Raw genomic sequence first — 202,723 nt, 5'->3', positions numbered from 1 at the left:
CACGGCAATGGTACTGCACCCGGAAGAGTGTGGGAGAGTAGCACACCGCCGCCATTACATTTGAATATGGGAGGCATCCTCAGGAGAACATTCCTGAGGATGCCTCCTTTTTTATATTCACTTCAGACCGATGCTTTGCTGTTCCTGTATTCCTGCACAAAGCCGTGAGGGAAACAATCAAACACAGTTGAGGTGAATACCAAAGGCCGCCTTTCACTTGCGCAGTCTGCGATTTGAACCTAGAGAGCACTGATGTCAAAACCGTCGCCCACTTTGCCGCCTGTTGTTTCTGGTCCAGGACATCTAGAATGAAAAGCAGCCGAATCAGGCACATGAATACAGATACGAAGAAAGCGGATGAGTATGGGCAAAAGAATCATTCTTGTAGGGGCCACGGGCAGAGTAGGTGCATTGACCTGCGAGGACCTGGTCAAAGCCGGCCACGAAGTGGTCGCCTGCGCAAGAGGGGCCTCGAAGATTCCCGCCAGCCGGCGGGTGGAGCCCGTGACCTTGGATCTGCATGACCCGCTCTCCCAGGTAACCGACGCATTCCGCAAGTCGCATGCGGATGCTGTCGTCTTCACCGCAGGATCGCGTGGCAAGGACATCAACCAGATTGACGCCCTGGGAGCCATGAAGACCATAGAGGCCGCTAAAGCGGTCGGCATCACGAGGTATGTCATGCTGGGAGCCATGTATGCAGCCGATTGGCTGCGCTGGGAGCAGCCCCAGGTCAAACCTGCTATCGATGCCCTCGCTGACTATTACGTGACCAAGAACATGGCCGACCAATACCTGATCAGCTCCGGGCTGGACTACACCATTATCGAGCCAGGCAGCCTGACAGAGCAGGAAGGCACAGGAACTATCCAGGTCGAGCCAGACGGGCCCGGTCCCATACCGATCGCCGATGTGGCACAATGCTTGGCCGACTGCGTCGACCTGGAGCAGACCATAGGCAGGATCTACAACATCATCGGCGGCAGCACGCCCATCAGCAAGGCCCTGACCGCAAACCAGTAACAGAACCCGCCAATTCCTCAAGAGCAACGCCCGCCTACAGACTATGGCGTGTCTGCAGAGCAACAGGAATGGTACCTTGGCTGCATTGCTTGTTGCCTTTATGCTGTTGATCGCGCGCTGGCGCATTGCGTCCCAGTGACTTTATGAAGGTGGGGTTGGCGTGGGGACTGGGCGCAACGAAGGAGGTCGTCAATGAACATCACCAATTTTCGCGATCTGGGAGGCATTCGGACCATCCACGGCCGCCGGGTTCGTCCCTATAAGTTCATCCGATCAGGACAGCTGGTGGGTCTGGACGAAGATACGAAGAGGGAACTGGTCGACCGCTACCGGGTGACGCAGGTCGTGGACTTACGCCGGCCATTTGAGAGACAGGAAAGTCCGGACGACAGGATCGGTGGCGTGACCTTCACCAACATCGATCTGTTGGAGCAAAGCGGCACCGGCGGCGCCAGCTTGGACGATTTCGCCTCGCTGGGTTTGGCTGATCAGGTCAACGGCCACATGTTGAATGTCTACCATGACCTGGTCATGAATCCTGCGGCCCAGCAGGGGTATGGGAAGTTCCTGCGCATCGTCGTGGGCAACACACAGGGGGCTACGCTCTTCCATTGCTTTGCCGGCAAGGACAGGACCGGGTTCGCTGCGGCCCTGGTGCTCTGGCTGCTGGAGGTGGACGACGACCAGATATTCGCGGACTATCTGAAGACCAACCAAGAGAGGGTCGCGGCCAACAATCAGCTGCTGGACCAATTCCGCGCCAAGGGCTTCGACCAGGATTCGTTGGACGCGCTAGAGATTGCGCTCTGCGTCAAGAAAGAATACCTGGCTCATGCCCAACAGACCATGATCGAGGCCTATGGGGACGTCTTTACCTATGCGCGGCAGGCCCTAGGGTTCGGGCCAGACCAGGTAGAGGCCCTGCGTCGCAACCTGCTTGAGTAACCGCATAAGGCTGGAAGGCGGCTGGAACGGGTAGACTCGAACCAAGACGTTAATTGCGAGGAGGACATTGTGCGATACATGAACTTAGGACAGTCCGGATTCCGGGCCTCCCGTGTGGCCCTGGGGGTCATGCGGATCGATCAGAAGAGCCGCGAGGAAGCGCGGACCATTGTGGAGACGGCCATGAATGCGGGCGTTGACTTCTTCGACACTGCAGACTGCTACCATGCCGGGGCCAGCAGCCGGGCTCTGGGGCAGGCTCTGAAGGATCTGAGCGTAGACCGGGACAGCGTGGGCATCCAGACCAAGTTCGGCATCTTCCGCAACCCGGACAGCGACCAGATCACCCGCTACGACTTCTCCAAGGATCACCTGCTGAAGGCCCTGGATGAGGAGCTGGTCAACCTGCAGACCGACCATGTCGACTTCGTGCTGCTGCATCGTCCCGACACCCTGGTCGACTTGGACGATCTGGCCGAGGCCTTCAATGAATTGCAGACCAGTGGAAAGGTTCGGCACTTCGGCGTCAGCAACGTCAACCCCATGCAGGTGGAGCTGCTGCAGAGCGCGGTAAGCCAGCGGCTGGAGGTCAACCAGCTGCAGTTCGGCCTGGGGCACACCGGCATGGTCGACCAGGAGATCCACGTCAATATGGGCGACGATCCCAGCCTGGATCATGATGGCGGTCTTCTGGCCTATTCGCGGCTGAAGTCCATGACCATTCAGGCCTGGAGCCCCTTCCAGACCGGATACTTCGACGGGGTCTTCCTGGACAATCCCCGCTATCCCGAACTCAATGCAGAGTTGGACAAACTGGCCAAGCAGCATGGGGTAGCCAAAAGCGCTATTGCTGTGGCCTGGATTCTGCGGCATCCCGCCGGCATACAGGTGCTTTTGGGATCTATGAACCCCGGGCGCATCACGCAGATGGCCGCTGGCGCGGATGTGGATCTGACCGCCCAGGAATGGTACGACCTCTACCTGAGCGCCGGTCACGACCTGCCCTGATCTGTGCTCTAGGGTCGCTCACGTCCACCCGGCTTTAATTGCTTCGGGTTATGAACGATTGCGCCCTGCCAGTTTGATCTTGCATCATCGGCTTGCGTCATCTGACAGGGCTTGTCTGGCCGGGCGTTGGGCGCTATGAGTGATAAGTGCGCAGAAGGAAAGTCAGATCGGTTTCGAGGTAGTCGTACGCTGTCATGCATTATTTCACCCCACGACGTTGCGCTGCTACGTCCAAGATCATGTATCACGATCGGGCCAAGGCCCAGCAGGCCGCCGACCGCAGCATGGTCGAACGCAACGTTCTTCTGTGGGTCTACCGTTGCGATTACTGCGGGAGCTGGCATCTGACCAGCCATGAGCCGGGCTCCTACCAGCGCACGAGGATGGGCTCGCGAACTTTGAAACCGCATAGCCGCAAACGTGGGTACAAGCCTCGTCGCAGGTGAGGCAGTCATTGCCGAGTTGATGCTGATTGACTCTGCCGGCCCCTAACAGCAAGATCGGATTCCGCTGATCTCGCTGTTAGGGGCCGATTGGGCTTTGTCTGTTCACCTAAGGCCGGTGAACTAGGCTGGTGAACATATCAGGTGAGCCCTGCAGTTGTCTGGCCAGCAGGGATTTCGTTGCCTAGCAGGCTGGGTCGAAGCCCTGTCGGTGAATCGAATCCAGCATGGGTTCATGGCCGGAGGCGGGATTGCGAACCTTGTCAGCTATCATGGCGCTGAACGAGCGGTGGGGGTCGTCCAGGTGCCGGATGTCGCGATAATAGCGGGTGACCGTCTGATCGAAGTCAGCCAAGGCATCCTTCATGTCTGCATCATCGTCGGCCCGCTGATAGGTGTTGGTAAAGATTTGCGCCTGACGAGGCATCCTGGGCTTGGGATCCGGATCCTGGGCCGGATGGCCGATGGCAAGACCCAGCACCGGGTAGACCAGCTTGGGCAACTTCAGCAGATCGATCAGTCTGTTCGTATCATTGATGACGCTGCCCAGAATGACTCCGCCCAGGCCCAGGGCGTTGGCTGCGGTCTCCATGGCGTGCAGGGCCAGGACCGCATCGTTCTGCGACTGCAGGAAGACATAACCGGTGTTGAGCAGGGTGGTGTCCGGATCCAGATCATCGGCGAATCGCCGGACCAGATCGGCATTGCGGCGCTGGTCGGCCAGGAAGATGTAGAGCAACGGGGCTTCGGCAACATAGCGCTGATGGGCCATATCTGCGATGGCAAGCGCCTCATCATGGTCAGTGACCCTGATGGCCGACCATTCATGGAAGTACCGGCTGGTCGCTGCATGCTGAGCCGCCTGCTCAAGCAGGGCGATGGTCTGGTCGTCGATCGGTTCGTCGGTGAATCCACGGATGGAGCGTCGTTCAAGCAAGGTCCGTATGGTGGGGTTGTCGGCCGGATTCGCGGCCGGAGTTTTCTGTGAATTTGATAAGGTCATTTTGACATTCTGGCCGTCAACGCCTGCCAATGCAAGACCTTGTCGTCAAAATCACGCAATCAGCGTTATCAGGACCAGCCTGGTTATCAGTCAGCGTCCCTTGCTTTCAGCGCTGGTGACGACGGTCGATCAGAGCCTGGGAACCACGCTCGGACAGACCAGAGACCAGAGCGGTGACGGCGGCCGACAGAACGCCAAAGAGGAGGCCGGCGGTAGCGCTCTCCTGATCCTCTTCAGGGCTGTCCACGCCTCCGTTGCGTTTGCGGACCAGTCCGCCCCAGAAGGCTTGGAAGAGCTTGCCAGCCAGCAGTGCGGCGATGCTGGGAAGCGCAAACTTGACCAGCTTGTCTGTCAGCGATTCCGGGTCCGATTCAATCGAGTTGCGCATGTCATTCACCTTGCCATCCACCTGATGAAGCATGCCGACCACTTGGTCGGCCATCCCGCCAGGTTCCCGTCCTGAGTCCGTCATGTGTCCATTATCCCACACGCCTGGGGGTCTGGGGCGTGACCGGACCGTGGGTTAAACTGCTATCCATGGACATTGCGAAGAATACGTCGGGCAATGATGCCTCGGCCGAGAGCGAAGGCTACGCTGTGCTGCTGCGGCATGGTCAGACAGTTTGGAGCGAAACCGGACAATATACGGGGCGCACTGATATCCCCCTGACTGACCAAGGGCGCGAACAGGCCAAAGAGGCGGGTCAAAGGCTGGCTAAGGCCTTCCCCAATGGGTTTGACCCTGACTGCATTTTTTCCAGCCCCCTGCAACGAGCCAGGCAGACAGCCGAGCTGGCCGGTTTCCCTGATCCGGCGCCGATGGATGAGATCTTGGAGTGGGATTACGGTCCGGCCGAGGGGCACCGTCCTCAGGATGTGGTGGCCAGCCTTGGCCGTGAGTGGAAACTGTGGATCGACGGTCCGCATGCTTTGGGCATCGATGAGCTGAGTGGCGACCGGGTGGTCGATCTGCCTTCGGGCAGTCCCGTTTCCGTACATGTGACTCAGGGCGAAAGTCTGGATCAGGTAGCTGCCCGTGCGCGTGGGATCGCCGAATGGCTCGAGCCCCTGGTGTGTTCGGGGCGGCATGTGCTCCTGGTGGCGCACGCCCACATCCTGCGCATCCTGACGACGCAGTGGCTTGACTTGGACCCCCATAAGGCCCAGCTGTTCAGGATGAATACGGCGCATTACGGTGTTCTTGGCATCTACCAGGGCAAGCGTGTGCTCAGACAGTGGAATGTGTGATTGGGATGAATATTAGTTTGTCTTAGTCGCGACTTGCTGCCTGCGCCCCAACGTGGCTCTTTTCCCCGGTACGAACGTAAGAAATACTGCCATGCCATACTCCTGACTCCTGGCAGGCTATAGCCGTGGGAAAGGACTCAATGCTGAGTATTTGGTCTACCTGGCTTTGGCTTTGTGCCATCTTGACGACGGTGCGCTCCGCCTGGCTGGCTCGGCAGGCGGAGGCATCAAAAGCATTGACCAGTTTTTGCGCGCTGAGAATGGCGTACAGAAGCGTGTATCTCAGTAACAGTAATTGCGAGGGCAATGTTTCCAAGCCTCAAAGAGATGATATTACGTTATCGATTTGAGGAAAGAGTGGCCTTGTCATAGCTCGTGGGCATGTTTCGCGGATCCTGACTGTATCGGATCTGCATAATGACGTGCCGTTTGTGCAGTCGATGATGACTGGGCGAGTCCCCCGTCAAGATAACGTACCGATCTAGAGAGTTCTTCTAGATATTATGCAAACGTTTGTATAAGAGAACACATTTTTTCTTGCAAAATAATGGAAATGAATCATTAAGGGCAATTAATGAGCCTAATTGAGAGACGATATAAAATGCTAGCGTTTGCAATTCGATCGGAAAAGTGGGAAATTATGAGTACAGGCGGTTGATGAAGCTTTGCTTGATCTGTGCCGCCGCGTAAGTGATTGCGGGACACCTCGCGATCTAGAGGAAAGGTTCAAAGATGAATAATACGGTCAAGGCGACCATAACTGCGGCGGTTGCTGCAGTTGTGACTCTTGGAGCCGTTGCCGGGTGCGGGGCTTCCGGAACTGCCGCCAAAAGCGATCAGGGAAAGGTGTATTTCCTCAATTCCAAGCCAGAGGTTTCGGACAGCTGGAAGAAGATTGCCGATGAGTATACCAAGCAGACAGGTGTCCCGGTCACGGTGGAAACCGCTGCTTCAGGAACTTACCAGCAGTCACTGAAATCCGAATTTGCCAAGTCTGAACCCCCTACGCTCTTTCAGCTCTCTGGGCCGGTGGACATGGAGACTTGGAAGGATTACACGGCTGATCTGACTGACACGGCAATCTATAAGCAGATGAAGGATCAGACCCTCGCCTTGAAATCTGCGGAAACCGGCAAGCCCGTAGGTGTGCCTTTCGTTATAGAAAGCTATGGCTTGATTTATAACAAGGACATCCTGGACAAGTACACCAAGACCAGCGGCGCAGCGGTCAAATCCGTCAAAGATATCAACTCGTTCGACAAGCTCAAGGCTGTTGCTGATGGGATGCAGAAGCACAAGGACGAACTGGGTATCAAAGGAGCATTTACTTCAGCCGGTTTTGACTCGAGCTCCATCTGGCGGTATGACACTCACCTGGCCAACATGGCGCTTGATAGAGAATTCAAAGATGATGGAATCACGCAGGAGCCGGCCAGCATCAAAGGCACCTACCTGCCTCAGTTCAAGGACATTTTTGACCTGTATCTAACGGATTCGACCACTCCGCGTACGCAGCTCAGCAGCAAGACGAATGATGATGCGAACTCTGAATTTGCCTTGGGGGACGCTGCATTCTATCAAAACGGCACTTGGGCCTGGACTGATCTGCAGAACGCTGGGATGGATGCCGACAAGGTCGGTATGATACCCATCTACATGGGTTTGCCCAACGAGCATGAGCAGGGATTGGCGACCGGTTCTGCGCAGTACTGGTGCTTGAATAAGAAAGCCGATGCCAAGAACATCAAGGCTACCGAGAAGTTTCTTGACTGGATGATTACTTCAGAACAGGGCAAGAATGCCATAGCCAAGGATATGGGTTTCACCACCCCATTTAAGACTTTCAACAAGGTGAAGACCGATAACCCTCTGGTCGCCGCTATGCAGAAAGACTCTGATTCCAAGCATGAGCGTGTGGGCTGGAGCTTCACGGTTGCGCCTTCGGAGCGTTGGAAGGATGATCTCGGAAGCGCCATGCTTGAATATGCCCAGGGCACCGCCGGCTGGGATGGTGTCCAGAAGGCCTTCGTAGACAATTGGGCGAGGGAGTATCAGGCCAACAAGCACTGATTCGTCGTTAAGGAATGGTCTCAGCGCTGGAGCGGAGCGGTGGACGACCGGAGAATCAATGTGGGAGGGATCAGCTCATGCGGATTCTCCGGCTTCTTTCCCTCGATAAGCTGCAGGGTCTTCTTGGCAAGCGAAACAGCCATTTCATAAGGCTTCTGTCGAATGGTGGTCAGGCCGATGTCCTCTGCGAATTTGCTGTCGTCATATCCTATGACGGACATGTCTGAGGGAACGGCGATGCCGAACCGTTGCAGCTGGAAGATGAGTGGTATGGCCAACGAATCTTCCTGACCCGCTATTGCGGTGGGTCTGGTTTTCAGGCTTTCCAGCTGTGTCAGCACAGCACTGGTGGGGTTTTCGGTTGCCGGGGCTGCCAGGACCGTTGGTTTGATGTTGGCAGCTCTGCAGGCGCTCAGGAACCCTTCCAATCTGGCTTGAACGCTGAAACGAAGCGAAGCAACAGGAGTTGATCGTACATATGCAATATGAGTGTGACCTAGAGCTATCAGATGATTGGCCGACAGCATGCCACCATTGAAATCGTCAATGCGGACCGAGGCCATGAAACCCTTCTCCTCCGTAACGTTGAGACTGAGGATCGGCACGTTGATGCTGGCAAGACGAGAAACCTCTGAGGCTTCAATGTCGAAGGAAGTGACGATGACGGCATCGACGTTGCGCTTCACTGGTAATGCTTCAAAGAATTCTCTTCGTGCATGGCCACTGGTGATCTGGCAGATGGAGATGTCATACCCATTGCGAGAAAAGACGGCGTTGAACCCTTCCATGATGGTCGAGTTGAACCAGGTGCTCAAGTGGTCGTTGATGAGCACAGCCACCCGTAGGGACTGGCCTGATTTGAGCGCGGTCGCGGAACGGGAAATCGAAAAGTTCAATTTTCGTGCAGTTGACAGTACCCTGGAACGCGTGCGCTCGGAGACCAGTTCCGGCCGAGTGAATGATCGAGAGACGGTGGAAACGGAGACATTTGCTTGTTTGGCCACGTCCTGGATTGTGGATTCCATGGGTAACTCCTCGTCAATGCTGAGCCAAGACCAGCTCCTGCAATTGGATGCCGTTGCAGTGCTCAGATATCTGATGATAGCGCGCTTGATTGAAATACTGTCAGTCCCGTATATGTCGTCTTTGGCTGTTGCAGGGAGCCATCAATTTGCAAAGGAGCAAGCGTATGTGTGAATCAATGGATGTGTCGTACCGAATGAGAAAGCAGGAACGATGATTTCGATGGTTGGTCGGTCGATTCGTAGGTGGTGGGGGTTGTTTGTGTTGCCTACGTTGTTGGCGTTTGTGGTTGGTTTTGTGGCGCCGTTTGTGATGGGCGTGTATTTGAGTTTTTGCCGGTTCACGACGGTGGTGGATGCCCGGTTTGTGGGGTTGGGCAATTATGCTGCGGCGTTGTCGGATGGGGAGTTCTGGCATGCGATGTGGTATACGGTGGCGTTCACGGTGGTGACGACGCTGGTTATCAATGTGTGTGGTTTCGCGGTGGCGTATATGCTGACCAAGGCGATCCGTGGGGCGAATGTGTTCCGTTCGGTGTTTTTCATGCCGAATCTGATCGGCGGGATCATCCTGGGGTATATCTGGCTGCTGCTGCTCAACGGGGTGCTGGCCCATTGGGGTCGTTCGATCACGTATTCGGGGGTGTATGGCTTCTGGGGGATGGTGCTGTTGTATTGCTGGCAGCAGATCGGCTATATGATGATCATTTACATTGCCGGCCTGCAGGCGTTGCCTGGGGATGTGGTGGAGGCTGCTTCGGTTGACGGGGCCAGCGGCCGTCAGATCCTGTTCCGGATCACGTTGCCGTTGATGATGCCTTCGATCACGGTGTGCACGTTTTTGACGATGACCAACGGGTTCAAGATGTTCGATCAGAATCTGGCGTTGACCAACGGGGCGCCGTCGAACATGTCCGAGCTGCTGGCGCTGAACATTTACCGGACGTTCTACGGGCGCACGGGCTTCGAGGGCGTGGGCCAGGCGAAGGCGGTGGTGTTCTTCGTGATCGTGGCGGTGATCGCGGTGGTGCAGAACAGGCTGACGACCAGCAGGGAGGTGTCGGCATGAGCGGCAAGGTGAGGCATTCGGGCCTGTGGACCCTGTTCTTTGCTCTGGTGTCCTTGTTGTGGGTGTTCCCGATCGTGCTGGTGGTCGTGAACTCGTTCAAGAACAAGGCGTATATCTCGCGCAACGCGTTCTCGCTTCCCACGGGCAGGACGTTCGTGGGCCTGGAGAACTACCGCAGGGGTGTGGAGCGGACCAATCTGCTGGCCAGCTTCGGCTGGACGGTGTTGGTGACCGTGGGCTCGGTCCTGCTGATCCTGGTGTGCACGTCCATGTGCGCCTGGTGGATCGTCAGGGTCAACACGCGGGTGGCCAAGTTCCTGTACCTGCTGTTCCTGTTCAACATGATCGTGCCGTTCCAGATGGTCATGTTCACGCTTTCCAAGCTTGCGGACATGCTGGGCCTGAACACGCCGTGGGGGCTGTGCGTGGTGTATCTGGGGTTCGGTGCCGGCCTGGCGGTGTTCATCTTCACGGGCGTGGTCAAGGGCATCCCCCAGGAGCTGGAGGAGTCGGCCATGATCGACGGGGCCAGCATCCCGCGCACCTTCTTCGGGATCGTGGTGCCGATCATGCGTCCCTCGATCGTGTCGGTGGCGATCCTGGAGGCCATGTGGATCTGGAACGACTTCCTGCTGCCCTACCTGACCCTGGACATGCGCCGGTTCAAGACGATGAGCATCGCCATCCAGTACCTGAAGGGCGGGTACGGCTCGGTGGACATGGGCGCGATGATGGGCTGCCTGGTCCTGGCCATCATCCCCATCATCGTCTTCTACCTGATCTGCCAGAAATACATCATCAAAGGCGTCCTCGCCGGCGCCGTCAAAGGATAAACTAATCTACGCCAGTTAGCAGTGGGTTATCATGGGAACCGGTATCACGATATGGAACGAGTGTCGTTGCCGGTTTCCTGCCCTTTCTTGGCTTGGGGGTCCCGTTGAGTTTTCTTTCTCCTGATTCAGGCTTCATGAGAGGTCTCGCCGATCTTATTGATGCCATATGGATCAACATCCTCATGCTGGTCACGTCAATCCCCCTGATATCCATCGGAGCCGCTCTAACCGCCGGCCATGACGCCGCCAGAAGAAGCCTTGAAGGGCGAGGGCATGTGACATCGAACTATTTCCGTGCCTTCCGTTCAAACTTCATCAAGGCAACCATGATCTGGCTCCTTTTCGGGCCATTGCTGCTGCTGTTGATCTACGCTTGGGTAGTTCTCCAAATCACGCCCTTGTTGATCGTCAAGTTTGCCTTCAGTATTTTGTGGGTGCTGGGGTTCGAATGGGTATGGGCCTTGCAGTCCCGTTTTGAAAACACTGTTGGTCGAACCTTGCTTAATGCATGGGTATTTGCCTTGGCCAATCTTGGGAGAACTTTGATCATGGTGCTTTTTGACGCCGCATATCTTGTTCTGCTGGTCCTATCGTGGTTCTACATGCCGCAAGGGCTCTTCTTGTTGCTCCTTCTCGGCTATGGGACTTTGATCATGGTGCACACGCCCCTGCTTAATGGTGCCTTTAAACATTTTGTTGCGAATGCCCCGATGTCACGGTCCGCTGCCGTTGAAGCAGGTCAGAAGAAGAGCGCTGACTGAGGTTGGCTCGCAATATTACAATGAGGATCCATGGTTACACTTCAGGATGTCGCTCGAGCCGCAGGTGTTTCGATTGCCACGGCGTCCTGGGCAATCAATAACAATAAGAACGTCAGGATTCCCGAGTCCACCATGAGGAAGGTCCGCAAAGTTGCTGCGGATCTGGGATACAGGCAGAATGCCATGGCCCGAAGCCTTGCCAGAGGACGATCCGATCTGATCGGGTTTATTAGCGATGGGGTGGCTACTTCTCCTTTTGCCGGACAGGTCATCCAGGGGGCTCAGGATGAAGCTTGGCGCAACGGGAAGATCCTGCTGATTGTCGATACGCATGGAGATCCCGATATTGAGCGCAGAGCCTGCGCTTTCATGCTGGAACGGCAAGTAGAAGGAATTGTGTATTCGTCTTGGGTTCACCACGAGGTTCGCCCTCCGGAGGACTTGGCTCGGGTGAATTCCATCCTTGTGAACTGTTTTGACCGTCTGGGTCGTTTCCCGGCAGTGGTGCCGGATGAAGTTCAGGGAGGCCGCACAGCTACGGAAATGCTGACGAATGCAGGTCATAAGCGTATAGCTTTCGTCAATGCCACCGAGCAGTCGCCAGCCTCGCAGGGCAGGTTGGAAGGGTACCAGGAGGCCCTGGCTGCAGCAGGATTGCAGTACGACCCAGACATGGTGATGACGTGCACGGTGGATCAGGAAGGCGGGTATGGCATTATGTCTCAGGTCATGCAGACTGGCGCCACGGCGGTATTCTGCCATAACGACCGCACTGCCATGGGCCTGTTCGATGCGCTTCGTGAACGAGGAATGCATGTGCCAGACGATATTTCGGTGGTGGGATTCGACAATCAGAAATTGATTTCCGCCCATCTCCATCCGGCGCTCTCCACAGTTGGTCTGCCGCAGTATGAACTCGGGGTGCTTGGAATTCGCACGCTGCTGCAGCGCGAGGATGTCGGCGAGAAGGGTGAGGGTGGCAGTGCTGATGCTGCTGGTGAGCACGGACCCTATTCACCCATCAGGGTGGCCTGCCCTTCAGTGCCCCGTGACTCCATACGTATCCTCGCGGCTTCTTAATTTATGGATCACTGGGATACGGGGTATCTGTGTTGCCCTATGAAGCTCTCCCTGTGAAATCGATATCCCCTGGTTTATGACCTTGTTTGACTTTTGACTTTAGGCTAATATAATAAGTGCTTAATCGCTTAAACAATGATGTAGCTGAGGATCCGACATATGCGATCCTCGACGGAAAGGTTGCGATGACCAAGCTGTATTATCAATTCCCGGGCACCTGGTTCGGAGACTGCATGCCCTTCGGCAAAGGGGATGAGTTCTTCCTCTTCCATCAGCGCGATAATCGGGACCCTGAACCATTCGGTAAGCCGTTTGGGTGGGACTTGGCGACGACAAAGGACTTCGTTCATTATCGGGATTGTGGCGTTGCCATTCCGCGAGGCGGAGACGCAGATCAGGATCAGTTTATATATGCTGGAAGTGTCTGTGAGGGTGAAGGCGCTTATCATGCCTTCTACACCGCCTATAACAGGGATTACTCTGCGCAGGGAAAGCCGGCGCAGGTCCTCATGCATGCAGTGAGTCATGACCTTTATCATTGGACGAAGACTCATGATGCCCTGACCTTCTCCCCCCAGGAAGGATACGATCCTGATGATTGGCGGGATCCCTGGGTTATCCGCGACGATGAGCATGATCGCTATCTATTGATCCTTGGCGCACGTAAGCAGGGTCCTAAAACCGTACAGTCGGGACGAACCGTGGCATTCTCGTCAAAGGACCTGAAGCACTGGAGTTTTGAAGGTGATTTCTGGGCGCCCAACCTTTACACCATGCATGAAATGCCTGATCTTTTCAAAATGGGCGATTGGTGGTATCACATCGTCACTGAATACAGTGACAAGCATGGAATGGTCTACAGAATGGCCCACTCGCTCGAGGGACCTTGGACTGCTCCTACCGACGATGCATTTGATGGCAGCGCCTACTATGCCGGCCGCACCTTTGAACTGAACGGCAAGCGGATAATGTTCGGTTGGGTCGGCACCAAGGAAAACGAAGATGACAGGTCCAATTATGAATGGGGCGGGACTTTCGTTCCTCATCAGATCTATCAGCGTGAGGATGGCTCACTTGGCGTGCGGCCGGTTGACACCCTCTGGAGTGCTTTCGATCACCGTCACAGGATCACAGACCTCAACTTAGATGCTTCGGCTGGACGAACAGAGAAGACCGTTGTCCAAGACAGCGGTGATCTGTATTCGTTCGAGGCGGACCTGACTTTCTCTCCAGGAACTCGTTCATTTGGGCTGCGGCTGAATGAAAACGAAGACACCGGTGAGTCCTACCAGTTCATATTCAAGGTTGGCGAGAACAGGTTCCTCTTTGAAAACAACCCGAACTATCCCTGGTTCGCCAATATGAACATAGGGTTGGAGCGGCCGCTTGAATTGGTTGCAGGGCAGAAGTATCACCTGCAGCTCGTAGTTGACGACACCATTGCCACCCTATATGTAAATGGCGTGGCTTTGAATTCCAGGATGTACAAAAGACCCGGTGACCACCTGGGAATCTTCGTGACAGAGGGGTCATTGCAGACCACCAACATGACATTTTCCAACACGTTGAAAGAGGGGTGACTTCCTTTAGCTGTTGAAATTTGATCGCCGGCGCCTGGCGACGTTGCCACAGGTGTCGGCGAGCCAAACAATAAACCATTGAGCTTAAGCGTTTATCCGTTGGTCGAGAGGCACGAATAAGCGCCCGATAAAGTAGTCGGTCAAAGAGTAATGGAGTAATAATGAGGAAAATCACTAAAGCAGTGGCTCTGGCAGGAGCGCTCGCTATGTCTATAGGTGGATTAAGCGCATGCGGAGGATCTCAGGCCAGTGCTGACAAGGGACACGTCTATTATTTAAGCGCCAAACCTGAGCAACAGGACGAGTTCAAGGATCTGGCCAAGCAGTTCACCAAGGATACCGGAGTACCTGTTGATGTGTCTGTTGCTTCTTCCGGTACGTATGAGCAGTCCTTGAAGAGCGAGCTGGCAAAATCCAACGCGCCCACCATGTTCGACGTTGATAACAATGATTTCCAGAACTGGGGAGATTACTATCGCGACATGTCCGGGACGAAGATCTACAAGGATCTGAAGAAACAGGACTACGCCCTTAAGCTTAAGGACAAGGTTGTAGCCGTTCCCTTCGTCATGGAACGCTATGGCATTATCTATAACAAAGCACTGATGAAGAAGTACTTCGATGCTAAATGGTCCAGCATAAAGTCCATAGACAAGGTCAACAACTTCAAGGCGTTGAAGACTGTTGCTGATGAAATCCAAGAGCACAAGGACGACCTCGGAGTGAAAGGCGCCTTCAGCTCAGCAGGGTTTGACAGCAGCTCCAACAAGAGGTTTGGAGATCAGCTCGCCCACATTCCGGTCTACTACGAGTATCGGGATCAGAATACCGAGGAAGAGCCTCCGACACTTACCGGAAAATACATGGATAACTTCAAGAACATCTTTGATTTGTATCTGAAGGATTCCACAACTCCGGCATCCCAGCTTTCTAGCGCCACGATGGACGACTCCAACAGCGAGTTTGCGACCAAGCAGTCTGTGTTTCTGCAGAATGGTTCCTGGGGCTATCCTCAGATCAAGGATCAGGATGTGGCTGACAAGGATATCGGAGTCCTGCCAATCTATATCGGCGTGCCGGGCGAAGAAAAGTCTGGGCTGACGGTCAGCTTCATGTACTTTGCCACCAACAAAAATGCTTCGGACAAGGATCGAAAGGCTACCGAGCAATTCCTGAATTACATTTTGGAGAACGACAAGGCCCGCAAGATCTTCACTGATGATATGGGCTTTGAGACGCCGTTCAAGTCCTATGAAAAGGCAGGATTCAAGTCGAAGAACCCCGTGCAAAGGGCCAATGACGCATATGCCAAAGCCGGTGACTACGACACTGTTATTCATCCTCTTCCCAGTGCACAGTGGGTGGCTTCGCTTAGTGATGCCATGCTCGAATACGCCCAGGGCACCGGAAGCTGGTCAAAAGTCACCTCCGCCTTTGTAGACGGCTGGGCAAAGGAGTACAAGACCACTCACTGAAACCAATGGGATAACCATCAGTTGACCATGTTGGACATCCCACCGGAATCTGGTGGGATGTCCTCTCCGGCCCAGGATGCTGAGATGGCGTTCTTGGCCCCAATCCAGCGGGGTCTTGATTTTCCGCAACCAATCTGGTTCGGAACTGTATGAAATGAGATGGGTCATGGGTGTAAAAACAAAATCTGCGTTTGCCATAGGTCTTGCATGCGCAATGGTCATGGCATCCGCCGCGTGCGGCGGTACCTCAGCCTCAGAAGCAAAGGGCCGAGTGTACATGATCAGCCAGAAAGTGGAAAACAACGATCAGTTCCTCCAACTCGGAAAGCAATTCACCAAAGATACAGGCATACCGTTTGATTTGATTTCCCCCTCTGCCGACAGCTATGAGCAGACTTTGAAGAGTGAGCTGGCCAAGAGCAAAGCTCCGACTATCATCGGCCTCGACAACAACGACTATCCCAACTGGTCGGATTATTGCGCGGATCTGTCCAAAACACGCATGTACAAAGATCTTACGGATCCGAATTACGTACTCAAGACCGGGAAAAAGGTGGGCGCCATTCCGTTCGTTCTGGACCGCTATGGCATCATCTATAACAAAGCTATTTTGAATAAATACTTTAAAGCGTCGTGGGCCAGCATCCGCTCAGTGGATGCCATCAGAGGATTCGACAGCTTGAAAACCGTGGCCGACGAAATTCAAAGTCACAAAGACGAGCTTGGAGTCAAAGGAGCCTTCACGTCCGCCGGATTCGAATCAAGCTCTATCCGACGGTATGGTGACCAGCTGGCTCATATACCGGTCTACTACGAGTATCGAGATAAGAACGTCACAGAGTTGCCGGCAACTGTATCTGATAAATATATGCCCAATCTCAAGAAGATCTTTGATTTGTATGTGAAAGACGAGACCGTTGCGCCGACCCAACTTTCCAGTGCGACATTCGACGATGCTGTTTCCGAGTTCGGTCTTGGCGACGCAGTTTTCATTCAAACGGGATCCTGGGCATATCCGCAATTAAAAAATCAGGAGGTTGCCGACAAGGATATGGGGGTTCTGCCCATATATATGGGTGTGCCGGGAGAGGACAAAGCAGGACTGACCATAAGCTCTAACTACTTTGCCATTAATTCGAAGATATCTCCGGAAGACCGGCGAGCCACGGAGAAGTTCATGTCATGGATGCTGGATAAGGACAGTGCCAGGAAAATCGTCACGGACACCATGGGATTCGAAACCCCATTCAAGTCCTACGCGAAGGCCGGGTACAAGACAAAGAACCCAATCCTCCGCGCCAATGATGCTTACGCCAAGCGTGGCTGCTATGACATAATCATCCGTCCTCTGCCCACCCAGCAATGGTCACTGAGTCTGGGCAATGCCATGTTGGAGTATGCCCAGGGCACCGGGCCCTGGTCCGGCGTTGAGTCGGCCTTTGTCAACGGTTGGGCTTCTGAGTACAAGACCACACATAAGTGATGAACTGATACGGTCGGCCCCGCGTTTCAAAGCTGGGCCGGTTTCAAAGTTCTAGTGCAGACTGCATGATTCCAGGTTTGGAGGTTTCAGTGATTTCGATGGTTGGTCGGTCGATTCGTAGGTGGTGGGGGTTGTTTGTGTTGCCTACGTTGTTGGCGTTTGTGGTTGGTTTTGTGGCGCCGTTTGTGATGGGCGTGTATTTGAGTTTTTGCCGGTTCACGACGGTGGTGGATGCCCGGTTTGTGGGGTTGGGCAATTATGCTGCGGCGTTGTCGGATGGGGAGTTCTGGCATGCGATGTGGTATACGGTGGCGTTCACGGTGGTGACGACGCTGGTTATCAATGTGTGTGGTTTCGCGGTGGCGTATATGCTGACCAAGGCGATCCGTGGGGCGAATGTGTTCCGTTCGGTGTTTTTCATGCCGAATCTGATCGGCGGGATCATCCTGGGGTATATCTGGCTGCTGCTGCTCAACGGGGTGCTGGCCCATTGGGGTCGTTCGATCACGTATTCGGGGGTGTATGGCTTCTGGGGGATGGTGCTGTTGTATTGCTGGCAGCAGATCGGCTATATGATGATCATTTACATTGCCGGCCTGCAGGCGTTGCCTGGGGATGTGGTGGAGGCTGCTTCGGTTGACGGGGCCAGCGGCCGTCAGATCCTGTTCCGGATCACGTTGCCGTTGATGATGCCTTCGATCACGGTGTGCACGTTTTTGACGATGACCAACGGGTTCAAGATGTTCGATCAGAATCTGGCGTTGACCAACGGGGCGCCGTCGAACATGTCCGAGCTGCTGGCGCTGAACATTTACCGGACGTTCTACGGGCGCACGGGCTTCGAGGGCGTGGGCCAGGCGAAGGCGGTGGTGTTCTTCGTGATCGTGGCGGTGATCGCGGTGGTGCAGAACAGGCTGACGACCAGCAGGGAGGTGTCGGCATGAGCGGCAAGGTGAGGCATTCGGGCCTGTGGACCCTGTTCTTTGCTCTGGTGTCCTTGTTGTGGGTGTTCCCGATCGTGCTGGTGGTCGTGAACTCGTTCAAGAACAAGGCGTATATCTCGCGCAACGCGTTCTCGCTTCCCACGGGCAGGACGTTCGTGGGCCTGGAGAACTACCGCAGGGGTGTGGAGCGGACCAATCTGCTGGCCAGCTTCGGCTGGACGGTGTTGGTGACCGTGGGCTCGGTCCTGCTGATCCTGGTGTGCACGTCCATGTGCGCCTGGTGGATCGTCAGGGTCAACACGCGGGTGGCCAAGTTCCTGTACCTGCTGTTCCTGTTCAACATGATCGTGCCGTTCCAGATGGTCATGTTCACGCTTTCCAAGCTTGCGGACATGCTGGGCCTGAACACGCCGTGGGGGCTGTGCGTGGTGTATCTGGGGTTCGGTGCCGGCCTGGCGGTGTTCATCTTCACGGGCGTGGTCAAGGGCATCCCCCAGGAGCTGGAGGAGTCGGCCATGATCGACGGGGCCAGCATCCCGCGCACCTTCTTCGGGATCGTGGTGCCGATCATGCGTCCCTCGATCGTGTCGGTGGCGATCCTGGAGGCCATGTGGATCTGGAACGACTTCCTGCTGCCCTACCTGACCCTGGACATGCGCCGGTTCAAGACGATGAGCATCGCCATCCAGTACCTGAAGGGCGGGTACGGCTCGGTGGACATGGGCGCGATGATGGGCTGCCTGGTCCTGGCCATCATCCCCATCATCGTCTTCTACCTGATCTGCCAGAAATACATCATCAAAGGCGTCCTCGCCGGCGCCGTCAAAGGATAAACAACGCTCTGGCATAAGCCAGACATTTAAAAAGGGCCTCGCAGCAAATGAGGATTGCTGCGAGGCCCTTTTATTGATTAGGCTCAGCTCCTTTGTTCGTTATTCCTGCACTATGCGGACCACCCAAGCGGTTGTGTCTTGGGGAAGCAGGCCGTCGTCTGTGAGGTTGCCCGATGTAAGCACAATTCGTCCTTGCGGAAGTGGAGTCGGCGCCTGTGAAAAATTGGTCAGACAGGTCAGTTCCGCAGGCTTGAAATCGACAAGCGCTTTGCGTGTATAGGAAATCCTGCCGTCAGTGGCAGATAGAGCCGTGACTTTCGCATTGCCTGTAGGGGTCAGCAGTGTGGATCGTAGATTCAGGGCTTTCCGATAGAGGGATAGCATTGAGGTCTCGTCGCTTTCCTCCTTATCCACGGCAAAGTCTTTGAACCAGAGCGGCTGCGGAAGATGTGGATCGCTGGCCGGCTTTCCGTCTTTGGCATGAGAGGGGGAGAACCCGAAGGAGGCCCCTTCTCCAAAGGCGGGATTCCAGTTTGCGGGGGCAGGTGTGTCTACGGCGACCCAAGGCAGGGGGACCCGGCACCCATCGCGACCTTTTTCAGTGTATTTGCCGCGGGTTCGGTGCGCAGTCGGATCCTCCAGACGGTCCCAAGGAATATCAGGAACCTCGAATAGGCCAAGTTCCTCACCCTGATAGATGTACACGGAGCCGGGCAAGGCGGCTTCCAGGGCGAACCCTGCGCGTGCCCTGCGCGTGCCCTTGGCACGGTCTTCGAAGTAGGTTTGTCCATCTCGAAGAAGCCAGTCCTTGTCAAGCTGATGATAAGTGGAGCTGTCCACCTGGGGCAGTGCGTATCTGGTGGCCTGTCTGACTACATCGTGGTTGCTCATCACCCATGTTGTGGTCGACCCTGAATCCTCGGCAGATTGCAGGCCTTCGGCGATTGCGGTGTACAAGGCTTTGCAGTCCCAATTGGCCTTGGCGAACTCGAAGTTGAAAACCTGCCCTAGTTCGTTCTCGGATGCGTACAGATGCTGGTGCTCAGGCACGACCCAGGCTTCTCCGACTGCAAAACGGTGAGGTTCAAATTCGTTGAAGACCTTGCGCCATTCCTTATAGATGTCATGCACTTCGGGTCTGTCCCATAGCGGATGCTCATAGTTGTGATAATTGGACTGTTCCTGAACGGGCCACCTATCCAACTCGGACAGGGGGCGGCTGTCTAGATCCTTGGCCAGACCGTGAGCCACGTCGATGCGGAAGCCGTCCGTGCCATGATTGGACCAGAAGCGGAATATATCCTTAAAGGCTTCGTGAACATCCTTGTTCTTCCAGTTCAAATCAGGCTGCTCTTTGGCAAATATGTGCAAATACCATTCGCCATCGTCGACCTGCTCCCAGGCAGGTCCGCCGAACAAGGACATCCAGCCGTTTGGCGGCAGTTCTCCATTCGCGCCCCTGCCCCGGCGGAAGATATACCTGTCCCGTTCGGGAGAGCCTGGAGCTGCCCGCAGGGCATTCTGGAACCATTCGTGCTTGTTCGACGTGTGGTTGGGCACAATATCAACGATGACCTTGAGCCCCATTTTGTGGGCTGTTTCGGCCATTTCGTCGAAATCGGCCATGCTGCCCAGACGTGGGTCGACATTCCGGTAATCCTTGACGTCATAACCGCCGTCGGCCAATTCCGATGGGTAGAAGGGTGACAGCCAGATGGCGTCTATGCCCAGGTTTCGAAGATATTCCATTTTTTCGGTCACGCCTCGGATGTCGCCAATGCCGTCGCCGTTGACATCTTTGAAACTGCGTGGATATATCTGATATACAACCGCCTGTTTCCACCAGTCGTCGTTCATGTTGTTGTCGGTCATACGTATCTCCTCCTTGAAACAGGCCGTCTTATGGATAAGTGTTTGTATGACAACGATAGCAATACCGTTGGTCAACAGTGCTCTTGTATAAATCAGCTTTTTGTGACGCAAATCTTTTAATGATATAGATTTAGCTCATACTGTGATAATACGTGATTGCACACGTTTTCAATTGAGTAATCATTGTTTCGATCGACAAATTCGAAGCGATGGGAATAATATTTGCCAGAAGAAGTTGAGTGATGTAGGCTCAAGTTTCGGAGTGGTCATGATGGCTGCTTGCCCGGGCCGACGGGAGCCGGCCATCGGGACCACGAACGAAGCGCGAGCGGAGAACGTGAACGATGAGGTGCAGGGCCAGACCCTGCGCCCCAATTTCATCAGGAGGTAATGAGTATGGCACGTGCAGTTGGCATTGATCTGGGAACCACCAATTCCTGCATTGCAACCCTGGAGGGCGGCGAGCCCACCGTAATCGTCAACGCTGAAGGCGCGCGGACCACGCCATCGGTGGTGGCGTTCAGCAAGTCCGGCGAGATTCTGGTCGGCGAAGTGGCCAAGCGCCAGGCGGTCACCAACGTGGACCGGACCATCAGCTCGGTCAAGCGTCACATGGGCACCGACTGGTCCGTCGAGATCGACGGCAAGAAGTGGACCCCGCAGGAGATTTCGGCCCAGATCCTCATGAAGCTCAAGAGGGACGCCGAGTCCTACCTGGGCGAGCCCGTCACCGACGCGGTCATCACCTGCCCTGCATACTTCAACGACGCTCAGCGCCAGGCCACCAAGGATGCCGGCAAGATCGCCGGTCTGAACGTCCTGCGCATCATCAACGAGCCCACCGCCGCGGCCCTGGCCTACGGCCTGGAGAAGGGCAAGGAGGATGAGCGCATCCTGGTCTTCGATCTGGGCGGCGGCACCTTCGACGTCTCCCTGCTGGAGATCGGCAAGGACGACGATGGCTTCTCCACCATTCAGGTTCAGGCCACCAACGGCGACAACAAGCTGGGCGGCGATGACTGGGATCAGAAGATCATCGACTGGCTGGTCAGCGAGGTCAAGAACAAGTACAACGTGGATCTGTCCAAGGACAAGATCGCCCTGCAGCGGCTCAAGGAAGCTGCTGAGCAGGCCAAGAAGGAGCTGAGCTCCTCCTCGTCCACCAGCATTTCCATGCAGTACCTGGCCATGACCCCCGACGGGACTCCAGTCCACCTGGACGAGACCCTGACCCGGGCGCACTTCGAAGAGATGACCTCTGACCTGCTGGGCCGCTGCCGCACGCCTTTCAACAACGTGCTGCACGATGCCGGCATTTCGGTTCAGGACATCGATCACGTGGTGCTGGTCGGCGGCTCCACCCGTATGCCCGCCGTCAAGGACCTGGTCAAGGAACTGACCGGCGGCAAGGAAGCCAACCAGACCGTCAACCCTGATGAGGTCGTGGCCGTTGGTGCCGCCGTGCAGTCCGGCGTCATCAAGGGCGACCGCAAGGACGTGCTGCTGATCGACGTGACCCCGCTCTCCCTGGGCATCGAGACCAAGGGCGGCATCATGACCAAGCTGATCGACCGCAACACCGCCATCCCGACCAAGCGCTCCGAGGTGTTCTCGACCGCTGAGGACAACCAGCCTTCCGTGCTGATTCAGGTCTACCAGGGCGAGCGCGAATTCGCACGTGACAACAAGCCTCTGGGCACCTTCGAGCTGACGGGCATCGCCCCGGCTCCGCGCGGCGTTCCTCAGATCGAGGTCACCTTCGACATCGACGCCAACGGCATCGTGCACGTCTCCGCCAAGGACAAGGGCACCGGCAAGGAGCAGTCCATGACCATCACCGGCGGTTCCGCCCTGCCCAAGGACGAGATCGACCGCATGGTCAAGGAGGCCGAGGCTCACGAGGCCGAGGACAAGCAGCGTCGTGAGGACGCCGACACCCGCAATGCCGCCGAGTCCGCCGCCTACCAGACCGAGAAGCTGGTCAACGACAACAAGGACAAGATCTCCGACGAGGTGGCCAAGGAGGTCACCGACAAGGTCAACGCTCTGAAAGAGGCTCTGAAGGGCGAGGACATGGACAAGATCAAGAACGCCCAGAGCGAGCTGATGACCTCTGCCCAGAAGATCGGCCAGGCCCTCTATGCCCAGCAGGGCTCCGCTGACGGTGCAGGCGCCCAGGGCGCTGCAGGTGCCGCCGGTGCTGCCTCGGGTGCAGGCTCCTCCTCGTCCGCCGATGACGACGTGGTGGATGCCGAGGTCGTGGACGACGACGACAAGAAGAAGGACGGCGAGTGACATGTCGGCCTTCGACAAGGATGATGCCGGGCCGCTGAAGGGCGACCCGGCCGCCGCCGGCGAACCGGATGGGAACGAGGCCAAGGCCTCTGACGCCGCTTCGACACCCGATCAGGAAGCGGCGCGCGGCCGTCATGCCGGCGAGAGCGCTGCAGACGAGAGCCAGGCGGCTAGCCAGTCCTCGTCGGATTCCTCCGTCAAGGACGCGTCGTCAGAGGATGCTCAGGCTGATGACAAGACTGATGCTGACTCGGCCAAGGAGGAGAGCGCCGACAAGGGATCAGATGGGCTGACTCCTCTGGGTCAGGCCAAGAAAGAGGCCGCCGATTACCTGGAGGCTCTCCAGCGCGAGCGGGCCGAGTTCGTCAACTTCCGCAACCGCGCCAAGAAGGAGCAGGACATCTTCCGCCAGCACGGCATCGTGGATGTGCTGACCGCCCTTCTTCCGGCCCTTGATGACATTGACCGGATCAAGGAGCACGGGCAGATGGACGACTCCTTCCAAGCCGTAGCCAAGAAGATCGACAAGACCTTCGAGAAATTCGGCGTCGAGAAGTTCGGTGAAAAAGGCGAGGACTTCGACCCCACCAAGCATGAGGCCATCCTGCACAAGCCGGACCCCGATGCCAAGAAAGAGACCGTTGACACGGTCGTTGAGGCAGGCTATCGGATCGGCGACCGGGTGATCCGGGCTGCCAGGGTAGTGGTGACTTCGCCCGGGCAGTAGCAGGGACGGTGATTGCGGACCTTCCGCAGGCTGAATCGACGCCTTCGCATGCGGCGGCTGGTGGGTTATGGCCCTGCCCGCCGCCGCACGCGAAAGGGCGGATTCCAATTCGATATATTCGTAGCTTATGAGGAAAGGAGACATGGATGGCTGAGAATGAATGGCTGAGCAAGGACTATTACAAGGTCCTTGGTGTCTCCAAGGACGCCAGCGAAGCGGAGATCACCAAGGCCTACCGCAAGCTTGCCCGCAAATACCATCCCGATCTCAATAAGACCAAGGAGGCCGAGGAGAAGTTCAAGGACATCTCCGAGGCCTACGACGTGCTCAGCAACAAGGAGCAACGTCAGAAGTACGACGCCATCCGCCAGTTCGGCATGGGGGGAGCCCGGTTCGCCGGGGGTTCCGGCCAGGGCGGCTTCAACACCGATGCCTTCTCGGACATCTTCGGCTCCATGTTCGGTGGGGCTGGAGCGCCTGGAGGCACCCGTATCCGTTTCGGCGATGGTTCGGGACAGCCGGACTTCGCTGACATCTTCTCCTCCTTCGGCGGGGGTGCCGGCGGTGGCGGTCGGACCGCCTACCAGGAGAGCAGGCCCAGGCCAGTCAAGGGCGAGGATCGCAATTCGCGCATCGGCCTGTCCTTCCGTCAGGCGGTCAAGGGGGCTACGGTCTCCCTAAGCGTGGGCGGCAAGCGCTTCAAGACGCATATCCCTGCTGGGGTTCGCAATGGCCAGCGGATCAGGTTGGCTGGCAAGGGTCGGCCCGGTAGGGACGGGGGCGCCAATGGCGACCTCTACCTGCAGATCAGCGTGCAGCCCAGCCAGCGGTTCACCATGAAGGACAGGGATCTGGTCATGACCCTGCCGGTGACGGTATCCGAGGCTGCCCTGGGGGCCAAGGTCCAGGCCCGGGACATCGACGACCAGGTCGTCACCTTCAAGATCCCGGCCGGCTCCTCCAGCGGCGACGAGATCCGCATCACCGGCAAGGGGGTTCAGGACCGGCGCGGCAAGGGCGACCTGGTGGGGCGGCTTGAGATCCGCATGCCAGGCCGGCTGGGCATGGCCCAGAAGAAGGCCATGCGTGACTTTGCCAAGTCCAGTGGCGACTTCGACGAGCGGATCGCCGGTGAGCGCATGAAGATATGACGATCCCGATGCAGGATCAGGTTGGAACGAACAGCGGAGAGGAGTGATGATCATGGTCAGGGTGGATCCCGAGACCAGGCGGATCTATCTGGCCTGCGCTCGCGGCCTGGTGGCCGGGCGCATCAGCCTGGATGCTGCTGACGATGCCGGCTTGGACATCGAGCTGCCGGTCTTCAGCGTCGGCCAGGTCGGGCAGTTGGCCAACATCCATCCGCAGACCCTGCGCCAATACGACCGGCTGGGTCTGATCGTGCCGGAACGGACCGAGGGGGGTGCACGCCGATACTCCCTGCGGGATCTGGACCGGCTGGGTCAGGCTCAGCATCTGAGCCAGGACGAGTCCATCAACCTGGCCGGAGTGACCAGGATCCTGGCCCTAGCCGAGGAGAATCGTCAGCTGAGGCGCCAGCTGCGCCGCTCCCACCAGTCACAGGGATCCAGCATGTTCGCCGCCGCTGCCGACGGCCGGGTCGTCGAAGTCAGGCGGTCCAGCAGGGCCCGGCTCTGGCGGCAGGACACGACGCATGACGAGGCCGATCCGACTGAGTCCAAATCGCTGATCGTCTGGAGCGTACGCTCCTGAAGCAGGTGAGGGGCCTGTGCTATGGTGTACAGGTTGGCCGCTAGCCCAAGAGCTGCGGCTGATCGTCGCCTGAATGCTTTGAGTACGGGGAAACCGCTTGCGCGAAATTCGTCATTCTCTGCTTTGCACGCGGCCTGCGAACTGTCGACCGACAGTACCGTTTTCTTCCCTGTTGTGAAAGGTCATTGTGACTGCTTCATCCATGCCCGATTCCAATTCGTCCAATTCCGACAATTCTGCTGTAGAACCTATGGCTTTTGACCAGCTGGGGGTGCCTGAACCCTTGGTCCGCGTCCTGCGCAAGGACGGCAAGACCAGCGCTTTCCCCATCCAACGGGATACCCTGCCTGATGCCCTGGCCGGCCGTGACATCCTGGGCCGGGGGCGGACTGGTTCCGGCAAGACCCTGGCTTTCAGCATCCCCCTGGTGGCTCGACTGGCTGCCGATGAGGAAGGACGGGTTCGCCACGGCCGGGGGGGTGCCGCCGGATCAGGCAGCCTGCCCCGCCCGCGCGGTCTTGTTCTGGCTCCCACCCGCGAGCTGGCCAATCAGATCGACGAGGTTCTCAACCCCCTGGCCCAGGCCTACGGCATGCGGACTTGCACCGTCTACGGCGGCGTTGGCCAGGGCCGTCAGGTCGATGCCCTTCGGCGCGGGGCCAAGATTGTGGTGGCCTGCCCTGGTCGCTTGGAGGATCTGCTCCGTCAGCACAAGCTCAGCCTGGAGGATGTGGAGATCGCCGTGCTGGACGAGGCCGACGAGATGGCTGACATGGGCTTCCTGCCTGCCGTGGAGCGGATCCTGGCCCAGGTTCGCCCGGGCGGTCAGCGCATGCTTTTCTCGGCCACCCTGGACCACGGTGTGGATGCCGTGGTCAAGCGTTTCCTCAAGGACCCCAAGATTCACGAGGTGGATTCGGCAACCCAGCATGTGGATCTGATGACCCACCACATCTTCCGCACCACCCAGGCCGCCAAGCATGATCTCGTGCGCAAGCTGGCTTCGGGCACCGGACGTCGTATTCTCTTCACCCGGACCAAGTTCCAGGCCAAGAAGCTGGCCAAGAACCTGATTGACAACGGCATACCGGCCGCACAGCTGCATGGCAACCTTTCTCAGAACCAGCGCGATCGCAACCTAGGGGCTTTTTCACGGGGCGAGGTGAAGGTCCTGGTGGCTACCGACGTGGCCGCTCGCGGCGTGGACATCAGTGACGTAGACCTTGTGGTTCAGGTGGATCCGCCGGCCGATTCCAAGTCCTTCCTGCATCGGTCAGGGCGTACGGCCCGGGCAGGCCGTTCCGGCGACGTGGTCACCTTGGTCCTGCCCGACCAGTGGCGCGACACCAGGCGGATGCTGCGCATGGCCCATATCGATGCCAAGCCGGTTCAGGTGACCGCCGATTCGCCTGAGGTTACCGAACTTGTAGGACCCGTGGCCAAGCCGGTGCAAGGCTGGTCCTTGCAAGCCGAGCAGCCGCAGGCCTCAGGCGGCCGGTCTGCCCGTGGAGGCCGTAGCGGCCGAAGCGGACATCGGGATCGTTCCCGGTCCGACAGGCATTTCGATCGCGGCGGCCAGGCTAGGGCTGCAGGCCGGGACTGGGATCGTCGGCCTTACCGTTCCCGGCGGTCTGGTGACCGACCGGCATTCGATCGTGAGAATGGCCCCTTGGACGGCAGGACCAGAGGCCATCGTCATTCCGGCAGCAGCGAGCGGACCCATGGTCACGACCATGGCCGTGGCAGCGGCCGCGCTGGCTCTCGTTTTGACGCGGACCGTCGTGGGTTCCGCCGCGGTCATCGCCGCCATCGTCGTGACGATAACCCCTTCCGCTCCGCCTCCAGGCGTTGATTCATCGATGGGCGCGTTTGCATAATGCGCCCATCGCGGTTGTTGATCCTGATCCGATATACGCTGTCTTTGCTGAAGCAATTCTGGGCGCTTGATGAGCAATTGCAACCTTGCTGATTCCATGGTTGCAGTGCGAACTGACCCTGGCCCCATGCCAGGGTCCTTACGCACTCACCCGCCTGATTGGTTCTGGCAGGAGAGCGGCTGTGCTGCGTTGATGCGTCTGGAATCTGCCGAAGCCTTTATCGGTCGTGATGACGACCTGGAGCATTGTGCAGTGTCTCGACACTGTGGAGCTGAGGGTAGTCGAAACCCCGACCTCTTCGATGCGAACGAAGCGCTCTACCAACTGAGCTACAGCCCCATTCGTTGCCCGACCGTAGCCGAACAACAGAAGCTTACTTTAGCGCGTGCCCTGGCCAAACGCAAAATATCCCAGATCAGGCATCAGTCCGCCTTGGCGCTGGTTTTTTCGGCGGAAGCCTTCTTGTGGCCGAATTTAGCCTTGAGCAGGCCGATGACCGTGGGCAGGACCGAAATGACCAGGATCAGGATGATGACCAGCTCGAAATGCTGTTGGACTGCGGGGATGCCCCCGAAGAAGTAGCCCAGGAGGGTGAAGAGGGTGGACCATATCAGACCGCCCAGGATGCTGAAGGGGGTGAAGCGCCGCCAGCGCATTCCGGAGATGCCCGATATGAACGGCATGAATGTCCTGATGAAGGGAAGGAAGCGTCCCAGGACTACGGCTAGTGGGCCCCACTTGTCAATCAGGCCTTCGGTCTTGGCGATTCGTTCGGGGGTCAGTGACTTCACGCGCCCCGAACGGACGATGGCCCGGCCGAAGAAGTGCCCGATGAAGTAGTTGCTCTGGTCGCCCAGGATGGGGGCCAGCCAGACGACGGGCAGGAGCACGTCCAAGGCCATGCCGCTGGATGGGTCATGGGCGAAGACGCCGGCGGCGAAGAGCAGGGAGTCGCCCGGCAGGAAGGGCATGAAGACCACGCCTGTCTCGATGAAGATGATCAGGAAGATGAACCCGTAGGTCGGCACCAGCCCCATGGCGATCCAGCTCGCGATGGCGCTGCGCGGATCCTTGAGCAGGTGTATCAGCCAGTTGACGAACCCCATGAATCGCGTTCCATTCCGTCGATGTGTGCTTTTCCAGAACCGAGACACACTTTAACAAGCCGGCCTTGGCACCCGGTACTCCCCGGTCTGATTCCTTGCGAGGACAACACAACCCATCGTTGCCGGACTTATGGGCTGTCGGCCACGGTCCTGTCGTCGGTCCTCCTGTGCGAAGATAGGCAGGAAGGGTCACACAATCGAGGAGTGGACATATGGTCAATGACGAACGACTCGCCTTCCCTGAGGACTTCACCTGGGGCACGGCAACGGCATCCTTCCAGGTAGAGGGTGCGGCGCATGAGGACGGCAGGGGAGACTCCATCTGGGATGTCTACTGCAGGCAGCCAGGAAGGATAGCGGATGGATCCAATGGCGATGTCGCCTGTGATCAGTACCACCGCTACCCAGAGGACATTGCTCTGATGAAGCAGATGGGGGTGGGGGCCTACCGGCTGTCTGTAGCCTGGCCTCGCATTGTGCCCCAGGCAGACGGCGCCATCAACCAGGCTGGCTTGGACCACTACCGGCGGGTGCTGGACATGCTGCTAGAAAACGGCATCAAGCCTGTAGTCACCCTCTACCACTGGGATCTGCCTCAGTACCTGCAGGAGGCTGGAGGCTGGGCCAACCGCGACACCGCCCAACGATATGCCGACTATGCAGCCGTCCTGGCCAAGGCTCTGGGCGATCGGGTGCAGACTTGGACAACCCTGAACGAACCTTGGTGCTCGGCCTATCTGGGCTATGGCAATGGCGGCCATGCTCCAGGCATCCGCGACTACGGGCAGGCTCTGGCAGCGGTCCATCATCTGAATCTTGCTCACGGTCTGGGAGCCCAGGCCATCCGTGCCGAGCTGGGCGACAGGGCGCGCATATCGGTGACTCTGAACCTGCAGGTCAACCGGGCCGATAGCGACGATCCGGCGGATCTGGCGGCCAAGACCCGGGCAGACCTGTTCGCCAACGAGGTATGGCTGGGCCCCATGCTGGCCGGAACCTATGACCAACGCATCCATGATGCCGCTGAGGGTATCACTGACTGGAGCTTCGTTCGTGACGGCGATCTGGAACAGATCCATCAGCCCTTGGACGTGCTGGGCATCAACTACTACTCGACCAACCACGTGCGGGGTCGAAGCGGCGCTGGTTCCGAGCGCAACCCCATGCCCGCCCAGGAGATGGTCGAGACTCTGCCTCCTCAGGGGCCGTTGACCGCCATGGGCTGGAACCAGGAGCCTCAGGGGCTGACCGATCTGCTCATGGAGGTCTCCGGCCGTTTCCCCAAGCTGGATCTTATGATCACCGAGAACGGATCTGCCTGGGAGGACCAGGTCAGCATGGATCCATCCTTCCCCGGCGGCAAAGGGGTGCATGATCCCCAGCGGGTGGCCTATCTGGAGGAGCACCTGCGTGCCGTGGCCCGGGCCATCCATGAAGGAGCCCGGGTGACCGGTTACTTCGCTTGGTCCCTGCTGGATAACTTTGAGTGGGCCTTGGGCTACACCAAGCGCTTTGGGCTGATCAGGGTCGACTATGACACCCAGGAGAGGATCTGGAAGGATTCCGGTCTGCGGTACGCGCAGATCATCCATGATCGTGCAGTCTGAGCACGACGGCACACAAACGTTGCTGCAAGGCGGTCGGGCATCCCTGTCCGGCCGCCTCCTTTGTCCTAGATCCAGCTGGACAGCCACATGTGCATGCGCCAGAAGTCATAGGGGATGGGCATGGCGGTCCACAGCGGATAGAAGAAGACCGAGGTCAGGCCTAGCAGGGTCAGGCCCATGATCATGGTCTGCCGGTAGAGGATGCTATCCGAATTCTGCCGTAGCCAGTTGACCACATAGCAGATTGCCAGGATCATCCAGGGCAGGATGACGATGGAATAGAAGGTGAAGGTGGTCCGGTTCATGTATTGGATCCAGGGCAGCCAGCCGGCCAGCATGCCTGCCAAGACCCCCCAGATCCGCCAATCTCCGTGCTTGACCACGACGGCGATGACGATGGCCAGAACCATGCAGATGCTGCCCAACCACCAGGTCAGGGGATTGCCCAAGGATGTGACGGCGGCCACGCAGGGGGAGTCCTTGGCCAGTCCGCACAAGCCGGGGAAGCCTGTGATCTTCTGCCAGTAGAAGCTGGTGGGTCTGATCTGCAAGGGCCACGTCAGGGGGTTGGCCATGTATGGGTGTCGGGTATGCAGGGTGGTGTGGAAGTGCCACATCTGCCGGTGGTATTCAGCCAGGGACCGCAACCCCTCCGGCAGCCAGGTCAGACCCTGGCCAGGGTGCTGGGCCGCCCAGCTGTGCATGAAGGAATCCCCGTGCAGGAACCATCCCGTCCAGGAGGCCAGATAGGTGCCCGCCCAGACGGGGATCATAAGCAGGGCCGCCGGCAGCCCGTCCCTGAGCACGGCGCTCTGCAGCCAGGATCCGTATCCTGCCTGATGGCGTTCCCAGCCATCCCAAAGCACTGAGATCAGGGCGAAGACGGCGAAGAAGTAGGCTCCTGACCACTTGGTGCAGGTGGCCAGGCCCAGGAGCAGGGCGGCTCCTGTCCGCCACCAGGACCAGGCGATGAAGGGGCCGGTAGTGGCCACGGGCAGTTCGACACGGCTTTGCCGTCCTTGCTGTCCCTGTGACTGAATGACCTTCACCCGGTAGTGCAGGCGGAAATCAGCCTGATCCTTGGCCCAGGATTGTCGCAGCCTGTTCCGAGCCCAGTCTCGGTGGCCCATCAGGCACAGCCAGGCTCCCAGGACGAAGATCATGACGAAGTTGTCCAGCAAGCCGGTTCGGCTCATAACGATGCCCAGACCATCGATAGCCATGAGGAAGCCAGCTGTCAGGGCGATGGGCAGGTTATGGAAGAGGCGCAGGGCTACTCGGCAGAGCAGCAGGATGGCGATGGTGCCCGCCAGGGCAGTGGCCGCTCGCCAGGCGAAGGGATTCCCGGCTCCGCCGAACAGTTTGAGACCCAAGGCGATGCACCACTTGCCCACCGGCGGATGAACCACGTATTCGGCCTGGGGCAGCCAGTCGCTGGTATGCCCCTGGGCAAAGATCTGGTCGATGGGAAGGTCAAGGGGGCCGGCTTTTTTGGGCCAGTTGCGCGGCTCGCCGGTCATCAGCATGGTCCAGGCGTCTTTGACGTAATAGGTCTCGTCGAAGACGATGGCTCGAGGGCTGCCCAGCCGCACAAACCGCAAAAGCCCGCCCAGAAGAGCCATGAGTATGCAGGCCAGCCAGCTGCTCTGCCGACGGGAGAGCCGGGGTATCGTGATCCCTCGTCTGGTGTGGTGACCCTTGGGAGTGCTGAAGATGGACAGCATGGCAGGGCGACCGGACCGGTGGGCGGCGTGCCTGCCGTGTCTGGAGGAGCGATGCTGCGAAGAAAGCCCTGCCAAAGATGTCATCACCCCTAGATTAGGCCATACTGAAGGCATGAGCAGCATGAACGGCCGGAGCGATGGACATATACAGGGTGGAGAAAGCCATGCAGGGTCGCATTCACCCAGTGTTTCACGTGGAACAGTGGTGCTGGCGGCCACGCCTATAGGCAATGTCGCCGATGCCTCGACACGCTTGGTGGAGCTCCTGCAGTCGGCGGACCTGGTGGCAGCAGAGGACACGCGGCGGCTCTATGATCTGGCCAATCGTTTGGGGGTGCGCGTAGGCGGCAGGGTGGTGGCCTATCACGATCATAACGAGCGGCGGATGGCCGATCCCATCCTGGATCAGGTTTGTGACGGAGCCTGCGCACTGGTGGTCTCAGATGCAGGCATGCCCACCATCAATGATCCGGGCATGGCCATTGTCAGGCGGGCCATTGAGCGAGGCATACCGGTCACCTGTGCCCCTGGCCCCAGCGCCGTGCTGGATGCCCTGGCCCTCTCTGGTCTGCCGACCGACCGCTTCTGCTATGAGGGGTTTCTCCCCCGTCGGCACCAGGAGCGGTTGCGGCATCTGCGCACCCTGCGCAGCGAGGAGCGGACCATGGTCTTCTACGAGACGCCCCACCGCATCGATCAGGCTATGCAGGACCTTCAGGAGGTCTTCGGCCCCGACCGGCTCATGGCCCTCTGCCGGGAGCTGACCAAGGAACATGAACAGATTCGGCGGGGCACAGTCGGTGAAATTGTGCGTTCCCTCCAGGAGGATCCTCCCCGGGGAGAGATGGTCCTGGTCGTGGCTGGTGCATCCGCCTTGGAGGCAAGGCGCAACGATCCTGAGGCCATGGATGATCGGCGGCTGGCGGTTCTGGCACGTGATCTGGCCCGAACCGAGGGCCTGCGGCTCAAGGAAGCCATCGCGCGGGTAGCTGCCGAGCACCCCCTGGCTGATGGCAGCCTGCCTAATCGCAAGCGGATTTATGCCCTGGCCGTTCAAGAGGATAAAGAGGACTGATTCCCCTTTCCCTCATCCAGCAGCACCTCCAGCGCTCTGCGCACACCGGGCCCGCCCAGCTGGGAGATGGTCTCCAGCAGGGCTGGCGAAGCAGCGGGATTGGCCACCAGCCACCGGCGCAGCTCAGGCTCTTCTCGGGCGATGGCCCAGAGGATGCTCGGGTCGGTCGCGGGGTCTGTGGCCATCAGCGCTGTGGGCACCAGGGGAGGCTCCGGTGGCGGGGCGCGCATCTCGGCCATCGGGTGGATGCCATCAGGTTCGTCTTGGCTCAAATCGTCATCTGCTGGGGAGCGCGACCGGCTGCTGATGGCAGTCATGAGCCGGGCCATGCGTTCAGTGGCGGACAACCCACGATGGCTCCGGGCCCTGCCTCGGTGCCGATGATGGCCGTGCGTACCTCGGGCATACCTCACTGTCAGACTCATAGGATCGCCTTGAGTCTTCTTATGGTCTCCAGCCCTTGAGCGTGGCCAGGCCAGCGGGGGTTGGAGGACAGAAGCGCCTCGCAGGATCCGCAGCTGACCTGATATCGCTCCATCAGCTCATGCAAGACCGCCATGGTCTCTTCTCCGTTGCACTGGCCTGAGGGGTCGCAGGCCAGGTCGCAGGCCGTCCAGAGCGGCGAAGTCACCCAAAGTTTCCCAAGCTTCATCAGATAGCGGGCATCCAGCTGTCGCTGGTGGGGGTGCAGGGGCCTGCCGTGAACGGGCGTGCGGAAGTGGGAGTTGGAGATAATGTCCAGCGTGTCGGGGAAACGGCCGTTGATCCATATCCAGAGCGCCAGTCCGCCACATGCTGCTGCGCCGTAAGGGACCATGGGCATGACGATGGAGGCGCGACCGTAGAGTCCCTCAGCCTGTTCGTTCAGATAGCAGCAGGATCGGTCCAGACAGGTCACGATCCCCTCATTCACCAACAGGCTGAGGCTGAGCGGGCCGGGCAGATCTCCGGTTTGGATCAGACTGGGCAGCGGCTTGGGATCGGGGGTCAGGGCCCCAAAATCGGTCGTAGGAGGACGGCCGCGGGTGCGCATCGGCGCTGCCCCGGCTGGTGGTCCGGGCCACTGTTGAGCGGTGTCGGCGTGCGGTGTTCGGCCTGGCGGCTTTGTTCTAGCTCTGAGGGTGCGACTGGCGCCATGGGCAGTGGTAGGCGTCCACGTCACTCCCCCGAGGACGTGTTCTCGATTCATGGTTCGACTGTAAATGGCTGGTTCCGAGTTTGCCTGAAGGAGGGCCAAATTTGTGTACTTGTGGATAATCTGCTTGCTCGACGGCAGTCCTGTGGACGAGCAGGGGGATTGTAGGCCTGAGCCGATAATCTTGCTGGTATGAGTCATATCCTTGTTTCCGTCGCCTGGCCCTACGCGAATGGGCCCCGTCATATCGGCCACGTCGCTGGGTTCGGCGTCCCCTCGGACGTCTATGCACGCTACGAACGCATGAAGGGCAATGATGTCCTTATGGTTTCGGGGACTGACGAGCACGGCACTCCCATCCTGGTGGAGGCTGACGCCGAGGGTGTGGGTCCCCAAGAGATCGCCGACCGCTACAACCGGGTCATCGTCAAGGATTTGTGCGATCTGGGGCTCAGCTATGACCTTTTCACCAGGACCACGACCGGCAATCACGAGAAGGTGGTGCAGGAGCTCTTCCGCCAGTGCAGGGCCAATGGCTACATCTATGAAGGCCAGCAGAAGGTGGCCATCTCGCCTTCCACTGGCCGGACCCTGCCGGACCGCTATATCGAGGGGACCTGCCCCATCTGCGGTGCTGACGGCGCTCGCGGCGACCAATGCGACAACTGCGGCAACGAGCTGGATCCGGACGAGCTGATCAACCCCGTATCCAAGATCAACGGGGAGACCCCCCGGTTCGAGGAGTCCAAGCACTTCTTCTTGGATCTGCCCGCCCTGGCCGAGGCCAACCTGGCCTGGTTGAAGACCCGCAAGGGCTGGCGCAGCAACGTGCTCAACTTCTCCCTGGGGCTGTTCAAGGAGGTCAAGCCGCGAGCCATCACCCGCGACATCGACTGGGGCATTCCCGTGCCTGTGGACGGCTGGGTCGACGACCCCAACAAGAAGCTCTATGTTTGGTTCGACGCCGTCATCGGATACCTGTCGGCGTCCATCGAGTGGGCCCGCCGTCAGGGCGACCCCGAGGCCTGGCGCAAGTGGTGGAATGACCCCAAGGCCCTGGGCTACTACTTCATGGGCAAGGACAACATCACCTTCCACTCGCAGATCTGGCCCTCGGAGATTCTGGCCTACAACGGCCAGGGGTCCAAGGGCGGACAGCCGGGATCCTACGGCGAGCTCAACCTGCCCGAGCAGGTGGTGGCCAGCGAGTTCATGACCATGGAGGGCAAGAAGTTCAGCTCCTCGCGGGGCATCGTCATCTACGTCAAGGACATCCTGGCGCGCTACCCGGTCGATGCAGTCCGCTACTACATTTCCATCGCTGGTCCGGAGACCTCGGACTCGGACTTCACCTGGGCGGAGTTCGTCCGGCACAACAACGAGGAGCTGGCCGCCTCCTGGGGCAACCTGGTCAACCGCGTGGCCAACCTGCTCAACAAGGACTTCGGCAGCATCCCCCGCATCGAGGAGGACTGGCTGACCGAGGAGGATACTGCCCTGCTGGACCGCAGCCTGCAGGCCTTCGATACCGTGGGCTCCCTGATCGAGCACCATCGCCAGAAGGCCGCCCTGGTCGAGGCCATGGCTCTGGTGGGCGATATCAACAAGTACATCTCCGCCCAGGAGCCCTGGAAGATCAAGGATGACCAGAACCGACTGGCTGCCGTCCTGCACACCGCAGCGCAGGCCGTGCTGGACGCCAACACCATGCTGGCCCCCTTCCTGCCGCATGCTTCTCAGCGGGTCTGGGAGACCATGGGCGGCAAGGGCACCTTCTCGCCCCTGCCCCGTGTCGAGGAGGTTGACGACCTGGATCGGTCCGGCTTCCACTATCCCATCATCACCGGCGACTACCGGCTGGGGGAGACGGTCCACCCTTGGGCGCGTGAGCCCCTCAGGGACGGCACGCCGATCGAACGGCCCACACCTATCTTTCCGCGCATTCCCAAGGAGGCCGTGCAGGAGGAGCTGGATCGTTTCCAGGAGCAACTGGACCGCCGCAAGGCCAAAGAGCGCGCCCGATTCGAGGCGGAGCAGGCCAAGCTGGGCGACCAGGGCAAGTGACGGTCGACGCGCCCGGGACGGCATTCGTGATTCACAGAGAACTTTGAGGTTTTCGGGCACTTCCTCCAAGGTAGCGCTGGTTATATTTGTTCTGTCGGTTGAAGTACTGGCCGATGGGGGTCGTGCGGCCCCGATAACTGAACCCCTTCTTCTCTCTCTCTTCTCGCCCGGCGGCTCTTCGAACCGCCGGGTTCTTTCGTCATGGAAGACCCATAGGATGAGTAACCATGAAGATTGCCCAATTCGCCTGTGTGCTCTTCGATCTGGACGGGGTGCTGGTGCCCACGACCATCCTGCACAAGGCCGCCTGGAAGGCGTTGTTCGATCAGGTCCTGCCCGGGAACGTCCCGGCCTACACGGAGCAGGACTACTACGCCTATGTGGATGGCCGGCCCCGCTATGACGGTGTCGACGCCCTGCTGCGCAGCAGGGGCATTGAACTGGACTGGGGCAGCCCCAATGACGATCCGCAGCTGGACACCGTCTGCGGATACGGCAATCGCAAGAACATGACCTTTGAGCGGATGCTGAAGCAGAAGGGCATCGATCCCTACCCGGACACCGTGGATCTGCTCAGGCATCTGCGCGCCGACAAGAAGCGTCTGGCTGTGGTGTCCAGTTCGCGCAACACGGCCCAGGTCCTCCAGGCCGCTGGGATCGCCGGATACTTCGACACTGTGGTGGACGGCAATCTCAAGGACGAGATGGGCCTTCAGGGCAAGCCGGCCCCGGACACCTACGCCTATGCGGCCAAGGTGCTGGGCCTGCGCAATGAGGATGCCGTTGTGGTCGAGGATGCCCTCTCTGGCGTGGCCGCCGGTCACGCGGGCAGGTTTGGCCTGGTCGTGGGCGTGAACAGGGGTGCCGGCCGCGAGCAGCTGCTCAAGGCGGGCGCGGACCTGGTGGTGGACCAGCTGATCGAGCTGATCGACGACGATGCCAGCGAGCGTGCACAGGCGGAGGACCCCAGTCTGGATGAGGATCGCTTCCCTGTAGAAGAGTGGGGGTTCAGCGAGAACGGTCGGCCCGATGCGGTCAGCGCCACAGTCTTCTCGGTCACCAACGGCTCCGTCGGCGTCAGGGGCGAAGGCGGCGGGGAACGCTGCCTGGGCAACGGTACCTTCCTGAGCGGATTCCATGACACCTTCCGGATAGCCCATCCCGAAAGCGCCTACGGATACGCCCAAGTGGGTCAGCTGATCCAAGGAGTGCCCGATGCTTCGGACTTCACCCTCAAGGTGGAAGGGCTGCCTCTGGGCAGGCCGGAGAAGACCACTCAGCGACTGGACTTCCGAACCGGAATCGCAACCACCACCAATCTGTACGATCTAGGCCACGGCATTCACCTGAAGACCGTGCTCACCCGCATGGTCTGCCTGTATGACCGCAGCCTGAGCGTCTGCACGCTGACCGTCGAGTCGCCCGACCGGGACATGGCTGTGGTCGTCGAGGGTCCGGTCAACGCCGACAACCCCCGCCATGTCAACTCCAGTGACCCCCGCAAGTCGACCTTTGTGGACGGCTGTGGAATCCATGAGGTGCTGGACAATGCGGTCTACGGTGAGCTGAGTGCGGATTGCAGGGTCTTCCGTTGCAATAATTCACGGCTCAGCCTGGCCCTGGGCGTCAGGCAGTTCAGGGACGGCCGGCCTGTCGAGGGCTCCGGTTGGCGCATGGACGTGCCCAAGGGCGGTTCCACCCGTCTGATCCGTTACGCCGTCTATCGCAGCCACCCCATTCTTCCGGCTGGCACCAGCGGCAATGGTCTGGTCGTGCAGACCCGGGGCGAGGGGACCAGGAATCTGGTCGAGGACTGCCGCGATCGGCTGGAGGAGGTCAGCACCCTCTCTCTTGATCAGCTGGAGCGGCGTCAGCGGGAATGGCTGGATCGGTTCTGGGAGCGTCAGGATATCCGCATTCAGGCCGACGATGGCGGTCGTACCCAGCAGATGGTGCGTTGGGAGCTCTTCCAGCTGGCCCAGTCCACAGCCCAGATCGAGAACGGCGTGGGTGCCAAGGGTCTGAGCGGGTCCGGCTACAGCGGCCACTACTTCTGGGACACCGAGATCTACATTCTCCCCTTCCTGATCTATTCAGCGCCTGCCCGGGCCAGAGCCGTCCTTCACTACCGCTACCTGATGCTGCCTGCCGCCAGGCGCAGGGCCTGCGCACTCAACCTGAACGGCGCCCTCTTCCCCTGGAGGACCATCGACGGTGAGGAGGCCTCCGCCTACTTCCCTACGGGCACGGCCCAGTACCACATCGATGCCGATATTGCCTACGCGGTGGCCCAGTATGTGCAGGTCACCGGCGATGAAGACTTCCTGCAGGCTGAGGGCATCGACATCCTGGTGGAGACGGCCCGTCTCTGGATGAGCCTGGGGCGCTACAAGGAGGACGGACGCTTCCACATTCACTGCGTGACCGGCCCCGACGAGTACACGGTCCTGGTTGACGACAACCTCTACACCAACCAGATGGCCCGGTTCAACCTCCTGGCCGCTTACAAGGCCTACCAGCACCTACGGGAGAAGCACCCAGATCTGATCGGTGGCATACGCGAAAGGCTGCACTTTGACGAGGAGGAGGCCGACAAATGGTCCAGCGCGGCTCAAGCCATGTTCGTCCCCTTCGACGATCAGGAGGGGGTTCATGCCCAGGACGCCCAGTTCATGCAGCGGCCACGCTGGCATTTTGATCGGTTCACGGCCAGACCCTTGCTGCTGCACTACCATCCGCTGGTCATTTACCGGCACAAGGTGCTCAAGCAGACCGACGTGGTCATGGCTCTCTACCTGCTCAGCTCCTGGTTCACTCCGGAGCAGAAGCGGGCCGACTTCGACTACTACGATCCGCTGACCACTGGGGATTCGACCCTGTCGGCAGCCTCCCAGTCCATCCTTGCCGCTGAGGTGGGGCATGACCAGCTGGCCATGCAGTACTTCCGCCGGTCCCTGTTTACGGACGTGGACGATCTGCATGCCAACACGACCGACGGCATCCACCTGGCTGCCTGCGGAGGCGTCTGGTCCAGCCTGGTCTGCGGCTTCGGCGGCCTTCGGGATACCGGCGGGACCGGGCTGAGCATTGACCCCCGCCTGCCTTCGTCCTGGCGCTCGATGACCTACGAGCTGGAGGTGCGGGGCACCAGGTTCCAGGTTGCTGTAACGACAGACGGTGTCGACCTGAAGCGCGTGTCAGGACCCGAGCTGGATCTTCTGGTCCAGGGGCATCCACGCCATATATGATCTCCGGATTCTGGGCCTAGACACACCCGGGATCCGGAGTTGCACCTGATGCAGACCCCAATGGATTAAGTGGATGCCGGACTGATCGAGGATAACTGGGACTTGACGCTAGGGACTTGAGTGGGTCTGTAGCTTCGGGAACAGTCTCATGAAAAACGAGAAGTGAACATGTCCTGATTTGGCTCTTCTAGCCCAGGTCTGAGTTTTACTGGCCGCGTTCCCTGTTGCGGTAGAAGTGGAGGCATTTATTGGAGCACTTACGCACGATTATGGGATTTTATTCGTGTGAGGCTTCGTCATGGTTGCCTGCGTGCTGCCGCCCGCTCAGCGGGTCAGGGTGCGCTTCAGAATTCGGTACTCGCTCTCGGTGATGGGCATGATGGAGCCGTGGCGCTTGGTCAGCCGGCCGAAGTTCATGTCGCTGACCAAGGCCCAGTCCTGCCGCTCTCTGGAAGACAGATCGGCACAGCGGAAGGGCAGATAGCCCCGGCCCTCGGCGAACTGGTCGCAGATCAAGCCGAAAGGCATGGTTCGGCCGTCGGGTCCTGCGGCGTCGGCATCGTTGTAGAGGAAGAGCTCGGGGCCCTCCAGATACCGCGAGGAGTAGCGCCCCTGGCCGAAGATGTCGGTCAGGTTGGACAGGTATGACCAGGCCTGGTCGTCGTCGGTACGCACCAGCTCGTGGGTGGCCGCATAGGGGTTGCGGGTGCGTTCCAGGGTGATCTGGTCATCCTTGGAGGCCCGGTACCACCAGCCGTCGGGCGCCTTGAGCATGGTCGTGTCGATGATCCCGTTGCTGCGGTCGATCCATTTGACCGGGCGGGAGAAGGAAACCAGATCAGTGCTGGTGGCGTAGTACATGTTGATGCCGTCACCCAGCTCGTTGGCCAGGTCGGCTGCGGCCGGGTCCTCGGCGCTGTCGGAGGCAGCTGTGGCCCAGAATACTATCCACTGCCCCCTGTCGGCATCCCAGCAGGCCTCCGGTGCCCAGGCCATGCCCGCCTTGGGAATGGCCGAGGCCACGTCCACCAGGCGGGGTCTGCCCCAGTGGGCCAGGTCCGGCGAATCCCAGATGACCAGGCCGGTGGATCCATCCACCGTGGACCGGCCCTCCTGCCAGCCGCCCCTGTGGTAGACGGACAGGTCGGTGGCGATGATGTGGAAGAGGCCGTCAGGGCCTCGAACAATATAGGGGTCGCGTACGCCGCCCTCGCCCTCGCTCCAGGTCAGAACAGGGTCTCCCTGGGCGCGCAGGTCATGCCAGTGCAGGCCGTCCCGGCTGAGGGCGAAGTAGAGCTGCTCATCCGTCTCAGCCTGTTCATGGCCGGTGAAGTGGACGAAGAGGTAGGCGCTGGTCGCCTCGAACGAGGGCTGCCAATCCATAGACATAATCCACCTTTTCTGCCTTCGGCAACGGTACCGCGGCGGCGGGGGACTGGCAGACGGACGACGGCTGCTTCTTCGTTCTTCCTATCCGGCTGGTCCTGGGCCGTCAGAGGTGATTCTAGCTGCAGTCCTTCCTTTTGGCGGAGTCGGCCACCTGGGCGGGTCGAAGATTGGGCCGCACAAGACCTTAGACTGTGGACCATGAGCAAGCATCATCGCAACCGCAGCTGGGCTCCCGATCCCGAGCCACTGCCCGAAGGCATCGGAGTCATCGACGATCACACCCACATGGCCTCCGTGGTCCCCTTCGCCCAGGAGATGGACCGGCAGGCCAGGGAGCGCGGGCAGGATCCGGTCCCCGTCCGCACAGTCGACCAGCAGCTGGAAAGGGCCCGTGCTGTGGGGGTGGTCGGGGCCATCGACGTGGGTTGCGAGCTGCCCAACCTGCAGACGGCTGTGGATCTGGCACTGGCCCATCCCGGGGTGGTTCACGCGGCCTTGGCCATCCATCCCAATGAGGCCGTCCTGCACGGCCATCGAGGGGTGCCGGGGCCGGATGGACTGCCGCTGCAATATCAGCCCTGGCATGAGGTTTCTTTCGAGCAGGCGCTTGAGGAGGTCGCCCGTCTGGCTCGCGCATATCCCGACCAGGTGGTGGCCATCGGAGAGACGGGCATGGACCTCTTCCGAACCGGCCAAGGGGCCGAAGAGATCCAGCGGCAGGCCTTCCGCGATCACATCGCCCTGGCCAAGGAGCTGGACCTGCCCATGCAGATCCACGACCGCGACGCCCATGGACAGGTTATTGAGACCCTGCTGGAGGACGGCGCCCCCGAGCGCACGATCTTCCATTCCTATTCGGGGGATGCGCAGATGGCCCAGGTGGCCGCCGAGCACGGCTGGTATCTGAGTTTTTCGGGGACGGTCTCCTACAAGGGCAACGAGGGAATCCGCCAGGCCCTGTCCGTGGTCGGCATGGACCACATCATGGTGGAGACCGATGCGCCCTACCTGAGTCCCATGCCCTACCGGGGACGCACCAACTCCCCCTACATGATTCCCTACACCCTGCGTGCTATGGCTGATGCCCTGGATCGCCCCCTGGCTCAAGTGGCCGAAGCGACGGCAGCCACCACGCGCCGGGTTTATGGCCTGTGAAGGATGTTCGACGCATAGTGCCAGGGCGGGATTAAGCTAATCGTGTGTCGCGGTCTGAATCACCTCTGCCAAGTGTGGGGGGAGAGTGCTACGGTTGTCGTCGCACGTGTGCGCACAGCAACATACGGCACCCGGAAGTAGATGAGTGAAGGCATTGGCCGATGGAGGGCTCTATGGCGGATGAGCGGCATGAGTTGGCGGCTCAGGATGATGGCAGGGGCGCTGACGAACCACCCCGGTTATCCGGTGAAAAAGCGGCGAAGCCGACGACGGCCCGTCGTAAGGGTCGGCCGACGAAAGAATCGATACTTCCTCAGGAGAGCTTCACCAAGGCTCCCAAGATTTCTGCCAAGTCCCGCACCCGGGAGGAGGAGAACGAGCTCAAGCGGGTCCGGCGCGAGGCCCAGCGGGCAGCCCAGCGTCGTCGCACCCCGCCAAAGGGTCCTCTGGGCCGCTGGTGGCGGCGGGTGCAGTCCTCGCCAGACAGGATCAGCCTGGGCATGTGCATTGTGGCCCTGGGCGTGGTCTACGGAGACATCGGCACCTCACCCCTGTACACCATGCAGGCCTTCGTGGCCGGGCAGGGAGGCATGGCCCGTGTGGACAGGGCGGCCGTGCTGGGCATGCTCTCCCTGGTTTTCTGGTCCATCACGCTGATCACCACGGTCAAGTACGTTCTGGTGGCCATGCGCATCGACAACAAGGGCGAGGGCGGCATCTTCGCCCTGTACACCCTGGTCCGGCACTACGGCAAATGGCTGGCCATCCCGGCCATGGTCGGCGGCGCAGCCTTCCTGGCTGATTCGGTGCTGACCCCGGCGGTCTCCATATCCTCGGCAGTCGAAGGACTCAAGACCATCCCTGTGCTGACTCCGATCTTCCGTGAAAACGGAAACCTGACCATGGTCATCACCTTCGTGATCATCCTGATCCTGTTTGCGGTCCAGTCGCGCGGAACCGAGCGGATCGGCAAGGTCTTCGGCAGCGTGGTCATGGTCTGGTTCGCCTTCCTGGCCCTGATCGGCATCTACTGCATCGGCAACGACTGGTCCATCTTCGAGGCGCTGAACCCGGTCTACGGGATCCGCTTCCTCTTCAGCCCGCAGAATCCGGTGGGACTGACCATCATGGGCACGGTCTTCCTGTCGACCACAGGAGCCGAGGCCCTCTACTCCGACATGGGCCACGTGGGCCGCGGCAATATCTACGCCACCTGGCCCTTCATCAACATCGCTCTGGTCTTCAACTACTTCGGCCAGGGGGCATGGATCCTGCGAAACCGCGACAATAAGGCCCTGCAGGGTGTGGACGGGCTCAACCCCTTCTTCCAGATGATGCCCACCACCGTGCGGTACGTGGCGGTCCTCCTGTCGGTGACGGCCGGCGTCATCGCCTCGCAAGCCCTGATCACGGGCGCCTTCACCATGGTCTCGGAGGCCACCGGCCTCAACTGGATGCCTCACCTTCAGGTGCGTTACCCGGCGCGTACCCGCGGCCAGCTCTACATCCCCACCATCAACTGGGTCCTGTGTGTGGCCACGCTGACGGTGCTGGCCATATTCAAGGATTCCGAGCATATTTCGGCCGCCTACGGACTGGCTCTGACGGTGACCATGATCACCACCACCGTTCTGCTGGCTGACTACATCTGGCACGACGGCAAGCGTATGCTCTCCCTGCTCTTCGCTGCGGTCTTCCTGGCCATCCAGATCCTCTTCTTCATGGCCTCCATGGCCAAGTTCATGCACGGCGGCTGGTTCACCATGCTGCTGACCGCGGCCATCCTCTACATCATGTACACCTGGGATGTGGGCACCAAGGTGGAGCGTTCGCAACGCCGGCATATGACCGCCAAGGAGTGTCTGCCCGCCTTGGAGATGCTCCATAACGACTTCCGCGTCCCCTACTATGCGGACAACCTGGTCTATCTGACCTCGGATGCGGAGATGCGGCGGCTGGACACCGACATCTTCTTCTCCATCTTCGCCAACCGGCCCAAGCGGGCCCGGGCCTGGTGGGCCGTCTCGGTCCAGACCACGGACGCCCCCTACACCCGCAAGTACTCGGTGGAGAACTTCGGCACCAACTACCTCTTCCGCGTGCGCATGAGGCTGGGCTTCAAGGTGGATCAGAATGTGGCCACCTACCTGCACCAGATCATGCACGAGCTGATCGACAGCGGCGAGCTGCCCAAGCAGCCCTCCATCTACCCCAAGGTGGACGAGGACCCGCAGATCGGCACGGTCACCTATGTGCTGGTCCACAAGGCCCTGATGCCCGAGTCCAAGATCGACTCCCGCGGCGCCTTCTCGCTGAAGGTCAAGTACGCCATCCGCAAGGTGGCGGGCTCGCCGATCAAATGGTTCGGTCTGGCTCCCTACAACCCCATCGTGGAGGTGCAGCCCCTGTTCGTCTCCACCCGGGCGGTTCCCAAGCTGACGCGTGTGGTCCTGCCCTCCCGCAAGATCAAGGGCGGCAAGCACCACAAGGGCTGAGTGAGTGGAATCTCACCCTGGGGAGCCTGGCCCAAATCGGGTCCGGGCCATAGAATTGACGGCATGGAACCTGGTGCCCGGCCTTTCCGGGCTACCGTCGAAAGGTGATGTGATGACACAAGCTCAAGCCAATATCGGAGTCGTGGGTCTGGCCGCCATGGGTGCCAGCCTGTCCAGGAACCTGGCACGGCACGGCAATACCGTAGCGGTCTACAACCGCCACTATTCGCGCACCGAGACCCTGATCCGCGATCATGGCCAGGAGGGCCGGTTCGTTCCGGCAAAGACCCTGCAGGAGTTCGTGGCCTCGCTGACCAAGCCCCGCACGGCCATCATCATGGTCAAGGCCGGGGATCCCACCGACCAGATGATCAACGACCTGGCCGACCTGATGGAGCCGGGGGACATCATCGTCGATGCTGGCAACGCCTACTTCAAGGACACTATCCGTCGGGAGAAGGCCATCAGGGCCCGTGGGCTGCACTTCGTGGGCTGCGGCGTCTCTGGTGGCGAGCAGGGCGCCCTCCTGGGGCCCTCCATGATGCCCGGCGGGACCGATGAGTCCTGGAAGACCCTGGGGCCCATCCTGGAGTCCATCGCCGCCAAGGTCGATGGCGAGCCCTGCGTCACCCATATCGGCACTGACGGCGCGGGCCACTTCGTCAAGATGGTCCACAACGGCATCGAGTACGCCGACATGCAGGTGATCGCCGAGTCCTATGACCTGATGCGCCGGGGCCTGGGCATGGAGCCTGAGGCCATCGCCCAGGTCTTCGAAGAGTGGAACCAGGGGGATCTGAACTCCTATCTGGTGCAGATCACCGCTGAGGTGCTCCATCACACCGATGCTGCCACAGGCAAGCCCTTCATCGACATCGTCACCGACCAGGCCGGCATGAAGGGCACCGGCACCTGGACCGTGCAGACCGCGTTGGATCTTGCCGTGCCCGTGACCGGCATCGGCGAGGCCGTCTTTGCCCGGGGGCTGTCCTCCTCGCCGGAGCTGCGCAGTCAGGCGGCCCAAGAGGGTCTGAAGGGGCCGCAGCCCAAGGCCGTCATGTCCGACCTGGCCGACGACCCCGAGGCTCGCAAGTCCTTCATCGAGGACATCCGTCAGGCGCTTTACGCCTCCAAGATCGTGGCCTATGCCCAAGGGTTCAACGAGATGCAGGAGGGTGCCCAGGTCTACGGCTGGAAGCTGGACATGGGTGCCATCGCCCGCATCTGGCGTGGCGGCTGCATCATTCGGGCCAAGTTCCTGAATCGGATCTCCGATGCATACGCCTCTGGCCGTGAGCCGGGCTCCCTGCTCTTCGACCCCTTCTTCAAGCAGGCGGTCGAGCAGGCCCAGGATTCCTGGCGGCGTGTCGTGGCCCGCGCCACCCAGGCCGGCATCCCCATCCCTGTCTTCGCCAGCTCCCTGTCCTACTACGACGGGCTGCGTTCCGATAGGCTCCCCGCCGCCCTGATTCAGGGCCAGCGTGACCTCTTCGGCGCCCACACCTATGGGCGCGTGGATCAGCCAGGCGCCTTCCACACCCTCTGGGCCGAGGACAAGTCCGAGATCAAGCAGGACTGAGCTTCTCGCCAGAATCGCAAGGGTCCGCACAGCCGTTAAATCGGCAGCGCGGACCCTTTTGTCAACCTGTCAACGGATCTTGGCTGTGGATTCCCGGATCACCAGCCGGCAGGCTGCAGTCGTCCGAGTGGGAGGACGATTATCGTCGTCGCCCTGCAGACGGGCCAGGAGGGCATCCACCGCCTTGCGGGCCAGATCCTCCTTGTCGGTGCTGATGGTAGTCAGCGAGGGTATGTAGGACTCTCCCTCCTGGATGCCGTCGAATCCCACGACGGCCAGGTCTCGGGGGACCTCCACGCCGCATTCGTGCAGTCCTCGAATCAGACCTAAGGCCAGAGAGTCGGTCATGCAGAAGATGCCGTCAAAGGGCAGGCCGGACGTGTCCGCCAGATGATGGCCCAGATCGCGGGCCATCTCCCCGTCCCAGCGGTCCAGGGGCAGGAAGTCTTTGGGGCGGGCTTTCATTCCGGCGTCTTTCAGAGCCTTCAGGCAGCCGGCTACCCTGCGGCCGCGGACCGAATGTCGTTGGACCGGATCAGCGCTGTCCGTCATGTCGGAACCCACTACGCCTATTCGTCGGCATCCGCAGTCCAGCAGGTGCCGCACAGCCATGGTGGCTCCCTCGAATCCGGCCGTCATGACCGAATCGAAGACCGGTTGGGCCGAGGGGTCGTCCAGCAGGACCAGAGGCTTGCCGTCGGCCAGCTCCTGCATCTCCTCGTTGGTGATGCTGCCTGGGCTGAAGATGGTGCCGTCGCAGAGCTGGCTGGTCACATGCCGGAGTATGGAGACCTCGTCTTGCTTGGAGTTGGAGGTCTGCTGGATGATGGCCTGCATGCCGTGGGCGTTGATCTGCCGGGAGATGGCCGCACTCATCTGCGCAGGATAGGGCTTGTCCAGCTCGAAGATGGCCACCCCGATGATGCCGCTCTTGCCTGAGCGCAGGCTTCTGGCTGACAGGTTGGCCGAGTAGCGGAGCTTGCGAGCTGCGAGCAGGACCCTGCGCCTGGTGTCATCCGCTATGCGTGTATCGCCTCGAAGGGCATAGGAGGCAGTGGCCCGAGAGACTTGCGCCTCCTTGGCCACATCGCTCATCGTCACCATCTCGCACCTTTCCCGGGGTTCAGCCATTATCTTAGGCATGCGGGTGGCCTTATCAGAATATAATTGACACGATTCAACCGACGTGCTATACCATATTGTGACAGCAGTTGAATCGTGTCAATTCCCGGGCCTCGACGTTGAACAGCCCGGACGGATGCTCAGAGGATTGATTGCAAGGAGGAGTCATGAAGCTGAAGCGAGCATGGAAGGGCATAGCTGCGGCGCTGGGGGTCGGCATGGTGGTGTCGGCCATGGGTGCTTGCGGGGCTGGTGGCGCTGACGGGTCCAAGACCACGCTGACCTTCCTGTCATGGAACAACGAACAGGTGATGAGGCCATACATCGACCAATTCGAGCAGGGGAACCCGGGGATCAAGGTGGACTTCAGCTACTCGCCGCCGACCCCCGAGTACATCCAGACCCTGCAGACCCGGCTGGTCGGCAATCAGGCCCCGGATGTGTTCATCATCACCTCCGAGAACAAGGCTGACCTGATTAAGAACGGCTACGTGCGCGACCTGACCAACGAGCCCTTCATGCGCAACATCTCCCAGGCCAACAAGGACTTCGTCAGTCACCAGGGCAAGGTCTACGGCATGTCCGTGTCTTCCTGGGCCTCGGGCATCGTCTACAACAAGGATCTGCTGGCCAAGGCGGGCGCCAAGGAGGTGCCGCAGACCTGGGATGGCTTCCTGCAGCTGTGCAAGAAGCTCAAGGCCGCTGGGGTCACGCCCTTCCTGGAGACCATCGCCGATGGCCCGAGCAGGATCCCCGATGCCTTCATGGGCTCGCAGTTCGACAGGGACAAGGTTGATGTGACCAGCCTGATCGACCGCCGTCCTCAAAAGCCGGGCAGTGATCAGCGTGAGGCGGCTGCGGCCTGGATGAAGCTCTACGACCAGGGCCTGGTCACACGGGACACGGTCGGCATCAGCGGCGACGACATGAAGACCCAGTTCATCAACGGCCAGGTGGCGATGATCTGCACCGGCCCCTGGGACCTGCCATCCATCGGCCAGTCCGGGCTCAAGTATGGCATGGCCCCCATGCCGCTCATGGAGAAGGGCATGGTCAACTACGCCCAGGGATCGCCATCGCCTGCCTACGCCATTTACTCGCATCTCAAGGGCGCCAAGCTCAAGGCAGCCCAGAAGTTCCTGACCTTCATGGACAGCCGTTGGGCCCTGCAGCGTTCGGCCGACAACGGGGATGCCATCACCGTCCAGGGGTTCAAGGCCAAGGTCAAGCCCGAGTATGAGCAGGTCTACCGGGCCAACGTGCAGCCGGGCCACTACTTCCTGCTCATGAACTTCTACGCCAAGCCGGATGTGCTGACCACCGTCCGCCAGTCCGAGACCCAGCAGCTGGTCCAAGGATCCATCAACCTGGATCAGTGGGCCAAGGCCATCGACGACAAGATGGCCTCGGTCAAGTAGGAAGGGCTGGATCATGGCTACCCAATCTGCGGCGGAGCGTACCAACGCCCATCGGCGGCGCATGCTCGGCCTGCGGCAGGATCTGACCTCCTTCTGGTTCCTCCTGCCTATCCTGGCTGTTTTCGTGGTCCTCTTCGCAGTGCCGCTGGTGCAGACCATCATCTACTCGGTGACCGACTTCAACGGCTACAGCCTGAACATGCACTATGTGGGCTGGAAGAACTACCACAGCGTGTTCACCGATTCGTCGACCATGCAGGGCCTGGTGTTCACCATCCTGTACGCCGTGGCTCAGACGGTCCTGGTGACCATCTTCGCCATTCCCCTGGCTGTCACCCTGAACCGGAAGTTCTGGGGCCGCAACTTCGCCCGTTCCCTGTTCTTCTTCTTCAGCGTGCCATCGCTGGCCATCATGGGCATGGTTTGGAAGTACATCTTCTCACCCATGAAGTCAGGCGTCTTCAACACCATTCTGGGCGTCTTCGGTCTGGGTCCGGTGCCCTGGCTGTCCAACTCGATCCTGGCCCGTTGCTGCGTCATCTTCATTGCGGTCTGGGCTCAGATCGGCTGGCATGCCACACTCTACCTGGCCTTTCTGCAGTCCATTCCCGGTGACCTCTATGAGCAGGCCACGGTGGATGGGGCCACCAGCCGCCAGCAGTTCGTCCACATCACCCTGCCCCAGCTGATCCCGGGCATCGTCACCTCCAGCTTCCTGCTCATGTCGGGAGGCCTCAAGGTCTACGACCTGCCCTACACCATGACCAAGGGCGGCCCCGGGTACTCCACCTATACGGTGACCCAGTCCATCATTCAGCAGGGCATCGGCCAGTCCCAGTATGGGCTGGGCTCGGCCCTGGCGGTCCTGTTCACCCTGGCCACGGCCCTCGTGGTCTTCGCTCAGATGGGCGCCGCCAGCCTGATTTCCAGGAGGTTCCAATGAGCAGCAGGAAGAGCTCGACCCTGACCCTGAGCCAGCGGGAACGGCGGCGTTCGGCGGTCAGAAGCGTGGTGGTGCTGATCATCGCCCTGATCTGCGCTGTGCCCCTCTGGTACATCCTGATCAACACCTTCAAGACCATCCCCGACATGGCCACCAATCCCCTGGGCCTGCCCAAGCAGTGGACGCTGCGCAACTACACGCGGGCCTTCGCTACGGTGCCCATCGTCCGCAGCCTGGTCAACACCCTGATCGTCACCTTCTTCGGCGTCCTCTTCCAGGTGTTGATCGGAGCCCTGGCTGCCTACGGGATGATCCTGCGCAAGTCGATCTTCACCTCGGTCATCGGGGTGATCCTCATGATCGCCTTCGTCATTCCCACCCAGTCCACCCTGATCCCCCTCTACCGGATGGAGTCCAGCGTGGGGCTGGTCAACACGCTCCTGGGCCTGATCATCATGTACCTGGGCGGGGCAGTCTTCTGCTACTTCCTGATCGTGGGCTACATGCAGTCCCTGCCCTTCGAGGTCATCGAGGCCGCCAGGATCGACGGGGCCGGTCCCTTAAGGATCTTCTGGAGCATCGTGCTGCCCCTGATCAGGCCCATCCTGACCACAGTGGTGGTCTTCCAGACCATGTCGACCTGGAACGACTTCATGACCGCCAACGTCTTCATCAGCAGCTCCAGCCTGCGCACCATCGTCCTGCAGGTCTACAACGCAGTCGGCCAGTTCACCACTGATTGGCCCAGCTTCATGACCATCACGGTCCTGGCCCTGATCCCGGTCTTCGTCTTCTTCATCTTCTGCCAGAAGTGGATCGTCTCCGGGCTGGTTGCCGGAGCAGTCAAGGGGTAAGGCGGCCGGTTGCAAGGTCGCAGCCAATGGCGGCGGTCGGAGGTTCCGGCCGCCGCACTCGTAAGGAATCGGAGTCACAGTCCATGGAGGAATTCGCAAGCGCGCATCAAGGGTCGAGGGGGATGGGATTGGCGAGCAGCCCCTTGCATCGCTACTGTGCGGACCCGGATCTGGTCATGATCGGGGACCGCTGGTACCTCTACTGCACCGAGGACGGTCTGCCTGATTGGTCCTCGCACGCCTTCTACGTCTATGAATCCGGTGACCTATGCCACTGGACCCGCAGAAAAATCCTGGACCTGGATCAGGTTCCTTGGTGGCATGGGGGACAGGGCGCCTGGGCTCCCTGCCTGTTGGTGCGCCAGGGACGCTGCATCCTGTATTTTGTGGCCGACGGGCAGATTGGCCAGGCTGTCGCTCCTGGTCCAGCTGGGCCCTTCCGGACGGCCCAGGAGCCATTCATCGCCAGGGGGGACTACGACTGCCTGCCCATCGATCCCTCGGTCTTCGTGGATGACGACGACGTGCCCTATCTGCTCTGGGGCAATGGCCGTGCCTACATGGGGCGGCTGAGTTCGGACGGCCTGCGTCTGGAAGAGGGTTCGGTGCGCTCCGCTGTGCCCGACAATTTCCGCGAAGCCATCACTGTTTGCCGACGGGGAGACACCTACTATGCCTCCTGGTCGGAGAACGACACCAGGGATCCGAGCTACCGGATCCGCTGGTCCAGCGCGCCATCGCTGGACGGGCCCTGGACCGCGCCCCAGGTCCTGATCAAGGCTGATCATGCCAAGGGGATCCTGGCTACTGGGCATCACTGCATCACCCGTGTGCCGGACCGGGACGACTGGATCGTGGCCTACCACAGGTTCGCCAGGGGCGGGCAGGGTGACGGCTGCCATCGCGAAATCGTCTTCGCTCCCTTGGATTTCGCCGATGACGGCGCCATGGTTCAGGTCCGTCCGCAGGTGGGATCCTACTGGTACCCGGCCCGAAATCCGGTCACTCCCTGACGATGGGGTGGCCGCCGAAGGCGCTGCGCAGGGCGGAGACCACCTTCATGGTCATGGGGTCCTCGATCTTGGAGGACTGGCGGGCATAGAGAGCCGAGGTGATGGCCGGCGTGGGCACCCCCAGTTCCAGGGCGTCCGCGATCATCCACTTGGTCTCGCCGGTCTCATCGGCCTTGCCGGCGATCCCGCTCAGGTGGGGGTCCTCCTTCAGGGCCTGGGCCAGCAGGTCCAGCAGCCAGGACTGGATGACCGAACCCTTGCGCCAGGACTCCACCACTTCGCCCGGCTCCTTGATCAGGTCGGAGGCCTCCAGGACCGCATATCCCTCGGCCAGGGCCTGCATCATCCCGTACTCGATGCCGTTGTGGACCATCTTGGCATAGTGGCCCGCGCCGGTTCCTCCCGCGTGGACCAGACCGTAGTCGCCCTCGGGCTTCAGGGTGTCCAGAATGGGCTGGATCCGGGCCACGTCCTGGTCCGATCCGCCGACCATCAGGGCGTAGCCCTTCTCCTTGCCCCAGATGCCGTTGGAGGTGCCCACATCCACCAGGCCTATGCCCTTGGCGGCCAGGGCTTGGGCGTGCTCCTGGTCCTGGGTGAATCGGGTGTTGCCCCCGTCCACTACCAGGTCGCCGCGCTCCATCAGCTCGCCCAGCTGATCGAGCGTGGACTCGATGGGCTTGCCGGCCGGGACCATGACCCAGATCACTCGGGGGGCCTCGAGGGCCTGGGCCAGGGCTTGCAGGCTGTCCACATCCCTGCCCGAGTCCGGGGCGATGTCGTAGCCGACCACCTGGTGGCCGCCGGTGCGCAGACGGTCCGCCATGTTCTTGCCCATGCGTCCCAGGCCGATCATGCCAATCTTCATAGTGTCAGTTCCTCTCCCTTGACTGCAACAGTGTGAAGTTGACCGCGATGGTTGGTGGTCGGCCGCGGTCGGGCCGAATCGTCGGTGCTACTGGCGGGCTGCCTGCCGGGCGCGCTCGGCCTGAACCTGAGCGGTGTGCGCCTTGACGTCGCACTGCAGTCCCAGGGTGTCGATGACCTCTTCGGCCTCGATCTCAGGGGACATGCGCAGACCCACGTCGATGGTCAGGTGGACCTCGTCCGGTCCCAGGGGCTCCAGATCATCAAACTGGGAGCGCAGCATCTGCGGCTTCATGAAGTGGCCCTTCCGCTTGGAGAGCCGCTCCATGATGGAGTCGTAGTCCCCGCTCAGGTGAATGAAGACCACCCCAGGCATTCGCAACCGGTCACGATAGATCCGCTTCAGGGCCGAGCAGGTGACGGTTCCGGGCACTCCACGGCGCATGTGATCCTCGATCCAATCATGGATGCTCTCCAGCCAGGGCCAACGGTCCTCGTCGTTCAGGGGGATGCCGCGGGCCATCTTGTCGATGTTGGCCTGGGGGTGGAAGTCGTCGGCCTCGGCCATGTCCCAGCCCAGCTTGTTGCCGAGGTGCTCGTTCATGGTGGTCTTGCCGCAGCCGGCGACTCCCATGATGACCAGAACGGGCGTGCGGCCTTGGAAATAGTCCGGGGGAACCGTGTTGTCCACTGCCGAGGGGACCTGGGGCTCCGGGTGATCCTCTGCGCTCAGCGCGTCGGAATTCTTTGATGATGTGTCGACCATGTGCAACCTTTCTGAAAAGTAATCTGACAATGATGTTCAGGCGGTGATGGGCACAAAGATGCTGGCGATCATGACCAGAACCAGAACCACTACCGACAGCAGGCATTCCAGAACCGACCAGGTCTTCAGAGTCTCGCCAACGCTCAGGCCGAAGTACTCCTTGATCAGCCAGAAGCCTGCGTCGTTGAGGTGGGAGAGGAAGATGGAGCCGGCGCCGATGGCGATGACCAGGAGCGTAGTGGCCGTGGAGCCGGCATGCATCATGGTCATGGCGTTGCTGAGGATGCCGGCCGTGGTCAGGATGGAGACGGTGGCCGAGCCTGTGGCGATGCGCACGAAGACGGCGATGACCCAGCCCAGCAGGAAGATGGAGATGTTGGAGTGCTCCACAAAGGTGCCGATGATCTTGCCGATGCCGGTGGAGACCAGTACGCCCTTGAAGCCGCCGCCTGCGCCCACGATCAGCAGGATGCCTGCCACAGCGGGCAGCGAGGCTCCCAGGGAGTCATTGACGGTCTTCCAGGAGATGCCCGAAGCGGCCTTGAGGACCAGCATGGAGACAATCAGTGCTATGGCCAGGGCCATGACCGGGTTGCCGATGAAGTTGATGGTCTGTGCCAGGCCGTCCGTGCGATCCTTGAAGCCGGGAATGGCGATCTCGAAGATGGAGGTCAGCAGCATGAGGACTGCCGGCAGCAGGATGCAGCAGACCGAGATGGCGAAGGAGGGCAGTCGGGTCTCCTCCTTGCCCGCCTGCTCGCTCTTGGCCACAAAGTCGGTCGGTGCCTGGATGGGCACCCAGCGGGAGGCCAGCCGGGAGAAGCCCGGGCCCACGACGACCAGGGTGATCAGGGCGAAGGGGATGCCGAACATCATGGTCAGGCCCACATTGCCGGTCTGCTTGAACTGGCTCAGGGCTGCCAGGGGGCCGGGGTGGGGAGGCACGCAGGCGTGCATGATGGACAGGCCTGCCAGGGTGGGGATGGCCACCCGCATCAGCGGGAGCTTGGTACGGCGGGCCACCAGAATGATGACCGGGACCAGGATGACCAGGCCAACCTCGAAGAACATGGGCAGGCCGATCAGGGCGCCGATCAGGGCCATGATCCAAGGGATGGTGGCGGGCTTGGACTTGGCGACCAGGGTGTTGACCACCTGGTCGGTGGCTCCGGTGTCCATGAGGACCTTGCCGATCATGGCTCCCAGGCCAATCAGAATGCCCACGGAGCCCATGGTGGAGCCGAACTCGCCGGTGAAGCTGGTCAGGGTGGCCACGGGACCATAGCCGGAACCGATGCCGACCACCAGGGCGGCACCCAGCAGGGAGACAAAGGGATGAAGCTTAACGACGGTGACCAGGAAAATGAGCACCGCCAGGCTGAGCACCAGACTGATGCCCAATTGGGTGGTGTTCAGGGAAACGGCCTGACTCGCCGCCAGGGTCAGGTACCCGCCGGCTGTCGGCTGCGACGCTAAAAGCATGGCTGCCTCTTCTCTGAGGATGCGAACCGTCCGGCCTGAGCAGCTTTCCGGCCCTTATTTTTGCATTACGTAATATCGACAGCGTGATATTACGTATGCCTTAACAGACCATATCTTACACGCACCTGGGACGGTTTGGAAGATGGCATGCTGAGGACAGGATTGAGCCTCCGCTTGTTTGCAGAATCGTTTGATCCCTTTGGGAACGAACCCGGTTGCTAGAGTGGAATTCGTGGAAAGCGCGAGCAAGCCTGAGGACGAAACCGCTACAGAAGGCACCCTGCATGACCGGCTCCTGGACCAGTGGGGGGCGGCCATCGTCGATGGCGCCATCGCCCCGGGCGACCGGCTGCCCGTTCCGGATCTGGATAGCCAGAGGCCTTCGCGCACGGTGACCAGGGAGGTCACCAGGGTTCTTGAAGCCATGGGTCTGGTCACCGTCAAACGCAAGGTCGGTGCTACGGTCAACCCCCGTCGGCTCTGGAATATCTATGATCCGCGGGTGATCGAGTGGAGGCTGCGCGGACCTGGCCGGGGGCGGACCCTGCATGAGCTGTCCGAGCTCAGGGCATGCGTGGAGCCCATGGCTGCCCAGCTGGCGGCCAGCCACGCTGATCAGGATCACTGGGCGAAGCTGACGCGGGCCGCCATTGACATGGTGGCCAACGCTGACCGGGCCGACGGGCCGGACTATCTTCGGGCTGACGAAACCTTCCATCGAACCCTGCTTGAGGCATCGGGCAACGCTATGTTCGCGGCCCTGGGCGATGTGATTGCTTCAGTGCTGTCTGGGCGGACCCGGCATGAGCTTATGCCCAGGAAGGCTGATGAGAAGGCGCTGCGGCTGCACGGGGACGTGGCTGCGCTGATACGGCGGGGCGATGCAGAGGGTGCCCGCCACGCCATGGATTGGATCGTCGACGAATCCGATCGGGCTATCGAACAAATGACTAGAAAAGACTCCGAAAGCTCCGTCCCTGCTGCGGATAAGGAATCTTCGGAGTCCTGAAATCTGTAGAGGCTCTTGTTGCTGAAGGATCAGCGCAGTTTCGAGGCGGCATCAGCGTCCAGGAGCCAGAGGGTCTCCAGGGTGCCCCTGGCATACGAGGAGGGGACATGGGGGTCGTCTGTGGTTCCCAGGGCTGCAGCCACGGCCGAAGCCTTTTCAGCGGTTGAGGTGAAGAGCCAGACCTTGGGGGTCCGGCGGATGAATGGCGTGGTCATGGTGACCCTGAGCGGCGGCAGCTTGGGGGAGTTGCTGACGCCCGTCACCAGCAAATCATCATCCTGCAATCTGACCTCGGAGCGGTCGGGGAAGAGGGAGGCATAGTGGCCGTCGGGGCCCACGCCGAAGACGGCTAGATCCATGTTTCCATCAGGGCCGAGCTGGTCGATAATCTCCTGCTGATAGGTGGCTGCCGCCTGGTTCAGGGCCCGTTCGTTCTCCTCCTGGTCAGCGGCTTCAACCTGAGCTGGGCTGCGGGTGTCCACGGGCATGGGATGCACGTTGGCCTGGGGCAGCAGCCCTTGGTCGATCAGCGAGCCATACCAGGCCCGCCGTGCCTGTTCGTCGTTGCGGTCCGGGTCTTCCAGGCCCACGAACCGCTCATCGCTCCACCAGAGGTGGACCCTGTTCCAGTCCACGCTCTGGCTCAGGGGATCAGCACCCATCAGGGCATAGACATCCGCCGCGTCCCGGCCACCGGTCAGCGCCAGGTCGGCCCGATCCTGACGGGCCAGGAGGTCGCCCAGCTCCAGCAGGATCCGGGCTGCGGTGGCTTGATTGAGCAGCTTGGTTGTGGCATAAGTCACGACACGACGATCGGTCATCTGATCCTCCTTGCATGCAGGTGAAGCTGGCCTCAGCCTACACCCAGACGTTTGCATATGAATTGAGTCACTGCAGAGGTCTACTGGTGGTCAACCATTCCCCAGCCGGTGTGGATGACATCCTGATAGACCTCGTCAGGATCCAACCGACCCAGTTCCTCGCTCATGCAGTCCACGGCAGAGCGCAGGGGCATGGAGATGGTCTGCGAGGCCTGACCGGGCTGGTTGATCCGGGCCTGGTCGTCATGGTGGCGCTCCATGCTCATGACCCCGTCCGGACGTTCGAAATAGACGCCGGTGACCGCCTGAGCCTGCGGGTCGCGTTCGACTGTGACCGGCACCTTTAGCTTCAGGGCCAGCCAGGAGGCCAGCAGCTCCAACGGCAGGTAGTGGGCTTGGCCGGTCACCCTGACCGAACGGATGGGCAGGTGGGGCGGCTGCTGCACCATGGAGGTCAGCAGCGCTCGCCAGATGGTGATCCTGGTCCAGGACAGGTCCACGTCCTCAGCGTGCGAATGGGCCAGCAGCCCGGCGAAGGTGGCCTGGCGATCGTCGGCCTCCATGGCATCGGTGATTCTGCTGGCGGCCATGGTCCCGATGGGATCCTGCGAGGGATCCAGGGGCGGATTGGTGGGCCACCAGACTACCAGAGGCGCATCCGGCACCAGGAGGGGAATGACCAGAGCGTCGGAATGGTCCAGCAGGGCTGCCACTGGTCGCAGGACCACCACTTCGCCGGCACCGGCATCCGAGCCGAAGCGTATTTCGGCATCCAGCGTGCGATCCCCGTTGTGGTCGGTGTTCTTGTAGGAGACGCAGTCATCAGAGGTCTGTACTGCAGCGGTCCTCTGGTCCGCATCCTGCCCGGCCTGATGGTCTTCGGCATCGGTCACTATGGCGATGACCCGGCAGGGATGTTCGCGGCTTGCGGCGTTTATGGTCTCCAGGGCTGTCTCCAGATGGGCCTGCTCGGTGATGATGACCAGGGTCAGCACCCGTCCCTGGGCGGCCTCCCCGCGTTCAACGTGGAGTTCGTCGATCTCCCGGGCGATGGCGGAGGTAGTGGTGTTGTTCAGTCTGACGATCATGGCATCCTCCAGTGGTATCCGTCGCGGGCTAGCATCAGATCAGCCTCCCGCGGACCCCAGGTGCCGGCGCGGTAGGGCTGGGGCTGGCCCTGTCCGGCCCAGAACTCCTCGATGGGGTCCAGGATCTTCCAGGAGAGATTGACCTCCTCGGTGGTGGGGAAGAGGGGCGGGTCTCCAAGAAGCACGTCCAGGATCAGCCGCTCGTAGGCCTCGGGGGAGGCCTCGGTGAAGGAACGCCCGTAGGAGAAGTCCATGTTGACGTCGCGCACCTCCATGGCCGAGCCAGGGGTCTTGGCCCCGAAACGCATGGTCACGCCCTCGTCGGGCTGTACGCGGATGACTACGGCGTTGGCGCCCAGTTCCCGGGTGGCTGTGGCCTCGAAGGGCAGGTGGGGGGCACGCTTGAAGACGATGGCGATCTCGCTGACCCGCTTGCCCAGGCGCTTGCCCGTGCGCAGGTAGAAGGGGACGCCGGCCCAGCGGCGGGTGTCCACATCCAGCCTGATAGCCGCATAGGTTTCAGTGGTGGAGGAGGGGTCGATACCGTCCTCATCCAGGTAGCCGACCACGTGCTGGGACCCCTGCCAGCCGGCCGTGTACTGGCCTCGAGCGGTGTGGGCCGCCAGGTCCTCGGGAAGACGGACAGCAGAAAGGATCTTGGTCTTCTCAGCCGTCAGATCCGACGCCGAGAAGGAGACCGGCTCCTCCATGGCCGTCAGGGCCATCAGTTGCAGGAGGTGGTTCTGGATGACGTCCCGGGCTGCTCCGATTCCGTCGTAGTAGCCGGCCCTGCCGCCGATGCCCATGTCCTCGGCCATGGTGATCTGCACGTGGGAGACGTAGTTGGAGTTCCAGACCGGCTCGAACATCATGTTGGCGAAGCGCAGGGCCAGGATGTTCTGCACGGTCTCCTTGCCCAGGTAGTGGTCGATGCGGAAGACCGAATCCGGCTCAAAGACCTCGGAGACCACCCGGTCAAGCTCCTTAGCCGAGGCCAGGTCGTGGCCGAAGGGCTTCTCGATGATGACGCGGCGCCAGGCCCCTTCCTTGGAGTGGGAAAGCCCCGACTCGGCCAGCTGACGGGCCACCTGGGGGAAGGCCTTGGGCGGCACCGACATGTAAAAGGCATGGTTGCCGCGTGTGCCCCGGACCCGGTCCAGCTCCGAGACAGTGGCCGACAGGCGGCGGAAGGCCTCGGCATCGTCGAAGCTGCCCTTGACGAAGCGCATGCCCTGGCTCAGATGTCGCCAGGTGGATTCGTTGAAGGGGGTGCGGCAGTGGGCGCGGACGTTCTCCTCCGCAAAGGCGACGAACTGCTGGTCGCTCCAGTCGCGCCGTCCGAAGCCGATCAGCCCGAAGCTGGCTGGAAGCAGCCCCCGGTTGGCCAGGTCATAAACAGCCGGCAAGAGCTTTTTCTTGGCCAGATCTCCGGTGACGCCGAAAATGACCAATGAGCTGGGGCCCGCGATGCGCGGCATGCGCAGATCGCGCGGGTCCAGCAGGGGGTTGTGCCAGGGCGCCTGTCGGCCGCCGTCCTCGTCTGGAGGAGCGGGCTGGTCGGCGGAGCGCACAAGTGGTGAAGTGTCCATAGTGCTCCTCGTGAAATACTGTGGCTCCTAGTGTACTGTCGGCGGCAGAAGGGCAGGGCCGATTATCCGCTGAAGTGTGCATAAGCGTCGCAAAGGTCACATTTGCGGCAGGAATCCCTAGAATGGTCGGTATGATTCCCAATCTTCCCATGGCCGAGGCCCTGCACCGTCAGTATGCGCCCTCCCAAGCCGCCTATGAACTGATACACACCCACTGCCAGATCATTGCCGCCCTCGCGGTGCGTATGGCCGACCAGGTCAACGAACGCCTGCTGCGTGATGATGATCCTGACGGGGTTCTGCCCGAGCGGCCTCTGGACCGTGACCTGGTCCGCACGGGCGCCTTGCTGCACGACATCGGTACCTACCGGATCCTCAAGGACGATGGTTCCCAGGGCCGCCCCCTGACCTTCCAGGGCGAGCGGTACATCGAACATGGGCTGGAGGGTTACCACTTGCTGCTGGACGCTGGGGTGGACGAGTCGGTGGCCCAGTTCGCCCGCAACCATACCGGAGTGGGGCTGACCCGCCGCCAGGTTGAGGAGGAGCATCTGAACCTGCCGCCTGACGACTACCTGCCGGTCAATCCTGAGCAGGAGGTGGTCATGTATGCGGACAAGTTCCACAGCAAGCACCAGCCGCCCATCTTCGTCTCCGAGCTCACTGCCGCCAAGCGCACAGCCAAGTATGGTCCTGACAACCTGGCCCGCTGGAGGCAGCTGGTGGCCCGGTATGGGGTGCCGGATCTGCAGCCCCTGGCCAAGCACTACGGCATGACCATCGTCTGATCCGGCCGGGCCGGCCCCCATGAACTGCGGAAGCGGCCGCCGAATTCGCGCAGCATCCACGGGTCTGGTTGATAGGGATCGACTCGATCGGTCCGGCAGGTCGCTACGGCTTTCAAGAACGAGACCATGCCCTGCGGCCCGTAAGCGTAAGGGGCTGCGCACCAGACCGGGTTTCCCTCCAGGACGAGAGGCTGATCCGATCCACGGAGGAAGGCCAGATCCACGCTGATCGGAGCAGGAGATCGACCTTTGGCTGCCTGGAGGGCGCAGTTCTCGGCGATCGTTCGATGCCTGGGATCGAAGATGGCGCCGTCGAAGACCGTGGTAATGGCTCGAGAGCCCTCGTCCTCATGCAGGCAGTATCCGCTGGAGGCCGCGATTCGATCCCTGTCGAGGATGACCCGCCACTCCTCATGGATATTGGGCAGGTGGGTCTGGATTCGAATCAGCGATTGCGCAGGGGCTGTCCGCAGATCGCTCTGCAGGCCTTCAAGGGTCCGTCGGGCCGCAGGCAGGCCCGATACCCGGCCGGCGGCCAGCTGCGACCAGGGACGTTGTCCCAAGCCCGATGGCAGCCGACGCCAGGTCAGGATGGTTTCTGCCGTCACAGTCAGAATCCTGCGTTCGGTCAGGGACTGGTCCAGTTCATCCAGCCACAAAGTCGGTGGGGCTGACAGGGCCCATGAGGGACGGCCTTGGGATGCCAGCCAGGCGTTCTGAGCGATCAGCAGCCCTGGGGTAATCCATATGGCTTCCTTGACGCCGACCTCCCGAACGGGTGCGAATCCATGGTGATGGTGCAGGATGACCCTCCCTTGCCGGCGTGGGTCATTGTTGCATGAACCGATTTGTTCGGTCATGACCCGGGGTATCCACTCCTCATGGGTGATGACCGAACAAATCAGTGCAGTGCTGTCCGTCCCCGGCCGGGAAGGCTGGGGCTCAATCGACGATGAATCGGTCGTCGTAAGTGCCCTCGTCCACGGTGTCAGAACCGCTGGAGGTCAGGATGATCACTGCGCAGTCATGACGGCGGGAGACCCGCTTCAGGGTGGCCAGCAGGGTGTCCCAGTCGCTCGGCTCCAGCCCCTCGGTGGGTTCGTCGGCGATGAGCGCGTCGCACTCGCAGCACAGGGCACGGGCCACGGAGGCCAAGCGGAAGTCCAAGTGGCCCAGATCAGCCGTCAGCTTGTCCTGCAGGCGCTCCGGGAAGCCCACTTCGTCCAGCAACTGACGGGCCAGATTGTCCTTGGGGCCCAGGAAGGTGCGTCCGCTGGCCTCCATGGTGTAGACAAGATTCTGTACGGCGGTCAGGTCGCGCCTTAAGGCATCGGTGCGGAAGATGGCTCCGATCTGATGGCCGCGATAGTCGGAAGCCAGCAATTGGCGCAGGTCCGTGCCCCGGAAGAGCACGCTGCCCTGGGTAGGAGCGCGCAGACCGGTCATCAGGGCCATCAGAGCGGCCCGTCCGGAAGGCGAAGTGGTCTCCACCGAGTAGATGCGGCGACGCTGGAATTCCAGATCGACATCATCCAGGATCTGTTCGGGACGACCCTGGACCTTGCGCGTGTAATCCACATGCTTCAGGGAGAGCACCGGGTAGCCGCCAGGAACCAACACCCGCTCGCCATCGGTCTCCAGCAGTGGGTCCTCCTCCTGATCGTCATCAGGATCCTCGGCATTTTCCTGCTCGATGACCACCTTGAAAGCGGCCATTGACACGTCTTCTTCCGAAGAACCATCCTCCTCGGACTGTTCGCCCGTCTGAGAAGCTGCTTCTTCCTCGGATGTCGTTTCTGTCTCCGGCCTTGTATCGGATTCGGGCAGCGGTCCGGTGCTGGTGTTCTCGTCGGCTTTTTGCTCGGCATCGGCCGTTGCTTGAGCGGCTTGCTTCTGATCGGCGGCCTTGGTCTCGGCCTTTTCCTGGGAGTTTTCGTCCGGCTGCTGGTCCGATGTCTTTTTGCTCATGCCTCGTCCTCCAGGTCGTTGGTGTATAGCTGGGCGGTTCTGAAGGCCGCTACCCTGGCGGCTGCTGCCAGAGCGAGGATCAGGCAGACGGCCAGGCCAATCAGGATCATCTTCCAGATCAGACCAGCATGCGGCATGCTGGCCAGGCTCCCCAGCCGGAAGAGCGACCGGCCCAGGGGCCGACTGATCGCGGTGCCCAGAGCCAGGCCCAGCACCAGTCCGGGCAGGGTGAGCAAGAGGGTCTCCAGGGCGAACTGCCAACCCAGCCGAGCCTTGTGGACCCCGATGGTGATGGCCATGCCGATTTCGTTGGCACGGCCGCGCAGCATGAGGAACAGGCAGCCCAGCAGAACCAGCCCGCCCAGCAGGCAGACCAGGATAATGACGGTTCGCGCCTGGTCGGCGGCCCGGTGGACCGGCTCCATCCGCCGCTGGTAGTTCTTCAGACTGGGGGAGTCGATGTCGTACTGCGAGGCCTTGAGCCCGTCCTTGCGCAGCTCCTTGATGAACTTCTGGTAGGTGCTCGGCGAATCCAGGACGAAGGCCACGAGCAGTTCATGGCCGGGGTCTCCGGGTTTGGTGGCTGCATCCAGCCCCAGCATGGCAAAAGTGGGATAGGCCGTGTAAATGGCCCGGTTGGCTGTCTGATCGGCGGCCTTGCGGTAGTGGTAGGTGCCGGAGATGGTCAGCTTGACCTGCTGATCCTGCTGGCGGGGATCTTTGATGGTCAGGGTGTCGCCCACCTTGAGCTTGTTGGCCTGCGCCATTTGCTTGGAGATCAGCACGGTCTGGGCGCCGGAGGCATTCTGGGAGGCGTAGTCCAGCCCCTTGCCCTGATCCACGGCGAAGGGGCCGTGAGGCAGGGTGGGTTCGGCCTCCTTGTCGGAGACGCCCACCAGGGAGTAGGTGCCTGACTGGGGCAGTCCCTCCGGGCTGATGTCGGCGGTCTCATGGAAGTAGGCCTTGTACTGCATGCCATCCATCTGCAGGCGCTGGGCGTACTTGGAATACTCGTTCCAGCCCAGGGGAGAGGCCTTGGTTCCCTTGCGCGGGCTGATGACGGCATCCACCTGTTGGGATTCGTAGTCTGTGGTGCGTGCCTTGGTGTCAGCCTGGAGCACGGTGGCCGCCGTCGTGGCCAGCGCCGCCACGACCAGGCAGGCCAGGACCATGGCCAGGCTCCGCGCCGCATGCCGCCTGATGGTGAACCAGGCGTTCTTGAGAACGAACATGACACCCTTCCTGATAGCGTTCCAGGGATGACCGGGCGGCCCACGAGGCGGGCCTTAAGTCCGGTCGCCGTCCTCCAGTCTAGCCAGGGACGCTCCCAAGCTAGCGGTGCGAACTTGGAGCTTGCTGAATGTCCCGTTCGGCCTCTGGCTGCTCGGCGTGGGAGAAGTTGCGCACCTTCAGGGAGACGGCCAGAGCGGCCAGGATCAGCACCAGGGTGAAGATCAATCCGTAGTGGGTGCCCCTGGTGAAGGCCTGGGCTTTGTCAACTCCGGCTGCCTGCCCCTCGCCCATAGCCAGCAGGGAGGTGGTGACGGCCGTGGCCACGGCTCCCACAATCTGCTGCATGGTGTTGATGATGGTGCTTCCGTCGCCGGACTGTGGGCCGCTCAGAGAGTTGAGCGCGTAGGTCTGGGCCGGTGACATGGCCAGTGGGCAGCCGATCATCAAAATGATGTGGGCCGCCACCACCAGGGCCACAGGGGTGTGCGGGCCGGTGAACAGGAGGATGACCGTGCCGAGCAGGGCGACAAGGAAGCCGCAGCGGACGGGCATACGAGCCCCGAAGCCGTCGTAGAGCCGGCCGGCGAAGGCCGAGACCAGGGCGTTGATGGCCCCGCCGGGCAGCATGAGGATGCCGGTCATGGCCACGGGCAGGAGCAGCCCACGCTGCAGGAACTGGGGCAGCAGATACATGGAGGAGAGGATGACTGCGAAGTCCAGCATGACCAGGGTGGCGCCGTAGCGGAAGGCCGGGATGGAGAAGATGCGCAGGTTGAGCACCGGGTGTTCCAGGCCCAGCTGACGACGAATATAGAGGACCAGGGCTGCTAGGGCCACGACCAGGATGATCAGGGTGACGGGGGAGAGCCATCCGTACCGGCTGGCCAGGCTGACACCTGCCACCAGTCCGCCGAAGCCGACAATGGATTCCAGAATAGAGGCCAGGTCGGGCCGCTGGTGGGTGATGGTCCCCACATTCTTCAGGAAGCAGACGGCGAAGACCAGAGCCACAACCAGGAAGGGGGTGAAGAACCAGAAGATCCAGTGCCAGGTCAGCTTGCCCAGGATGATCCCGGTCAGGGTCGGGCCGATGGCGGGAGCGAACATGATGACCAGGGCGCACATGCCCATGACCGTGCCCAGACGGGCTGGCGGGAAGATCAGCATGGCCACGGTGAACATGAGCGGCAGGATCAGGCCGGTGCCGATGCCCTGGATCAGCCGTCCCGTCAGAAGGACGGGGAAGATGGGGGCCATGGCCGAGACCACCGATCCTGCCAGGAAGGCGACCAGGCCGAAGATCACGGTCTGCCTGGTGGTGAACCACTTGGAGATCAGGCTGGAGAAGGGCAGGACGATGCCGATGACCAGCATGTACCCCGTGACCAGCCATTGCACGGTGGCAGCGGGGATCTGGAAGCTCTCCATCAGGTTGGGCAGGGCGATATTGAGCGAGGTCTCGCTCAGCATGCCCACGAAAGCCCCGATCATCAGCGCGGCGATGGCCGGCCAGGGATGGGGGACGGCCGGTCGTGACCGGTGAACAGAGGCAGAGGTGGACGTGTTTTGCACGATGATGATCTCCTTCTTCAGACAAACAGCACGCCATCTTAGGGAGGCGGTCATTTTTTCGTAAGTCGGCATGTCTACTCGCTTCGCCGAAGGCGTGCCGCATTGGAACGGAAAAGGTTATGCTCGGGAATGGTCGTCAGAGACCATAAGGAGGGTGCGTGTGGATTGGCATGCAGCGGTCTACGGGTCAAGAGCCGTTGGTTCAGGAGGCCATGGCTTCTATGATCCGGGCGACGATGAGGAGGGGCGGACCTTCGGCGATCCAGACACCATCTCTGACGCCGCTCTGCGCCGATTGGGCGGCAAGGCTTACTTCCGCGCCCATCAACTGCTGGATGACCGCCGCTTTACAGACCTGCGCCTGCGGCACCTGGGGGCTCTGACCGTTCTCAAGGGGCGTGTGCCCGCCACCTATCAGCCGGACGGTGACTGCATGGTCCAGGCTCGGCTGGACGAGCAGACCCATCGGGTCATTGACTCCTCCTGCACCTGCCGGGCCTTTGGGCGCCAGGGTCCTGCCTGCAAGCATGTCGTCGCCCTGATCATGGCCTACAACGAGTCCAGCCAGGCCTTTGCAGGATCGGATGACTGGGACGGCGACCAGGGTCGATCCAGTTCCGCCCGGTCGACCTCGGGACCCCTGGCAGCCTACATGCACCGGCAGGAGGTTCGGCGTCGGCAGGCCTTTCGTGACCGCCAGCTGAGCCTGCTCAAGCAGGAGAGCGGACCGGTTGGCGGCCGTCACCTGCCCATCGGCTCGGTCGGGCTTATCCCCGATCTGACCAGTGAGCGCGGCGGCTGGCTGGTCCGTCTGCACATCACCCTGTCCTCCCACGGGGTCGCCTACCTGGTCAAGGACCTTCCGGCCCTGCTGCGTGCCGTGGACCATGGCGAATTCATGTCTTACGGGCGGCGGCTGGCCTTCATTCATTCTCGTGACACCTTTGATGACCGGGCCCAGGCTCTGCTGACCATTCTTGAAAGGGCCGGTGCCATCCGCCGCAGCCTGGCCGAACAGGAGGGGGGCATGCGCGGCCGCCTTGCACGCGCAGGATTGGCGGGGATCCGGCTCAGCGACGACGAAGTGGCGCAGATTCTCGACCTGTTCGTAGACTCCGGGCTCACCCTGGACTACACGCCTCCCGAGGACTCCTTCCTGCAGACCATGCCTGCCCCCGTCCTCGACGGGGATCCGGACCCTGGCATCGCGGTCAGCAAGGAGGCGGATGGCTACCGGATCACCCATGCCCTGGCCGTGGAGCGCTTCATCGTCGGTCAGGTCTCTTCCTTCGTTATCGTGCGCCCTTCGCAACCCGGCTTAGGGCTGGATCCGGGGCCGGTCATCCACCGTTGCAGCGCGCGTTTCATGCGCCATCGGGATCTGCTGGAGACCCTCTGCCGCCCTGGCGAGGATCGGGATCTGCATCTGGATGCCGACGACCTGGATCTGTTCGCCCGGACCGTCCTGCCTGACCTGGATCAGGGCGCCCAGGAAGGATCCGGGCTCTCTGCCAGTCTGCCCGAGGAGCTGGATGCCCGGCGGCGGCCGCCCTGCAGGATCGAGCTTTACCTGGACAGGGATCGGCAGGGGGTCAGCTGTGACATCAAGGCCCGCTACGGGGACCGTCTTCTGTCCGTCGGCGCTGATCCTGCCTCGGAGGATGAACCCGGCAGAGATCGGGAGAGCGAGTCTTTGGCCCGGCAGACGGTTCGCCGCTATTTCCCCTTGATGGAGGAGGGGCTGGCCCGTATCCACGAGGAGAATGAGGAGGCCATCCACACACTGTTGACCCGGGGCCTGCCTGTGCTCAAGGGTCTGGGACGGGTCTTCTCCACCCCGGCCTTCGACGGGCTGAGCGTCGTCTCTCATCCGCAGATCCGCGTGGGTGTGCGGGTGCGCTCCGGCCTGGTCGAGATCTCGCCCATCGCCGATGAGGTGCAGCCCGAGGAGGCTGCTGCCATCCTGGCCGACCATCGCCGCCGTCGGCGCTTCCATCGCCTGCGCAACGGGGCTTTCGTCGAATTGGATGATCTGAATACCGAGGCTGTGGACACCCTGGCCCAAGACCTGGGCATTGACCCTGCTGATCTGGCCAAGGGGCCGGTCCATGTGCCTGAATTCCAGCTCGGCTACCTGGATGCGCTGGTGCCCGAGCAGGACCGCGATTCCAGCTTTCGAGACTACCTGAAGGAGCGCAAGCCCGATCCTCAGGTGTTCAAGGTCCCCGACGGATTGCGCGGACAGCTCAGACCCTATCAGGTAGAAGGGCTGCGTTGGCTATGCACCCTGAGCGACCGCGGATTCGGCGGCATTCTGGCCGACGAGATGGGTCTGGGCAAGACCATACAGATGCTGGCCTACCTGCTCTCCCGTCGGGATCAGGCCAGGGATCGGGGACCTTCGCTGATCGTCTGTCCGGCCTCCTTGGTCTACAACTGGGAGGCAGAGTGTCGCCGCTTTACGCCGGATCTGCGGGTAGCGGTCCTGGCGGGAGGGCGCAGCCAGCGTCAGGCTCTGCTGGATCAGGCCGGGTCCTACGATCTGCTGATTACCTCATACGATTTGCTCAGGCGGGACTTGGACCGGTATCGGAGTCTGCCCTGGTATGCCCTGGTTCTGGATGAGGCCCAGTACATCAAGAACCACGCCACCAAGGCCGCCCGTGCCGTACGAGCTCTGGACAGCCTGCACCGGTTCGCCCTGACCGGCACGCCGATCGAGAACCGGCTTTCCGAGCTTTGGAGCATCTTCGACTTCCTGATGCCTGGGATGCTGGGTCCCTACTCCCGGTTCCGGGACCGCTTCGAAATGCCCATACTCAGCGGCGACCAGGACGCCCAGTCCAGGCTCCAGGCCCTGGTAGGGCCTTTCATTCTGCGTCGGCTCAAGTCACAGGTGCTGACGGATCTGCCCGAGAAGATCGAAAACGTGATCAGCGTGCCCCTGCAGGGTCGTCAGCGCAAGCTCTATGCGGCCCTGGAGCAGGAGCTGAGGGCTACGCTCAACAAGGAAAAGGACCAGGAGTACGAGGTCGGCAAAATCCAGGTCCTGGCCCAGCTGACCAGGCTGCGGGAGGTCTGCTGCGATCCGCGTCTGGTCTACCAGGATCAGGGTAGAGACCGGCGCGGCGATTCGGCCAAGCTGGATGCCATTGAGGATCTGGTGGTCTCCTGCCAGGATGCAGGACGCAAGATGCTGATCTTCTCCCAGTTCACCTCCTATCTGGACCTGATAGCCCAACGGCTCCGTCGGCTGGATGTGTCCTACGATCTGATCACCGGGGCCACCTCCAAGAAGCGGCGGCTGGAGCTGGTGGAACAGTTCAACAGGGATGCCACGCCGGTCTTCCTGATCTCCCTGAAGGCCGGCAACACCGGGCTCAACCTCACCGGAGCCTGTGTGGTGGTCCATGCGGACCCCTGGTGGAATGCCGCTGCCCAGGAGCAGGCCAACGACCGCGCCCACCGGATCGGCCAGACCCAGGACGTCAACGTCTACCAGATCGTAGCCAAGGACACCATCGAGGAGCGCATCCTCAACCTGCAGCACAGCAAGAGCGACCTGGCATCGCGCTTTGTCGATTCGGCTGCCTCCACCGGTGCTGCCAGCGTGGCCAGGCTGAGCAGAAAGGACCTCCTGGCCCTTCTGAGCTGATCCCGAACAGAAGCTGATCTATTGGTCAGTGGTCATGAATGCAGCATCACCGATGGGCGAGGCCCTTGTGTCATGGATTCGGTTATTCTTGATGTATTAGTCAAATCGAAAGACTATATGTGTGAGCAGATTGATCGTTGCTCTAACGGTGGATTTGTCGGTTTGGCAGCAGTCGACTATTCGGGTTATGGGAGTCTGGTCACCTTCAGCTCCTTTGATGGCAGGAAGCTTGGAGAGCAATCATGATCAGCGGTGTGCAGATGTTCTGCTCAGAGTTTATGGGCACGGCCCTTATGATGGCCATTGCGGTCATGGTCGCAGCCAGCAGGTCGCTCCCCAGGACAGGGGCCTATCGAGCCGACTGGATCAACGCTTCGGTGGGCTGGGGTCTTGCTGTATATATAGGCGTATATGCGGGGTGGAGAACGGGCGGCCATCTCAATCCGGCCGTGACCCTGGCCAGGGTGGTCGGTCACTGGATTGATCCGCAGGCGACCTTGAACGGTCTGGCCATGGGCAAGGGCGGCATTCCGGTCACCTTGGCCAATGTGGCCATCTTCATTTCCGCCCAGTTCTTGGGGGCCTTCTTTGGTTCCTGCCTGGGCTACCTGGGCACTCGCAAGCATTTCGAACTTCCCACCGATTCAGATACCAAACTCATGGTTTTCTGCACCAAGCCGGCCATACGTTCGAATTTCTGGAATTTGATGTCGGAGGCCATCGGCACGGCCATCCTGGTTGCCTGGGTGTTCCTTAATGGGGGGACTCCTACCCAGGTTGGGCCCTTGGGCGTGGCCCTGGTCATCACGGTTCTGGTCATGGCCCTGGGCGGGGTTTCTGGTGCGGCCATGAATCCTGCACGTGACTTTTCCGCTCGATTGGCGTACTGCCTTCTGCCCATGTCCGGCAAGAAGGATGCGGACTGGAGCTACGCCTGGATACCCTTTGCCGGGCCGATCGTCGGAGCCTGCGTCGGTGTGCTAGCTCCTGCCTGGATGGGGCTTCTGCCTTGATTGTCGGCATGGAAAAGCCCCTGGCCCTGTCAGGGGGTTATTACGACAGGACCGGGGGTCGAGTTGGTTAAGGTAGCTCAGGCTCAGTAGCTGGCTGAGGTGGGCTCCTGGAAGCGGACTGTCAGCCCGCGGCCGTGGTGAAGGAACATCTCTGCACCGTGGCGGTCGACGTCGCGATGAGTGAAGAGCATGCGGATGGCGAAAGCCGTCTGGACATCATCAGGCAGGTCCAGGAAGGCCTTGTGGGCATCCCATCCATCGGCTGCGACAGCCTTGTTGGGCACGTAAGCATATCCATAGCCGTCCTCGTCCACGTAGCCCAGGAACGGCAAATCCCATGCCTGGTGGTAGCTCAACTGATCCTTGTAATCCTCGACCTTCTTGAGGGCCTCGTCGCTGATGCCGTACTTGCGTGCGACCTCGTTGGCCTTGGCGGTTTTCGCGTCGGCATCTTTTTCGAACATGGAAGTATCAACAACAATGACTGTATCGTCTGCCATGACTGACCTTTCTGTGTGACGGCCTGCACGTGTGACAATCGACATCATGACCGTGCAGGGCCATGACCGTTCAGGTGACCGTCCATCGTCGACGGTGACCTCTGGATGCAAGATTCCTTCCACTTGCAAGAATAGCAAATTTCGTCTGCAGATAGGGGCAGGGAACCGTGAGGTTCGCCATAGGTGGCTGTCACCAGTGAAGAAGAGGCCCAGCTGTGTTCTCATGCGGGGAACGATTAGCCCAGGTCAGCATCCTGATCCCTGCGATGCCGCAACAAGCACATCAGTGCCAGGCCGAGGACGGCAGTGCCGACAGTCAGCACTACAGGCATGACTATGTCTGAGCCTGAGGCGGCTAGGGCTTGAGAATCTGCAGATGACTTTGCTTGGTCATCAGAAGATTGGTTTCCTGGCACCGGTTTTTGGTTATTGCTGGGTGCATGATCGGACTCGCTCGGTTTGCTCGGTTCTACCGGTGGATTCGGCTTGTCATGTCCTCCGGAGTTGTCAGGGTTGTCTGGCTTGTCTGGCTTGGCCGGCTTGGCCTGGTAGGTGTTGGTGAAAGTGGTGTCCTTGCTGGTGATGGTGGCTTGGAGCTGGCCGTTGAGGTCGTCGGTGACGTGGACGTCGACCGTGGCCGCGTGCCGGTCGTAGGTGATGCCGGGCAGGCTGCCCTGGTCCTCGCGGATGGTGTAGTGGTAGTCGCCGGGCTGGTCCAGGGTCAGGTCGTTGAAGGCGATCCTGCCCTGAGCGTCGTTGGTTGCCGAGCCCGCTTCATGGCCGGTCTCCCCGTCGTACAGGTGGAAGGTGAACTCGTTGGCTTTCAGGTCCCGGCCCTGCAGGTGCTTGGTGGCGGTGATGACGGGCTTGGCCGGCTTGGCCTGGTAATGGTTGGTGAAGGTGGGGTTGTTACCGTCGATGGTGGCTTGGAGCTGGCCTTGCTGGTCGTCGGTGACGTGGACGGTGATCCGGTGCGTCTTCTGGTCGTAGGTGATGCCGGGCAGGCTGCCCTGGGCCTCGCTCACGGAGTACGTGTAGTCGCCGGCCTCGGTCAGGGTCTGGTCGGGGAATGCGACGGTCCCGTCGGCCTTGTTGGATGCTTGGGCCGGCTTCCCGCCCTTGGTGTTCTGCAGGAGGAAGTCGAACTCCCCGGCTTTCAGGCCCCGGCCTTCCAGGTGCTTGGAGGCGGTGAGCCTGACCGTGGCCGGCTTGGCCTGGTAGGTGTTGGTGAAGGTGGCTGTGTCTATCTTCTTGCCCTTGCTGTCAGTCCACTGCGCCTTGGCGGTACGGTGTAACTGAGCTGCATCGGTTGTCAAAGTGATGGTCAGGATTGCAGTGCTCTGATCATACGTCAGGCCAGGAATGGAGCCGGTTTCCTGGTGTATACGATACTCGTAGCTGCCATCGTCGGGCAGAGCAGACACGTTGACGGGCACCTGAATATTTTGGTTGTCGGCGTCTACGGTGATTTGGCTGGGCAACGCTGCGGACGGTGCGCCACCCAAGGGCTCGGCAGTTAACGTGAAGGAGTCTGAGTTGAGCCAGTTCCTGCCTTGGATCTGTACTTTGACTCCTGCAGACACTTCATTGGTGTCCATTGTTCCTGTCAAGCCACAGTTGTTGAAATCCAGGGATTGGCTGGCTGCGTCCACCATATCCTCGGCCTTCTGGAACTTAATATCCTTGATGACGGCGCCTTTCATGGTTCCGTTCTCCAGTATGTCGCTGGCTGAGGAGTTTTCGCTCGGGCTGGCTCCGCTGGCCTTTTGGATTGTCGTAGACAGGTGGGTCCAGTTCGTATTCGGAGCGGGGTCGAACCGCAGGTGGAATTGCCCTGCCGGTATATTGGTCAGTTCGTACTTGCCCTGGGAATCAGATTTTGTGCTCAGATCATCATATGGGGTGACGACCGACTTGGCGGGCTTGTCGTCAGAATCGTTGAGCAGGATCACTTTGACATCTTTAAGCAGAATATCTTCCGAAGAGCGGGTGCCGTCCCCATTGACGTCGTACCATACGATGCCACTGATGGAACGTTGAACAACCATGGCCTGGGCAGGCATTTGGTTCAGTGCATTGCCCCAGCGATTCCGATAGAGGTCGCCGGAGGAGTTGTTTCCGGGGTTTATATGGAAAGTAATGTCATAGCGGAATTGGTTGGGCTGCCCATCGATGATGAAGGCCCAAGCGACCACGTTTTCAGGCATTTTCACTTCGCCACTTGTTGTGTCCAAGTCAGCCTTGTCCCAAGAGAGGTATTCCTGGGCTTGTATGGAACTCGTGTCATTCACCCGCCATCGAGAATCTGTGGTGTAGCGGATGGTGATTCGGCTCAGACTAGCCCCCGCCGAAGCTTTTATGCTCATATCGGCAAAAGTAGGTTCCCCGTGGAAGTCGGGTTTGCCGCTTGTCTGTTTGTACGGCATGATGTCGATGGCATAGTGATGCTGCTTGCCACTGCCTGAGGTGCTGCTCAGCATGTTGGTGAAGCCAATTGGTGTACCGGCTTCATTAGTGTCCTGTACGGCCGAGGTGGAAAGGCTGGTGGTGTTGGTCCGCCAAGCGTGGATGGTGAAGGAATCGGCAGTCTTCAAGTATGTGTTGGGCTGGGACATATTCTGTTTTGACTGAACTGTGGCAGAGGTCGTCAGGTCTTCGTTGGAGCCGATGTCTTTGTTAGGGTCAGTCAGGTCGCCCAGGGAGGTGGAGAAGTGGATGACGCGGTTGTTGCCGTCCACAGGGATGTCGGTCAGTGTCCAGGACAGAGTGGTGATTCCGGTTCCGGGGTCCGTGCTCACTGATGGCTCACAGGCGGTTCCGCCCTCTATGTGGCCCATTTCAGGCGTGGCTTCCGTATATGTGCCACCCAATCGGGCGCTGCCGGGGATGTAGTGGAGCTTTGCCGGTAGTTTGTCGGTGATGTAGAGTTCGGTTTGGGCGCCCTTGTTGGCTTGGGAAGCTGAAGTGCCGGTGTTGATGGTTAGTCGCCAGTCAACGAACCGTTGATCGCTGTCTATGTCAAAGTATTCTTTGGGTTCGGAATTGGTGCTTGTTTGTGCCACGGCGTTGGAGATGGTGTTGGTTTCGCCGGCTACATAGAGGCTGTCCCCGTGTTCATTGCCGCCGGTGTCTCCGCCTAGGTAACCGTTTATTTGGTCATAGTTGGCTTTGGTATAGCCTCCGACTGACGTGGCTAAGACGGGAGATTTGATTTTGGCCAGATCGTAGGGGTTCTGTTGCTTGGCCCACTCCTCCCATTCCTGATCGCTGGAGTTCTCGGGGCTTAGCCCGGCCATAGCTGCTAATTGGTTGCGGGTGAAAGTGCGCGAAACTGATGTCAGCTGGGCTACCGAACTTACTTTGGTATCGGGGAGGACGTTGATCACAAATCCGCCGAAGCCGAATCGGGAATTCTCTTCGGCAAACCTGGAGGGCGCGGCGGTGCGCCCGCCCAGCAGCATGCCTACAACCGTGCCATGCTTCTTTGCATCCTCCTGCGTGCTATAAAAGTTCAGATCCTCTATGTCGGCATTGGCTTGCTCAGTGTCGTTTTTCCAGTCTTTCCCGTCGGGTTTGGTGGCGTACATGACCAGATCCAGCAACGGTTTTTTATCGCTCGTTGGATCATTGTATTTGCCGTTCTGCCAGATGCCGTTGCCCCAGGGAAGATCCAGACCGTCGGAGTTTGGCAGTCCAACTACCTTTGGGTCGATCTTGACCAAGGACATTCCCAGCAGAGGCAGATCAGCCTTGCTGGTTTTGAAGTTGAAACCGGCCGTTACCCGCACTTTGGTCCCTGCGACTGCTGAGTCGGTCCCCCGTAGATTGTCAGGAGCAGTCCACCACCCGCAGTCCACGCCGTCATCAAAATAGTTAGGAGCCGTCATGCAACTGTACTGAATGATGTTGCTGATGCCTGCCTTTATTGTGTTGGAGCCTAGCGTGAAGATGACGTTGTGCCACATGTCATCGGACTGGTCGGGTTGGTTTGACGTGTCCGTGGGGCCAGAGGCATGGGGTAAAGACTGGTTTGATAGCGATTTCGCACTCAGGTTGCCGTCGTCGACCTTGCTCTGCAAGCTGAGACCGGTCTGTCCATAGTAGTTGGCCACGTCCTTGCCGTCGACAGTGGAGGGGTTGAAGACATATAGGTAACCAGTGGAGATTTCGGCCACTTCTTGTCGCGTGCAGTCAGTCGAGGCCAGGGCAGGCGTGCACTTGGCGTCTGGTGCATAGGTGTGTCCCAGGTAGGGGAAGGGGTCGTTGGTTTTATAGTCCTTCAAAGTCAGGTCCAGCCTGAGGCCCTGGCTGTTGCGCTGTTCAGCCACGGTGTATTGACCATTGCCTTGGACTTGGTCTTTTCCAGCCGTGCCACCCGTGGATCGGGCATAGCCATAGTTGCTGAGAGTGGGTCTCCAGCCCTGATCGCCGGTGTTGCGTCCGCTGTTGTTGAAGTCGCCGTCGATGGTGCCGATGTCCCAGAAGTAGGGTTGCAGATCCGCTATCTTCGGGTAGGCATCTCCGCCAGCGGTCTGCCACAAATTGCTCAGTGACAGGGAAAAGGTAATGGGGCCAGTGGGAACCTCCAGACCTTTGAGGCCCTTGGTTCGATCGGGCCAACGCATGTCAACGGCCCAGTTGAACTTGCTGATTATCCCCTTGCGCTTACCCAGCTCATGGTTGGGGTAATTGCTGGCGGCTGGGGTATTGAAGTCGAAGGTTTGGTTGCCGGAGCCTTCATTGGTTCCGCCAGTGATTCGCAGGTTCAGATTAAGCTTGGCCGACACGGTGACCTGATCGGATGTGGCTGAAGCAGGATCGGTCTTGGTGGTGGTATTCGGAGCGCCCCAGGCTTGGACCTCGGGGGCGAATTTGCTGCCATTGGGCATGCTTCGGACCCGAAGGACCAGAGTGACGCTGGAGGATCCCGGAATAACGGTAGGCAAATTCTGTGGGGCGGTGAGTAGCCTGTAAACGGTAAGCACCTGTGTCGGATGACCGTCGATAGTCTCTGTAGTTTGCTTTGGCTGGTATTCCGGCGTAGTGTCCACCCAGCCCATGGAATTCACATCAAAGGTGACCTGGTCCTCAGGCTGGCTCAGTTTGAATTGGAAGCCTATTCGGCCTCGGCGATAGCTGGTTGTCTCGCTGCGGGTATTTACGGCAAAAGAGTAGGTGTAGGACACCTTATCGAAAGTGCGCACTATGTCATTGTCTGCATCGTGGTCGTCGCCGGGGTTGTTATCGTTGTCGAAAGGAGCCGTGCCAGTGGAGCGGGATGCTTGGGACAGTGTGGTGACCACGGCATCGTCGGTGTCCAGCATGTCCTTGATTGCCGATTTGGCGGTTGGCCCTGTGCTGGGTTGTATGGGTGCGGCCTGGCTCGAGGAGGTTGACTCCGACTCCTGAGCGGTTTGGGCTGCCTCGGACGCGGCGGTGTTTAACTGTGGAGTCGAGGTCTGGATCGATGTGGACGATGCCTGGTTTGTGTCAGTCGCTTGCTGTGCATGTGCCGTTGGAGATGTCGACGTGGAGCCCGTGGTCTGGGCATCCGCTGTTTGCCCGCCATCAGCCAAGGCCATGGTGGGTATCAACATGGCCATAGCCATCAGGCCGGCCAGGACTTTTCCGCTCAAATTACCCTTTGCCACGTTTCTCCTTTTGAGCGCCGACGACCGCCTGGGGCGTCGGGCCGGGCATCCCTTTCAGGTCATCCGGTCGACTGTCTACGATGGTTATTGAGTCATCCGATAATAATGCTATAGAGCAGTATACAAAATCACTGGCTATGATCCCGCTATTGATATGCGACTCCGAAGAAAAGAGTCAATTATGGACAGAACAAGGAGACCCGCATGAGTGAACGGGATCATCGTGAGCCTTCGGCGGTCGGTCCTCCAGGTCACGGAATGCGCGAGCGGTCGGCCGTTTACGGGTTTTTCATCATCATGGGCATAGGTACTTCGGCCTGGATTTCTCGACTGCCAACAGTCAAAGCAAGTCTCGGTCTGCAGCCTTCGGGCCTGGCTCTGATGACCATCCTGGGCGGATGCGGCGCTCTGATCGGCATGCTGGTCTCGGGAGTGCTGACCGATCGGCTGGGTGTGCGCCGAGCCATGCTGCTGGCAGCCTCCACCTGGTGCCTGGGGATGGTGATCGCGGCTTTGGCCGTCACTCTGCGTTCGGTGCCAGGGGTGGTTTTGGGCCTGCTCTTCAATTCGGCGGGGATCAGCCTTTGGGGAACGGTCAACACTGTTGAGGCCGGCGCGGTGGAGCGTTTCTCCTCTCGGTCCATAATGCCGCGCTTCCATGCCTCATATAGCCTGGGCATGTTTCTTGCTCTGGGACTGGGCTCGCTCCTATCTCACCTGGGTGTAGCCATAGGTGCGCACCTGGCGGTCAATGCGCTGGTCAGTCTGGCTCTGGTGGTCGCCTGCGTCCTGCTCTGCCCGGCTCAGCCTCTAGGGGATTACAAGGGCGGCGCTGACGACCGACGTTCGGATCAGCAGGCGGGGTCGGAGTCAAAGCAATCGTCCGCCTTCGGCAAGCAGTTGGCTGCTTGGGGCGATGCACTGGTTCTCATGCTTGCCCTGATTAATGTGGCCCTGGAGGCCAGCGAGGGTGCTGTCAATGATTGGACCGGGATCGGCCTGGTCGATGCTTTTGGCGTCCCCGAGTCCCAAGCCGGTCTTGCTCCCACGATCTTCGTTGCAGCCATGATCGTCTCAAGGTTGCTGGGTACGCATCTGATCGAACGATTGGGGAACATGCGCTCGCTGGTCCTGACCCTCCTGGTCTCGGCTCTGGGCATCCTGGTCTATGCTCTTGCTCCCTCTTTCGTGTTGAGCCTTGTGGGCACTGGAATTTGGGGCGTCGGAGCTGCTCTGGGCGTACCCATTGTTACTACTTTGGCAACCAAGGATCCAGCCGTGGCGGCCCAGCGTGCTTCGGTCATCTCCACTGCCTACTACGGGGTCTCCTGGATCATCCCTCCGGCTATTGGATTCCTGGCCGACCATACCGGTGTCAGGCCGGCGCTGTTGCCCTTGGCGTTATTGCTGGTGGCGGTCACCCTCCTGGTGCCCCCGGTGTCCAGGCTCACTCGGGAATGACGCCCTTCGGTTGGCAAAACTCCGTCAACCGGTTGTCGGGCGAAGCACAATCTTTGGGCAGATACTCGGATTCAAACAGCCGTTCCCAAATATTGCCGTACACGTCAGTGAATTTTATGGCCACAGCAGCCAGTCGGCACCGGCCCTGAGGATCGTCATCAGGTCAAATGGATGCCCTTCCCCGCCAGATTCTCCAAGCATTCCTGCAGATAGGCTGCATCGTGCTCGGGGTAGATGGGGTTCGTCAACGGCACGGCAGTCAGATCCTTGTATGGCGGGCAGTGCCTGCCGCGGTAGAACGGATCATACCAGGCAGGATCAGGATGATAGCCGCGCTCGCGCATCGTTGCCATGACCAGCAGATGAAATTGAAAGAGCTTGTATGGGCAGTGGTCGAAGACATAGTCAACGGTGGCATGCCGTCGACCCCATCCAAGGCCCCGCAGGGCGGTGATCTCCCTATGCTGGCCCAGCAGCTGCTGTCTGGGAAGCAGCGGGATTAAATCTTGATGCCATAGTCGCATGCGATCCCCTCGTTGGGGGCATAAGTGAACCCCTCCTTCAGCCTAGCCACTTGTATTACTGTGAAGCGGACTGGCAGAAGAAGGGGTTGGGGCAATTCCTTACGGGAATTCCTTACTGGGCGATGAATCCGCCGTCCACAACGAATTCGGCACCCAGCGCGAACTTGGATTCGTCGCTGGCCAGGTAGACGCAGATTTCGCCAATGTCCTGGGGCTCGCCGATATGGCCCAGAGGTGTCAGCTTGCTCATCCTGTCTTCAAGGCTCTGGCTGATCAGAGGGGTCTTGATGAATCCGGGATGGACCGAGTTGATGCGAACACCGTAGTTGTTGTTGGCGGAATCCAGAGCGGCGGACTTGGTCAGCAGCCTGGTGCCGCCCTTGCTGGCGTTGTAGGCTCCAGCCCGGCTCAGGCCCACGAACCCCTCGATGGAGGAGATGTTGATAATGGATCCGCCGCGGCCTTTCATGACCCGCATGCCGTGCTTGGTGCCCAGGAAGGTTCCGTTCAGGTTGATGGCGATGATCTTCTTCCAGTCATCGTAGCTTTCCTCGTCCATGGTGACGCCCTTGTCGCCGATGCCGGCGTTGTTGACCACGGTGGTCAGCTGGCCCAGCTCCTTTTCAACGGTGTCGATGGTGGAGACCCACTGATCCTCGTCCGTCACGTCCAAGGTGTGGAAGACGACCTGCCCGGGATGCTCCTGCATGAAGCTGCGGGAGGCATCGGTCTCCTTGATGTCGGTAAGGGCCACCTTGGCTCCCTCGCGGACGAAGCATTCGGCGATGCCCACGCCCATGCCGCCGGTTCCTCCGGTGATGATGGCTACCTTACCTTGTAGACGATCAGTCATGTCCACTCCTTTATAGAGATGTGCTGTCGTATTTCATCGTATGCTATGGCATGCCCATACTGATGACCGACGTATGGATGCTTCTGGCTCCTTTATTTCTCTGAAGTTGTATACGAGCGGCCAACAGTTCTGCAGGGGCCACAATGTATTTTCCACTGAAACAGTGCGCCTCTTATGCTGACTGGGCTGCGCTTAGATATCGAGCAGATGGCGATAGAGTTGATGATCCACAGGTCGGTCAAGACTGAGATCGGTGATGGTGACAGGCACTCGGCCCTTGCCGTCTGGCCCTGGTTTTTCTGTGGCTCGTGATGGCCCTACCGCGGTGACATGACCCAAATAGTAGTAGCGACGGTCTGCTGCCTCTTGTCGACGCATGACGAAAAGCGGAATGAAGTGAGTCTCCTGCCAGCCTGGCTGTCCCAAGCCCTGATGCATCCAACGGAATTCCCTGGATTCAGGTCTTCTGTGATTCTTGCTGAACCAGCGTAAGGTTTGGTCGTTCAGGAACTGGTCCTGGTACTGGCTGTTGGCGTACTTGATGAAGATGGGCATGGTGCCTGTAGTCTGATCCACCATGTATCCGCCGATGCTCTGGCCGTTGACCTCGCGATTCCAGCTCAGCAGGCGCACGGCTTCGGCCATTGTGTATTGCCTTCCCCTAAGGAATCCATGCTCAGACTGCAATTCCTGGGCAGGAACATCCCTGAGGGCATCCTGACAATTGAGCAGGCCAGTTTTCATAGTGTCCACGAAAAAGTTGCGGAAGGTGCTGTGGTTCTCAATCAGTCTGGCGAAGGTCGGGTTGAGTCGGATGGATCCGTTCTCCATACGGCTGATTAGCGGAAGGCCGCCGAACCGGCGGGTCTGGGTCGGTGTGAAGTAACTGCCGTCCAGGACGCGCAGAGCCGATGCCATCTGGGTGGGATCCCGATATGACTGCGGGAACCGTTCAGTCAGGGTAGCCTTGAGCCTTCCAATGTCGGTCGCTGTGTTTGCACGCTCGCTCTTGGACAGTTGGCACAGTTGCTCGAGAATGACCAGCTCCTGAGGCCTCAAACCAGGTAGCAGGACTTCGGTGGCCATTTTAAGAATGCCTGTTTCGGTTGGGCTGACGGGTTCGGGCGGAGTGCCATCCTTGCCCAGGTTGCGCTCGCGAGAACGTACGAAAGAGTGATAATCACCTAATTTGGCGGCCATGGTACGCGTGAGCGATGGATCGTGAGCATGGACGTCAGTGAGCATAGGGATGCGTCCTAGCTGGAACCTTAGCTGGCGATATGCCTCGGTCAACTTTTTCATAGCCGACCAATCTGCTGTGTCCAGAGATCGCAGGATACGTGTCCGTGCGATGGGATCAAAGCTGATGGATGACAGGCCTATGGTGTGGCGTTGCAAGTTACGACGGGCCATGTCGCGATCGCCTGTATTTCCGTACAGGGCCACGGGGATCAGATAGTTGTTGGCGTAGTTGCCGATGAAGTCTATGACAACGACGCTCTCTTTATGATCGTAAAGCCGCAGTCCTCTTCCCAGTTGCTGAGTGAAGACAATGCTGGACTGGGTATTGCGGAGCATGACTATTTGGTTGAGCGCGGGAATATCGATGCCTTCGTTGAACAGATCAACTGTGAAGATGTAGTCCAGATCGCCGTTTTCCAAGTCCTGGATAGCTTTCTCGCGTTGCGGAACCGGGGTATCCCCGGTCACAGCCTGGGTATGATAGTTTCGTTCGGTCTGCTGATTGAACTCACGGTTGAACAGCTCTGACAGTTGTTGAGCCTCTTCGCGTCTACTGCAGAAGACGAGGCCGGTGATCTGCTGGTGGTATGGGCTGTACTGTTGCAATACATCGATAATGTATCTGACCCTGCCTGGAGTGGTTAGCTGTCCTATTTCGTATGTCAACTGGCCGCGGTCTCGGCTGTTGCTATCATCATCGACGGTGATGCTAGGCCGACCATTGCCGCTAGCGGGGTCAGACCCCAGGTATTCGGTTACCCCGTAATAGTGGAATGGGCAAAGCATACCCTCGTCCAATGCCTTCTGCAATCGTATCTCGTAGGCTACGTTGTATCCGAAGAGTTCGAAGATATTGAAACCGTCGGTGCGCTCAGGCGTAGCTGTCATACCTAGAATGAAGTCTGCCGCGGAGAAGTGGTCGAGGATTGCTTGATAGCTTTTAGCCCCGGCATGATGGACCTCATCGATAAGGATGTAGTCAAAGGCATCGGCTGGGAACTCTTTCAGGGTATCCGGACGACTCATGGTCTGCACCGTTGCAAATAGGTAGCGGCTGCCTTTCTTCTTGTCTCTACCGGTAAAGAGGCCGGTTTCCTCTTTGGAGCAACCCAGAATCTCCTGATAGGAAGACTGTGCTTTCTTCAATATCTGCTCCTGCTGAGCCAGGTAGAGCATCTTGGCGGGACCTACTTGCTTGACGTCCAGGGCCGACAGGAAGGTTTTACCTGTTCCTGTGGCTGAGATGATGATGGCCCGATGTTCGCCCCGCGCTCGCAGCTCTTTCAGGTTCTTCAGGGCCTCCCGCTGCATGGAATTGGGGCGTATGTGTCTGTGCCGGCGTGCAGTCTCGAGTTGCTTTCTGGGTGGGGCGTAGTGGCGAAAATCCTCTTCATATTGCTCGATCCAGTCTTCTGTCAAAGGCTGAGATTCAGCTACTTGTCGATTAATTTCATGGTTGATTTGGTCGATCAGCGCTCCTCGGTCCAAGGAGGACAGGCGCAGGTTCCACTCACGCTGATTCGTCAGGGCCTGTTGGGTGAGGTTGGAACTGCCAATGTAGAGGTCATAATATGGTTTGCCGTTTTTCAGGTGCTTGGCGAAAATATAGCCTTTGGGGTGGAAGGGTTGGCCCTCCGGTATGACTTGAGTGGTTGAATCCTCTGACTCTGATCTCTGCTCGCCTTGCCAGACTCTCACGTCGGCTCCGGTAACGTTCTTGAGCCTGAGCAGCTCCCAGAAAGCTCTTGGAGGATTGAAGTAGTCCTTAGTGGAAGTGATGATTCGCCCAGGTCGGCTGCCGGGTCTGGCTTTTTGGTTTTTGAACTCTTGGAAAAGGGAAAGCAGGGTCTCGGCAGATACGAAGGCAACTGAGATGTCGAAAGTCTCGCTTTCCTGGAGCTCTTGGCAAAGCGCGTCCTCCATATTGTCACCAGGCTGGTTGGTGATCAGTCGGGGTGTGAAGTCCTGGGCTCCAGCAGATAGTTCCCGAGTCGGATCGTCGCCTATAAGGCCTGTAACCACGCCTTCGAATATCGAAGTCGAATCAGGATCTATTAGCAGACGGATCTCCGTATTCAACTTAGAATCCATGTTTTTCTCAGTTCCCTTGCAAGGTTCGGTTCCCTTAGCTTGGTTGGCTTGGCAGATTGGCTGTTCGAGCGTTCATTGATGTTCATGGTGGGGATTACCAAAGCACTGGTCCATAGCTGTAAGGATGGCTGCCGCCGGTCTGTCGGCAGGAGCCCAGTTCAAGGTTGAAAGATCCTCTGGAGCCAGCCAGCGAAGAGCTCGGTGTTCGCTGCGTTGCGGCCGTCCTTGGGCAAGGTGGCAAAGTTGGACGCAGAGGGCGATGCGGCCGAACGGATAGGTGTACATGGTCGTGCAAACTGGTTCCAATACCTGGACCGTGCAGTCAAGTTCCTCGAAAATCTCACGGCGCAGAGCCTCCGAGGGTGATTCGCCGGGATTGATCTTTCCTCCAGGAAACTCCCAACGACCTTCGAGGGTGCGGCCTGGTCCACGTTGAGCGCATAGGATCAGCCCTTTTTCGAGAATAGCTCCGCCTGCTACGCTCGTTATCTTTGTCCGATTGGTCTGCAGTGTGGTCATGAGTACTCAATCGCCTTTCCGCCTTTGGGCGCCAGGTCCAGGATACAACTCGGTGACTTCCAATAAATGTTCAAAGGCCAAGGTCTATGAATGGGGGAAGGGTGGCGAAATGGTTGTGGGGCCAATTGCTGCAGGGCTCGGTCGCAGGGCTCGGTCAGGCGGTTTGAGCTGCCGACTTACGCATACCCTTCAGCGGGATAATGCCCAGGAACAATGCTGCAATCATGATCAGGATGCTCAGGCCGAACATGATGATGTAGCCGTGAGGTTGGTCAGCGATGGCGCCCCAGAAGAGAGCGGCGAAGGCTGAGGCCAAGGAGCCAACCATCTGAATGCGTGCATAGATGTTCGTATAGTCACGCGAGCCGAAGACGGCTGTAACCAGGATGGGTGTCTGCACTGTAGTGCATGCGTAGACCAGACCGAAGGCGAAGGCTCCCAGCAGGAGGAGTGCGGGCAATCCGGGGAAGGCGACCATGAGGCAGACGCCGAGAACGCCGCCGCCGATGCCCAGACAGAGCCCGCCCACGATGCTGCCGTCGTTGACCATGCCCAGGATGACCTTGCCGATAGCCTGGCCGGCCATGCAGGAGGAGGCGATCAGTCCCGTGTAGGCCGCCATGGACGGCAGGGATGCCGCATAGGAGGGCAAGAACTGGTAGATGGTCTGATTCATAGTGATCAGGCCGCAGAAGATTGCCAGCGCCCAGAAGGCAGGGGAACGCAAGGCCTGGGAAGCAGTCATGCCCACGGTCGACGCTGCAGGCTCTGAGCTCTTTTTGCCTTTGCTTCCAGTGTCTGCGCTGGTGGTGGCCGCCTCAGCTGCAGCAGATTCCTGGTCGGTCGCGCCGTAGGGATGCAGACCCATCTGTTCGGGCGTGCTGCGAATCACGAAGATGGTGAAGGGCAGGGTAACCACCAGAATGAGAATGGCAAAGACCATGTATCCCTGCCTCCATCCATCAGGGGCGGATCTGATGATCATGGTGCCTATCTGGTTGAAGATCACGCCGCCTATTCCGGTGAAGGCCATGCACAGGCCGATGAAGAACCCGACCCGTTTGCGGAACCAAGCGTTGATGAGAGTGGGCACTGACAAATAGAGGATGGGCGGCATGCCGATCCCCAGAACCACGCCGCATAGATAGAACTGCCACATGGCGGATGATCGAGACATACCCAGGCAGCCCAGTCCGGCCAGAATGGTGCTTGCCGTCAGGACGATGCGCAGATCGTAGCGGTGCATCAGCCATCCGGCCACTGGCAGGAAGATGACCATAGTGATGCTGAATATGCTGAAATATCCGGTGAATGCGGCCTTGGGAACATGGAAGTAGCTGCTGACAGGAGTGAAGAAGATGCCCGCGCAACTGCAGACCAGCGATACCGGGATGGCCGTGAAGACGATGCCCGACAGCACGATCAAGTATGGATAAACAGCCTGTTTTCGCGATGAGGGCTGTGTCGGTGTGGTCGACATGACTGCGACCTTTCTCTCGCCGAATCGGGACAAACCAACTGCTGTTTGGCTCTTATGATCCCATTGATCTGTGGTTTGTTTGCTCTGAATGTCCGCTAGAGGGAATTTAAGAACTAATTGTAGTTCAATATTTGACCCTCACCTATCGTTACAATACAGATTAAGTAGTTTTGCGACACTGTCTTTTTTACTTCTTGCAATGAGGTGATCGAGCCCGCTTTTGGCTGACAGCCACCTTTCTTCGTAGATTGCTGCGTTGATTCTACGTGTGCCCATGTTGGTGCAATCCTACTGATTTGTCTTTCTCAAAAGATTCAGCCCTGTCACGCGCTTGGTCATGGTTGTCGATGCGGACCTGGTTATAGTCAAGACTTGCACTTCCAGCGACTCGAGGTTGTACCATCAGGCCGATTGAAGATAAGGAAAGGTGGGACTGTTATGACAGTTGCAGATAAGACAGTGTTGATCACCGGAGCTTCGTCCGGCATCGGGGAGGCCACAGCGAGGCTGTTGGCGCAGCGAGGTGCCAAGGTGGTGCTGGGCGCTCGCCGCAAGGATCGGCTGGATGCAATAGTGAACGACATCGTTCAGGGTGGTGGCCAGGCGGCCTCTATGGCTCTGGATGTGACCGATCGGCAGGCCAATGAGGATTTCGTGGCTTTTGCCAAGAAGCAGTTTGGCGGAGTGGACGTGGTATTCCTCAACGCTGGACTCATGCCTAACTCGCCCTTGTCGGCCCTGCATGTGGACGAGTGGGACCGCACCATTGACGTCAACCTGAAAGGCGCATTGTATGGCATTGCTGCGGCCCTGCCGGAGTTCACCGGGCAGCGTCACGGGCAGTTCATCGCCACCTCTTCGGTTGCTGGGCTCAAAGCCTATACTGGCGGAGCGGTCTACGGGGCAACCAAGTGGGGCCTGCGTGATCTGATGGAGGTGCTCAGGATGGAGTCCGCCCAGGAGGGGACACATATCCGCACCTCTACCATTTACCCGGCGGCCATTAAGACTGAACTGCTGGGCACTATCACGGACAAGCAGACCCTGGCTGATATGAACAAGACCTACGACAGCTACCAGATCGATCCCGAACGGGTGGCCCAAGTGGTGGCCTTTGCCATCGATCAGCCTGAGGATACCAATGTATCGGAGTTCACCGTAGGCCCTACCATCCAGCCCTGGTGAACTCCTCTGCCGCTGCCTTCAGTTGCCGCTGGAGGAAAGCAGACGAATGCCGGCTTGGGCCATGGCCTTTCGAGCCTCAACGCCCTGATCCTCGCTGACCGGGACAGTCAGATCCTCGAAGACCGTGACCTGGTAGCCCAGTTTCGCGGCATCCAGGGCCGTTTCCTTGACGCAGTGGGATTCGGCGATGCCGACTACATCCACTTGGTTGACCCCAGCATGTGCCAGGGCGTCGGTCAAGGTGATGCCTGATGACTTGGCCGAGGCGAACTCTTCCCTGCTCTGGATCCGATCGGTGTTGTCTTCGATGCCTTCGAACCCGGAGTAGGCGGCTGAATACTGACCCTTTTTGAAGTGATGGGCGATGCCCAGCTGCCGAATCCTGGGATGCAGCTCCGCCCCGGGTGAACCGGCTACCCCATGTTTGGGCCAGGTGTCCACAAAATCCGGATGATCGGACCAGTGAGATCCAGGCTCGATGTGCCAATCCTGGGTGGTGGCCATGTAGTCGTAGTCCCCGGCATGGCTGTGGACGTAGTCGGCGATTTTGCCAGCTGTGACGTTGCCGCCCTCGACTCCCAGCTCACCTCCTTCACAGAAGGTCGGTTGAACATCCACGACGATCAAAGCCTTGGACATGGTGATCACTCCCTTGGTCGATGCTGACGGTAGGCAGAGGGAATACCGGATGGAGCTCCTCGATCATTTCCTCTTATGTATCAGTCTAATTCCCGCAAATACATCGCTCCTTCCGCTTGAGTGGATGTGCACAAATATGACGGCGAATCATCATCTTGTGGACATGATGATAAAGGAGGCAGCAAGGGTGATCAGACGTGGTTGTGCGAGGCGGATTCATACGGACTTTTGGGGTGTTTGCTTGGTATCCTAAATGCCGGGATTGTACGGGATGATAGCTGGCGCTTACGGGCTGTCCCTTCCGTACGATAACGGAGCGAGCATCGTTCCAAGGGAGGAGATGCGGGTATGAGGATCAATGAGTTCGGGCAGCCCGTTGGTGATGCGGTTTCGTTTGCCGGGGCCATGATGCCGGAGCCTGTCAACTTGACTGGCAGGACCGTTCTGGTAGTGCCCTTGGACGAAAACCAAGGTGATGCCTTCTATGAGCGGATTTTCAGTCCGGAATGCGACGAATCCATCATGACCTATAGCACCCACGATCTCTACCCTGATAGACCAGCATTCGACTCAGGCTTTGCATCGATGATTGCAAGCCGGGATCCTCTCTTCTTTGCCATTCTGCGTAAGCCGTCTGCATCCGATCTTGGTATTGGACGGCTTGCGGGCGGGGAGGATCCGGATTTACGGGAGCTGGTGAAGCTTGATCGTTCGTCGGATCTGTTGGGCATGTATGCCTTGATGCGGATTCGGACGGATATGGGAAGCGTCGAGATGGGCCATGTCATCTATACCAGAGAGTTGCAGAGAAGCAGACAGGCAACTGAAGCCCAGTATCTGATGGCTCGGCATGTCTTCGAGGACTTGGGCTATCGCCGATACGAGTGGAAGTGCGACAGCCTCAACGCGCCCTCCCGGGCGGCTGCACTGAGGCTGGGATTCAAGGCTGAAGGCCGGTTCAGAAACGATATGGTCTACAAGGGCCGCACTCGGGATACGGATTGGTTTTCCATAACTGATAGTGAGTGGCCAACAGTGAAAAAGCGGTTGGAGACTTGGCTGGATGACGCCAATTTCGATCAGGATGGCAGGCAGAAGCGCCGTCTGCAGGACTGCTGAACCATTGTTGATCTGAATGCAGCCGCTTAAGGTTGCGTTGCTGAATCCTTGGTAAAGCCGAAATAGGTATTCATGGCTCGGGCTGTGGGAGTGTCATTGCGGCGCATCAGTGCAAGCGGAGACCCTTCAAACAGCACCTTGCCGCCCGCGCTCCCGGCTCCTGGGCCTATATCGATCACCCAGTCGGCCTGACCGATGAAGCGCAGGTTATGTTCTATGGCGACAACAGTCAGCCCTTTGCTTGCGATGAGTCTACGTAGGAGCGCAATCTGCTGCAGGATATTGGATTCATGCAGGCCGCTGGTGGGCTCATCCAAAATCAGGGTCTCATGAATTCCGTCCTTGAGCAGCTTAGCCAGCTTGAGACGTTGCAGCTCACCGCCCGAGAGCGTATCGAGGGCCTGCCCAACGGATAGGTACGACAGCCCGACGTCTTCTAGGGCCTGCATGGCTGGCCCCAGCACTTCGCGATATTGGCGCATAGCCTCGTCGGCAGTCAGTTTCAGCACCTGAGCGATGCTGAGACCGCGATATCTGGCAGACAGAGCCTGCGTTGAATACCTGGTTCCGTGGCAGCTTTCGCAGACAGTGCTGGTGTCGCCCATGTAGGCAATATCCAAGGTGATGACTCCCTTGCCCTTGCAGACTGGACAGGCTCCGGCAGCATTGAATGAGAAGAGTGAGGGGGATTCGCCGGTAGCCTTGGCGAAGGCCTTGCGCAGCGGGTCGAAGACGCCCAAGTAGGTCAACAAGTTGGAGCGTCCGCTGGCCTTGATTGGCTTCTGATCGAGGAGTATGGCATCATGCTGAGCCATGAAGCCTTCCTTGATCAGCGTGCTCTTACCCGAGCCGGCCACTCCGGTCATCACAGTCAGCATATGCCTGGGTATTTTGGCGTGGGCTTCTCTGACGTTGTGGGCAGTGACCTTGTCTATTGCATAGAAGCCTTGCGAAGGCGCCGCCGGTTCGTTTACAGTGCCTGGATCTGACAGGGCTCTGCCAGTGGTTGTTTCGCTTTCCAGCAGAGACTGATAGCTCCCCTCGAAGACGATGCGTCCGCCTTCCCTGCCTGCTCCTGGCCCCATGTCGACGATATGATCGGCGATGGCGATGAGCTCGGGGTCATGGTCCACGATCACCACCGTATTGCCCTTGTTCCGCAAGCCCTTGAAGATTTTCTTGATCCCAGTCAGGTCATGAGGATGCAAGCCAACGCTCGGTTCGTCAAAGATGCAGAGAACATCATTCAAAGGGCTGTTCAGGCAGTTGGCGATTTTCAGACGCTGTCCCTCTCCTCCGGAAAGCGTAGAGGTGCCACGCTCCAAACTCAAGTAGCCCAGACCAACCGTTATCTGGTTGACTATCTTGCACTTCAGGTCCTGCAGAATGGTGTCAGCCTGATCGTCATGAATTTTTCCCAGCCAGTCCTGCAGGTCAGCCACGCTCATGGCAGAACAGTCAGCTATGTTCAGTCCGCCGATCTTGGCTGAGCGGACCTTGGCGTTGACCCTAGCCCCTTGGCAGTCAGGACACTGGGCGATTCGTGTAACCTGCTCGAGCTCATGCTGGTATTTGTCGGCGTTTTGGTTGATAAAGGTCTTGGTGATTCGGGGCACTAATCCCTCAAACATGGCCGTCTTGTGCCAGTTGGGACTAGGGTGTGCCGGTCTTTGCTTCTTCCCGTAGAGCAGGAGGTCAAGATCACTGCTGGTCCACTCACGTAAGGGCAGATCGTTGTCAAAATAGCCTGAGTCCGTATACCTGGTCAGTCTCCAGCCGCCCGGCTGGAAGGTGGAAAAGTTGATGGCGCCCTGATTCAGCGAGAGATCCACGTTGAGCAGGCGATCAAGCACTAGGCTGCGTATAGTTCCCAGGCCCTGGCAGGTCGGGCACATTCCCGCAGGATTGTTGAAGGAGTACGTCATGGAGTACCCGATGAATGGCTGGGCCATGCGGGAGAATAGCAGGCGCAGGGCAGTGTAGATATCAGTGTAGGTGCCTACGGTTGAGCGAGCATTGCCCGAGAGCTGCTTTTGGGTTACGACAATGGAGAAGGGCAGGTTGTCGATTCGGGCGACTTCCGCAGGCTCATACTTGGGCAGGAGCTGCTGAATGTAGGAGCTGTAGCTGCGATTGATCATGCGCTGCGACTCGGCTGCCAGCGTGGAAAACACAAGAGACGACTTTCCTGAACCCGACAGGCCGGTGACCACGGTGATGGCCCTCTTGGGTATGGCCAGCGAGACTTGCTTGAGGTTGTGCGTGGAGGCCCGAACAATAAGAATGCACTCGGTCCTCATCGGGCGACTCGCTCCTGGCGTAGCTTGTTGATAAGCCTGTTGGCAAGAGTAGCGAACTCTTCCTGTTCGTCTTTGGACCAGACCTGTCGGGCATCTTCCTCAAGGGTTTTATGCTGTTGATCGATAATGTCAAGCATGTCCCGGCCATCCTGGGTCAGATTGGTCTCCAGCTCTCGCCGGTCGTGGGCGTCAGGCACCTGCCTGATGTATCCGAGATCGCGCAGAGTGCTGAGGTTCTTGGAGACCTTGGATCGGGTCATGCCGAGTCGCTGACCAATCTGTGAGGGCGTGGACGCTCCTGTGCGCAGAACGGTGAGGATGTCGAACTGTTGCCAGGTGATGTTCCCCGGGTTGACCCTGTTGCGCTCTGCTACGAATTCGCACTGCAGATACATGAGAGCATCGTAGAGGGAGGACGGATTATATGATTTCATTATAGAAACTATATCATATCGGAAACTATCTATTGCCCGGATAGCATGCTTTTCTCTGAATTCGTTCTTGTCTGACTGTATCGACTGATGAAGCCACGTCTCAGGAGGTTCAATATTGGCCTTGTGTTGTTGAAAGAGCTTCTTGCATGAGAGTAGGCGTGTGTCTGCCTGGTGGATCCCTTGATGCGGTTTAGCGATTTTCTCTGTTGGTCGCTCCAAGGTAAAGGAGGTCTATTGGACTAAAGGCTCGTGATTTGTTGACAGCGGCGGTGGGGTGGAGTGTCAACTTATCATCCTATCAGCATTGCTTAGCCAATCGGCTATGCAGAACGACGATACTGAGGCCTAAATGCTAGGTAAACCAGCATGCCTACAGGTCGGAGAGGCTGAGCTAAGGCTCTTCTTTTGCTCGAGCCTCCTGTATTAAGAACGTTGATGAATAGGTTCTTGTATTTCCTTGATTTGACAGCTAGGCCTTCTTTGTCAAGAATGTAGCATGCTACATTTTGGAGAGGTGGTATCTTTTGGAGCTCTCGGAGAAGCGGCCGGAGGGACTGGTCAAAATAGCCAACACCCTGCTGGAAAAGCATATGAACGAGTGTGTGCGGAGCATCTTTCCCAATCTGACTGGTCCCCAATTTGTCATGGTCTATTACCTGTATGAGCATGAGGGCCTGGAGGTGACGCAGAAGACGGTGGGCGACAGGTTCCGTTTGAGCCATCCCACGGTTCGGGGAGTTGTCAAACGGCTGGTCAAGGCAGGATGGTTGACGGCAAAGCCTCAGACTGATGACCGACGTCAGATGGTTCTTGAGCTTACCGGACATGCGCGCAATGAGCTGGATGCCCACCAGGTCGAGATCCGGCATGCATTGGAGGCCACGGGCAAGCTTGCCTTGAAAGGGTTCGATGAGCAGGAGAGCAGACAGCTGGTCGGCTACCTGGAACGAATCATTAGAAACATGGAATCCTGATCTGCTTTTAGTTGGATCACGTAGGCTTCGGACCGAGTCGGTGAAGGACAGGGAGGATGCGGTATGAATAAGGATAGCGGCGAAGGGGAAGGCAGCCAAGGCGGGGCTGAGGGAAATCGTACTGCGATGATGGGCACGCTTTTGGCAGGGGCCTTCCTGGCCTTGATGGCGGAGACTTTCCTTAACAATGCTCTGCCTACCATTATGACGGAATTCCATGTGTCCCAATCCACCGCACAGTGGCTGAGCACCTCCTATCTGCTGGTCGTGGGGCTGATGATACCTGTATCGGCTTGGGTGTTTTCCAACTTCCGGTCCAAGCACACCTTCATGGCCATGATGGCTATTTTTTTGACTGGCTCCCTGGTCTGTATCTTCTCCGAAGGGCATTTCCCGCTGCTGTTGGCGGGTAGAATCATCCAGGCTGTGGCCGCTGGATCGCTGATGCCTTTCATTCAGAATGTGGTACTGCTGCTTTTCCCGCCTGACAGGCGCGGTGTGGCCCTTGGCGTGGTGGGTCTGGTGGTGGCCTTGGGTCCCACGGTTGGCCCCACGCTCTCGGGGTTTGTTTTGGAGCACTGGTCCTGGAGGGCCTTGTTTGTGCTGCTTGCCGCCTTGAGTGCCGCGATCCTGGTGGCGTCGTTTTTCCTGGTCTACACGGTCAACCGCCAGGTGAGAACCCGTCTGGACGTGCCTTCCGTGGTATATTCCTGCCTAGGTTTCGGGCTCATTCTTTATGCCCTGTCCGCCATAGGGGACGCGGGTGGTGCGTCAGTGCTTGACTTGGGATTGCTGCTTGCTGGCGTGCTGGTAGTAATCCTGTTCTGCCGGCGCCAGCTGCGTCTGGAGTCGCCGCTGGTGAATTTGCGTGTTTTCACGAACGCTACTTTCAACCTGACCAGTCTGCTCAGCACCTTGAGCAACATTGCCATGGTAGGGGTGGAGCTGGTGCTTCCCCTGTACCTCCAGAATACGCGCGGGTCAAGCGCGCTCACCTCTGGTCTGGTCATGCTGCCGGGAGCCATTGTCATGGGCATATTCAATCCTCTCTCTGGTCTGATCTATCAAAGAATCGGAGCGAGGAAGATTGCCCTTTTGGGGTACACGGTGCTGCTGGCCGGAACCTTGCCGATGATATGGTTTGGCACCACTACCAGTCTTATTGTGATCGCCTCCTCTTATGCTCTGCGCATGGCAGGAGTGGCACTGGTCATGATGACCACTTTCACCGAGGGCATCAACGCACTGCCCGCAGAACTCGCAGCCCACGGCAACGCTGCTGCTTCGACTGTCCGCCAGGTGGGAGGCTCGCTGGGTACAGCTGCAGCCATGATGATCGTCACCATCGGCGCTCAGCGCGGCAGTCTCAGCGGAGCCACTCCAGCCCAAGCTCTCGACCAGGGCTACCAGCGGGCCTTCATCTTCCTTATGCTCGTAGCCCTAATCGGCCTGTGTGCCTCGCTTTTCCTTAAGCGGCATAAAACTGAGAATGAGTAAGAAAGATATCTTTTCGCTTTCAAAGCAGGGGCCATTGCTGACAGCGATTGGCTCATAATGCCAACGAGCAGGGATACATACATCGGTCATAATTTGATACTTAAAACTCTTGGAAACGCCAACTGCATAATTGCATAATGCGAACAGGATTCTGGATCGGCGAAGAGAACCTTTGTTGCCGGAGAATACAAGAATTAAGAGATTCATTGCAGATTCCCAGACACGTATACATAAGAGACGACGAAAATAAGGGAATTAATTTATCCATCGTCTTTTGTAGCATTCGACAGCCCTTTTCGGACCCAGACTGCTTCTCGGGCACAGACCAGCAACATCCTGAATAACTCAAGCCCGAAGAGATACCAGAATCCGTCAAGCAGGGAAATGCTGAGGACGTAGAAAACGACTATTGTGCAGGGCAAGGCCAGGAATTCGACAAGGAAAAGAAAAGCGTTATCCAATACTGGGCGAAGGAAGCCCTCGGTAATCGAATCAGTTATGCTCTTGCAGGCGATATATCCCAAAAAGGGCAGAACGATTGCATGCACTTGCGACCACACCCTTGTGCTGATGCCCGGTTGCATCAAAGGTATGACGTTTATATAGATATACGAAATGCACACTGATATGATGCCGATCATCACATTTGCAGATCGCATAATCTGCAGTCTACTATGGACGTACTCCGAGCCGAGCCCGGAAGAGGCGCCTATCAGCCGGGCCACCAGGACTGCCAGTGATTTTGTATATGCCTCAGTGGGAATAAGGATGATGTACACGGCATTGTTCAATAACGCATATGCAGTATATGCGGAAATATCGAGTCTGCCGAAGCTCGAAGAGATGATGATGGTGGATATGTTCCACAGCAATACTGAAAGGCCAAGCGGCACGCACTGCTTCGTATAGGATTGCCACGAGTATTCATAGGCATGTCCCCTGGCGGAGGCCAATCCACGCATCTTACGAAAGAGCGTGAAAAGCAACATCACGACTCTTGCCACTTTTGATAGCAGCATTCCCGAGATGATGGCAAAAATGCCGAGATGCATATAGAAAAGGAAGAAGACCGAAGCTGACAGTTTAATCGCGAATTCGCAGATGTAGATAGATAATACTTTCCTCTGCTCTCTCATATTCTGAAGGGCATATTCTGCGACCGTGCCCAAGGTGCTTAAGGCAAATGCGACAGTGGCCCACCTGACATAGATGGTCATCATGTCTGCGGCATCCGGATTATGAATCATTGCAAAAGAAACGGTTTGCGATGTTATGAAGAGTCCCGAACCCACGATCAAAACAAGAGCACCGGTAAAGGCGAAACATCTCGATATAGCAGTGCGTATCTCTGATCTTCGGCCTGCTCCTTCAAGTCTGCCGACTATAGTCCCGCAGACGTAGGCTGGACATGTTATCAGGGCTTCATACAACCAGATGACTTGAGAGCCTGCCGAGACTGCTGACACCTCGTGCTCGCCGACAAAGCCGAGCAGGAAGGAGTCGCAATAGAACATGACGTTAAAAAGAATGCTCTGAAATAATAGGGGGACTCCAATGGCCGCATTGCGTAGGCATGTTTTGATAGTGTCGCTCATGCGTCAAGTCCCCGCTCTGCCCCGGTCTCGAACCTCACGGGGAAGCGACAGGTGGTTCGCTTGAGTAAGCCCACCTGTTGCAAAGATGCACGGGTGCCAACTTGTAACTGGTGACGGGCCTGAGTGTATCCTCGCCTGCATTTGCAGTAAGTCTTCAAAGATATGGCCCTGAACTTTCTTTGTCTCGCCCATGCTCGCAGCGTCTGGTCGCCTCCGGACATCACTGTCTTGCGAGGCACTTAGGTGATGAGGCCTCTTCTGGCAACAAGGCCGCCTAGCTTACTATATTAAACGAACGGATAAGATCAAACAAAGTGGAAGATCAGGGGGATCGACAGCGCAAAGGATGACAATACCGATATTCTGCATACAAAAAGAGTCTTGGGCCACTGTCCAAGACTCTACTGGCGGAGGATACGAGATTCGAACTCGTGAGGGCGTGAACCCAACACGCTTTCCAAGCGTGCGCCATAGACCACTAGGCGAATCCTCCAAGGCTGCAATGAACGGGGCCGTAGCCTACGTGACCCTTATCAAGGCAACTAGGAAATAGTAACACAGGGCGGGGATTGCAGGCCAGTTCAGACGTGTCGCCGGCAGTTCCCGCCCTGTTCTTGTATTACTTGATCTGATCCATGGAAAGGCCGAGGGCCTCAGCCACGCGCTGGCCGTAATCCGGGTCAGCCTGATAGAACTGCCTGGTCTCGAGAACCTGGATCTCCTGGTCATCGACAGAGCCCAGAGTGTTCTTGATGGTCTGGATCAGGCGGTCCTTCTCTTCCGGGCTCATCAGCCTGTAGAGACGGCCGGCTGCAGAGTAATAGTCCTTGTCGTAGGGACGGGAGTACTCGGTTTGCCTTTGGACAGCATCGCCATGCATCCGGGCATCGTTGTCCTCTACGGGGCCGCCCTTGCTGTTGGGCTCGTAGTTGACCGATCCATCCTGGCCCTGGGACATGAACCCATCGCGCTCGTAGTTGTGGACCTCGTTGACCGGGCGGTTGATGGGCAGCTGTTCGTAGTTGGCACCCAGACGGTAACGCTCGGCGTCCTTGTATCCGAATAGCCGGCCCTGCAGGAGCTTGTCGGGCGACGGCTCGATGCCGGGGACGAAGTTGGCGGGGGAGAAGGCCGCCTCTTCTACATCATCGAAATAGTTGGTCGGGTTGGTGTCCAGCACGAACTCGCCTATCTCAATGCGCGGATAGTCCTTCTTGGAGACCACCTTGGTCACGTCGAAGATATCGTCCTTGTAGTCCAGGCCCTCCTGGTAGGGCAGGATCTGCACGCAGACCTTCCACTTGGGGTAGTCGCCCCGGTCGATGGCATCGTAAAGATCATGCAGGAGGAAGTCCGTGTCCTCGGAGGCGACCTTGGCGGCGGTCTCGTCGGTCATGTTCTTCACGCCCTGCTCGCTCAGGAAGTGGTACTTGACCCAGAACTGCTCGCCCTTCGCATTGACCCACTTGAAGGTGTGGCTTCCATAGCCGTTCATGTTCCGGTAGCTGGCAGGGTTGCCCCTGTCGCCCATCAGATAGGTGACCTGGTGCACAGACTCGGGGGAGTGCGACCAGAAATCCCACTGCATCTCCTGGCTGCGCAGGTGGGTGGCCGGGTCGCGCTTCTGCGAGTGGATGAAGTCGGGGAACTTCAGGGGGTCGTTGACGAAGAATATGGGCGTGTTATTGCCCACTACGTCGTAGTTACCCTCCTGCGTGTAGAAGCGCAGGGCGAAACCGCGCACGTCACGCAGGGTGTCGGGATAGCCGGATTCGCCGGCCACCTGGGAGAAGCGCAGCAGAATGGGCGTGGTCTTGCCGGCTCCGTTGAATACGTCGGCCTTGGTGTAGGCGCTCATGTCCTTGGTCAAGGTGAAGGTTCCCTTGGCCCCAGCCCCCTTGGCGTGGACTACGCGCTCTGGTATGCGCTCGCGGTTGAAGTGGGCCAGCTTTTCGAGGAGCTGGTAGTCCTGCATGAGGATAGGTCCACGGGTGCCCGCCGTTTGGCTATGGTTGTTGTCTGCCCAAGGCTGCCCTTCGTTGGTAGTGAGTTTGTCGTTCATGTCTGCTCGATTCCTCTGACCTCTATGAGTTTTGCGATTGACAGTCCCAAGCTGGCCAGGTCTGCGACCCAGCTCCTGGTTGACCACTCGATCGCTGATGACAGGACTCTTGATAAAATCCTGCTATTCTCCACCGTATCTGACTGGGGATGGAGTTGGTGGATATGCGCGCTGAGCGAGAGTCAGATATGTCACTAATCGAGCAAGATGCTCATGACGACAAAGAGTGATGTGTCTGTTGCGGGCGGAATTGCAAGAGAGAGCCGCCGACGATGCCTCATTCAATCGGCAAACGGCGACGGCTCTCATCAGAGCACTGGCGCTCAGAGCATCTGTATCAATTCGCCCACATCCTGGATGACCAGCTGGAGGTTGAGCCCGGTCAGGACAGCCACGACAATCCAGGCCAGGAAGGCCATCCATCGAGGGTTGGCATACTTGCCCATGATCTTCTTGGAGGAGGTGAACCAGACCAGGGGGATCATGGATATGGGCAGGGCCACGCACAGGAAGACCTGGGAGTAGACCAAGAGGCTATCCAGGGCGGACTCCTTGCCGCCGAAGGCGATGGTGCAGATCAGCACGGGGATGATGGAGATCACACGGGTGACCAGCCTGCGCAGCCAGAGAGGGATCCTCATGCGGATGAAGCCCTCCATGACGATTTGTCCGGTCAGGGTGCCGGTGATGGTCGAGTTCTGACCGGAGGCCAGCAGGGCTACGGCGAAGAGGGTGGAGAGCAGGCCGGAGGCGACCGGCCCGGCGATGGTCTTGTCGCCCAGGGCGTTGTAGAGGGCGGTGAAGGTATCCAGCCCCTCGCCGTGGCCGAAGAACATGGCGGCACCCAGCACCAGGAGGAGGCAGTTGACGATGAAGGCGCCCGTGAGCTGGATGTTGGAGTCCCAGGTGGCGAAACGGACCGCGTTGGCAACCTGACGGTCGTCGCTCCGGTCGAAGTCGCGGGTCTGGACGATGGATGAGTGCAGGTAGAGGTTGTGAGGCATGACCGTGGCGCCCACGATGCCTAGAGCCATGGTCAACTGGCCGTTGCCCAGGATGGCCTTGTCGGGGATGAACCCATGGAAGACCGCGGGCATGTCAGGCTTGGCCAGGAAGACCTCGTAGAGGAAGACCACCATGATGACCAGAATCAGGGTGGCCACGATGGCCTCAATGCGCCGGAAGCCGATCTTGGTCAGCAGCAGAAGGATGAGCACATCCAGGACAGTCAGCGTTACGCCTAAAATCAGCGGAATGCCGAAGAGCAGTTTCAGGGCGATGGCTCCGCCGATCACTTCGGCGATGTCGGTGGCCATCACAGCCAGCTCCGTGCAGATCCAAAGGACGAAGCTGAGCCGGCGACTGGTGTGCTGGCGGGTGGCCTGGGCCAGGTCCAGACCAGTCACGATTCCCAGCTTGGCCGACATGTACTGCAGCATCATGGCGATCAGGCTGGAGATGAGGATGACGCTCATGAGCAGGTAGCCATACTGGGCGCCGCCGCCGATGGAGGTGATCCAGTTGCCTGGATCCATGTAGCCGACTGCCACCAGAGCGCCCGGGCCGGAGAAGGCTGCCAGATTCTTCCAGAAGGAGGAGGTTGAGCTGGGCACGGAGATTGTGGCGTTGATCTCTTCCAGGGAGCGCCCGTTGGCCGTCTCGATAATGGGATGGGACTGGTGCTGCCGACTGGACGGCGGAGTCCTGACTTCGGATCCGGCTGGGCTGGCGGACCCTGAGGCGGGTCGGGTCTGAGTGTTCGGCATGTCACCTTCCTTGATTCTGGTTGCTCAAAGGTCTGGAAGAAAACTTCGACCCTTCGAAGTCTAATGGTGCCATATGAAAATTGCGAGACTTTGGCAATGACATGTCTGTGACATTATCTACATGCCAGATTCTGCTAATGCTTGCCAAAACTTGGGGAAGGGGCTAAAGAACTGTGCTATAGACTATGCACATGGACGTCATTCAACTTTCCACCAGTGTCCAAGACTATCTCAAAGTGATTTGGGATCTGGAGGAGTGGGACGATGGCCCAGTCCACCCGACGGATATCGCTGAACGGACAGGCATGAAGCAATCGACCATTTCGGGTGCGCTCTCACGTATGGTTAATGCCGGTTTGGTGGAGCATAAGCCTTATGGAAGGGTTGGCCTCACTTCGGCAGGTAGGCGTTCGGCCGTTACTATGGTCCGTCGCCACCGTCTTTTGGAGACGTTTCTGGTGGAAGTGCTGGGCTATAGCTGGGATGAAGTGCACGAGGAGGCTGATGCCCTTGAGCACGCCGTGTCTGAAAAGTTAGTTGACAGGATTGATCGCTATCTGTGCTATCCTGCCCAGGATCCACATGGGGATGCCATACCGACAGAATCCGGCAACATGCCCGTTGTCCCTCTAACGAAGCCCCTGGCACAGGTGGAAGATGGGCGAACCGTACGCGTATGGCGAGTTAGCGATCAGGATCCGGCATTGCTTAGGTACTTGAGCCAGCACAGGATACGTCCTGGAACCCTGCTCAAATTAGTTTCGACTGGAGGTGCATCAAACGGTGTGCAAGTCTATATTCAGAATACATCAGCCGGACAAAGTAATCCTGATGGGGATGGGGGTGGGGATGATTCGGAAAGAATTGCTGAGCCTTTGGGATTGGATGATGCACAGGCTTCAAAAATCCAGGTAGTAATTCAATAATACTTTTTATGCCCGGTTTTGGTACCGTGCAGGTCAAGATGGTCGGTTGGCTCAAGGCTGGAAGAAATTACCTGATTGGCGAAGGTTTTATTACGATACCTGAACTTTGCGAATGGCCCACGGCAGAGTTTCATCGATGGAGTTTTGGTACTGCTTTGCCCATGACGGCAATATGGTTATGAGCCTAGGTCCCTGTCGCATTACAGGTGGTGGCGAATAGGTAAGGTACTCAGCAAACAGGAAAATGGTTAAGAAAGAAAGCAGAAAGGTTGGTAAATGGTATTTCTTCGATCCTGTGACGGGCAGTATGGCTCTGGTTTGTAAGCGTGTGTCGTCTTCCAGCGGCAATTGGGTCTGCTATGATCCGTCCAACAGTCAAATGCTCCGTATAGAGGCCTGTATTCACGGGAATCGGCGACACTTCTATGATTGAAGCAGCATCATTACTTATGAATGGAAGTACTCGTCATCAAGCGGGGTAAATGGGTGTACTGCGATCCTGTTATGGAGGTGGGTGGGAAAGGGTTGAAGTGGTCAAAGGCTATCCCTATCATTTCGACGAGATAACCGGAGAAGTGCTCAACTGATTCTATGAGGATTGCAGGACTAATCTTTGTGATATAGTTCGGCGAAATTAACGAGAGTGCCGAGTTTGGCACGAGACATGATCCTGTCTTGAGTCTGGTTGGGTTATGAGCGTAAATTAGACTCGTTTTCTCTTCGTCAACACGCACCTACACATCGGCATCAATAGCGTCAAGCATAGCTCTTATGACATGCCCATGCCTTGTCGAGGCTCTTACGAACAATAGCATTTCGTCGTTCTGCTATAGAAGTCGTTAGCGGCATCTTAGGGATATTGTCAAAGACATGCGGTCGGCCTAAAGCCAGGCTTACTGGAAATCATATTCTCTTGGTTATAGTTATCTGTGTGTGTAGCAGGGGGGTAAAAATGGCTATGCGTGTTTCTCTGCTCTTTCGTATGGATTTCAGAGGGTATCAATATATTAATCAATGTAGTAATAAATCAGAGATGTCTTTTTGTGTTGTAAAAAGCAGTAAGAAGGGTAAACTTCAAATATCAGCGCATCGGTTATTTTTGCAGGGAGAATCATGGCTGAATTTCGTAGCTGCGTCCAAAAGACTCACAAGATGTATATGAATCGGTGGAATCGAATCGGGCAGATCGCACATGGCAAGAACCCTGACGGATTACTGAATGACAGAACAGTGGAAGGTTGTATTTTCCCTCTACTTTTAGGAGTGCTCTTCTCTCTGTCTTCGGATGCAGGAACCTATGGTGCTATTCAATGGAGGCAGCCACACCTATACCTGAATATCGTTCTCTATGGAATACTGTTCTGGTTCTTATTCGCTGCAATATTCCGTTTCTGTTTTCGTGATAAGACTGCCACTTTTTACGGTGATCGAACTAGTAAGCCAAAACACGGTTTGTTGAAATGGTTAAAATTTAATCATGTTGAGTCGCCCAGGTGTGTGCTATTCGATGGTATGCGTATTTTCCTCTGTTGGCTTCCATATGTGTTACTGCTATATCCGGGATCACTTTTTTGGGATACAGGAGATCAGCTTGCTCAATATTATGGAATTGCAGCTTTCAGCCTAGCTCCTGGGGTCATATCTGACCGTCACCCTTTTTTTGATACTTTCCTTTATGGTTGGTTTTCTGATCTTGGACGGTTCCTAACGGGAAATCCGGATTTTGGCTTTTCCTTGTGTGCCTTAATTCAGGTTCTTCTGTTTGCGCTTTGCATCGCTTGGGTGTTGGCATACATGTCTACAAGGTCGATGAGAAAAAGAATCATTACCGTTTGCACAGCTTTCTTCTGTTTGTTTCCGATAATTCCCATGATGGCTATGGTGATTTGCAAAGATACTACACATGCCTTATTTTTCCTGCCTTGGACTATCTTGTACGTAAAGCTGGTTGATGGTGGACTGGAGCCTTTGAGAAATCCTCGTTTTCTCAGTGCCTTTATCGTTTTGACAATTCTAAGTTCTCTGACAAAAAAGACAGGTCTTTACATTATCGTGGTGAGCTTACTCCTACTGGTTCTCGGTCATTTTCGTAAGAAAATGAAAATTTTAGTCGTTTGCTTGGCGGCGTCTACATGGCTGGTCATCAACGTACTGGTACCTGCACTGCTTTTTCCTGCGTTGCATGTAGTTCCGGGTGAGAAAGTTGCAGCGATTGTCACGCCCGTGCAAATGCTGGCTAGGACGGCTTATGATCATTCAACTACAACTGTTGGTTCTCAGAAAGAGACGGTAGATGAGATAATGCCTTTTGGCTGGGAGGGAATGGCTTCAAAGTATACACCCTATTTAGCTGATCCTGTTACCGGCTACGGGGCCAACAACCCTAGGGGGTCTTTGCTCAGTTTCGCACGTCTGTGGGCGAATGTAGGAATTCGTCATCCTTTGTCCTATTTAAATGGTTTTTTCTGCTTAGAGGGTGGATGGATGAGTTTTGTTGGGCCGCAATCCACCAATGCTCAAAAATCTCCATATAGTCAGGAACCCATGGTGACGCGCGTGAATGCATGGACTGCGACTAACCCGGATACCTATGGACGGCTACACAGTGATCCTGAACCTAATTGGCGCCAGCGGTTGGCTCAAGAGACGCTCCAAACGCTGACAACAATACCTGTGTTTAATGCTTTTTTCTACGTGGCTACCTGGTCATCAGTTGTGCCCTTCTTCATTCTATATGCCGGTTGGAGAAGACGTAGAAGGGAGAATCTAAGCGTATTGGCTATGCGGACATTACCTTATTTTATTTCAGTGCTGAGCCTCCTTGCATATGCCATATCATTTTCTGTTCCGGGACGAATGGATCCCACGAGGTATGTGTTTCATGCAATAGTGACGGCCCCTTTGGCTCTTGGGGCTCTGTTTGCGGTCAGGGGGAACGGATATCCTCAGCAGACTGATCAAAGCTACTCCGATTGCGGGATCAGCTCGAACTAGTAGGTTAATAGGTCGTGGTATTAACTTAATAAAAGATATTTGAAGAAGTGTATCCTGCTACCAACTAAGTTGATAAAGGTCGTAATAAAAATTAATTGTAGAGGTTTTTAAGATGAGGTTGGTGAGTATAGGTGCTTTGTTGAACAACTGGAAATGGAGTATTAGATTACGAATTGTTAATATCAGAGCCAGGAGAAGACAATATGCTTCAGGTATCTAAGAGCCCACAACAGTAACGATTGTATTTAAACTTGTGGCGACGGCTCTGATCCGTATGAATAATCGAGAAAGGGAATAGTCAATACCAAAGTTAAAGCGTTCTGGTAACCGGACTCCACATAGCAGAATGGTGCCTGTGTTTGGACATGGAACCTCTGCAGGACGAAAATCAAATTCCGATTTAATAAAGCCATGATCGAAGGGCTAACGCTTTCGCTGCTTTTCGTGAAAAGTAATGAGACAGCTGGACTGCTTATCATGCCTGTAAACTTCCGCATTGGAGTACGCGAAAGCACATCTGTGGTCTTCTAATATGTTGTATTGACCGAGTAATGCAGTAATGCGGGTACTTGCGGAACTTAATGTTGTTTAGTGTCTATAGAAATAGAAAATCGAACTCTCTAAATAGAATCTTCATCTCTGGCCTGCGTCTGGAGAAGTCTTGCCCTACTTGAGTAAAACATTGATATCAATTTTTAAAATTACTATAATTGGTTATGTTATATCTTGTGTTTCGCATATCCTCGGTAGTTGGTGGCTAGGAGTGAACAAACCGTATACAGAAAACGATAGGCGCTGATGTGAGGATTTTAGATAACCATAAGAAGAGGAAAATTTCACAGTATGCAGCTGTAGAGATGCTTCCGTATAGGTTTGCGTTACGAAATCGTTTGTTGCTATCGTCATGCCTAGGCCTGCTATTATCATTGTTCATGGTAATAAGATGGTTCCCCAAAACTTGGAATATGTGGAACCTTCCTATTCAAGCTATTGATGCACCTTCGCATTATTACTTCATCCGCAAGCTCATGAAAAACGGCTTATCAGCGGCATTGGAACTTAATCCGAATGATGGTTTTTATCCTCCACTATTTCATGTTTTAGTATACTTATTGATCAGTGTATCGAATTGGTTAGGAATCGAAATTAATATCTTTACCGGGCTCAATTTGATATGGCTGTTGACTTCGGGCATTCTTTTTCCAATGGGAATGTTGCTGTGGTGTTCCTACTTTTATTCAGATGCAGCTATAAGATACCGGACCATCCTCAATATCGTCGTACCCGTTCTGTCAGTGTTATCAGTAGCACATCCGTATTGGATGCTCAACGCCGGGCCTCTCATTGCATATGGACTTGCAACGTCGATACTACCTTTCCTGATGTATTTCAGCCTCAGATTGTTAGATGTACTCACCATACGGAGCGAACGCACAGTTACTCGCGTGCTCCGATGGTCTCTGCTGACGATTATTTTTGCTTGCCTAATGCTATTAGCCCATCCTAGACTGGCATTCACTTACTTAGTCTTTATGGGACCCTTTATATTCGCAAAGATGTCCAAAAAGAACATTCTCTATTTTCTTCTTTTCGTCTGCCTCGCAGCTGTGTTTTTCTTTATATATGTTTCTCATCGTGATCGTGGCAAGGATTATCTTCATCCTTCGGCGTGGTTCCATACCTTTCGTCCTACACGAAGTTTTGGCAATGCAGTGCAGACGGTGTTAACTGACTCCATTCCTGGTTTTGCAGGCATCTTTATGGCAGCTCTGGTTTGCATATCGTTTATTGCTATCCTGCTATTGTGCGGAGCGCGTTTTCGGGATGCACTGGCTGTGGACGGAGCGTTTCTTCTAACTTCGCTGATCTTCATTGCGAGTTCTGCACTTACTGGGCCAGTGGCCAACGTAATCACTGCCGCTTGGTACCGCGGGGAGACTCGCCCCTTGACGATGATACCCTTGGCAGTTGTTCCCCTATTGGCGTTTGGTCTGCGATGCCTTCTTGAGCCGCAAAACGGCTCTCCTTTGCTTACGCTTCGTCCTAGCGAACGTATCAAGTCTCATCTTCTATTCCGCCCTGTTTCATCGTATGTCCAACTATCACTTGTCGGTGTGGCCACAGTGTCGTTTCTAGTTTTGACCTTGGTGCTCTGCTCAAGTTTTGAACCAGCGAAAAAGCAGTTGTCAGCGATCGTTGCTGGAAGCACCAATGTTGAAACTCAGACTCCAGGCGAGCAATTGAGCCGTGACAAATATTATGCTTTAAAAAAAGTACATAATCTAGTGGAAGACGATGCCGTAGTGGTGTCTGACCCTTTGAACGGTTCTATGTATGGAATGACTCTATATGGGCTAGATATGCTGTATCCCGTGTACAATCCGATGGATACAAAAAATGGCCGGGTGTTTGGAAATGTAGAGCGTGCATTTGCGTCAGGGAATTCTGAACACTTACTGCATACAGTGTGCCCTGTTGTGACCAGCTATACGGCTAAGAGCCATCCTGAGGATAGAAGTAGCAAGTACTTTTTGACCATGGGCCCTCAATCTCCAAGCCTGCGCATGTTCACCTACAAGGAGCAGTACTATCCTTTCCACGATGACCGTTTGATCAATGAATATGAACAACGAGGAACTTTGGTAAAAATCACTGCCCTTGATTCTCCAAATGAGCCTGGGAGTCAATGGAACCTTTATCGTTTTGCTTGCAAATAAGTAAGTAGCCTATGTTTGTTGTTTTTATGTTTTGAAAGGTAACTGTCGGGTAGCAGGATTGAGATATTTACGATCACCGCGCCTTGGCACTGTGCAGCCGAAAGGAATTAGACGCTGCCGACTGTTCTTTGCGGAAGAGTCAACAGCGTCTGATGAAGCTACTGTCGGCCTTCCACCGCTCTGGCTACTGTTTTCAAGATCTCGCGACGGGCACTGCCGATCGGGGCAATAGGGTCAACCAACTTGCGGAGTCCGCTGTTTTCAGAAATCGCACGTTCATGTTGTGCCACCTGTCCCTGGTTATAGGGACTAGATAACTGCTGTATCAGGATCTCGTAAAAGGGGGTTTGCCTGGCGTAAGACCAATAAATGTCGGCCAGATCGCAACTGGCGTCATTCCAAGGTTTTATAAATCCGGCGTAATGAATAATCCTTGGTTGGTTACGGGACTGAAGGTAGTCGTAGTAAGCTTTGGCCGGCGCATGGCTGAATATACGTTCCAGCCTGCTGTCACAGTTATGTATCACGTTCCACGACCAATCAAGGTAAGTCACTCGACCTTGGCACTGGGCATTCAGAACATCCTGGTCGTTGTAAATAAACCGAGGATTCGAAGACAGCCGCAGCCATTCCGACAGGGAATGCAGCTTTCGCATCTCAGCGGTATTCAGCAAAAGTACGCCTGCCTGGAAGTAGGAATAAGGATCTCGCATGCCTAATACCTGTCTGCTGTAGCGCAGTCGCTTGCCGTCCTTGTTGTTCAGGTTGCCCAGGTAATCGATGTCGTGAATAGCAGCTAGAAGATTAGTGCCCAAATCCGTATCGTACAGTTCTGCAATATCGTCGTTGACTACCAAATCCGAATCTAGATACAAAACCTTGTCGTAAAAAGGCAAGATAGATTGGATGATAAAGCGGTAGTAGGTTTCGATGCTGATGTGTTGATTAGAAGTTGTCAGGTTGCAGCCAGCAATTTCACGTTCCACATTCACAAAACGCAAGGTGATGTTAGGAGAGAGCATAAGGAAATTCCTCATGCGTGCTTTATGTTGTTCGCTGATGTCTCTTTCCAGAACAACAATATCGTAATGATACTTGTCTGATGCGTTTGACAGGAGCGAGTGAATGGCTGTAGTAAGCATAGGGACATAGGTATCGTTAGCAGCGAAGACTACCGGGATGATCTCTTTTGCATTGCCGGCAAGTTCAAGAGGCCTGCAGATCGTGCCTTGTTCGGGATGGGTAAAGTGAACACACTGCAACTCCTTGATACGCAACGCGGGCTTGATCCGGCGCTGATGAATAAGCCAGATATTGAAAAGCCGCTCGGCCAGATGGCCTGGCGTGCGCAGACCTTCGTGGCTGTATAAGGACATATCCGTGCTCTGCTCGAATTCGTCAAGTATAGGGAACAGCCACTCGCAGTATGCAAAGAAGAGATCCTTGCGCATAATAAACATATTACAGAAGCATGAATAATGCCCGTGCAGATACTGCTTAACATCATTGCTATAGTCGGGGTGTGACTTGATGACGATGGAGCATGCCTTTTGCAAATCCTTCAGGTACAGGTCCGGTGCGGCCCTGTATAGAGCCAGAGGGCTGCCCCAATTGTCGATAGTTGTTCGAAGATCCTTGATGCCGGTGGTGACGATATCATATCCCCTAACAGTTGTGGAGATAGTTGTATCATCCAACCCATACCGCTGGATGGCGGCATCGTCTATGTAGTCATCCATGATTTCCCCATAAGGATTCTCTCTGTGGTTGACCTTGGAGAAATCAAAGTACCGACGATAATGGCAGAATCCATAATAGTCGGCATCGACATTTTTCCATGCCCAGTACTGCGTGGTGAGTTCGCAGTATCTGGGGTTTTTCTCTGAGATGTTGATGCCGTCGTCATCGTGCAGGGTATTTTTCATCCTTGCCTTTTTAAGGCCAGGGCCTACCTGCACTGGTTGCAGAATCTTGGATTTGGGGATGTCGACCTTTTTGTGCGTTGTTACAAAAATTCTAATGCGCTGTCGATTATAGGTATCAATCGTCTGTCGGGCCGTGAGATCGTTCAGATGTTCATTGGCCTTGCTGCGCATGCTTTGATAGCGTTCAAGCTGCAGGGGGGGAGCAGAGTTCACATACACCTTATCTGCTATGGCTTTCCATCCCCACAGAGGGTCCTCATCCTTAATGACAGATTTCTGATTAAGAAGCTCATACGCTCTATCTCTAATAAAGCGGTATATTTCCCTGCCAGTGATAGCGGGACCGAAAATGTTGCTCATATCTTGAGCAGCTGCTGCCTTTTGCCTATCATCGATACGCAACAGCCAGTCATTGGCCAGTATCTCCGTGCCCTTATGCTCGAATCCCAGGGCGCAGTCCTGTAATATGGACGAGTGCTGGTTGTCGGCGAAATCATAAGCAGCTGTAAAGTTCGATTGAAATTCCTGACAATAGCGTGCATAAAGTTTGGGGGAAATCTGACCGGTGCCGCTAATTCCACGGCCGTAGTAGTAGCGGTATCCTCTGCATTCCTTGATAGGTTGATAAGACTGCGCAAGCGCCGAGGTGACAAAGCATTCGTATCCATCCTGAGAGCGGCCTAGGCGATTGCCTGTCATGGCCTTGAAGGCCTTTTTGAGTAAGGTTGTTTTATAGAGCCGTTGGGTAAATCGCCAGTCCACCTGTTGTCCGCGGTCTTCGTCAAAAATGTCCCGAATGATGTCGAGGCCCTGGCTTGGCCTAGTGGGCTTGTTGTTAAAGTTCTCGAAATCTTGCCGTTCCCTGTCCAGAGTGCCGTTCGCTGCCATCACAGTGATGCCAAAATGCATAATATCAGCAGGGTGAAGGTCTATCGCCTCTGCGAGCTCTCTTAACATGGACGGTGCCAGGGCATCGTCGCCATCTAAGAAGAAGGTAAATTCACCCTTGGCTTCCTGCACACCAGTGCGTCTTGCCAAGTGGGTACCCATGTTGCTGGCATGTTCTACCAATCGAATTCTTCCGTCTTTGCCTGCCGCTTCTGCTGCAATGGCTGACGTGTTGTCCGTGCTTGCGTCATTGATGACCAGAGCTTCGAAGTCCTTATAATCTTGTGAGCTGATGCTGGCGAGACATTCCCGAAGGTACATACCTACGTTGTAGGCAGGAATTACGACTGAGATCTTTGGCATATTGCTGGCATCTCCTTGTGTAGCTAATCGAGGGCGACGAAGCCTCTAAGTATCTTACCTAGACATGCAACGGGTATGAGTATAACCATTGAATATTCAGCTGGACTACACAACTGGTTCTATGGCACTCTCAGTTAGGAATGAACTGTAGACTGTTATGTATGAAAATAACGATCGTAGGTACTGGCTATGTCGGTCTGTCCCTGGCTTGTCTGTTGTCGCAGCACAATGAGGTGAGAGCCTTGGATATTCTAAAGGAAAAGGTTGATGCGATCAATCATCAGCATTCGCCCATAAAGGATCCTGAGATCAGCGCTTTTCTTTCTTCTGGAAAGTGCAACCTACGAGCTACACTGGATCCTGATTGGGCTTACGAGGAACCGGATTTCATCGTTCTTGCCACTCCGACCGATTATGACGAGGAGCGTAATTACTTTGATACCTCATCAATTGAGCATGAGCTCGAGAGGTTGGATAAACGGCACGCCCAAGCCTTTATTGTTATCAAATCGACGGTTCCCGTAGGATATACAGAGACCATGTGCAAGCGTTATCCGCAATTGCATATTATGTTCTCTCCCGAGTTTCTTCGAGAAGGCCATGCGCTTTCTGACAATCTGCATCCTTCGCGGATTGTAGTGGGCATACCCGCCAAGCACACACAGAGCTGGAGGCACCATGCTGAGCAGTTCGCTCAACTGCTCCAGCAGGGAGCTGAAGATGACGGAATTCCTCGCCTATTGCTCCGTTCCACTGAAGCAGAGGCTATTAAGCTCTTTTCAAACACCTATTTAGCACTAAGGATTTCGTACTTCAACGAAATGGACACTTACGCCGACGTTCGTGGCTTGGACACGGCACAGATCATCAAGGGTGTGTGCCTGGATCCTAGGATAGGCGATTACTACAACAACCCTTCATTCGGCTATGGCGGGTATTGCCTGCCCAAGGACTCCAAGCAGTTGTTGGCCAACTATCAGAGTGTGCCGCAGACCCTGATCAAAGCGGTGGTTGAATCGAACGATACGCGTAAACGGTTCATAGCAGAGCAAATTGCCTCTCGCAAGCCTAAAATGGCTGGAATCTACAGGCTGGTCATGAAAAAAGGTTCGGATAACTTTCGTGCAAGTTCCATCCAGGGCATCATGGAGTACCTGGATAGCCTGGGTGTGGATTTCATCATTTACGAGCCCATAGCGGCGGATAGTTTTGCCGGGCATAGGGTGACCCATGATCTTGATGAATTCAAGGCCTCATGTGATCTGATCGTGTGCAACCGAATGACTGAGGAATTGAATGATGTGACGGACAAGGTCTATACCCGTGATTTATGGCATCGAGAATAAAGGGCAACCAATGTCTTTTTCTAACTCCGGCAAGGACGGGTCAGTCGTCATCTGCATGGCCCTCGAAAAGGGTCTCATTGCTAATGGCTGATGCCGGTAGACCGACCTTCCCTCCTTGGTTATATGATTATGCTGGTTGTGTAGCGTCAGGACACATTCCAAGCTGAAACACTGCTGCTTACGCTTTATTAAGCATGACTCGCAGTAATGATTTGACGTGGGAGCGCCTCTTGGAGCCAGTCGGAAGTATTTTATCGGCATACTGCCTTAAGGGGCTGTCTTCTGTAATAAGACGTTTATGGTGTCCTGTTGACAGAGACTCGGTTTTGGTCATTATTGCCAGTATCTGGTGGAAAAGCGGAGAATGCTGGACATACAGCCAATACCAGCTGGAGAGATCACACCACGGATCGAGCCAGGGCTTGTCGAAGCCGGCATAATGAACGATATACGGCTCCTCACGGGCTTGCGCGTATTCCTTGAATGCCTGTGCCGGCGCATAACGGAAGACCGCTTTAACGCGGTCGTTGCAATCGTGCAGGACATTCCACCGAGCGTCAAGGAATTTGACCTTTCCTTGGCATTCCATATTAAGTATGTCCTGATCGTTATATATGTAGTGAGGGTTTGCTGCCAGTCGCATCCACTCGTTGGTAGTGTGTATTGTTCTGAGAGCCTTCAGGTTCATCACCAGCACCCCGGCCTGGAAGTATGAATACGGATGCTTCAGATGCAACACTTTGAGGGCATACTGCAGCCGCTTGCCGTCTGAATATCCCAGGTTGCCTAAAAAGTCTAGATCTTTGACTGCTGCCACAGCGTAATGCCTGATGTCGGTATCGTAGAGCTCGGCTATGTTGCGGTTGACAACTAGATCGGAGTCTAAGTACACCACCTTGCTGTATTGAGGCAGCGCCTCCTGGATCAGGAATCGGTAATAGGTTTCATTGCTGATAAACCCGTTATTGGTTGTCAGAGTCCTGCCGGCCATACGTTGCCGTACATTAAGGAAGTGCAAAGAACACCAGGGATATTCCGTGAATATCCCCGCAAGAACCTCTTTATTGCCCTTTGTTATATCCTGCTCCAGGACAAAGATCCGGTATCGCCGATTTGCTGATGAATTGCGCAGTATGGAAGTCAATGTCGTGGCCAGCATGGGCACATAGGCATTGTTGGCCGCTAAGACCACGGGTACTGTCTTGTCTGTTGCGCTTACCGGCCCGGCAGTTTCCTGAACATCCGGATAACGGAAGTGCACGCATCCTAGCTGCTTGATTTTCCACTTCCCGCTGGTGCGTTGATGATGTCGGAGGAAGATGTTAAGCAGCCTTTCGGACAGGTGTCCTGGCGTTCTCATGCGTTCAACGTCGGCGGTAGAGGCATCCCAAATGGTCGTAAACTTTTGCAAAAGCGGAAACAGCCACTCACAATATTGGCGGAAGATCTCTTTTTTCATTATGAACATGTTGCAGAAGGAACCCTTGTCGCCCTGCAATACGGAATCTGCATCCTCCTGGTAGTCAGGGTAATTCGTGCACAGGATTTCATACATAAGGCGGAGGTCGCTGACTCGCAGGTGATCGTTGCCCGCATAATGCTGGATCAGCGAATGGTACCCTCCCATAGCTTCAACATCGTTGACGGGAGAGGTGATGACATCCCAACCGATCACCTGTCGTCTGATAGATTCATCATCCAGGCCATACCGCCGCACAGAGGCCTCATCAATGAAGTCGTCCATGATTTCACCGTAGTCATTTGCCTGGTGGGATATGCCGCTGAAATCGAAGTAGCGACGGTAGTGGCAGAATCCGTAGTAATCGGCATCGGCGTTTTTCCAAGCCCAATATTGTCCAGTGAGCTCGCAGTACATGGCGTTGAGCGAAGAGATCGAGTCTCCGCTGTCGTCATGAAGCATGTGCGGGAGTCTTTCCTGTGCCTGCGCTGTTCCGACTTGCAGGGGACTGATCGCATCGCATTGCGGGACTGCAACGCGTGTCTGGGTGGCTACATAGATTTTTATACGTTGCCGGTTTTGCCTGTCCTTGTTATTCATGCCGGATAAGACTCCTCGCTCGGTGGTTGGTACTTATGTTACTTCCCAATTGTGGGCTTACTGTTTATATAGAGTGAAGCCGGTGTCTTAGTAATAGACTTTCTGGAATAATGGGTCTTTGTGCAATTGGACGAGTTCGGTAGAATAGGAGTTTTGTGAAAGCTTCTTTTAAGCGACTGCAGCAAAGGTATCGCTACTCGTTTATCGTTTTTAGAGAGTTAGTGAAGACGGATTTCCAACTCCGGTATCAGGGGTCTTTCCTAGGTGTACTGTGGTCGGTTCTCAAACCGCTGATGCTATTTTGTGTCATGTACGTGGTCTTTGTACGGTTCCTTCATTTCACTGACGGGACTCCGACATTCCCGATCGTGTTGCTTTGCGGCACTTGCCTATGGAGTTTCTTCACAGAAGCTACCAGTATGGGGCTGCAATCAATCGTTAACCGTGGAGATTTACTGCGTAAGGTCCATTTTCCTACATATATTATCGTGGCGTCAGTAACGATGGGGTCCATGATCAGTCTGGCTATCAACCTGGGCGTGGTCATTGTTTTCGGGCTGTTCACTACGGCTCATTTCACGTGGAGGATTCTCTTGGTCCCCCTTAACATTCTGCAGTTGTACATCCTTGCCCTGGGCGTCGCCATGATCCTATCCACGATGTTTGTTTATTATCGTGATATTGCCCATATCTGGGAAGTGGTTCTTCAAGCTATGTTTTACGCAGTTCCCATTATCTACCCATTGTCTATGGTGCAGAAGAATTATCCTTTTATCGCAAAGTTTATGCTGTTGGATCCTGCAGCCCAGGTCATCATGGACGTGCGTCATAATCTGATCTCTCCAGAGAATGTACCTACTGTTTGGACCTTATATAGCAATAAGGTGTTTGCTTTCATTCCTTTGCTATTGACAGTTCTTATTTTTATGTTCGGTTTGTATGTCTTTCGGTCGCATAGCAGAAAATTCGCGGAGGTTCTGTAATGCAAGATGATGAGAGGAAGTCAACTACAGAGGTTGATCAGTCTGATGGTCGGCCAGTTGTACTTTCGATTGATCATGTAGCTAAGTCTTTCAGATTGCCCACTGAGCAGGCCACTGGTCTGAAGCAGGCTTTCATCAACTGGACCAAGGGAATCAAGGGGTACAGAGAGCAGGTCGTTCTTAAAGACATCAGCTTCCAAGTGCATCAGGGTGATTTCTTCGGCGTCGTGGGAAGGAATGGCTCAGGTAAATCAACCCTGTTGAAAATCATCTCGGGCATCTATGTGCCAGAACACGGTAGCGTGGACATTAAAGGCAAGTTGGTGCCATTCATTGAGCTTGGCGTTGGGTTCAATCCTGAATTGACCGGTCGGGAGAACGTTTTTTTGAATGGTGCGCTTCTCGGTTTCTCTCATGATCAAGTAGCAGCTATGTACGACGAAATCGTTGATTTCGCCGAGCTGGGTGAGTTCATGGACCAGAAGCTAAAAAACTACTCGAGTGGCATGCAGGTCAGACTGGCTTTTTCTGTGGCCATTAAGGCACAAGGTGACATTCTGGTGCTTGATGAGGTCTTGGCAGTCGGTGATGAGGCCTTCCAGCGTAAATGCGATAACTTCTTCACTGAGATCAAAAAAGATCCGACCAAGACAGTTATTCTTGTCACGCATAGCATGGACTCGGTTAAAAAATACTGTAACAGAGCCATCTTGATTCGTGACGGTGAAATTGTGGCCGCTGGCGATAAGAATGAGGTTGCCAGTCAGTATACCCTGGAAAATCTACAGGTTGGACAGGAAAAAGTAGAGGAAAAGTCAGAAAAACAGGTTCACGAACCGGGTCTGAGCGATCAGGTGCCTCTTTTCCGAGTTCTGCCTGTGTCTTCTCGGTTGCTTACCTGTGATGATGCTTTTGAGTTCGATGTGGAGTACAACTACCTGGGAGATAAAGACTTCTATCTACCCATGTCAGTTCTAGATACGGGTCGGGGCGGGGTCCCGTTTGATTGCGGTGCACATTTTCATATCAATGCTCCTGGGCATCATATTATTCATTTTTCCTTGCCCTTGAAACTTTTTAACGATGGGAACTTCCGCATCACTGCTTCAATGAGGGTTATTCCAGATACTAATAACCTTTCCGATTATGAGCAGTTGGCTTATACCAACGATGAGAATGCCTGTGATTTTGTAGTGCGCAATCATGGCGCTACCAATTCTGCGGGCCTGATTAACGATAGAAGCATGGAGATCATCCGCACTGGTATGGAGGATATGGATTGACGGAGAAGGGTGAAGCTGACAGCCTTCTCGTCACCGGGGGGGCGGGTTTTATCGGCTCCAATTTCGTCCGATACCTTGCCCGAGTAAATCCACAAGTCAAAATCGTCGTTTTGGATAAAATGACTTACGCTGCCAATCCGCATAATCTGGATGGTTTGTCGTCGAATCCGATAGTGATTAGGGGCGACGTATGTGATTCATCCTTGGTTGAACAAATCATCAGGGAGCATCATATTAATGGAATCATTCATTTTGCCGCGGAATCGCACAATGATAATTCCATTAGAGATGCTGCTCCTTTTATTCACACCAACATTTATGGGACCTACGTTCTTTTGGAGGCCGCAAGAAGTCATGGCCTGCGTTTTCATCATGTATCTACGGATGAGGTTTTTGGCGATACATCCGTTGAGGATGTGACGAGATTCGATGAGAGCAGCCCTTATCATCCATCCAGTCCATATTCGGCAACGAAGGCTGCCTCTGATCACCTAGTTAGGGCCTGGTGGAGGACTTACGGCACCAGAGTGACCATAACGAACAGCTCAAATAACTATGGTCCATACCAGCACGTAGAAAAGTTCATTCCCCGGCAAATAACCAATATTCTGACGGGCCGTAGGCCCAAGGTGTACGGCCAAGGCAAAGATGTTCGAGACTGGCTCAGCGTAGAGGATGATTGTAGAGCCATCTGGTATGTTTACTGTCGCGGTCGTTTGGGGCAGACGTATCTGGTTGGAGCGGATAATCGCCTGAGTAATCTCGCTGTGGTGCAGATGATATTGCGAATGATGAATCGGCCTCTTGACGAAGTGGAGTTTGTAGGGGGTCGGCCGGGGGCCGACAGAAGATACGCTATTGATGCCTCAAAAATACGGCGCGAGCTGGGTTGGAGGCCTTTTCAAGCAAATTTTGCCAAGAGTCTGGAGGCCACTATTGAATGGTACAAAACGCATGAATCGTGGTGGATTCCTGCGAAACAAATGACAGAATTGCGCTATCAGCAGGAAGGCCACTGAAACCTCTTATTCAAGGTTGTGGTTCTGCGGATGTCAGCCTGTCAGGTTGTCTGATGCAATAGCTAATATAATGCTATCTGTCTATGTAAAAGTAACATAGCAGGTTAATGTGCTACACCCTCCTGTCACGGAAGGTCCGTGACCTGTAAGTCCAAAGGAGGTGGGTGATGTCTGCGCACAAGTATGAATTGATGTTCATTGCCGATCCGGCCATGGATGAGCGCTCGCTGAAGAAGCTGACCGACCAGTATCTCGAGGTGGTCACCAAGGAAGGCGGCTCCGTCGACAACATCGATGTCTGGGGCCGTCGCAAGCTGGCCTATGAGATCGACAAGCACAAGGAAGGCAACTATGTGGTGGTCGAGTACACCTGCGAGCCTGCCGCCAGCGCTGAGCTCGATCGTGTGCTCAATCTGAACGAGTCCGTCATCCGCACCAAGATTCTTCGCAAGGATGACAAGTAAGCAAACAGCAAAAGGACCTCGAAGCGTCGGCTGACATCCAGTCCTCGCGGCGAAAGTTCAAGGGTGCGGGATTCGCCCCCAGGAGGCCCATTCCCAAGTCCTCATTCCGAGGAAAGGTCGTGACATGGCAGGAGATACATACATCACCGTGGTGGGCAATCTCACTGCGGATCCGGAGGTGCGTACGACCTCCAACGGAGGCACGGTGGCCAACCTGACCATCGCGTCCACGCCCAGACAGTTCAATAGGAACTCAGGGCAGTGGGAGGACGGCGACTCGCTCTTCATGCGTTGCTCGGCTTGGGATTCTACATACAGTCCCATGGCCTCCAACATTCAGGCCAGCCTGACCAAGGGCATGAGGGTAATTGCCCAAGGTCGTCTGGTGCAGCGCTCCTATCAGGATCGTGAGGGCAACAACCGCACGGTTGTGGAGCTGCGTCTGGACGAGATCGGACCTGCACTGACACGGAACACCGCTCAGGTCACCAGGAACGCCAACACCGGTGGCGGAGGATCTCGCGGCGGTTTCGCTGGATCCAACAACGGCGGCTATCAGGGTGGGGCATCCTACCAGGGCGGCGCCGGCGCGGCATCAGCCCCTATGGGTCGTCAGCAGCCAGCGCAGAGCCAGCAGGCCCCGGCCCAGGATCCTTGGTCATCGACCGGATCCGGCGATTCCTTCGGATCCTTTGGGTCCACCGGCGAGTTCGGTGGTTCTGGAGACGATCCCGAGTTCTGAAGTTTCATAGCGTCATCATTCATTTAAGGAGTACCAATGTCACGTAAAAGGCCGCAACCGCCGGTCAAGCCCTTCAAGAAGAAGCCGAATCCTCTGAGGGCTGCCAAGATTCATACCATTGATTACAAGGACGTGGCTCTGCTGCGCAAGTTCATCTCGGACCGGGGCAAGATCCGTTCCCGCCGCATCACCGGTGTCACTGTCCAGGAGCAGCGCGAGATCTCCAAGGCTATCAAGAACGCCCGCGAGATGGCCCTGCTGCCCTACGCCACCAACGGTCGCTGAGGGAGGTCAGGATTATGGCAAAAGAAACCAAGGTTATTCTGACCGATACCGTGACCGATCTGGGTCATAAGGGCGACGTTGTCGGGGTCAAGCCCGGCTATGCGCGCAACTTCCTGATCCCCCAGGGACTGGCTTTCGCCTGGTCCAAGGGCGCTGCTGCACAGATCGAATCCCTGCAGCGGGCACGTCGTGCCAAGTCCATGGCCACCCGTGAGGATGCCGTGGCTGCCAAGGCTGCCATCGATGGGCAGACCGTCGAGATCGCAGCCAAGGTGTCCGATTCGGGCAAGCTCTTCGGCGGCATCTCCAATGATGCCATCGCCCAGGCTCTTCGCCCCTTGGCCGATGTGGATCCTCGCGCTATTTCTGTGGAGACCATCAAGACCACCGGCGAGTTCCCGGCCACCGTTACCCTGCACCCCGAGATCTCGGCCACTTTCACGGTCAAGGTAGTCGCCGAGTAGCAAACTTGGGATCAGCGGTCATTCTCGACCTGACAATCCCGATCATCCCATAACGATCCTTTTGCAATAAGGATCTGGGCTTAAGCAGGAGGCCTTCCCGCAGCGCATATATGTGCGGGAAGGCCTCCTTACGCGTTACAGAGGATTGTTCGCCTAAAAATTGCCGCCATTCCAGCCCCAGTCAGTGGTGGCCGTATAGCGGATGTAGGTGCGGTTCTTGGGGATGGACAGCTCAGATTCCAGCGTGTCCATGATGGTCTTGGTCAAGCTTTCCCAGGCGGACGTGGGTACGTCGCTGCCGAAGACGTTGACCTCGACATAGGCTGCAGGCTTGCTGTCGTCACCGCCGAAATAGATGGGCATGTCCGACTCGAAGGGGCACATGAGCCAGCCCTCGGACTTGCCGGGGACAGCGGTGATGGCCTCGCCGTAGGCGGTCTTGATCCGTTCGCGCTGTTCGGCGGTGATGGGCGTGCTTACATGGGTATGGATAACGGGCATGGTGCTTCCTTTCGGGTTCGTCCGGCGTGACCAATCAGGATGACTCGGTCCGCTTGGCGGATGGACGACTATTCCTGTCCCATAGTAGCCTTGACCGGACAGGCGGGCTCAGCGCCAGCCGAAGGGCCGATGACGCAGGGACCAGGCCCCCAGACGGTGGGCCACCGAACGCGGGTTGACCGGCTTGCCGGGGGCGGGAGCATCCAGCAGCCACTTGCGGATCAGGAAGTTCCAGATGGCCACCACCACGGTGGCTGTGATCTTGGCGATGTTGGCGTAGAGCAGGTAACGGGCGTGCATGGTGGTGATGGCGTCCGGCGGCAGCATGGCAGTGCCCATCCACAGGATCACCTCATTGATCCCCAGGCCGATCACCGAGGAGACCAGAAAGACCGCCATCTCCATCCACCGGGCCATGTCCTCCCTATGCTTGAAGACGTAACGCATGCTGGCCAGATAGTTGAAGACCAGGGAGATCAGGAAGGAGATGGCCCCAGCCAGGACATTGTTCAGGTGTGGCCCCATGATCAGCAGGTTCATGATGCCGATGTCGATCAGGAAGGCGATGACGCCCACGATGCCGAACTTGAGCAGCTGTCCGATTAATCTACGCACGATAGCCCATTCAATCATTCCTGCTGTGCTCGCGGGGTAGCGGGAGCCGCTTGTGCGCAAAAGCCTTACGTTGCGCCCTCAGGCGGGCAGCTCGGTCAGAATGGGTTCCTCGGTGCTGTTTCGGATTTGACGGAACCCTACAAAGGCGATGGCCAGCGAGGCCAGAGCCAGAGCAGTGACCACCCCGAACCCGCCTTGGGATCCGTAACGGTCGATGAACTGCCCGGCCACAGCCGAACCCGCTGAGGACCCGATCGAATTCATGGCGCTCAGCCAAGCCATGCCTTCGGTGAAGCGGATGGGCGGCACCAGGTGGAGCATGAGCTGGTTGCCGTTGATCCAGGTGGGTGCCTGGCAGACGCCGATGATCAGGTAGATGATCATGATGGTCCACAGATTCCTGGCGAACATGAAGGTTCCGATGCCCAGGTTGACCACCAGCAGGCAGAAGTAGAAACGCTTCCAGAGGGGGATGGTCCAGTTCTTGGCCCCGTAAAGCAGGGCACCGACCAGGGAGCTGAAGGAGAAGCAGGCGAAGACGAATCCGGTCATCTGCTTCATCCCCTGTTCGGTGGCGAAGGCGATGATGGAGATGGATGCGGCGCTCTGGAAGGCTCCCAGGCCGAACCAGGTGGCGCAGACGGCGATCATGCCGGCGCTCCAGAAGGCGCCACTACGGCCGTTTCCGCCCTCCTGGTCCCGCAGGCGCGCCACTTGCTGAGCCTGGCGCTCCCGGTACTCCTTGCGGGTGATGCCCTGGGCGCGGGACATGTCCGTCTGCGAGGGCGGCTCGGTCTCTCGGCAGGATAGGAACATAAAGGCCCCGACCAGCACACAGACCCCGGTAAAGGAGAAGGCCAATACGCCTGAAATGACCGCCAGGATGGAGGCTAGAGGATTGCCGATCACCCACATGGCCTCGTCGAAGACCCCTGACAGGGACAGGGCCTGATTAGTGGCTCGGTGGTCGCCGCGCAGCAGATGCGTCCACCGACTACGGCTCATGGCTCCCCAGGGCGGAATGGCCGCCATGAACGGGGTGACCAGGTAGAGCACCCAGGTGGGGGCGTGGGCGGTGATGGCTGTGATCAGGACCGTGGCGGCCACGATCCAGACCAGAACCGTGGGAATGGAGACCTGTCGCTGGCCGAACTTGTCGACCATCTTGCCCAGCATGGGGCTGACCAGGGCCAGTGCCACGGCTTGGATGGCGGTCAGGGCTCCGGCCAAGGAGTAGCTGCCGTAGTAGTGCTGCACCGAGATGGTGATGGTCATGCCCACCATGGGGAAGGGCATGGAGGCGATAACCGACCCCACTGCGAACCGTGCCGTGTGAGGCAGTCGCAGGAGCGCCGAGTATCCCCCGAAGACCCTGTGACCGGCTTCGACCAGAGCCGCTTTCAATTGCCGTGGCATGGGTTGTTCACCTCGCATTCCTTGAGTGTTTTTGCAGTCCCGAAGCATGTTTTCTCCACAACCTTGCAGATGTATGAAAGGGATGTGGGGCTGCTGGGGGACTGCTACAGTGGTAACCATATCGGCGCCTGATGGGTGCCATTGGGATACTGATAATTCTACCCCCCGCCGTGGTCTCTTATCGGGTCTGCCGGGGAGCTTGGGAGGTGGGTCGTGCCTGCGACGACCATTCATTTCGTCCGTCATGGCCAGGTTGATAATCCCGATCATATTCTCTATGAGCGATTGCCGGGATTCCATTTGTCCGCCAGAGGCAGGGCCATGGTCGAAGCGACGGCCCGCTTTATGGCCGAGGCTCCTGGCATGCGCGATCTGGAAGCCGTTTACTCATCTCCGCTGGACAGGACCAGGGAGACCACAGCCATCCTGCTTGAGCAGATCAACCCAGCTCGTGTCCAGCACGGTTTGGAACCATTGGAGCCTGTCTATGACCGTCGTCTGATCGAAGCCGGCAACGAATTCCGCGGCAAGCGTATCGGACGCGGGCAGGGGGCCCTCTGGCGGCCCTCCAACCTGCGGCTGATCCTGGACCTGCGCCGACCCAGCTGGGGGGAGTCCTATCGGCAGATCGCCCGGCGGGTGGGGGATTTCGTCCGGCAGGTGGTCCGTAGCCATCCTGATGCGCAGATCCTGGCTGTCTCGCATGAGTCGCCCATCTGGTCCTACCGTCATCTTTTGGAGACCGGTCACCCCGAGCACAATATGTTCCTTCGAGCCACCGCTCTGGCCTCGGTGACCTCCATCACCCTGGATTGTGAGACCGGCAAAGTGCTGGGAATCACCTACGCAGACCCGGCGGCAGGCGTGTGAAGACCGCTTGCACGGCCTAGGATGGCTGAGGATACTGTCGTGGATGACTGTCCGAGAACCCGATGAAGGAGCGTGATGATCATGGTGGATGTAGAGGGAAGCCTGGAGGCCATAGCCGGGCGGCCCGCCGTGGCCCAGGCGGCTGAACAGGGGGCCAGGCTGGTAGACCTTTGGCCCTTGACGAATGCCGAACATCTGGCCAACGACGCCAAGTATGCGGAGGACCTGCAGGTGCGCATCAGCATGGTGCTGGCGCAGTTGATGACGGGAGAGGATGTGACCATCCCCGACGCTGAATACGTCTATGAGGGCGCTGAGGACATTCCTGGTCGTCCCCAGGATCTGGTGGATGCCCTCATGGCGGCCAACGATGCCATCGAGGCTGCTGCACAGGCGCAGGAAGACCGGTCCAGGATGCTTGCGGATTTGGCTGAAACCTTGGGCAGCGGCTGGGACCAGGCTCGGCAGCAGAATGTAGCCGCCGGCGTGGCCAAGGCCGAGCAGTCCTTGAATGACCAGAGCACATCCCCCAAATCCCTGCAGGACAAGGAGGGGGTGGCCCGGGCCCTGGCCACCAGCCTGGCGATTTGTCGTGATCTGCTCCGGCGTGCAGGCGCTGACCCTGATCACGCTGCGGCCGCTGCGCCAATACTGGTCTATGTCAATGAGCTCAACGAGCGGCTGGGCATTCCCCGGGCTTTCCTGTCCGGCGAGGATGTCGTCCAGGCGCTGGGATTATTGGATGATCCGGAGGCTTTCGCAGACCTGCTGGCTCCTCTGGCAGGTGCCGAGTGGGACCATCATCGTCAGGAGGTGCTCTGGGATCCCGAGGAGGCCAAGCGCAAGGCCAAGGAAGATGACGAGCGCAAGAGCCGCGAGGCCCTGCAGGCCAAGTTCGCCCATGTGCCCGAGGATCCCAACAAGCCTCCTGTGGAGCTCTGAGACCTTCTGCCCTTCGCCTTGCTATCGTCCAAGGCGAAGGGCTGGCTGGACTCAGCGATCGAAACGGGCTCCTCGTGGATCGCTGGGTCGGGCCAGCAGAATGATCCCGGCGACGGTTCCGGCGATCATGATCAATGCGCCCAAGCCAAGCAGGGAGAGCGAGGATCCCGGATGCCCGTCAATAATAGCCACGATGGCGAAGACCAGAGGGATGGCGCCCACCAGCTCGCTTGCAAAGGGCAGGAGTATCCAGTAGCCGGACATGTTGGTGTCGTGAAGCCGCCGTATGCCTACAGCCAGATTGGGTATGAAAAGTCCAAGGGTGACCAGGAGGGACAGAATCCGTCCCACAAAGATGGATCCTGAGGTGATGATCGAGATCGCAAGGTCGATGAAAAAGATCATCAGAACAACCCACCAGAATTCCCCGCGGGAGGCCCTCCCGGAGAAGACGGAATATTTGACGAAGAAACGCTTGCAAGCGTTTACGAAGTCAATGCCGTACCAGGGTGCGTTCAGTGGCGGCTCGCCGTTGAATCCGGCATCCGCATAGGGGTAGGCCGGATACTGCGGGACCTGGGGGCCGGGCTGGTAGCTGGCCTGCGGCCAACCCGCGGGCGATTGATAAGGGTTGCCCGGCGCATAGCCAGTCGGAGGGGCTGCGCCATTGGGCTGACCATTGGCCTGGCCGGGATTCGGGCCTTGACCATAGGGTGCCTGCTGCTGCCCGTAGTACTGCTGACCATAGGGCTGTTGCTGGTTGTAGCCTGGCTGTTGACCCTGCGGCTGTTGACCGTATGGCTGCCCTTGGTACGGCTGTTCCCGGCGGTAATCGTTGGCAGGTCTTTGGGCTTCGCTGATCGGATGGTACACGTCGCTTTGATCCGAAGCTGCCGGCGCATGGCCGGATTGTCCTGGCTGAGGCTGATTCAGGTAGGTTGCGGGCCCTGAGCCGGTTCCGTCTGCGTGGTCATTCTGGGGCCAGCCGTTGGCCGAACCTTGGTCATTGGGGGTCTGGTTCACGTTGTTCGTATCATCTGGATGGCTCATGGATGTCGTCCCTCTCATCTTCTATTGATAATCCTGAATCTGACTTTTCCGTATGTTCCTATTATGGCAGGCCGGTTCTTCCGCTTGATAGCCATGAATAGTGCAGGGGATGGGGGACTCTTCACTCGTCGTCTGGATTGACCATGTGATCATCGCCTGCATCGCCCAGCAGGAGGCGCTCGATCAGGGTGATCAGGGCCAGCAGGAGGGCGGTCAGCAGGATGATGACCAAGGTGGCCGAAAAGATCAGCGGTGTTCTGAAGGAATTGAAGGCCGACTGCAGCCATATGCCCAGGCCGTTTCTGGCGCCCAGATACTCTGAGGTGGCCGCTGTGGCGAAGACATAGGCGGCGCTGATGCGCAGGCCGCCGAAGATCTGTCCTGCGGCCACCCGAAGCTTGACGTGCCAGAGGGTCCAGGTCCGAGTCGCCCCGCAGTTCAGGGCCACGTCCTGATAGAAGCGGGGCACGGACTTGAGGCCCCGGTAGGTCTGGACCACGATGGGGAAGAGGGCGAAGACGGCCACGATGACTACCTTGCCCAGTGGTTCGAATCCGAACCAGATCACGAACAGGGGGGCGATGGTGATCAGCGGGATCATCTGAGCGCCGGCGATCAGAGGGTAGAGGGCATCATGCAGGGTGCGCCAGCTGTAGAGTGCCAGACCGATCACTATCCCCAGGACCGAGGCCAGGAGGAAGCCCAGCAGACCCTCAAGGGCGGTGATGGCGGTGGCGGGCAGCAGATCCTCTCGGGACTGCACTGTGGCAACCAGGATTCGACTGGGTGCCGGCAGGGCCTGTTCGCTGACTCCGCCCAGGCGGGCTGCCAGCTCCCAGATGATCAAGAGCGCCAGCAGGGTGAGGGTCGGAGGCAACGCCCGGGTTCTGCTCTGCTTGCGTACCTTCATCGACCGGCTGCCTCCCGAACGTAGCGATCGGTCCACAGGTCCGTGGCCTGAGGAGCCTTGTTGGGATCGCCCTTCTTAGCGTCCCGATAAGTGCCAGCCTTGAACTGAAAGTCCAGATAGTCCTGGGCATCCTTGACATTGATCAGTCCGCTGATGCTCTTTTGATTTGGACTGTCAACCCAGTACCCCTCCTTGACGATGCTCTCCATGGAGCGCTTGGCCAGGGTCGGGTCGATGGCCGACCCCTTGGTCTCCTGGACCAGGATGTCCGCCGCCTGGTCGGGATGGCTCAGGGCGTAGTCGTATCCCTTCAGACAGGCCTTGACGAATGCCGTCAGGGCGCGACGGTGGCCGGCCTGCTGCAGCCAGGAATTCTTGGCCACGAAGCCCAGCTGGTCGGGGTTGCCGGGCACTCCCCAGTCGGCCTGGGTGAAGCAGTGCAGGGCCGGGCCCTTGAGCTCGCTCTCTACCCCCTCCCAATTGGCGTAGAAACCGGCGAAGTCGCCCTTGCCGCTGGTCAGGGTGGCGAAGGTGTTGGTGCCGCTGGTCACCCGCTTGAAGTCGCCCTTGCCGCCTGCATAGCGGATCATCTGCTTGACCACGGCCGTCTGTTCGGCCGATCCGAAGCTGACGAAGGTCTTGCCGTCGAAGTCCTTGGGGGTCTGGATGTCGGTGCGCGAGGCCAGCGAGCACCAGCGCGCCACGGAATGCTGGCCTATGTTGAAGACCTGCCGAAGGTCGGCTCCCTGGGAGTTGAAGGTGGCCAGGTTGCTCAGCTTGGAGAAGCCTACGTCGGCGACCCCGTTCTGAACGGAGGTCTCGGCTCCTGCCTGGGCCGTGGGCAGGATGGTCAGCTTCAGGCCGGCCTTGTCGAAGTAGCCCAGATGCCGGGCGACATAGATGCCCACATGATTGGTGTTGGGCGTCCAATCCAGCATGAAGGACAGTTTGGAGCCGTCATCGGCCTTGTCGTCTGCCCCCTTGGCCCCGCAGGCTGCGCTCGTGGCTGCCATGCAGAGCGCAGCTGTTAGGGCGAGCGCCCGCACGATCAGGTTGTGGCCGGGAACTCTCCTGAAGCCACTGTTCCTCGACATGCTCATCACTGTCACCTTGCCTCTCCGGCACCCCTGGTGCCCATCCGCATCGGGGCCGCTACGGGAAGGTGAGGAGCCCGCGCGACGATCCGGTACGGTCTTGACCGATGGAATTCTGCGATGTGTGCCGCGGCTGCTGCCACCAGCCGCGCGAACAAGACCACTCTAGTCCAAGCCTGCCGGTCCTGCCTCGCCGTGATGAAAGGTTGCATCGTATGCCTCTATACTGGAAACTCACGAGAGGTCCGTGCGGGCCGGCCGCTGTCGGTCTCGTCCGGAACAAGACAACCGATCTCGGTAGGGGTCGACGGAGGGTTCCCATGTCGGTGACCATCAGTGATGTGGCCAAGCAGGCGGGCATGTCCGTGTCCACGGTCTCCCAGGCGCTCAACGACAAGGGGCGCATTTCGCCGCCCACCAAGGACAGGGTCCGCAGGGCGGCCATGGAGCTGGGCTACATCCCCGACAGCCGGGCCCGCTCCATGCGTTCCTCGCGCTCGCATGCCGTTGGCCTGCTGGTTCCCGATATCCGCAATCCTTATTTCTCTGAGCTGGTCTACGCCGTCCAGGACCAGCTCTACTCGGCAGGCTACGCGCCTCTGATCGGCGTGTCCTCTTGCCAAGCCAGCAGGCAGGAGGACTATTACCGCATCCTTCTGTCTCGGCATATGGACGGTGTTTTGGTCGTGCCTGACGGGCCCACCTCGCCCATGTTGCGCACCATGTTGGCAAGGGAATTCCCTGTGGTTTTCGTGGATCGTCCCGACCGGACCCTGCCCGGTGTCCCTTTGGTGGATTCCGATCCTGTGCCCGGCTTGGAGGCGGCCATGGACGCTCTGGCAGCCAGGGGATGCAGACGAGTGGCCTTTGTCCCGGGCCCGGAGAGCCGCTCCTATACTTTTCGCGAGCGTGAGCAGGCTTTTCTGGACGGCGTAGATGTCCGTCAGGGGCTGACAGGATTGGTGATCCGCCAGGGGTTTGAGGATCGTCCCCGGGCGGCTGCGACCATGCGCGGCCTGCTTGGCCAAGGGGTTGACGCTGTCATCTTCGGATACTCGGCTGATGCCATCAAGGCCGTCGCCATGGAGTGGGACGGTGATCTGCGCTCGCGTGTGCCCATGGTCTCCTTCGACGACTTGGAGGTTTTTCAACTGATCAGCCCCCAGGTGTCGGTCATCTCCCAGCAGGTGGATCGCATGGGCCGTCAGGGCGTTGATATGCTCCTATCCATGATCGAGCCGGGGCGGCAGGCTCCGGAGGGCATGGGCGTGGATCGCCGTCTGCGCACCCAAACCCTTTTCGTGCCCAGGGGTCTGCTGGCCTAGGCCTCTTCCTGGTTGATGCAGGAGTCGGGGCTGGACAAAATACGTGCGTGTCGGGCGGCTGTGTCGTCTCTGTGGATGACCTCCAATGGCCTTTCGGCCATTTGCCGCCCTTGTCCAGACCCTGCTATTTGTGACACAGCTCACAAAACAGATAAATTACTAAATGTAGGTAACGAATCATTCTCAGACACTACATATGGTGGTCTCGGCGTGATAGAGTGAGTTCTGTCAGCAAAGAATGACATCCATGTGATTCGCCGTTCCCGGTCTGGAATTTGGGAACGCCAAAGCAACTGCACATGAGTAACCGTACGAATCGTATGAGGAGTGACGATGGATACTGAGGTCATGACCGATAGCGTGAAGGAGCGTGGCATTTCGGATCGCGATGCTGTCGATGGCATTCTGGTCGAGAAGCGCGACGGCCGGATCGTCGATTTTGATCCCGTCAACATCATGAATGCCATCGAAGCCGCCTTCAAGGATGTCAAGCACGAGGTCAGCCCTGAGGATAGCCAGCAGATCCGGGGCATGGCCCTGACCGTCCAGTCCGAGATCACCGATCGCTACACCAACCCGGTCAAGATCGAGGACATCCAGACCCTGGTCGAGCATGCCCTGGTCAATGCCCATCTTTACGAGATCGCTCGCTCCTATACCTCCTACCGTCTCGACCGTGACATTCAGCGGGCCAAGGCCACTGATGTCAACGAGGCTGTCCACCGTCTGACCAGCAAGGACGAGACCCTGGTGCGCGAGAACGCCAACAAGGACGCCAACGTCTACGCCACCCAGCGTGATCTGCTGGCCGGCGCGGTCTCCAAGGCCTCGGCCTTCGCCATGCTGCCCAAGGATGTCTCCAACGCCCATATGAAGGGCGACATCCACTTCCACGACGCGGACTACTCGCCCTTTACGGCCGAGACCAACTGCTCCCTGCCTGACTTCGGCGACATGCTGGCCCACGGTTTCGAGCTGGGCAACGCCATGATGGACTCGCCCAAGTCCATCGGCACGGCCGCCACGCAGATCACCCAGATCATCAAGGACATCGCAGGTTCCCAGTACGGCGGCCAGACCGTCAACCGCTGCGACGAGATGCTGGACAAGTACGCTCGTCTGGACTACAAGAAGAACTATTCCATGGCTGAGGCCGTCCTGCCGGACGAGGAGCCCATCGATGTGGCCAAGGATGTCGTCCGCGGCCTCAAGGCTCGGGAGGCTGACTGGCTCCACCTGGACGATCGTGCTCCCATCGGCGAGGATGCCCCCTTCGATCTGGACGCTCCCCAGATTGTTCGGCTGCGTCAGGTCTATGCCAAGATCCTGACCCGCAAGAACATCTACGACGCCATGCAGACCATGGAGTACCAGATCAACTCCAACCGTGTCAGCAATGGCCAGACCCCCTTTGTCACCGTGGGCTTCGGCCTGGGCACCTCGTGGTTCGCCCGGGAGATTCAGCGCGCCATCTTCCTGATTCGCATCCGTGGTCTTGGCAAGGATCGCCACACGGCCATCTTCCCCAAGCTGGTCTTCACCATCAAGCATGGGCTGAACGCCGACGAGGGTGATCCCAACTATGACATGAAGCAGCTGGCCCTGGAGTGCTCCACCAAGCGGATGTACCCCGATGTGGTCTTCTATGAGAACCTGATCAAGATCACCGGTTCCTTCAAGGCCCCCATGGGCTGCCGCTCCTTCCTTCAGGCCTGGACCAACCCGGAGACCGGGGAGGACGAAGAGGACGGCCGCATGAACCTGGGCGTCGTCACCGTCAACATCCCGCGTATCGCCCTGGAATCCCGCGGCGACAAGGACCGGTTCTGGAAGATCTTCGACCAGCGCATGGAGGTGGCCCATCACGCTCTGCAGTTCCGCATCATGCGCTGCAAGCAGGCCACGCCGATCAACGCCCCGACCCTCTACCAATACGGCGCCTTTGGCAGGCTGAAGCCGACCGACAGCGTGGACACCCTCTTCCGCAACAGCCGTGCCACTGTTTCCTTGGGTTACATCGGTCTCTATGAGGCCACCAGCGTCTTCTACGGCAAGGACTGGATGAAGGACCACTCCTGGGATCCGGAGGGCAAGGAATTCGCCCTGAGCATCGTGCGCCGGATGAATCAGCTCTGCAAGCAGTGGGAGAAGGCTGAGGGATACCACTACTCGGTCTACTCCACCCCGGCCGAGTCGCTGACCGACCGCTTCGCCCGGATGGACAAGGAGAAGTTCGGCGTAGTCGATGGCGTGACCGACCACGACTTCTACACCAACAGCTTCCACTACCCGGTCTGGCTGCGGCCCACGCCCATGGAGAAGCTCAGCTACGAGCGGGACTTCCCTTACCTGGCCTCGGGCGGGTTCATCAACTACTGCGAGTTCCCCTCCATGCAGCAGAACCCCAAGGCCCTGGAAGCGGTCTGGGATTACGCCTACGACATCGGCATCGGCTACTTGGGCACCAACACGCCCATCGATCACTGCTTCGTCTGCGGCTACGAGGGTGACTTCGAGCCCACCGAGGAGGGCTTCAAGTGCCCCGAGTGCGGCAATGACGACCCTGACAAGTGCAACGTGACCAAGCGCACTTGCGGCTACCTGGGCAACCCCGTCCAGCGGCCCATGGTCCACGGCAGGCACGAGGAGATCGCCCACCGCGTCAAGCACATGGAGGGCGAGACCGGCCACGTGGTCCTCAAGGATGGATCCACCAAGGAGTGGTTCGACGACAAGGCCGAATAAGCTCTGACAAGACGCAGTTGATGGCGGGCCAAGTAGTTTGCGGCCCGCCATTGTCATGAGGAGGACCAGATGACGGACAAACAGGCAGTCATGAGAAAGACGGGCGGCCACCGTGACTTCGCAGCTGATGAGCAGGGGCGCGGTCCGGGGGTTCCCTCTGCACTGACCAACAATCCCAAGGCCGGCCAGTGGGACGGTCGCCGGCTCAGTCGGGGAATCGTGGCGGACTACAAGCGTCTGGTCATGACCGACGGCGAGGGGATCCGCTGCTCCCTCTACGTCAGCGGATGCCCCTTCCGCTGCCAGGGGTGCTACAACGCCTCCATATGGGACTTCGGCGCCGGGCACCCCTATACCCAGCAGCTTGAAGACCGCATCATCAAGGACCTGTCGCTGTCCTATGTGCAGGGCATCACCTACCTGGGCGGGGAGCCCCTGCTCAACACCCCCATGCTGCTGGGCCTTTCGGAGCGGATTCGGCGCGAGTTCGGCCACGAGAAGGATATCTGGTGCTGGACCGGCTACACCTGGGAGGAGCTGAACCGGCCGGGGGAGACCCCGGACAAGGCCCAGCTGATCTCCTACCTTGACGTGCTGGTGGACGGACGCTACTTGGAGAATCGGAAGAACAGCCTGCTCCAGTTCCGAGGCTCGGACAACCAGCGGATCATCGACGTGCCACGGTCCTTGGAGCGGGGCCAGGTGGTCATCTGGCCCAAGCTGCACGACCAGACCAGGTTCATTCCCGAGACCTACAGCAAGGACCGTCAGCAGGAGCAGCAGCGGGGCTGATACCGGCTCCTGCTCTGAATTGGTCTACGTCGCCTTGCCGGGGCACAATGGGTGTCATGACTGATGAGCATGATCACGACGCTAAACCCGACCTGCCTAAGGATCTGAGGGTCCGTTTCTGCCCTTCGCCGACCGGCACTCCGCATGTGGGCATGGTCCGCACGGCCCTCTTCAACTGGGCCCAGGCCAGGCACTCGCATGGCACCTTCGTCTTCCGCATCGAGGACACCGATGCCCAGCGCGACAGCGAGGAGAGCTACCAGCAGATTCTGGAGGCCCTCAAGTGGCTGGGTCTGGACTGGGACGAGGGTGTGGAGGTTGGCGGACCGGATGGCCCCTACCGGCAGTCCGAGCGTGGCGACATATACCGCGATGTAGCCCGGCAGTTGCTGGATGCCGGCTACGCCTACGAGTCCTACTCCACCGCCGAGGAGATCAAGGAGCGCAACCTGGCCGCCGGCCGTCCTGCCGCTTTCGGCTACGACGGCTACGACCGCGATCTGAGCGAGGAGCAGCGTCAGGCCTTCCGCGATCAGGGCCGGCGACCAGCCCTGCGCATCCGCATGCCCGACGAGGACATTGCCTTTGACGACCTGATTCGCGGACACATCGAGTTCAAGGCCGGGTCCGTGCCCGACTATGTGATTGTGCGCCCCAACGGCGATCCCCTTTACACGCTGACCAACCCAGTGGATGATGCACTGATGCGCATCAACGTGGTCCTGCGCGGCGAGGATCTGCTCAGCTCCACCCCCCGGCAGATCGTCCTCTACCGCTATTTGATGAAGCTGGGCATCGCTCGGGCCATGCCTCTGTTCGGACACCTGCCCTACGTCATGGGCCAGGGCAAGAAGAAGCTGTCCAAGCGCGACCCCGAGTCCAACCTCTTCCTGCACCGGGAACACGGCTTCATTCCAGAGGGCCTGCTCAACTATCTGGCTCTACTGGGCTGGTCCATCGGCCCCGACCGGGATGTCTTCTCCATGGATGAGATGGTTGAGCACTTCGACATCCGCGACGTCAAGGCCAATCCGGCCCACTTCGACATCGATAAGGCCGTGGCCATCAACGCCGAGCACATCCGCATGCTGGAGCCGCAGGACTTCCTGGACCGGTCCCTGCCTTACCTCAAGCGCGACGGGCTGGTGAGTGCCGAGCGCTGGCAGGATCTGAGCGATCGTGAACAGCGAATTCTGACCGCGGCCGCTCCCTTGGTCCAGCCTCGAGTGCGTCTGCTGGGCGAGGTCTCCGGCATGGTAGGCAGTCTGCTCAGCCAGGAGGAGTACCTGGAACCCGAACCGGATGCCCGAAAACAGCTCAAGGACTCCGCTGGACAGGTTCTGGACCTGGCCATTGCCGCCCTGCAGGATGTGCCAGACCAGGATTGGAAGACCGATCACCTGCACGACCTGCTCACTCAGGCGCTGGTGGTTGAGGGCGGCTACAAGCCCCGTCTGGCCTTCGGCCCGGTCAGGGTGGCGGTCTCGGGAAGGCGGGTCTCACCGCCCCTGTTTGAGTCCTTGGAGATCCTGGGCAAGGGCACAACACTCCGAAGGATGGCCAACTTGCGCCAAAACCTCTGAGCGGGTATATTTCTTTTTTGTTGTGCTACTGACCTGCTGAACCGGGTTCGTACGCGGCGAAAAGTGAAGCCCCCGTCGTCTAGCGGTCTAGGACTACGCCCTCTCACGGCGCCAACACCGGTCCAAATCCGGTCGGGGGTACGACATGTGGCAATCGTCCAAGCGATTGTCGCACAGCCAATTGGGGTATGGTGTAATTGGCAACACAGGTGATTCTGGTTCATCCATTCTTGGTTCGAGTCCAGGTACCCCAGCGATAGAGACATGAAGTCCCCAAGGAGCGGAATACCGACACGGTGTTCCGCTCTTCTTATTTACGCATTACCATGGATTCTAGGGATGCTTCTGGTTTGCAAGGCGGCGGTCGGAGGCGTCCACCAGAGTTGCCCACGGTGTGAGCAAGCAAACAAAAAGAGGAGGCCCGGCAGACTGCTATGTCAGAGTTTCCGATGATGGAATCTGATACTTTGAGCATAGAAGCTTGAGTGAGGAACCCAATCGTCGGCTGATCGGGCTACATCACCCGGTATATGAATCATTGTACGATTTTTTCGATAAAGGTGTGTGATTATGACGACAATCATGGTGTTGGGAGCTGGTTATGCGGGTCTTCGCGTGGTCAAGAAGCTGGCTCATGCAAAGACCGATGCCCATATAGTCCTGGTCAATCAGAACGAGTACCACTACGAGTCCACCCAGCTGCACCAGGTGGCGGCGGGAACCAAGGAGCCGGCGGACGTGGTCTTCGACCTGCGCAAGTCCCTGCCTGATTCGGTGGAGCTGATTATTGACAAGGTGGTTGGCATCGATCAGGACAACCGCAAGGTCAGCCTGGAGCATCACGATCCTCTGTCCTATGATTACCTGGTCAACGCCCTGGGCTTCGAGTCCGAAACCTTTGGCATCAAGGGGGCCGATGAGTACGGGTGGCCTCTTGTTGATGTGGACACCGCTCTGGCGGCCCGCAAGAAGCTTGAGCAAACGTTGGCCCGCTACCAGACCAGCCATGATCCGCTGGATCTGAGCATCGTGGTCTGTGGTGCTGGCTTCACCAGCATCGAGTACCTGGGCGAGCTGGTCTACCGTCTGCCTCAGCTCTCAAAGCGTCTGGGCTTCCCCATGGATCAGGTCAAGGTGGACTGCATAGAGGCCTCGCCCAAGATTCTGCCCATGTTCAGCAAGGATCTGGTCGACTGGGCTGTGGATTACCTGCGCAAGCGGGGAGTCAACTTCCACACCTCGACCCCCATTACCGAGGTCAGGCAGGATGCTGTGGTCTCCAATGACCAGGAGTTCAAGGCCCATACAATCATTTGGACAACGGGTGTGCGTGGTAGCCACGTTATTGCCGATTCCGGGTATAATCAGAAGCGTAACCGTGTAGTGGTCAGGGATGACCTGTCGGTGGAGCAGCATCCAGAGGAATTCCTGGTGGGTGATGTCAGCGCCGTTCCCGACCCCCAATCGGGTCGGCTCTATCCAACCACTGCACAGATTTCGATGGCCCAGGCTGATACCGCGGCCGCGAATGTCCTCGCCAGAATGCGGGGGCAGGAGCCCCAGCGGTTCACCTACAGAAGCCTGGGGACCGTGTGCTCTCTCGGTCCTCACGATGGGGTTGCCGAAATCGACCGTATGGGCACGCTGAAGCTCAAGGGCAAGGTGGTCTCGATCCTGAAGTGGATCGTAAACGAGCGGTCGGTCCTGGAATTGGCTGACGTGCGTACCATGTTGGAGAGCAACTGAACCAGCGTCTCAAGGGACGCAAAGGGCTAGACGACGAGGGAGAGGAGGACGAACATGATTCAGGTCATGTGGAAGCGGCGCATGTTCGTCCCGTCCCAGCCTCGGATTGGATCGTTCTGGGCGACGATGGCCATCGGCCCTGCGTCCATCGACATTATTGACTACCTCCTGCTCCTCCTCATTCTGGCGAAGACCGTGGCCGACTGTGGCCTCCGCCAGAATGTTGGAGGCCCCCGTGCCCGTGCGCGGATCGGCAGGAGCGAGAGGAGAGTGGCATTAGCATGAGTTTTCTACAAGGTTTGTGGTTCTTTGTCATCGGCCTGCTTTTTGCAGGATTCCTTCTGCTTGAAGGATTCGACTTTGGCGTTGGCATGGCTACCAGGTTCGTGGCCCGCGATGGTGATGAGCGCGCCACCTTCATGAGGGCTATTGGCCCCCACTGGGATGGCAACGAGGTCTGGCTGATCACCGCCGGCGGCGCTATGTTTGCTGCTTTCCCACTCTGGTACGCCTCCCTCTTCTCCGGGTATTACCTCCTGCTCTTCCTGGTGCTGGTCTCCCTGATCCTGCGCGGCGTCTCTTTCGAGTTCGCCTCCCATGCGCTGACCAGCCGTGAGCGTGGTGTCTGGCAGTGGGCCAACTTCATCGGCTCGCTCTTTGCGCCATTCTTCCTGGGCATGATGCTGACCAGCCTGATCCAGGGCATTCCCATGGATAAGAACGGCGATGCATGGCCCGGGTTCTTCGACGTGTTCAACTGGCTGTCTGTGGTCGGCGGCATCGCTGTCGTCTTCTTCAGCTTCGTTCATGGCCTGCACTTCCTGAGCCTGAAGATGGGGGTCATGGATTCCCGTCGGATGCTCAACGTCAGCGAGAAGGCTTACTGGATCGCCTATCCGGCTCTGGTCGTCTTCGTGCTCCTGGCCATCTTCAACACCGACTTCTACAAGGCGCGTCCCTTGTCCACCTGGCTGATCACCGTAATTATCCTGGCCTCGGTTATTGGAGGTCACGTTGCCGTTTTCAAGAAGCATGGCGGCTACGCTTTCACCTGCTCGGGCATCACCCTGATGGCCATCATCGCCTTTATCTTCAACGGGCTCTTCCCGCGGGTGATGATCGCTGATGATCCGGCCCACAGCCTGCTGATTCAGGATGCTTCGGCTTCGCCGCTGACCATGAAGATCATGACTGTGGTGCTTTGCATCTTCCTGCCCATCATGCTGGCCTACTTCATCTGGAGCTACTTCATCCAGCGCAAGCGGCTGGACACCGATGGTGCCCATCTGGCCTCTCCTGTGGCCCCTTCGGCCACTGTGGCTGAGACCGTCTGAAAGTTAAAGGAGGCAGGGGGGCAGTGCTGGCAGGACCGGAGCGCATCCGGAGGATAATGCATTGATTGACAAAAATCTCTTCCGTTTCGACGGAGTCCGGTCCACATTGGGTCTGCTGGCCGCACTGTCCCTGGTTCAGGGAATAGGCGTGGTGGTTCAGGCCTATGGGTTGACCCTGGCTCTGGTGCGTATTTGGCACCTTCAGAACCTCAAGGTGCTGGTGGTGCCGGTACTGATCTTTCTGGCCGCCTACACCTGTCGACAGCTCTGCGATGTGGCCAAGGATCGTTTTGCCACTGACCGTGCCGACGCCATCATAGCCGAACTTCGGCCCCGTATTCAGGACAAGGTCTTCTCGCTGGGGCCGTCGGCTCTGGCCCGGCGTGGCACGGGCTCGGCCGTCACCATGCTGGTGGATGGGCTTGACCAGGTGCGTACCTACGTGCTGACGGTCCTGCCAAAGATGATGGATCTCATCTTCATCCCATTGATTGTCTTGGTTGTGGTCTGGACCCAGGATGCAGGTTCCGGGCTCATCCTCCTGCTCATGTTGCCCCTGCTTATCTTCTTCATGGTCATCCTGGGCCTGGCAGCCAGGGATCGTTCCAGTCGGCAGTACGCTCAGTTCCGCAAGCTCAACACCAGGTTCATGGATACGGTCCTGGGCCTGCCGACCCTGAAGATGCTGGGCATTGACAAGGAGTACGAGGACGAGATCTATTCGGTCTCGGACCGCTTCCGCAAGAGGACCATGAGCGTTATCAGGGTGGCCATGACCTCCACCTTTGCTCTGGACTTCTTTGCCACCTTGGCCATCGCCATCATGGCTGTCTTCCTGGGCAACAATCTGATCAATGCCAAGGTGGAGCTCTTTCCAGCCCTCCTGGCCCTGATTCTGGCCCCTGAGTACTTCATGCCCATCCGCCAGTTCGGAGACGACTTCCACGCCACGCTGAACGGCAAGAACGCCTTGGACGATATTGCGGATATGCTGGCGCAACCAGAGCCCAAGCGCTTGGAGGAACTGGATTGGTCCGGGTGGAAGGAGGACAGCCACCTGCGCCTGGAAGGAATAGACTTCGCCTATCCTGGCCCCAAGCCGGTAGAGAGCAATGCTTCAGCCGGGGCGCAGATGGATGCCATGGCCAAGTCCGAGAGCCAAAAGTCCGGCAAGAAGAGCAGCAAGCGCAAGTCTTCCAAGGTTCATGACGGTAATGGGGGAGCGGCCTCGGCTGAGGTCGGTTCCATGGCATCGCAGGGAACTGGAGACGAGGCAGCTGTGGATTCGCAGGAACAACCTCTGGCACTGAGCGGCCTGGACTTCAACCTCAATGGTTTTTCCAAGGTGGCCATTGTCGGTCGTTCTGGAGCCGGCAAGTCCACGTTGATGGATCTGCTGGCCGGCTTTGACCAGCCCAAGGCAGGCGCCATCGACCTGGATGGTCATCAGCTGGAGCATTGCAACGTGGCTGCCTGGCAGCGGCACATCAGCTATATTCCGCAGAACCCCTTCATCTTCCACGGCACAGTGGCCGACAACATCCGCTTCTACAAGCAGGATGCAGACGATGCCGCCGTGGCCCGTGCAGCCGACCGAGCCGGATTGACCGACTGGCTGCAAACATTGTCTGACGGTCTGGATACGCGGATTGGAGAGGGCAACCGAGGCATCAGCGGCGGCCAGGCCCAGCGAATTGCCCTGGCCAGAGGGATCCTTGACCCCTCACGCGAGATTCTGTTCTTTGATGAGCCCACAGCCCACCTGGACATCGAGACCGAATACGACCTGAAGCAGACCCTGCTGCCCATCATGGACGGGCACTTGGTTGTCCTGGCCACCCACCGGCTGCACTGGCTGGCCAACATGGACTGGGTGATCATGCTGGAGCATGGACGAATTGTCGCCCAGGGCGATCCGCGCAAGCTGATTGGTCAAGGCGGACCCTTGGATGCGCTGATCGATGAGATGGGAGGGAACCAGATTGCCGACTACCAGCAGGACTGAAACCGCCGGAAGAAATGGCACGGGATCGTCGAAGACCTCCCGCCGCGGCCGCGGGCTGTCAGGCTACATGCATATCTGGCATCGGGACCATTGGTTCTGGCCCTACCTGCGTGAAAACAAGGGGCTGCTTGCCCTGATCTTCTTCCTGGGAACCATCACCTTCGTGTGCGCGGCTGGACTGATGTTCACATCGGGATTCCTGATCAGCAGGTCGGCCCGCCATCCCTTCAACATCTTCGCCGTATACGTGCCGGTGGTCCTTACCAGGGCCTTCGGCATCGGACGACCCACATTCAAGTACATGGAGCGCATCAAGAGCCATGACTGGGTGCTCCGGGTGGTTTCCAAGCTGCGGGTTCAGCTCTACCGCACCCTCTCGCAGGATGCGGCCTTCCTGAACGAGCATGAGCGCACAGGCACGGTCCTGGGCATGCTCTCGGACGACCTGGACCATCTGGAGAACTTCTACCTGCGCACCATCTTCCCCACGGTCGTAGCCTACATGATGTGGGTGGTGGTGACCATCGCCGTAGGCGTCTTCTCCTGGCTGACCTCGCTCCTGCTCTTCCTGCTTTTTGCCCTGATCCTGATCCTGATCCCGCTGGTCTCGCTGGCTTATTCAGACGGGCGTTACGACATGGAGAAGGCACGGCGGCAGGATCAATACACTGCAGTGACCGAGAGCTACATGGGCCTGGGGGATTGGGTGATCACTCGCCGTCGCCACCGCTTCGTGGACACGGCGTCCGGTGACTTCAACGACATCGCCACCGGCCGCAAAGAGCAGAAGCGGTTTGAACGCTGGCGCAACTGCGGTATCCAAATGATTTTCGCCCTCATGGTGGTGGCTCTGATTGTTGGAGCGGATCTGCGTATGACCAGCTCCACCTCCATTGCGGACTTCGCGGCAGCCGTGGTCCTGGCGGTTTTCCCTCTGGTCGACTGCTTCATTGTGGTCTCCCAGGCCGTGGCCGAGGTTCCCCTTTACACAGACTCGCTGGATCACCTGAATGATCTGACCGAGCGGGTCGAGTCCCGGCGAATTGAGCCGAGCGCCCAGACCAGGCTGGAGGGGCCGATCAAGTCAATCGTCTTCGACCATGTCAGCTTCTCCTATGGTCCTGATGACCCCCTGCTGCTGGACGACTTCAGCCTGCGAATCGAAGGTGGGCAGCGCGTGGCCCTGCTCGGTCCCAGCGGCGAGGGCAAGACGACGGTCCTTCAGCTGCTCCTGGGCGACCTGCGCCCCACCAGTGGCCGCATCCTGATCAATGGAATACCGGTCGATGCCTTGCAGGATCAGCGTCCTGAGCTCTTTGGCTACCTGAACCAGCAGGCCTTCCTCTTCAACACCACCATCGCCTCCAACGTGCGTCTGGGCGCTCCCCAGGCCGATGATGATCAGGTTCGCCAGGCTCTGAAGGCTGTACAGCTGGATCAGGTCGTAGATGACATGCCCCAGGGAATCGACACGCCGGTGGATGAGGCTGGCGGCCGTCTTTCAGGCGGGCAGCGCCAGCGTCTGGCCCTGGCCAGGATTGTGCTCAAGCGCACGCCGATCATTCTTCTGGACGAGCCAACCATCGGTCTGGATCCCATAACCGAGCGGCGGCTCATGGCCATGATCTTCAAGGTCAGCCAGGATCGCACCCTTCTTTGGGTGACGCACCACCTCCAGGGGCTGGAGGAGGCCGACCAGGTCATCTTTATGCAGGATGGTCATATAGCCATGCAGGGTCGACCTGTTGATTTGTACCATGAGAACGCCCGTTTCCGTGAACTTTATCGCATGGATGTCTCGGACGTGGACAATGGTGCCGGTCAAGGGATATACTTAAAGAAGCAGTCAGATTCAGATGGACGGAACCCTGTTGAATGACCATCAGGCTGTTTCCCGAGCAATGAATTTTGCACGGTTGTCGGGTCGCCGATCTTGTCGGATGGCTTCCCGGCCGGTCACCGTGCGCCGTCGGTTCATGGACTGGACGGAAAGGAAACCGGAGCCCGTGGAAGCGACCAGGTCGCGAAGTCGGGGAGAGCTGAAAGGTTCTTGTGGGCACAAGCCTGGTCATATCTGAATCCGTCCGGATTCGACCCGTGTACCCGCGCCCGACGAACCCTGCAGAGATTGGGAGGAACGATGTTCACTGTATTGGGATTGTCTAGATTCCAGTTCGCCATGACGACGATATTCCACTTCTTCTATGTCCCTATGACCATCGGTCTGGCCCTGGCGGTCGCCATCATGGAGACCACCTATGTGGTGACCAAGAAGGATGTCTACAAGAAGATGACCATGTTCTGGTCCAAGATCTTCCTGCTCTCTTTCGCGGTCGGCGTGGTCACGGGCATCATCCAGGAGTTCCAGTTCGGCATGAATTGGTCAAACTACTCCAGGTTCATGGGTGACATCTTCGGTGCCCCCCTGGCCATCGAGGCCCTGCTGGCCTTCTTCCTGGAGTCCACTTTCATCGGCGTGTGGATGTTCACCTGGAATAGGTTCAAGCCGGCCGTGCATGTGATCTTCATCTGGCTGACCTTCCTGGGTTCCTCCATGTCGGCCATCTGGATTCTGGCTGCCAACAGCTTCATGCAGCACCCGGTTGGTTTCGAGATCAACCAGGCCACCGGTCATGTGCGACTGCGCAGCTTCGGTGATGTCATGTCCAATCCCCAGCTGTGGATCGAGTTCCCCCACGTCTTCTTCGCCGCCGTCTGCACAGGGGCCTTCGTGGTCATGGGCTGCAGCGCCTTCAGCCTGCTGAGAATGCACATGGGGAACAAGGATCAGGCCGTGGCCGCTGTCGAGGCCGACTCCGAGAAGCAGGCCAAGGTCAACCTGTTCACCAAGTCCATTCGTCTGGCCGCCCTGCTCGGTCTTATCGGTTCCATCTGCGTGATCACCTACGGTGATTTGCAGGGCAAGTACATCGTGACCGATCAGCCCATGAAGCTGGCCGCCACCGAAGGCATCTACGAGGACACCGGCGATCCCGCTCCTTGGAATGCCGTGGCTCTGATCAATGAGAAGGACCACAAGATTGAAGGGTCCGTCGAGATTCCCGGAGCCATGTCACAGCTGGCTTACGGCAAGAAGACAGGCGCCGTCAAGGGCATGAACACCGTCAACAAGGAGTTGCACGAGAAGTACGATGCCAAGTATGGCAAGGACATGAACTACTACGTGCCGGTCACCACCCTATTCTGGGTCTTCCGTCTGATGGTCGGAATCGGGTTTGCCTTTGCCCTGATATCAGCATTGGTGCTCTGGTTCACACGTAAGAAGAAGAACACCCTGTTCACCACACGCTGGAAGCTCTGGATCATGGGTATCTTTACTTTCGCCCCCTTCGCTGCGACGACCAGTGGCTGGCTGGTGACTGAGCTGGGACGATACCCATGGCTGGTCTATGGTTACCAGACCATTGCCGATGGCGTTTCGCCCACCAGCACGGTGCCGAACCTGCTCTTCACCTGCATTGTCTACTTCCTGCTCTTCCTGGTTCTGGGCGGAGTCATGGTCTTCTATACCAGGAGGACCCTGCACCAGGGACCCTTCTACAAGCCGGATGACGGCAATGGGCCGCAGCCTGCCAAGGTGCATGGCGCACCAGCTCGGGTGGCCCTGGCCTAATGGCCGACTGACCTTAAACACTCCCTTCCCCTTCGGTAAATCCCCCGCTTCGGACCGTATGGTCCGGAACGGGGGATTTGCTGTCATAGGGTGTTTGTCATCAGCGGCTGCCAGCCGTGGTGAGATTCAGAAAAGAGAGCAATGCCAAGCATGAAGTGGCAGATATGACGGATGTTCGGCTCGTGGCTGATAGGAGGCTGGTCTCACTCGCTCTAGTTATGCTGCGCCGGTTCCGCCGCGCCGATTCGGTCAGACCTGGGCAGTCAGCTTGCTTACAATCCGCTGCAGTAAGCTGCGTATGCCCTCAGACATGGGGGAATCCTCCAGGCTGTCTGAAGCCCGCCGCAGATAGTCTTTGGCGGTTTGACGGCTGCTTTCCATCAACTGGGGATGTGCTCTGAGGTAGTTGACTACCTGTTCGGGATCCTCCTGCTGTACCAAGGTTCTGAAGTTCTCATCCTTCTGGAACCCCAGCAGAACCGGCAGAGTGTAGATTCCGTCGCGGATATCCTCCAGCTTGGGTTTGCCGGTGTCACGATCCAGATCAAAATCGTTGATGTCGTCAATGATCTGGAAGGCCATGCCTAGATTGCCGCCGAAGTCTCTGGCGGTCTGCTCCAAGGCCGGGTCAGTTGGCTGGCCGTCAAGGCGGATCCCGGTCAGGCAGGCCAGTCGGAAGAGGGCTGCGGTCTTGCCTGAGATGGCTCGGTCGTAATCGTCAATGGTTATGTGGGTGTGGTGGCGGTCGGACTCCTGGTAGAGCTCTCCACCTACGATCTCGCAGACCGTGCCGGCCTGTTCGCGGATAAAGCCTGTGTCAGGGGCGATGGAGGCCATGATCTCCATGTAGCGGGAGAGGATCAGATCACCTAGATAGATGGCGGCCTTGTTGCCCCGGATGGTGTGGACCGTGGGCTTGTTGCGGCGGATGGGGGCGTTGTCCAGAACGTCGTCATGGACCAAGGTAGCTAGATGAAGCATCTCGATGGCGGCGGCGCCGGTGATGACGGTATCGTCCAAGTGTCCTTCGACCTGTGCTCCGGCCCGCGCAAAGAGAACCACCATGGCGGCGCGAATCATCTTGCCGTGGTTATCCAGCAGTCGACGGTAATCCTCCTGATAGGGCGCTACATGAGTACGTTCCTGGTGCAGGCGGTCGACAACCCGCTCAAGATCCTTGCGCAACAGGAGCTCTTGTCCTTCTGCCATGGAGGTACGCTCCCTCTATCTCGTTAAGAATCGCAACGTATCCAATATACCAAGACTGGAGCCAGGTCTGAAGATTGTCCCCCCCGGTCCTGGCTGTCGTCGTAACCACTGTGGTCAAGCTAACACCAGGGTGTCGCTGTGCTGGCATGACGCCTAGGTCTGCATCCGATTCGTAGGGGGGCTGCACTGATGGTCCTAGGAGCGAAGCAGGGTGAAGTAGGCTAGACGTATGAGTCAGCATTACCACGCGGATCAGGTCTCCCCACAAGGCGGCGAGGGAGAGCATGATCGACCGCTGTCCGTTTCGGCCCGGCTGGGGCGACTTCAGTTCCACTACTCGGGCAAGTTCAGACTCCTGCAGCTGGCCGACGTCCAGGAAGGCCCCAAGGTCTCTCCGGACACAATCAGGCTGATAGGCGCGGCTTGCGATGCGGCAAAGCCCGATCTGGTGGTCTTCTCAGGCAACCAGGTAGCCGGTTACGACACGGCCTACGAGCGCACCTTCCGCAAGAGGCGCTGGAGCACTCCCTTGGACGGCATCTATTCTGCTGGTCTGAGCATGGGCGGCGCCTTGGGGCTTGGGGGAGCCTCTCTGAAGCGCTCTGCCAAGTCCCAGGATGGCCAGGCTGCTGCGGACCGCCGGGAACCAGACCGCAGGGATGCCGAGCGTGTACGCCAGCAGAACATCAAGCACACTGAGGATCTGGTCCGCAGGACCGTTGGCCTGATCACCGGCCCGCTGGTTGAACGCGGGATTCCCTTCGTCGTCACCTATGGCAACCACGACTTCCAGTGTGGGCTGGACACCGACCAGATGGACGCCATCTATCGGGAGGTGCCCGGTTGCCTGAACCCGGAGGCTACGGTCGCCCATCCTGATCGGGTCCATGCGCTGATCGGATCGGCCCTGCCCTCCCAGACGGCTTTCGTCTGCGCTCCGGGCACCTTCGCGCTGCCTGTGGCGGATTGCGACGGTCACGGGGTGGTCATGGGCCTGGTCCTGCTGGACTCTGGCGACTATGCCCGGGCAGGAGGCTATGGCTCACCGTCGGCGCAGGCCCTGGACTTTCTGGCGGCCGCTCCCGATCTTCTGGGCAACCGTTCCATAGTCTTCCAGCACATGCCCATTCCCCAGTTCTACGATCTGCTCAAGCCGGTGCCAGCCACCACAGCCTATGCGGTCCAGGGCTACAGAAGTTTCGACTCCCGTTGCTACATCCTGGACGAATCGCGCACCTTCCCCGGCTCCTACCTGGGCGAGGGGGTCTCCTGCCCGGATGAGGACAGCGGCGAGTATGACCTGCTGACCCGGAACCGGGGCTATTTCGCCCTCTTCGCCGGGCATGATCACCGCAATGGCTTTGTCGGCCGTAGCGGAGATCTGACGCTGGGGGCCACGCCCACATGCGGATTCGGCTCATACGGTCCGGTGCCCAGCAAGCGGGCTGCCCGGCTCTTCGAGTTCGACATCCGCCATCCCCATCATCCTCGCACTCAGCTCCTGGAGTTCGGGCAATTGGTGGGGCGGCCAGGATCCCACAAGGTCTACACCTTCGCCATGAGCCATGTGCCCACCTCCACCGGGGACGCGGTCAACCTCTTGCGTCGGCCCGGGTTCTTGGCGGGCGGCCTGACGGCTCTTGCCGGGCTGATCGCTTCCTGGGGATCCAGCAGGCGGCGGTCAGGACCAAGGCGTTAGGAATTCCCGCTCAGACCCTGCGACGGGCGGGAGATGAGGCTCGCAGCAGGGCTTCTGTCAGATATTTGCCGGCGGCCATGACCAGGGGGGCGTAGCGCCTTCCCGGCGTTGTCGACATGCGGTTGACCGGCCCGGAGATGGATATGGCGGCCATGACCTGCCCGGATCCGTTGCGGATGGGGGCCGAGATGGAGCAGACGCCTTCTTCCCGCTCGTTGATGGATTCGGCCCAGCCGCGCTTGCGGACCGTGGCCAGGGTCGCTGCGTTGAACTTGGCGTGCCGCAGACCCTGATGGAGGCGCTCGGGTTCCTCCCAGGCCAGCAGAATCTGCGCTGCTGACCCGGCCTCCATGGACAGCAGGGCGCCTACGGGGATGGAGTCGCGCAGGCCCGAGGCGCGTTCCACCGCGGCGATGCAGACACGGACTTCGCCTTGGCGGCGGAAAATCTGGGCTGACTCGCCCGAACGGTTGAGCAGTGTATGCAGGATGGGCCCCGAGGCGGTCAGCAGTCGATCCTCGCCAGCGGCAGCGGCCAGCTCGGCGAAGCGGGAGCCTAGGACGAAGCGGCCATGCGCGTCCCGCAGCACGAAGCGGTGGCGCTCCAAGGCGATGGCCAGTCGGTGGGCTGTGGGTCGAGCCAAGCCTGTGGCGTTGACCAGCTGGCCCAGGGTCATGGGTCCAGTCTCCAGGGTGTCCAGAATTCGCACCGTCTTGTCCAAAACGCCGACGCCCGAATGAATCTCCTCCTGATGCATGTTCGGATCATTTGCGGAGGGATATCTGTCGTCATCGTTCATAGAAGGTGTGTCCATGGTTGAATTATGCCATCTCAGTATATGAAATGCAAAAGTTCATAACGGTTGGGCAGTTCCATACTCGGTGGTAAGAGGCCGGCGGGGTGCCGATGAGATTGGCGCTCCGGCTGGTCGCAGGTTTTCAGGAGGCGATATGGGACGCACAATGGCGGAAAAGGTCTGGGCCGATCATTTGGTCAGAAAGGGCCAGGGAGGCGAGCCCGATCTGATCTACATCGATCTGCAGCTTATGCACGAGGTGACCAGCCCACAGGCATTCGAGGGGCTGCGCCTGGCAGGCCGCAAGATCCGTCACCTGGACCAGGTCATCGCCACCGAGGATCACAACACCCCCACCATCGACATCGATCGGCCCATCGCCGACAAGGTCTCGGCCCTGCAGATCTCCACCCTGGAGCGCAACTGCCGGGAGTTCGGGGTTCGTCTGCATCCCTTGGGGGATGCCGATCAGGGCATTGTCCACGCTTTTGCACCCGTCCTGGGACTGACACAGCCCGGCATGACCATCGTCTGCGGCGATTCGCATACCTCGACCCACGGGGCCTTCGGGGCCCTGGCTTTCGGCATCGGCACCTCCGAGGTGGAGCATGTTCTGGCCACCCAGACCCTGAGCCTGAAGCCCTTCAAGACCATGGCCATCACCGTCCGCGGTCAGCTCAAGCCGGGCGTGGGCGCCAAGGACGTCATCCTGGCCGTCATCGCCAAGATCGGCACTGGCGGCGGCCAAGGGCACGTTCTGGAGTACCGGGGCGAGGCCATTCGGCGCATGTCCATGGACGCGCGCATGACCATCTGCAACATGTCCATCGAGGCCGGGGCGAGGGCCGGGATGATCGCGCCGGACGATACCACCTTCGCTTACTTGGAGGGCCGGCCGCACGCCCCCAAGGGGGCCATGTGGGATCAGGCACTGGACTACTGGCGTACCCTGCCCACCGATCCGGACGCAGTCTTCGACAAGGAGGTCATCCTGGATGCCGACCAGCTGACCCCCTACGTGACCTGGGGCACCAATCCCGGACAGGGTCTGCCCATTGCCGCTGATGTGCCTGTGCCCGAAAAGATCGCCGACCCGGCCAAGCGTCAGGCAGCCCAGGAGGCCATCGACTACATGGGTCTGAAGCCAGGGATGCCCATCCGGGACATCGCCGTGGACACCGTGTTCATTGGCTCCTGCACCAACGGGCGCATCGAGGATCTGCGCGCGGCGGCAGCCATCATGAAGGGACACCACAAGGCCAAGAACCTGCATCGCGTCTTGGTGGTTCCGGCCTCTTCGCGAGTTCGCATTCAGGCCGAAAAGGAGGGGCTGGATCGCATCTTCGAGGACTTTGGAGCCGAATGGCGCAACGCTGGCTGCTCCATGTGCCTGGGCATGAACCCCGACCAGCTGGTGCCGGGGGAGCGCTCCATCTCCACATCCAACCGCAACTTCCAGGGTCGTCAGGGCAAGGGCGGCAGGACGCATCTGGCCTCGCCCGAGGTGGCCGCTGCGACGGCCATCCGGGGAACCATCTGCTCCCCGGCCGATCTGTAAGCCCATCAATCATTCGTCATCGTCATCGCCATCCAGCAGGCAGGAGGTCATCATGGAGCCACTTTCCGTTGTCACCGGGGTCGGGGTGCCCTTGCGTCGCTCCAACGTCGACACCGATCAGATCATCCCCGCCGTATTCCTGAAGCGGGTGCAGAAGACCGGCTTCGAGGACGCGCTCTTCTACGCCTGGCGAAGGAATCCGAATTTCGTGCTCAACCGGCCCGAATATTCAGGTGCCCGAGTTCTGGTGGCCGGGCCGGACTTCGGCATCGGCTCCTCGCGCGAGCATGCGGTCTGGGCTCTGCGGGACTACGGCTTCCGTGTGGTCATCGCCCCCCGCTTCGCCGATATCTTCTATGGGAACACCGCCAAGAACGGTGTTCTGGCCGCCATCATGCCCCAGGAATCAGTGGAGTTGCTCTGGAAGCTCCTGGAGGAGGACCCCGGCACCGAGATGACCGTGGACCTGGGCGCTCGCACGGTCACCTGCGCGGATGTGACTCTGCCCTTCCAGGTAGACGACTATGTGCGGTGGCGGCTCATGAACGGTTACGACGACATTGATCTGACCCTCCAGCACGAGGATGACATCCGTGCCTATGAGCGTATGCGGGCCGAGCGATTCCCCTTCAAGCCGCGTACTCTGCCGGCCCAGCACATGCCCGAAGAGCCGGTCACTTCAGCCAGGGAGGGTCAAATCGACTGGCCTGGACCCCTGGCTGACCGCGGCATCATTTGACCGACGGGCCGTGAGCCCTCATATGAAAGCCATTTGCTCCCTCTTCGCTTACCATGGAATGAGACAGCCATTGATCGCCTGTGACTAGTTGGCGAGTGAAGAGGAGCGGTTATCATGAGGCACAGCAGCGGCGATGTGCACGACTGGGGCGTTAGACGGGCAGTGAATACCCTAAGTGCTTTTGCCTTCATCTACGTGGCCATAGAGACCCTGGCAGGTCTTTTGGGGAGCAAGGTGGTTCTGCCTGCTCTTTTCCCGCATGCTTCCGAGGCACAGATCAACGGCCCTCTGGGTGACTGGACGGTGGCCATCTCCGTAGTGCTGGCCCTGCTGTTTGCCTTGATCAGCCAGTGGCCGGTCATCGTGGGCCATGAACGCCATGGCCAGGATCAGGTGCAGTGGGTCACTGCGCGACGATTCAGCCTGTTGGCCTTGATCATCGCCCTGGCCTGCTTCTTCCTCAGTCAGCTGGTGGCCGGGGTAGCCAACTCCGGACTGAGCGCCATTCTGTCCAGTACTGGCCTGCATCCGCCGTCCGCACCAGGTGATGGAGGCATGGAAACGCCGATCATGCTCTTCTATGGCATTCTTTTGGGGCCCTTTGCCGAGGAGCTGGTCTTTCGCGGGGTCATCATGAACGGTCTGCGCCGCTTTGGCCGGGTCTTCGCCATTATTACTTCTTCTCTGCTTTTCGGCTTCATGCATGGTTCCTTGGTCCAGGGTCTGTTCGGTTTCATTTCCGGCCTGGTTCTGGGCTATCTGGCCATGGAGTATGGGCTGGTCTGGTCCCTGCTGGTGCACATGCTCAACAACGCTTTCTCTTCAGGATTGTTGGCCAAGTACATGCCTCTGGCACCCGAGGTGGTCCGCATCGGCCTGGGCTTTCTCATGATCCTGGTGCTGCTGGTTGGCGTCGTCGGGCTGCTGTTCAAGATAAGGACTCTCCGTGATTACTGCCGCAGCAATCGTGCTCCCAAGGGAATCTACGCTTCCTGGCGGGCGCCTTGGTTCCTGCTCTTCTGCCTGGCATGCCTGCTGATGGCCCTGAGCGAATTCGTGCCAGGACTGGCCTGACCAGACAGTCGATGGCGGCCGGCCCATTGTCGGGATTCCGTCGGGGAAGGGCGGGGTCGGGCTAGACTCGGATATGTATTGTTGATATGAACGTGGGGAAAGGTTCGTGTCGCTGGACGCCCTTGGCGGTCGTACGGTAGTGCATGAAGGGGAAGGATCATCGACGGATGAGGGATGACGAGGATCGCGGCAGCGGCAGCGAGTCTGCTGATGTTCAAAGCGATCAGGGGCGCTGGAAGATGTCGCGCTCCTCTATTGCCCTCATGACTGCAAGCCACAGTGCCAGCAAGGACTACGCCCGTCATTGGGATTATGAGGAAGGGTCCATCGACCTGCCGCCCTTGAGCCTGCCGGGGGAGGCCGTGGATGATGGCTTGGCCTACCCGGGACGGATAGCCCATAGGAAGACCGCGGTTCTGGGTGATGAAGGAGCTGGCGGCAAGGGTGCCAGACCAGTCGGTGAACGACCTTCAGTGCTTCCAGGATCCTATGATTTTTTGGACTCGGTCACCATGGCCAGTCAACCGGGAGTTCCCGCATTTCCCCCTGAAGATCTGCCAGCAGACGGGCACGGCGGAAAGGAATCTGACAAGGAGTTGTCTCCGCGGCGTGTGGTGGTTCGTCGAGAGCCGGAAGCCGCAAAGGCCAAGGAGACCCCGGCGCAGCCTCAGCAGCCTGCGGCCAAGGTCGTCTGGTCCTGGACGAAGCCCGAAAAGAACAATGGCCCGGTCTTCTCTTGGAATATGCCCAAGCGTCGTAAGCCGTCCGCAAGCACCCGTGCTGGCAAACCTGCGGCTTCCGCTCCTTCCGCAGTCAGAACAGCCGAACCAAAGTCGGCGACTATGCTCGAGGCGCCCTCGGGTTCCGGCGCTGAGGATTCGATGTCTGCGAAACCGGGTTCGGAGATTCCTGCACCCGCAGCCTCTGTTCATGCGTCTGAGGCCCCTGTGGTATTCGCCGACCGGCCAGTCGTTGTCCGTCGCTCGGATGCCGACTGGGATTCCCTGGTCACTGGTTCATCGGCTTCTGGGGACAACGGTGCTGCTGCACAATCCGTGTCCAGTGGAACCGATCATCAGGGGCGTCGGGTCTGTTCGACTCCACGGGTAGTTGCCCAGCCTGCCGCAGTCGCCGGTGACGATACCGGTGGTCGGGTCGTTTCGTCAAAGGCTATTGACGGACAGGAGAGGGCGCTCGCGCACAAGGATCATGCCGGCCAGCCCATGCAGACCGGTCAGGCAGCGATTGCCGTTCAGCCTGCCCCTGCCGAATCTTCAGAGGCTGTGAACGCAGCACCGGCGACGCAGTCAGTCGTCCAGTTTGCGTCTTCGCCGACATCCGTATCCGCTCCAGGCGCTTCTGTGGCTCTCGCCGCCAAGGCTGCCGAGGCTGCTGCAGCTGCTGTGGCGGCCAAGGCCAAGTCCTCAGAGACCGAGGAAGCCGCAGCGAATGCAACCAAGCCGACCCGTTCTTCGCATGGTCTTCATTTCGGACTATCTGCCAGAGGTCATGAAAGAAAGAGGGGAGCCCGTCGGTCGTCCAAGCGGCAGGCTGCTCGCAACCGTAACCGTCCTTCAGCCGAGTTGTCAGCTCCGCGGGTCGTTTCCAATGCTTCGGCAGGACCGGTCACAGGGACAAGCCGGCCGGAGCCGGTCAGCTCGCAGCCGATCGCTGTTCCAAGTGAACTTGACGCTGTCGCGCCAGCTGCTGAAGTTGTGGCCAAGCCCGCCACCGGCAAGTCCAACACCTACACAGCCAGTTCCGGGGTCCTCCACGCCGTCAACGGACAGGCCGCCTTCGCCTTCGTCTATCTGGCCATATCGGTTCTGGTGCTCATGGTCGGTTCGGGGATGATCCTGCCAGTCGTCATGGAACAGGTCAAGGACCCCAGATCCATCGCCTTCCTATCCGACGGGATTACTCTCCTGTCGGTCCTGCTGGCGCTGACCTATGCCTGCATTTCAGAGTGGAGCGTTATTCGAGGTGTGGATCAGCGGGGACAGGACGCCGTCCGCTGGCGAACGGATCGAAGAATGACCCTGGCGGCTCTGCTGGCCCTGGTCGCGGTGCTCCTGCTGGGCCAAGGGATGGTTCATGAACTGAACAAGTTCTTCAATCACTTCGGTCTGCTTCTGCACATCCCCTCCCTGGCCTCGCACAGCCTGCTGGTCACCGGGGCTTCCTCGCCGATGATGGCCCTGTATGCCCTCCTGGCGGTCCCCCTGGCTGAGGAGCTGGTCTTCCGCGGCATCATCCTCAACGGGCTGCGTCGGTATGGCCGGGTCTTTGCCATTCTGACCGCATCCTTGCTCTGCGCCCTGCTGCAGAGTGATCCGGTCTCCGGGCTTTGGATCTTCCTGTTGGGGCTGGCATTGGGATACTGCTCCCTGGAGTATGGTCTGATCTGGGCCGTCGGAGCCCGTGTGCTCGGTGATCTGCTCTTCAGCGGCCTGCCCAATCGATATCTGATGAGCGCTCCGAGAACTGCTCGTCTGTCGATTTTGGCAGTAGCGCTGGTCTTGGTTCTGGCTGGGCTGCTCATGTTCTTCCTGCACCGCACCAGCCTCTTGGACTACCGGCGGCGCTATCGAGCCCCTAAGGGCACATATGTTTCCTGGAGGCAGCCCTGGTTCCTGCTCTACTTGCTGCTCTGCCTGCTGCTGACGGTCTTCAAGTTCGTGCCCGGCCTGCTCTGAGGCATGACGCATTGGCGCTGCGGTGGTGGCGTAGACTTGGACAAGCTGGAGGTCAATGCCGGATGGCCGAACCTGCAGAGGATCATGAAAGGGCATGGTGACATGGGGCAGACAGCGACGGCGCCCGACGCGTCAGGGGCCGGGCAAGCTCAAAAGCCCAGACGAGGCGTGGCGGATCGCGCATGGATGAGTGCGGCCAGAGGTATGCTCAACCGTCAGGCCGCCCTGCTGCTGGTCTACCTGCTTATCATCAACAGCGTCGGCCTTCTGTTCGGTGTGCTGGCTCAGATGGAGTGGAATGCCGTGTTTGATCCAGTGCCTGCCCACTCGGGATTTATATATGTGATGAGCCATGCGGACAAGGAGTATGGGGGCATCATCAACCTGATCGCCGCCTGCACAGGCCTCTGCTTCCTGGTCTTCACACGACGTCGGCAGATCTGCGATTCCGGTCCTCTGGGCATCTTCCATACTGATCTGCACCCCATGACCTGGCAGGTGCTGCTGGGATGCTTTGCGCTGACGCTGACCGGGCAGACCCTGGCCGACTGGTATCAGTCAGGCATGGACTGGACCACGGCGCGGCTGGGAGTGCAGCAGTCCTGGACCACGACCGAGCAGATCCAGCAGGCCTCGGGTACCATTCCCATGTTCATCTACGTCAGCCTGCTGGCCCCTGTCATCGAGGAGCTGGTCTTCAGAGGTGCCATCCTGCATGCGCTGAAGCCCTACGGCCACGTCTTCGCCATCGTCACCTCCGCGGTCATGTTCGGTTTCTTCCATGGCGACCTTGGCCAGGGGTTCTTCGCTTTCATTATGGGTCTGCTCCTGGGCTATCTGGCCTGCGAATACTCCATCTTCTGGTCCATAGCCCTGCACGTGTTCAACAACCTGGTCGTCAGCGACGGGCTGGAACTCCTTCTCGGGTTTATGAGCGACAACATGTCCTCCTACATCAACGTGCTCATGATGCTGGCAGGCTTGCTGGCGGCCGTCCTGGTCCTCTATTTGGGCCGTCATCGGATTACCGCTTTTCTGCGGGAAAACCGCACCTATACGAACGTCTATGGCGCCTGGGCCTGCCCATTTTTCATCATGCTGCTGCTGATCATGGGCTTCACGATGCTGACCCCCTTCGTTTCAGCTGGCGCCTGACCAGTATCCGACTGGTTGGACGCCCTATGCCCGAGGCGACAATTCACGGTGTCCCCACACCCCTTGTGGCAGACTTGCAGATAGGGCCGATGATGTGCCAAAGCCCGGCTCTGAGCAGATACGAGAAGGAAGCCGATATATGCCCAAGGTGAATACACAGAATGATGTGCTGCATGTGGTGGGCGGCAGACCCCTGCACGGTACCATCCAGATCCGCGGGGCCAAGAACTTCGTCAGCAAGGCCATGGTGGCGGCCCTTCTGGCTCCTGGTGTTTCAGTGCTGAAGAACGTTCCTGAGATCCGCGATGTCCATGTGGTCTCGGATCTGCTGAGGCTGCACGGGGTCAAGGTGGATGTTCGTCCCCAGGAGGGTGTGGTCACCATCGATGCCAGTCATGTGGAGCTGGCCGACGTGGCTGATGTAGACACCCTGTCGGGCTCTTCCCGCATTCCCATCCTCTTCTCCGGCCCGCTTCTGCATCGGATAGGGGAGGCGTTCATCCCCGTTTTGGGCGGATGCCGCATCGGCAGCCGGCCCATCGATTTCCATCTGGAGACCCTGCGCAAGCTGGGGGCCAATGTCGACAAGGAGCATGAGGCCGGCATACACATCACGGCGCCCAATGGTCTGCATGGGGCCAAGATTCACCTGCCCTACCCTTCGGTGGGCGCCACGGAGCAGACTCTGCTGGCAGCCGTCATGGCCGAAGGGCGCACTGAGCTGTCAGGGGCGGCCACCGAGCCCGAAATCATGGACCTGGTGGCGGTCCTGCAGAAGATGGGTGCGCAGATTTCCGTGGATGTGGACCGGACCATCCGCATCGAGGGGGTGCCATCCCTCAAGGGATTCACCCATACCTCCTTGCCCGACCGGATTGAGGCCGCTTCCTGGGCCTCAGCCGCCTTGGCCACCCATGGCGACATTATGGTCAAGGGCGCCCATCAGCCCGATATGATGACCTATCTGAATGTCTTCCGCAAGATCGGCGGCCAGTTCGACGTGCGCGACGACGGCATCCGCTTCTGGCATCCGGGCGGCGACCTGCGGCCCGTGGCCATTGAGACCGATGTGCATCCTGGGTTCATGACCGACTGGCAGCAGCCGCTGGTGGTCGCTCTGACCCAGGCCAAGGGTCTTTCCATCGTTCACGAGACCGTCTACGAGAACCGCTTCGGCTTCACCGAGCCCTTGATTCAGATGGGCGCCACCATCCAGCTCTACAAGGAGTGCCTGGGGTCCCTTCCCTGCCGCTTCCAGCAGCGCAACTTCAACCATTCGGCGGTCATCTTCGGGCCCACCCCGTTGACCGGCCAGGACATCGATGTGCCCGACCTGCGTGGCGGCTTCAGCCACCTGATCGCCGCGCTGACGGCCTCCGGTCCCTCCACCGTCCACGGCATCTCCCTGATCGATCGCGGCTACGAAGACTTCCGCGACAAGCTGCTGGCCCTGGACGCGCAGATCGACTGATCCGGCAGGCATAGATGGCTTCCAAAGGCAAACCTTCCCCGCGCTCTGCGGTACCGGCCCTGTCCGACCAGCAGGTGGCCCTGTTGGCCCAGCGGCACAGGTTGGTGGATCCAACCCGCTACTATCCCACTGGACACCGCATACCGGCCCTGGATGAGATAGACGGTCAACACCCTGTGGGGACTACCCGTCTGTTGCGCGGAGTCTCCCAGGTGGTGCGAGACTCCTGCCGGGTCTATGCCTGGGGCCTGGAACGGGTGCCGCAGAGCGGTACCTTTATCACCGCAGCCACCCATGTGACCCAGTTTGACGTTTTCATTCCCATGATGGCGCTCTTCCACCTGGGTCGTCGTCCCCGATACATGGCCAAGGCCGAAATGGCCCATTGGCCCCTTATCGGCAGCTGGTTCCGCATGGTGGGCATGCAGCCGGTGGAGCGCAAGTCAGGTAAGGCCAGGTCGATTGAGGAGGAGTCGATCAGCATTATCACTTCGGGCAGGCCACTGACCATTTGGCCCGAGGGAACCGTGACCCGTGATCCTCTGAAGTGGCCCATGTCGCTTAAGCCCGGTGTCGGATTCATCGCCCTGGAAGCCTCGCGACAGCTGGGTCGCATGGTTCCCCTGTATCCCAGCATCACCTGGGGGGCGGCTTCGATCAATCACAAGTGGCCCTGGCCTCGAAAGAACGTGGTCATGTGCTATGACCGGCTCCTTGACTATTCCGACCTTCTGGAAGACGTGGATCAGTGGGGAGCGGAACCCCCCAAACAGTCCGTGCATGCCCTCTGTGTCCGCCTGCGCAACCGGATGGAGGAGGTCATGGCCGAGATCCGTGGCGAAGAGCCCCCAGCGGCTGGATACTTCGATTACGTGACCATGACCCGTCGGCCCAGAAGCGAGCAATAAGGCCGGAACCCGCCTCTAATTCCAGCTGCCTGGCGGCGGTGTCATAGGATGGTAGAGACAAGAATAAGGCTGCTGGTCGGCGTTCCCGTGCGCACGGCATTATGCAAAGGAGAATGATGACGAAGATCGCGGTATTGGGAGCAGGCGCATGGGGAACCGCTTTTGCCCAGGTATTGGCTGACGCAGGCAATCAGGTGATCATGTGGGACATTGACCCGGATGTCGTGGACGAAATCAACAGCAAGCGTTCGAATGCCCGCCGCCTGCCGACCGTGGAAAGGCTGCCCGATGCCATCAGCGCTGAGGGTGACCGGGCCAAGGCTGTCTCGGGGGCTGAAATCGTGATCGTGGCCATAGCCGCTCAGCATGCCTGTGAGGCCTTGACGGAATTCAAGGGTCTGCTGGGTCATGATGCCATTGTGGTTTCCCTGATGAAGGGGATTGAACGGGGCACTGACAGACGGATGGATCAGGTGGTCCGCCAGACACTGGATCTGGACTCAGCCAGGTTCGCGGCTGTCTCCGGCCCCAACCTGAGCAAGGAGGTGGCCGCCCGCGAGCCGAGCGCCACCGTGGTCGCCAGCACTGATGCCGATACAGCCATGAGAGTAGCCCGTGCCTGCACGAACGACTATTTCAAGGCCTTCGTCTCGGACGATGTGATCGGCCTGGAAATGTGCGGGTCGCTGAAGAACGTCACTGCGCTGGCAGTCGGGATGTCACGAGGGGCTGGATTCGGGGAGAACACAGCCGCCATGATCCAGGCCAGGGGCCTGGCTGAACTCACTGCTCTGGGGGAAGCCTGCGGGGCCAAGTCCAAGACTTTCGCCGGTCTTGCCGGGGTCGGCGACCTGGTGGCCACCTGCGGTTCATCCCTGAGCAGGAACTACACCTTTGGCTTTAATCTGGGTCAGGGCAAAAGCCTTGAGGAGGCTACCCGCGTCAGCAAGGGTGTCGCCGAGGGCGTGCCCACCACCGATGCTGTCGTCGCCCTGGGCAGGCGTTACCAGGTGGCGACCCCGCTGGCTACGGCCATGAGCCATGTGCTGGGTCAGGGTCTGAGCTGCCGGGGCATGATCGACGAGCTGTTCGGGGGGCAGATCACCACAGAGTGAGTCTGGCGGCCATCAGAACATTCTGATGACTATAGAGGGCGCGAAGACTTTGAAGCCGGCGCTACCAGCATTGTGCTTAACGATATATGGTTTTCCGGATCAATCGCGTGTCTGACTTGTCCGGTGCCTTCGTCAGCTCGACCATGCCTGTTCGTGCCAAGCTTGTGGATGAGCGACCCTGACCAGGCCTTGCTGCCCGCCAAGGGGATATTCTGCTGTCTTGAGTGGTGTATCTGCCCGAGCAGATGCGTGAGGCTCGAATGCATGTCCAGGATGAGGAAAGCCGAGGGATGATGGTCAGGAAACGTGTTGTGGTGCTCTATGGCGGGCGTGCCGACGAACATTCCATATCCTGCGTGTCAGCGGCCGGCGTGCTCAATGCCATCGATACCGACCGGTATGAGCCCGTCCCCATCGGCATCACCAAGGACGGTCGATGGACCATCGGCGGCCAGGATCCCAGGCAATGGGGTCTGGGCGATGCCAGTCTGCCAAGGGTGCAGATAACCGAAGGCAGCCGTCCGGTCATCCTCGACATGGCCCGTGGCAGGGATGGGTTTCTGATCGGCGACCATGCCGACCTGGTCTCTGGAGCCCAACCTTCCGGGGCAGTCGGTTCCCTGGAGCCTTTGGGGCATGTTGACGCGGTCTTTCCGGTGCTCCACGGCCCATACGGTGAGGATGGCACCCTACAGGGTCTGCTTGAAATGATGGGCCTGCCCTACGTTGGGTGCGGGGTCTTCGCCTCTGCCGCATGCATGGACAAGCACTATACCAAGATTCTGCTCAGCCAAGCCGGCATACCTGTGGCTCCTGGCATCACCATAGACTCCCGTGAACAGCGATCCGGAGCCGGCCTGCTGGCCGCTGTGGAAAAGGCAGAGCTGCATTACCCGCTCTTCATCAAGCCCTCCCGTGCGGGATCCAGCTTTGGCGTGGTCAAGGTGGAAGAGCCCAAAGGCGAAGCCCTGGCTGCTGCGGTCGCCGAGGCAGCAAAGCATGACTGGCGGGTTCTGATAGAGGAGGGCATTGAGGGGCGGGAGATCGAGTGCGCCGTGCTTTCATCGAGCAAGGACAGAAAGCCCCGTACAGCCTGGCCAGGCGAGGTGGTACTGGACAAGGCTGATCAGGACGAGGCCTTCTACGACTTCGACAGCAAGTATGTGGACTCTTCCGCCTCCCATGTAGAGGTTCCCGCCGACCTGCCGGAGGAGACTCTTCAGAAGGTTCGCGACCTGGCTGCCAAGGCCTTCAGAACCGTGGACGGCGCCGGTCTGAGCCGTGTCGACTGCTTTGTGACGTCCCAGGGCAGGGTCATCGTCAACGAGATCAACACCATGCCTGGTTTCACGCCCATCTCCATGTATGCCAAGGCCTGGGAGGCCACCGGGATTACCTACACCGATCTGATTACCGAGCTGATTGAGGGTGTATCTGCCTGACGCGGAGTCGCCTGCGGAGTTTGAGGCGTCTCGTGAGAGGAAAGATGCCGTTTTGCATTTCTCCCGCAGGATGAGAGGATCATCTGGTTAATACTCAACGTCTTTTGTTTGGAGCTCGGCCTCCTGGACCAGGTAGTCCTGGCCCGCCAAAGCGCGGGTGGCGGCATCCTGCATATCGGCGGCGATGACGCCCTGCTTGGCGAACATGACTACCTGGCCCTTGATGCCGTAAGGGGTGAAGCCCTGGAGCTGGACGATGGGCGGGTTGGATGGCATGGCCATATTCCTGGTTGCCTGGGCCACGACCTGTGCAATGGAACGGGAGGACTTGGCTATATCGGCATCCCCTCGCAGGGTGAAGGGAACCGTGGTGGCGGCCTCGCCTGCCTCGGTGATCTTCTCAAGCGCCGTGGTGTTGAGGATGGAGTTGGGGATCAGCAGCTGGTTGCCGGTCCTGTCGATGACGATGGTATGGCGCCAGGTCACATCGCGGACGGTTCCGGTGGTGCCTTGGATGGTGATGATGTCGCCGGGCTGGACCACCTTGCTGACCATCAGTCCGAAGCCGCCGACGATGTTGGCGATTGTATCCTTCAATCCGAAGGAGAGGGCCAGGCCGCTGACGCCTAGGGCGGCGACCACCGTGGATGGGTTGATTCCGAAGACGGGTTGCAGGACGGTGGCAGCGGCGAAGATCCAGATCAGGGCGCGGACGATGTTGACGAAGATGGAGGCACTGGGCAGGTTGGTTCGTTCCAGGGCACGTCGCATGGCCGCCGCTACGATCTTGGAGATCAATGCAGCGCAGACAGCCACGACGATCAGCAGGATGATCTTTCCGAAATTCTGGCGGAACCAGTAGATGACGGCATCGCTGAAGCTGGAGATGGCCTGTTCCGACCTTCCCATGGGATCCTTGTCCGGATCGACGCTTGTAGTGGCAAGATTGACGGTCAGATTCATGAGGCCTGGACCTCCGGCTCGTTTCCAGCGCTGTCTGTTAGGGGCTTGTCCATCCACATGTGCGGACATCCCTCGTCCTGATCGTGAATGCCCATATCCCGATACCCTAAGGACTTATAGAAGCCCGCTACCCGTTCTTGGGCATGGAGTGTGAGCCGGTCGGCCCCGTGGCTCCGAGCGGTTTCCTCAGCCTTGCCTACCAAATTGGCGCCCCAATGTTGGCCGCGGTAGGGCTTTAGAACAGCCAAGCGGCCAAGTGTCCATGTCTTGCCCTGGTCGGGGAAGACTCGGCATACTCCGACGGGTTCATCCCCGTCATAGGCCACGATATGGAGACTGGCATCGTCGGTTCGGTCGAACTCGTTGTGAAAACCCTGCTCTTCCACGAATACGGCCTTACGGATGGCCTTGGCATCCGCGGGAATGGCCTCGCTCACCTCATACCGCATGCTTCCTCCTCGCCACGGTCCTCCGCTGTCTCCAATCTACCAAGCTTGACCCTCGGCATGAACGGATGTCCGCAACCGGACGACGAACGGTCCCTGCGACTGTCGGCTGTCTGACCCAGACGATTACATGGATGAGGACTCTGCAAGCAGTGCGGGCTTGCAGCAGTGACACTGAAGTGACGCGGGAACGATGGGATGGCCATGGACGAAGACTCGAAACTGACAGGTGTGGCGGCCGCCAGAGCCGCTAAAGGGAATCGGCGCTCGCAGCGGGAGCGGATGCTATCTGGCGAGCTCTATGATGCCTCGGATCCTGAATTGAGCCAGCTGCGGGTCAAGGCCCACGAACTTTGCCGTCTTTTCAACGCATCTTCTGAGCAGGAGCGGGACCTGCGCAGCCGGCTTCTGGATGATCTGGTGCCCGAACACGGTCAGGATTTCGACTGTATGGGGCCCATCTACTTCGACTACGGATGTTTCACCAAGCTCGGCTCGCGCATCTTCGCCAATTTCAACTTCACTGTTCTGGATACCTGCCCTGTGCAGATTGGCGACGATGTGATGATCGGCCCCAACGTCACCCTGGCCACCCCCTTGCATCCCCTACGGTGGCAGGAGCGAAATCTGAGGCGCCATGAGGATGGCTCCCTCTACGACTACGAGTTGGGCGCTCCAATAACCATCGGATCCAACTGCTGGCTGGCATCAAACGTGACTGTGGCCGGGGGAGTGACCATCGGCGATGGTGCGGTTATCGGGGCCGGATCCGTGGTCACCCATGACATCGCACCTGACTCCCTGGCCGTGGGTGTGCCCTGCCGGGTAATCCGGACCATCGCCGAGGCTGATCGGATGGAACTGCCAGAGGAGGGCTGAAGGCCTCCTGGTTTGGCGCAGCATCCATGCTGGCCAGCTGCTGGGCTATGGTCTGTGGGTCTCCGCCCGGGCAAGCAGCCTGAATGCGCCCGTCCTGGAGGAAGATGACCCGGTGGGCGCGGGCGGCGACGTTGGGGTCGTGGGTCACCATGAGAATGGTCTGGCCGCTGCGGACGGCCAGGTCGAACAGGTCCATGACCTCCCGCGAGCTATGGGTGTCTAGGGCGCCCGTGGGCTCGTCGGCCATGATGATCTCCGGGCTGGCGGCCAGGGATCTGGCGATGGCCACGCGCTGCTGCTGGCCTCCGCTCATGTCAGCTGGATAGGTGTTGGCATATCCCTCTAAGCCGACGTTCGACAGGGCAGACAGGGCTGCTTGGGCGGAGATTTTCCTGCCGCCGAAGAGGCTGGACAGCATGGTGTTCTGCAAACAGGTGAAGGCGTTGACCAGGTTGTAGTCCTGGAAAACGAAGCCGATATGGTCGCGCCGGAGCCTGGTCAGCTCTTTCTCTTTCATTCGGGTCAGGTCCTCCCCGGCGATGGCCACTCTGCCCTGCCTGACCTGGAGCAGTCCCGCGGCGCAATAGAGGAGGGTCGATTTGCCGGCGCCCGAAGGTCCCATGATGGCCGTCCAGGTTCCCGCCTGACATTCCAGGCTGATCTCGTCCAGCACCCGGGCGCCCTGCTTCTGTCGCGTTCCGTAGTCGTAGCAGATCTTGTCCAGAATGAGCGGTTGTGCGTATGGATCCTTGATCGCCCGATGCTGCATCGTTGCCTCACTTTCAGTCGTCATCTGCCTAGTTTCTACCTCTATAAGACCATGGCGAGAGCTCCTGTCAGGGTGTTTTCAGGGTCGAATCGGGGACGATTCAGGGTTGTGGTCTGCAGGATTCGCATTCCCTTCTGAAGGGTATGTATCGTGAACATAGAGGGGACGTATTGCTTGCCGGAGGGGGGATGATAGGGATTCAGCGACCACCTGCTTCCTTGGAATTGCAAGGAAGCAACCGTCGGTTGACAGAAAATATTGGTGTCTTTGTCTGGTGCAACCCAAAGCTGGTGGCGGTCGGAGCCCTGCACGTTTCATCATGGTCTCGTCGCTGGTTGAATCGGCAATCTGCCGATCTGGAGAAAGAACATTATGAGTTTCAGAACCAATGTGCAATATCTGCGTTCGCAGCGCAACATGACTCAGGAGCAGCTGGCCATGCTGGTGGGGGTATCCCGTCAGGCGGTGTCCAAGTGGGAGTCGGACAAGGCGTATCCTGAGATGGACAAGCTCCTGGCCATCTGCGACCTCTTCGGCTGCACCCTTGATGACCTGGTTCTAGGCGATGTTCGGCAGCCGGGTTCCGGGCAGCGTGCGTCCAGGCCGGACCATCAGGATGCCGCACAGACGACTTCGACAACGCACACGACTATACCTGTCCAGTCTGTTTCGGAAGACGTGACCGGCTACGCCTCCTTCAGTAATGCCTACAGCCTGCGGATGGCTTTCGGCATCGCCCTCATCATGCTGGGACTGGCTTTCGCCGGTCTCTTCGCCGCAGTCAGCCAGCCGACTGACGCACAGAATGGTCTGGCCTTCCTTGCTCTGATGATCGGCATCGTCCTGGGCCTGGCCTGTTTGATACCGGCGGTTTCCGCCAGAAGGGATTTTCGCCGCCGGCATCCCTATGTAGCGGATTTCTATACCGATGAGGAGCGCTCGCGAGTTTACCGGCAGACTACCTGGGAGTTGGTCTGCGGTCTGGCTGTCGTGCTCCTGGATGTGGGGATCAACTCTGCCGGATACCTGATCTGGGGCTGGTCCGATCAGGTCAGAGGGTTTGTCTTCTTCCTTCTTCTGGCTCTGGGGGTCTTCCTACTGGTCCACGCTGGAACAAGCCATAGGATGATGAACCTCCGGGTCTACAACAGGCAGGTTGATTCCGTCGATGACGGTCGCTGGGATACTTACCGGTATGAGCACCGGATAAGCAATGCCATCAGCGGAACCATCATGGGTCTTTGTACGCTGGTGGCCCTGACCATGCTCTTCTCGGGCAATTACGACAACCTCTTCGGTTGGCGCATCCCGTTCTGGGCCATCTGGATCATCGGCGGGGTGTTCTGCGGGGTGCTCCAGTCTCTGATCGGCATCTTCCGCAAGCCTCCTCGTGCATGAGACCGTTGATTTGCCTTCCCTGGTGGAATGTAGTAGTCTAACAAAGTTGTGTGTTCATCCGTGGCCTTGTGCTGCGGGTCGGAACACCTGGGACGACTTGGAAAACAACGTAAAGGAAGTCATCATGGCAGCTCGTTGCGCGGTGTGCGGCAAGGGCCCGCAGACCGGTTACAGTGTTTCTCATTCGCATATCCGGAACAAGCGCATCTTCCGCCCCAACCTGCAGTCGGTGCACACCACCGTTGATGGTCAGAATGTGCGTCTGCGCGTCTGCGTCAAGTGCCTCAAGGCCGGCAAGGTGCAGCGCATCGCCGCCTGAGTGCGGTTCGTCGGTCGTATATGGACCCCCGGGGGCATAAGCTCCGGGGGTTCTTGTCATCCTGAGGGATGATGGTCGGCGCTTGCGGGAGGTGATCGGGTATGTCGGCAGTGGCTCGTGTAGGTCTGCACAGCACCGTGGCCTCGCTGGTGGCCAACAGGCGTCGGGTGAGCGCTCTCAAGGCTCTGGGCGTGGTCACGGTCGGGGATGCGCTGACCTACTATCCTTTCCGCATTACCGATCCCATGCAGATCACCACTATTGCCGGCATTCGGCTGGGTGAGCCCTGTGCCTTCGCCGCCCGGGTTGATCAGGTGCGTCTGGTGCCGCTGAGCGGGCACCGGGGTTTTCGGCTGGACGTGATGGTGGATGATGCATCCTTCGTCAGCGGTCGGGGCGGCACTCCGCTGTCGGTCAGGCTGGTTTTCTTTTCTCACAAGAAGCCCTATATGGACTGGATGGTCCGTCGGCTGCAGGTGGGGGCGGATCTGGTCGTGGCCGGTGAGCCCGGCATCTACATGGATCAGCTCCAGTTCACCCATCCCGAGACCCTGGTTGTCGCCGATGCTGATCAGGAGGTTTCAGCGGACGCTTCCCGGCCTGATGCGGCCAGCCTTGACGAGGCCCTGGAGCGGGTCCGTCGACCGCGGCCGGTTTATCATGCCAGCTCCCGCATCTCCTCAGACCATATTCACGATGTCATTCTGGGTTTTCTGCGTCTGCTGGCGCAGGCCGATGATGCATCTGGCACCATCCCTGCAGCCGGTGCCGCAGAAGAGGAACACAACAGTGCCGAGGTCCGCATCAATCCAGAAGCGTTGGGTCGGGCTATACCCGATGTGCTGCCCGAGCAGATCCGTGTCGACCAAGGGCTGATGCATCGTGCTCGTGCCCTGCTGGGCATGCATGCGCCCGACAGCCCTGACGACTTCGCTGCGGCACGCAAGACCCTGCGCTATGAGGAGGCCTTCGTCTCGCAGACAGCCCTTCTGCAGACCCGCCGACAGACCCAGCAACAGCCCACTTATCTATGCGCGGATTCGGGTGCCGACCGTCCAGACACCCTGCCTGCCCGTTTCATCGACTCTCTGCCATTCCAGCTGACCGATGGCCAGCGTCAGGTCATCAATGATATCGGCGTCGACATGGCCAAGGATCAGCCCATGCAGCGGCTTCTGCAGGGCGAGGTCGGCTCCGGCAAGACCGTGGTGGCCCTGGCAGCCATGCTCCAGGCGGTTCAGGCTGGTCATCAGGCTGTCTTGGTGGCTCCCACCCAGGTGTTGGCCGAGCAGCACTATGCCTCCATCGGCGGCATGCTCAAGGCCATGGGCACCGATGTGACCGCTACTGCCGTCGAAGGCCGCCATAAGCCTGTGGACAACGTCACCATGATTCGTATGACGGATCAGCTGGTGCTGCCTCTGGTGCTGTTGACCGGAGGCATGAGACTGGCCCAGCGCCGTTCCGCTCTGGCTGTCTCGGCTTCGGGCCGTCCCTGCATTGTCATCGCCACCCATGCGGCCTTCTCCAAGACCTTCCAGGCCCCCAATCTTGCCCTGACTGTTATTGACGAGCAGCATCGTTTCGGGGTTGAGCAGCGCGAGGAGCTACGCCGCAAATCCGAGCGCGTTCCCCATCTGCTGATCATGACCGCCACGCCCATCCCGAGAACAGCCGCCATGACCTGGTTCGGCGATTTGGACATCTCCGCCCTGACCGAGCTGCCCAGCAACCGGAAACCGGTCCGCACGCACGTCATCGCCGAGTCTGACGGACCGACCATGGGCGCCATGTTCCTGCATCTGCGCCGACGGATCGAGGCTGGGGAGCGGGCCTATGTCATCTGCGCCCGCATCGATGATGAGGACGACCCTTCGGCCTCCTCAGACCGCTCCGGCCAATCCAGTGCGTCTGACTCCCAACCTGAACTGCTGGTTGAGGAAGGCCAAGGTGATGGCCAGCGTCCGCCTCTACACTCGGTGGTTGAAATGAGTCAGCGACTGGCTGCCCTGCCGCAATTCCAAGGCATTGCCATGGCCACGCTGACTGGTCGGGATGACGACGCCACAAAGAATGCTGTTATGGCGGATTTCGCCTCGGGTCGCACCCCCCTGCTGGTAGCCACCACTGTGGTGGAGGTGGGGGTGGATGTGCCCCAAGCCTCCTGCATTGTCATCTTTGATGCCGATCGGTTCGGGCTCTCCCAGCTTCATCAGCTGCGTGGCAGGGTGGGTCGCGGCGGCACTGACTCTTGGGCTTTCCTGATTTCGCGCGCCCCTGAGGATTCTCCAGCTGCCGAGCGGCTTGAGGTCATTCGTGACACTACGGACGGGGCCAAAATCGCAGAGGAGGATATCCGCATCAGAGGAGCCGGCGACGTGTTGGGCGATGCCCAGTCCGGTGGCCATTCCTCCCTGAAGCTTCTGCGGGTGGTCACCGATGCGCCCATGATCGCCCGTGCCCGCACCCAGGCAGGCCAACTCCTGGAATCCGACCCCACTCTGGTCGGGCAGCCCGAGCTGGCTGGCGCTGTCTTGGACTTTATGAGAGGCAACGAAGGTTTCCTGGTCTCCAGCTGAAAGGACAACAGACCATATGCACATCATCGCCGGCCGCTTCAAGGGATTCCCCATTCCCGCAGCACTCAAGGGCACCCGGCCCACCACCGATCGGACCAAGGAGGCCATTTTCTCCCATCTGGAGTCCGGAGGCCTGCTGTCCGGTGCCCGGGTCTTGGACCTGTTCGCCGGCACCGGGGCCTTGGGATTCGAAGCCCTATCCCGCGGTGCCCAGAGCCTGGTGGCTGTGGAGTCTTCTGGTCGTGTCGCCGGACTGCTGTCACGCTCGGCCGCAGGGTTGCGACATCATCCTGCCTGGGATTCAGCCATGGACATTCGCGTCAGCAGAAACCGTGCCGAGCGCTTTGTTCGTCCCCTCTCCTCCGGTCATGAGGATGCAGGTCTGTCCGAGGCCTGCTTCGACCTGGTCTTCATGGATCCGCCTTACGATCTGTCGACGGAGGACTGCCAAAGCATTATGACCGGTTTGACTGGCCGAAAAATGGTGGACGATAGAGGCATGATCATTCTGGAGCGATCGACACGTACCCCGTGGCCCGCGGCTCCTCAAGGATGGACCACTGATCAGGCCCGCACCTATGGGGAGACAGCAGTCTACTATCTGACAGCCCGCTGATCATCCATGGAATTTGACGGCTGATCCAGAGGTCTCGGATGCGTTTCCCGTGTGTCCCAGCCCAGGTCTTCCAAGAGACGGCGGTCATGCTTATTGAAGGTTGAGCAGTCCAAGCGGGCAATCAGGTCGGGACGGATCCGATTGGTCCGCCTGATGGCCTCATCGCGCCGGAACCGGTCCACCTTTCCGTGGTCGCCGCTGGTCAGTATCTCGGGCACGGCCATGCCACGCCAGGTTGTGGGGCGTGTGTACTGGCGATATTCCAGCAGGGGCTCATCACCTGTGTAGGATTCCTGCACGATGGATTCCGGATTGCCCATGAACCCAGGCAGTAGCCGGGTGATGGCCTCCAGCATGACCGAGACGGCCACCTCGCCCCCATTGAGCACGTAGTCGCCGATGGAGTACTCCCGGACGTCGATCCCCTGATTCCGGTAGTAGTCGGGGATGCGTGCGTCATAGCCTTCGTAGCGGCCGCAACCGAATACCAGCCTCTCCGCCCGTGACAGTTCGGTTGCATCGGCCTGGGTGAACAGGGGTGCGGATGGGTTGGGGAAGATCAGGACTGGACCGGCCGCACCAGCCTTGTAGCTGTCTGCCGGTGAATCGGCCTCGGCTGCTGTGCCATCGCTTTTCTCGCCGGACCTCTTCATCGCTTCTTTTTGTCCATTAACATCAGCGGTGTTGGCTGTCTGGTCCGAAGGCGGTTGTTGCTGAGTCGGTCCATCTGGCATGCCCAGCAGATCGTCCAGGCACTGACCCCAAACTTCGGGTTTCATGACCATACCTGCTCCGCCGCCAACCGGCGTATCGTCCACGGAGTGGTGCACGTCATGGGTCCAGTTGCGCAGATTGTGGGCGTGTATGGCCACCAGACCTTTCTCTTGGGCCTTGCCTAGCAGACTGAGTCCAGTTACGTCAAAATACTCGGGAAAGACAGAGACGATATCGATTTGCATGTCACCAACTCTACCCAAGCCTGTTCGGGTCGGAATCGGGCACGGATTGGTACACCTATGAGTGTTACACTGTCTGGGTCTTCAAGTCGCGTATGAATCCGGCTTGGGAGATGTCATCAACGCAGCCAGAGAGCTATAACCGTTGCGCAAACAGCAATGAGAGCGGCATCGGATGATGCCATGCCGTACGGATCCGTGGAGATGGCTATGCGAACAGTCTGATGCTTGAGGAGCGGACGGTCCATGGTCGACCATGTTGATAAGAGAACAAAACTGCTGATTACCGGCACTGCCGGGCTCGCCTTCTGCGGGGTCCTTTTGGAGACCTCGCTGAACGTCACTTTTCCGGAGATGACCCGGTACTTCAACACCGGACTGGGCACGGTCCAATGGCTGACTACCGGCTATCTGCTGGTGGTGGCACTGACGGTTCTGGCTGCCGCTTGGCTGGAACACTCATTCACAACCCGCACATTGATTTTGGCCAGCGTAGGAATATTCCTGGGCAGCGACCTGATGTGCATTCTTGCTCCATGTTTTCCCCTCCTTATGGCGGGGCGCCTCCTGCAGGGCATCAGCACTGGTATCGTTCTTCCCCTGGTCTTTTCCCTGATCATGAAAAAGATACCTCTTCACATCCAGGGTCGTTACGTGGGCAGCGCCGGCATGGCGGTGGCACTGGCGCCCTCCCTGGGTCCGACCTTTGGTGGAGCCGTTATCCAGGCCTTATCCTGGCGGGCCATCTTTCTGATCGTGCTGCCCATTGAGCTGGTATTCGGGATTATTGCCCTCATCTCGGTTGACAGGGAGAGCGCCCATGTCGGTCCTTTCGCCTGGCTCCAGTTCCTTCTTCTGGGTATTTTCCTGACCAGTCTGACCATGGGTCTGAGCACCTTGGATGTGCATGGTCCAATCACCTGGCTGTCCTTGTTTATTGGTGCCCTGGCACTTGTTGCAGGGGTCTGGACTCTTGTGCGCCAGCGGACCAGGCTGATCAACATCGCGGTCTTCCGGAACCGTACTTTCACCTTTGCCTTGATCCTCTACTTCCTGGTCCAGTTTGTTCAGATAGGCCTGACGTTCATCTTGCCCAACATGGCCCAGTCCGTCCTGGGAGAGACCTCTACCGTCGCCGGCCTGCTTCTGCTGCCAGGAAGCCTGCTCTCCGCACTCTGCCAGCCCATCACAGGCGGCTATCTGGATGGCCATGGCCTGCGTGGACTGCTTGCGGTGGGAAGCACTGCCTTCTTCCTCTCGGCCTTAGGCTTCCTGGTCCTCAGCCGGCACTTGTCCGTCCCGCTGATGGTCCTTCTCTACGCCTGCTACATGGTCGGGCAGGCTTGCGTCTTCAACAACCTGCTCACAGTCGGGCTGCAGCATATCCCAGCCAAACTGGTGCCTGACGGCAACGCGCTCTTCAACACCCTTCAGCAGTATTCAGGCGCCGCCTCGACCGGCGTCCTGGCTGCAATCATCACTGGCATGCCCAAGGCCAGAGGGATCCATGCCGGTCCTCAGGCCTTCCAGTTCGGCGCCGTCTGGGCTTTCGTCTTCGTCTTTCTCATCGTCCTGGGCATCCTCCTGGTGGCATGGTTCCTGGAGCGCAGCCTGGCCGATCAGGATAGGGATGGGATTCAGGTTGCATGACCTCTGATTCCTTCTGAAGGGTTGATGGTGTTAATGCAGGACTGAAATGCCGATCCAGACGGCCCAGCCTATCGCAAGGACCAGGTAGGGCCACCAGTGCATGCGGGTGATGGCCACGAACTCCCGGATGAAGGCGGTCGGCCAGTAGTAGCCCTTGGTGTGGGAGCCGATTCCGTCGGCATTCAGTCCGACCTTACTGGCGTATTCGCTGGCCCGGAAGACGTGGTAGTCGCTGGTGACCAAGGCTACCCGGTAATGCTCAGGTCCGGTGCCCATCTCGTAGCGGTCGTCCAGGATCTGCTTGGAGTAGCGCAGGTTCTCCAGGGTTGTGGTCGATCTGTCCTCCATGATGATGGCCTCGGCTGGCACCCCGCAGGAGTTGCGCAAATACTGAGCCATGGCCCTTGCCTCGCTGATCACCTCGTCGGGGCCTTGCCCGCCGGAGACCACGAAGCGCCCCAGGCGCCCCTGCCGCTTCCAGAGGTCTACAGCCTTGTCCAGCCGTCCCCGGAGCAGAGGCGTGGGTTCTTCGCCGCGCAGACCTGCTCCGTGGACGATGATGTAGTCGTAGCGACGCTTACGGGGCAGCAGCCTGTAAAAACTGGAATAGAGCAGCAGGGCCAGGAAGGAGAAGAAGAACCAGGTGGCTTCCAGGTCGATCAGCCCAGCCAGCTTCTGCAGCCATGAGGGAGCGCCAAACCCTGCTAGGAGGGGCGAAAGAATCATGTAGGCCACCACGGCCAGCGCCAGTAATCCGGGCAGCAGAGTGGTCAGGGAGATCCCCTCGTGTCGGATGACGATGACCGTGTTGGCCAGCAGGAAGCAGATCACCAGCAGGGGAGAGGCAATGAGCAGGATGACCAGGGGCAGGATCAGCCAGCGCATGCCGAACTGCAGAAGAAGCGCTCCGCCCAGGGTCAGCAGCAGGAGCAGAAACCAGATGGCATTGCGGAACTGCCGTGGCTCCTTGTGCAGGTCCCAGAGGAAGAGCAGGCCGAAGATGATGGCGGGTGCATAGAGCAGGAGGAGCTGCATATAGTTGGTCATGCCTTGATTTCCCTTCCCGAGGACGAACTGGCAGGGTTTTATTCCACTGTAGCGAACAGACGAGCCGCCGCTCGTCCTTGACATGCCACTGCTTTCCAGCCTGCCGTGGTAGCATATATGTGGTAAATCTCACACGTTCAAAAGCTGAGGGTGGGCGATTCCCGACGGTGCGAATTCCAGGTCGATACCATGATAATGATGGGTCCTTTCAGGATTGCACATCGGTGCCTGCATGGGCGTGGTTGGTCGCAAGGCAGCGATGCGGTGGGAGGATCAGGGGTTCAAGTGATGTTGGGTTTCTCCGCGATCCGGAGATGGTTCGGACCTGGCGTGCAAGGTTGTAGAGAGGTGCGGTAATGAAAGTAGTAATATTCTCCACCTGCGTGGTGGACCTCATGTTTCCGAACGTGGGGAAGGCCATGGTGGAGGTGCTGGAGCGGTTCGGCTGCGACACCTACCTTCCAAAGGAGCAGATCTGCTGCGCCCAGCCCACCTTCAACAGCGGGTATGTCAAGGAGAGCATGCAGGTCATGCGCAACGAGGTTGATGCCCTGCTGAGCGTAGACGCCGACTACATCGTGGGTCCGGCGGGCTCCTGCGTGAATATGCTCAAGGAGCTGCCCTTCCATCTCAAGAACGACCCGGTCTATGCCGCCAAGGCCCAGACCATGGCTGACAAGACCTATGAGTTCTCGCAGTTCCTCTATCGTGTGCTGGGTGTGCTGGATGCGGGCGCTGAGCTTGATGCCGTGGCCACCTACCACCGCTCCTGCCACATGACACGGCTGCTGGGGGAACGGACCAGCCCATTTGTTCTGCTTGACCACGTCAAGGGTCTGACCATGATCCCCCTGCCGCATATCGAGAACTGCTGTGGGTTCGGCGGCATGTTCTCCATGAAGGAGCCTGAGATCTCCAAGCAGATGGTGGATGAGAAGGTGAACGACGTGCTCAGCACCAATGCCAGCGTCCTCATCTCCTGCGATCCGGGCTGCCTGATGAACATCGGAGGCCGTTTCAACCGGCGTGGCGAGAAGATCACCATCATGCACCTGGCTGAGGTGCTCAATCACAACGTGGACATGAGCCGCGTCAAGTATGTGGAAGGCCGCTCTGCTGGCGATGGGGCTGCGGGCTCCGTCAGAGCCGCCAAGGAAGAGGGGGCTCTGGTATGAGCAGCATGGTCAATGGCAAGAAGGCCGCGCAATATCTGCGGACCAGCAAGGCTCCCTTCCTGACCAGGGTCAAAGAGTCCGAGCAGGACAAATTCGCCCAGCAGGCTGTGGCCAAGGCCCAGGATGCGCAGTGGGTCAAGCGTGAGGCCGCCCGCAAGGAACTTGGCAACTGGGAGCAGTGGCGCGACCTTGGCGAGCAGATCCGCCAGCACGTCATCCGCTACCTGCCTGACTACCTGGAGGAGTTCGCCGACAACGTGGAGAAGCGCGGCGGCCACGTCTTCTTCGCCCAGACCGACGATGAGGCTGCCCAGTACATCAAGCAGATCGCCATCGAAAAGAAGGCCAAGCACGTCGTCAAGAGCAAGTCCATGGTGACCAGCGAGATCAACCTGGATCCTACGCTGATGACGGTGCCCGGCCTAGAGGTGCTGGAGACCGACCTGGCCGAGTTCATCCTGGAGGAGGACGACTGGGACCAGCCCACCCATCTGGTCTTCCCTGCCCTGCACAAGAACCGCGAACAGGTTCGTCAGGTTTTCGAGAAGAAGCTGGGTTACAAGGGCGACAATGACCCCCAGCACATGGCTCGCTTCTCGCGCAAGGTTCTGCGCAAGCACTTCCTCGAGGCCGACATGGGCATCACTGGCTGCAACTTCGCTGTGGCTGACACCGGCATGATCAACCTGGTGACCAACGAGGGCAACGCCGACCTGGCTATGTGCATTCCCAAGACCCAGGTGGTGGTCATGGGCATGGAGCGTCTGGTGCCGACCATGAAGGAGGCCGAGACCATGGATAACATGCTGGCCCGGTCCGCTGTCGGCCAGAAGCTGACCTCCTATCTGACCTACACCGCACCACGTACCGGCCAGGAGTCGGACGGACCGGACGATGTCTATGTGGTCATTCTGGATAACGGGCGCTCCAACGCTCTGGGAACGGTCTTCGAGCCTATTCTTCAGTGCATCCGTTGCGCCTCCTGCCTGAACGTCTGCCCCATCTACCGGCACATCGGCGGTCACGGCTACGGATCCATCTATCCCGGTCCTGTGGGCTCGGTGCTCTCGCCGGTGCTGGACGGTGGCTACGACGACTTCGGGGATCTGCCCTACGCCTGCAGCCTGTGCGCAGCATGCACGGCCACCTGCCCGGTCAAGATCCCCCTGCATCAGCTCATGATCGAGCACAGGCGGATTATGATGGATGATCAGTCCCAGGCCAATCTGATCGACGATACAGTCATGAGGGTCATGGGCCTGGGCACCGGCCATTCCTCGCTCTTCCGTACCGCCCTAGGGGTGGATCACACCATGCTGACGCCCATATCCAAGAAGCAGCCGGAGACAGCCAAGAACCTCTTCGCCAGTGATCGGCACGTGGAATGGATGCCCTTCGTCTTCGGCGGATGGACCAAGGTTCGTGATCTGCCGGATCCGCCCAAGCACGGGCAGAACTTCCGCAGTTGGTTCGCTCATCACAAGAAGGAGCAGCAGGCATGACCGATCGTGAGGTATTCCTGGACTACCTGGCCAAGAAGAGCGGACGGCCCCGCCACCAGCTCAAGGACCACCCTCTGGTGCCGGTCAACGACCTGCCGGAGACCACCCTGTCCGGCCACACCCAGGACGAGCTGCTGGAGATCGCCCGGAAGAGCAGCGAGGCTGTCCATGTGGACTTCCGCACCTGCACCAAGGCCGAGTTGCCCACTGCATTGGACGAGTTCATCGATTCGCGCAAGGACGACAGCGACCATGTGATGCTGCCCACCTCCGACCTGTTTGCGGATTTCGGCCTGGAGGAGTGGAGGGACGGTCTGAACCCGCCCGCCACTTTCTGGAAGCCGGGGGCCAGCCGCGAGGAGAACATCAAGACCGCCGACGAGTCCGGGACGGCCATAGCCTTTGCGGACTTCCTGCTGGCCGAGTCGGGCACCATCACCGTGGCTACCACCCCGGGTCAGGGCCGTGCCTTCCACTTCCTGCCGGTGCACTATCTGAGCATCATCCGCAAGTCGAAGATCCTGCCCCGAACACGGCAAGCCATGGACTACTATGATCCGGCCCTGGTCTCAGGTGAGCTCAAGACCTCCAACATCAACTTCATTACCGGCCCCTCCAACACGGGCGACATCGAGATGGTGATCGTGGTGGGCGTGCATGGCCCCCTGGATATGACATATCTTGTGGTTGAAGACATGTAGTTCTATAACATTTCCTGCTTAGGCAGGGCGCATTTCCCATATGTGGGGGTCAGCGGCTCGAAGAAGGACGCTGACCCCCACATACGCTTCTGCTGAAAGACGGGTTCAGACCAGGCCAGGCAGAAGCCCTCCAGGTGGGTCGATGGCCACGTACCCGTTTTCAATGTCAACCTGGGGTACCAGGGCTTCGACGAAGGGTATCAGCCCTTCCGCCTCCTCGTCGTCTTCTTTGGTGGTCATGCGGATCTGCAGCTGCTGCTGGGCTACGCCGTCCAGCACGTCGCTGACTTGGCCGACCACTCGTCCGGAGGGCTCGCCCAGAGAGTTGCCCGGAGCCATGCGAACCTCGAGTCCAATCAGATCCTCGGGATACCAGGCATCCTCCTGCGCCAGCTCCTCGGCTGGATCAGCCTGGACATACAGTTCGAGGCCGTTCAGCGCTTCGGAGGCGTTCCTGTCTTCCACCCCTTTGAAGAGGACGATCCAACGCTGTTTGAAGCGCCGGGAGGAGACTACCGTGAAAACCTGCCCGTCCTTGGTCTGCAACTGGGAGTCGGGGGCGAAGCGCCGCTCAGGCTCGTCGGTGTAGGCATATAGGTTGACCTCGCCCTTGAGTCCCTGGGCGCGGCCAATACGGCAGACCCTCAGCAACCTTCGCTGCTGAGGGTCCGGACCCTGCGGGTCGTGATTGGTGGACCGGCTGGGGCTCACCGGCGCACGTCCATGATGTCGACGCGCACCTTGTGGTCTGCCAGCGCCTGGATCACGGTGCGGATGGCGTTGGCGGTCCTGCCGCCCCTGCCGATCACGCGGCCAATATCCTCGGGGTTGACCCGCACCCGCAACAGTTCTCCGCGAGAGTTCTCGTGGGACTTGACCGACACGTCATCGGGAAAGTCCACGATGTTCCTGATCAGGTGCTCAACGGCCTGTGCAAGCATGATAGCCGGTCCTTCCAATCCTCAGTAAATATGCCTTACTCAGCTGCCTGCTCGGCCTGGGCGGCATCTGCCGACTCATCGGCCTTGGGGGCTTCCTTCTCCGCCTGGGCCTTGGCCTTGGCATCAGCCTCGGACTTGGCAGCCTTGAGCTTCTGAGCTTCGTTCTGTGCCTGCTCAATGCGGGCCTGGGCATCGATCTCGGCCTGGGGCACCTTCAGAGTGCCTTCCTTGCCGGGCAGATCCTTGAACTTCTGCCAGTCACCGGTGATCTTCAGAAGGTTGAAGACAGGGTCACTTGGCTGAGCGCCTACACCCAGCCAGTACTGGGCGCGCTCGGAGTCGATCTTGATTGAAGAGGGCTGGGTGTTGGGATCGTAGGTGCCGATCTCCTCGATGACCTTGCCATCGCGCTTCTTGCGGGAATCGACCACGACCACGCGGTAGAAGGGGTAGAACTTCTTGCCCATTCTCTTCAGACGAATTCTGGTTGCCAAAACGGCTCTCCTTGGTACTTGGTGTGCCCGGCGGCGTCTCCATGTGGGGCATGGTGGCGCTCCTGGCGTGTTCCTCACGGCCGTCGGAATGAGAGGGCTCCTCCGGACATGAATAACAGCAAAAGTATACCTCAACCGGGGGATATGGCGGGTGGTGAATTTGTATGGTGTTCAGAGCCGATGCGGCGGAGTCAGCCGGGCTACCAGCGCTCGGTGGTCGCTGCCTGGAATCCGTAGGGCGTGCATGGATTGTGGGACCAGGTCGCCGTCCGTCAGAATATGATCGATTTCAATCAACGAGGGCAGCGCGCTTGCCGATGGGAAAGTCAGGTGGCTGCCGGCTTTCAGATGCAAAGAAGCGTCATGCAGCCCGGATTTGGCCAGCATAGCCCGGAAGGTCGGATGCTGCAGGGTGGCGTTGCAATCGCCCATGACGATGGTGGGCACGGGTGGATGGGTCAGCCTGGCCAGGGCAGCGATGCCCATGCCCCACTGTTTGGCGCCTCGTTGGGGCGATTTAGGATGAACGCTGGCCACTCGGATCGGTCCGGAGCTGGTCTTGAGCTCGACTAGGGGTACTGCAGCTGCCGGAAGGTCCAGAGCCGATGGCGAGGCTTTGACGGGTTGGTGGGCCGAGAAGATGGCGTTGTAGCCGCCGTTGTCGTCAGGGCTAGCAGTACCCTGTGTCAGGTAGGGAAGGTGCTGATTCAGGCCTGCATCCTGGAGCGATTCCAGCAGCTTCCCCTTTACCTCTTGCAGGGCCAGCACTTCTACTCCATAGGTGCGCACGCAACGCACGACTTCTTCAGGATCAGCCCGGCCGAAGCGACAGTTCAGAGTCATGACGCTCAGTCCATGGTCGGAAGATGGTTGGCCGGTCCGGTCTGCTGGAGGTAGTCGGTAAAGCAGGCGTTGGCAGCTGACCAGAGTAAGTTCAATCAGCGCCAGCAGGCATTGGGGCCAGGCACCTGCGACGACCGTCCATATCAATATGACCGACAGGGGAACGGCCAAGAGGTCGATCAGAGCGATCAGCTCCACCAGAGGGCGGTGCCAATCAGCTCCGGCAGGGAGGAAGCGCAGGGCCATCCACAAGGCGATGAGCCCCAGGAGAATCCAGAGAAGGGTGTTCACGTGCCATTGTCTCCTGCAGGAGAGAGGGGTTTAGCGGCCGCCGAAGAGACCGCCCAGTCCGCCGCCAAGGTTGGGCGGCAGGTCCGGCAGGCCTTCAGGCATCTGCGGAGTTTCGGGGCGCTTGGCGAAGGCGGAGCCGCCGGAGGATTTGCCCTTGCCGGACAGGCGCTCGCGTAACGCCTTCTCTTCGGCCTCCCGCTTCATAGGATTGCCTGAACGGGAGCCCTTGCGGCCTTTCTTGCCCTTTTTGCCCTTCTTGCCGCCGCCAGCGCCCATGCCGCCCATGCCTGGGATCGAGCGGCTGCCATTGGTCATCCGCTTCATCATCTTGGCTGCCCGCTCGAACCGCTGCAGCAGGCCGTTGACAGCCGAGACCGTAGTGCCGGCGCCATAGGCGATCCGGGCCCGCCGCGAGCCGTCGATGATGCTGGGGTCGCGTCGTTCCTGGGGAGTCATCGACTGGATGATGGCCTGGGTCCGATCCACCTCCTTCTCATCGAACTGCTCAAGCTCTTTGCGGTGCTGGGCCATGCCCGGGATCATGCCCAGGATGCTCTTGAAGGAACCCAGCTTGCGAACCTGTTGGAGCTGCTCCAGAAAGTCGTCCAAACCGAAGCTGCCCTCGGACATCTTCCCGGCGGCCTTGCGGGCCTCCTCCTCATCGAACTGGCGCTGGGCCTGCTCGATCAGGGTCAGGATGTCACCCATGTCCAGAATGCGGGAGGCCATCCGGTCGGGGTGGAAGACCTCGAAGTCCTTGAGGCCCTCGCCGTTGGAGTCGAAGAGGATGGGCTTGCCGGTCACCGAGGCCACCGACAGGGCCGCACCGCCTCGGGCATCGCCGTCCAGCTTGGACAGGACCACGCCGGTGAAATCCACGCCCTGGTTGAAAGCCTTGGCTGTGGCGACCGCGTCCTGGCCGATCATGGCATCGATGACGAAGAGTATCTCGTCGGGGTGGACGGCATCGCGGATATTGCGGGCCTGCTCCATCAGCTCCTGATCCACGCCCAGCCGACCGGCCGTATCAATGATGACCACGTCATAGAGCTTGTCCTTGGCCACCCTGATCGAGTCGGCTGCCACTTTGACCGGATCGCCTGTGACCTGCCCCGGGGCTGCCAGCTCGGATCCGCTGGTCTGCACGCCTGGCTCGGGTGCGTATACCGGCACTTCGGCGCGCTCGCCGACCACCTGGAGCTGGGTGACCGCATTGGGCCGCTGCAGGTCGGCCGCCACCAGCAGGGGGGTGTGGCCGGCATCCTTGAGCCAGTAGCCTAATTTGCCGGCCAACGTGGTCTTGCCGGCACCCTGCAGGCCAGCCAGCATGATGACTGTGGGCGGATTCTTGGCGAAATTGAGCGGTCGATCCACTCCAGCGCCCAGGATGTCAGTCAGTTCGTCGTAGACGATGGAGACCACCTGCTGGGCCGGGTTCAGGGCCTTGGAGACCTCCTCGCCCAGGGCGCGTTCCCTGATGCGCCCGGTAAAGGAGCGCACCACGTCCAGGGAGACATCGGCATCCAGGAGGGCGCGGCGGATCTCGCGGATTGTGCCGTCGATGTCGGCCTCGGTCAGCTTCCCCTTGGAACGCAGATGGGTGAAGGCCTGGGAGAGCCGGTCGGTCAAAGATGAAAATGCTGCCATAATGCCCCAAGTCTACCTGTCAGCCGGGAGATTGGCCGGCAGCTCCGTAAGGCCTGCGCCCTGAGCCTACCAGACGTAGGAGGTTCGGGAGAATTCGATATTGACGGGCGAACGGTTGTAGTGCTTTGACTGTTGAGAAGTACGGAAACAATGGTTGAACACGGGTGTATCGATCACAAGAAGGAGAGTGAGAGGGTCTGAGCAGCTATATAGAAGAAAGATATGAGTCTACTTTGTGTCTTCTTGACATGGTGCCCAACCAGCTTCTATACTGAATCGAAACGATTCGACATTTCGGTTGCATCGACGGCATGGTCAACGTCTGCACTACGCCCGAAGTCGAAACCTTTCGACATGTTGAATCGCAGTAGATGGATGCAAGGATGCAAGGAAGTTAGGAGCCATCATGAAGATCAGAAGAGGGATCGGGGCGGCCTTGGCCTTGGCCATGTCGATCCTGCCGCTGGCGGCCTGCGGATCGGGGGGCGATGCTCCCCAGGAAGCCCATCCGTCCAGCATCAAAATCTGGTACTACGAGGAGCCCAGCAGCGGTCAGGCCCGGGGCTGGCTGAAGGCTGCCGATATCTTTACCCGACAGACCGGCATCAAGGTGGATTTCGAGGTAAAGTCATTCACGCAGATTGCCCAGAATGGCAGTCAGTTCCTCAACTCGGACGACGCCCCGGACGTCATGGAGTCCAATCGCGGCAACGGCTCGGCCGGGGTCCTGTCCACCCTGCAGCTGCTGACCGACCTGAAGCCCTATGTGCAGAAGTACGGCTGGGACAAGAAGGTGCGCGGCCAGGCGGCGGCAGTGGGCAAGTACGACAAGCGCGGCGTCATGGACGGGGATACCTGGTACGGGGTTTCCTCCTACGCGGAGATGCAGCGCGTCTACTACAACAAGGACTTGTTTGCCAAGTACAAGATTCCCATCCCGCAAACCTTTGACCAGTTCGTGGCAGCCCTCAAGGCCTTCAAGAGCCACGGCGTCACGCCCATAGCGGCCGATGCCCAGGAATATGGGGTGCTCTGGCTCTGGTGGCAGCTGGCCATGACCAAGGCCGATGCCCAATTCGTCGACGACTGGCAGCTCTACAAGCATCCAGTCAACTGGCGCAGCAAGCCGCTGACCTTCGCCACCAACACCATCCGTGACTGGATCGACAAGGGATATATCTCCAAGAACGCCACCGGCATGAAGGCCGAGGACACGACCACGGCATTCATCAAGGGGACCTATCCCATCTACCAGACCGGCACCTGGAACCAGACCCGCTTCATGGAGCAGGTCAAGGCTTTCGACTGGACGGCATCCATCTTCCCGGGGGCCAAGATGGTCGAGGGCTGCGCGGGCAACCTGCTGGTCATCCCGCAGAAGTCACGGCGCAAGGATGCCGCGGCCCGCTATATCAATGTGGTTCTGTCCAAGGAGGTTCAGAACTACATCGGCAACAAGGGCGGCGTGCCAGTGGCGGCTGACACGGCGGCTATTACCAACCCCAAGAGCCGTGATCTGGTCAATGAATACACCAAAGCCTCGGACGCCAGCCGGATGAGCTACTATCCCGACTACCCTGCGCCCAACCTGACCGACGCCATGCCGGCCGCCTTCCAAGAGCTGGTCAACGGGACCAAGAGCCCCGACCAGGTTTTGGACACCCTGCATAAGAACTACGACGACGGCGTCGCCCAGCTCGATCTCGATGACGACTGAGCTGCGTCAATCCGCCAAGGAGAGTACAAGCATGTCTGACACACATAGCAGGAAGAAGGCGCAGTCCCGCATCCCGGGCAGTGCGCCCTCGCGGTTCGTTCCTTATCTGATTCCCGGTCTGATAGGCATCGTGGCCATCGTCATCGTGCCCATCTTCTGGAACATCTACCTGAGCTTCACCCGCTGGAGGGGAGTGGGGCCGACCAAATGGGTGGGTCTGCGCAACTGGCGACGACTCATGGGCGACTCGACATTCTGGGTCTCCTTCGGGCACACCCTCTGGATCATCGTGGCCATCGTCATCATCCCCACGGTTCTGGGCCTGCTGATCTCCTCGGCCCTGACTGACGTGATCCAGAAGAAGTTCGGCCCCCACACCTCCTCGACCCTGCGGGCCCTCTACTACCTGCCCCAGGTTCTGCCTGTGGCCGTAGCCACCATCATCATGGGCTGGATCTTCCGGCCTGAAGACGGTGCGGTCAACGACCTGCTGACCAAGATCGGCCTGGGCGGACTGGCCCACAACTGGCTGGGCTCGACCACCACGGCCCTGCCCATCCTCATGGTCATCCTGATCTGGATCCAGCTGGGCTATCCCATCGTCATCTTCATGTCCGGACTGCAGCGGGTAGACCCTGAACTCTACGAGGCAGCCAGCCTGGACGGGGCCAACTGGTGGCAGAAGTTCCGCGTCATCACTCTGCCCTCCATCATTCCCGAGCTCCTGGTGGTCATTCTCACATCTACCATCGGTGCGCTGAAGACCTTCGCTCCGGTTTATTTGCTGACCAAGGGCGGGCCCGGCACCTCCACTATGGTTCCCTCCTACTACTCCTACAACCAGTTCTTCCAGGTGCAGCAGGTGGGCTACGGTGCCGCCATCTCGACATCCCTGACCGTGGTCATCGTCATCTTCTCCATCGTCTTCACCATCGTGCAGAAGCGCGTGCAAAAGAACATCGCCTGAGGAAGGCTAGGAAGCACATCATGAATAATCAAGCCACGCTGCAAGCCGACGCCCGGGTGTCCTCCCGGCACGCCCATAGAATCCGCACCTGGGGGGACTGGGCCGGTCTGATCCTGCTGATTGCCGGAGCCCTGATCATGCTCTTCCCCCTGCTGATCCTGGTCCTGAACGCTTTCAAGACCACGGCTGACTACAACGCCACGGGTCCCCTGTCCGTGCCCGCACACTTCAGCATGGACGGCATCATCTCCTTCTGGAACAAGAGCAATTTCCCGCTCAAGCTGGGCAACTCCCTGTTGATTTCCCTGGTAGTGGCCGTTGTCGGGGTCCTGCTTTCGGTCCTCAACTCCTTCGCTCTGGGCATCGGCAGGGTCAAGGGCAACACGGTCATCCTCCTGTTCATCATGCTGGCCAACATGGTCCCCCAGGAGGCCCTGCTCTATCCGCTCTACGTCATGTTCAAATGGATGGGCTTCTACAACTCCCAGTGGTCCATCATCATCATCTTCACCATCATCCAGAGCGCCTACGGCACCTACCTGCTCTCCTCGGTCTACGGTACCTTCCCCCAGGCCATCCTGGAAGCGGCCACCGTCGATGGGGCCTCGCGCTGGCAGATTCTGCGCAAGATCGTACTGCCGGTGTCCTGGTCGACCATCAGCGTCCTCTTTGTCTTCTTCTTCATCTGGACCTGGAACGAGTACATGATCCCCATGGCCTTCCTGATGAGCGAGAAGACGCAGACCATACCGCTGGCTCTGGCGACCATGCAGGGGCAGCACACCATGGCTGCCACCGACCTGGCATCCGCCTCCCTGCTCAGCATCATCCCCACCATCATCTTCTTCATCTTCTTCCAGAGGAAGCTCTCGCAGGGGATAGTGGCAGGTGCTGTCAAGTAATCGCCGTTGCACAAGTACACTGAACATGGCCGCCCGCTGCAAGAGGGCAGAGGAGGGGAGCGGGCGGCCCGAACATGAAAGGCAACCACAACCATGGGTATGACCATGCCGAACTTCACCAACGGTCTTGAGGCGCTGACTCGCCCATCCACAGACCGCACCCGTTGCATCAACGCCGAGAACCCTCGGGGAGGCAAGGGCAGCGCAGCTATGACTGCAAGCAATCTCGGTCCATCCAGAAAAGGAACCCCATGCCTGAGGAACATCCCTCCTGGGCAGGACATGGTTCTAGCCGACCTGTCCGGCGCGGGCGAGATCCGTCATATCTGGATGACCGTGACCGATGCCACTTCGCCTACCGGGCCCAACGTCCTGCGCAATCTGATTCTGGAATGTTACTGGGATGGGGAACAGACACCCTCAGTCTGCGTGCCTTTGGGCGACTTCTTCTGCTGTGGCCACGCCCAGGCCTGCCGGGTGGAGTCCGTGCCTGTAGCTGTCTACCCACGCCGGGGCTTCAACTGCTACTGGCCCATGCCTTTCCATCACGGGGCACGGATCGTCCTGCGCAACTGCCACAACGAGCCCATCGAGGCCTTCTTTTACCAGATCGACTATGTGGAAAAGGACGAGCTGCCCGAGCAGGTAATGACCTTCCATGCCCAGTGGCGCCGTCAGCGGGTCACCGAACTGGGTCAGGACTATGTGATCCTGGACGGAGTACATGGCCGGGGCTCCTACGTGGGTACCTATCTGGCTCTGACTGCCCTGGAGAGCCGCTGGTGGGGCGAGGGCGAGGTCAAGGTCTACCTGGACGGGGACAAGGACTATCCCACTTGGTGCTCCACGGGCAGCGAGGACTACTTCGGCGGTGCCTGGAGCTTTGCCGGGCAGGATCCGGATGGTCGTATGCACGAGGTCACCTACAGCGGGGCCTACATGGGATTTCCCTTCCATTCCAGGCAATTGGATAATCGCGAATCCCAGTACTGGGATGCCGATACCCCGGTGACCAGAGGATTCTATCGTTGGCACATTCCCGATCCCATTATTTTCGCGAGCGATATCAAGGTGACCTTGCAGCAGATAGGCGTGGACGAACAGGGCTACTTCGAACGTCAAGATGACCTGGCCAGTGTGGCCTATTGGTACCAACAGGAGCCTCACCAGCCCTTCCCGCACAATGTGCTGGAGACAGGGGAGAGGGACCGTCGGCCACGCTGAGTGGCGGCTCGGGCGGTCTCCGGCTTCTATCGGCTGATGGAGGAGCGGTCGATCAGCTTGGGACGCTCCAGTTGGACTCGGCCGGCCAGGGAAGCCCCCTCCTCCACAGCCTGGGTCAGCAGATCCGCAGCCTTGGCACACAGTGAGCGGGGGGTAAGGGGCATCTCTGAGATGCCTTGAAGCTCAAGAGTGGGGCTGACCTTGCCTGCGGCGCAAGACAGAACGGCCACGTCATCAGGAATACTCATGCCGTCCGAGCGCATGCGAATCACCACGGTGTCCAGCAGGGAGGGGCGGATCTGGCCGATCAGGCCATCGATGCGGCCGTGATGGATAAGATCCAGCACCTGCTGGGTATAGGCCAAATCGCTGCCGGTAGGTCCCGGCTGAAGCTGCAGATCCATGCCCAAGCGGCAGGCCCAGGTCTTGAGACTGCGTAGCAGGATAAGGCGGAAGCCGGAACCGCGCCGGTATTCGCCCTCGAGATCCTCCAGAAAGAGCAGGCGTTTGCATCCCGCCCGGGCCATGGCTTCCACCGCCATGCGGCCCATCAGTTCGAAGTCCAAATCCACACAGGCGCAGGCTGCGTGCTGCTGAGGCACTCCCAAGGCCACGCAGGGGCGTCCGTATGAGGCGGCCTGGGCGGCGCGTATGTCATCGTCCACCAGATCCATCAGGACCACGCCGTCGGCCAGATTGCTGCGGGTGACCCGCCGAATATCTTCGACGCCGTTTTCGGCGGTCAGCAGCAGGGAGTCATAGCCACGGGCATGCTCGCAGCTGGCCATCTCGATGAAGTAATCCGCGTAGGAGGCCCGGTTCTGCCCGGGGCGCAGGGGGGCGCTCAGGGCGACAATCTGATTGCGCTTGGCCCGCAGCATTCGGGCACCGGCATCCGGGGCGTAGTCCAGTTCGTCGGCGGCTTGCATGATCCGCTGGTAGGTTTCCGGAGAGACGGGACGCTTGCCAGAGAAGGCATAAGAGACTGTGCTGACCGAGACTCCGGCCCTTCTGGCGACATCGCGTATATCGGACATGAGGTCAGCGGTTCAGATCCCAGGTGCTGCCAGCGGGTGTGTCCGCCACGGTCACGCCGGCCGCCGTCAGCTGATTCCTGATGGCATCGGCCCGGGCGAAGTCATGATCCTTTCGTGCTTGATCGCGTTCCTTCAACTGCTGGCCTACCAAGGCATCCAGGGTGTTCATGGCTTGATCGTCATGGTCGGCTGCAGCCCCGGCCCAGTGGGGATCGAGGGGATCAAGGCCGAAGACATCCAGCATGGCTCTGACTTGGAGCAGGGCATTAGCCAGCCACTTCCGATCCAGAGCATTCGGATCCGCAGCCATGGCCGCGTTGGCTTGACGGATCAGTGCATAGAGGGCGGCCAGGCCGCCTGAGACGTTGATGTCGTCATTCATGGCCTGCACAAAGTCCTCCGGCAGATCATCCGCGCCCAGTCCAGCCACGCGGGCACGCTCGGGCTGTGCGCCCAGGATCCGCCCGGCCCGGTCCACGAAGTTGCGGATGCGCTCGTAGGCGCCCTCGGCCTCCTGCAGGGACTGGTCGGACCATTCCAGCATGGACCGGTACTGCACCGAGACCAGGGCGTAGCGCACCACCCAGGCCGGATGCTGCGAAAGCACCTGGCCCACGGACAGCCCGTTGCCCAGGGACTTGCTCATCTTCTCGCCCTTCTGGGTCACCCAGGCCGTGTGCATCCACCGATGGGCGAACCCCCACCCGGCTGCGTGCGACTGGGCCATCTCGTTCTCGTGGTGGGGGAAGCGCAGGTCCAGGCCGCCTCCGTGGATGTCGAACTCCGCGCCCAGATAGCGGTGGCTCATGGCCGAGCATTCCAGATGCCAGCCCGGCCGACCTGTGCCGAAGGGTGTTTGCCAACGAGCCGTGGGTGGATCGGTGGGCTTGGGCGCTTTCCAAAGTGCGAAGTCGCGGGGGTCGCGCTTGCCGGGCTCCTCATCGGGGTCGGCAGCTTGCTCATCGGTGTCGACACTGGGTCCCAGCCGGTCGTTGGCGGCGGCCTGTTCGTCAGCGGGCTGGGTGCCGGTCTGCTGGTGGGTCAGGGCACCATACTCGGGCCAGGAAGCCACGTCGAAGTAGACGTTGCCTGATGGGCGGCCCTGTTCGTCGGGCACCACATAGGCGTGGCCGCGGTCGATGATGCGCTGGATCAGATCGATCATCTCGGGGATGTGCCCGGTGGCTCGGGGCTCGTAGGTGGGTGGCAGGGCTCCCATGGTCTCATAGGCATGGGTGAATTCGCGCTCGTAGATGTAGGCCCGCTCCCACCAGCGCTGGCCGTTGGCCGCCGCCTTGGTCAGGATCTTGTCGTCGATATCAGTCACGTTGCGGATCAGGGTCACCTGGTAGCCCAGCCTGAGCAGCCAGCGCCTGATCACGTCGAAGGCCAAGGTGGTCCTGATGTGGCCGATGTGGGGCGAGCTCTGCACCGTGGCCCCGCACACGTAGATGCCAACCTTGCCCGGTTCGATAGGCCGGAAGGGGGTCACCTGGTGACCAGCTGTGTCATACAGACGCAGACCAGCTGCGGCCAGGCTGACTGAAGCCTTGGAATCATGCGGTTGCGAACTCGTGTCCATATCCTTGAGCCTACCAAGGCTTGCTGACTGCCCAAGGGGAAATGCCGAGCCTGTAGACCCGGTCCGATGGCATCTGTGCAAGAATGGAATCATGGCGAAACCTAGGGTGCTGGTGGTCCAGCATGTGGATTGGGAGAAGCCGGGTCGCATTCTCGACAACCTCCAGGAGTGCGGGCTGGATACCGAGATCACCAATATCGTGGACGAGAAGAAGCCCAAGCTGCCGCGCTCGCGTGAGTTGGCGGGACTGGTCATCATGGGCGGGCCCATGTCGGCTGACGACTACGCGCATCACCCCGGACTCAAGGCGGAGACCAAGCTGGCCAAGGCGGCGATGGCTGCCAACAAACCCATTCTGGGGATTTGCCTGGGTCATCAGATTTTGGCGCGCGCCCTGGGAGGCACCCTGATGCGGGATCAGGATCCCGAATACGGCATGGGCCCCATCCGCTGGGTGGGGCAGGACGACGACGTGGCCATGTGGAGCAAGAACACGGATGTGCTGCACTGGCACGCCGACCAGGTCACCCTCCCGCCGGGGGCCAAGCTTCTGGCCCGCTCCCAGGCAACCAAGGTTCAGGCTTTTCGGCTTGGATCGGCCTTGGGCCTGCAGTTCCACCTGGAGGTGACGGCGCCCATTTTCGAGGAGTGGATGCAGGTGCCGAGCATGGTTGGCACGATGAAGAAGTCCAAGATCGCTAAAATGCGCGAAGAATTTATCAAAGGGATGCCGCAGATGCAGCCTCTGGCCGATGCTGTCTTCTCTGCCTTTGCGGCCAGGTGCTCGACTCAGGCCGCCCAGCTGGCTGCCGCCTGAGGCTACTCCAGCTCCTCCCCGATGGTCAGCCACTCCTCCTCTAGCTGGTCCGACTGCCCGGTCAGATCCTTGAGCTTGCTGTTGAGCTCGTTGAGACCCTGGTAGTCGCCTGGGTCGTGCTCAGCCATCTGTCGTTCAAGTTCCTTGCGTTGATCAGCCAGCTTGGCCAGCTTGCGTTCGATGGCGGAGGCCTGCTTGTTAAGATTTCGCCTGGCAACACGTTCGGCCTTGGCCTGATTATGATTCCCGGTCTCCTTGGCTGATGCCTGGCCCGGTGCATCCGCAGCTTCCCGGTCGGCCGATTCGACCATGTCCAGGTAGTCTTGGACGCCGCCGGGCAGGTGAACCACCTTGCCGTTGATCAGGGCGAACTGCTGGTCGGTCACCCGCTCCAGCAGGTAGCGGTCGTGGGAGACCACGATCAGAGTGCCTGGCCACGAATCCAGCATGTCTTCCATGACGGCCAGCATGTCGGTGTCCAGGTCGTTGCCTGGCTCGTCCATGACCAGCACGTTGGGCTCGTCCAGCAGGATGAGCAGGAGCTGCATGCGGCGCTTCTGTCCGCCAGAGAGGTCGCCGATCCTGGTCATCAGCTGGGAGCTTTCAAAGCCCAAGCGCTCCATCAGCTGGCTGGGGGACACCTCCTTGCCCTCCACCAGATAGGTGGGCTTGTAGCGGCTGAGAACCTCCTTGATCCGATAGCGGCTCAGTTTCTCCAGCTCGTCCAGACGTTGGGTCAGCACCGCAAAGCGGACCGTCTTGCCCACCTTGACGTGTCCTGCCGTGGGAGCCACGCTGCCGTCAATCAGACCGAGCAGGGTGGACTTGCCCGCTCCGTTGGCGCCTACGATGCCGAATCGGTCGCCGGGGCCGATCAGCCAGGTCACGTCGTCCAGGACCTTGTGTCCGCTGATGGTGAGGGTGTCGGCTGCCGCAGTGCCCGGACGGTCCTTGCCGGGATCGGCGGCCACGGTCACCGAGCCCATCAGTGGGCGCTCGGCATGAGGGGAGGGGACCCGGTCGTTCCTGTTTCCATCGGCATCGGAGTCGGCCCCTGGATAGATCTTGGTCACGTCGACCAGGTCCACCACCTGCTTGCCCAGGCGTGAGGTGGCCATCCGCTTGAGTTCCAGGCTGTTGCGCATGGGCGGCACGTCGGCGATCAGCTCCTGCGCGGCCTTGACATGGAATTTCTGCTTGGTCGACCGGGCCCGGGCTCCTCGGGTCAGCCAGGCCAGTTCCTTGCGGGCCAGGTTGCGGCGCTTGGTCTCGGCCAGATCCGCCTGGCGCTCGCGCTCCACCCGCTGGAGCATGTAGGCGCTGTAGCCGCCCTCGAAGGGGTCGATGGTTCCGTCATGCACCTCCCACATGGAGGTGCAGACTTCGTCTAGGAACCAGCGGTCGTGGGTGACCAGCAGGAGGGCTCCGGAATTCTTGGCCCAGCGGTTCTTCAGATGCTCGGCCAGCCAGTGGATGGTGAGCAGATCCAGATGATTGGTCGGCTCATCCAGGGCCAGGATGTCCCAATCCTGAAGCAGCAGCCGGGCCAGATCCACCCTGCGGCGCTGACCGCCTGACAGGGTGCCCACCTTGGCCTCCAGCTCCATGCCGCCCAGAAGGGACTCGACGATCTCGCGGGATCTGGGGTCGGCAGCCCATTCGTAGTCTTGTCGATTCTCCAGGGCCGCCTTGCGGACCGTGTCCTCGTCCTTCAGGGGATCACGTTGGTCCAGCATGCCAAAGGTGAGTCCATTGCGCATGGTCACCCGGCCCTGTTCGGGTTCCTGGGTGCCTTTCAGCAGGTGCAGCAGGGTGGACTTGCCGTCGCCGTTTCGGCCCACGATGCCGATACGATCACCCTCGAAGATGCCCTGCGTCACATCCGTAAAGATGGTTTTGGTGGCGAAGGATAGAGCGACGTGTTCCAGACCGAGATCATAGATGGGCATGATTCCCCAATCTACCGCCAGCCTTGGATGGAATGAGCTCTGGGCTTTCAGGGGTTATTGGTCCTGGCTGTTTTCCTGGTCCCGCTGACGAATTCTGTCTAGATAGCCAGTTCTGTCCGCATCGGTGATAGGTCGCAGGACAGTGCAGGGGTTGCCGACCGCAACTACCTGATCCGGTATGTCATGGGTGACGACAGACCCCGCTCCGATGACGGCCCCACGGCCAATCCGCACTCCTCCCCGGACGACCACGTGACCGCCCAGCCAGACGCCCTGGCAGATTTCGATGGGTCGGGCCTGGCAGGCGCCAGCCTTCCGTTCCTCATAGTCCAGGGCATGGTTGGTGCAGAAGAGCCCTGCGCCGGGGCCTATCCACACGTTCCTGCCTATGGTGATCGGAGCGTTGTCCAGCATGACGGCCCCATAATTGATCAGCGTCTGGCTGCCGACTCGTATGTTGCACCCGACTTCGCATCTGAAGTCCGGATTGATGACGACATCCTGCTCTACCCGGCCCAGCAGGTCTTCCAGAATCCGTCGGCGTTCCTGCTTCTGTCCGGGGCCGGTCCTGTTGTATTCAAGGAAGAGGTTCTCGGCCCGTTCCCTCTGGCGATCGATGTCGGGATGGGTGTCCTGATAGACCTGACCGGATACCATCCGCTCCCATTCGATTCGGCCGGTCCGGCTCATTCCCGCCGTCACATCGTCAGTCATGGGCACCGCCTTCCAGGATAACGGGATGAGTCAGCGGTCGGTGATCTGGGAGCCCAGCACCTTCTCGCTCAGGGCCCGGGGACCCCGAGTGACGGCCACAGCGCCCGACCTGACCAGCTCGATGATGCCGAAGGGGCGCAACAGGCGCAACAGGGCCTCCAGTTTGCCCTCTGCCCCAGTGGCTTCGATGGTCAGGGACTCGGGGTGGACGTCGACCACGCGTACGCGGAAGAGTTTGACGATCTCCAGCACATCGGAGCGGTTGCGTTCGTTGGCTTTGACCTTGATCATGACCAGTTCGCGTTCCACGGCCTCGTCGCCCTTGAGTTCGACGATCTTGAGGACATGCAGGAGCTTGTTGAGCTGCTTGATGATCTGTTCCAGGGGGACGGCTTCCACATCTGCTGTGACCGTGATCCGGGAGATGTCGTCTCGCTCAGTGGACGAGACGGACAGGGAGTTGATGTTGAAGGCGCGCCGGGCGAACAGGCCGGCCACCCTGGCCAGGACGCCGGGGCGGTTCTCGACCAGAACGGAAAGGGTGTGCCGTTCGGAACCGGGCTTGGATGCTGGATAATTGGCCATGTGGTGCCCCTTTCCTACTTGTTCATGCGACCGGCGGCGTCGCTGGCCATGGCTGCCCGATCGGCTCCGGTCTGCTCATGCGGCTCGGGCTGCTCCTGCTCAGGACGGATGCCGGCCAGGGGCTGCACGCCCGGCTTGTAGATGATGGTGTCATTGGAGGCGCCTGCCGGGACCATGGGCCATACCATGGCATCCTTCCAGACGCGGAAGTCGATCAGGACCGGCCGGTCGGTCACTGCGTTGGCCTTATCGATGGCCTCCAGGGCCTGTTCCTGGGTAAAGGCCCGCAGTCCCAGGCAGCCATAGGCCTCGGCCAATTTGACGAAGTCGGGGATGCCGTTGCCGTCTGTGGGCTTGGCGCCGCCGTCCTCCAGGTTGGTCTGGGAGTAGTGGCTGCCGTAGAAGAGGGTCTGCCACTGACGGACCATGCCGTAGACCGAGTTGTTGAGTATGGCGATGCGGATGGGCAGTCCTGCCTGCCCGGCCGTGGCCAGCTCCTCGGAGGTCATCTGGAAGGAGCCGTCCCCGTCGATCAGCCAGACGGGCCGCGGATCCTCCTCTTCCCTGGTGCCGATGGCTGTTCCTATCGCGGCGGGCAGGCCGTAGCCCATGGTCCCCAGTCCGCAGGAGGAGACCCAGGAGCGGGTGCGTTCGAAGTCGATGAACTGGCTGGCCCACATCTGGTGCTGGCCCACGCCGGATACCCAGATAGTATCCGGATCGGCCTTGTTGCTCAGGGTCTGGACCACCCACTGGGGTGCCAGGGTGCCGTCTGGGCTGGGCTCAAAGGTGGTGGGGTAGTCGTGCCGCCAGCCGTCGATCAGCCGCCACCAGGGCTTGAGGTCGGGCTTGCCCCAGGTGCGTTGGGCTGCCTTGAGCGCCGGAATCAGATCGTCCAGCACCTGGCCCACGTCCCCGACGATGGGTACATCAGCCTGCCGGTTCTTGCCGATTTCGGCCGGGTCGATGTCGATGTGGATGACCCGAGCCACCGGGGCGAAGTCCTCCAGGCTGCCGGTCACCCTGTCGTCGAAGCGAGTGCCCACGGCCACCAGCAGGTCGGAGTGCTGGATGGCACCGTTGGCGGCCACCGTGCCGTGCATGCCGGGCATTCCCAGAACTGCTGGATCGGAGTCGGGTACGATGCCTCGCGCAGGCAGGGTGGTGACCATGGGGGCACCGGTAGCTCGGACGAGTTCTTGGACCTGCCGACGGGCGTCGGACCGGACTGCGCCGCCGCCCACATAGAGGACCGGTCTGTGCGACTGGACCAGGAGCCGGGCGGCATCGTCCAGGACGTGCCCGTGGGCCCGCGTCACCGGGTTGTAGCCAGGCAGAATCATCTCCTGGGGCCAGGAGTAAAGCATTTTGCCGTTCTGGGCCGTCTTGCTCAGGTCCACCACCACCGGGCCGGGCCTTCCCGAGCGGGCGATGTGGTAGGCCTCGGTCATGACCCGGGGGATGTCCTGGGCCTTGGTCACCAGATAGGAGTGTTTGGCCACCGGGTAGGTGATGCCCACGATGTCGGCCTCCTGGAAGGCGTCGGTGCCGATGGAGTCCACACCCACCTGGCCGGTCACCACTACCAGGGGAACCGAGTCCATCATGGCATCGGCTATGGGGGTGACCATGTTGGTGGCCCCGGGTCCGGAAGTCACCAGGCAGACCCCCACCTTGCCCGTGGAGACGGCGTAGCCCTCGGCTGCGTGGCCGGCTGCCTGCTCGTGGCGGGTCAGTGTGAAGTTGAAGCGCACTTGCTCGTCAATGGCGTCATAGGCGGGCAGAATAGCGCCTCCTGGAACGCCGAAGACCTGGGTGACCCCCAGATCCTCCAGGGACCGAATCAGCGCCTGGGCTCCCGTCATGGGCTCGCCCTGGGCGGGGACATCCTTGTCGTCATGGTCCCAGTTCTTGGGTACCGAGCTGAATGCTTGCAGAGGTGTCGGCAGACTCATGTTTCCTCTCGACCTCCAGACTGCGCGCCGACCTGCGGCCGTGCATGTCGAAATACGAACCTGTCGGAGCGTCGGCGGGGTGGGCGGACGATTCCCGATCAGGAGGAGGCATCTGTGCTGTTCGTGACGGCGTGCCTCCGGGTTATGCCCATAGTCTAAACAGGGGTCTGGTCGGGGCGTTGGCGCAGTACCGCATGCCGGAATTCCGACAGGAACTTCAGGCTGATTGCTCGGCGCGCAGGGTCGCAAGCAGGTCCTGGTCGTCCAGCTGCTTCCACCCCTGGGCGGCAGCAGCCAGCTGGGCCTTCCGCTTGCTGCTGGCCTGGCCCTTGCCGATCACGGTCCCGCCGTCCTCCAGGCGCAGTTCGGCGGTGAAGACCTGGGCGTATTCCGGCCCGGAGACCGTCATAGCGTACCGGGGCTCGCCCAGGCCCAGCTGGTGGGCCTTGACGGTGATCGAGGTCTTCCAATCCAGTGCCGGCCCCTCGGTGGCCACCTCGGCCAGGGTGTCGTCAAGAAGGGTATGGACGGTGGTCCTGGCCCCCTCGATGCCATGCTCCACGAAGACCGACCCGATCAGCGATTCGACGGTGTCGCAGAGTATGGAGTCCTTGTCAGCCCCGCCGTTTTCGCTCTCTCCGCGGCCCAGAAGAATATACTGCCCCAGGTGCAGTTTCTCCCGGGCGATGGCCGACAGGGCCTCCTCGGAAACCGCTTTGGCCCGCATCTTGGCCAACTGGCCCTCGGTCATGTCTGGATGAACCTTGTACAGGGTCTCGGTGGCCACCAGTTCCAGAACCGCGTCGCCCAGGAACTCCAACCGTTCGTTGTTGGGCATGCCCGGGTGCTCATGGGCGAAGGAACGATGGGTCAGGGCGTGCACCAGCAGCTCCGGGCTGATCCTGCCGCCCAAGGCCTGGAAGAGCTCCTCAGCCGCCTGGTTGCCGGAATCCACTTGCTCCTGTTCCTCCTGCCGCATGTGGTCTTCCTGATCCTTCCTGGAGTGCCCTGTCTGCATGGCCCCTCTCGCTTTCTCGGCCTTGCCGTCTGATGATATGGAAAAACCCCTGCCACCCGTCGATGGCCGGGGTTTTCTCATTGCGTGTCGATCGCCGATTGGCTCACTTGCTGAACTGCGAACGAATGGCGTCGCGGTAGACGCGCCCGCGGTACATGCCGCAGCTGGGGCATGCCATGTGCGGCAGCGCAGGAGCTCCGCAGTTGGGGCAGGTAACCGTAGCGGCGGCCTGGGTCTTCCAGTTGGCGCGCCGGGAATGGGTGTTGGCGCGCGAGGTCTTGTACTTTGGCAGTGCCATATTGTCCTCTGTTTCGATCGAATACTTCGAGCTTAAGCGTAGAGCAGTCTACCGCAACCTCCGGTCATTCGCCAGTCTGGCCGTCGTTGCCGGGGTTCTCCTCCTGCTCCAGGCGCTGCTTGAGTCCCTCCAGGGCCGCCCAGCGGTCGTCCATTATCTCGTGGTGGTGATCGGGATGATCGTTCAGATCCATGCCGCACTGGGGGCACAGGCCCCGGCAGTCGGGTCGGCACAGAGGTTGCAGGGGCAGGGCCTCCACCAGGGTGTCACGCAGCAGGGCTTCCAAATCCATAAAGGCGCCCCCTCTGGCCAGAGGATAGGTCTGGCCGCTGGCCTCCTCCTGCTCGGCCAGAATCTCCTCCTTGCCATGGGTCGGCTCCGGTTCGGGATCCTTGTAGGGGAAGAAGACCACCGGATCGTCCTGGATGCTGGTATCGACAGGCCTCAGGCAGCGGGTGCATTCGGTCTTCAGCGGTACGCTGATATGGGCCTGCAACAAGAGGCCGTCCACCAGGGAGTCGATGTTGCCCTCCACATGCACGGGTGTTCCTGCCGGGATGCCCACCACCTGGTCGCCGATGCCCTCCGGGGCTGGAAAATCGCGATCCACTCGGGCGCTCTGCCCTGCCCGCGTCGACACCTGGGCCACTGAAACCGCCCAGGGTGAATCTTCCGGTCTGCTCATCCCTGCGTCTCCTTTCCCTGGTCCGAGACTGACGCGTTCATGCTACGCGCCGCCTCCTGCTCACGCTGGTGGAGAACCTCCAGGCCGGCACGCACATCCTGGCTCATCTTGCCCAGCTGTGTGTCAAGCTCGCCCATGACCTGGGCGGCATACCCATCGGCCCCCTGGACCAGACGGTCTGCCTGGGCCTGGGCCGTGTCGATGATGGTCTGGGCCTTCTGTCGGGCTATGGCCACCACATTCTCCTGGCCGGCCAGGAAGCGGGCCTGCTCGCCGGCCTCCTTGACGATGTCTGCAGCCCGGCTCTGGGCGTCGGACATGGTGGCGTTGGCCTGGGTCTGCGCCGTATTCAGCCGACGCTCCGCCTCCCTCATGAGCGCCGAGGCTCGCTCCAGCTGCACTGGCAGCATTTTCTTGAGCTCGTTGAGGTCGTCGGTCAGCTCGTCTCGGTCAACCTTGACCAGTCCCGGACTGAAAATGGGGGCCTTGGCCTCATCCAGCATGGCCTGGATCCGATCGATGATGTCATAGACGGTGGTGAATTCCGATCGGGGGTTCCCGCTTTCGTTGCGGTCCTCCTGCAGGTCGGGCAGGTCCTTCATGTCGACTGCTGGCTTGGGCGCGCTCGCTCTGGTCGAGTCGTCGATAGGCTCGTCATCGTCCCTTTCCTGGGTCTGCTCGTTCATCATTGGCTCTTTTCCGTGTGCGGTGTGTCCCTGTGCAATGTGTCTATCAGTGCATCCACGACGCTGTCAGGGACCATGCCGGTGATGTCCCCTCCATGTCTGGCTACGTCCTTGACGATGGTGCTGGAGATATGCTCCCGCACCGGATCGGCTGGCAGGAAGAGCGTTTCCACCCCGGACAGCTTGCGATTGACCAGGGCCATGCCCAGCTCGGCCTCATAGTCCCCGTTCTGCCTGAGTCCCTTGACGATGACCGAGGCGCCCACTTTACGGCAGTAGTCGGTGATCAGGCCATCGGTAGAGGCTACGGTGATGTTCGGGTATCCGTCCTCGTCCAGGGCCCGGCGGATCATGGCCACCCGCTCTTGTTCGCTGAACATGGGGGTCTTGGCAGCGTTGACGGCCACAACCACGTGGACCGTCTCGAAGAAGCAGGCGCAGCGTTCGATCACGTCCATGTGGCCGGAGGTGACCGGATCGTATGAGCCAGGGCATACAGCGATAGTCATGATTCTCAGCGTAGCGCGTCATAGGGAGCGAACGTGCAGCTCGCCGCCGTACCATGGATGTCATGACTGCAAGCAAGAGCATTCGCATGGAGGATCCGGAGCGGGAGCAGAACCCCGACCAGGGCACTGGCACGGCCGTGCTGGATCGTCCGGACACCGAGACCGCCGAGAAGACCCGGCTGAGCGACCAGGGCGACGCTGACCGGTTCGCCCACTACGTCTCCCGTGAGCGCATCGCCGAGTCCAAGCTGACCGGCCGGCCTGTCGTGGCCCTCTGCGGCAAGGTCTGGGTGCCCAAGCACGATCCCTCCCAGTACCCGGTCTGCCCGGACTGCAAGCGCATCTACGAACAGATGACGGGCGGCAGCCACTGAGCGCCACTGAGTGGTCCAGGCTGCTTCAGGACCGCTTGCCCAAGGCGATCCGGTCGATCATCTCCAGCTCTTCCTGGCTGAAGTCGGCCGACTGGACGGCCTTGAGATTGTCCAGGATCTGCTCGGGCTTGGAGGCGCCGATGAGCACCGAGGTGACAGCGGGGTCCCTGAGCAGCCAGGCCAGGGCCATTTCTGCCAGACTCTGGCCGCGTTGGTGGGCCAGATCGTTCAAATCCTGAATCTGCTTCAGCCGCTGGGGGGTCAACGCAGACTCCTTGAGGAAGCGGCCGTCGGCACGAATCCGGCTGTCCTCGGGAATCCCATGCAGGTAGCGATCGGTCAGCAGCCCCTGGGCCAGCGGGCTGAAAGTGATCAGTCCCTTCTTCTCTTTCAGCACCGCCTCTTTGAGCCCGTTGTCCTCGATGGTTCTGTCGAAGATGGAGTAGCGGTTCTGGTTGATGATGAAGGGGACGTGCATCTCAGTCAGGATGGCCGCAGCCCGTGCCATGGTCGGCCCGTCATAGTTGGACAGTCCCAGGTAGAGGGCCTTGCCGCTGGTGACCGCCTGGGCCAGGGCGCCCATGGTCTCTTCCAGGGGAGTGTTCGGGTCGGGGCGGTGGTGGTAGAAGATGTCCACATAGTCAAGCCCCAGACGTTTCAGGCTCTGGTCCAATCCGGACAGCAGATGCTTGCGTGAGCCAAAGTCCCCATAAGGGCCAGGCCACATTCCATAACCGGCCTTGGTTGAGATGACCAGCTCCTGGCGGTGGCGGCTGAAGCACCGGCGCAGGATGATTCCCATGTTGCGCTCGGCGGCGCCTGGTCCAGGCCCGTAGTTGTCGGCCAGGTCGAAATGGGTGATGCCGTGGTCGAAGGCCGTCGTGCATAGCTCCTGCATACGGTCCAAGGGCGTGGTGTCGCCGAAGTTGTGCCAGCAGCCCAGGCAGATGGGCGGCAGTTTCAGACCGCTGTCGCCGCAGCGCCGGTAGGTTGTGGAATCATATCGGTTCGGGTCAGGCTGGTAGGTTTCGGATTGTGCGTTCATCAGATGCTCCTCACTAGGGTGGGAAGGACCGGTTCGCCCTTCATCAGGCTGAGGGCGTTGATGGGCATCTCCTCGAGGGCCTTGGCCCGGTGCTCCCGGGCATCCAGGACTGCCTGCTCGCCTTGGAACTCCGGCCTGCTTTGGCCATGGTCCACGTAGGTGACCAGCAGATCCCGCCAGTCCTGCTCAGGCGTAAAGGCTGCCAGCGCATCCTCAGCGCCCGAGATGACGTGCTCGGCATCGGCCACCCCGTTGTGATAGGAGCGGTAGGCCAGCTTGCGTCCCGGCACCGAGGCCTTGCCCACCGACTTCTTGGCGACGGCCTGCATGACCCCGTCGGAGTTCTCGCGCTCGGTCAGCTTGTAGACCATGGCGCAGGTGGGGGCTCCCGAACCGGTGACCAGCATGGTGCCCACCCCGTAGGAGTCCACTGGGGCATCCTGCAGGGAGGCGATGGCGTACTCGTCCAGATCATTGGTGACGGTGATGGTGGCCTTGGTGGCTCCCAGGGAGTCCAGTTGGGCGCGGACCTGCTGGGCCAGCGAGCCAAGGTCTCCAGAGTCGATGCGGACCCCGCCCAGCTCTGGTCCGGCCACATCGACGGCTGTCCTGACGGCCTCCTCGATGGAGTAGGTGTCGGTCAGCAGGGTGGTTCCCTTGCCCAGGGCCTGGATCTGCCCCTGGAAGGCCTCGCGTTCATTGTCATGAAGGAGGGTGAATGAATGGGCTGCGGTTCCGATGGCCTTAAAGCCGTATCGCTTGGCCGCCAGCAGGTTTGAGGTCCCCTGGAATCCGCCGACTATGGCCGCTCTGGCTGCTGCCACGGCTGCATATTCATTGGCCCGGCGCGCGCCCATGTCCATGCAGGGCCGGCCCTTGGCCGCGGTGACCATGCGGGAGGCGGCCGAGGCTACGGCCGAGTCGTAGTTGAGTATGGACAGGACCAGGGTCTCCAGCAGGGTGCACTCGCCGAAGCCGCCTTCGACCTGCAGAATGGGGGAGTCGGGGAAGAATATCTCGCCCTCCCGGTAGCCGCGGATGGTTCCGGTGAAGCGGAAGTGTTCCAGCCAGTCGATGGTGGTCTGGCTGACGATGTGACGGTCGGACAGGAAGCGAAGCTCGTCCTCGCTGGGGTGGAAATCCGCCAGCGCATCCAGAATTCGCCCAGTGCCTGCCACCACTCCGTAGCGGCGCCCCGCCGGCAGGTGCCGGGTGTATACCTCGAAGACGGATCGTCGTCCGGCCGTACCGTCCTGCAAGGCGGCATCCAGCATGGTGTATTCATACATGTCGGTCATCAGAGCCGTAGAGGCTCCGGTGTCCTTGCTATTGTTTTCAGCGTTCATATCTTCCCCTTTGTGGGTGGAAAAGCCCTTGGTTGGCCCCCAGTCTAATCCTCTGCCGACCTACTGGCTCGCCCTGCCCTCCCAAGGTCGGGCTAAGCTGATCCGCATGAGATTCGTCGTGGGCATCTACCGATTGCTGATCGCCTTTTTCTGCCTGGGCGGCACTTACGAGGCCTGGCTGCTGGGAATCGGCAACAAGTGGGTCTATTTTACCTTCCAGACCAATATCGCCCTGGGTCTGGTCATGCTCTGGGCCGGAGCGGCCACCCTGCTCAAGGGCATCCAGCCTCCCGCCTGGCTCAAAGGATGTCTGACGCTCTACATCGTCATCACCGGGCTGGTGGCCATCCTGGTTCTGGGGCTGAACAGCACGGACTACCAGCTGGTCCTGGGCATCCGGACCACATGGATGATTCACGTCATCAGCCCCATCCTGGCATCGGTGGACTTCCTCTTGTTCGACCCTCATCGTCGTTTCCACTGGCACAACGTGCTGACCTGGCTGATCTATTTCCCCTTCTACGTAGCCTTCGTGCTGATCAGAGCCGCCATCTGGCCTCATTCGGGACCGCAGCCGGGCGGCAATCCCTACCCCTATGCCTTCTTGGACCTCGAGCACTTGGGCTGGGCCCAATTGACGGTCAACCTGGCTGAGTATCTGGTCGTCTTCTTTGCTCTGTCGCTGGTCATCTTCCTGATTGATCGCATCCTGCCGGCCAAGACACCGCTGACCATTGATCGGTAGACGGCTGACGGAATAATAGGGATCAGACCAGGGGAGCCTGGGCGGAACGGGAAAGGATCATCACTGATGGTTGCTATCAAGGACATGCTCCAGGAGGGTGCCGTGCTGCGGCCTGACGGCAGGGCGGCTGATGAGTTGCGGCCGGTCGTCATCACCAGGCATTGGACGGAGGCCCCCGAGGGATCGGTGCTGATCGAGTGCGGTAAGACCAGGGTCATGTGCACGGCTTCCTTCACGCCGACGCTGCCCCGTTGGCGCAAGGACTCCGGGCTGGGCTGGGTCACGGCCGAGTACGCCATGCTCCCCAGGGCCACCAGCGACCGTACTGCACGCGAGTCGGTCCGGGGAAAGGTCGGTGGCCGCACCCAGGAGATCAGCCGGCTGATAGGCCGTTGCCTGCGCGGTGTGGTGGACATGAAGGCCCTGGGCGAGAATCAGATCCAGCTGGACTGCGATGTGCTTCAGGCCGATGGCGGCACCCGTACAGCCTCGGTCACCGGCGCCTATGTGGCCATGGTCGATGCCCTCCGATGGGCCCAGGACCACCATCACATCCGCAGTGCCGACAAGGTGACCAAGGATTGCGTCTCGGCCGTCTCGGTGGGCATCATCGATGGCAAGCCCATGCTCGACCTTCCTTATCTGGAGGACAGCAGGGCCATGACCGATATGAACGTGTCGATGACCGGAGCCGGCGATTTCATCGAGATACAGGGGACGGCGGAGCATCGCCCCTTCAGCCGTCAAGAGCTCGGCCTCTTGCTGGACCTGGCATCCAAGGGGAACAAGGAGCTTCAGGCCGCCCAGCGCAAGGCTCTGGCATCTGACTGACGCCCAGGGGCAGGTATTTCAGCGAGGAGGATCGATATGGGACAGGCCAGAAAAGTGGTTGTGGCCACGCACAACGAGGGCAAACTGCGTGAGCTTCGTCGCATCCTCGACGGTTTCCTGTCCGTTGAGGGTCAGAGGATCGAGCTGGTTTCGGCCGGCCAGTTGGGCTTGCCTGATCCGGTAGAGACCGGCACCACTTTTCAGGAGAACGCTCTTCTCAAGGCTGGGCAGGCCGCCCGTGAGTCCGGTCTGCCTGCGCTGGCGGACGACTCGGGGCTGGTCGTTGATGTGATGGGCTCCGCCCCGGGGATCCTTTCGGCAAGGTGGAGCGGCCGCCATGGCGACGACCAGGCCAACTTGGAGCTCTTGCTGAACCAGCTGAACGACATTCCCGATAATCACAGGGGAGGGCGGTTTGTCTGTGCTGCCGCCTTGGTCGTTCCGGATGTGCCGGGGTATGCCGTCCGGGGGCATCAGGTGACCAGGATCGGCGAGATGTCTGGAAGTATCATCCGCCAGGCACGAGGGGACAATGGGTTCGGTTACGACCCGATCTTCGTGCCCCGTGATCAGCCTCGGCGTGCCAGCGAGCGGCAGCCGCTGACCTCGGCGGAAATGACCTCGGATGAAAAGAACGCTATTTCACACAGGAGCAAGGCCCTGGCGGCCATCATGCCGATTCTCGTCAACTGGGTGCTGGGCGACGGCCATAGTAGAGACTGATAAATCTTTATATATTCACTTTATAGATCCAGTGCGGTGAACGGTCACGAAATATCGATAATCATGCCATGAGGTGCCAGTGCGCCTGAAGCATGTAAAGCAATCGCCAGGAAGAGATTATTTTATCTCTGTGATAGAGTCGGCGGTATTGGGGATAACCAAAAGCAAAGTCTATTAGGCATAGCGCACGATTCTATCGGGATTTGGGGGTTTCGTATTGAAGCGATTGCAAGAACGGAACAATAAGGGATCACTGCACGTAAGCCGTTCGATCATTGCCGTTCTGGTAACTCTTCTTGCGACGCTGGCCATGGTTGTTCCGCTGGGACTGAGCGCGCTTTCGGCCAATCAGGCCAACGCCATCGATGGACAGGACGAAACAGCCAACAGGAGACCCCTGCTCTACACGATGTTGGCTTACAACGACAAGAACGATTCGTATCAGGATGAGCTGCGCATGGACTTCATCCTGCGCGTGGCACACGGTGAGTTCAAACCGGATTGTGTGAAAACAGGCAGCGCTGATACCAATGGCTCTTGCAACTTATCCTTTATATATCAGTATAACGGAACACGTAATCCAGCACATTATCGCCGAGTAAAGTATCTCAACACTATTGCATCGGACGACACCTCTAGCGGTGCTGAGCAATGGGCAAAAAACCAGGATGAGTTTTTCACTGTACATAAGGTGATCAACTCAGGTTTGTATGATTTCCTGGTAGTTTCCATTGAAGGCGATATGGATCTCTTGAATAATGCTGGTGATATAAAAAATTATCTGCCGAAGGCTGAGGTTGCTCCATATTTCCAAGCCGGCGGCCACGTAGAGCCCCTGACTGTCTATGCGATCGTAGGGCAACAGAAGGATGCGCTGTCTTGCAACGGCGGCTCCTGGGCTTATGGGACCAATGATTGTGACCACTTTGACCCTAATACGATGAGCAATCTGCAAGATAGGTCAGCCAACATCATGGATGATTTGGCCAAACAGGGCAAGAGCATGAAGCTGTATATGGGGGATTGCTATGACGCCAGTTCTGATTCCAAAAGCCCTGATCTCAGGTGCAGCGGTCCCTATTCCTGGATAGGTTGGGACAACAATCCGGAGCTTTATCTTAGCCATCAGTCTAATTGGGGCCTGGTGACTGACTATGGTCTTCCTGCCGATTCCAGTCATGGAATAAAGGCCGTTGGACCCGGGGTGGCGCCGCCCCGCTCCTTCTTCGTGTATTGGGAGAACCCTCGCGGAGGCAATATCGGCAAGGGCATATGCTCTGAGACCACGTCATACTACTATCAATGGGTGGGCCTCAAAGACAGCCAATGGGTGCCTGTCGATGATCTGACCCCTGAGCCGATCCTGGTGGAGGGTCAGAAGCCGAGTCCAAATACGCTGACTACTACTAACGGGACTCAAGGCACGGCTGATTCCTATTCGGCCTTTAATTTGCCTAAAAAACCGAATAATTCCAATGAGATGTTTGCCACGGACAAGAACGGCCAGCCTATGCCCGCTCAGAATGCTGATGGCTCCATTGACTTCAAGAAGGCCAAGGAAGACCAGGATCTTGACGGCTACTTCAAAATGGTTACCTGGCCTGTGACCAAGAACTTGAATGACACCGGCACCGACAACAACTGCAACGTCAATCCCGAAGTATACAACCCCATGCGCAAAGGTCTTGCGGGCATAACAGATGATATGGATGCTTCGCAGAAGAGCCAGAATTTGGACTCGGGCTGGACTATTAATACCGCCTTTTATAAGTACGATGTGCCTCGTCCCGATGATCCGACGATCACCAAGATTGAGAATGGTGCTGACGGCGCCCTGGATGCTTCTGGGAGTGTCTACACCAGCAATCTTGATCCGGTGGTCAGCGGTGAGTGCACTCCTTCCAAAAACAGTGCGCATCCGAATGTTGTGACGCTCTACGGTGAGGATCCCACCAAACCCTTTAACGATGGTCAGGGTGCAAACAATGACGATCTTGTAAAATCTGCGGACACTTGGGGATTCAAGCTGGGCGAGGCTGAGTGCAAGGCCGACACTGGCAGCAAACAAGGCGGCTCCTGGCAGATACAGGACACCAATAAGCAATACCCATCACCAGACCCTGGCAACAAATTCGACGGGTACAGGCGCTATCACGCCTGGGTGACCGAAACAACCTCCGGGTTCGGCCTGACCTCCTTCTTCTCGAATATTGGCACGGCTTATTTCGTTTCGGGAGAAAACATCCCGGATGCCAGCAAGTTCTCGGTCACTGTGCCTCATACCGTCAATGGGAATCTGCCGTCGAATGTGGTCGTCACGTTCAAGGGTGAGGTGTCGCCTGTGTATACGGCCTGGTCGTCGGGCGGGCTGGGGATGACTGATTCCAGGATGGCTGTTTCGATGAAGCAGAATGCTGCCTCGGACTGGACGCCCCTGCTGACCACTCCGGCCAACACCTTCCAGAGGGATGCGGCGGTCGGCACTGCTCCTTCCGTCGCGGATTCCGCCTCGGGCCTCACGCTGAACCTGACCAAGACGGCGGCTTCCACTTGGTCCTGGTCGCTGAACATCCCTGCTGACAAGTTCACCGGTTACAACGGTGACGATGAAACGCAGACATACACTTTCCATGTTGAGATGATCAACCCGATGAACGTTCATTCAGACCCAGCGTCCATCGAGCGGAAGATCGACATGACGCCCACCACGCTGACCATTGACCGCCATGACGTCTTCCAGGTGGCCGGCAGGGCCTATAAGTATGTCAATGGAAACACGAAGGTTCCTGAGACCAAAGGCACCCTGGTCCATATAACCTGGCCCGGCAAGACCAATAGCAGCACTGATGTCGCAGTGGGAGATCAGGGTTCATGGCAGGCGACCCCACCTGAGGGCGTCAATCAGGGGCAGTTCTCTGCTCAGGTGCTTTCGGATGATGCCGAGGGCCCTGACGCGCAGGGTCGGTTCCAGGGCGGGAACCAGTCGGCCTCGGTGTCGCATGAGCTGGACTTCCGGCCTTCGACCTCCTCCCTGCCGCTTACCGGCGGATGGCCGCTTTCCGTGCTCAGGATCCTGCTGCTGATAGCCCTAGGCCTGGTGGGCTTCGTGGCCTGCCTGAGGAACAGGCAGGAAAGCCGCCACTGACCCCGGCAGCATAAGAACAGGGCCCGCCCTCATCCTTCCAATTCCATGGAGATGAGAGCGGGCCCTGTTTTTTTTTTATTCCTGTGATGCTGCCGTTACGCCACTCACGACTGCAGCGTGTCCTCCGATAAAGACAAGATACTGCTTCTGATCAGCTAGGTCCTGGGCTTGCCGGGGTCAAGACCTTGGACGGCTAAAAACACCCTATCTGAATCCCAGATTATGACTTCCATCTCTGTACTCTTGGAACGCGTAAACAAGGAATGAAGATGCATTTTTGTGCTCTATATTCAGTTGGCTTAATTGGGGATGAGTCAAAAACGGGGTTGATCTGTTCTGGAGCATGATTTCATTGTGGTTTGGGGGGTATTGTATTGAAGCGTTTGCAAGAACGTGACAATAAGGGATCATTGCACGTAAGCCGTTCGATCATTGCCGTTCTGGTAACCCTTCTGGCGACGCTGGCCATGGTTGTTCCGTTGGGGCTGAGCGCTTTGTCGGCCAGTCAGGCCAATGCCATCGATGGACAGGATGAAACGGCCAGCAGGAAGCCAATGCTCTATAGGATGATGGGCTACAACAACAAGGTGGATGCCTGGCAGGATGAGCTGCGCATGGACTTCATCCTGCGCGTGAAACACAACGAGTTCGACCCATCTTGCGCCAATAGTAGCGGTGGTGCCGATACCCGGGGCAATTGTAATCTGGCCTTTGTCTATCAGTACAAGGGCTCAGATAGTCCATCATATTATCGCAGAATAAAGTATCTGAACACCATAGCTTCAGCGTCATCCTCGGATCAGCCCTGGTCCGGAGCCTACAAGTGGGCGCAGAACAGGGATGAGTACTTCACCGTGCACACGATAATCAATTCTGGTTTATATGATTATTTGACCATTTCCATTGAGGGTGATCTGGCGCTGAAAAATTCTGCTGATGCGTCATATTACCAACCTGGTGGTGCCGACGAACCCCTGAATATCTACGCGGTCGTTGGACAGCAGAACGGGGCATTGTCCTGCCTGCGCCCTAGCAACTCGTGGAGTTGGTCTAGCGGAATCGATGACTGTACCACTTTCAACCCTGAAACTATGATTAATGTGCCAGATAGGGTATCGAATATTACAGCATCTTTAGCAGCAGATGGTAAGTACATCAAACTATTTATGGGCGACTGTCTGGGTAAGGGTGCTGATCTTCAATGCAGTGGCCCGTATTCTTGGGTAGGCTGGGATAACTATCCATTACTCTATGGAGCCAATCAGTCCAACTGGGGCATGGTAACCGACTATGGTTTTCCTGACTACAAGAGCAATGCTACTGGGCCAATCGCCGGCACTGCTCCGGGCACAGCTCCGGCACGGTCGTTCTTCGTGTACTGGTTGAATGATCGTGGCAGCACTAGAGATAATCCTGATGGCATATGTTCTGAGACCAATTCCTATTATTACCAGTGGGTGGCTCTGAAGGATAGCGAGTGGGTGCCTGTTGATGAGCTGACTCCCGAGCCGGTTCTGGTGACAGGCCAGCAGCCGTCCCCCAATACGGTCACCACCACGGCAGGCAAGCAATTTCAAGCCGCTAATTATTCGGCTTTCAATTTGCCTAAACAGCCCAGCAATCCCAATGAGATGTTTGCCACTGACAGGAACGGCCAGCCTATGCCTGCCCAGAAGGCTGATGGCGGGATTGATTTCAAGGAGGCCAAGGAGAAGCAGGATCTTGACGGCTATTTCAAGATGGTCACCTGGCCTGTCACCACGAATAGGGATGGCAGCGCTTGTACCGTCAGCCCTGAAGTGTACAACCCTGATCAGAAAGGCCTCGTCGGTATACGTGACGGCATGAACAGCTCGGATATAGAACGGAATATTGCTGCGGGCTGGACAATCAATAGTGCGTTCTATAAGTACGATGTGCCTCGTCCTAAGGATCCGACGATCACTAACATCCAGGATGATGCAGATGGCAGCTTGGATGCTTCGGGCAGTGTGTATACTTCCAAGCTTGATCCGGTGGTCAGTGGTGAGTGCACGCCCTCCAAGGATGCAGCGCACCCAAACAAGGTTGTTCTCTACGGCGAGGATCCCGTCAATCCCATCAGTGACGGGCAGAGCCAGAACGGCGGAGACTTGGTGAAGATCGCGGATACTTGGGGGTTCAGGCTGGGCGAAGTTGAATGCCAGGTCGATCCCAAGAGCAAGCAGGGAGGGTCCTGGCAGATACAGGACACCAACAAGCTGTATTCGTCGCCGGGCCAAGGCAACAAGTACAGCGGCTACAGGCGGTATCATGCCTGGGAGGTCGAGTCCATGTCCGGGTTCGGTTTGACTTCCTTCTTCTCGAATATTGGCACGGCTTATTTCGTCTCCGGGGAGAACGTCCCGGATGCCAGCAAGTTCTCGGTCACGGTGCCTCATACGATAAACGGGAGTCTGCCCGCAGGTTCGGTGGTCACGTTCAAGGGTGAGGTATCACCTGTCTACACAGCCTGGTCGGCGGGGAAGTTGGGGATGACTGATTCCAGGATGGCCATTTCCATGAAGCAGAATGCTGCCTCTGATTGGACCAGCTTGGTGACTACTCCGGCCAACACCTTCCAGAGGGATGCGGCGGTCGGCGCTGCTCCTTCCGTCACTGACCCCGCATCAGGCCTCACGTTGAATCTCACCAAGACGGCGGCTTCCACCTGGTACTGGACCTTGAATATCCCCGCCGGTAAATTCACCGGCTATGACGGTAGCGACCAGACGCAGACCTATACCTTCCAGGTTGAGATGATCAACCCGATGAACGTACGTTCAAGGTCGGCATCCATCGAGCGGAAGGTCGACATGACGCCCACCGCGTTGACCTTGGAGCGGTACGACGTCTTCCAGGTGGCAGGCAAAGCCTATAAGTATGTGGATGGGGACAGGAAGGTTCCTGAGACCAAGGGGACCATGGTGCATGTGACCTGGCCCGGCAATAGCGGTACGGATGTCGTTGTGGGGGATCAGGGTTCGTGGCAGGCGACCCCGCCTGAGGGCGTCAATCAGGGGCGGTTCTCTGCTCAGGTGCTTTCGGATGATGCCGAGGGCCCTGACGCGCAGGGCCGGTTCCAGGGCGGGAACCAGTCGGCCTCGGTGTCGCACGCGTTGGAGTTCCGTCCTTCCAACTCGGCTTTGCCGCTTACCGGGGGATGGCCGCTTTCCGCGCTCAAAATCCTGCTGCTGATGGCATTGGGCCTGGTCGGGTTCGTGGCCTGCCTGAGGAACAGGCAGGAAAGCCGGCACTGACCTCGGTCGTATAAGACAGGGACCGCTCTCATCCTTCCAATTTCATGGAGATGAGCCCGGGCCCTGTTTTTTAATTCCCGTGTTGCTGCCGTTGCCAAGGCAGTATTCGCCCCCAATCCGGAACGACCCGAAGAAGACAACATATCGCTTCTCACCAGCTGGGTGCTGGTCCTGCATGGTCGAGAACTTGAACCGCCGCAAAACACCCGATTTGAATCCCAGATTTTGCCCTTCATTTCTGTAGCCTTGAAAAGGCAAAGAACAATTTATATGCATTGTTGTGCTCTATGTGCAGTTGCCTTAATTGGGGGTAGGTCAAAAGCAGACTTGATTTGTTCTGGAGCATGATTTCATTGTTGTTTGGGGGGTATTGTATTGAAGCGTTTGCAAGAACGGGGCGCTAAGGGTTCACAAGGTGTGAACCGTCCGATCATTGCCGTTCTGGTAACTCTTCTGGCGACGCTGGCCATGGTTGTTCCGTTGGGGCTGAGCGCACTTTCGGCCAATCAGGCCAACGCCATTGATGGGCAGGACGAAACGGCCAGTAGGAAGCCCAAACTCTATAGGATGTTGGGCTACAACAACAAGCTTGATTCCTATCAGGATGAGCTGCGCATGGACTTCATCCTGCGGGTAAAACACAACGAGTTTGACCCTTCTTGCGCCGACGCCACTTCTGGTGCCGATACCAAGGGCAATTGCAATCTGGCCTTTGTCTATCAGTACAAGGGGTCAGATGACACTTCCTTTTATCGCAGAATAAAGTATCTGAACACCATAGCCTCAGCATCATCCTCGGATCAGCCCTGGTCCGGAGCCTACAAGTGGGCGCAAAATCAAGATGAGTATTTCACCGTGCACACCATAATAAACTCCGGTTTATATGACTATCTGACCATTTCCATTGAGGGTGATCTGGCGCTGAAGAATTCTGCTGATGCGTCATATTACCAACCTGGTGGGGCCAACGAGCCGGTGAATATCTACGCAGTCGTTGGTAAACAGGACGATGCACTGTCCTGCCTGCGCCCTAGCAACTCGTGGAGTTGGTCTAGCGGAATCGATAATTGTCGCAATTTTGACCCTGACACCATGATCAATGCGCCGGACAGGGTATCCAACATTACTTCAACTTTAGCGGCGAACGACAAAAACTTCACTTTGTATATGCAAGAATGCCTGGGCACGGGCGCTGATCTCCAGTGCAGCGGCCCGTATTCTTGGGTTGGTTGGAACAGCAACCCAAATCTCTACGGAGGCAATCAGGCTAACTGGGGCATGGTAACCGATTACGGTTTTCCTGACTATACGAGCAATGCTACTGGGCCAATCGCCGGCACTGCTCCGGGAACAGCTCCGGCACGGTCGTTTTTCGTGTACTGGCTCAATGTGCGCGGCAGCACCAGAGATAATCCTGATGGCATATGTTCTGAGACCAATTCGTATTATTACCAGTGGGTGGCTCTGAAGGATAGCGAGTGGGTGCCTGTTGATGAGC

At 58.9% G+C, this 202,723-nt stretch carries 157 protein-coding genes, 4 tRNA genes and 2 pseudogenes; 95 read left to right on the top strand and 68 right to left on the bottom strand.

What is annotated here, in order from left to right; translation table 11 throughout:
- The first annotated feature begins 357 nt into the window (after nucleotides 1-357).
- The 4 genes from QRX40_RS06935 (at nucleotide 358) to QRX40_RS06920 (ending at nucleotide 3,422) form a co-directional block, all read left to right on the top strand.
- Nucleotides 358-1,023, top strand: coding sequence for an SDR family oxidoreductase (locus QRX40_RS06935; protein ID WP_313837262.1), 666 nt, complete (start codon nucleotides 358-360; stop codon nucleotides 1,021-1,023).
- Nucleotides 1,024-1,215: 192 nt separating this feature from the next.
- Nucleotides 1,216-1,968, top strand: a complete 753-nt coding sequence (locus QRX40_RS06930) for a tyrosine-protein phosphatase (protein ID WP_313837260.1) — start codon at nucleotides 1,216-1,218, stop codon at nucleotides 1,966-1,968.
- Between the two features lie 69 nt (nucleotides 1,969-2,037).
- Nucleotides 2,038-2,976 carry an aldo/keto reductase family oxidoreductase gene (locus QRX40_RS06925; protein ID WP_045923846.1) on the top strand — a complete coding sequence of 313 codons (939 nt, stop codon included), beginning with the start codon at nucleotides 2,038-2,040 and terminating at the stop codon, nucleotides 2,974-2,976.
- 194 nt (nucleotides 2,977-3,170) lie between these two features.
- Complete coding sequence (locus QRX40_RS06920) at nucleotides 3,171-3,422, top strand: hypothetical protein (protein WP_313837257.1); 252 nt, start codon at nucleotides 3,171-3,173, stop codon at nucleotides 3,420-3,422.
- Nucleotides 3,423-3,603: 181 nt separating this feature from the next.
- Here the strand turns inward: QRX40_RS06920 and QRX40_RS06915 are convergent, their stop codons facing one another.
- On the bottom strand, nucleotides 3,604-4,422 hold the full coding sequence (locus QRX40_RS06915) for a nitroreductase family protein (RefSeq protein WP_313837255.1): 819 nt from the start codon (nucleotides 4,420-4,422) through the stop codon (nucleotides 3,604-3,606).
- Nucleotides 4,423-4,528: 106 nt separating this feature from the next.
- Nucleotides 4,529-4,894 (bottom strand): DUF4235 domain-containing protein, encoded by a 366-nt coding sequence (locus QRX40_RS06910; RefSeq protein ID WP_313837254.1) that lies wholly within the window; start codon nucleotides 4,892-4,894, stop codon nucleotides 4,529-4,531.
- Between the two features lie 65 nt (nucleotides 4,895-4,959).
- Here QRX40_RS06910 and QRX40_RS06905 point away from each other — a divergent pair, with 65 nt between their 5' ends.
- Together QRX40_RS06905 and QRX40_RS06900 are read left to right on the top strand one after the other, a co-directional pair.
- Nucleotides 4,960-5,670 carry a histidine phosphatase family protein gene (locus QRX40_RS06905; protein ID WP_313837253.1) on the top strand — a complete coding sequence of 237 codons (711 nt, stop codon included), beginning with the start codon at nucleotides 4,960-4,962 and terminating at the stop codon, nucleotides 5,668-5,670.
- Nucleotides 5,671-6,402: 732 nt separating this feature from the next.
- Nucleotides 6,403-7,740: an ABC transporter substrate-binding protein gene (locus QRX40_RS06900; RefSeq protein ID WP_313837251.1), complete on the top strand. Its 1,338-nt coding sequence runs from the start codon at nucleotides 6,403-6,405 to the stop codon at nucleotides 7,738-7,740.
- Nucleotides 7,741-7,760: 20 nt separating this feature from the next.
- Here the strand turns inward: QRX40_RS06900 and QRX40_RS06895 are convergent, their stop codons facing one another.
- Entirely contained in the window at nucleotides 7,761-8,765 is a 1,005-nt protein-coding gene (locus QRX40_RS06895) for a LacI family DNA-binding transcriptional regulator (RefSeq protein ID WP_313837250.1), read from the bottom strand.
- Between the two features lie 211 nt (nucleotides 8,766-8,976).
- On the opposite strand from QRX40_RS06895, the gene QRX40_RS06890 reads away from it, so the two are divergent.
- The 9 genes from QRX40_RS06890 (at nucleotide 8,977) to QRX40_RS06850 (ending at nucleotide 18,820) form a co-directional block, all read left to right on the top strand.
- A complete protein-coding gene (locus QRX40_RS06890) occupies nucleotides 8,977-9,831 on the top strand; it encodes a sugar ABC transporter permease (protein ID WP_313837249.1) in 855 nt (284 codons plus the stop codon).
- Nucleotides 9,828-10,664, top strand: a complete 837-nt coding sequence (locus QRX40_RS06885; RefSeq protein WP_101433117.1) for a carbohydrate ABC transporter permease — start codon at nucleotides 9,828-9,830, stop codon at nucleotides 10,662-10,664. The genes QRX40_RS06890 and QRX40_RS06885 overlap by 4 nt, the downstream gene beginning before the upstream one ends.
- Before the next feature lie 104 nt (nucleotides 10,665-10,768).
- Entirely contained in the window at nucleotides 10,769-11,425 is a 657-nt protein-coding gene (locus tag QRX40_RS06880) for a DUF624 domain-containing protein (protein ID WP_313837248.1), read from the top strand.
- A 30-nt stretch (nucleotides 11,426-11,455) separates the two neighbouring features.
- The gene (locus tag QRX40_RS06875) at nucleotides 11,456-12,505 is read left to right on the top strand and encodes a LacI family DNA-binding transcriptional regulator (RefSeq protein WP_313837247.1); all 1,050 of its coding nucleotides are present in this window, start codon (nucleotides 11,456-11,458) and stop codon (nucleotides 12,503-12,505) included.
- Nucleotides 12,506-12,690: 185 nt separating this feature from the next.
- Nucleotides 12,691-14,085, top strand: coding sequence for a glycoside hydrolase family 32 protein (locus tag QRX40_RS06870; RefSeq protein ID WP_313837245.1), 1,395 nt, complete (start codon nucleotides 12,691-12,693; stop codon nucleotides 14,083-14,085).
- Between the two features lie 161 nt (nucleotides 14,086-14,246).
- Nucleotides 14,247-15,560 carry an ABC transporter substrate-binding protein gene (locus QRX40_RS06865; protein ID WP_313837244.1) on the top strand — a complete coding sequence of 438 codons (1,314 nt, stop codon included), beginning with the start codon at nucleotides 14,247-14,249 and terminating at the stop codon, nucleotides 15,558-15,560.
- Nucleotides 15,561-15,726: 166 nt separating this feature from the next.
- Nucleotides 15,727-17,043 carry an ABC transporter substrate-binding protein gene (locus tag QRX40_RS06860; RefSeq protein ID WP_024628106.1) on the top strand — a complete coding sequence of 439 codons (1,317 nt, stop codon included), beginning with the start codon at nucleotides 15,727-15,729 and terminating at the stop codon, nucleotides 17,041-17,043.
- Between the two features lie 89 nt (nucleotides 17,044-17,132).
- The gene (locus QRX40_RS06855; protein WP_313837249.1) at nucleotides 17,133-17,987 is read left to right on the top strand and encodes a sugar ABC transporter permease; all 855 of its coding nucleotides are present in this window, start codon (nucleotides 17,133-17,135) and stop codon (nucleotides 17,985-17,987) included.
- Nucleotides 17,984-18,820, top strand: coding sequence for a carbohydrate ABC transporter permease (locus QRX40_RS06850; protein WP_101433117.1), 837 nt, complete (start codon nucleotides 17,984-17,986; stop codon nucleotides 18,818-18,820). Before QRX40_RS06855 ends, QRX40_RS06850 begins: the two co-directional genes overlap by 4 nt.
- Before the next feature lie 99 nt (nucleotides 18,821-18,919).
- Here the strand turns inward: QRX40_RS06850 and QRX40_RS06845 are convergent, their stop codons facing one another.
- On the bottom strand, nucleotides 18,920-20,692 hold the full coding sequence (locus QRX40_RS06845; protein ID WP_313837240.1) for a glycoside hydrolase family 13 protein: 1,773 nt from the start codon (nucleotides 20,690-20,692) through the stop codon (nucleotides 18,920-18,922).
- Between the two features lie 396 nt (nucleotides 20,693-21,088).
- On the opposite strand from QRX40_RS06845, the gene dnaK reads away from it, so the two are divergent.
- The 5 genes from dnaK (at nucleotide 21,089) to QRX40_RS06820 (ending at nucleotide 27,300) form a co-directional block, all read left to right on the top strand.
- Nucleotides 21,089-22,987, top strand: coding sequence for a molecular chaperone DnaK (gene dnaK, locus QRX40_RS06840; protein WP_024627812.1), 1,899 nt, complete (start codon nucleotides 21,089-21,091; stop codon nucleotides 22,985-22,987).
- Nucleotide 22,988: 1 nt separating this feature from the next.
- The gene (grpE, locus tag QRX40_RS06835; RefSeq protein WP_313837238.1) at nucleotides 22,989-23,714 is read left to right on the top strand and encodes a nucleotide exchange factor GrpE; all 726 of its coding nucleotides are present in this window, start codon (nucleotides 22,989-22,991) and stop codon (nucleotides 23,712-23,714) included.
- Between the two features lie 146 nt (nucleotides 23,715-23,860).
- A complete protein-coding gene (locus QRX40_RS06830; protein ID WP_313837236.1) occupies nucleotides 23,861-24,865 on the top strand; it encodes a DnaJ C-terminal domain-containing protein in 1,005 nt (334 codons plus the stop codon).
- 52 nt (nucleotides 24,866-24,917) lie between these two features.
- Nucleotides 24,918-25,448 (top strand): heat shock protein transcriptional repressor HspR, encoded by a 531-nt coding sequence (locus tag QRX40_RS06825; RefSeq protein ID WP_024627809.1) that lies wholly within the window; start codon nucleotides 24,918-24,920, stop codon nucleotides 25,446-25,448.
- 202 nt (nucleotides 25,449-25,650) lie between these two features.
- On the top strand, nucleotides 25,651-27,300 hold the full coding sequence (locus tag QRX40_RS06820) for a DEAD/DEAH box helicase (protein ID WP_313837273.1): 1,650 nt from the start codon (nucleotides 25,651-25,653) through the stop codon (nucleotides 27,298-27,300).
- Nucleotides 27,301-27,591: 291 nt separating this feature from the next.
- On the opposite strand, the gene QRX40_RS06815 is transcribed toward QRX40_RS06820, so the two are convergent.
- Nucleotides 27,592-27,664: transfer RNA gene (locus tag QRX40_RS06815), tRNA-Ala, on the bottom strand.
- Nucleotides 27,665-27,747: 83 nt separating this feature from the next.
- The gene (locus QRX40_RS06810; RefSeq protein WP_313837233.1) at nucleotides 27,748-28,431 is read right to left on the bottom strand and encodes a VTT domain-containing protein; all 684 of its coding nucleotides are present in this window, start codon (nucleotides 28,429-28,431) and stop codon (nucleotides 27,748-27,750) included.
- Between the two features lie 212 nt (nucleotides 28,432-28,643).
- Here QRX40_RS06810 and QRX40_RS06805 point away from each other — a divergent pair, with 212 nt between their 5' ends.
- Nucleotides 28,644-30,038 (top strand): GH1 family beta-glucosidase, encoded by a 1,395-nt coding sequence (locus tag QRX40_RS06805; RefSeq protein WP_313837232.1) that lies wholly within the window; start codon nucleotides 28,644-28,646, stop codon nucleotides 30,036-30,038.
- A 65-nt stretch (nucleotides 30,039-30,103) separates the two neighbouring features.
- On the opposite strand, the gene QRX40_RS06800 is transcribed toward QRX40_RS06805, so the two are convergent.
- Nucleotides 30,104-31,660: a phospholipid carrier-dependent glycosyltransferase gene (locus tag QRX40_RS06800; RefSeq protein WP_313837271.1), complete on the bottom strand. Its 1,557-nt coding sequence runs from the start codon at nucleotides 31,658-31,660 to the stop codon at nucleotides 30,104-30,106.
- Nucleotides 31,661-31,883: 223 nt separating this feature from the next.
- Here QRX40_RS06800 and rsmI point away from each other — a divergent pair, with 223 nt between their 5' ends.
- A complete protein-coding gene (gene rsmI, locus QRX40_RS06795; RefSeq protein ID WP_313837231.1) occupies nucleotides 31,884-32,837 on the top strand; it encodes a 16S rRNA (cytidine(1402)-2'-O)-methyltransferase in 954 nt (317 codons plus the stop codon).
- Here rsmI and QRX40_RS06790 read toward each other — a convergent pair.
- Both QRX40_RS06790 and QRX40_RS06785 read right to left on the bottom strand, forming a co-directional pair.
- Nucleotides 32,816-33,262, bottom strand: coding sequence for a hypothetical protein (locus tag QRX40_RS06790; protein WP_313837230.1), 447 nt, complete (start codon nucleotides 33,260-33,262; stop codon nucleotides 32,816-32,818). The two genes, rsmI and QRX40_RS06790, sit on opposite strands and share 22 nt — an antisense overlap.
- A complete protein-coding gene (locus tag QRX40_RS06785) occupies nucleotides 33,259-33,870 on the bottom strand; it encodes a hypothetical protein (protein WP_313837228.1) in 612 nt (203 codons plus the stop codon). The genes QRX40_RS06790 and QRX40_RS06785 overlap by 4 nt, the downstream gene beginning before the upstream one ends.
- Before the next feature lie 294 nt (nucleotides 33,871-34,164).
- Here QRX40_RS06785 and metG point away from each other — a divergent pair, with 294 nt between their 5' ends.
- Together metG and QRX40_RS06775 are read left to right on the top strand one after the other, a co-directional pair.
- Nucleotides 34,165-36,036: a methionine--tRNA ligase gene (gene metG, locus QRX40_RS06780; protein WP_313837226.1), complete on the top strand. Its 1,872-nt coding sequence runs from the start codon at nucleotides 34,165-34,167 to the stop codon at nucleotides 36,034-36,036.
- A gap of 227 nt (nucleotides 36,037-36,263) precedes the next feature.
- Nucleotides 36,264-39,284, top strand: a complete 3,021-nt coding sequence (locus QRX40_RS06775; RefSeq protein WP_313837224.1) for an HAD-IA family hydrolase — start codon at nucleotides 36,264-36,266, stop codon at nucleotides 39,282-39,284.
- Nucleotides 39,285-39,608: 324 nt separating this feature from the next.
- Here QRX40_RS06775 and QRX40_RS06770 read toward each other — a convergent pair whose 3' ends face one another.
- Entirely contained in the window at nucleotides 39,609-40,673 is a 1,065-nt protein-coding gene (locus QRX40_RS06770; protein WP_313837223.1) for a glycoside hydrolase family 43 protein, read from the bottom strand.
- Between the two features lie 198 nt (nucleotides 40,674-40,871).
- Here QRX40_RS06770 and QRX40_RS06765 point away from each other — a divergent pair, with 198 nt between their 5' ends.
- The 3 genes from QRX40_RS06765 (at nucleotide 40,872) to gndA (ending at nucleotide 45,902) form a co-directional block, all read left to right on the top strand.
- Nucleotides 40,872-41,828: a TatD family hydrolase gene (locus QRX40_RS06765; protein ID WP_313837221.1), complete on the top strand. Its 957-nt coding sequence runs from the start codon at nucleotides 40,872-40,874 to the stop codon at nucleotides 41,826-41,828.
- 173 nt (nucleotides 41,829-42,001) lie between these two features.
- Nucleotides 42,002-44,323, top strand: a complete 2,322-nt coding sequence (locus QRX40_RS06760) for a KUP/HAK/KT family potassium transporter (RefSeq protein ID WP_045923878.1) — start codon at nucleotides 42,002-42,004, stop codon at nucleotides 44,321-44,323.
- A 112-nt stretch (nucleotides 44,324-44,435) separates the two neighbouring features.
- Nucleotides 44,436-45,902, top strand: a complete 1,467-nt coding sequence (gene gndA, locus QRX40_RS06755; RefSeq protein WP_313837219.1) for an NADP-dependent phosphogluconate dehydrogenase — start codon at nucleotides 44,436-44,438, stop codon at nucleotides 45,900-45,902.
- Between the two features lie 69 nt (nucleotides 45,903-45,971).
- Here gndA and QRX40_RS06750 read toward each other — a convergent pair whose 3' ends face one another.
- Nucleotides 45,972-47,006, bottom strand: a complete 1,035-nt coding sequence (locus QRX40_RS06750) for a LacI family DNA-binding transcriptional regulator (RefSeq protein WP_313837218.1) — start codon at nucleotides 47,004-47,006, stop codon at nucleotides 45,972-45,974.
- Between the two features lie 185 nt (nucleotides 47,007-47,191).
- Here QRX40_RS06750 and QRX40_RS06745 point away from each other — a divergent pair, with 185 nt between their 5' ends.
- The 4 genes from QRX40_RS06745 (at nucleotide 47,192) to QRX40_RS06730 (ending at nucleotide 51,252) form a co-directional block, all read left to right on the top strand.
- Nucleotides 47,192-48,442, top strand: coding sequence for an extracellular solute-binding protein (locus QRX40_RS06745; protein WP_313837216.1), 1,251 nt, complete (start codon nucleotides 47,192-47,194; stop codon nucleotides 48,440-48,442).
- 13 nt (nucleotides 48,443-48,455) lie between these two features.
- A complete protein-coding gene (locus tag QRX40_RS06740; protein WP_313837214.1) occupies nucleotides 48,456-49,385 on the top strand; it encodes a sugar ABC transporter permease in 930 nt (309 codons plus the stop codon).
- The gene (locus QRX40_RS06735; RefSeq protein ID WP_313837212.1) at nucleotides 49,382-50,239 is read left to right on the top strand and encodes a carbohydrate ABC transporter permease; all 858 of its coding nucleotides are present in this window, start codon (nucleotides 49,382-49,384) and stop codon (nucleotides 50,237-50,239) included. Before QRX40_RS06740 ends, QRX40_RS06735 begins: the two co-directional genes overlap by 4 nt.
- A gap of 122 nt (nucleotides 50,240-50,361) precedes the next feature.
- A complete protein-coding gene (locus tag QRX40_RS06730; protein ID WP_313837210.1) occupies nucleotides 50,362-51,252 on the top strand; it encodes a family 43 glycosylhydrolase in 891 nt (296 codons plus the stop codon).
- On the opposite strand, the pseudogene gnd reads toward QRX40_RS06730, so the two are convergent.
- The 3 genes and pseudogenes from gnd to QRX40_RS06715 all read right to left on the bottom strand — a co-directional run.
- Nucleotides 51,242-52,153, bottom strand: a pseudogene (gene gnd, locus QRX40_RS06725) (phosphogluconate dehydrogenase (NAD(+)-dependent, decarboxylating)); the annotation flags it as partial. The gene QRX40_RS06730 and the pseudogene gnd overlap by 11 nt on opposite strands.
- A gap of 54 nt (nucleotides 52,154-52,207) precedes the next feature.
- Nucleotides 52,208-52,885 (bottom strand): gluconokinase, encoded by a 678-nt coding sequence (locus QRX40_RS06720; protein ID WP_313837208.1) that lies wholly within the window; start codon nucleotides 52,883-52,885, stop codon nucleotides 52,208-52,210.
- A 36-nt stretch (nucleotides 52,886-52,921) separates the two neighbouring features.
- On the bottom strand, nucleotides 52,922-54,367 hold the full coding sequence (locus tag QRX40_RS06715; protein ID WP_101431850.1) for a GntP family permease: 1,446 nt from the start codon (nucleotides 54,365-54,367) through the stop codon (nucleotides 52,922-52,924).
- Nucleotides 54,368-54,599: 232 nt separating this feature from the next.
- Here QRX40_RS06715 and QRX40_RS06710 point away from each other — a divergent pair, with 232 nt between their 5' ends.
- Nucleotides 54,600-55,376 carry an FCD domain-containing protein gene (locus QRX40_RS06710; protein WP_313837207.1) on the top strand — a complete coding sequence of 259 codons (777 nt, stop codon included), beginning with the start codon at nucleotides 54,600-54,602 and terminating at the stop codon, nucleotides 55,374-55,376.
- 29 nt (nucleotides 55,377-55,405) lie between these two features.
- Here QRX40_RS06710 and pgl read toward each other — a convergent pair whose 3' ends face one another.
- From pgl to zwf, 3 genes are all read right to left on the bottom strand, one after another.
- Complete coding sequence (gene pgl, locus QRX40_RS06705) at nucleotides 55,406-56,197, bottom strand: 6-phosphogluconolactonase (protein WP_313837205.1); 792 nt, start codon at nucleotides 56,195-56,197, stop codon at nucleotides 55,406-55,408.
- A gap of 80 nt (nucleotides 56,198-56,277) precedes the next feature.
- On the bottom strand, nucleotides 56,278-57,285 hold the full coding sequence (locus QRX40_RS06700) for a glucose-6-phosphate dehydrogenase assembly protein OpcA (protein WP_313837203.1): 1,008 nt from the start codon (nucleotides 57,283-57,285) through the stop codon (nucleotides 56,278-56,280).
- The gene (gene zwf, locus QRX40_RS06695) at nucleotides 57,282-58,763 is read right to left on the bottom strand and encodes a glucose-6-phosphate dehydrogenase (protein WP_313837269.1); all 1,482 of its coding nucleotides are present in this window, start codon (nucleotides 58,761-58,763) and stop codon (nucleotides 57,282-57,284) included. Before zwf ends, QRX40_RS06700 begins: the two co-directional genes overlap by 4 nt.
- A gap of 233 nt (nucleotides 58,764-58,996) precedes the next feature.
- On the opposite strand from zwf, the gene QRX40_RS06690 reads away from it, so the two are divergent.
- Nucleotides 58,997-59,662: an HD domain-containing protein gene (locus QRX40_RS06690; RefSeq protein ID WP_313837201.1), complete on the top strand. Its 666-nt coding sequence runs from the start codon at nucleotides 58,997-58,999 to the stop codon at nucleotides 59,660-59,662.
- Here the strand turns inward: QRX40_RS06690 and QRX40_RS06685 are convergent.
- The 4 genes from QRX40_RS06685 to QRX40_RS06670 form a co-directional block, all read right to left on the bottom strand.
- Complete coding sequence (locus QRX40_RS06685) at nucleotides 59,641-60,522, bottom strand: hypothetical protein (protein ID WP_313837199.1); 882 nt, start codon at nucleotides 60,520-60,522, stop codon at nucleotides 59,641-59,643. The two genes, QRX40_RS06690 and QRX40_RS06685, sit on opposite strands and share 22 nt — an antisense overlap.
- 82 nt (nucleotides 60,523-60,604) lie before the next feature.
- Nucleotides 60,605-61,630, bottom strand: a complete 1,026-nt coding sequence (locus QRX40_RS06680; RefSeq protein ID WP_313837198.1) for an ATP-binding cassette domain-containing protein — start codon at nucleotides 61,628-61,630, stop codon at nucleotides 60,605-60,607.
- Nucleotides 61,627-62,862 (bottom strand): FtsX-like permease family protein, encoded by a 1,236-nt coding sequence (locus QRX40_RS06675; protein WP_313837196.1) that lies wholly within the window; start codon nucleotides 62,860-62,862, stop codon nucleotides 61,627-61,629. Before QRX40_RS06675 ends, QRX40_RS06680 begins: the two co-directional genes overlap by 4 nt.
- Before the next feature lie 100 nt (nucleotides 62,863-62,962).
- The gene (locus QRX40_RS06670; RefSeq protein WP_045923887.1) at nucleotides 62,963-64,435 is read right to left on the bottom strand and encodes a DHA2 family efflux MFS transporter permease subunit; all 1,473 of its coding nucleotides are present in this window, start codon (nucleotides 64,433-64,435) and stop codon (nucleotides 62,963-62,965) included.
- Between the two features lie 160 nt (nucleotides 64,436-64,595).
- On the opposite strand from QRX40_RS06670, the gene QRX40_RS06665 reads away from it, so the two are divergent.
- Nucleotides 64,596-68,090 (top strand): SNF2-related protein, encoded by a 3,495-nt coding sequence (locus QRX40_RS06665; protein WP_313837195.1) that lies wholly within the window; start codon nucleotides 64,596-64,598, stop codon nucleotides 68,088-68,090.
- A gap of 242 nt (nucleotides 68,091-68,332) precedes the next feature.
- On the top strand, nucleotides 68,333-69,103 hold the full coding sequence (locus tag QRX40_RS06660; protein ID WP_313837193.1) for an MIP/aquaporin family protein: 771 nt from the start codon (nucleotides 68,333-68,335) through the stop codon (nucleotides 69,101-69,103).
- 83 nt (nucleotides 69,104-69,186) lie between these two features.
- Here the strand turns inward: QRX40_RS06660 and QRX40_RS06655 are convergent, their stop codons facing one another.
- Nucleotides 69,187-69,603: a hypothetical protein gene (locus QRX40_RS06655; RefSeq protein WP_045924232.1), complete on the bottom strand. Its 417-nt coding sequence runs from the start codon at nucleotides 69,601-69,603 to the stop codon at nucleotides 69,187-69,189.
- A 236-nt stretch (nucleotides 69,604-69,839) separates the two neighbouring features.
- Nucleotides 69,840-75,254, bottom strand: a complete 5,415-nt coding sequence (locus QRX40_RS06650; RefSeq protein WP_313837190.1) for a Spy0128 family protein — start codon at nucleotides 75,252-75,254, stop codon at nucleotides 69,840-69,842.
- A 204-nt stretch (nucleotides 75,255-75,458) separates the two neighbouring features.
- Between QRX40_RS06650 and QRX40_RS06645 the strand changes: the two genes are divergently transcribed.
- Entirely contained in the window at nucleotides 75,459-76,715 is a 1,257-nt protein-coding gene (locus QRX40_RS06645) for an MFS transporter (protein ID WP_313837189.1), read from the top strand.
- Nucleotides 76,716-76,873: 158 nt separating this feature from the next.
- Here QRX40_RS06645 and QRX40_RS06640 read toward each other — a convergent pair whose 3' ends face one another.
- From QRX40_RS06640 to QRX40_RS06620, 5 genes are all read right to left on the bottom strand, one after another.
- Nucleotides 76,874-77,239, bottom strand: coding sequence for a TIGR02328 family protein (locus tag QRX40_RS06640; RefSeq protein ID WP_313837188.1), 366 nt, complete (start codon nucleotides 77,237-77,239; stop codon nucleotides 76,874-76,876).
- A 112-nt stretch (nucleotides 77,240-77,351) separates the two neighbouring features.
- Nucleotides 77,352-78,092, bottom strand: coding sequence for an SDR family oxidoreductase (locus QRX40_RS06635; RefSeq protein ID WP_313837187.1), 741 nt, complete (start codon nucleotides 78,090-78,092; stop codon nucleotides 77,352-77,354).
- Between the two features lie 192 nt (nucleotides 78,093-78,284).
- Nucleotides 78,285-81,425 carry a DUF3427 domain-containing protein gene (locus QRX40_RS06630; RefSeq protein ID WP_313837186.1) on the bottom strand — a complete coding sequence of 1,047 codons (3,141 nt, stop codon included), beginning with the start codon at nucleotides 81,423-81,425 and terminating at the stop codon, nucleotides 78,285-78,287.
- 72 nt (nucleotides 81,426-81,497) lie between these two features.
- The gene (locus tag QRX40_RS06625; RefSeq protein ID WP_313837185.1) at nucleotides 81,498-81,944 is read right to left on the bottom strand and encodes a (deoxy)nucleoside triphosphate pyrophosphohydrolase; all 447 of its coding nucleotides are present in this window, start codon (nucleotides 81,942-81,944) and stop codon (nucleotides 81,498-81,500) included.
- A gap of 154 nt (nucleotides 81,945-82,098) precedes the next feature.
- Nucleotides 82,099-83,424 (bottom strand): MFS transporter, encoded by a 1,326-nt coding sequence (locus QRX40_RS06620; protein ID WP_313837183.1) that lies wholly within the window; start codon nucleotides 83,422-83,424, stop codon nucleotides 82,099-82,101.
- A gap of 438 nt (nucleotides 83,425-83,862) precedes the next feature.
- Between QRX40_RS06620 and QRX40_RS06615 the strand changes: the two genes are divergently transcribed.
- On the top strand, nucleotides 83,863-84,609 hold the full coding sequence (locus tag QRX40_RS06615) for an SDR family oxidoreductase (protein ID WP_313837181.1): 747 nt from the start codon (nucleotides 83,863-83,865) through the stop codon (nucleotides 84,607-84,609).
- An 18-nt stretch (nucleotides 84,610-84,627) separates the two neighbouring features.
- Here the strand turns inward: QRX40_RS06615 and QRX40_RS06610 are convergent, their stop codons facing one another.
- The gene (locus QRX40_RS06610) at nucleotides 84,628-85,248 is read right to left on the bottom strand and encodes an isochorismatase family protein (protein WP_313837179.1); all 621 of its coding nucleotides are present in this window, start codon (nucleotides 85,246-85,248) and stop codon (nucleotides 84,628-84,630) included.
- A 456-nt stretch (nucleotides 85,249-85,704) separates the two neighbouring features.
- Between QRX40_RS06610 and QRX40_RS06605 the strand changes: the two genes are divergently transcribed.
- Nucleotides 85,705-86,367, top strand: a complete 663-nt coding sequence (locus QRX40_RS06605; RefSeq protein WP_313837178.1) for a GNAT family protein — start codon at nucleotides 85,705-85,707, stop codon at nucleotides 86,365-86,367.
- A 26-nt stretch (nucleotides 86,368-86,393) separates the two neighbouring features.
- Here the strand turns inward: QRX40_RS06605 and QRX40_RS06600 are convergent, their stop codons facing one another.
- Together QRX40_RS06600 and QRX40_RS06595 are read right to left on the bottom strand one after the other, a co-directional pair.
- The gene (locus QRX40_RS06600; protein ID WP_313837176.1) at nucleotides 86,394-88,667 is read right to left on the bottom strand and encodes an ATP-binding cassette domain-containing protein; all 2,274 of its coding nucleotides are present in this window, start codon (nucleotides 88,665-88,667) and stop codon (nucleotides 86,394-86,396) included.
- Entirely contained in the window at nucleotides 88,664-89,101 is a 438-nt protein-coding gene (locus QRX40_RS06595; RefSeq protein WP_313837174.1) for a MarR family winged helix-turn-helix transcriptional regulator, read from the bottom strand. Before QRX40_RS06595 ends, QRX40_RS06600 begins: the two co-directional genes overlap by 4 nt.
- 524 nt (nucleotides 89,102-89,625) lie before the next feature.
- On the opposite strand from QRX40_RS06595, the gene QRX40_RS06590 reads away from it, so the two are divergent.
- Both QRX40_RS06590 and QRX40_RS06585 read left to right on the top strand, forming a co-directional pair.
- Entirely contained in the window at nucleotides 89,626-90,075 is a 450-nt protein-coding gene (locus QRX40_RS06590; protein WP_313837173.1) for a MarR family transcriptional regulator, read from the top strand.
- 63 nt (nucleotides 90,076-90,138) lie between these two features.
- Complete coding sequence (locus QRX40_RS06585; RefSeq protein WP_313837171.1) at nucleotides 90,139-91,572, top strand: MDR family MFS transporter; 1,434 nt, start codon at nucleotides 90,139-90,141, stop codon at nucleotides 91,570-91,572.
- A 260-nt stretch (nucleotides 91,573-91,832) separates the two neighbouring features.
- Here the strand turns inward: QRX40_RS06585 and QRX40_RS06580 are convergent, their stop codons facing one another.
- The 4 genes from QRX40_RS06580 to QRX40_RS06565 form a co-directional block, all read right to left on the bottom strand.
- A complete protein-coding gene (locus tag QRX40_RS06580; RefSeq protein ID WP_313837170.1) occupies nucleotides 91,833-93,167 on the bottom strand; it encodes an MATE family efflux transporter in 1,335 nt (444 codons plus the stop codon).
- A 405-nt stretch (nucleotides 93,168-93,572) separates the two neighbouring features.
- Nucleotides 93,573-93,660: transfer RNA gene (locus QRX40_RS06575), tRNA-Ser, on the bottom strand.
- 126 nt (nucleotides 93,661-93,786) lie between these two features.
- Entirely contained in the window at nucleotides 93,787-95,229 is a 1,443-nt protein-coding gene (locus QRX40_RS06570) for a catalase (RefSeq protein WP_313837169.1), read from the bottom strand.
- A 323-nt stretch (nucleotides 95,230-95,552) separates the two neighbouring features.
- Nucleotides 95,553-96,995 (bottom strand): Nramp family divalent metal transporter, encoded by a 1,443-nt coding sequence (locus tag QRX40_RS06565; protein ID WP_313837167.1) that lies wholly within the window; start codon nucleotides 96,993-96,995, stop codon nucleotides 95,553-95,555.
- Nucleotides 96,996-97,186: 191 nt separating this feature from the next.
- On the opposite strand from QRX40_RS06565, the gene QRX40_RS06560 reads away from it, so the two are divergent.
- From QRX40_RS06560 to QRX40_RS06550, 3 genes are all read left to right on the top strand, one after another.
- Nucleotides 97,187-97,921 (top strand): metal-dependent transcriptional regulator, encoded by a 735-nt coding sequence (locus tag QRX40_RS06560; protein ID WP_313837166.1) that lies wholly within the window; start codon nucleotides 97,187-97,189, stop codon nucleotides 97,919-97,921.
- 1,113 nt (nucleotides 97,922-99,034) lie between these two features.
- Nucleotides 99,035-100,915, top strand: a complete 1,881-nt coding sequence (locus QRX40_RS06555; RefSeq protein WP_313837165.1) for a DUF6020 family protein — start codon at nucleotides 99,035-99,037, stop codon at nucleotides 100,913-100,915.
- 857 nt (nucleotides 100,916-101,772) lie between these two features.
- Complete coding sequence (locus QRX40_RS06550; RefSeq protein ID WP_313837267.1) at nucleotides 101,773-103,632, top strand: DUF6541 family protein; 1,860 nt, start codon at nucleotides 101,773-101,775, stop codon at nucleotides 103,630-103,632.
- Nucleotides 103,633-103,790: 158 nt separating this feature from the next.
- Here the strand turns inward: QRX40_RS06550 and QRX40_RS06545 are convergent, their stop codons facing one another.
- Nucleotides 103,791-106,808, bottom strand: coding sequence for a DUF4422 domain-containing protein (locus QRX40_RS06545; protein WP_313837164.1), 3,018 nt, complete (start codon nucleotides 106,806-106,808; stop codon nucleotides 103,791-103,793).
- A gap of 161 nt (nucleotides 106,809-106,969) precedes the next feature.
- On the opposite strand from QRX40_RS06545, the gene QRX40_RS06540 reads away from it, so the two are divergent.
- Nucleotides 106,970-108,154: a nucleotide sugar dehydrogenase gene (locus tag QRX40_RS06540; protein ID WP_313837163.1), complete on the top strand. Its 1,185-nt coding sequence runs from the start codon at nucleotides 106,970-106,972 to the stop codon at nucleotides 108,152-108,154.
- A gap of 178 nt (nucleotides 108,155-108,332) precedes the next feature.
- Here QRX40_RS06540 and QRX40_RS06535 read toward each other — a convergent pair whose 3' ends face one another.
- On the bottom strand, nucleotides 108,333-110,213 hold the full coding sequence (locus QRX40_RS06535; RefSeq protein WP_313837161.1) for a DUF4422 domain-containing protein: 1,881 nt from the start codon (nucleotides 110,211-110,213) through the stop codon (nucleotides 108,333-108,335).
- Nucleotides 110,214-110,368: 155 nt separating this feature from the next.
- On the opposite strand from QRX40_RS06535, the gene QRX40_RS06530 reads away from it, so the two are divergent.
- The 7 genes from QRX40_RS06530 (at nucleotide 110,369) to rplI (ending at nucleotide 115,453) form a co-directional block, all read left to right on the top strand.
- Entirely contained in the window at nucleotides 110,369-111,196 is an 828-nt protein-coding gene (locus tag QRX40_RS06530) for an ABC transporter permease (protein WP_313837159.1), read from the top strand.
- A complete protein-coding gene (locus tag QRX40_RS06525; protein WP_313837157.1) occupies nucleotides 111,196-112,479 on the top strand; it encodes an ABC transporter ATP-binding protein in 1,284 nt (427 codons plus the stop codon). Before QRX40_RS06530 ends, QRX40_RS06525 begins: the two co-directional genes overlap by 1 nt.
- Nucleotides 112,476-113,498, top strand: coding sequence for a dTDP-glucose 4,6-dehydratase (gene rfbB / locus QRX40_RS06520; protein WP_313837156.1), 1,023 nt, complete (start codon nucleotides 112,476-112,478; stop codon nucleotides 113,496-113,498). Before QRX40_RS06525 ends, rfbB begins: the two co-directional genes overlap by 4 nt.
- 167 nt (nucleotides 113,499-113,665) lie before the next feature.
- The gene (gene rpsF, locus QRX40_RS06515) at nucleotides 113,666-113,962 is read left to right on the top strand and encodes a 30S ribosomal protein S6 (RefSeq protein ID WP_024627581.1); all 297 of its coding nucleotides are present in this window, start codon (nucleotides 113,666-113,668) and stop codon (nucleotides 113,960-113,962) included.
- Between the two features lie 124 nt (nucleotides 113,963-114,086).
- A complete protein-coding gene (locus QRX40_RS06510; RefSeq protein ID WP_045923912.1) occupies nucleotides 114,087-114,704 on the top strand; it encodes a single-stranded DNA-binding protein in 618 nt (205 codons plus the stop codon).
- Between the two features lie 36 nt (nucleotides 114,705-114,740).
- Entirely contained in the window at nucleotides 114,741-114,989 is a 249-nt protein-coding gene (gene rpsR, locus QRX40_RS06505; protein WP_015021310.1) for a 30S ribosomal protein S18, read from the top strand.
- Between the two features lie 14 nt (nucleotides 114,990-115,003).
- Complete coding sequence (rplI, locus tag QRX40_RS06500; protein ID WP_313837152.1) at nucleotides 115,004-115,453, top strand: 50S ribosomal protein L9; 450 nt, start codon at nucleotides 115,004-115,006, stop codon at nucleotides 115,451-115,453.
- Nucleotides 115,454-115,606: 153 nt separating this feature from the next.
- On the opposite strand, the gene QRX40_RS06495 is transcribed toward rplI, so the two are convergent.
- The 3 genes from QRX40_RS06495 to QRX40_RS06485 all read right to left on the bottom strand — a co-directional run bounded on the left by QRX40_RS06495 (nucleotide 115,607) and on the right by QRX40_RS06485 (nucleotide 117,985).
- Entirely contained in the window at nucleotides 115,607-115,954 is a 348-nt protein-coding gene (locus QRX40_RS06495; protein ID WP_313837150.1) for a phenylpyruvate tautomerase MIF-related protein, read from the bottom strand.
- 108 nt (nucleotides 115,955-116,062) lie between these two features.
- Nucleotides 116,063-116,569, bottom strand: coding sequence for a GtrA family protein (locus tag QRX40_RS06490; protein ID WP_313837149.1), 507 nt, complete (start codon nucleotides 116,567-116,569; stop codon nucleotides 116,063-116,065).
- 78 nt (nucleotides 116,570-116,647) lie between these two features.
- Nucleotides 116,648-117,985, bottom strand: coding sequence for an MFS transporter (locus QRX40_RS06485; protein WP_313837148.1), 1,338 nt, complete (start codon nucleotides 117,983-117,985; stop codon nucleotides 116,648-116,650).
- A gap of 213 nt (nucleotides 117,986-118,198) precedes the next feature.
- Between QRX40_RS06485 and QRX40_RS06480 the strand changes: the two genes are divergently transcribed.
- Nucleotides 118,199-118,855: a histidine phosphatase family protein gene (locus QRX40_RS06480; RefSeq protein ID WP_313837147.1), complete on the top strand. Its 657-nt coding sequence runs from the start codon at nucleotides 118,199-118,201 to the stop codon at nucleotides 118,853-118,855.
- A gap of 81 nt (nucleotides 118,856-118,936) precedes the next feature.
- Nucleotides 118,937-119,797, top strand: a complete 861-nt coding sequence (locus QRX40_RS06475) for a hypothetical protein (RefSeq protein ID WP_313837146.1) — start codon at nucleotides 118,937-118,939, stop codon at nucleotides 119,795-119,797.
- A gap of 51 nt (nucleotides 119,798-119,848) precedes the next feature.
- Here the strand turns inward: QRX40_RS06475 and QRX40_RS06470 are convergent, their stop codons facing one another.
- The 3 genes from QRX40_RS06470 to QRX40_RS06460 all read right to left on the bottom strand — a co-directional run bounded on the left by QRX40_RS06470 (nucleotide 119,849) and on the right by QRX40_RS06460 (nucleotide 122,857).
- Nucleotides 119,849-120,847 carry a DUF805 domain-containing protein gene (locus QRX40_RS06470; protein ID WP_313837144.1) on the bottom strand — a complete coding sequence of 333 codons (999 nt, stop codon included), beginning with the start codon at nucleotides 120,845-120,847 and terminating at the stop codon, nucleotides 119,849-119,851.
- A 121-nt stretch (nucleotides 120,848-120,968) separates the two neighbouring features.
- Nucleotides 120,969-121,757: an ABC transporter permease gene (locus tag QRX40_RS06465; RefSeq protein ID WP_045923917.1), complete on the bottom strand. Its 789-nt coding sequence runs from the start codon at nucleotides 121,755-121,757 to the stop codon at nucleotides 120,969-120,971.
- Nucleotides 121,754-122,857, bottom strand: a complete 1,104-nt coding sequence (locus tag QRX40_RS06460) for an ABC transporter substrate-binding protein (protein WP_396184450.1) — start codon at nucleotides 122,855-122,857, stop codon at nucleotides 121,754-121,756. The genes QRX40_RS06465 and QRX40_RS06460 overlap by 4 nt, the downstream gene beginning before the upstream one ends.
- A gap of 314 nt (nucleotides 122,858-123,171) precedes the next feature.
- Here QRX40_RS06460 and QRX40_RS06455 point away from each other — a divergent pair, with 314 nt between their 5' ends.
- The 11 genes from QRX40_RS06455 (at nucleotide 123,172) to QRX40_RS06405 (ending at nucleotide 138,015) form a co-directional block, all read left to right on the top strand.
- Nucleotides 123,172-124,176, top strand: coding sequence for a LacI family DNA-binding transcriptional regulator (locus QRX40_RS06455; RefSeq protein ID WP_313837140.1), 1,005 nt, complete (start codon nucleotides 123,172-123,174; stop codon nucleotides 124,174-124,176).
- A gap of 348 nt (nucleotides 124,177-124,524) precedes the next feature.
- Nucleotides 124,525-126,921, top strand: a complete 2,397-nt coding sequence (gene nrdD / locus QRX40_RS06450; RefSeq protein WP_313837265.1) for an anaerobic ribonucleoside-triphosphate reductase — start codon at nucleotides 124,525-124,527, stop codon at nucleotides 126,919-126,921.
- Nucleotides 126,922-126,990: 69 nt separating this feature from the next.
- Nucleotides 126,991-127,713, top strand: a complete 723-nt coding sequence (gene nrdG / locus QRX40_RS06445) for an anaerobic ribonucleoside-triphosphate reductase activating protein (RefSeq protein WP_313837139.1) — start codon at nucleotides 126,991-126,993, stop codon at nucleotides 127,711-127,713.
- A 56-nt stretch (nucleotides 127,714-127,769) separates the two neighbouring features.
- Complete coding sequence (gene gltX / locus QRX40_RS06440) at nucleotides 127,770-129,296, top strand: glutamate--tRNA ligase (protein WP_313837137.1); 1,527 nt, start codon at nucleotides 127,770-127,772, stop codon at nucleotides 129,294-129,296.
- A 68-nt stretch (nucleotides 129,297-129,364) separates the two neighbouring features.
- Nucleotides 129,365-129,437: transfer RNA gene (locus QRX40_RS06435), tRNA-Glu, on the top strand.
- A gap of 41 nt (nucleotides 129,438-129,478) precedes the next feature.
- Nucleotides 129,479-129,550 (top strand) — tRNA-Gln (locus tag QRX40_RS06430).
- A gap of 316 nt (nucleotides 129,551-129,866) precedes the next feature.
- Nucleotides 129,867-131,042, top strand: coding sequence for an NAD(P)/FAD-dependent oxidoreductase (locus tag QRX40_RS06425; protein WP_313837135.1), 1,176 nt, complete (start codon nucleotides 129,867-129,869; stop codon nucleotides 131,040-131,042).
- A 281-nt stretch (nucleotides 131,043-131,323) separates the two neighbouring features.
- Nucleotides 131,324-132,376 carry a cytochrome d ubiquinol oxidase subunit II gene (gene cydB / locus QRX40_RS06420; protein WP_313837133.1) on the top strand — a complete coding sequence of 351 codons (1,053 nt, stop codon included), beginning with the start codon at nucleotides 131,324-131,326 and terminating at the stop codon, nucleotides 132,374-132,376.
- 61 nt (nucleotides 132,377-132,437) lie between these two features.
- Nucleotides 132,438-134,381 carry an ABC transporter ATP-binding protein/permease gene (locus QRX40_RS06415; RefSeq protein WP_313837131.1) on the top strand — a complete coding sequence of 648 codons (1,944 nt, stop codon included), beginning with the start codon at nucleotides 132,438-132,440 and terminating at the stop codon, nucleotides 134,379-134,381.
- Between the two features lie 67 nt (nucleotides 134,382-134,448).
- Nucleotides 134,449-136,260 (top strand): thiol reductant ABC exporter subunit CydC, encoded by a 1,812-nt coding sequence (cydC, locus tag QRX40_RS06410; RefSeq protein ID WP_313837130.1) that lies wholly within the window; start codon nucleotides 134,449-134,451, stop codon nucleotides 136,258-136,260.
- A 261-nt stretch (nucleotides 136,261-136,521) separates the two neighbouring features.
- Entirely contained in the window at nucleotides 136,522-138,015 is a 1,494-nt protein-coding gene (locus tag QRX40_RS06405; protein WP_045923926.1) for a cytochrome ubiquinol oxidase subunit I, read from the top strand.
- Between the two features lie 249 nt (nucleotides 138,016-138,264).
- Here the strand turns inward: QRX40_RS06405 and QRX40_RS06400 are convergent, their stop codons facing one another.
- Nucleotides 138,265-139,224 (bottom strand): polyprenyl synthetase family protein, encoded by a 960-nt coding sequence (locus QRX40_RS06400; protein WP_313837129.1) that lies wholly within the window; start codon nucleotides 139,222-139,224, stop codon nucleotides 138,265-138,267.
- A gap of 229 nt (nucleotides 139,225-139,453) precedes the next feature.
- Between QRX40_RS06400 and QRX40_RS06395 the strand changes: the two genes are divergently transcribed.
- The gene (locus QRX40_RS06395) at nucleotides 139,454-140,923 is read left to right on the top strand and encodes a serine/threonine protein phosphatase (RefSeq protein WP_313837127.1); all 1,470 of its coding nucleotides are present in this window, start codon (nucleotides 139,454-139,456) and stop codon (nucleotides 140,921-140,923) included.
- 10 nt (nucleotides 140,924-140,933) lie between these two features.
- Here QRX40_RS06395 and QRX40_RS06390 read toward each other — a convergent pair whose 3' ends face one another.
- Entirely contained in the window at nucleotides 140,934-141,680 is a 747-nt protein-coding gene (locus tag QRX40_RS06390) for an IclR family transcriptional regulator (protein WP_172636696.1), read from the bottom strand.
- 193 nt (nucleotides 141,681-141,873) lie between these two features.
- Here QRX40_RS06390 and leuC point away from each other — a divergent pair, with 193 nt between their 5' ends.
- From leuC to QRX40_RS06345, 9 genes are all read left to right on the top strand, one after another.
- Entirely contained in the window at nucleotides 141,874-143,277 is a 1,404-nt protein-coding gene (leuC, locus tag QRX40_RS06385) for a 3-isopropylmalate dehydratase large subunit (RefSeq protein WP_045923930.1), read from the top strand.
- Between the two features lie 52 nt (nucleotides 143,278-143,329).
- The gene (gene leuD / locus QRX40_RS06380) at nucleotides 143,330-144,016 is read left to right on the top strand and encodes a 3-isopropylmalate dehydratase small subunit (RefSeq protein WP_313837125.1); all 687 of its coding nucleotides are present in this window, start codon (nucleotides 143,330-143,332) and stop codon (nucleotides 144,014-144,016) included.
- Between the two features lie 114 nt (nucleotides 144,017-144,130).
- On the top strand, nucleotides 144,131-145,090 hold the full coding sequence (locus tag QRX40_RS06375) for a type II CAAX endopeptidase family protein (RefSeq protein WP_313837124.1): 960 nt from the start codon (nucleotides 144,131-144,133) through the stop codon (nucleotides 145,088-145,090).
- A 167-nt stretch (nucleotides 145,091-145,257) separates the two neighbouring features.
- Complete coding sequence (locus QRX40_RS06370; RefSeq protein ID WP_313837122.1) at nucleotides 145,258-147,786, top strand: type II CAAX prenyl endopeptidase Rce1 family protein; 2,529 nt, start codon at nucleotides 145,258-145,260, stop codon at nucleotides 147,784-147,786.
- A 102-nt stretch (nucleotides 147,787-147,888) separates the two neighbouring features.
- Nucleotides 147,889-148,941 (top strand): CPBP family intramembrane glutamic endopeptidase, encoded by a 1,053-nt coding sequence (locus QRX40_RS06365; RefSeq protein WP_313837120.1) that lies wholly within the window; start codon nucleotides 147,889-147,891, stop codon nucleotides 148,939-148,941.
- A gap of 139 nt (nucleotides 148,942-149,080) precedes the next feature.
- On the top strand, nucleotides 149,081-150,412 hold the full coding sequence (gene murA, locus QRX40_RS06360; RefSeq protein WP_313837119.1) for a UDP-N-acetylglucosamine 1-carboxyvinyltransferase: 1,332 nt from the start codon (nucleotides 149,081-149,083) through the stop codon (nucleotides 150,410-150,412).
- Nucleotides 150,413-150,426: 14 nt separating this feature from the next.
- Nucleotides 150,427-151,320 carry a lysophospholipid acyltransferase family protein gene (locus tag QRX40_RS06355; RefSeq protein WP_313837118.1) on the top strand — a complete coding sequence of 298 codons (894 nt, stop codon included), beginning with the start codon at nucleotides 150,427-150,429 and terminating at the stop codon, nucleotides 151,318-151,320.
- A gap of 113 nt (nucleotides 151,321-151,433) precedes the next feature.
- The gene (locus tag QRX40_RS06350; RefSeq protein ID WP_313837117.1) at nucleotides 151,434-152,435 is read left to right on the top strand and encodes an NAD(P)H-dependent glycerol-3-phosphate dehydrogenase; all 1,002 of its coding nucleotides are present in this window, start codon (nucleotides 151,434-151,436) and stop codon (nucleotides 152,433-152,435) included.
- Nucleotides 152,436-152,728: 293 nt separating this feature from the next.
- Entirely contained in the window at nucleotides 152,729-153,877 is a 1,149-nt protein-coding gene (locus QRX40_RS06345; RefSeq protein WP_313837115.1) for a D-alanine--D-alanine ligase family protein, read from the top strand.
- A gap of 87 nt (nucleotides 153,878-153,964) precedes the next feature.
- Here the strand turns inward: QRX40_RS06345 and QRX40_RS06340 are convergent, their stop codons facing one another.
- Together QRX40_RS06340 and QRX40_RS06335 are read right to left on the bottom strand one after the other, a co-directional pair.
- Nucleotides 153,965-154,840 (bottom strand): mechanosensitive ion channel domain-containing protein, encoded by an 876-nt coding sequence (locus QRX40_RS06340; RefSeq protein ID WP_313837113.1) that lies wholly within the window; start codon nucleotides 154,838-154,840, stop codon nucleotides 153,965-153,967.
- Entirely contained in the window at nucleotides 154,837-155,289 is a 453-nt protein-coding gene (locus QRX40_RS06335) for a GNAT family N-acetyltransferase (RefSeq protein WP_313837111.1), read from the bottom strand. The genes QRX40_RS06340 and QRX40_RS06335 overlap by 4 nt, the downstream gene beginning before the upstream one ends.
- A gap of 201 nt (nucleotides 155,290-155,490) precedes the next feature.
- Between QRX40_RS06335 and QRX40_RS06330 the strand changes: the two genes are divergently transcribed.
- Entirely contained in the window at nucleotides 155,491-156,165 is a 675-nt protein-coding gene (locus QRX40_RS06330) for a sugar O-acetyltransferase (protein WP_313837109.1), read from the top strand.
- On the opposite strand, the gene QRX40_RS06325 is transcribed toward QRX40_RS06330, so the two are convergent.
- A complete protein-coding gene (locus QRX40_RS06325) occupies nucleotides 156,062-156,958 on the bottom strand; it encodes an ABC transporter ATP-binding protein (protein ID WP_313837107.1) in 897 nt (298 codons plus the stop codon). The two genes, QRX40_RS06330 and QRX40_RS06325, sit on opposite strands and share 104 nt — an antisense overlap.
- Nucleotides 156,959-157,306: 348 nt before the next feature.
- Here QRX40_RS06325 and QRX40_RS06320 point away from each other — a divergent pair, with 348 nt between their 5' ends.
- The 4 genes from QRX40_RS06320 (at nucleotide 157,307) to QRX40_RS06305 (ending at nucleotide 161,846) form a co-directional block, all read left to right on the top strand.
- Nucleotides 157,307-158,332 carry a helix-turn-helix transcriptional regulator gene (locus QRX40_RS06320; protein WP_313837105.1) on the top strand — a complete coding sequence of 342 codons (1,026 nt, stop codon included), beginning with the start codon at nucleotides 157,307-157,309 and terminating at the stop codon, nucleotides 158,330-158,332.
- A gap of 124 nt (nucleotides 158,333-158,456) precedes the next feature.
- A complete protein-coding gene (rpmB, locus tag QRX40_RS06315; RefSeq protein ID WP_015021347.1) occupies nucleotides 158,457-158,651 on the top strand; it encodes a 50S ribosomal protein L28 in 195 nt (64 codons plus the stop codon).
- A gap of 101 nt (nucleotides 158,652-158,752) precedes the next feature.
- Nucleotides 158,753-161,230 carry an ATP-dependent DNA helicase RecG gene (locus QRX40_RS06310; protein WP_313837104.1) on the top strand — a complete coding sequence of 826 codons (2,478 nt, stop codon included), beginning with the start codon at nucleotides 158,753-158,755 and terminating at the stop codon, nucleotides 161,228-161,230.
- 16 nt (nucleotides 161,231-161,246) lie between these two features.
- Nucleotides 161,247-161,846, top strand: coding sequence for an RsmD family RNA methyltransferase (locus tag QRX40_RS06305; RefSeq protein ID WP_313837102.1), 600 nt, complete (start codon nucleotides 161,247-161,249; stop codon nucleotides 161,844-161,846).
- Here QRX40_RS06305 and trmD read toward each other — a convergent pair.
- Nucleotides 161,828-162,805 carry a tRNA (guanosine(37)-N1)-methyltransferase TrmD gene (gene trmD, locus QRX40_RS06300; protein ID WP_313837101.1) on the bottom strand — a complete coding sequence of 326 codons (978 nt, stop codon included), beginning with the start codon at nucleotides 162,803-162,805 and terminating at the stop codon, nucleotides 161,828-161,830. The two genes, QRX40_RS06305 and trmD, sit on opposite strands and share 19 nt — an antisense overlap.
- Before the next feature lie 243 nt (nucleotides 162,806-163,048).
- Between trmD and QRX40_RS06295 the strand changes: the two genes are divergently transcribed.
- On the top strand, nucleotides 163,049-164,452 hold the full coding sequence (locus QRX40_RS06295; protein WP_313837100.1) for an MFS transporter: 1,404 nt from the start codon (nucleotides 163,049-163,051) through the stop codon (nucleotides 164,450-164,452).
- 30 nt (nucleotides 164,453-164,482) lie between these two features.
- Here QRX40_RS06295 and QRX40_RS06290 read toward each other — a convergent pair whose 3' ends face one another.
- Nucleotides 164,483-165,499, bottom strand: coding sequence for a YdcF family protein (locus QRX40_RS06290; protein ID WP_313837098.1), 1,017 nt, complete (start codon nucleotides 165,497-165,499; stop codon nucleotides 164,483-164,485).
- Nucleotides 165,500-165,855: 356 nt separating this feature from the next.
- Here QRX40_RS06290 and QRX40_RS06285 point away from each other — a divergent pair, with 356 nt between their 5' ends.
- From QRX40_RS06285 to QRX40_RS06275, 3 genes are read left to right on the top strand one after another with little or no spacing between them, the layout of a single operon-like run.
- Nucleotides 165,856-166,674, top strand: a complete 819-nt coding sequence (locus QRX40_RS06285; protein WP_313837096.1) for a (Fe-S)-binding protein — start codon at nucleotides 165,856-165,858, stop codon at nucleotides 166,672-166,674.
- Nucleotides 166,671-168,176 (top strand): LutB/LldF family L-lactate oxidation iron-sulfur protein, encoded by a 1,506-nt coding sequence (locus QRX40_RS06280; RefSeq protein ID WP_313837094.1) that lies wholly within the window; start codon nucleotides 166,671-166,673, stop codon nucleotides 168,174-168,176. Before QRX40_RS06285 ends, QRX40_RS06280 begins: the two co-directional genes overlap by 4 nt.
- Nucleotides 168,173-168,877, top strand: a complete 705-nt coding sequence (locus QRX40_RS06275; protein WP_045923943.1) for a lactate utilization protein C — start codon at nucleotides 168,173-168,175, stop codon at nucleotides 168,875-168,877. The genes QRX40_RS06280 and QRX40_RS06275 overlap by 4 nt, the downstream gene beginning before the upstream one ends.
- Before the next feature lie 105 nt (nucleotides 168,878-168,982).
- Here the strand turns inward: QRX40_RS06275 and rimM are convergent, their stop codons facing one another.
- From rimM to ffh, 5 genes are all read right to left on the bottom strand, one after another.
- On the bottom strand, nucleotides 168,983-169,588 hold the full coding sequence (gene rimM, locus QRX40_RS06270) for a ribosome maturation factor RimM (protein WP_313837093.1): 606 nt from the start codon (nucleotides 169,586-169,588) through the stop codon (nucleotides 168,983-168,985).
- Nucleotides 169,585-169,818 carry an RNA-binding protein gene (locus QRX40_RS06265; RefSeq protein ID WP_015021362.1) on the bottom strand — a complete coding sequence of 78 codons (234 nt, stop codon included), beginning with the start codon at nucleotides 169,816-169,818 and terminating at the stop codon, nucleotides 169,585-169,587. The genes rimM and QRX40_RS06265 overlap by 4 nt, the downstream gene beginning before the upstream one ends.
- 35 nt (nucleotides 169,819-169,853) lie before the next feature.
- Complete coding sequence (gene rpsP, locus QRX40_RS06260; protein ID WP_045923945.1) at nucleotides 169,854-170,312, bottom strand: 30S ribosomal protein S16; 459 nt, start codon at nucleotides 170,310-170,312, stop codon at nucleotides 169,854-169,856.
- Between the two features lie 171 nt (nucleotides 170,313-170,483).
- A complete protein-coding gene (locus QRX40_RS06255; protein ID WP_313837092.1) occupies nucleotides 170,484-171,446 on the bottom strand; it encodes an endonuclease/exonuclease/phosphatase family protein in 963 nt (320 codons plus the stop codon).
- A 30-nt stretch (nucleotides 171,447-171,476) separates the two neighbouring features.
- Nucleotides 171,477-173,093: a signal recognition particle protein gene (gene ffh, locus QRX40_RS06250; RefSeq protein ID WP_313837091.1), complete on the bottom strand. Its 1,617-nt coding sequence runs from the start codon at nucleotides 173,091-173,093 to the stop codon at nucleotides 171,477-171,479.
- A gap of 406 nt (nucleotides 173,094-173,499) precedes the next feature.
- Here ffh and QRX40_RS06245 point away from each other — a divergent pair, with 406 nt between their 5' ends.
- From QRX40_RS06245 to QRX40_RS06230, 4 genes are all read left to right on the top strand, one after another.
- The gene (locus QRX40_RS06245) at nucleotides 173,500-174,810 is read left to right on the top strand and encodes an ABC transporter substrate-binding protein (RefSeq protein ID WP_101431937.1); all 1,311 of its coding nucleotides are present in this window, start codon (nucleotides 173,500-173,502) and stop codon (nucleotides 174,808-174,810) included.
- Between the two features lie 31 nt (nucleotides 174,811-174,841).
- A complete protein-coding gene (locus QRX40_RS06240) occupies nucleotides 174,842-175,777 on the top strand; it encodes a carbohydrate ABC transporter permease (protein WP_306221733.1) in 936 nt (311 codons plus the stop codon).
- Nucleotides 175,778-175,797: 20 nt separating this feature from the next.
- Nucleotides 175,798-176,679, top strand: a complete 882-nt coding sequence (locus QRX40_RS06235) for a carbohydrate ABC transporter permease (protein WP_313837086.1) — start codon at nucleotides 175,798-175,800, stop codon at nucleotides 176,677-176,679.
- Nucleotides 176,680-176,772: 93 nt separating this feature from the next.
- Nucleotides 176,773-177,903: a glycoside hydrolase family 172 protein gene (locus QRX40_RS06230; protein WP_396184434.1), complete on the top strand. Its 1,131-nt coding sequence runs from the start codon at nucleotides 176,773-176,775 to the stop codon at nucleotides 177,901-177,903.
- A gap of 26 nt (nucleotides 177,904-177,929) precedes the next feature.
- Here the strand turns inward: QRX40_RS06230 and QRX40_RS06225 are convergent, their stop codons facing one another.
- Both QRX40_RS06225 and cysS read right to left on the bottom strand, forming a co-directional pair.
- On the bottom strand, nucleotides 177,930-178,940 hold the full coding sequence (locus tag QRX40_RS06225) for a LacI family DNA-binding transcriptional regulator (RefSeq protein WP_313837085.1): 1,011 nt from the start codon (nucleotides 178,938-178,940) through the stop codon (nucleotides 177,930-177,932).
- A gap of 4 nt (nucleotides 178,941-178,944) precedes the next feature.
- Entirely contained in the window at nucleotides 178,945-180,522 is a 1,578-nt protein-coding gene (cysS, locus tag QRX40_RS06220; protein ID WP_313837083.1) for a cysteine--tRNA ligase, read from the bottom strand.
- A gap of 91 nt (nucleotides 180,523-180,613) precedes the next feature.
- On the opposite strand from cysS, the gene QRX40_RS06215 reads away from it, so the two are divergent.
- Nucleotides 180,614-181,339: a type 1 glutamine amidotransferase gene (locus tag QRX40_RS06215; protein WP_313837082.1), complete on the top strand. Its 726-nt coding sequence runs from the start codon at nucleotides 180,614-180,616 to the stop codon at nucleotides 181,337-181,339.
- Nucleotides 181,340-181,341: 2 nt separating this feature from the next.
- Here the strand turns inward: QRX40_RS06215 and QRX40_RS06210 are convergent, their stop codons facing one another.
- The 9 genes from QRX40_RS06210 to coaD form a co-directional block, all read right to left on the bottom strand.
- Nucleotides 181,342-183,288 carry an ABC-F family ATP-binding cassette domain-containing protein gene (locus QRX40_RS06210; protein WP_313837081.1) on the bottom strand — a complete coding sequence of 649 codons (1,947 nt, stop codon included), beginning with the start codon at nucleotides 183,286-183,288 and terminating at the stop codon, nucleotides 181,342-181,344.
- Nucleotides 183,289-183,342: 54 nt separating this feature from the next.
- Nucleotides 183,343-184,002 (bottom strand): sugar O-acetyltransferase, encoded by a 660-nt coding sequence (locus QRX40_RS06205; RefSeq protein ID WP_313837080.1) that lies wholly within the window; start codon nucleotides 184,000-184,002, stop codon nucleotides 183,343-183,345.
- Nucleotides 184,003-184,032: 30 nt separating this feature from the next.
- The gene (gene ilvN, locus QRX40_RS06200) at nucleotides 184,033-184,587 is read right to left on the bottom strand and encodes an acetolactate synthase small subunit (protein WP_029677724.1); all 555 of its coding nucleotides are present in this window, start codon (nucleotides 184,585-184,587) and stop codon (nucleotides 184,033-184,035) included.
- A 14-nt stretch (nucleotides 184,588-184,601) separates the two neighbouring features.
- Nucleotides 184,602-186,542 (bottom strand): acetolactate synthase large subunit, encoded by a 1,941-nt coding sequence (locus QRX40_RS06195; RefSeq protein ID WP_198189623.1) that lies wholly within the window; start codon nucleotides 186,540-186,542, stop codon nucleotides 184,602-184,604.
- Between the two features lie 217 nt (nucleotides 186,543-186,759).
- Nucleotides 186,760-187,521 carry a ribonuclease III gene (rnc, locus tag QRX40_RS06190; protein WP_313837076.1) on the bottom strand — a complete coding sequence of 254 codons (762 nt, stop codon included), beginning with the start codon at nucleotides 187,519-187,521 and terminating at the stop codon, nucleotides 186,760-186,762.
- A 142-nt stretch (nucleotides 187,522-187,663) separates the two neighbouring features.
- Nucleotides 187,664-187,858, bottom strand: coding sequence for a 50S ribosomal protein L32 (rpmF, locus tag QRX40_RS06185; RefSeq protein WP_015021378.1), 195 nt, complete (start codon nucleotides 187,856-187,858; stop codon nucleotides 187,664-187,666).
- 64 nt (nucleotides 187,859-187,922) lie between these two features.
- A complete protein-coding gene (locus QRX40_RS06180) occupies nucleotides 187,923-188,543 on the bottom strand; it encodes a DUF177 domain-containing protein (RefSeq protein WP_313837068.1) in 621 nt (206 codons plus the stop codon).
- A complete protein-coding gene (locus QRX40_RS06175; RefSeq protein ID WP_313837066.1) occupies nucleotides 188,540-189,232 on the bottom strand; it encodes a cell division protein in 693 nt (230 codons plus the stop codon). Before QRX40_RS06175 ends, QRX40_RS06180 begins: the two co-directional genes overlap by 4 nt.
- The gene (coaD, locus tag QRX40_RS06170) at nucleotides 189,229-189,738 is read right to left on the bottom strand and encodes a pantetheine-phosphate adenylyltransferase (RefSeq protein WP_045923959.1); all 510 of its coding nucleotides are present in this window, start codon (nucleotides 189,736-189,738) and stop codon (nucleotides 189,229-189,231) included. The genes QRX40_RS06175 and coaD overlap by 4 nt, the downstream gene beginning before the upstream one ends.
- A gap of 62 nt (nucleotides 189,739-189,800) precedes the next feature.
- Between coaD and QRX40_RS06165 the strand changes: the two genes are divergently transcribed.
- Nucleotides 189,801-190,112, top strand: coding sequence for a DUF3039 domain-containing protein (locus QRX40_RS06165; protein WP_180335351.1), 312 nt, complete (start codon nucleotides 189,801-189,803; stop codon nucleotides 190,110-190,112).
- Nucleotides 190,113-190,137: 25 nt separating this feature from the next.
- On the opposite strand, the gene QRX40_RS06160 is transcribed toward QRX40_RS06165, so the two are convergent.
- Nucleotides 190,138-191,157, bottom strand: a complete 1,020-nt coding sequence (locus QRX40_RS06160) for an aldo/keto reductase (RefSeq protein ID WP_313837063.1) — start codon at nucleotides 191,155-191,157, stop codon at nucleotides 190,138-190,140.
- Nucleotides 191,157-192,503 carry a nicotinate phosphoribosyltransferase gene (locus QRX40_RS06155; protein WP_313837061.1) on the bottom strand — a complete coding sequence of 449 codons (1,347 nt, stop codon included), beginning with the start codon at nucleotides 192,501-192,503 and terminating at the stop codon, nucleotides 191,157-191,159. Before QRX40_RS06155 ends, QRX40_RS06160 begins: the two co-directional genes overlap by 1 nt.
- A 106-nt stretch (nucleotides 192,504-192,609) precedes the next feature.
- Between QRX40_RS06155 and QRX40_RS06150 the strand changes: the two genes are divergently transcribed.
- From QRX40_RS06150 to QRX40_RS06125, 6 genes and pseudogenes are all read left to right on the top strand, one after another.
- On the top strand, nucleotides 192,610-193,248 hold the full coding sequence (locus QRX40_RS06150) for a Pr6Pr family membrane protein (protein ID WP_306221746.1): 639 nt from the start codon (nucleotides 192,610-192,612) through the stop codon (nucleotides 193,246-193,248).
- 66 nt (nucleotides 193,249-193,314) lie between these two features.
- On the top strand, nucleotides 193,315-194,079 hold the full coding sequence (gene rph, locus QRX40_RS06145) for a ribonuclease PH (protein ID WP_045935052.1): 765 nt from the start codon (nucleotides 193,315-193,317) through the stop codon (nucleotides 194,077-194,079).
- Nucleotides 194,080-194,115: 36 nt separating this feature from the next.
- Nucleotides 194,116-194,802 carry an RdgB/HAM1 family non-canonical purine NTP pyrophosphatase gene (rdgB, locus tag QRX40_RS06140; RefSeq protein ID WP_313837054.1) on the top strand — a complete coding sequence of 229 codons (687 nt, stop codon included), beginning with the start codon at nucleotides 194,116-194,118 and terminating at the stop codon, nucleotides 194,800-194,802.
- Between the two features lie 1,144 nt (nucleotides 194,803-195,946).
- Nucleotides 195,947-197,947: a hypothetical protein gene (locus QRX40_RS06135; protein WP_313837052.1), complete on the top strand. Its 2,001-nt coding sequence runs from the start codon at nucleotides 195,947-195,949 to the stop codon at nucleotides 197,945-197,947.
- A 410-nt stretch (nucleotides 197,948-198,357) separates the two neighbouring features.
- Nucleotides 198,358-201,225, top strand: coding sequence for a hypothetical protein (locus QRX40_RS06130; RefSeq protein ID WP_313837050.1), 2,868 nt, complete (start codon nucleotides 198,358-198,360; stop codon nucleotides 201,223-201,225).
- A 417-nt stretch (nucleotides 201,226-201,642) separates the two neighbouring features.
- A pseudogene (locus QRX40_RS06125) lies at nucleotides 201,643-202,723 on the top strand (hypothetical protein); the annotation flags it as partial.

The sequence above is a fragment of the Bifidobacterium sp. H6bp9 genome, from assembly GCF_032193695.1.
Classification (GTDB): Bacteria; Actinomycetota; Actinomycetes; order Actinomycetales; family Bifidobacteriaceae; genus Bombiscardovia; species Bombiscardovia kimbladii.
The sequence above is the reverse complement of the archived record's forward strand: the minus strand, read 5'-3'. Positions and strand labels throughout refer to the sequence as shown.

What these genes read in the sequence shown, in the direction of transcription:
- QRX40_RS06935 (WP_313837262.1), top strand. Translation starts at nt 358, where the DNA reads ATGAGTATGGGCAAAAGAATCATTCTTGTAGGGGCCACGGGCAGAGTA.
- QRX40_RS06930 (WP_313837260.1), top strand. Translation starts at nt 1,216, where the DNA reads ATGAACATCACCAATTTTCGCGATCTGGGAGGCATTCGGACCATCCAC.
- QRX40_RS06920 (WP_313837257.1), top strand. Translation starts at nt 3,171, where the DNA reads ATGCATTATTTCACCCCACGACGTTGCGCTGCTACGTCCAAGATCATG.
- QRX40_RS06915 (WP_313837255.1), bottom strand. Translation starts at nt 4,422, where the DNA reads ATGACCTTATCAAATTCACAGAAAACTCCGGCCGCGAATCCGGCCGAC.
- QRX40_RS06910 (WP_313837254.1), bottom strand. Translation starts at nt 4,894, where the DNA reads ATGACGGACTCAGGACGGGAACCTGGCGGGATGGCCGACCAAGTGGTC.
- QRX40_RS06905 (WP_313837253.1), top strand. Translation starts at nt 4,960, where the DNA reads ATGGACATTGCGAAGAATACGTCGGGCAATGATGCCTCGGCCGAGAGC.
- QRX40_RS06900 (WP_313837251.1), top strand. Translation starts at nt 6,403, where the DNA reads ATGAATAATACGGTCAAGGCGACCATAACTGCGGCGGTTGCTGCAGTT.
- QRX40_RS06895 (WP_313837250.1), bottom strand. Translation starts at nt 8,765, where the DNA reads ATGGAATCCACAATCCAGGACGTGGCCAAACAAGCAAATGTCTCCGTT.
- QRX40_RS06890 (WP_313837249.1), top strand. Translation starts at nt 8,977, where the DNA reads ATGATTTCGATGGTTGGTCGGTCGATTCGTAGGTGGTGGGGGTTGTTT.
- QRX40_RS06885 (WP_101433117.1), top strand. Translation starts at nt 9,828, where the DNA reads ATGAGCGGCAAGGTGAGGCATTCGGGCCTGTGGACCCTGTTCTTTGCT.
- QRX40_RS06875 (WP_313837247.1), top strand. Translation starts at nt 11,456, where the DNA reads ATGGTTACACTTCAGGATGTCGCTCGAGCCGCAGGTGTTTCGATTGCC.
- QRX40_RS06870 (WP_313837245.1), top strand. Translation starts at nt 12,691, where the DNA reads ATGACCAAGCTGTATTATCAATTCCCGGGCACCTGGTTCGGAGACTGC.
- QRX40_RS06865 (WP_313837244.1), top strand. Translation starts at nt 14,247, where the DNA reads ATGAGGAAAATCACTAAAGCAGTGGCTCTGGCAGGAGCGCTCGCTATG.
- QRX40_RS06860 (WP_024628106.1), top strand. Translation starts at nt 15,727, where the DNA reads ATGGGTGTAAAAACAAAATCTGCGTTTGCCATAGGTCTTGCATGCGCA.
- QRX40_RS06850 (WP_101433117.1), top strand. Translation starts at nt 17,984, where the DNA reads ATGAGCGGCAAGGTGAGGCATTCGGGCCTGTGGACCCTGTTCTTTGCT.
- QRX40_RS06845 (WP_313837240.1), bottom strand. Translation starts at nt 20,692, where the DNA reads ATGACCGACAACAACATGAACGACGACTGGTGGAAACAGGCGGTTGTA.
- dnaK (WP_024627812.1), top strand. Translation starts at nt 21,089, where the DNA reads ATGGCACGTGCAGTTGGCATTGATCTGGGAACCACCAATTCCTGCATT.
- grpE (WP_313837238.1), top strand. Translation starts at nt 22,989, where the DNA reads ATGTCGGCCTTCGACAAGGATGATGCCGGGCCGCTGAAGGGCGACCCG.
- QRX40_RS06830 (WP_313837236.1), top strand. Translation starts at nt 23,861, where the DNA reads ATGGCTGAGAATGAATGGCTGAGCAAGGACTATTACAAGGTCCTTGGT.
- QRX40_RS06825 (WP_024627809.1), top strand. Translation starts at nt 24,918, where the DNA reads ATGGTCAGGGTGGATCCCGAGACCAGGCGGATCTATCTGGCCTGCGCT.
- QRX40_RS06820 (WP_313837273.1), top strand. Translation starts at nt 25,651, where the DNA reads ATGCCCGATTCCAATTCGTCCAATTCCGACAATTCTGCTGTAGAACCT.
- QRX40_RS06810 (WP_313837233.1), bottom strand. Translation starts at nt 28,431, where the DNA reads ATGGGGTTCGTCAACTGGCTGATACACCTGCTCAAGGATCCGCGCAGC.
- QRX40_RS06805 (WP_313837232.1), top strand. Translation starts at nt 28,644, where the DNA reads ATGGTCAATGACGAACGACTCGCCTTCCCTGAGGACTTCACCTGGGGC.
- QRX40_RS06800 (WP_313837271.1), bottom strand. Translation starts at nt 31,660, where the DNA reads ATGGCTCTTCTGGGCGGGCTTTTGCGGTTTGTGCGGCTGGGCAGCCCT.
- rsmI (WP_313837231.1), top strand. Translation starts at nt 31,884, where the DNA reads ATGAACGGCCGGAGCGATGGACATATACAGGGTGGAGAAAGCCATGCA.
- QRX40_RS06790 (WP_313837230.1), bottom strand. Translation starts at nt 33,262, where the DNA reads ATGAGTCTGACAGTGAGGTATGCCCGAGGTACGCACGGCCATCATCGG.
- QRX40_RS06785 (WP_313837228.1), bottom strand. Translation starts at nt 33,870, where the DNA reads ATGCGCACCCGCGGCCGTCCTCCTACGACCGATTTTGGGGCCCTGACC.
- metG (WP_313837226.1), top strand. Translation starts at nt 34,165, where the DNA reads ATGAGTCATATCCTTGTTTCCGTCGCCTGGCCCTACGCGAATGGGCCC.
- QRX40_RS06775 (WP_313837224.1), top strand. Translation starts at nt 36,264, where the DNA reads ATGAAGATTGCCCAATTCGCCTGTGTGCTCTTCGATCTGGACGGGGTG.
- QRX40_RS06770 (WP_313837223.1), bottom strand. Translation starts at nt 40,673, where the DNA reads ATGTCTATGGATTGGCAGCCCTCGTTCGAGGCGACCAGCGCCTACCTC.
- QRX40_RS06765 (WP_313837221.1), top strand. Translation starts at nt 40,872, where the DNA reads ATGAGCAAGCATCATCGCAACCGCAGCTGGGCTCCCGATCCCGAGCCA.
- QRX40_RS06760 (WP_045923878.1), top strand. Translation starts at nt 42,002, where the DNA reads ATGGCGGATGAGCGGCATGAGTTGGCGGCTCAGGATGATGGCAGGGGC.
- gndA (WP_313837219.1), top strand. Translation starts at nt 44,436, where the DNA reads ATGACACAAGCTCAAGCCAATATCGGAGTCGTGGGTCTGGCCGCCATG.
- QRX40_RS06750 (WP_313837218.1), bottom strand. Translation starts at nt 47,006, where the DNA reads ATGGTGACGATGAGCGATGTGGCCAAGGAGGCGCAAGTCTCTCGGGCC.
- QRX40_RS06745 (WP_313837216.1), top strand. Translation starts at nt 47,192, where the DNA reads ATGAAGCTGAAGCGAGCATGGAAGGGCATAGCTGCGGCGCTGGGGGTC.
- QRX40_RS06740 (WP_313837214.1), top strand. Translation starts at nt 48,456, where the DNA reads ATGGCTACCCAATCTGCGGCGGAGCGTACCAACGCCCATCGGCGGCGC.
- QRX40_RS06735 (WP_313837212.1), top strand. Translation starts at nt 49,382, where the DNA reads ATGAGCAGCAGGAAGAGCTCGACCCTGACCCTGAGCCAGCGGGAACGG.
- QRX40_RS06730 (WP_313837210.1), top strand. Translation starts at nt 50,362, where the DNA reads ATGGGATTGGCGAGCAGCCCCTTGCATCGCTACTGTGCGGACCCGGAT.
- QRX40_RS06720 (WP_313837208.1), bottom strand. Translation starts at nt 52,885, where the DNA reads ATGGTCGACACATCATCAAAGAATTCCGACGCGCTGAGCGCAGAGGAT.
- QRX40_RS06715 (WP_101431850.1), bottom strand. Translation starts at nt 54,367, where the DNA reads ATGCTTTTAGCGTCGCAGCCGACAGCCGGCGGGTACCTGACCCTGGCG.
- pgl (WP_313837205.1), bottom strand. Translation starts at nt 56,197, where the DNA reads ATGACCGATCGTCGTGTCGTGACTTATGCCACAACCAAGCTGCTCAAT.
- QRX40_RS06700 (WP_313837203.1), bottom strand. Translation starts at nt 57,285, where the DNA reads ATGATCGTCAGACTGAACAACACCACTACCTCCGCCATCGCCCGGGAG.
- zwf (WP_313837269.1), bottom strand. Translation starts at nt 58,763, where the DNA reads ATGCCGCGCATCGCGGGCCCCAGCTCATTGGTCATTTTCGGCGTCACC.
- QRX40_RS06690 (WP_313837201.1), top strand. Translation starts at nt 58,997, where the DNA reads ATGGTCGGTATGATTCCCAATCTTCCCATGGCCGAGGCCCTGCACCGT.
- QRX40_RS06685 (WP_313837199.1), bottom strand. Translation starts at nt 60,522, where the DNA reads ATGACCGAACAAATCGGTTCATGCAACAATGACCCACGCCGGCAAGGG.
- QRX40_RS06680 (WP_313837198.1), bottom strand. Translation starts at nt 61,630, where the DNA reads ATGAGCAAAAAGACATCGGACCAGCAGCCGGACGAAAACTCCCAGGAA.
- QRX40_RS06675 (WP_313837196.1), bottom strand. Translation starts at nt 62,862, where the DNA reads ATGTTCGTTCTCAAGAACGCCTGGTTCACCATCAGGCGGCATGCGGCG.
- QRX40_RS06660 (WP_313837193.1), top strand. Translation starts at nt 68,333, where the DNA reads ATGATCAGCGGTGTGCAGATGTTCTGCTCAGAGTTTATGGGCACGGCC.
- QRX40_RS06655 (WP_045924232.1), bottom strand. Translation starts at nt 69,603, where the DNA reads ATGGCAGACGATACAGTCATTGTTGTTGATACTTCCATGTTCGAAAAA.
- QRX40_RS06645 (WP_313837189.1), top strand. Translation starts at nt 75,459, where the DNA reads ATGAGTGAACGGGATCATCGTGAGCCTTCGGCGGTCGGTCCTCCAGGT.
- QRX40_RS06640 (WP_313837188.1), bottom strand. Translation starts at nt 77,239, where the DNA reads ATGCGACTATGGCATCAAGATTTAATCCCGCTGCTTCCCAGACAGCAG.
- QRX40_RS06635 (WP_313837187.1), bottom strand. Translation starts at nt 78,092, where the DNA reads ATGACTGATCGTCTACAAGGTAAGGTAGCCATCATCACCGGAGGAACC.
- QRX40_RS06630 (WP_313837186.1), bottom strand. Translation starts at nt 81,425, where the DNA reads ATGGATTCTAAGTTGAATACGGAGATCCGTCTGCTAATAGATCCTGAT.
- QRX40_RS06625 (WP_313837185.1), bottom strand. Translation starts at nt 81,944, where the DNA reads ATGACCACACTGCAGACCAATCGGACAAAGATAACGAGCGTAGCAGGC.
- QRX40_RS06620 (WP_313837183.1), bottom strand. Translation starts at nt 83,424, where the DNA reads ATGTCGACCACACCGACACAGCCCTCATCGCGAAAACAGGCTGTTTAT.
- QRX40_RS06615 (WP_313837181.1), top strand. Translation starts at nt 83,863, where the DNA reads ATGACAGTTGCAGATAAGACAGTGTTGATCACCGGAGCTTCGTCCGGC.
- QRX40_RS06610 (WP_313837179.1), bottom strand. Translation starts at nt 85,248, where the DNA reads ATGTCCAAGGCTTTGATCGTCGTGGATGTTCAACCGACCTTCTGTGAA.
- QRX40_RS06600 (WP_313837176.1), bottom strand. Translation starts at nt 88,667, where the DNA reads ATGAGGACCGAGTGCATTCTTATTGTTCGGGCCTCCACGCACAACCTC.
- QRX40_RS06595 (WP_313837174.1), bottom strand. Translation starts at nt 89,101, where the DNA reads ATGAAATCATATAATCCGTCCTCCCTCTACGATGCTCTCATGTATCTG.
- QRX40_RS06585 (WP_313837171.1), top strand. Translation starts at nt 90,139, where the DNA reads ATGAATAAGGATAGCGGCGAAGGGGAAGGCAGCCAAGGCGGGGCTGAG.
- QRX40_RS06580 (WP_313837170.1), bottom strand. Translation starts at nt 93,167, where the DNA reads ATGAGCGACACTATCAAAACATGCCTACGCAATGCGGCCATTGGAGTC.
- QRX40_RS06570 (WP_313837169.1), bottom strand. Translation starts at nt 95,229, where the DNA reads ATGAACGACAAACTCACTACCAACGAAGGGCAGCCTTGGGCAGACAAC.
- QRX40_RS06565 (WP_313837167.1), bottom strand. Translation starts at nt 96,995, where the DNA reads ATGCCGAACACTCAGACCCGACCCGCCTCAGGGTCCGCCAGCCCAGCC.
- QRX40_RS06560 (WP_313837166.1), top strand. Translation starts at nt 97,187, where the DNA reads ATGGACGTCATTCAACTTTCCACCAGTGTCCAAGACTATCTCAAAGTG.
- QRX40_RS06555 (WP_313837165.1), top strand. Translation starts at nt 99,035, where the DNA reads ATGGCTGAATTTCGTAGCTGCGTCCAAAAGACTCACAAGATGTATATG.
- QRX40_RS06550 (WP_313837267.1), top strand. Translation starts at nt 101,773, where the DNA reads ATGCTTCCGTATAGGTTTGCGTTACGAAATCGTTTGTTGCTATCGTCA.
- QRX40_RS06545 (WP_313837164.1), bottom strand. Translation starts at nt 106,808, where the DNA reads ATGCCAAAGATCTCAGTCGTAATTCCTGCCTACAACGTAGGTATGTAC.
- QRX40_RS06540 (WP_313837163.1), top strand. Translation starts at nt 106,970, where the DNA reads ATGAAAATAACGATCGTAGGTACTGGCTATGTCGGTCTGTCCCTGGCT.
- QRX40_RS06535 (WP_313837161.1), bottom strand. Translation starts at nt 110,213, where the DNA reads ATGAATAACAAGGACAGGCAAAACCGGCAACGTATAAAAATCTATGTA.
- QRX40_RS06525 (WP_313837157.1), top strand. Translation starts at nt 111,196, where the DNA reads ATGCAAGATGATGAGAGGAAGTCAACTACAGAGGTTGATCAGTCTGAT.
- rpsF (WP_024627581.1), top strand. Translation starts at nt 113,666, where the DNA reads ATGTCTGCGCACAAGTATGAATTGATGTTCATTGCCGATCCGGCCATG.
- QRX40_RS06510 (WP_045923912.1), top strand. Translation starts at nt 114,087, where the DNA reads ATGGCAGGAGATACATACATCACCGTGGTGGGCAATCTCACTGCGGAT.
- rpsR (WP_015021310.1), top strand. Translation starts at nt 114,741, where the DNA reads ATGTCACGTAAAAGGCCGCAACCGCCGGTCAAGCCCTTCAAGAAGAAG.
- rplI (WP_313837152.1), top strand. Translation starts at nt 115,004, where the DNA reads ATGGCAAAAGAAACCAAGGTTATTCTGACCGATACCGTGACCGATCTG.
- QRX40_RS06495 (WP_313837150.1), bottom strand. Translation starts at nt 115,954, where the DNA reads ATGCCCGTTATCCATACCCATGTAAGCACGCCCATCACCGCCGAACAG.
- QRX40_RS06485 (WP_313837148.1), bottom strand. Translation starts at nt 117,985, where the DNA reads ATGCCACGGCAATTGAAAGCGGCTCTGGTCGAAGCCGGTCACAGGGTC.
- QRX40_RS06475 (WP_313837146.1), top strand. Translation starts at nt 118,937, where the DNA reads ATGGTGGATGTAGAGGGAAGCCTGGAGGCCATAGCCGGGCGGCCCGCC.
- QRX40_RS06470 (WP_313837144.1), bottom strand. Translation starts at nt 120,847, where the DNA reads ATGAGCCATCCAGATGATACGAACAACGTGAACCAGACCCCCAATGAC.
- QRX40_RS06465 (WP_045923917.1), bottom strand. Translation starts at nt 121,757, where the DNA reads ATGAAGGTACGCAAGCAGAGCAGAACCCGGGCGTTGCCTCCGACCCTC.
- QRX40_RS06460 (WP_396184450.1), bottom strand. Translation starts at nt 122,857, where the DNA reads ATGAGCATGTCGAGGAACAGTGGCTTCAGGAGAGTTCCCGGCCACAAC.
- QRX40_RS06455 (WP_313837140.1), top strand. Translation starts at nt 123,172, where the DNA reads ATGTCGGTGACCATCAGTGATGTGGCCAAGCAGGCGGGCATGTCCGTG.
- nrdD (WP_313837265.1), top strand. Translation starts at nt 124,525, where the DNA reads ATGACCGATAGCGTGAAGGAGCGTGGCATTTCGGATCGCGATGCTGTC.
- nrdG (WP_313837139.1), top strand. Translation starts at nt 126,991, where the DNA reads ATGACGGACAAACAGGCAGTCATGAGAAAGACGGGCGGCCACCGTGAC.
- gltX (WP_313837137.1), top strand. Translation starts at nt 127,770, where the DNA reads ATGACTGATGAGCATGATCACGACGCTAAACCCGACCTGCCTAAGGAT.
- QRX40_RS06425 (WP_313837135.1), top strand. Translation starts at nt 129,867, where the DNA reads ATGACGACAATCATGGTGTTGGGAGCTGGTTATGCGGGTCTTCGCGTG.
- cydB (WP_313837133.1), top strand. Translation starts at nt 131,324, where the DNA reads ATGAGTTTTCTACAAGGTTTGTGGTTCTTTGTCATCGGCCTGCTTTTT.
- cydC (WP_313837130.1), top strand. Translation starts at nt 134,449, where the DNA reads ATGCATATCTGGCATCGGGACCATTGGTTCTGGCCCTACCTGCGTGAA.
- QRX40_RS06405 (WP_045923926.1), top strand. Translation starts at nt 136,522, where the DNA reads ATGTTCACTGTATTGGGATTGTCTAGATTCCAGTTCGCCATGACGACG.
- QRX40_RS06400 (WP_313837129.1), bottom strand. Translation starts at nt 139,224, where the DNA reads ATGGCAGAAGGACAAGAGCTCCTGTTGCGCAAGGATCTTGAGCGGGTT.
- QRX40_RS06395 (WP_313837127.1), top strand. Translation starts at nt 139,454, where the DNA reads ATGAGTCAGCATTACCACGCGGATCAGGTCTCCCCACAAGGCGGCGAG.
- QRX40_RS06390 (WP_172636696.1), bottom strand. Translation starts at nt 141,680, where the DNA reads ATGCATCAGGAGGAGATTCATTCGGGCGTCGGCGTTTTGGACAAGACG.
- leuC (WP_045923930.1), top strand. Translation starts at nt 141,874, where the DNA reads ATGGGACGCACAATGGCGGAAAAGGTCTGGGCCGATCATTTGGTCAGA.
- leuD (WP_313837125.1), top strand. Translation starts at nt 143,330, where the DNA reads ATGGAGCCACTTTCCGTTGTCACCGGGGTCGGGGTGCCCTTGCGTCGC.
- QRX40_RS06375 (WP_313837124.1), top strand. Translation starts at nt 144,131, where the DNA reads ATGAGGCACAGCAGCGGCGATGTGCACGACTGGGGCGTTAGACGGGCA.
- QRX40_RS06370 (WP_313837122.1), top strand. Translation starts at nt 145,258, where the DNA reads ATGAGGGATGACGAGGATCGCGGCAGCGGCAGCGAGTCTGCTGATGTT.
- QRX40_RS06365 (WP_313837120.1), top strand. Translation starts at nt 147,889, where the DNA reads ATGGGGCAGACAGCGACGGCGCCCGACGCGTCAGGGGCCGGGCAAGCT.
- murA (WP_313837119.1), top strand. Translation starts at nt 149,081, where the DNA reads ATGCCCAAGGTGAATACACAGAATGATGTGCTGCATGTGGTGGGCGGC.
- QRX40_RS06355 (WP_313837118.1), top strand. Translation starts at nt 150,427, where the DNA reads ATGGCTTCCAAAGGCAAACCTTCCCCGCGCTCTGCGGTACCGGCCCTG.
- QRX40_RS06350 (WP_313837117.1), top strand. Translation starts at nt 151,434, where the DNA reads ATGATGACGAAGATCGCGGTATTGGGAGCAGGCGCATGGGGAACCGCT.
- QRX40_RS06345 (WP_313837115.1), top strand. Translation starts at nt 152,729, where the DNA reads ATGGTCAGGAAACGTGTTGTGGTGCTCTATGGCGGGCGTGCCGACGAA.
- QRX40_RS06340 (WP_313837113.1), bottom strand. Translation starts at nt 154,840, where the DNA reads ATGAATCTGACCGTCAATCTTGCCACTACAAGCGTCGATCCGGACAAG.
- QRX40_RS06335 (WP_313837111.1), bottom strand. Translation starts at nt 155,289, where the DNA reads ATGCGGTATGAGGTGAGCGAGGCCATTCCCGCGGATGCCAAGGCCATC.
- QRX40_RS06330 (WP_313837109.1), top strand. Translation starts at nt 155,491, where the DNA reads ATGGACGAAGACTCGAAACTGACAGGTGTGGCGGCCGCCAGAGCCGCT.
- QRX40_RS06325 (WP_313837107.1), bottom strand. Translation starts at nt 156,958, where the DNA reads ATGACGACTGAAAGTGAGGCAACGATGCAGCATCGGGCGATCAAGGAT.
- QRX40_RS06320 (WP_313837105.1), top strand. Translation starts at nt 157,307, where the DNA reads ATGAGTTTCAGAACCAATGTGCAATATCTGCGTTCGCAGCGCAACATG.
- rpmB (WP_015021347.1), top strand. Translation starts at nt 158,457, where the DNA reads ATGGCAGCTCGTTGCGCGGTGTGCGGCAAGGGCCCGCAGACCGGTTAC.
- QRX40_RS06310 (WP_313837104.1), top strand. Translation starts at nt 158,753, where the DNA reads ATGTCGGCAGTGGCTCGTGTAGGTCTGCACAGCACCGTGGCCTCGCTG.
- QRX40_RS06305 (WP_313837102.1), top strand. Translation starts at nt 161,247, where the DNA reads ATGCACATCATCGCCGGCCGCTTCAAGGGATTCCCCATTCCCGCAGCA.
- trmD (WP_313837101.1), bottom strand. Translation starts at nt 162,805, where the DNA reads ATGCAAATCGATATCGTCTCTGTCTTTCCCGAGTATTTTGACGTAACT.
- QRX40_RS06295 (WP_313837100.1), top strand. Translation starts at nt 163,049, where the DNA reads ATGGTCGACCATGTTGATAAGAGAACAAAACTGCTGATTACCGGCACT.
- QRX40_RS06290 (WP_313837098.1), bottom strand. Translation starts at nt 165,499, where the DNA reads ATGACCAACTATATGCAGCTCCTCCTGCTCTATGCACCCGCCATCATC.
- QRX40_RS06285 (WP_313837096.1), top strand. Translation starts at nt 165,856, where the DNA reads ATGAAAGTAGTAATATTCTCCACCTGCGTGGTGGACCTCATGTTTCCG.
- QRX40_RS06280 (WP_313837094.1), top strand. Translation starts at nt 166,671, where the DNA reads ATGAGCAGCATGGTCAATGGCAAGAAGGCCGCGCAATATCTGCGGACC.
- QRX40_RS06275 (WP_045923943.1), top strand. Translation starts at nt 168,173, where the DNA reads ATGACCGATCGTGAGGTATTCCTGGACTACCTGGCCAAGAAGAGCGGA.
- QRX40_RS06265 (WP_015021362.1), bottom strand. Translation starts at nt 169,818, where the DNA reads ATGCTTGCACAGGCCGTTGAGCACCTGATCAGGAACATCGTGGACTTT.
- ffh (WP_313837091.1), bottom strand. Translation starts at nt 173,093, where the DNA reads ATGGCAGCATTTTCATCTTTGACCGACCGGCTCTCCCAGGCCTTCACC.
- QRX40_RS06245 (WP_101431937.1), top strand. Translation starts at nt 173,500, where the DNA reads ATGAAGATCAGAAGAGGGATCGGGGCGGCCTTGGCCTTGGCCATGTCG.
- QRX40_RS06240 (WP_306221733.1), top strand. Translation starts at nt 174,842, where the DNA reads ATGTCTGACACACATAGCAGGAAGAAGGCGCAGTCCCGCATCCCGGGC.
- QRX40_RS06235 (WP_313837086.1), top strand. Translation starts at nt 175,798, where the DNA reads ATGAATAATCAAGCCACGCTGCAAGCCGACGCCCGGGTGTCCTCCCGG.
- QRX40_RS06230 (WP_396184434.1), top strand. Translation starts at nt 176,773, where the DNA reads ATGGGTATGACCATGCCGAACTTCACCAACGGTCTTGAGGCGCTGACT.
- QRX40_RS06225 (WP_313837085.1), bottom strand. Translation starts at nt 178,940, where the DNA reads ATGTCCGATATACGCGATGTCGCCAGAAGGGCCGGAGTCTCGGTCAGC.
- cysS (WP_313837083.1), bottom strand. Translation starts at nt 180,522, where the DNA reads ATGGACACGAGTTCGCAACCGCATGATTCCAAGGCTTCAGTCAGCCTG.
- QRX40_RS06215 (WP_313837082.1), top strand. Translation starts at nt 180,614, where the DNA reads ATGGCGAAACCTAGGGTGCTGGTGGTCCAGCATGTGGATTGGGAGAAG.
- QRX40_RS06210 (WP_313837081.1), bottom strand. Translation starts at nt 183,288, where the DNA reads ATGCCCATCTATGATCTCGGTCTGGAACACGTCGCTCTATCCTTCGCC.
- QRX40_RS06205 (WP_313837080.1), bottom strand. Translation starts at nt 184,002, where the DNA reads ATGACTGACGATGTGACGGCGGGAATGAGCCGGACCGGCCGAATCGAA.
- ilvN (WP_029677724.1), bottom strand. Translation starts at nt 184,587, where the DNA reads ATGGCCAATTATCCAGCATCCAAGCCCGGTTCCGAACGGCACACCCTT.
- QRX40_RS06195 (WP_198189623.1), bottom strand. Translation starts at nt 186,542, where the DNA reads ATGAGTCTGCCGACACCTCTGCAAGCATTCAGCTCGGTACCCAAGAAC.
- rnc (WP_313837076.1), bottom strand. Translation starts at nt 187,521, where the DNA reads ATGCGGCAGGAGGAACAGGAGCAAGTGGATTCCGGCAACCAGGCGGCT.
- rpmF (WP_015021378.1), bottom strand. Translation starts at nt 187,858, where the DNA reads ATGGCACTGCCAAAGTACAAGACCTCGCGCGCCAACACCCATTCCCGG.
- QRX40_RS06180 (WP_313837068.1), bottom strand. Translation starts at nt 188,543, where the DNA reads ATGAGCAGACCGGAAGATTCACCCTGGGCGGTTTCAGTGGCCCAGGTG.
- QRX40_RS06175 (WP_313837066.1), bottom strand. Translation starts at nt 189,232, where the DNA reads ATGATGAACGAGCAGACCCAGGAAAGGGACGATGACGAGCCTATCGAC.
- coaD (WP_045923959.1), bottom strand. Translation starts at nt 189,738, where the DNA reads ATGACTATCGCTGTATGCCCTGGCTCATACGATCCGGTCACCTCCGGC.
- QRX40_RS06165 (WP_180335351.1), top strand. Translation starts at nt 189,801, where the DNA reads ATGACTGCAAGCAAGAGCATTCGCATGGAGGATCCGGAGCGGGAGCAG.
- QRX40_RS06160 (WP_313837063.1), bottom strand. Translation starts at nt 191,157, where the DNA reads ATGAACGCACAATCCGAAACCTACCAGCCTGACCCGAACCGATATGAT.
- QRX40_RS06155 (WP_313837061.1), bottom strand. Translation starts at nt 192,503, where the DNA reads ATGAACGCTGAAAACAATAGCAAGGACACCGGAGCCTCTACGGCTCTG.
- QRX40_RS06150 (WP_306221746.1), top strand. Translation starts at nt 192,610, where the DNA reads ATGAGATTCGTCGTGGGCATCTACCGATTGCTGATCGCCTTTTTCTGC.
- rph (WP_045935052.1), top strand. Translation starts at nt 193,315, where the DNA reads ATGGTTGCTATCAAGGACATGCTCCAGGAGGGTGCCGTGCTGCGGCCT.
- rdgB (WP_313837054.1), top strand. Translation starts at nt 194,116, where the DNA reads ATGGGACAGGCCAGAAAAGTGGTTGTGGCCACGCACAACGAGGGCAAA.